The organism is Pseudomonas cichorii (genome assembly GCF_015471405.1).
Taxonomy (GTDB): Bacteria; Pseudomonadota; Gammaproteobacteria; order Pseudomonadales; family Pseudomonadaceae; genus Aquipseudomonas; species Aquipseudomonas serbiensis.
Genome location: NZ_BLVZ01000003.1, coordinates 230,686 through 457,084 on the forward strand (window position 1 = coordinate 230,686; position 226,399 = coordinate 457,084).

The 226,399-nt window shown below is 57.8% G+C and carries 206 protein-coding genes, 1 tRNA gene and 5 pseudogenes (1 of these 212 cut by a window edge); 104 read left to right on the forward strand and 108 right to left on the reverse strand.

Translation table 11 applies throughout. The annotated features are described in order from the left end of the window. A protein-coding gene (locus tag JL015_RS05005; protein WP_201017678.1) for an aspartate/glutamate racemase family protein crosses the window boundary here: on the forward strand, nt 1-950 show its 3' portion. 547 nt of this gene lie to the left of the window's left edge; only the last 950 of its 1,497 coding nucleotides appear in the window; its start codon lies beyond the left edge, outside the window; its stop codon occupies nt 948-950. Between the two features lie 79 nt (nt 951-1,029). Here JL015_RS05005 and JL015_RS05010 read toward each other — a convergent pair whose 3' ends face one another. Beyond that, entirely contained in the window at nt 1,030-1,683 is a 654-nt protein-coding gene (locus tag JL015_RS05010; protein ID WP_201017679.1) for a hypothetical protein, read from the reverse strand. A gap of 322 nt (nt 1,684-2,005) precedes the next feature. Between JL015_RS05010 and JL015_RS05015 the strand changes: the two genes are divergently transcribed. Both JL015_RS05015 and JL015_RS05020 read left to right on the forward strand, forming a co-directional pair. After that, the gene (locus tag JL015_RS05015) at nt 2,006-4,126 is read left to right on the forward strand and encodes a TonB-dependent siderophore receptor (RefSeq protein ID WP_201017680.1); all 2,121 of its coding nucleotides are present in this window, start codon (nt 2,006-2,008) and stop codon (nt 4,124-4,126) included. A gap of 20 nt (nt 4,127-4,146) precedes the next feature. Continuing rightward, complete coding sequence (locus JL015_RS05020) at nt 4,147-4,875, forward strand: DUF4198 domain-containing protein (protein ID WP_201017681.1); 729 nt, start codon at nt 4,147-4,149, stop codon at nt 4,873-4,875. Between the two features lie 790 nt (nt 4,876-5,665). Here the strand turns inward: JL015_RS05020 and JL015_RS05025 are convergent. From JL015_RS05025 to JL015_RS05040, 4 genes are all read right to left on the reverse strand, one after another. Further along, on the reverse strand, nt 5,666-6,832 hold the full coding sequence (locus JL015_RS05025) for a DUF1624 domain-containing protein (RefSeq protein WP_201017682.1): 1,167 nt from the start codon (nt 6,830-6,832) through the stop codon (nt 5,666-5,668). Between the two features lie 129 nt (nt 6,833-6,961). Continuing rightward, nucleotides 6,962-7,522, reverse strand: coding sequence for a gamma carbonic anhydrase family protein (locus JL015_RS05030; RefSeq protein ID WP_025259656.1), 561 nt, complete (start codon nt 7,520-7,522; stop codon nt 6,962-6,964). Nucleotides 7,523-7,533: 11 nt separating this feature from the next. Next, nucleotides 7,534-8,439: a GTP cyclohydrolase FolE2 gene (gene folE2, locus JL015_RS05035; RefSeq protein ID WP_201017683.1), complete on the reverse strand. Its 906-nt coding sequence runs from the start codon at nt 8,437-8,439 to the stop codon at nt 7,534-7,536. A gap of 146 nt (nt 8,440-8,585) precedes the next feature. Further along, nucleotides 8,586-9,494 carry a LysR substrate-binding domain-containing protein gene (locus JL015_RS05040; protein ID WP_201003026.1) on the reverse strand — a complete coding sequence of 303 codons (909 nt, stop codon included), beginning with the start codon at nt 9,492-9,494 and terminating at the stop codon, nt 8,586-8,588. Nucleotides 9,495-9,681: 187 nt separating this feature from the next. On the opposite strand from JL015_RS05040, the gene JL015_RS05045 reads away from it, so the two are divergent. The 9 genes from JL015_RS05045 (at nt 9,682) to JL015_RS05085 (ending at nt 20,242) form a co-directional block, all read left to right on the forward strand. Next, nucleotides 9,682-11,202, forward strand: coding sequence for an ABC transporter substrate-binding protein (locus JL015_RS05045; RefSeq protein ID WP_201017684.1), 1,521 nt, complete (start codon nt 9,682-9,684; stop codon nt 11,200-11,202). Between the two features lie 80 nt (nt 11,203-11,282). Then, nucleotides 11,283-12,200, forward strand: coding sequence for an ABC transporter permease (locus tag JL015_RS05050; protein ID WP_201003030.1), 918 nt, complete (start codon nt 11,283-11,285; stop codon nt 12,198-12,200). Between the two features lie 8 nt (nt 12,201-12,208). Further along, entirely contained in the window at nt 12,209-13,117 is a 909-nt protein-coding gene (locus tag JL015_RS05055) for an ABC transporter permease (protein WP_201003032.1), read from the forward strand. Nucleotides 13,118-13,133: 16 nt separating this feature from the next. Next, the gene (locus JL015_RS05060) at nt 13,134-14,135 is read left to right on the forward strand and encodes an ABC transporter ATP-binding protein (protein WP_201003034.1); all 1,002 of its coding nucleotides are present in this window, start codon (nt 13,134-13,136) and stop codon (nt 14,133-14,135) included. Beyond that, a complete protein-coding gene (locus JL015_RS05065; protein WP_201003036.1) occupies nt 14,132-15,118 on the forward strand; it encodes an ABC transporter ATP-binding protein in 987 nt (328 codons plus the stop codon). The genes JL015_RS05060 and JL015_RS05065 overlap by 4 nt, the downstream gene beginning before the upstream one ends. After that, nucleotides 15,115-16,542: a M20 family metallopeptidase gene (locus JL015_RS05070; RefSeq protein WP_201017685.1), complete on the forward strand. Its 1,428-nt coding sequence runs from the start codon at nt 15,115-15,117 to the stop codon at nt 16,540-16,542. The genes JL015_RS05065 and JL015_RS05070 overlap by 4 nt, the downstream gene beginning before the upstream one ends. Beyond that, a complete protein-coding gene (locus JL015_RS05075) occupies nt 16,539-17,711 on the forward strand; it encodes a M20 family metallopeptidase (RefSeq protein ID WP_201017686.1) in 1,173 nt (390 codons plus the stop codon). The genes JL015_RS05070 and JL015_RS05075 overlap by 4 nt, the downstream gene beginning before the upstream one ends. A 50-nt stretch (nt 17,712-17,761) precedes the next feature. After that, a complete protein-coding gene (locus tag JL015_RS05080; protein ID WP_201017687.1) occupies nt 17,762-19,282 on the forward strand; it encodes an amidase in 1,521 nt (506 codons plus the stop codon). A gap of 60 nt (nt 19,283-19,342) precedes the next feature. Then, nucleotides 19,343-20,242 carry an AEC family transporter gene (locus JL015_RS05085; RefSeq protein ID WP_201017688.1) on the forward strand — a complete coding sequence of 300 codons (900 nt, stop codon included), beginning with the start codon at nt 19,343-19,345 and terminating at the stop codon, nt 20,240-20,242. Nucleotides 20,243-20,310: 68 nt separating this feature from the next. Here the strand turns inward: JL015_RS05085 and JL015_RS05090 are convergent, their stop codons facing one another. Genes JL015_RS05090 through JL015_RS05100 form a run of 3 tightly spaced genes read right to left on the reverse strand, consistent with a single transcriptional unit; the run spans nt 20,311 to nt 23,369 of the window. Beyond that, the gene (locus tag JL015_RS05090; RefSeq protein WP_201017689.1) at nt 20,311-21,120 is read right to left on the reverse strand and encodes an ABC transporter ATP-binding protein; all 810 of its coding nucleotides are present in this window, start codon (nt 21,118-21,120) and stop codon (nt 20,311-20,313) included. 11 nt (nt 21,121-21,131) lie between these two features. Beyond that, nucleotides 21,132-22,007, reverse strand: a complete 876-nt coding sequence (gene ntrB, locus JL015_RS05095; protein WP_201003048.1) for a nitrate ABC transporter permease — start codon at nt 22,005-22,007, stop codon at nt 21,132-21,134. 27 nt (nt 22,008-22,034) lie between these two features. After that, entirely contained in the window at nt 22,035-23,369 is a 1,335-nt protein-coding gene (locus JL015_RS05100; protein WP_201017690.1) for a CmpA/NrtA family ABC transporter substrate-binding protein, read from the reverse strand. A 94-nt stretch (nt 23,370-23,463) separates the two neighbouring features. On the opposite strand from JL015_RS05100, the gene JL015_RS05105 reads away from it, so the two are divergent. Continuing rightward, entirely contained in the window at nt 23,464-23,655 is a 192-nt protein-coding gene (locus tag JL015_RS05105; protein WP_201017691.1) for a hypothetical protein, read from the forward strand. A gap of 3 nt (nt 23,656-23,658) precedes the next feature. Here JL015_RS05105 and JL015_RS05110 read toward each other — a convergent pair whose 3' ends face one another. From JL015_RS05110 to JL015_RS28005, 5 genes and pseudogenes are all read right to left on the reverse strand, one after another. Beyond that, entirely contained in the window at nt 23,659-24,954 is a 1,296-nt protein-coding gene (locus JL015_RS05110) for a nitrate regulatory protein (RefSeq protein WP_201017692.1), read from the reverse strand. 119 nt (nt 24,955-25,073) lie between these two features. Continuing rightward, on the reverse strand, nt 25,074-25,898 hold the full coding sequence (locus JL015_RS05115; RefSeq protein WP_201017693.1) for an alpha/beta fold hydrolase: 825 nt from the start codon (nt 25,896-25,898) through the stop codon (nt 25,074-25,076). Between the two features lie 157 nt (nt 25,899-26,055). Then, nucleotides 26,056-26,622 carry a phosphonate metabolism protein/1,5-bisphosphokinase (PRPP-forming) PhnN gene (phnN, locus tag JL015_RS05120; protein ID WP_201003056.1) on the reverse strand — a complete coding sequence of 189 codons (567 nt, stop codon included), beginning with the start codon at nt 26,620-26,622 and terminating at the stop codon, nt 26,056-26,058. Nucleotides 26,623-26,747: 125 nt separating this feature from the next. Beyond that, nucleotides 26,748-27,512 (reverse strand): methyl-accepting chemotaxis protein, encoded by a 765-nt coding sequence (locus JL015_RS28000; protein ID WP_374063376.1) that lies wholly within the window; start codon nt 27,510-27,512, stop codon nt 26,748-26,750. 93 nt (nt 27,513-27,605) lie between these two features. Further along, nucleotides 27,606-28,655, reverse strand: a pseudogene (locus tag JL015_RS28005) (HAMP domain-containing protein); the annotation flags it as partial. A 510-nt stretch (nt 28,656-29,165) separates the two neighbouring features. Between JL015_RS28005 and JL015_RS05130 the strand changes: the two are divergent. Next, nucleotides 29,166-29,999 carry an HDOD domain-containing protein gene (locus tag JL015_RS05130; protein ID WP_201003060.1) on the forward strand — a complete coding sequence of 278 codons (834 nt, stop codon included), beginning with the start codon at nt 29,166-29,168 and terminating at the stop codon, nt 29,997-29,999. A gap of 66 nt (nt 30,000-30,065) precedes the next feature. On the opposite strand, the gene JL015_RS05135 is transcribed toward JL015_RS05130, so the two are convergent. Then, complete coding sequence (locus tag JL015_RS05135) at nt 30,066-31,070, reverse strand: alpha/beta fold hydrolase (protein ID WP_201017695.1); 1,005 nt, start codon at nt 31,068-31,070, stop codon at nt 30,066-30,068. 167 nt (nt 31,071-31,237) lie between these two features. On the opposite strand from JL015_RS05135, the gene JL015_RS05140 reads away from it, so the two are divergent. Beyond that, nucleotides 31,238-32,185, forward strand: coding sequence for a LysR family transcriptional regulator (locus tag JL015_RS05140; RefSeq protein WP_201003064.1), 948 nt, complete (start codon nt 31,238-31,240; stop codon nt 32,183-32,185). Here JL015_RS05140 and pstB read toward each other — a convergent pair. The 4 genes from pstB to pstS form a co-directional block, all read right to left on the reverse strand. Continuing rightward, a complete protein-coding gene (gene pstB, locus JL015_RS05145) occupies nt 32,166-32,945 on the reverse strand; it encodes a phosphate ABC transporter ATP-binding protein PstB (RefSeq protein ID WP_025259634.1) in 780 nt (259 codons plus the stop codon). The genes JL015_RS05140 and pstB overlap by 20 nt on opposite strands. Then, nucleotides 32,945-33,829 (reverse strand): phosphate ABC transporter permease PstA, encoded by an 885-nt coding sequence (pstA, locus tag JL015_RS05150; protein ID WP_201017696.1) that lies wholly within the window; start codon nt 33,827-33,829, stop codon nt 32,945-32,947. The genes pstB and pstA overlap by 1 nt, the downstream gene beginning before the upstream one ends. Next, nucleotides 33,826-34,821, reverse strand: a complete 996-nt coding sequence (gene pstC / locus JL015_RS05155; protein WP_201017697.1) for a phosphate ABC transporter permease subunit PstC — start codon at nt 34,819-34,821, stop codon at nt 33,826-33,828. Before pstC ends, pstA begins: the two co-directional genes overlap by 4 nt. An 84-nt stretch (nt 34,822-34,905) precedes the next feature. Continuing rightward, on the reverse strand, nt 34,906-35,925 hold the full coding sequence (gene pstS, locus JL015_RS05160) for a phosphate ABC transporter substrate-binding protein PstS (protein ID WP_201017698.1): 1,020 nt from the start codon (nt 35,923-35,925) through the stop codon (nt 34,906-34,908). A gap of 415 nt (nt 35,926-36,340) precedes the next feature. Here pstS and JL015_RS05165 point away from each other — a divergent pair, with 415 nt between their 5' ends. Continuing rightward, a complete protein-coding gene (locus JL015_RS05165) occupies nt 36,341-36,634 on the forward strand; it encodes a hypothetical protein (RefSeq protein ID WP_201017699.1) in 294 nt (97 codons plus the stop codon). A 2-nt stretch (nt 36,635-36,636) separates the two neighbouring features. Here JL015_RS05165 and JL015_RS05170 read toward each other — a convergent pair whose 3' ends face one another. Then, nucleotides 36,637-38,289, reverse strand: coding sequence for a VRR-NUC domain-containing protein (locus JL015_RS05170; RefSeq protein ID WP_201017812.1), 1,653 nt, complete (start codon nt 38,287-38,289; stop codon nt 36,637-36,639). Between the two features lie 160 nt (nt 38,290-38,449). Between JL015_RS05170 and JL015_RS05175 the strand changes: the two genes are divergently transcribed. Beyond that, the gene (locus tag JL015_RS05175; protein WP_201017700.1) at nt 38,450-38,944 is read left to right on the forward strand and encodes a nucleoside 2-deoxyribosyltransferase; all 495 of its coding nucleotides are present in this window, start codon (nt 38,450-38,452) and stop codon (nt 38,942-38,944) included. A gap of 157 nt (nt 38,945-39,101) precedes the next feature. Here the strand turns inward: JL015_RS05175 and JL015_RS05180 are convergent, their stop codons facing one another. Together JL015_RS05180 and JL015_RS05185 are read right to left on the reverse strand one after the other, a co-directional pair. Beyond that, nucleotides 39,102-39,320: a hypothetical protein gene (locus JL015_RS05180; protein ID WP_201017701.1), complete on the reverse strand. Its 219-nt coding sequence runs from the start codon at nt 39,318-39,320 to the stop codon at nt 39,102-39,104. A gap of 96 nt (nt 39,321-39,416) precedes the next feature. Further along, a complete protein-coding gene (locus JL015_RS05185) occupies nt 39,417-40,319 on the reverse strand; it encodes a LysR family transcriptional regulator (RefSeq protein WP_201017702.1) in 903 nt (300 codons plus the stop codon). 121 nt (nt 40,320-40,440) lie between these two features. On the opposite strand from JL015_RS05185, the gene JL015_RS05190 reads away from it, so the two are divergent. Next, nucleotides 40,441-41,529, forward strand: a complete 1,089-nt coding sequence (locus JL015_RS05190; RefSeq protein ID WP_201017703.1) for an AbrB family transcriptional regulator — start codon at nt 40,441-40,443, stop codon at nt 41,527-41,529. Between the two features lie 6 nt (nt 41,530-41,535). On the opposite strand, the gene JL015_RS05195 is transcribed toward JL015_RS05190, so the two are convergent. From JL015_RS05195 to JL015_RS05220, 7 genes and pseudogenes are all read right to left on the reverse strand, one after another. Beyond that, entirely contained in the window at nt 41,536-42,780 is a 1,245-nt protein-coding gene (locus tag JL015_RS05195) for a D-mannose isomerase (protein ID WP_201017704.1), read from the reverse strand. A gap of 110 nt (nt 42,781-42,890) precedes the next feature. After that, nucleotides 42,891-43,754, reverse strand: a complete 864-nt coding sequence (locus JL015_RS28220; protein ID WP_445177099.1) for a methyl-accepting chemotaxis protein — start codon at nt 43,752-43,754, stop codon at nt 42,891-42,893. Beyond that, nucleotides 43,749-44,516 (reverse strand): annotated as a pseudogene (locus JL015_RS28225) (MCP four helix bundle domain-containing protein); the annotation flags it as partial. The gene JL015_RS28220 and the pseudogene JL015_RS28225, both read right to left, overlap by 6 nt. Before the next feature lie 193 nt (nt 44,517-44,709). After that, entirely contained in the window at nt 44,710-45,579 is an 870-nt protein-coding gene (locus tag JL015_RS05205) for a sugar phosphate isomerase/epimerase family protein (RefSeq protein ID WP_201017705.1), read from the reverse strand. A 30-nt stretch (nt 45,580-45,609) separates the two neighbouring features. Then, nucleotides 45,610-46,845, reverse strand: coding sequence for an MFS transporter (locus JL015_RS05210; RefSeq protein ID WP_201017706.1), 1,236 nt, complete (start codon nt 46,843-46,845; stop codon nt 45,610-45,612). A 55-nt stretch (nt 46,846-46,900) separates the two neighbouring features. Beyond that, nucleotides 46,901-47,977: a sugar phosphate isomerase/epimerase family protein gene (locus JL015_RS05215; protein ID WP_201017707.1), complete on the reverse strand. Its 1,077-nt coding sequence runs from the start codon at nt 47,975-47,977 to the stop codon at nt 46,901-46,903. Then, nucleotides 47,974-49,152 (reverse strand): Gfo/Idh/MocA family protein, encoded by a 1,179-nt coding sequence (locus tag JL015_RS05220; RefSeq protein ID WP_201017708.1) that lies wholly within the window; start codon nt 49,150-49,152, stop codon nt 47,974-47,976. Before JL015_RS05220 ends, JL015_RS05215 begins: the two co-directional genes overlap by 4 nt. Nucleotides 49,153-49,339: 187 nt before the next feature. On the opposite strand from JL015_RS05220, the gene JL015_RS05225 reads away from it, so the two are divergent. Continuing rightward, nucleotides 49,340-50,350, forward strand: a complete 1,011-nt coding sequence (locus JL015_RS05225; protein WP_201017709.1) for a LacI family DNA-binding transcriptional regulator — start codon at nt 49,340-49,342, stop codon at nt 50,348-50,350. 130 nt (nt 50,351-50,480) lie between these two features. Here JL015_RS05225 and JL015_RS05230 read toward each other — a convergent pair whose 3' ends face one another. The 4 genes from JL015_RS05230 to JL015_RS05245 form a co-directional block, all read right to left on the reverse strand. Continuing rightward, a complete protein-coding gene (locus tag JL015_RS05230) occupies nt 50,481-51,617 on the reverse strand; it encodes a glycerate kinase (RefSeq protein WP_201017710.1) in 1,137 nt (378 codons plus the stop codon). 112 nt (nt 51,618-51,729) lie between these two features. After that, nucleotides 51,730-52,821, reverse strand: a complete 1,092-nt coding sequence (locus JL015_RS05235) for a sugar diacid recognition domain-containing protein (protein WP_201017711.1) — start codon at nt 52,819-52,821, stop codon at nt 51,730-51,732. 187 nt (nt 52,822-53,008) lie between these two features. Continuing rightward, complete coding sequence (locus tag JL015_RS05240) at nt 53,009-53,719, reverse strand: FadR/GntR family transcriptional regulator (protein WP_025259616.1); 711 nt, start codon at nt 53,717-53,719, stop codon at nt 53,009-53,011. A 37-nt stretch (nt 53,720-53,756) separates the two neighbouring features. Further along, on the reverse strand, nt 53,757-54,065 hold the full coding sequence (locus tag JL015_RS05245; protein WP_201017712.1) for a hypothetical protein: 309 nt from the start codon (nt 54,063-54,065) through the stop codon (nt 53,757-53,759). A gap of 158 nt (nt 54,066-54,223) precedes the next feature. Here JL015_RS05245 and JL015_RS05250 point away from each other — a divergent pair, with 158 nt between their 5' ends. The 4 genes from JL015_RS05250 to JL015_RS05265 all read left to right on the forward strand — a co-directional run bounded on the left by JL015_RS05250 (nt 54,224) and on the right by JL015_RS05265 (nt 58,717). Beyond that, nucleotides 54,224-55,549: an MFS transporter gene (locus JL015_RS05250; protein ID WP_201003353.1), complete on the forward strand. Its 1,326-nt coding sequence runs from the start codon at nt 54,224-54,226 to the stop codon at nt 55,547-55,549. Between the two features lie 37 nt (nt 55,550-55,586). Further along, nucleotides 55,587-56,939, forward strand: coding sequence for a glucarate dehydratase (gudD, locus tag JL015_RS05255; RefSeq protein WP_201017713.1), 1,353 nt, complete (start codon nt 55,587-55,589; stop codon nt 56,937-56,939). Nucleotides 56,940-57,073: 134 nt separating this feature from the next. Beyond that, complete coding sequence (locus JL015_RS05260) at nt 57,074-57,727, forward strand: DUF1345 domain-containing protein (protein WP_201003097.1); 654 nt, start codon at nt 57,074-57,076, stop codon at nt 57,725-57,727. Nucleotides 57,728-57,760: 33 nt separating this feature from the next. Next, complete coding sequence (locus tag JL015_RS05265; protein WP_201017714.1) at nt 57,761-58,717, forward strand: D-2-hydroxyacid dehydrogenase family protein; 957 nt, start codon at nt 57,761-57,763, stop codon at nt 58,715-58,717. Between the two features lie 45 nt (nt 58,718-58,762). Here JL015_RS05265 and JL015_RS05270 read toward each other — a convergent pair whose 3' ends face one another. Continuing rightward, a complete protein-coding gene (locus JL015_RS05270; RefSeq protein WP_201017715.1) occupies nt 58,763-60,889 on the reverse strand; it encodes a TonB-dependent siderophore receptor in 2,127 nt (708 codons plus the stop codon). 195 nt (nt 60,890-61,084) lie between these two features. On the opposite strand from JL015_RS05270, the gene pncA reads away from it, so the two are divergent. From pncA to JL015_RS05310, 8 genes are all read left to right on the forward strand, one after another. Next, nucleotides 61,085-61,750 carry a bifunctional nicotinamidase/pyrazinamidase gene (gene pncA, locus JL015_RS05275; protein WP_201017716.1) on the forward strand — a complete coding sequence of 222 codons (666 nt, stop codon included), beginning with the start codon at nt 61,085-61,087 and terminating at the stop codon, nt 61,748-61,750. An 87-nt stretch (nt 61,751-61,837) separates the two neighbouring features. Continuing rightward, nucleotides 61,838-62,752, forward strand: coding sequence for a formate/nitrite transporter family protein (locus tag JL015_RS05280; protein WP_201017717.1), 915 nt, complete (start codon nt 61,838-61,840; stop codon nt 62,750-62,752). A 111-nt stretch (nt 62,753-62,863) separates the two neighbouring features. Beyond that, nucleotides 62,864-63,547, forward strand: a complete 684-nt coding sequence (locus JL015_RS05285; protein ID WP_201017718.1) for a response regulator transcription factor — start codon at nt 62,864-62,866, stop codon at nt 63,545-63,547. Continuing rightward, on the forward strand, nt 63,525-64,922 hold the full coding sequence (locus tag JL015_RS05290) for a sensor histidine kinase (RefSeq protein ID WP_201017719.1): 1,398 nt from the start codon (nt 63,525-63,527) through the stop codon (nt 64,920-64,922). Before JL015_RS05285 ends, JL015_RS05290 begins: the two co-directional genes overlap by 23 nt. Nucleotides 64,923-65,416: 494 nt before the next feature. After that, nucleotides 65,417-66,286: an alpha/beta fold hydrolase gene (locus JL015_RS05295; protein ID WP_201003112.1), complete on the forward strand. Its 870-nt coding sequence runs from the start codon at nt 65,417-65,419 to the stop codon at nt 66,284-66,286. A 64-nt stretch (nt 66,287-66,350) separates the two neighbouring features. After that, nucleotides 66,351-67,550 carry an efflux RND transporter periplasmic adaptor subunit gene (locus JL015_RS05300; RefSeq protein ID WP_201017720.1) on the forward strand — a complete coding sequence of 400 codons (1,200 nt, stop codon included), beginning with the start codon at nt 66,351-66,353 and terminating at the stop codon, nt 67,548-67,550. After that, nucleotides 67,547-68,638 (forward strand): efflux RND transporter periplasmic adaptor subunit, encoded by a 1,092-nt coding sequence (locus JL015_RS05305; protein WP_201017721.1) that lies wholly within the window; start codon nt 67,547-67,549, stop codon nt 68,636-68,638. The genes JL015_RS05300 and JL015_RS05305 overlap by 4 nt, the downstream gene beginning before the upstream one ends. Next, on the forward strand, nt 68,635-71,676 hold the full coding sequence (locus tag JL015_RS05310) for an efflux RND transporter permease subunit (protein ID WP_201017722.1): 3,042 nt from the start codon (nt 68,635-68,637) through the stop codon (nt 71,674-71,676). Before JL015_RS05305 ends, JL015_RS05310 begins: the two co-directional genes overlap by 4 nt. A gap of 16 nt (nt 71,677-71,692) precedes the next feature. Here JL015_RS05310 and JL015_RS05315 read toward each other — a convergent pair whose 3' ends face one another. The 9 genes from JL015_RS05315 to JL015_RS05355 form a co-directional block, all read right to left on the reverse strand. Beyond that, nucleotides 71,693-72,538: an amidohydrolase family protein gene (locus JL015_RS05315; RefSeq protein ID WP_201017723.1), complete on the reverse strand. Its 846-nt coding sequence runs from the start codon at nt 72,536-72,538 to the stop codon at nt 71,693-71,695. A gap of 56 nt (nt 72,539-72,594) precedes the next feature. Next, entirely contained in the window at nt 72,595-73,920 is a 1,326-nt protein-coding gene (locus JL015_RS05320; RefSeq protein ID WP_268939621.1) for an MFS transporter, read from the reverse strand. Nucleotides 73,921-73,927: 7 nt separating this feature from the next. Further along, nucleotides 73,928-74,659 (reverse strand): GntR family transcriptional regulator, encoded by a 732-nt coding sequence (locus tag JL015_RS05325; protein ID WP_201003123.1) that lies wholly within the window; start codon nt 74,657-74,659, stop codon nt 73,928-73,930. 265 nt (nt 74,660-74,924) lie between these two features. Continuing rightward, entirely contained in the window at nt 74,925-75,332 is a 408-nt protein-coding gene (locus JL015_RS05330) for a hypothetical protein (RefSeq protein WP_201017725.1), read from the reverse strand. 184 nt (nt 75,333-75,516) lie between these two features. Then, a complete protein-coding gene (locus JL015_RS05335; protein ID WP_201017726.1) occupies nt 75,517-76,071 on the reverse strand; it encodes a hypothetical protein in 555 nt (184 codons plus the stop codon). Nucleotides 76,072-76,084: 13 nt separating this feature from the next. Beyond that, on the reverse strand, nt 76,085-78,835 hold the full coding sequence (locus tag JL015_RS05340) for an RHS repeat-associated core domain-containing protein (RefSeq protein ID WP_236250169.1): 2,751 nt from the start codon (nt 78,833-78,835) through the stop codon (nt 76,085-76,087). Nucleotides 78,836-78,919: 84 nt separating this feature from the next. Next, complete coding sequence (locus tag JL015_RS05345; RefSeq protein WP_201017727.1) at nt 78,920-80,212, reverse strand: DUF6531 domain-containing protein; 1,293 nt, start codon at nt 80,210-80,212, stop codon at nt 78,920-78,922. Nucleotides 80,213-80,214: 2 nt separating this feature from the next. Next, complete coding sequence (locus tag JL015_RS05350; RefSeq protein WP_201017728.1) at nt 80,215-80,898, reverse strand: hypothetical protein; 684 nt, start codon at nt 80,896-80,898, stop codon at nt 80,215-80,217. Then, the gene (locus tag JL015_RS05355) at nt 80,895-81,263 is read right to left on the reverse strand and encodes a 2Fe-2S iron-sulfur cluster-binding protein (protein ID WP_201017729.1); all 369 of its coding nucleotides are present in this window, start codon (nt 81,261-81,263) and stop codon (nt 80,895-80,897) included. Before JL015_RS05355 ends, JL015_RS05350 begins: the two co-directional genes overlap by 4 nt. Nucleotides 81,264-81,713: 450 nt before the next feature. On the opposite strand from JL015_RS05355, the gene JL015_RS05360 reads away from it, so the two are divergent. Next, nucleotides 81,714-82,862, forward strand: a complete 1,149-nt coding sequence (locus JL015_RS05360; protein WP_201017814.1) for an MFS transporter — start codon at nt 81,714-81,716, stop codon at nt 82,860-82,862. 162 nt (nt 82,863-83,024) lie between these two features. On the opposite strand, the gene JL015_RS05365 is transcribed toward JL015_RS05360, so the two are convergent. The 13 genes from JL015_RS05365 to JL015_RS05425 all read right to left on the reverse strand — a co-directional run bounded on the left by JL015_RS05365 (nt 83,025) and on the right by JL015_RS05425 (nt 94,134). Further along, complete coding sequence (locus tag JL015_RS05365) at nt 83,025-83,741, reverse strand: alpha/beta hydrolase (protein WP_201017730.1); 717 nt, start codon at nt 83,739-83,741, stop codon at nt 83,025-83,027. A gap of 76 nt (nt 83,742-83,817) precedes the next feature. Further along, a complete protein-coding gene (gspD, locus tag JL015_RS05370; RefSeq protein WP_201017731.1) occupies nt 83,818-86,109 on the reverse strand; it encodes a type II secretion system secretin GspD in 2,292 nt (763 codons plus the stop codon). After that, nucleotides 86,109-86,639 (reverse strand): general secretion pathway protein GspN, encoded by a 531-nt coding sequence (locus JL015_RS05375; RefSeq protein WP_201003128.1) that lies wholly within the window; start codon nt 86,637-86,639, stop codon nt 86,109-86,111. The genes gspD and JL015_RS05375 overlap by 1 nt, the downstream gene beginning before the upstream one ends. Next, nucleotides 86,636-87,247 carry a type II secretion system protein GspM gene (gene gspM, locus JL015_RS05380; protein WP_201017732.1) on the reverse strand — a complete coding sequence of 204 codons (612 nt, stop codon included), beginning with the start codon at nt 87,245-87,247 and terminating at the stop codon, nt 86,636-86,638. Before gspM ends, JL015_RS05375 begins: the two co-directional genes overlap by 4 nt. Beyond that, nucleotides 87,222-88,277, reverse strand: a complete 1,056-nt coding sequence (locus JL015_RS05385) for a type II secretion system protein GspL (protein ID WP_201017733.1) — start codon at nt 88,275-88,277, stop codon at nt 87,222-87,224. Before JL015_RS05385 ends, gspM begins: the two co-directional genes overlap by 26 nt. Beyond that, the gene (locus JL015_RS05390) at nt 88,274-89,008 is read right to left on the reverse strand and encodes a general secretion pathway protein GspK (RefSeq protein WP_201017734.1); all 735 of its coding nucleotides are present in this window, start codon (nt 89,006-89,008) and stop codon (nt 88,274-88,276) included. Before JL015_RS05390 ends, JL015_RS05385 begins: the two co-directional genes overlap by 4 nt. Beyond that, a complete protein-coding gene (locus tag JL015_RS05395; RefSeq protein WP_201003135.1) occupies nt 89,005-89,637 on the reverse strand; it encodes a prepilin-type N-terminal cleavage/methylation domain-containing protein in 633 nt (210 codons plus the stop codon). Before JL015_RS05395 ends, JL015_RS05390 begins: the two co-directional genes overlap by 4 nt. Then, on the reverse strand, nt 89,634-90,005 hold the full coding sequence (locus tag JL015_RS05400; protein WP_201017735.1) for a type II secretion system protein: 372 nt from the start codon (nt 90,003-90,005) through the stop codon (nt 89,634-89,636). The genes JL015_RS05395 and JL015_RS05400 overlap by 4 nt, the downstream gene beginning before the upstream one ends. Continuing rightward, nucleotides 90,005-90,439, reverse strand: a complete 435-nt coding sequence (locus JL015_RS05405; RefSeq protein WP_201003139.1) for a GspH/FimT family pseudopilin — start codon at nt 90,437-90,439, stop codon at nt 90,005-90,007. Before JL015_RS05405 ends, JL015_RS05400 begins: the two co-directional genes overlap by 1 nt. A gap of 9 nt (nt 90,440-90,448) precedes the next feature. Then, the gene (gene gspG / locus JL015_RS05410; RefSeq protein WP_201003141.1) at nt 90,449-90,880 is read right to left on the reverse strand and encodes a type II secretion system major pseudopilin GspG; all 432 of its coding nucleotides are present in this window, start codon (nt 90,878-90,880) and stop codon (nt 90,449-90,451) included. Nucleotides 90,881-90,904: 24 nt separating this feature from the next. Further along, nucleotides 90,905-92,107 (reverse strand): type II secretion system inner membrane protein GspF, encoded by a 1,203-nt coding sequence (gspF, locus tag JL015_RS05415; protein WP_201017736.1) that lies wholly within the window; start codon nt 92,105-92,107, stop codon nt 90,905-90,907. Further along, on the reverse strand, nt 92,104-93,828 hold the full coding sequence (gene gspE / locus JL015_RS05420; RefSeq protein ID WP_201017737.1) for a type II secretion system ATPase GspE: 1,725 nt from the start codon (nt 93,826-93,828) through the stop codon (nt 92,104-92,106). Before gspE ends, gspF begins: the two co-directional genes overlap by 4 nt. Nucleotides 93,829-93,915: 87 nt before the next feature. Continuing rightward, nucleotides 93,916-94,134: a hypothetical protein gene (locus tag JL015_RS05425; RefSeq protein WP_201017738.1), complete on the reverse strand. Its 219-nt coding sequence runs from the start codon at nt 94,132-94,134 to the stop codon at nt 93,916-93,918. A 482-nt stretch (nt 94,135-94,616) separates the two neighbouring features. Between JL015_RS05425 and JL015_RS05430 the strand changes: the two genes are divergently transcribed. Further along, complete coding sequence (locus tag JL015_RS05430) at nt 94,617-97,358, forward strand: beta-glucosidase (RefSeq protein WP_201003149.1); 2,742 nt, start codon at nt 94,617-94,619, stop codon at nt 97,356-97,358. Nucleotides 97,359-97,447: 89 nt separating this feature from the next. Here JL015_RS05430 and JL015_RS05435 read toward each other — a convergent pair whose 3' ends face one another. From JL015_RS05435 to JL015_RS05460, 6 genes are all read right to left on the reverse strand, one after another. Next, nucleotides 97,448-98,092, reverse strand: a complete 645-nt coding sequence (locus tag JL015_RS05435) for a TetR/AcrR family transcriptional regulator (RefSeq protein WP_201017739.1) — start codon at nt 98,090-98,092, stop codon at nt 97,448-97,450. 80 nt (nt 98,093-98,172) lie between these two features. Further along, nucleotides 98,173-98,967: an ABC transporter ATP-binding protein gene (locus JL015_RS05440; protein ID WP_201017740.1), complete on the reverse strand. Its 795-nt coding sequence runs from the start codon at nt 98,965-98,967 to the stop codon at nt 98,173-98,175. After that, on the reverse strand, nt 98,961-99,959 hold the full coding sequence (locus tag JL015_RS05445; RefSeq protein WP_201017741.1) for an ABC transporter permease: 999 nt from the start codon (nt 99,957-99,959) through the stop codon (nt 98,961-98,963). The genes JL015_RS05440 and JL015_RS05445 overlap by 7 nt, the downstream gene beginning before the upstream one ends. After that, the gene (locus tag JL015_RS05450; protein WP_201003156.1) at nt 99,946-101,019 is read right to left on the reverse strand and encodes an ABC transporter substrate-binding protein; all 1,074 of its coding nucleotides are present in this window, start codon (nt 101,017-101,019) and stop codon (nt 99,946-99,948) included. Before JL015_RS05450 ends, JL015_RS05445 begins: the two co-directional genes overlap by 14 nt. Nucleotides 101,020-101,172: 153 nt before the next feature. Further along, entirely contained in the window at nt 101,173-102,339 is a 1,167-nt protein-coding gene (locus JL015_RS05455; RefSeq protein WP_201017742.1) for an MFS transporter, read from the reverse strand. 6 nt (nt 102,340-102,345) lie between these two features. Next, nucleotides 102,346-102,885: a GNAT family N-acetyltransferase gene (locus tag JL015_RS05460; protein WP_201017743.1), complete on the reverse strand. Its 540-nt coding sequence runs from the start codon at nt 102,883-102,885 to the stop codon at nt 102,346-102,348. 106 nt (nt 102,886-102,991) lie between these two features. Here JL015_RS05460 and JL015_RS05465 point away from each other — a divergent pair, with 106 nt between their 5' ends. Together JL015_RS05465 and JL015_RS05470 are read left to right on the forward strand one after the other, a co-directional pair. Beyond that, nucleotides 102,992-103,870 carry a LysR family transcriptional regulator gene (locus JL015_RS05465; protein WP_201017744.1) on the forward strand — a complete coding sequence of 293 codons (879 nt, stop codon included), beginning with the start codon at nt 102,992-102,994 and terminating at the stop codon, nt 103,868-103,870. A 157-nt stretch (nt 103,871-104,027) separates the two neighbouring features. Then, on the forward strand, nt 104,028-105,611 hold the full coding sequence (locus JL015_RS05470) for an aldehyde dehydrogenase (NADP(+)) (RefSeq protein WP_201017745.1): 1,584 nt from the start codon (nt 104,028-104,030) through the stop codon (nt 105,609-105,611). A 207-nt stretch (nt 105,612-105,818) separates the two neighbouring features. Here JL015_RS05470 and JL015_RS05475 read toward each other — a convergent pair whose 3' ends face one another. Both JL015_RS05475 and JL015_RS05480 read right to left on the reverse strand, forming a co-directional pair. After that, nucleotides 105,819-106,400 (reverse strand): GNAT family N-acetyltransferase, encoded by a 582-nt coding sequence (locus tag JL015_RS05475; RefSeq protein WP_201003167.1) that lies wholly within the window; start codon nt 106,398-106,400, stop codon nt 105,819-105,821. Then, the gene (locus JL015_RS05480; protein ID WP_201017746.1) at nt 106,400-106,954 is read right to left on the reverse strand and encodes an RNA polymerase sigma factor; all 555 of its coding nucleotides are present in this window, start codon (nt 106,952-106,954) and stop codon (nt 106,400-106,402) included. The genes JL015_RS05475 and JL015_RS05480 overlap by 1 nt, the downstream gene beginning before the upstream one ends. 336 nt (nt 106,955-107,290) lie before the next feature. Between JL015_RS05480 and sctW the strand changes: the two genes are divergently transcribed. From sctW to JL015_RS05595, 23 genes are all read left to right on the forward strand, one after another. After that, complete coding sequence (sctW, locus tag JL015_RS05485; RefSeq protein WP_236250162.1) at nt 107,291-108,337, forward strand: type III secretion system gatekeeper subunit SctW; 1,047 nt, start codon at nt 107,291-107,293, stop codon at nt 108,335-108,337. Continuing rightward, nucleotides 108,334-110,439 (forward strand): type III secretion system export apparatus subunit SctV, encoded by a 2,106-nt coding sequence (sctV, locus tag JL015_RS05490; RefSeq protein ID WP_201017748.1) that lies wholly within the window; start codon nt 108,334-108,336, stop codon nt 110,437-110,439. Before sctW ends, sctV begins: the two co-directional genes overlap by 4 nt. A 10-nt stretch (nt 110,440-110,449) precedes the next feature. Further along, nucleotides 110,450-111,433 (forward strand): FHA domain-containing protein, encoded by a 984-nt coding sequence (locus JL015_RS05495; RefSeq protein WP_201017749.1) that lies wholly within the window; start codon nt 110,450-110,452, stop codon nt 111,431-111,433. Further along, on the forward strand, nt 111,430-112,788 hold the full coding sequence (locus JL015_RS05500; protein ID WP_304573863.1) for a FliI/YscN family ATPase: 1,359 nt from the start codon (nt 111,430-111,432) through the stop codon (nt 112,786-112,788). Before JL015_RS05495 ends, JL015_RS05500 begins: the two co-directional genes overlap by 4 nt. Beyond that, a complete protein-coding gene (locus JL015_RS05505) occupies nt 112,775-113,239 on the forward strand; it encodes a type III secretion protein (protein WP_201017750.1) in 465 nt (154 codons plus the stop codon). Before JL015_RS05500 ends, JL015_RS05505 begins: the two co-directional genes overlap by 14 nt. After that, entirely contained in the window at nt 113,236-113,796 is a 561-nt protein-coding gene (locus JL015_RS05510) for a type III secretion system HrpP C-terminal domain-containing protein (RefSeq protein ID WP_201017751.1), read from the forward strand. The genes JL015_RS05505 and JL015_RS05510 overlap by 4 nt, the downstream gene beginning before the upstream one ends. 1 nt (nt 113,797) lies before the next feature. Further along, nucleotides 113,798-114,862, forward strand: coding sequence for a type III secretion system cytoplasmic ring protein SctQ (gene sctQ / locus JL015_RS05515; RefSeq protein ID WP_201017752.1), 1,065 nt, complete (start codon nt 113,798-113,800; stop codon nt 114,860-114,862). After that, nucleotides 114,859-115,512 (forward strand): type III secretion system export apparatus subunit SctR, encoded by a 654-nt coding sequence (gene sctR, locus JL015_RS05520; RefSeq protein ID WP_117165055.1) that lies wholly within the window; start codon nt 114,859-114,861, stop codon nt 115,510-115,512. The genes sctQ and sctR overlap by 4 nt, the downstream gene beginning before the upstream one ends. A gap of 14 nt (nt 115,513-115,526) precedes the next feature. Beyond that, nucleotides 115,527-115,787 carry a type III secretion system export apparatus subunit SctS gene (sctS, locus tag JL015_RS05525; protein ID WP_025259563.1) on the forward strand — a complete coding sequence of 87 codons (261 nt, stop codon included), beginning with the start codon at nt 115,527-115,529 and terminating at the stop codon, nt 115,785-115,787. Between the two features lies 1 nt (nt 115,788). Continuing rightward, a complete protein-coding gene (gene sctT, locus JL015_RS05530; protein WP_201003183.1) occupies nt 115,789-116,586 on the forward strand; it encodes a type III secretion system export apparatus subunit SctT in 798 nt (265 codons plus the stop codon). Between the two features lie 24 nt (nt 116,587-116,610). Beyond that, complete coding sequence (sctU, locus tag JL015_RS05535) at nt 116,611-117,696, forward strand: type III secretion system export apparatus subunit SctU (protein ID WP_201017753.1); 1,086 nt, start codon at nt 116,611-116,613, stop codon at nt 117,694-117,696. A gap of 641 nt (nt 117,697-118,337) precedes the next feature. After that, the gene (locus JL015_RS05540) at nt 118,338-119,348 is read left to right on the forward strand and encodes a Gfo/Idh/MocA family protein (RefSeq protein ID WP_201017754.1); all 1,011 of its coding nucleotides are present in this window, start codon (nt 118,338-118,340) and stop codon (nt 119,346-119,348) included. A 33-nt stretch (nt 119,349-119,381) separates the two neighbouring features. Continuing rightward, nucleotides 119,382-120,497: a DegT/DnrJ/EryC1/StrS family aminotransferase gene (locus JL015_RS05545; RefSeq protein WP_201017755.1), complete on the forward strand. Its 1,116-nt coding sequence runs from the start codon at nt 119,382-119,384 to the stop codon at nt 120,495-120,497. Then, nucleotides 120,498-121,010: an NUDIX hydrolase gene (locus JL015_RS05550; protein WP_201003191.1), complete on the forward strand. Its 513-nt coding sequence runs from the start codon at nt 120,498-120,500 to the stop codon at nt 121,008-121,010. It begins immediately after the preceding gene. Beyond that, on the forward strand, nt 121,007-122,095 hold the full coding sequence (locus JL015_RS05555; protein ID WP_201017756.1) for a DegT/DnrJ/EryC1/StrS family aminotransferase: 1,089 nt from the start codon (nt 121,007-121,009) through the stop codon (nt 122,093-122,095). The genes JL015_RS05550 and JL015_RS05555 overlap by 4 nt, the downstream gene beginning before the upstream one ends. Next, nucleotides 122,076-123,446, forward strand: coding sequence for an FAD-dependent oxidoreductase (locus JL015_RS05560; protein WP_201017757.1), 1,371 nt, complete (start codon nt 122,076-122,078; stop codon nt 123,444-123,446). The genes JL015_RS05555 and JL015_RS05560 overlap by 20 nt, the downstream gene beginning before the upstream one ends. Then, entirely contained in the window at nt 123,443-124,141 is a 699-nt protein-coding gene (locus JL015_RS05565; RefSeq protein WP_201017758.1) for an HAD family hydrolase, read from the forward strand. The genes JL015_RS05560 and JL015_RS05565 overlap by 4 nt, the downstream gene beginning before the upstream one ends. A 2-nt stretch (nt 124,142-124,143) precedes the next feature. Beyond that, nucleotides 124,144-125,256 carry a fatty acid desaturase family protein gene (locus tag JL015_RS05570; protein ID WP_201017759.1) on the forward strand — a complete coding sequence of 371 codons (1,113 nt, stop codon included), beginning with the start codon at nt 124,144-124,146 and terminating at the stop codon, nt 125,254-125,256. Then, nucleotides 125,253-126,161 (forward strand): S-methyl-5'-thioadenosine phosphorylase, encoded by a 909-nt coding sequence (gene mtnP, locus JL015_RS05575; protein ID WP_201017760.1) that lies wholly within the window; start codon nt 125,253-125,255, stop codon nt 126,159-126,161. The genes JL015_RS05570 and mtnP overlap by 4 nt, the downstream gene beginning before the upstream one ends. Next, nucleotides 126,158-126,754, forward strand: a complete 597-nt coding sequence (gene nudK / locus JL015_RS05580; protein WP_201017761.1) for a GDP-mannose pyrophosphatase NudK — start codon at nt 126,158-126,160, stop codon at nt 126,752-126,754. Before mtnP ends, nudK begins: the two co-directional genes overlap by 4 nt. A gap of 8 nt (nt 126,755-126,762) precedes the next feature. Continuing rightward, nucleotides 126,763-127,677 (forward strand): ABC transporter substrate-binding protein, encoded by a 915-nt coding sequence (locus JL015_RS05585; RefSeq protein WP_201017762.1) that lies wholly within the window; start codon nt 126,763-126,765, stop codon nt 127,675-127,677. Then, a complete protein-coding gene (locus tag JL015_RS05590; RefSeq protein WP_236250163.1) occupies nt 127,674-128,861 on the forward strand; it encodes an MFS transporter in 1,188 nt (395 codons plus the stop codon). The genes JL015_RS05585 and JL015_RS05590 overlap by 4 nt, the downstream gene beginning before the upstream one ends. A gap of 6 nt (nt 128,862-128,867) precedes the next feature. Then, complete coding sequence (locus tag JL015_RS05595) at nt 128,868-129,524, forward strand: HAD family hydrolase (protein WP_201017763.1); 657 nt, start codon at nt 128,868-128,870, stop codon at nt 129,522-129,524. A gap of 11 nt (nt 129,525-129,535) precedes the next feature. On the opposite strand, the gene JL015_RS05600 is transcribed toward JL015_RS05595, so the two are convergent. From JL015_RS05600 to JL015_RS05635, 8 genes are all read right to left on the reverse strand, one after another. Then, nucleotides 129,536-130,894, reverse strand: a complete 1,359-nt coding sequence (locus JL015_RS05600; RefSeq protein ID WP_236250164.1) for a sensor histidine kinase — start codon at nt 130,892-130,894, stop codon at nt 129,536-129,538. A 23-nt stretch (nt 130,895-130,917) separates the two neighbouring features. Further along, entirely contained in the window at nt 130,918-131,631 is a 714-nt protein-coding gene (locus JL015_RS05605) for a response regulator transcription factor (RefSeq protein WP_201017765.1), read from the reverse strand. Between the two features lie 99 nt (nt 131,632-131,730). After that, on the reverse strand, nt 131,731-132,516 hold the full coding sequence (locus tag JL015_RS05610) for a MipA/OmpV family protein (RefSeq protein ID WP_201017766.1): 786 nt from the start codon (nt 132,514-132,516) through the stop codon (nt 131,731-131,733). Between the two features lie 200 nt (nt 132,517-132,716). After that, on the reverse strand, nt 132,717-135,800 hold the full coding sequence (locus JL015_RS05615) for an efflux RND transporter permease subunit (protein WP_201017767.1): 3,084 nt from the start codon (nt 135,798-135,800) through the stop codon (nt 132,717-132,719). Beyond that, nucleotides 135,797-137,002, reverse strand: a complete 1,206-nt coding sequence (locus JL015_RS05620; protein ID WP_201017768.1) for an efflux RND transporter periplasmic adaptor subunit — start codon at nt 137,000-137,002, stop codon at nt 135,797-135,799. Before JL015_RS05620 ends, JL015_RS05615 begins: the two co-directional genes overlap by 4 nt. Nucleotides 137,003-137,271: 269 nt before the next feature. Continuing rightward, a complete protein-coding gene (locus tag JL015_RS05625) occupies nt 137,272-137,883 on the reverse strand; it encodes an FMN-dependent NADH-azoreductase (protein WP_200985990.1) in 612 nt (203 codons plus the stop codon). Between the two features lie 55 nt (nt 137,884-137,938). Beyond that, entirely contained in the window at nt 137,939-138,841 is a 903-nt protein-coding gene (locus tag JL015_RS05630) for a pirin family protein (RefSeq protein WP_201017769.1), read from the reverse strand. Between the two features lie 128 nt (nt 138,842-138,969). Beyond that, nucleotides 138,970-139,716, reverse strand: coding sequence for a YkgJ family cysteine cluster protein (locus tag JL015_RS05635; RefSeq protein ID WP_201017770.1), 747 nt, complete (start codon nt 139,714-139,716; stop codon nt 138,970-138,972). 407 nt (nt 139,717-140,123) lie between these two features. Between JL015_RS05635 and JL015_RS05640 the strand changes: the two genes are divergently transcribed. Beyond that, nucleotides 140,124-145,580, forward strand: a complete 5,457-nt coding sequence (locus tag JL015_RS05640; protein WP_025259540.1) for an AvrE-family type 3 secretion system effector — start codon at nt 140,124-140,126, stop codon at nt 145,578-145,580. 110 nt (nt 145,581-145,690) lie between these two features. Beyond that, nucleotides 145,691-146,299 (forward strand): aspartyl/asparaginyl beta-hydroxylase domain-containing protein, encoded by a 609-nt coding sequence (locus JL015_RS05645; protein ID WP_025259539.1) that lies wholly within the window; start codon nt 145,691-145,693, stop codon nt 146,297-146,299. A 351-nt stretch (nt 146,300-146,650) separates the two neighbouring features. On the opposite strand, the gene JL015_RS05650 is transcribed toward JL015_RS05645, so the two are convergent. The 14 genes from JL015_RS05650 to JL015_RS05715 form a co-directional block, all read right to left on the reverse strand. After that, nucleotides 146,651-146,980, reverse strand: coding sequence for an HrpW-specific chaperone (locus JL015_RS05650; RefSeq protein WP_200985992.1), 330 nt, complete (start codon nt 146,978-146,980; stop codon nt 146,651-146,653). Nucleotide 146,981: 1 nt separating this feature from the next. Then, nucleotides 146,982-148,679 (reverse strand): pectate lyase, encoded by a 1,698-nt coding sequence (locus JL015_RS05655; RefSeq protein WP_201017771.1) that lies wholly within the window; start codon nt 148,677-148,679, stop codon nt 146,982-146,984. A gap of 146 nt (nt 148,680-148,825) precedes the next feature. Then, complete coding sequence (locus JL015_RS05660; RefSeq protein WP_201017816.1) at nt 148,826-149,224, reverse strand: type III secretion system chaperone; 399 nt, start codon at nt 149,222-149,224, stop codon at nt 148,826-148,828. A gap of 101 nt (nt 149,225-149,325) precedes the next feature. Next, nucleotides 149,326-149,679 (reverse strand): negative regulator of hrp expression HrpV, encoded by a 354-nt coding sequence (locus JL015_RS05665; RefSeq protein ID WP_201003230.1) that lies wholly within the window; start codon nt 149,677-149,679, stop codon nt 149,326-149,328. 311 nt (nt 149,680-149,990) lie between these two features. Then, nucleotides 149,991-151,943: a type III secretion system outer membrane ring subunit SctC gene (gene sctC, locus JL015_RS05670; RefSeq protein WP_236250165.1), complete on the reverse strand. Its 1,953-nt coding sequence runs from the start codon at nt 151,941-151,943 to the stop codon at nt 149,991-149,993. Between the two features lie 58 nt (nt 151,944-152,001). Continuing rightward, nucleotides 152,002-152,415, reverse strand: a complete 414-nt coding sequence (locus tag JL015_RS05675; RefSeq protein WP_201017773.1) for a type III secretion system chaperone — start codon at nt 152,413-152,415, stop codon at nt 152,002-152,004. Beyond that, entirely contained in the window at nt 152,402-152,623 is a 222-nt protein-coding gene (locus tag JL015_RS05680) for a serine kinase (RefSeq protein ID WP_201003234.1), read from the reverse strand. Before JL015_RS05680 ends, JL015_RS05675 begins: the two co-directional genes overlap by 14 nt. Before the next feature lie 70 nt (nt 152,624-152,693). Then, nucleotides 152,694-153,272: a type III secretion system stator protein SctL gene (gene sctL / locus JL015_RS05685; RefSeq protein ID WP_201003236.1), complete on the reverse strand. Its 579-nt coding sequence runs from the start codon at nt 153,270-153,272 to the stop codon at nt 152,694-152,696. Then, nucleotides 153,238-153,861, reverse strand: a complete 624-nt coding sequence (locus tag JL015_RS05690) for a hypothetical protein (protein WP_201003238.1) — start codon at nt 153,859-153,861, stop codon at nt 153,238-153,240. The genes sctL and JL015_RS05690 overlap by 35 nt, the downstream gene beginning before the upstream one ends. Next, nucleotides 153,858-154,649, reverse strand: coding sequence for a type III secretion system inner membrane ring lipoprotein SctJ (gene sctJ, locus JL015_RS05695; RefSeq protein WP_201017774.1), 792 nt, complete (start codon nt 154,647-154,649; stop codon nt 153,858-153,860). Before sctJ ends, JL015_RS05690 begins: the two co-directional genes overlap by 4 nt. Before the next feature lie 10 nt (nt 154,650-154,659). Then, nucleotides 154,660-155,028, reverse strand: coding sequence for an EscI/YscI/HrpB family type III secretion system inner rod protein (locus JL015_RS05700; protein ID WP_201003242.1), 369 nt, complete (start codon nt 155,026-155,028; stop codon nt 154,660-154,662). A 35-nt stretch (nt 155,029-155,063) separates the two neighbouring features. Continuing rightward, nucleotides 155,064-156,041, reverse strand: coding sequence for a harpin HrpZ family protein (locus JL015_RS05705; protein ID WP_236250166.1), 978 nt, complete (start codon nt 156,039-156,041; stop codon nt 155,064-155,066). Between the two features lie 69 nt (nt 156,042-156,110). Then, entirely contained in the window at nt 156,111-156,317 is a 207-nt protein-coding gene (locus JL015_RS05710) for a hypothetical protein (protein ID WP_025259526.1), read from the reverse strand. A gap of 117 nt (nt 156,318-156,434) precedes the next feature. Next, entirely contained in the window at nt 156,435-157,358 is a 924-nt protein-coding gene (locus JL015_RS05715; protein ID WP_201003248.1) for a sigma 54-interacting transcriptional regulator, read from the reverse strand. A 555-nt stretch (nt 157,359-157,913) separates the two neighbouring features. Between JL015_RS05715 and JL015_RS05720 the strand changes: the two genes are divergently transcribed. From JL015_RS05720 to solA, 4 genes are all read left to right on the forward strand, one after another. Continuing rightward, complete coding sequence (locus JL015_RS05720; protein ID WP_201017775.1) at nt 157,914-158,720, forward strand: ABC transporter substrate-binding protein; 807 nt, start codon at nt 157,914-157,916, stop codon at nt 158,718-158,720. 80 nt (nt 158,721-158,800) lie between these two features. Next, nucleotides 158,801-159,529, forward strand: coding sequence for an amino acid ABC transporter permease (locus JL015_RS05725; protein WP_201017776.1), 729 nt, complete (start codon nt 158,801-158,803; stop codon nt 159,527-159,529). 2 nt (nt 159,530-159,531) lie between these two features. Continuing rightward, complete coding sequence (locus JL015_RS05730) at nt 159,532-160,218, forward strand: amino acid ABC transporter permease (protein ID WP_201017777.1); 687 nt, start codon at nt 159,532-159,534, stop codon at nt 160,216-160,218. Nucleotides 160,219-160,597: 379 nt separating this feature from the next. Continuing rightward, entirely contained in the window at nt 160,598-161,773 is a 1,176-nt protein-coding gene (gene solA / locus JL015_RS05735) for an N-methyl-L-tryptophan oxidase (RefSeq protein WP_201017778.1), read from the forward strand. Nucleotides 161,774-162,052: 279 nt separating this feature from the next. Here solA and JL015_RS28010 read toward each other — a convergent pair whose 3' ends face one another. The 4 genes and pseudogenes from JL015_RS28010 to JL015_RS05750 form a co-directional block, all read right to left on the reverse strand. Next, complete coding sequence (locus JL015_RS28010) at nt 162,053-162,331, reverse strand: hypothetical protein (RefSeq protein WP_374063371.1); 279 nt, start codon at nt 162,329-162,331, stop codon at nt 162,053-162,055. 50 nt (nt 162,332-162,381) lie between these two features. Continuing rightward, nucleotides 162,382-163,677: pseudogene (locus JL015_RS05740) on the reverse strand (methyl-accepting chemotaxis protein); the annotation flags it as partial. A gap of 29 nt (nt 163,678-163,706) precedes the next feature. After that, nucleotides 163,707-163,964 carry a hypothetical protein gene (locus tag JL015_RS05745; protein ID WP_201017779.1) on the reverse strand — a complete coding sequence of 86 codons (258 nt, stop codon included), beginning with the start codon at nt 163,962-163,964 and terminating at the stop codon, nt 163,707-163,709. Continuing rightward, a complete protein-coding gene (locus JL015_RS05750) occupies nt 163,927-165,132 on the reverse strand; it encodes an MFS transporter (protein WP_201017780.1) in 1,206 nt (401 codons plus the stop codon). The genes JL015_RS05745 and JL015_RS05750 overlap by 38 nt, the downstream gene beginning before the upstream one ends. A gap of 111 nt (nt 165,133-165,243) precedes the next feature. Here JL015_RS05750 and JL015_RS05755 point away from each other — a divergent pair, with 111 nt between their 5' ends. Continuing rightward, a complete protein-coding gene (locus tag JL015_RS05755) occupies nt 165,244-165,873 on the forward strand; it encodes a TetR/AcrR family transcriptional regulator (protein ID WP_201017781.1) in 630 nt (209 codons plus the stop codon). Between the two features lie 181 nt (nt 165,874-166,054). Here JL015_RS05755 and JL015_RS05760 read toward each other — a convergent pair whose 3' ends face one another. After that, complete coding sequence (locus JL015_RS05760; protein ID WP_201017782.1) at nt 166,055-168,172, reverse strand: TonB-dependent siderophore receptor; 2,118 nt, start codon at nt 168,170-168,172, stop codon at nt 166,055-166,057. A gap of 471 nt (nt 168,173-168,643) precedes the next feature. Here JL015_RS05760 and JL015_RS05765 point away from each other — a divergent pair, with 471 nt between their 5' ends. The 4 genes from JL015_RS05765 to JL015_RS05780 all read left to right on the forward strand — a co-directional run bounded on the left by JL015_RS05765 (nt 168,644) and on the right by JL015_RS05780 (nt 171,476). Then, nucleotides 168,644-168,856 (forward strand): DUF6124 family protein, encoded by a 213-nt coding sequence (locus tag JL015_RS05765; RefSeq protein WP_201017783.1) that lies wholly within the window; start codon nt 168,644-168,646, stop codon nt 168,854-168,856. A 288-nt stretch (nt 168,857-169,144) separates the two neighbouring features. After that, a complete protein-coding gene (locus JL015_RS05770) occupies nt 169,145-169,675 on the forward strand; it encodes a hypothetical protein (RefSeq protein ID WP_201017818.1) in 531 nt (176 codons plus the stop codon). A gap of 156 nt (nt 169,676-169,831) precedes the next feature. Then, the gene (locus JL015_RS05775) at nt 169,832-170,257 is read left to right on the forward strand and encodes a GNAT family N-acetyltransferase (RefSeq protein WP_201017784.1); all 426 of its coding nucleotides are present in this window, start codon (nt 169,832-169,834) and stop codon (nt 170,255-170,257) included. Between the two features lie 154 nt (nt 170,258-170,411). Beyond that, the gene (locus tag JL015_RS05780; RefSeq protein WP_201017785.1) at nt 170,412-171,476 is read left to right on the forward strand and encodes a hypothetical protein; all 1,065 of its coding nucleotides are present in this window, start codon (nt 170,412-170,414) and stop codon (nt 171,474-171,476) included. Nucleotides 171,477-171,617: 141 nt separating this feature from the next. On the opposite strand, the gene JL015_RS05785 is transcribed toward JL015_RS05780, so the two are convergent. Both JL015_RS05785 and JL015_RS05790 read right to left on the reverse strand, forming a co-directional pair. After that, the gene (locus JL015_RS05785; RefSeq protein WP_201017786.1) at nt 171,618-173,852 is read right to left on the reverse strand and encodes a hypothetical protein; all 2,235 of its coding nucleotides are present in this window, start codon (nt 173,850-173,852) and stop codon (nt 171,618-171,620) included. Between the two features lies 1 nt (nt 173,853). Continuing rightward, nucleotides 173,854-175,011 carry an ATP-binding protein gene (locus JL015_RS05790; protein WP_201017787.1) on the reverse strand — a complete coding sequence of 386 codons (1,158 nt, stop codon included), beginning with the start codon at nt 175,009-175,011 and terminating at the stop codon, nt 173,854-173,856. 533 nt (nt 175,012-175,544) lie between these two features. Between JL015_RS05790 and JL015_RS27635 the strand changes: the two are divergent. Beyond that, nucleotides 175,545-175,625, forward strand: a pseudogene (locus JL015_RS27635) (tyrosine-type recombinase/integrase); the annotation flags it as partial. Between the two features lie 128 nt (nt 175,626-175,753). On the opposite strand, the gene JL015_RS05795 reads toward JL015_RS27635, so the two are convergent. Then, nucleotides 175,754-175,841, reverse strand: a tRNA-Ser gene (locus tag JL015_RS05795). Between the two features lie 122 nt (nt 175,842-175,963). On the opposite strand from JL015_RS05795, the gene JL015_RS05800 reads away from it, so the two are divergent. The 7 genes from JL015_RS05800 to JL015_RS05830 all read left to right on the forward strand — a co-directional run bounded on the left by JL015_RS05800 (nt 175,964) and on the right by JL015_RS05830 (nt 180,241). Continuing rightward, complete coding sequence (locus JL015_RS05800; RefSeq protein WP_117167081.1) at nt 175,964-176,635, forward strand: Bax inhibitor-1/YccA family protein; 672 nt, start codon at nt 175,964-175,966, stop codon at nt 176,633-176,635. 102 nt (nt 176,636-176,737) lie between these two features. After that, nucleotides 176,738-177,130 (forward strand): sulfurtransferase complex subunit TusD, encoded by a 393-nt coding sequence (gene tusD / locus JL015_RS05805; RefSeq protein ID WP_025259508.1) that lies wholly within the window; start codon nt 176,738-176,740, stop codon nt 177,128-177,130. Nucleotide 177,131: 1 nt separating this feature from the next. Further along, entirely contained in the window at nt 177,132-177,494 is a 363-nt protein-coding gene (gene tusC, locus JL015_RS05810) for a sulfurtransferase complex subunit TusC (protein ID WP_201017788.1), read from the forward strand. Next, on the forward strand, nt 177,494-177,793 hold the full coding sequence (gene tusB, locus JL015_RS05815; RefSeq protein ID WP_201017789.1) for a sulfurtransferase complex subunit TusB: 300 nt from the start codon (nt 177,494-177,496) through the stop codon (nt 177,791-177,793). The genes tusC and tusB overlap by 1 nt, the downstream gene beginning before the upstream one ends. After that, nucleotides 177,790-178,125 carry a TusE/DsrC/DsvC family sulfur relay protein gene (locus JL015_RS05820; RefSeq protein WP_201017790.1) on the forward strand — a complete coding sequence of 112 codons (336 nt, stop codon included), beginning with the start codon at nt 177,790-177,792 and terminating at the stop codon, nt 178,123-178,125. Before tusB ends, JL015_RS05820 begins: the two co-directional genes overlap by 4 nt. Then, nucleotides 178,122-179,123, forward strand: a complete 1,002-nt coding sequence (locus JL015_RS05825) for a glycosyl transferase family protein (protein ID WP_201017791.1) — start codon at nt 178,122-178,124, stop codon at nt 179,121-179,123. The genes JL015_RS05820 and JL015_RS05825 overlap by 4 nt, the downstream gene beginning before the upstream one ends. Before the next feature lie 107 nt (nt 179,124-179,230). Further along, on the forward strand, nt 179,231-180,241 hold the full coding sequence (locus JL015_RS05830; protein WP_201017792.1) for a glutathione S-transferase family protein: 1,011 nt from the start codon (nt 179,231-179,233) through the stop codon (nt 180,239-180,241). 121 nt (nt 180,242-180,362) lie between these two features. Here JL015_RS05830 and cysG read toward each other — a convergent pair whose 3' ends face one another. The 6 genes from cysG to ftsK all read right to left on the reverse strand — a co-directional run bounded on the left by cysG (nt 180,363) and on the right by ftsK (nt 187,866). Further along, nucleotides 180,363-181,757, reverse strand: a complete 1,395-nt coding sequence (gene cysG, locus JL015_RS05835) for a siroheme synthase CysG (protein WP_201017793.1) — start codon at nt 181,755-181,757, stop codon at nt 180,363-180,365. Continuing rightward, on the reverse strand, nt 181,758-183,038 hold the full coding sequence (gene serS / locus JL015_RS05840) for a serine--tRNA ligase (protein WP_201003294.1): 1,281 nt from the start codon (nt 183,036-183,038) through the stop codon (nt 181,758-181,760). It lies immediately after the preceding gene. A 16-nt stretch (nt 183,039-183,054) separates the two neighbouring features. Beyond that, nucleotides 183,055-183,429: a fluoride efflux transporter CrcB gene (gene crcB / locus JL015_RS05845; protein WP_201017794.1), complete on the reverse strand. Its 375-nt coding sequence runs from the start codon at nt 183,427-183,429 to the stop codon at nt 183,055-183,057. Further along, the gene (locus JL015_RS05850; RefSeq protein WP_201003296.1) at nt 183,429-184,751 is read right to left on the reverse strand and encodes a replication-associated recombination protein A; all 1,323 of its coding nucleotides are present in this window, start codon (nt 184,749-184,751) and stop codon (nt 183,429-183,431) included. The genes crcB and JL015_RS05850 overlap by 1 nt, the downstream gene beginning before the upstream one ends. A gap of 19 nt (nt 184,752-184,770) precedes the next feature. Beyond that, nucleotides 184,771-185,394: an outer membrane lipoprotein chaperone LolA gene (lolA, locus tag JL015_RS05855; RefSeq protein ID WP_025259498.1), complete on the reverse strand. Its 624-nt coding sequence runs from the start codon at nt 185,392-185,394 to the stop codon at nt 184,771-184,773. Nucleotides 185,395-185,463: 69 nt separating this feature from the next. After that, on the reverse strand, nt 185,464-187,866 hold the full coding sequence (gene ftsK / locus JL015_RS05860; protein WP_201003298.1) for a DNA translocase FtsK: 2,403 nt from the start codon (nt 187,864-187,866) through the stop codon (nt 185,464-185,466). 493 nt (nt 187,867-188,359) lie between these two features. Between ftsK and aat the strand changes: the two genes are divergently transcribed. The 3 genes from aat to infA all read left to right on the forward strand — a co-directional run bounded on the left by aat (nt 188,360) and on the right by infA (nt 190,125). Next, a complete protein-coding gene (aat, locus tag JL015_RS05865) occupies nt 188,360-189,049 on the forward strand; it encodes a leucyl/phenylalanyl-tRNA--protein transferase (protein WP_201003300.1) in 690 nt (229 codons plus the stop codon). A 48-nt stretch (nt 189,050-189,097) separates the two neighbouring features. Then, nucleotides 189,098-189,805: an arginyltransferase gene (locus JL015_RS05870; RefSeq protein WP_201003302.1), complete on the forward strand. Its 708-nt coding sequence runs from the start codon at nt 189,098-189,100 to the stop codon at nt 189,803-189,805. 101 nt (nt 189,806-189,906) lie between these two features. Then, the gene (gene infA / locus JL015_RS05875; RefSeq protein WP_002553999.1) at nt 189,907-190,125 is read left to right on the forward strand and encodes a translation initiation factor IF-1; all 219 of its coding nucleotides are present in this window, start codon (nt 189,907-189,909) and stop codon (nt 190,123-190,125) included. Nucleotides 190,126-190,218: 93 nt separating this feature from the next. Here infA and clpA read toward each other — a convergent pair whose 3' ends face one another. Continuing rightward, a complete protein-coding gene (clpA, locus tag JL015_RS05880) occupies nt 190,219-192,492 on the reverse strand; it encodes an ATP-dependent Clp protease ATP-binding subunit ClpA (protein ID WP_201003304.1) in 2,274 nt (757 codons plus the stop codon). A 30-nt stretch (nt 192,493-192,522) separates the two neighbouring features. Continuing rightward, complete coding sequence (clpS, locus tag JL015_RS05885) at nt 192,523-192,885, reverse strand: ATP-dependent Clp protease adapter ClpS (RefSeq protein ID WP_025259492.1); 363 nt, start codon at nt 192,883-192,885, stop codon at nt 192,523-192,525. Nucleotides 192,886-193,111: 226 nt separating this feature from the next. Here clpS and cspD point away from each other — a divergent pair, with 226 nt between their 5' ends. Next, nucleotides 193,112-193,384 carry a cold shock domain-containing protein CspD gene (gene cspD / locus JL015_RS05890; protein WP_201003306.1) on the forward strand — a complete coding sequence of 91 codons (273 nt, stop codon included), beginning with the start codon at nt 193,112-193,114 and terminating at the stop codon, nt 193,382-193,384. A gap of 81 nt (nt 193,385-193,465) precedes the next feature. On the opposite strand, the gene icd is transcribed toward cspD, so the two are convergent. Continuing rightward, nucleotides 193,466-194,722, reverse strand: a complete 1,257-nt coding sequence (gene icd, locus JL015_RS05895; RefSeq protein WP_201017795.1) for an NADP-dependent isocitrate dehydrogenase — start codon at nt 194,720-194,722, stop codon at nt 193,466-193,468. A 435-nt stretch (nt 194,723-195,157) separates the two neighbouring features. Here icd and JL015_RS05900 point away from each other — a divergent pair, with 435 nt between their 5' ends. The 22 genes from JL015_RS05900 (at nt 195,158) to nuoN (ending at nt 221,148) form a co-directional block, all read left to right on the forward strand. After that, nucleotides 195,158-197,383 (forward strand): NADP-dependent isocitrate dehydrogenase, encoded by a 2,226-nt coding sequence (locus JL015_RS05900; RefSeq protein WP_201017796.1) that lies wholly within the window; start codon nt 195,158-195,160, stop codon nt 197,381-197,383. Nucleotides 197,384-197,595: 212 nt separating this feature from the next. Continuing rightward, nucleotides 197,596-198,042, forward strand: coding sequence for an NUDIX hydrolase (locus tag JL015_RS05905; RefSeq protein ID WP_201017797.1), 447 nt, complete (start codon nt 197,596-197,598; stop codon nt 198,040-198,042). Between the two features lie 60 nt (nt 198,043-198,102). Continuing rightward, a complete protein-coding gene (gene mnmA / locus JL015_RS05910; RefSeq protein WP_201017798.1) occupies nt 198,103-199,233 on the forward strand; it encodes a tRNA 2-thiouridine(34) synthase MnmA in 1,131 nt (376 codons plus the stop codon). After that, complete coding sequence (hflD, locus tag JL015_RS05915) at nt 199,233-199,853, forward strand: high frequency lysogenization protein HflD (RefSeq protein ID WP_201017799.1); 621 nt, start codon at nt 199,233-199,235, stop codon at nt 199,851-199,853. Before mnmA ends, hflD begins: the two co-directional genes overlap by 1 nt. Nucleotides 199,854-199,984: 131 nt before the next feature. Continuing rightward, entirely contained in the window at nt 199,985-201,355 is a 1,371-nt protein-coding gene (gene purB / locus JL015_RS05920; protein ID WP_201017800.1) for an adenylosuccinate lyase, read from the forward strand. 61 nt (nt 201,356-201,416) lie between these two features. After that, complete coding sequence (locus JL015_RS05925) at nt 201,417-202,583, forward strand: ribosomal protein uL16 3-hydroxylase (protein WP_201003317.1); 1,167 nt, start codon at nt 201,417-201,419, stop codon at nt 202,581-202,583. Beyond that, nucleotides 202,576-202,998 carry a GNAT family N-acetyltransferase gene (locus tag JL015_RS05930; protein WP_201017801.1) on the forward strand — a complete coding sequence of 141 codons (423 nt, stop codon included), beginning with the start codon at nt 202,576-202,578 and terminating at the stop codon, nt 202,996-202,998. The genes JL015_RS05925 and JL015_RS05930 overlap by 8 nt, the downstream gene beginning before the upstream one ends. 187 nt (nt 202,999-203,185) lie before the next feature. Continuing rightward, entirely contained in the window at nt 203,186-203,926 is a 741-nt protein-coding gene (locus JL015_RS05935; protein WP_201003321.1) for a secretin N-terminal domain-containing protein, read from the forward strand. Between the two features lie 505 nt (nt 203,927-204,431). After that, on the forward strand, nt 204,432-205,757 hold the full coding sequence (gene aceA / locus JL015_RS05940) for an isocitrate lyase (RefSeq protein ID WP_201017802.1): 1,326 nt from the start codon (nt 204,432-204,434) through the stop codon (nt 205,755-205,757). A gap of 453 nt (nt 205,758-206,210) precedes the next feature. Beyond that, entirely contained in the window at nt 206,211-206,624 is a 414-nt protein-coding gene (locus JL015_RS05945; RefSeq protein ID WP_032627857.1) for an NADH-quinone oxidoreductase subunit A, read from the forward strand. A 10-nt stretch (nt 206,625-206,634) separates the two neighbouring features. Beyond that, nucleotides 206,635-207,309, forward strand: a complete 675-nt coding sequence (locus tag JL015_RS05950) for a NuoB/complex I 20 kDa subunit family protein (protein ID WP_025259479.1) — start codon at nt 206,635-206,637, stop codon at nt 207,307-207,309. A gap of 73 nt (nt 207,310-207,382) precedes the next feature. Further along, a complete protein-coding gene (nuoC, locus tag JL015_RS05955) occupies nt 207,383-209,164 on the forward strand; it encodes an NADH-quinone oxidoreductase subunit C/D (RefSeq protein WP_201017803.1) in 1,782 nt (593 codons plus the stop codon). A 2-nt stretch (nt 209,165-209,166) separates the two neighbouring features. Next, nucleotides 209,167-209,664, forward strand: a complete 498-nt coding sequence (nuoE, locus tag JL015_RS05960; protein ID WP_201003327.1) for an NADH-quinone oxidoreductase subunit NuoE — start codon at nt 209,167-209,169, stop codon at nt 209,662-209,664. Continuing rightward, on the forward strand, nt 209,661-211,016 hold the full coding sequence (gene nuoF, locus JL015_RS05965) for an NADH-quinone oxidoreductase subunit NuoF (protein WP_201003329.1): 1,356 nt from the start codon (nt 209,661-209,663) through the stop codon (nt 211,014-211,016). Before nuoE ends, nuoF begins: the two co-directional genes overlap by 4 nt. 133 nt (nt 211,017-211,149) lie before the next feature. Beyond that, nucleotides 211,150-213,864, forward strand: coding sequence for an NADH-quinone oxidoreductase subunit NuoG (gene nuoG / locus JL015_RS05970; protein ID WP_201017804.1), 2,715 nt, complete (start codon nt 211,150-211,152; stop codon nt 213,862-213,864). Next, nucleotides 213,861-214,868, forward strand: coding sequence for an NADH-quinone oxidoreductase subunit NuoH (nuoH, locus tag JL015_RS05975; RefSeq protein ID WP_201003333.1), 1,008 nt, complete (start codon nt 213,861-213,863; stop codon nt 214,866-214,868). The genes nuoG and nuoH overlap by 4 nt, the downstream gene beginning before the upstream one ends. Before the next feature lie 11 nt (nt 214,869-214,879). Then, nucleotides 214,880-215,428 (forward strand): NADH-quinone oxidoreductase subunit NuoI, encoded by a 549-nt coding sequence (gene nuoI, locus JL015_RS05980; protein ID WP_003223795.1) that lies wholly within the window; start codon nt 214,880-214,882, stop codon nt 215,426-215,428. A 10-nt stretch (nt 215,429-215,438) separates the two neighbouring features. Beyond that, the gene (gene nuoJ / locus JL015_RS05985; protein ID WP_201003335.1) at nt 215,439-215,948 is read left to right on the forward strand and encodes an NADH-quinone oxidoreductase subunit J; all 510 of its coding nucleotides are present in this window, start codon (nt 215,439-215,441) and stop codon (nt 215,946-215,948) included. Next, a complete protein-coding gene (gene nuoK, locus JL015_RS05990; protein WP_122316072.1) occupies nt 215,945-216,253 on the forward strand; it encodes an NADH-quinone oxidoreductase subunit NuoK in 309 nt (102 codons plus the stop codon). The genes nuoJ and nuoK overlap by 4 nt, the downstream gene beginning before the upstream one ends. Continuing rightward, nucleotides 216,250-218,103, forward strand: a complete 1,854-nt coding sequence (gene nuoL, locus JL015_RS05995; protein ID WP_201017805.1) for an NADH-quinone oxidoreductase subunit L — start codon at nt 216,250-216,252, stop codon at nt 218,101-218,103. Before nuoK ends, nuoL begins: the two co-directional genes overlap by 4 nt. 41 nt (nt 218,104-218,144) lie before the next feature. Beyond that, complete coding sequence (gene nuoM, locus JL015_RS06000) at nt 218,145-219,677, forward strand: NADH-quinone oxidoreductase subunit M (protein ID WP_201003339.1); 1,533 nt, start codon at nt 218,145-218,147, stop codon at nt 219,675-219,677. A gap of 7 nt (nt 219,678-219,684) precedes the next feature. After that, a complete protein-coding gene (gene nuoN, locus JL015_RS06005) occupies nt 219,685-221,148 on the forward strand; it encodes an NADH-quinone oxidoreductase subunit NuoN (protein ID WP_201017806.1) in 1,464 nt (487 codons plus the stop codon). 143 nt (nt 221,149-221,291) lie between these two features. On the opposite strand, the gene JL015_RS28015 is transcribed toward nuoN, so the two are convergent. The 6 genes and pseudogenes from JL015_RS28015 to JL015_RS06030 form a co-directional block, all read right to left on the reverse strand. Then, nucleotides 221,292-222,113, reverse strand: a complete 822-nt coding sequence (locus tag JL015_RS28015) for a methyl-accepting chemotaxis protein (RefSeq protein WP_374063377.1) — start codon at nt 222,111-222,113, stop codon at nt 221,292-221,294. A gap of 36 nt (nt 222,114-222,149) precedes the next feature. Then, nucleotides 222,150-222,971, reverse strand: a pseudogene (locus JL015_RS28020) (cache domain-containing protein); the annotation flags it as partial. A 106-nt stretch (nt 222,972-223,077) separates the two neighbouring features. Further along, nucleotides 223,078-224,400, reverse strand: a complete 1,323-nt coding sequence (locus JL015_RS06015; protein ID WP_201003345.1) for an ATP-binding protein — start codon at nt 224,398-224,400, stop codon at nt 223,078-223,080. Further along, nucleotides 224,397-225,065: a response regulator transcription factor gene (locus tag JL015_RS06020; protein ID WP_025259465.1), complete on the reverse strand. Its 669-nt coding sequence runs from the start codon at nt 225,063-225,065 to the stop codon at nt 224,397-224,399. Before JL015_RS06020 ends, JL015_RS06015 begins: the two co-directional genes overlap by 4 nt. After that, entirely contained in the window at nt 225,065-225,373 is a 309-nt protein-coding gene (locus tag JL015_RS06025) for a PepSY domain-containing protein (protein ID WP_095068634.1), read from the reverse strand. Before JL015_RS06025 ends, JL015_RS06020 begins: the two co-directional genes overlap by 1 nt. Then, nucleotides 225,373-225,681: a PepSY domain-containing protein gene (locus JL015_RS06030; protein ID WP_201017808.1), complete on the reverse strand. Its 309-nt coding sequence runs from the start codon at nt 225,679-225,681 to the stop codon at nt 225,373-225,375. The genes JL015_RS06025 and JL015_RS06030 overlap by 1 nt, the downstream gene beginning before the upstream one ends. A 200-nt stretch (nt 225,682-225,881) precedes the next feature. Between JL015_RS06030 and queD the strand changes: the two genes are divergently transcribed. After that, complete coding sequence (queD, locus tag JL015_RS06035; RefSeq protein ID WP_025259462.1) at nt 225,882-226,238, forward strand: 6-carboxytetrahydropterin synthase QueD; 357 nt, start codon at nt 225,882-225,884, stop codon at nt 226,236-226,238. The last annotated feature ends 161 nt before the right edge of the window (nt 226,239-226,399 follow it).

The following is a 226,399-nucleotide window of genomic DNA, read 5'->3' on the forward strand; positions in this document are numbered from 1 at the left end:
GCCACCTTGAAGGCGCGCCTCTGGAAACGGTCTATCAGGCGTGTCTCTCCTTGCAGGCGCAAGGGGCTGCGGTGGTGATCCCCGGCATGACGGAGCTATCGCTGGTTTGCCCAGAGCTTCAGCGCCGCGGGGTATCGGTTCTGGATATCAACGAGATCTACGCAAGCTTTGCGACCCTGGAAAAAGGCCAGCCTGCACGCCTGGCGTTCAAACTGGGTATTGTGGGCGGTGTAGGCCCCGCCGCCACGGTGGACTTCATGGGCAAAGTGGTTGCCAATACGCCAGCGGGAAAGGATCAGGAACACATCAAGATGGTGGTCGAGCAGAATCCGCAGATCCCTGATCGCACCGCCAGTTTGCTGCACGACGAAACCGACCCGACCATGGCGATGTACGCAACCTGCAAACGCCTGGAAAGCGCTGGCGCAAACGCCATCGCAATCCCCTGCAACACAGCTCATGCGTTTGTCGAACGCATCCAGCCCCATTTGCAGGTGCCCATCATCAACATGCTGACCGAGACGGTGGAGTGGATCGTGCAGCAATACGGTTCGGGCAAGACCGTCGGCCTGCTGGCCACATCCGGTACAGTGCAAAGTCAGGTCTACCACGAAGCGGCAAGCCGCGCAGGGCTACAGATCATCACGCCGGGGCTCGATTATCAGCACATGGTCATGGAAGCCATCTACGGCGAGCGCGGCATCAAGGCTGGTTTCACCGAAGGACTCTGCAAGGAGCAATTGCTGCTGGCGGCGGAGCACCTTTGTGAACTGGGCGCTGACGTGTTGATTCTCGGCTGCACGGAATTGCCATTGGTGCTGGCCCACAGCGAGGCGTTTCAGATAATGGACCACAATGTCGCACTGGTCGACCCGACCACGATTCTTGCGCTGAAATGCATTGAGTTGGCGGGTGAAAAGCCAGTCAGGGTAAAGATCGATGCGGCTTGAAAAATGAAACGTAAAGGGCGCCTCACAAGCGCCCTCTGGATGAATTGAGTGCTGGCTTCAACCGACCTTTTTTTGAGAATCAGGCGTCATGAAGCAAGCTATAGATGCTTTTGATCCGGGATATCTCATCGATGTCAATCTTGAGGTTTATCGAAGAAAGCTGGCGCTGATACAGAGCAATGAATGTATTCAGTTTAAGTTTTTGCACGTCGATGGCCGATTTCGAGTAGGTCATTACCAGCAGGTCATTTAACTCTTTCTTCACCGCCCCTGAAAAATTCACCTTCTGATTCCACAGGTGGATATCAAGCCTTATGAGCGCATTATGCTCAGCGTAGACAATGTAATATTCTTCGGTATTTCCAAAGGCTGCCGAATTCCCCAGAAAGCCGGACACGATGTTTGTCACCATGGCATTGACAGCTTTCTTCCCCCCGCTCCCCACGCCGGGAGATATTTTTTCCATCAGTGGCTCGACGGTGTTTTTTATCGTATCGCCTTCGATCCTTGTCACTGCAAATACCCTGGAGTCTGTTTCCAGAATGCTTTCAATGGGGACTTGAGCATTGTCCGTGGTTCCCGACACACGCAAGTCAGAAGCCGTTTTGATCTTGAAATAATCGGCCTTTGCTTCACTGAGTTGCACCAGAAGCTCCAAGTGCTCTCTGACAACGGGCTCGGCGTCAGAACCCTCTGTTTTCACGAACGAGCGCAGCGAATACAACGTACTCATAAAATCACCCCAATAGAGTTTCTGCAGGTACACACGGCCAGGAGTCAGCCCTCTTCTGCTCTCAAAACAGCTTGGCCAATATAAGTACAAGTGGATCAACTGAACATCCTTACCACTGCACGATGCACTCCCGACCACCAGCGCAGATCAGGATTTCCTCATTGCAGACATCGGTGGGACCTGCGTGATCGGTCATCGCTGCCGGCAAGCCATGGCGACGGGCATCGGCAGAGCAAAAAATTTACATCCAGTTACATTCACACTCAGTAATAATTCTCAACGGAGATGTTATATTGTATCCATAACTATCAGGAAATCCTCCATGTCGTCTCGTAAAATCGCGTCTCTGACCAGCCTGGCAATCGGAGTGCTGGGCAATGTCAGTTTCGCTGAAGAATTGCCGCAAACCCTCGAACTGGACAACGTCAACATCTCCTCCGATTACCACTATGAGACGGCCACCAGCCCGGTTCAGGGTTATCGGGCCACGCGCTCGGCAACGGCGACCAAGACCGACACCGCCATCAAGGATATTCCGCAATCCATCAGCGTGGTTCCGGCCTCGGTACTCAAGGATCTGGGCAGCAACAATGTCGAACGCGCCCTGGACTATGCTGGCGGCGTGTCGAAGCAGAATAACTTCGGCGGCCTGACCCTTTACGAGTACAGCATTCGCGGCTTTACCACTTCGGAGTTCTACAAGGATGGCTTCAGCGCCAACCGTGGTTACCCGACGACTCCGGACACCGCCAATATCGAGCGTATCGAAGTCTTGAAAGGCCCTGCCGCCAGCCTGTATGGCCGTGGCGATCCGGGCGGTACGGTCAATATCGTGACCAAAAAGCCGCAGCGCGAAGCCTTCACCACGCTGCAAGCCAGTGCTGGCAGTTGGGATCGTTATCGCACGGCACTGGACGTCAACACACCTCTGGATGAAGAAGGTAATGTCCTGTCGCGGGTCAATCTGGCGGTCGAGGACAACAACAGTTTCCGCGATCACGTCGAGAGCAATCGCGTGTTCGTGGCCCCGTCTTTCAGTTGGCAGCTGAATCCCGACACCAGCCTGTTGGTGGAAACCGAGTTCGTACGCCACAAGTCGACCTTCGACCGTGGCATCGTCGCGCCGAACAACAAGTGGAGCGGCATGTCCCGTTCGACCTTTCTGGGCGAGCCGGACGACGATATCGATAACGACAACAACATGATTCAGGTCGCGCTGGATCATCATCTCAATGATGCCTGGTCGCTGCGTCTGGCCAGCCATTACAAGGAAGGCGAACTGTCGGGCTACGCCAGTGAATCCCGGCCGTTGAGCGCCAACTCGCAAACCGTCAACCGCCGCTATCGCGAACGCGACATGAACTGGCATGACAGCATCACCCAACTGGAACTGCGCGGCCGTTTCGACGCCGTGGGGCTGGAGCATGAGGTGCTGATCGGCACCGAATACGAGAACTACCGCAAGAACGAGCGGGTTACCAATATTGGCGGCAGCAACTATGCCATCAATATCTACAACCCGGTCTATGGCCAGGCCAAACCCAATGGTGCCCGCACCGGTACGGACTTCTTCGAGCATGTCGAAAGCCGAGCCCTGAACCTGCAGGATCAGATCGTTTTCACCGACAAGTTGCGCGGCATGATCGGTGCTCGCTACGAGCATTTCGATCAGCAGATCGATGACTACACCCCTACCGCAACCAACCCGACCTCAAGACAGCGCCATGACGCCTTCACCCAGCGCGCCGGCCTGCTGTATCAACTGACGCCACAAGTCGGCCTGTTCGCCAACGCCTCGACCTCATTCAAACCCAATAACGGTCTGGATGCCTCAGGTAAAACCTTCGATCCGGAAGAAGGTGTCGGTTACGAGATCGGGATCAAGAGCGAGCTGTTCGACGATCGCTTGAGCACCACCCTCGCCGCCTTCCATATCGAGAAGGAAAACGTGCTGGCCCTCGATCCTTCCACCGACAGCAACCGTGCCATCGGTGAGGCTCGCAGTCAGGGCCTGGATCTGCAATTGACTGGTCAGGTGACCGACGCCATTCGTGTGATCGGGGCCTTTGCCTACATCGATGCCGAAGTGACCAAGGGTGACCGGACCATTCCGACCGGCAGCCGGATCCTCGGTGTCGCCAAGCGCAGTGGCAGCCTGCTGGGCGTTTATGAATTCCAGGAAGGCGTATTGCGAGGCTCTGATGTGGGTGCCGCGTTCACGTATGTCGGTGATCGCTCCGGTGAAGCCGGGACCAGTTTCGAGCTGCCGGCCTACCATACCGTGGATCTGCTCGCCCATTACAAGGCCACTGAGAACGTGACCGTTGGCCTGAACCTCAACAACCTGTTTGACGAGAAATACTTCGAGCGCTCCTACAGCAATTACTGGGTCGCACCCGGCGAGCCACGCAACTTCACTGTCAGCCTGACCCTCAACCTCTGACCGGAAAACAAGGACGCATCATGATTTGCAAACCATCAGTTCTGGCCTTGAGCCTGCTGGGCGCCCTTTTCGCGGGCCATGCGAGCGCTCACGGTCTGTGGACCGAACAGCGTCGCGGCAATATTGAAGTGGTCTACGGCCATGGCGCAGAAGACAACGCCTTCAAGGCGCAAAAGGTCAGCGGAGCCTGGGCCTATGATCTTGCTGGCCGGATGGTTCCGGTTACCGTGCAGCGCCTGGACGACCATGCACGCCTGCAACCCTTGAAGCCGGTGGCTGTGATGTCTGTGGCGCTGGACAACGGCATGTGGACCAGAAACAAGGACAAGAAGTGGATCAACGAAGGTCGCAGCAAAGTTCCGGGCGGCACCGAGTCGATCCATACCTTCAAGTACAGCCTGGCGATTTATGAGGAAGGCGCTCGCTTGCCGTCATTCGACAAACTGAAGTTCGTGATCGTGCCTCAGGTCGACCCGCTAACGGTCGGGCCGGGCAAACCGTTGCCGGTTCGCGTGCTGGTGGATGGCAAACCTGCGGCGGGTATCAAGCTGTTCGGGGATTATCGCAGCGCCCCGGACGTGGTGAGTGCCGAAACCGATGCCGAAGGTCGCGCCAATGTGGTCGTGCGTAACGAGGGGTTGAATGTGATCGCGGCCGAAGTGACGCTGCCGGTCAAGGACAATGCCGATATCGAAGAGCGAGGCCTGTTTACCTCGCTGACCTTCGTGGGTGAAGCACATCACGATTGATGCAAATCCGTAGGAGATCACCCGCCGCCTCGGCTCCGCGCTGTCAGCAGGTGTTTCCAAATTAATGGTTCGGCTTGAGGCCGCCTTGCGCCTTTACGGCGCGTCACTTTGGTTTCGGCCAAAGTAACCAAAGCCACTGCTCCGGGTTCGGCCCCGCCTTGAGGCGGGGTTCCTTCGCTCCGGCAGTGATCCGGCGGTCGCCGCAATGGGCCATCCATGGCCCTGTGCGGCTAACTCTGCATCCCTGCAGAGTTCCCACCGGATCACTACCTCCTCTCAGCCTTCACCAACGTCGCGTTCTGCGGTGCTCTCACCATCGTGCGTAGGAGCGAATTTATTCGCGAAACAGCAGACGATGTGTTTTGGGGATGTGATCAGAAATATTCCAGACACCGCCGATTGCGACGTGGGTGAAGGCCGAGTGGAGGTATTGTGCAGTGGGGTGCGAGGCAGGACGCCGAGCAAGCGCCGCAGGGCCATGGAAGGCCCGTCGGCGCGTACCCACGGAGCAATGCCAGAGCGAGGGAACCCCGCCCCAAGGCGGGGCCGAACCGGAGCGAATGGTTTCCCCCCTTTGCCGAAACAAAGGGGGCCGCCGTAAAGGCGGAACCGGTAGGAGCAGCACATACCAATAATGGATATGTACGCCGGGTAAAGTTTTACCCTACGTAAAATACTTTCTAATTCATGCTCTTGCGTCTTGTTTGATGGGAGCAAATTTATTCGCGAAGGCATTTCAAACGACGTATCTCTCTCGGATGTAATACCGCCTTCGCGGACAAGTCCGCTCCTACAAGTATTTCAGCCAGGTAATATCACGCCGCCGCGCTTTCAGCCCGGCAAACCAGCGCACCGCCGGAAACAGCGCCACCGCCAGCAGCACTGAACTCAGCCATACGCCCCACATCGCATCGAAGCCGAAGTAATCGCCCTGATTCTTGCCCCAGATCGCCACGGCAATCAGGTACAGGAACTTCAGCACATACAGGTGCAGCAAGTAGAAGAACATCGGTGCTGCGCCCAGGGTCACCAGCGGTTTCAGCCAGCCCTTCTCCTGAATACGCTCGAACCAGATCAACACCAGCAGACCAATGCCCAGTGTCAGGCTGATGAACAGCAATGACGGCGGGTATTTGGTGATATTGAAAAAGCTCATCAGCGTCTGTACGCCGGTTTCGCCAACGCTCCAGGGCTTTTCGCCATAGCCGTTGATCACGCGCAGGACCATGAAGCCAATCAGCGCGCCCAATCCCCAGACCCACAACCGGCTGCGACGTGCAGCAGCATCCATACTCGATGTGAACCATGGTCCGGCGGCATAACCCAGTGCGATAACGCCGATCCAGGGCAGCAGCGGATAAGAGGTGCGCAAGCGCAGGGTGTCACTGACTTCGATCCAGCCACGATCATGCAGAATCGCCCATGGTATATGCATGGCCGACTCGACACCGAAATGCAGCGAGTCCAGCAGGTTGTGCCCGGCGACGATCACCAGACCGATCACCACCAGCGCCCAGCGCGGCAGAAACACCATCGCAGACAAGGCCACCATGCTCAGGCCGATGGCCCAGATGACTTGCAGGTAAATGATGGTCGGCGGGAATTTGAAGGTCCAGGCGAAGCTGACCAGGGTGAATTCCAGGGCAATCAGGAACAGGCCGCGCTTGAGCAGAAAGGCGGAAACGTCAGTCCGGCCACTGTACTTTTCGCCGTACAGGTAGGCCGAAAGCCCGGTCAGCAGCACGAACAATGGCGCACATACATGGGCCAGCAAGCGGCTGAAGAACACTTCCGGAGCTGTGGTGGCGACATCCATGGGATCGCTGACCTGACGATGCAGGAAGAAGGTTTCCCGCACATGGTCCAGCAACATGAAAAGAATGATCAGCCCGCGCAGGGCGTCGATCGATCGCAATCGCGAAGACGGCGCAGGTGTCGAGGGAACAACTGTTGTCATGGGAAGCTCTTGTCCGTGGGAAGCTGTAACAGGTGCATGATGTTTCAAGAGTGCGGGCAAGCCTCGCGCACACAAAACGCCGCGCGCATTGTGCCGCAGACGGGCTTGCCCATGACAGCGCTATGTTATTCAGAACTCGTTCTGCAAGGCCTTATAGCCGCGAACCAGATCGATATTGGTATGTGCCACGTCCTCCGAGAACTCCGAAGCCGAAATACTTACCGGCGGGAATTGCGAAAGATCGGTGTTCGGACCGATACGTGTGGTGGATGGCACATAGAAGCTTTCTGGCAGATCGCGGCCATCGACCACGGAGTTATGGCGCACGACGCTGCCATTACCCACCTGACAGTTGAACAGCACGCTGTTGAAGCCGACGAAAACCCGGTCGCCCACCGTGCAGGGGCCGTGGACGATGGAACGGTGGGCAATGGAGGTGTATTCGCCGATGGTCACCGCTGCGCCGGACTTGGAATGGATGACCACGCCGTCCTGGATATTGGAATTGGCACCGATGATGATCGGGTCCATATCGCCATTGGCGTTGACCTCGTCGGCGCGGATCACGGCATAGGGACCGACAAAGACGTTGTCCTTGATGATCACCTTGCCGCAAATGATCGCGGTTTTATCGATATAAGCCGACTCGGCAATGACCGGCAGATGGCCGGAAGGGTTCTTGCGGATCACGGTGGTAGTCCTCAGGACGTATAGTTGGAGGTATAAGCCACGGCATCGTGGGGGTGCAGGCTTTCAAGGTGACGCACGCTGACACTGGACGCGGCGAACAGCCCTTCCAGTGCCTGCTGGATCTTGCGTGCAGCGTCTTCGACGTACATCAGGTTCTTGCCGTTGAGACGGGCAAAGGCCTGTTCGTCAGCACGTTTGACGGCGGTCTGCACCGGTGTGCCCAAGGCGCTTTCGGTGGCATCGATCAACGCCATCAGGCCAAGCACGGTTGCCTGCTCCGGGATACGCACCTGGACCGTTGCCACGCTGCGCTGGCTATGGGGTGTCGCGAAGGAGGCATTCTCTCGCAGCCAGGCCGCCGCATGAGCGGGGCTCAATGCTTCCTGACCGGCAAAGCGCGCCAGAAACGCCTCTTCCACAAGCTGGCGCGACAAGGCTGCCGAACACGGGCAGGTCGAGGAATACGTGACATCCACCGCAGCATCGAGCAACAGACTGCCTCCAGTCCAGACCGCGTTCAACGTTACCGGATAGGATTTCCAGCCACTCAAGCCTTGAGTCTTCAATGCCGGTCGGCGGCACAGCAGATTGAAACTCACCTTGAGCCGCGAGCGACTGGAGTGGCAGTCGGCATGGCTGGTAACCATGGCTTCGAGCAGCGCCGCCATGGCGCCAGGGGTGAATGGCTGATGTACGGCGAAGCTGTCGAGCAAGGTATAGAGGCGCGACATATGGATGCCCTTGACGCTGGGATCGGCCAGGTCGACCTGCAGATCAACATAGGCATGTATCGGATGCACCACACCGGGTTCGCTCAGCAGAATCGGGACTTCGACACCTTGCATGCCGACCCAGTCAAGGGCGATCAGGGCTGCGGAAACTTCCGTCAGGGCAACGTCAGGGAGGGGGTTATTCATGTCAGTCGGTCATCTCGTTGGCCTGCTTCGCCACAACGGACGAAGCATGATGTAAGCGATATGAGCGGCGTGTTATGCCATCTCATATTGATACACTATAACATTAACAACGATAGAACCAGACATGCCCGCTCAGGTATTGCGACTCATGTTTTGGCAAGTTCCTCGATCAGGAAGTCCCGAAACGCACTGACCGCCGCAGGCAGGTTGCGGCCCGCCATGCTCTGCAACTCGATACGCCGGGCTTTCATGCCTTCGTCACTGATCGGCAGGGATCGAAGCTCCTTGCCGAGCAGACGCCTGTCCAGGGTCATCTCACTGGAGAGGCTGATACCCCCCTCCTCCCGGACAAAACGCAACAAGGAGCCAATGTAATTGCTGGTCAGCACCGGATCGAACAGCAGGCCCTGAACACCACAGCAGATATCGAACAACTGGCGCAGTGTCGTATCGGTATTGGTCAAGGCGATGGCATAAGGCTGAAGCTCTGCCAGCGAAACCTCCGGACGGTCTGCCAGAGGATGGTTGTTGCTCACCACCGCGCAGATGGCTCCGGTATGGATGTATTCGACCTTGATCTCCTTTTGCGGCGTCAGGCTGAACGTCAGGCCAAGGTCGGCATCGCCGGAGCGTACCTTTTCCGTGGCCTGGGCCGGTGCGCAGACTTCCAGTGAAAAATGGATGCCTTGATAGGTCCGGCGAAACAGCGCGATAGCCTTGGGCAGAAACTCCAGGGCGAAGCCTTCGGAACAGGCAATGCGCACATGACCGCGTTGCAGGCCGTGCAACTCGGTGATTTCCAGTACCACCTGCTCGGCTTCGAGCTGGGATTTGCGTGCATAGGCCGCCAGGCGTATCCCCGCCTCGCTCAGCACCATGCCTCGGGCGCGCCGCTCGAACAGCACCGCATCCAGATCCCGCTCCAGTTTGGCGATCTGCCGGCTGACTGCCGAAGCCGCGACATTCAGTCGCAAGGACGCTTCACTGATAGACCCGCAACGCGCCACTTCCAGAAAGTAGCGCAAAGCCGTGGATTGCACACCGTAGAGCTGCATGACCACCTCCAGCATTGCCTTTTCGGCAAAGCAAGTATCGAAAGATTGTGCTTGTGGCATTGATACGCTTTGCCTAGAGTCGTGTCGAGGCCTAATAAAACCATTGCCTGCTTGTACCCCTTTCTCCTTTCGCATTTGCGATCCACTGCCCTTTGATACAACCACTTCGCCTTTTGGAGATGACGGCATGGGCATCAAGGGTTTCGCTCGCAGCATTGCGCTGCTGGGCTTGTTCAGCAGCTTTTCCGCCTTCGCAGGCAAAGCCGATGACACGCTGGTTTACGCATCCGACAGTGAACCTGAAAACATCAGTCCTTATCACAACGACTTGCGCGAAGGCGTCATTCTGGGTCGACTCATCTGGGATAACCTGGTCTATCGCAATCCCGACAGCGGACAACTGGAACCCATGCTGGCCACCAGCTGGAAACAGGTCGACGACAGCACCATCGATTTCGAATTGCGCCAGGGCGTGAAATTCCACAACGGCGATGCCTTCACGGCCGACGATGTGGTGTTCACCCTCAACTATGTGGTTTCGCCGGACTCCAAAGTCGTCACCATACAGAACGTCGACTGGATCAAGAGCGCAGAAAAACTGGGGGATTACAGCGTTCGCCTGCACCTGAAAAAGCCCTTCCCGGCCGCCCTCGAATACCTGTCCAACGCAGTGCCGATGTTCCCGAAAAACTATTTCGAGAAAGTCGGCCTGGCCGAGTTCAGCCGCAAACCGGTGGGCACCGGTCCTTACAAGGTTGCGTCCATCACCAGCGGCGTAGGCGTGAACATGGACAAGAACCCGGACTACTTTCAGGGCAGCCCTCAAGGCCAGCCGAAAATCGGTCATATCCAGTTCAAGGTGATTGCCGACTCCGAAACACGTCTTGCCGAGCTGATGACCGGTGGCGTTGACTGGGTCTGGCGCGTGGCACCGGATCAGGCGCAAAGCCTCAAGGGCATGCAAAGCCTGGTGGTAACCAGCGGCGGGACCATGCGTATCGGCTTTTTGATCCTCGATGCACGGGGCACCTCCAGCGCCGATTCGCCCATGAAACACCTCAAGGTGCGTCAGGCGATCAACCACGCCATCAACCGTGAGGGTCTGGCTTCACAACTGGTGGGCGGCGAAAGCAAGCCGCTGCAAGTGGCCTGCTACCCTGGCCAGTTCGGTTGCGACACCACGGCTGCCACGGTCTATAACTACGACCCGGCCAAGGCCAAGGCGCTGCTCGCGGAAGCGGGCTACCCCAATGGTTTCGAGACTGAAATCTTCGCCTACCGTGACCGCGACTATGTAGAAGCGATTATCGGCAACCTGCGCGCCGTAGGCATCAACGCCAAGCTTCGTTACCTGAAATACGCAGCACTGCGTGACCAGCAACGCGGCGGCAAGGTGCCGATGTCGTTCCAGGCCTGGGGCTCGTTCTCGATCCTCGACACCTCGGCCTCGGCCGGTACCTGGTTCAAAGGCAACCCGGACGACAACATCAAGGACCCGCAAGTCCAGAGCTGGCTGCAAACAGCAGACAACGCGCTGGACCCTCAGGTGCGCAAGGACAATTACCGCCTGGCCTTGCAGCGCATCAGCGAACAGGCCTACTGGGCACCGCTGTTCAACTACTCGATGAACTATGCGTATGTCTCGGACCTGAACTTCAAGCCGTACCCGGACGAGCTGCCGCGCTTCGTTCTGTCGAGCTGGAAGTAAGCGCCACCTGAAGTAAATCGGTGAGTGCGGCACGACTGCGCACTCATCAATGTCATCCCATGGATACAAGGTCACTTGCCATGTTTGGATTCCTTCTGCGCCGTCTGGGTATCGCCTTGTGCGTGGCGATTACCGTGTCGGTCATCAGTTTCTCCCTCTTGCACCTTTCAGGTGACCTGGCTACCGCCATTGGCGGACCGGAAGCCACCAGCGAACAGATCGAGCAGATCCGTGTGCAGTACGGCCTCGACAAGCCGCTGGTCACTCAATACTTCAACTGGCTGAGCGACCTGCTGCGTCTGGATCTGGGTGATTCGTTCTTCTTTCAGGAGTCGGTCTACAACCTGATCGCCTCGCGTCTGTCGATCACCCTCGGGCTGGGAGCCATGGCTTTAGGCATTGCCCTGTTGATCGCCATTCCGCTGGGCGTACTGGCGGCGGTCAAGCGTGACACCTGGATCGATCGTCTGGCCTTGAGCATCGCGGTGCTGGGTCAAGCAATGCCCAGCTTCTGGTTTGCCCTGATGCTGATCGTGGTGTTCTCGGTCACGCTGAAATGGCTGCCGGTTTCCGGCAATGCCACCTGGGCGCATTTTGTGATGCCCGCCATTGCCCTGGGTTACTACGCCACGCCGGCCATCATGCGCCTGACCCGCGCCGGGATGCTCGATGTACTCAACTCCGACTACATCCGCACCGCTCGCGCCAAAGGGCTGCGTCCTTCTACCGTGCTGTTCAAGCACGCGCTGCGCAATGCCTTGATCCCCGTGGTCGCACTGGCGGCCGTGGAGTTCGGCTTCATGCTCGGCGGCTCGGTGGTCATCGAGACGGTGTTCTCCCTGCAAGGCATCGGTCAACTGGCCTGGGATGCCATCGCCCGTGACGACTTCCCGGTGGTTCAGGCCGTGGTGTTGCTGATTGCCGTGATCTACATCGTTCTCACCCTGCTGGCCGACGTGCTCAACGCACTGCTCGACCCGCGCATTCGCGTGAAATAGGAGGCCCCATGAGCACGACAACTTCATCTGCTCTGGTCATCAACGACTACCAGCCACCGGCGAAAAGCATCCTGCGGTCCCTGCGCAACAGCCTGCGTCATCGCGGCTTTGCGATTGGCATGCTGCTGCTGGCAATCATTCTGTTCGGCGCGTTGTTCGCGCCGTGGCTTGCGCCTTACGACCCTTACGCTCAGGACGTCATGCTGCGCATGAAGCCGCCGGTATGGATGGCCAATGGCACCTGGGATTACATTCTGGGCACCGACAAGCTGGGCCGCGATTACCTGTCGCGCCTGCTTTACGGCGCTCGAATCTCACTGTTCATCGGTTTCTCGGCGGCACTGATTTCCGGCTTGATTGGCACCATCATGGGCCTGCTGGCAGGTTACTTCGGCGGCAAGGTCGATGCCGTGATCAGCTACCTGATCACCACCCGCCTGGCCATGCCCGTGGTCATGGTCGCGCTGGCCTCTGCCTCGCTGATGGGAGGTTCGCTGAAAGTGGTGATCATTCTGCTTGGTTGCCTGCTATGGGACCGTTTCGCAGTGGTGGTCCGCGCGGCGGTGCAACAGATTCGCGATGCCGAATATGTCGCCTCGGCCCAAGCGTTGGGTTGCTCGACCTTTCGCATCCTGGCCAGTGAAATCCTGCCCAATCTGGTGGGCGCGCTGATCGTGGTTGCCACCCTGGAAATGGCCCACGCCATCCTGCTGGAGTCCGCGCTGTCGTTTCTGGGCGTGGGCGTACAACCGCCGATTCCGTCCTGGGGCCTGATGATCGCCGAGGGCAAGCCCTACATGTTCTTTTCCCCCTGGGTCATCGCCATCCCCGGTGTCGCACTGATGGTGCTGGTGCTGGGTATCAATCTGGTCGGTGACGGCCTGCGTGACTTGATCCTGCCCGATGGGCGCAACTGACAGAGGATATCCGGACATGGCTCTCTTGCATGTTGAAAACCTGCGCGTCGATATCCCTCTTGGCCAGGAAACCCTGCACGCCGTTCGCGGCCTGGATTTCCATGTCGAGCGCGGCGAAATGCTGTGCATCGTCGGCGAGTCGGGATGCGGCAAATCCCTGACGTCCCTGGCGCTGATGGACCTGCTGCCGCGCAAGGCAAAACGTACCGCAACGCAACTCAGCCTGGACGGCATAGATATGCTGACCCAGAGCGAACGCCAGATGTGCGACCTGCGCGGCAACCGCCTGGCAATGATCTTCCAGGAACCCATGACCTCGCTGAACCCGGCCTACAGCATTGGCGATCAGCTTTGCGAGGTCCTGCTGCGTCACCGCAAGGTGTCGCGCAAGGATGCCATGTTGCGTGCAGGGCAGATGCTGGAAAAGGTCGGCATCAGCAATGCGGGCGAACGCCTGCGTCAATACCCGCATCAATTGTCGGGCGGCCTGCGCCAGCGGGTCATCATCGCCATGGCGTTGATGTGCGAACCCGATGTGATCATCGCCGACGAGCCGACTACAGCGCTGGACGTCACCATTCAGGCGCAGATTCTGCGGCTGATTCGCGACCTTCAGAAAGAATTCGGCATGGCCGTGATCTTCATTACTCACGATCTGGGGCTTGTGGCACGTATCGCGGACCGGGTTGCGGTGATGTACGCCGGGCAAATCGTCGAGACAGCACCCGCCGTGCAGTTGTTCGAGAACCCGCAGCATCCTTATACCCGCGGTCTGCTGGCCAGTATCCCGATTCCGGGGCGCACGCAACCGGGTCAGCCGCTGGGATCGATTCCCGGTCTGGTGCCGAGCCTGGTAGGCGAACAACAGGGCTGCGCGTTCCGCAACCGTTGCTCACAAGCGATTGAAGCCTGCGCCAGTCACGTACCGCCCGTGGAAAGCGACGACCACATGGCCCGCTGCCTGTTTGCCACTCCCGCAGCAACACCCGTCTTTCACCGGGAAGGAGCACTGTCATGAAAAAAGATATCGCTCTGGAACTCTGTGATATCCGTCGGGAGTTCAAGATCAATCGCGGCTTCTTCAAGCCATCGGCCACCCTGAAAGCCGTGGATGGTGTGTCCTTGCGCCTGATGCGCGGTGAAACCCTGGGGCTGGTGGGTGAGTCCGGCTGTGGCAAGAGCACTCTGGCAAAGATGCTGCTGGGCTTGCTGCCACCGAGCAGCGGTGACGTGCTGGTCAACGGCAAACACCTGGCCGCCACCGACCGCAAGGAAATGGCGCGACGCATCCAGCCGATTTTCCAGGACCCCTACTCTTCGTTGAACCCGCGCAAGACCCTGCGCGAAATCGTTACCCTGCCGATGATCGTGCACGACATCGGCACCACGGCCGAACGCCGCAAGCGCACCGAAGAAATGCTCGATGTGGTCGGCCTGCCCAAGCGCGTGATCGACAGCTATCCCAGCCAGCTTTCCGGCGGCCAGCGCCAGCGTGTGGCCATCGCCCGTGCGCTGATCATGCGCCCGGATGTGTTGATCTGCGACGAACCCACTTCGGCGCTGGACGTTTCGGTACAGGCGCAGATTCTCAACCTGTTGCAGGACCTCAAGCGTGAGTTCGGCCTGACCTATCTGCTGATCAGCCACAACCTGGCGGTGATCGAACACCTGGCAGACCGAGTCGCAGTGATGTATCTGGGCCGCATCGTCGAAGAGCGCAGCCGCGAATCGCTGTTCTCCGAGCCTGGCCATCCTTATACCCAGGCGCTGCTGGACTCGGTGCTGACACCCGACCCGCATCTGGGCATTCCCGACCTTGGCCTGCATGGCAACTTCCCCAACCCGATGTCGCCCCCGACCGGCTGCGCCTTCCACCCGCGCTGCCCCAGCAGCGGTGACACCTGCAAGCAACACTATCCGGCCAATGCTTCCGTCAAGGGCGGAACCGTGCGCTGCCATCTTCGCGACACCCCTCAAACCCTGGAGCTCGTTGCCTCATGAGTAGTCGCTCGAACGCTATCGAAAACGTCTGCGAACAATTCGACAACGGCGCTTTCTTCGCCCTGCTGCAAAGCAGTGTCGCCTACCCGACCCAAAGCCAGGAAGCCAGCAGCCTGCCGGAGCTTTATCGCTATCTGAAGGAGTTCATCACGCCGCATGTGGAGCGCCTGGGTTTCAATGTGCAGATTCATGAAAACCCGGTGACCGGACGCGGGCCGCTGATGATCGCCACCCGCATCGAAGACCCGCAACTGCCAACCCTGCTCAGCTATGGGCACGGCGATGTAGTGCGCGGTTACGACGCGCAATGGTACGAAGGCCTGTCGCCCTGGAATGTCGTTGAACGTGGTGAGCGCTGGTACGGTCGCGGCACGGCGGATAACAAGGGCCAGCACCTGATCAATCTGACCGCACTGGAGCAAACCCTCAAGGCCCGCAACGGCAAGCTGGGTTTCAATGTGAAGCTGCTGCTGGAAATGGGCGAAGAAGACGGCTCCCCCGGCCTGCGTGCATTTTGCGAAGCGCATAGCGAAGCACTGGCGGCCGATATTTTCATTGCTTCCGATGGTCCGCGTCTGGCGGCGTCACGACCGACGCTGTTTCTCGGCTCGCGGGGCGTCTTCAATTTCGAGCTGAACGTGGACTTGCGTGAAGGCGCGCATCACTCCGGCAACTGGGGCGGTCTGCTGGCCAATCCGGGCATCATCCTGGCCAACGCCATCGCCAGCATGGTGGATGAAAAAGGCCGGGTGAAAGTCGCCGGGCTGATGCCCAAGGCCATTCCTGAAAAAGTGCGTGAGGCCCTGGCGGATATCGAAGTGGGTGGCGGCCCTGGCGACCCGGATATCGATCCGAATTGGGGCGAGCCAGGCCTGTCCCTGAGCGAAAAGGTGTTCGGCTGGAATACCCTGGACGTGCTGGCCTTCAAGACCGGCAACCCGGAAGCGCCGGTTCACGCTATTCCCGGCAAGGCCATTGCTCACTGCCATATGCGCTTTGTCGTGGACAGCGACTACAACACGTTCATACCGGCAGTACGCGCCCACCTGGACGCTCACGGTTTCAGCAAGGTCGAGGTGAAGCAAAGCCGGATCGATGTCATGCACGCCACCCGCCTGTCACCCGACAGCCCGTGGGTTGAATGGGCGCTCGATTCGCTGGCCACCACCACCGGCAAGAAACCCGCGTTGCTGCCCAACCTCGGTGGCTCGCTGCCCAATGACGTTTTTGCAGAAGTACTTGGCCTGCCCACGGTCTGGGTGCCACATTCATACCCGGCGTGTTCGCAGCATGCTCCCAACGAACACCTGCTGGCGCCGGTGGTCAAGGAAAGCCTGCAAATCATGACAGGTCTGTTCTGGGACCTGGGCAATGATGCTGCACGCCTGACCCGCGAACATCAGGCACTGGAGAACGCCTTATGAATGAAGCTCAAAAGCAGGCCACCCAATGGCTCGCCGGACAGCACGATGCCATGGAGTCACTGCTGCAACGGCTGGTGGATACCGACTCCAACAGCTACGACAAGGCCGGCGTCGACGCGGTGGGTGAACTGCTCGCCGCCGAACTGCAGGCCGACGGCATCGGCGTCGAACGTATCGCCATCGAGAACTTTGGCGATGTCCTGCTGGCCGAACTGCCCGGTGGTCCGGGCAAGCCGGTCCTGCTGCTGGGGCATCGCGACACGGTTTTCCCCAAAGGCACCACCGCCACTCGCGGCTATTCCATGGATGACAAACTGGCCTACGGCCCGGGCGTGGCGGACATGAAAGGCGGGCTGGTGCTCAACTGCTTCGCCCTCAAGGCCCTGAAACGCCTGCCACCGTTGCCGTTTCCGGTACAGATTCTCTATACCGGCGATGAAGAGATCGGTTCGGGCAGTGCCCGTGTTCATATCGAACGTCATGCCCGTGCAGCCCAGGCCGTGCTCAACCCGGAACCGGGACGCGCCAGCGGCAATGTCGTCAGCGCCCGCAAAGGTGGTGCCACGCTGATCATCGAAGTCAGTGGCCGCGCCGCACATTCGGGGGTCAATCATGCCGACGGCGCCAGCGCCATTCAGGCACTGGCGCACAAGATCATCAAGCTGCATGCCTTGACCGACTATGCGGCAGGCATCACCACCAATGTCGGTTTGATGTCCGGCGGCACTTCCAGCAATACCGTCGCCCCCAGCGCCACGGCAAAGCTCGATGTGCGCTTTGTGGAACTCAGGCAATGGGATGAAATTCTCACGGCCATCCAGGCCATCGTCGATGAAGAGGAGCTGCCCGGCACATCGGCCCGTCTGCTGGAAGCCACCACGTTCCTGCCCATGGAGGCCCGACACAGCACCGACCTGCTGCGTCTTTATCAGCAACAGGCGACCGAACTGGGCTTCATCGTGGAAGGCGAGTTCACCGGCGGCTGCGCCGACTCAGGATTCACTGCCAGCCTGGGCATCCCGACCCTGTGTGGATTGGGGCCGGTCGGCGGCAAGGTGCATACCGATCGCGAATACCTGGAACTGGCGACCCTGGTTCCAAGAGGCCAGGCACTGGTCGCGACCATTCTGGCGCTGAATGAATCATCCGCCCCTACACCAACCCCGTAGGAGCGAATTCATTCGCGAAAAGCCCACCGTTTATTCCAAGGACTGCCCTCATGCCTCACTCCGACCTGCTCAGCAAACCCGCCACCGAACTGCGCGCCCTGATCGGCAATAAACAGCTTTCCCCCGTCGAGCTGCTGGACGCCTGCATCCAGCGAATCGAAACCCTGAACCCGAAGATCAACGCCTTTTCCGCCACCTGTTTCGAGCGGGCCCGCAAGGAAGCGGTAGAGGCAGAACAGGCGGTGATGCAAGGCAAGCCGCTGGGGTTGCTGCATGGCCTGCCCATCGGCATCAAGGACCTGGAGGAAACCGCCGACGTCCTGACCACTTACGGCTCGTCGCTGTTTCGCGACAACGTGCCCAGCCGTGACAACCTCTTCGTGACCCGTCTGCGCAGTGCCGGGGCGATCATGGTCGGCAAGACCAACGTCCCGGAAATGGGCGCAGGAGCCAACACCCGCAATGTGGTCTGGGGAGCCACCGGCAATCCTTTTGATCCAGAGCTGAACGCTGGCGGTTCATCGGGCGGTTCGGCTGCTGCGCTGGCGGTGGATATGGTGCCGCTGTGCAGCGGCTCCGACACTGGCGGCTCGTTGCGTATTCCCGCTGCACTGTGCGGCATCGTTGGCCTGCGGCCTTCACCGGGTCTGGTACCCAGCGAGCGCAAGAAGCTTGGCTGGACCCCGATTTCAGTGGTCGGCCCCATGGGCCGAACTGTGGCCGATACCTTGCTGCAACTGCGGGCATCGGCAGGTCTGGGCCAGTCCGACCCGTTGAGCTATACCGTCGACAACGACGAGTTTGCGCCCCGCTCCATCGACCTGAGCCAGTTGCGCGTCGGTTACAGCGAAGACTTTGGCAGTTGCGCCGTGGATAACGAAATCCGCGCTGTGTTCCGGGCAAAAATCAATGCCATCAAGCACCTGTTCAAGTCCTGCGAGGCCATCGACCTCAATCTGGAAAGCGCCCATCGCACCTTCGACGTGTTGCGCGCCGAAGCCTTCGTCGCCGGTCTTCAGGATGCCCATGAGCGTGACCCGGACGCACTCGGCCCCAACACCCGCGCCAACTATGAAATGGGCGCGGCCATGTCGTTGCAGGATTGCGTCAAGGCCCATGGCGAACAGAGCCGCATCTTCCGCAGCTTCCAGCAACAGTTCGAGCGCTATGACCTGATCCTCTCCCCCACCACACCGGTTTCGCCCTTCCCGTGGACCGAGCTGTACCTGCGAGAAGTCAATGGCGTGCCGCTGGACAATTACTATCGCTGGCTGGCGCTGTGCTACACCATCACCCTGACCACCAACCCTGCCGTCTCGATCCCCTGTGGCCTGGACCACAAGGGCATGCCATTCGGTCTGCAAGTGATTGGCGGTTTCCGGGGCGATGCCGTCTTGATGGCCTGCGCCCAGGCGCTCGAACAGGCCACCGCAGGCGACCCTCGCCTGTCACGTCCGCGCCCGGACCTGCAAAAGCTGATGGATTCGGCGGTGGATCTGACCCATATCGTCACTCATCCACCGATCTATGGTGGATCGAGCACGCTCAAGCCGGATATAGGGGCAATGTGATAGGCATGGCCGGGTCCAGAGCGCCATAATGCCCGGCCATCCCCCAAGGAGCTTGAATCTGTGGCCGTTTCCCAAGCCATCCTGCCGATATTTCTGTTGATCGTCCTGGGTTACGTGCTGGGACGCCGCAAAGCACTCACTCCCGATAGCACCAAGGCCTTGAGCAATCTGGCCTTCAAGCTGTTCATGCCCATGGTGCTGTTTACCGGCATGGCCAAGGCGCCACTGCACGATGGTCTGGATATACGGATACTGGCAGCCTACTTCGTACCCGCATTGATGGTGTTTGCGCTGGTCAATCTGGTGAACCACCGCTTTGCCGGCAAACCGACACCCTTCGGCCTGACAGCGAGCTTTTCCAATAACGTGCTGATCGGCATTCCGATGATCGCCGGTCTGTTCGGCAATCCCGGGCTGGTCCTGCTGTTTACCGTGATTGCCGTTCACAGCCTGTTGCTGTTCAGCTTCCAGAGCCTGTACGACAGTTTTGCGGGCAACGAACCGTTCAATTCGCGCTCTTTGATTGCGAGCCTGGCGAACCCGATGATCATTGGCCTGTTGCTGGGCGTGGCGCTGAACCTGTCGGGCCTTGCATTACCGGACTGGGCGGACCACCTCACCACATGGCTGGCCCAGGCTGCCCTGCCCTGCGCATTGATCGTGCTGGGTGCCAACCTTTCCAGCTACCGGCTGACACCCAGCGCCGAGGCCTTGGGTATCACTTTCGCCAAACTGGCGCTGATGCCGCTGCTGGTGTTGCTGGCCTGTATCGTGCTGGGCATAGAAGGCATGCCACGGGCGGTGCTGGTGCTGATGGCTGCCGGACCGTCCGGGGTCAATGTGCTGGGTTTTGCCCGGACCGTGTCGGACGTCCAGAAAACCAGCTCGGCGATTTGCCTGACCACCATTCTGTCGGCGGGGACATTGCCGTTGTGGATGTGGATCGGGACACTGTTTTAAACATCTGTGTAGGAGCGAATTCATTCGCGAATTGTCATTTTCGCGAATGAATTCGCTCCTACCGGGGATCAGACAGCCACCGCCTCCACCTTGCGATGCTTCTCGTACAGGAAGCTCAGCACTGCATGGCGATACTGGTTGTACAGCGGGTCATCGGCCATGGCGATGCGGTTGCGCGGGCGCGGCAGGTCGATCTTGAGGATTTCGCCAATGGTCGCCGACGGGCCATTGGTCATCATCACGATACGATCGGAAAGCAGCACCGCTTCGTCCACGTCATGGGTAATCATCAGCACCGTGTTCTGCAACTCGCTCTGGATTCGCATCACCTCATCCTGCAAGTGCGCACGAGTCAGTGCATCCAGTGCGCCGAAGGGTTCGTCCAGCAGCAGGACCTTGGGTTGCATGGCCAGTGCGCGAGCAATACCGACCCGTTGCTTCATACCGCCGGATACTTCACTCGGGCGCTTGTGCAGAGCATGACTCATGCTGACCATGTCCAGGTTATACAACACCCACTCATGACGCTCGGCCTTGCTCTTGCTGTGCTTGAACACCTTGTCGACCGCCAGCGCCACGTTTTCGTAAACCGTCAGCCAGGGCAGCAGCGAATGGTTCTGGAACACCAGGCTGCGATCCGGGCCCGGTGCGCGAACCTCTTTACCATCCAGGATCACCGCACCGCTGGTGGACTCGGTCAGCCCGGCCACAATGTTCAACACCGTCGACTTGCCGCAGCCCGAGTGGCCGATGATCGAGATGTACTCGCCCCGTGCCACATCCAGATTGACGCCGGTCAGGACCTGGCTGGAAACCCCGTCGCGCTCGAAGGTCTTGCTGACTTTTTCGATGCTCAGATACTTGTCTTGCGCATTCATGTGCATGCTCCTTAACCGGCCGATGTGCCGCGAGTGACGAGATGACCGACAAAGGCCACCAACCGGTCGAGTAGAAACCCGACGACACCGACGTAGATCAGCGCCAGGATGATGTCGCTGATGCGCGAGGCGTTCCACGCATCCCAGATGAAGAAGCCGATACCCACGCCACCGATCAACATCTCGGCGGCAATGATCGCCAGCCATGACAGACCGACACCGATACGCAGGCCGGAGAAGATATAAGGCGCTGCGGCAGGCAGCATGATCTTGCAGAAGTACTCCACGCCATTGAGACGCAGAACCTTGGCCACGTTGCGGTAGTCCTCGGGAATGTTGCGCACGCCCACCGAGGTATTGATGATGATCGGCCAGATCGCGGTGATGAAAATCACGAAGATCGCGGAAGGATGGCTGTCCTTGAAACCGGCCAGCGACAGCGGCAGCCAGGCCAGTGGCGGAACCGTACGCAGGATCTGGAACAGTGGGTCCAGAGCGCGCATGGCCCAGGCCGACTGACCGATCAATACCCCGAAACTGATCCCGGCGATGACTGCCAGCGTATAGCCGTAGGCAACACGTTGCAGGCTGGCGAGCAGTTGCCAGGCCATGCCCTTGTCATTGCCACCGTTGTCATAGAACGGATGAATGATCAGTTCCCAGGTTTCATGGATAACCTGAGTCGGCGGCGGCAAGGCCGCGCCCTTCCCGCTGCAGAGCATTTGCCACAGCAACAGAAACAGGGCACCCACCACCAGCGGCGGCAATACACTCTGCATCAGAAACTGACGCAGGTTCTTGAATCTGGCAGGCCAGCGACTGGCAGGCTTGCCGGTGACAGATACGGGCGTTCCCGCGGCCTTGAAGCTTTTACTTTCAGCGTTCATCGATTTCTCCCAAGCGAGTGGCCACGATCAAGACAGTGCCTTGATGGTCTGGCTGTCCAGATAGGCCTGCGGGTTTTGCGGATCAAAGGTCTTGCCATCGAAGAACGTCTCGATGCCACGCGAGGTGGAGGCCGGAATCTGTGCCGCTGGCACGTTCAACTCAGCCGCTGCCTTGCGCCAGATGTCTTCGCGGTTGACCTTGTCGACCAGCGCCTGGCTGTCGAAACCTTGCGGCAGGTAACCCCAGCGTTTGTTCTCGGTCAGGAACCACAGGTCATGGCTCTTGAACGGATAGGACGCGAACTCGTTCCAGTAGCGCATCAGGAACGGGCTGTTTTCCACAACCTTGCCGGTGCCGTAGTCGAAGTTGCCTTTCATGCGCTGCACGATGTCTTCGTAAGGCGCATTGATCCAGCGGCGCTTGGCGCAGATCTGAGCGACCTCTTCCTTGTTTTCCGGCTGGTCGCAGAACATCTGCGCTTCCATTACAGCCTTGAGCAAGGCCTTGGCCGAGTTGGGGTTGGCGTCTACATAATCGGCACGCAACGCCAGGGCCTTTTCCGGGTGGTTGTTCCAGATCTCGCCGGTGGTGTTGGCCGTGTAACCGATTTTCTGGTTGACCAGTTGTCCGTTCCACGGCTCGCCCACACAGAAACTGTCCATGCTGCCGACTTTCATGTTGGCGACCATTTGCGGTGGCGGCACGACGATGGTCGACAGGTCCTTGTTCGGGTCGATGCCACCTGCCGCCAGCCAGTAGCGCATCCACAGGTCATGGGTGCCGCCGGGGAAGGTCATCGCGGCGTTGAGGCTCTTGCCTGCCGCTTTCTTGGCAGCCAGGGCGGCCTTGAAAGGTGACGAGTCGAGGCCCAGCTTCAGGTCAGCGTATTCGCTACCCACGGAAATGCACTGACCGCCGACGTTCAGACGGGCCAGGATGTACATCGGAACCGGCCGGTTGTTGGGCGTGATCTTGCCTGCGGCGATCAGATAAGGCATCGGCGTCAGGATGTGCGCGCCGTCGATGCCGTTGCTGGCCGATCCCAGGACCAGGTTGTCGCGTGTCGTTCCCCAGGAGGACTGTTTCAGCACTTCGACGCCGGTCATGCCGTACTTGGCAAACAGCCCTTTCTCGTCGGCAACGAACAGTGGCGCGGCATCGGTCAGGGCGATGAAACCCAGCTTGGCGGTGGTGGTTTCCAGACCATCGGTGCCAGCGGCCCAGACCACGGACTGCAAGCCCGGCGGCAGAATACTCAGTGCCGCGCCGCCACCCAGCAAGCCCAGTGACTGTTTGAGGAAAGACCGCCGAGGCGCATTTTGCGGGCTGTCTTGCTCAAGGCTATCTGGCTTCTCGTCCATATCGTTCCCCCAAAAACACGCATAAAAAAACGGCGTACACACGCTCCAGGCCTTTGCCGATGAACGTGTGGACGCCGTTGTCCGGAATTCGCTTATGTGCCGCGGTCTTCGTCTGGAAGCACCCGGCTTGCATAACCTGCAAAGCAGTTTGCATGCCAGCTTTGCGGCAGCCATGAACCGCGTGGGTTGTAGCGAAGATGAAGCGTCTGGATCGCTGTCCACCGCCGGAGCGTTTCGCACAGTAGTGGGGCGCTGCCTGCGCCGATTGCCCGGCGCAAGTGCATAAGGCTCAATGTCGCTTGCGTGGTGCCGGACGAGCTGCGGCGAAGGCAAGCAGGGTCTGGGAGACATCAACCATACGCTGGCCGCGCTCCATTGCCGACTGGCGCAGACGCTCGTAGGCCTGGCCTTCGCTCAACTGATGTTCATCCATCAACAAGCGCTTGGCACGCTCGATCAACTTGCGCTCATTAAGGGCTTGTCGTGCCTCTTCAAGCTCATCGTTGGCGCTCAGCAGGCGCTGGGTCTGGGACTGCAACAGATCCAGAACCGAACGCCCCAGATGCGGCCCAAGGCCATCAGCTGGCGGACTGTCCATATCGATAGCCTGGACACTGAACAGCCGCGCCTGATCGACACTGCCCTCAGCTTCCAGACTCACCAGACGGGTCAACAATTGTCGATGGTTGTCCAGATCGGCGCGAGCCTGCTTGATGCTCTCCTGACAACGGACCAGAAGTCCGTCAGCCAGATAGATCTCGATATCGCGCATGGCATCGATGCGCAGGGTATTGAGGTCGAACCACACCTCCGAAAGCATCGAATCGACTTTCTCGGCCTCGGAGGTCTTCAACGCTACCCCCCGCAGACGCCCGAGTTGCGCCACGCAATCGCTGCTTTCCTGATTGCGCCACAAACGCCGGGCATCGTCGTCGGCGAACTGGATGAAGGTCTGGAAACAGCGCTCCTGGCTCTGGACCAGATGTTCCAGGCGATCATGGGCAGCCGCATCGAAATAACCTGCCAGAAAGCCACCTACGCCACAGGCACGCTCCTGCCCTGCCAGTTCCTTGCCCTGCATGAAATTGAACATCGCCACCAGAACGCGGGTAACCACCGGGTCGATGGCAGTGTCAGCGGCCTCGAATACAACCGCCAGCAAGCCACCGATCAGACGGCTCAACACCATGGTGGCGTCCTGAGGCGTCAGCCGCTGCTCGCGAATGCGTCGCCGCAAACCCGGCAGTTCATCCAGCCCATGCATGACATAGGCAATGCGGTTAAACAGGCGGGCACGGTCGGATGCACTGGCCGCGTCCAGATCGATGCGCTCGAAACAGACCAGGACCCGAGCTTCTATAGTCTTGGCTTCGGCGGTCAGCACATCGAGTTGGGTCAGATGATGGGCCTTGCCGCTGCCCAGATACATATTGGAATAACCACGCTCACGTTGCAGGGCATGCACCAGTTGGCCGACCTGGGTCACCATCTGGCAGGTAGACGCCAATCCTTCCAGGCCTTCCAGTTCGCTGCGGCGCGCAGCCAACATGAAACGCAACGCTGCGGGCATGTTTTTATCAGTCATGGAATAGCTTCACGGGTGGAGTTAGGGGTCTCCATGCAAAAGCGGGTCCATGCCCGGGAACGAATCGCGGCCAAGGCCCCTCCCACAATCTGTGGGAGGGGCCTTGGCCGCGACAGCAATCATGACTGCTTGATGAAATCCAGCAGATAGCCGTTGATCTCATCGATCAATGTCGTACACATGCCATGGGAAGCACCGGGGATGATTTTCAGCACCGAACCTCGGACCAGCTCTGCGCTTTTGATGGCAGAAGCGGAAATGGGTACGATCTGGTCGTCATCGCCATGCAGGATCAAGGTAGGAACATCGAATTTCTTCAGGTCTTCGGTGAAATCGGTTTCGGAAAACGCCTTGATGCAATCCAGTTGGCCCTTGATCGAACCCAGCATGCCAATTGCCCAGAACGTATCGATGGTTCCTTGTGAAACATCAGCACCCTCGCGGTTGAAACCATAGAACGGTGTCGCAAGATCCTTGAAGAATTGCGAACGATTGGCCGTCACACCCTCGCGGATTCCATCGAATACCTCAATGGGCAGGCCCTCGGGATTGGCCTCCGTCTTGAGCATGATCGGCGGCACAGCACCAATCAGCACAGCCTTGGCAACCCGCTCCGTACCGTGGCGGCCAATATAGCGGGCGACTTCACCGCCGCCTGTGGAGTGGCCGACAAGAATAGCGTCCGTCAGGTCCAGCGCCTCGAACAGTTCGGCCAGATCGTCGGCGTAGGTGTCCATTTCATTACCGTCCCAAGGCTGGCTTGAACGGCCATGGCCACGCCGATCGTGGGCAATGACGCGATAGCCGAGGCGGCCCAGGAAGTTCATCTGGGCATCCCAGGCGTCGGCATCCAGCGGCCAGCCATGGGAAAACACTATCGGTTGCCCGGTGCCCCAATCCTTGTAATAGATCTCGGTGCCATCTTTGACTTTCAACAGGCTCATAAACATCAATCCTCATGTTATGCAGCAGTGACAGGAACAAGGACGACATTCGAGCGACGTAATACGCAATCGACGCATCGAAGGTGTGGGAATTGAGACTAGACCTGAATAAGGGCACAGCCTTGTATAGGTGTGCCCTACTGGACCGGTGGTTCGGTCAGGCGGGTTCGCGCTGGCTGTCGATGTAGCGGATGAGGTTGCTGACGGTCTGTTGCAGGTCGCCGGAGTTATCCAGCAGGAACACGGAAGGGTTACTGGCCAGTACATTCACGGCAAAGGCAGCATTGCGCTCCAGCCTTGCCTCGATTTCCGGGACTGATTCACGTCCTCGTAACAGCAGACGCTGACGCAAGACCTGCTGATCGACGGTCAACAACACCGCCAGCAGATTCGGGTAACGCACTTGCGCCTGTTGCAGATGAGCTCTTGAACCGTTGATAAGCACGTTATGCCCTTCAAGCAGCCACTGCTCTATCTCTTTGGGAATGCCGTAATGCAGACCATTGGCCTGCCAGCTCAAGGCGAAGGCGCCCTGCTCACGCATGCTCTCGAACTGCTCGACGCTGACGGCCTGAGCCGCCTCGCCAACAGCTTCGGCAGAACGGGTGATGACCCGCCGCACGATCCGGCAACCGTTGCGGGTCAATGTTTCCCGTGCGGCATCCAGCAGGCTGTCCTTGCCTGAGCCGGACGGCCCGATGAGATAGATCAACCTGCCCACCATCAAAACACCCTCGCCAGACTTTGCGGGTAACGGCAGGCCGTGGTGAGCGATTCACACCACGGCCAGTAAAAGACTGGCCGGATGATAATCGTTCAAGGGGAGTTTCAGTAGCTTCTTTTACCCGATCAGATGCGGAAGCTGCCGACCAGTTGCTGTAGGCGAGCCGCCTGCTCTTCCAGCAGGTTGCAGGCATCCAGGGTCAACCGGAGGTTATCGACGCCCTGCTGGTTGAGGGTGTTGATATGCGTGATATCGACGTTGATCGATTCCACAACGGCGGTCTGCTCTTCGGTTGCGGTCGCGACCGACTGGTTCATGCCGTTGATTTCATCGATACGTCGAGTAACGCTGCCCAGACGCTCGCCAGCACGGTTGGCAATGCTCACGCTGTCCTCGCTCTGACGCTGGCTTTCGGTCATGTTCGCCACCGCCTCGCGGGCACCGACCTGCAGCTCTTCGATCATGGTCTGCACTTGCTGGGCAGAATCCTGAGTCCTGTGCGCCAGGTTGCGGACTTCATCGGCTACCACCGCAAAGCCACGGCCCGCTTCACCTGCGCGAGCCGCTTCGATGGCAGCGTTGAGCGCCAGCAGGTTGGTCTGCTGGGAAATGCTGGTGATCACTTCGAGAATCTGCCCGATATTGGCGGTCTTGCCATTGAGGCTCTCGATGTTGACGCACGACTCGCTGATCTTGCCGGACAGTTCGTTCATCGCCGCAATGGTTTGCTGCACGACGCTCTGGCCTTCACCGGCCAGATCGCTGGCATCGCTGGACTGCTGCGAAGTACGGGCAGCGTTCTGGGCGATTTCATGGGCGGCTGCGCCCAGTTGGTTGATCGCGGCAGCAACACTTTCGGTACGGTTGGATTGCTGATCGGAGTTGGTCATGGATGAGTTGGAAGCCTTGACCACTCGCGTTGCCACTTCACCCAGTTGCCCGGCAGTGGAAGCCACTTCGCGAATCGATGTGTGGATACGCTCGACGAAGTGGTTGAAGGATTGCGCCAGCTCACCGAACTCATCCTGAGAGGTAATGGCCAGTCGCTTGGTCAGATCGCCTTCACCGTCCGCAATGTCACGCATGGCGCGGCCCATCTGATGCAGCGGCTGCATCAGCACACGAATCAGCAGGCCCAGCAGCAGGATGATCACCAGCACGACCACGCCCATGGCGGTGATCGCCGAAGTGCGGAACTCGCTCAGCATCGCGTAGGCCGCATCCTGGTCCAGCACCAGGGCAACATACCAGTTCGCTGTTGCGATGCCTTGAACCGGCGTGAAGGAAATGATCTCGGACTTGCCGCCGGACTCGATCTCGCTGGCCCCGGCCACGACCTTTGGCGTATTGGTCGGATAGGCTTCGCTGATGTTCTTGAGGACCAGCTTGCTGTCCGGATGAATCAGGATCTTGCCATCGGCGCTGACAATGAACGCATAGCCATGCCCGCCGAAATTAAGGGAGTTGATGGTCTTGCTGATGCTGTCCAGGGAAATGTCCGCCCCCGCAACACCTGCAAACTGGTTCTGGATCTTGACCGGAGTCGCCAGGGTGACTACCAGCTTGCCCGAGGAAGCGGCAATGTAGGGTTCGGTAACGATGACGCCAGGAGCATTCTGTGCGGCCTTGTACCAGCCACGGGCGCGCGGATCGTAATCGGCGGCGCGGTTGCCGGCAGGAATGGAAAACATGACGCCTTCGGTGCTGCCGAAATAGCTGAGCTGAAAGTTCTCGCTGTACGCCTGCAAACCGATTGCCCGCTGCAATTGAGGCAGCGTCTTGCCATCGGCGGAAATCTGCTGACCCATCGATTGCAGCAGATGCGAACGGCTCTCCAGCCAGGTCTGAATGTTTTGTGTCGTCAGGCTGCCTAACTGCTGCAATTCGGACAAGACATTGGATTTCAAAGTTTGGCGCTGTCGATAGTCGTTTATGACAATAAACGCACTAAACGCGACAACCACAATCAACGCGGCAGCCAGCAGAATTTTCTTGCTGAAACCTAAACTTTTCATCATGAGGGATACTTCCATGCAAAAACCAAAACGGAGATATAGCGATCACCAGAAAAGCCTGACAACTGTGTCGTTTTTTACGAACCAGGGGGATTGACAAAAACCGCTGTTAGTCAGTAGGTACGTACAATCTGGAAAGCTTTCAGCAACGGCTCGCCCCGAAAACAGAGCGATTTAATATCATACACACAAGCATTTTTCATGACAATTTGGGCGCTTTATTTAAATAAACCTGGCTGACAATATTTCGTATTTAAAAGCGTGTTGTATGACGTCAATAAAGTGTCGAACAATCCTGACTTCATGATCAGGCTTTCAGGTACACATATTTTTTAAACGGATATCCATTACTTGAGGCATAAACGCCCCATAAACTTTGCAATACTTTTTGCAAGGCCTGCCATCGCGTCGACAATACATCGGATGATTTGCTTCGGATGCCAGAGCTGAGATGCACCTCTCACAATGCGCCGGGAAACGTGCAGAGGGGAAAAAACTGACTATCGTTGAATCATCCGACGTACGAGGATGCCATCGATGACTCTTGAAAAACTGTTTGACGATTTGCACAGCCTGCCCAGCATTCCCAAAGTGGCCCAGGACCTGATGCTGCAGTTCGATAACCCCTCCTCCAACCTGGAAAGCATCGCCCGCAATATCGAAAAGGACCCGGTGATTGCCGCAAAGGTACTTCGTCTGGCCAACTCTGCACGGTTTCGCGGCTCCCGGGAGTCATCCAGTATCGAAGACGCGGCCATGCGTCTGGGCTTCAATACCCTGCGCACGCTGGTGATGGCCTCGGCAGTGACGGGAGCTTTCAAGGCCGGTCCGAGTTTTGACCTCAAGGCTTTCTGGCTCAAGAGCTTTCAGGTGGCGGGGATCTGCCGGATGCTGGCCAAGCAGACCGGTGCAGATCCTGAAATCGCCTTCACCTGCGGGGTCATGCATAACATTGGCGAACTGCTGATCCAGACTGGAGCGCCACAAGTGGCCGAGCGCATCAATAATGCCGCTCGCACAGGAGCACCGGGGCGTGCAGCCATCGAAACGCTGCAACTGGGTTTCGGTTATCCGGAAGTGGGCGCAGAGCTTGCCAACCGCTGGCATTTGCCCCACGTCATCAAACAGGCGATTGCCTATCAGGCCAACCCGGTCCAGGCACCGGACAACGCCCCGTTACCACGCATCGTGGCTCAGGCCATCGTGATTTCCGACGCACTGGAAACCGGTGGCGGCGCCACGCCTGAAGCCCAGAAGGCAGCAAGCGGCCCGCTGATGGAAGGCATCGACCTGGACGCCCTCTTCAACGGCCTGCCTCCTGTGCTGGAAGCAGACAAGGCGTTTTCACAATTGCTGTCTTGATTCCCATTATTCGCGAATAAATTCGCTCCTGCCTGGTTTGCGTAGGAGCGAATTCATTCGCGAAGACTATTTCAGGAGCAAACCTGAAACCAGTGCCTTGTTGAACATGACCGGATCTTCCATCTGCGGTGCATGCCCCAGGCCTTTGAACTCCACAAGTGTGGCGCCCGGAATCATCTCGGTAACCTGCTTGCCCAATACCTTGTAATTGCCGATCCGGGCCTTGACCTCCGGTGGCGCGATATCGCTGCCAATGGCGGTGGTGTCTGCATCGCCGATCATCAGCACGGTCGGCACCTTGAGTTTAGGGAATTCGTAGAACACTGGCTGAGTGAAAATCATGTCGTAGATCAGCGCCGAGTTCCAGGCAACCGCTTTCTGGCCCGGCCCCTTGTTCAGACCGGCCAGCATATCGACCCACTTGTCGTACTCAGGCTTCCAGCGCCCGTCGTAATACGTCTTCTGTTCGTAATTGCGAATCCCTTCGGCAGTCACCTTCAACTCACGCTCATACCATTGATCGATACTGCGATAGGGCACGCCCAGAGCTTTCCAGTCTTCCAGGCCAATCGGGTTGACCATCACCAGTTTTTCGGTCTGTTGCGGATACATCAGCGCAAAACGTGTAGCCAGCATGCCGCCAGTGGAATGGCCTATCACCGAAACCTTGTCGATCTTCAGGCTGGTCAGCAAGGCCTGGGTATTGGTTGCCAATTGCTGAAAACTGTATTGGTAGTAGCCAGGCTTGGTGGACGTGCAGAAGCCGATCTGATCAGGCACCACGACGCGATAACCTGCGGCGCTCAATGCCTTGATGCTGTCTTCCCAGGTGGCGGCGCAGAAGTTCTTGCCATGCATCAACACCGCCGTGCGGCCGTTGGCCTTGCCAGTGGGCGCGACATCCATATAGCCCATTTCCAGTGCTTGCCCTTGGGACTGGAAGTTGAATTTATGCAGGGTATGGGGATAGGTGAACCCTTCGAGTTGCTGGCCATAGCTGGGTGTTTCGGCAAACACGGCACCCGGCAACGCAAGTGTCATGAGAAAACCTGCGATCTTTACAGCGCGCATAAAGAACCTCCTGTAGGAAATGGAGCGTGAACATGCGGGAAGGCAGCATGCTGGCCTACAGATTTGCTCCTGTCACGCGGACAGACATTTCATAGTGTTAATGCCGAGTCATATAGACTGTCGCCATCCTTTATAAGTACAACCTGGCCTGGTGCAAAGGAATAACCATGAATCGCAATGAGCTGCGCAAGGCAGACATCAACCTGATGGTGGTTTTCGAGACATTGATGCAAGAGCGCAATGTGACCCGCGCTGCCGAAAAACTGTTTCTTGGTCAGCCGACCATCAGTGCAGCCCTCAACCGGTTGCGCAACCTGCTCAACGACCCGCTGTTCATCCGGGTCGGCCATCGCATGGAACCCACCGCTCGCGCCCATGAAATTCTCAGACACCTGACCCCGGCACTGGATGCCATGTCTGCGGCGCTGAGCCTGGCCAGTGAATTCAACCCAGCGGCCAGCACCATGACCTTCCGCATCGGCATGTCGGATGATGTGGAGTTTGGTCTGTTGCCAGCCTTGCTACAGGCAATCCGCAAGGAAGCACCTGGCGTGGTGCTGGTCGTCAAGCACGTCGACTACCTGAATATCTCGGAAGTGCTGATGTCCGGCGAGATTACCGTGGGCATCTGCCTGACCCGCGACCTGCCAGCCAATGCCAAGCGCAAGCCGTTGCGCAATGTGCAGCCTCGCGTGGTAAGGGCCGACAAGTCATCAACGCCCATGACGCTGGATGAATACTGCTCACGCCCGCATGTAGTGGTGTCGCATGCGGCGAACGTCAGCAGCTTTGCCGATGAATGGCTGACGGCTCTGGGTCGCAAACGCAAGGTGGTGCTGTCCGTGCCGCGCTTCACTACCCTGCCCGCGCTGATGGCCGGAACCGACCTGATTGCCGGTCTCTCCGACTTCACGGCCAGTGCCATGAGTGCGCTGGGGTTATTGCACGATGAACCCTTGCCGTTCAGTACACCGGGGCTGGATCTGTCGATGACATGGCTGAGCGTGATGGACAACGATCCGGCAGAACGCTGGTTGCGCAGCCGGATCGAGGAATTCATGGGCGAGCACCGGACGGCGCCCACCCTGGCGGGAATCAGCCAAAGCGACCCGTGATGTAGTCTTCGGTCTGGGTCTTGGAAGGCTTGGTGAAGATGGTGTCGGTATCGCCATGTTCGATCAGCTCACCCATGAACATGAACGCGGTGTAGTCCGAGCAACGGGCCGCTTGCTGCATGTTGTGGGTCACGATGATCACGGTGAACTGCTCTTTCAGCTCGGTGATCAACTGCTCGATACGCCCGGTGGAGATCGGGTCCAGTGCCGAGGTCGGCTCATCGAGCAGCAGGACCTGAGGACGCAGTGCGATGGTACGCGCGATACACAGACGCTGTTGCTGACCGCCGGACAGGCTGGTCGCGCTGTTCTTGAGCTTGTCCTTCACTTCATCCCACAACGCGGCGCCACGCAGGGCCTGCTCGACGCGATCTTCCATTTCACGACGCGACAGCTTTTCGTGGTGGCGAATAGCGTAGGCAATGTTCTCGAAGATCGACATCGGGAACGGCACCGGCTTCTGGAACACCATCCCCACCTGACTGCGCAGACGGTTCATCGAATAGCCCGGCGCCAGGATATTTTCGCCATTGAGCAGCACTTCGCCGCGCGCTTCCTGTTTCGGGTACATCGAGTAGATACGGTTGAACACGCGCAGCAGGGTGGACTTACCGCAGCCGGACGGGCCGATGATCGACGTGATGCGCTTTTCAGGAATCATCATGTCGATGGATTTCAGTGACTTCTGGTCGTTGTAGAAAAACTCCAGACCGCGCACTTGAATCTTGGTTTTTTCGTTGGCAAGGGAAAGGTTGTTCATCAGGACGCCCTATTGCGCAGAAGAATTAAGCGAGAAAGCAGACTCAGTATCAGAACGAAGAGCGTCATGACCAATGCACCGGCCCATGCCAGGGAGTGCCAGTCTTCAAACGGGCTCATGGCGTACTGGAAGACCACCACCGGAACGCTGGCAATTGGCTTGAGCAGATCGCTGCTCCAGAACTGGTTGCCGAAAGCAGTGAACAGCAGCGGCGCGGTTTCGCCCGTGATACGAGCCAGCGCCAGCAGAACGCCCGTTACCACGCCCGCCTTGGCGGCACGCAGGACGATTTGCAGGGTCAGCTTCCATTGCGGCACACCCAGGGCCAGCGCAGCTTCACGCATGGTCGAAGGTTGCAGTTGCATCATTTCATCGGTGGTACGCACCACAACCGGAATGACCAGCAGGGCCAGGGCCAGGGCACCGGCAATCGCCGAGAAACCTACCTGCTGACCCGTGAGCTGATTGAGCGGCAGCACGACCACGGTGTACACGAACAGGCCCAGCACAATCGACGGAGCCGACAGCAGAATGTCGTTGATGAAGCGTACGGCGTTACCCAGCTTCGAGTAGCGGGCGAACTCGGCCAGCCAGATACCGGCCATCAGGCCGATAGGCGTACCGATCAACAGACCGATGCCGGACATCAGCAAGCTGCCGTAGAAGGCGTTGGCCAGACCGCCTTCGACACCCGGCGGCGGGGTCATGCCGGAGAACAGTTGCAGGTTCAGGGCATCGATGCCCTTGATGATGGTGGTCAGCAGAATCCACACCAGCCACAGCAGACCAAATGCAGTGGCGCCACAACTGAGCACCATTGCGATCTTGTTCTTGATATCGCGAACCCTGTACAGGCTCTCGTTACCGGTTACGGCCTTACTCATAACCCCTCCTTACGCGAAAGACGCGACAACATCAGACGTGCAAGGGCAAGCACGATGAAAGTAACCACAAACAGCAGGAAGCCCAGAGCAATGAGCGCCGAACGGTGAAGGTCGGTGTAGGCTTCGTTGAACTCGTTGGCGATTACCGAAGCGATGGAGCTGCTTGGCATCATCAGGGACGCGGAGAACTGGTGGGCGTTACCCAGAACGAAGGTCACCGCCATGGTTTCACCCAATGCACGGCCAAGCCCCAGGAATACACCGCCAACCACCGCCGAACGGGTGTAAGGCAGAACGATGTCCCAGACCACTTCCCAGGTCGTGCCCCCCAGCGCATAGGCAGACTCTTTGAGGGTCGTCGGAACGGTGCGGAAAACTTCCTGCATCACCGAGGTAATGAACGGCGTGATCATGATCGCCAGCACGATACCGGCAGTCAGCATGCCGATACCCAGTGGCGGCCCCTGGAACAGGGTGCCGATAAATGGCAGGCCGCCCAGGTTTTCGTTGATCCACGGCGACAGGTGTTCAGCCATGAACGGGCCGAACACGAACAGCCCCCACATGCCATAAATGATCGAAGGGATGCCGGCCAACAACTCGATGGCCGAAGCAATCGGCATCCGCAACCAGGGCGGCGCGACTTCCGTCAGGAAGATAGCGATGCCGAAACTCACCGGAACGGCGATCAGCAAAGCCAGGAAAGAAGTAACCAACGTACCGTAGATCGGAACCAGGGCACCAAACTTGCCGTTGTTCACGTCCCACTCGGCACTGGTCAGAAAACCAAAACCAAAGGTCTCGAATGCCAGAGCACCGCCCCACAAGGTCGACAGGGCAATACAGCCCAGCAGCGCAAGCACCAGCATGGCCGCGCCTTGCAGCGAACGTCTGAACCATGCGTCATGTCGATGATCCCGCTTGGCGCGTCTCTCTCCTTCGGAGTCGATATCAGAGACGTTAGCGGACAGGTATTGGGTGTTTTCAGTCATGTTGAGTCCACTCGCAAGAAAAAGCCCCTGTCATCGAACCGATATCGCGGCCAATGACAGGGGTGAGCTACAGGCTTGAATCACTTACTTGGTGAATTCGGTTTTCCAGTAGCCTTCTACACGCTCAACCAACGATTTCGGCAGAGCGACGTAATCCAGTGCTTCTGCTTGTTTCTGGCCATTTTCCAGAGACCACTTGAAGAAGTCGAAAGTGGCTGCACTTTTCTCTTCGTTCTTGGCCTTCTTGTACATGATGATCCAGGTGGTTGCGGTGATCGGCCATGCTTCGTCGCCCGGAGCGTTGGTCATGATCAGACCGAAGTCCTTGGCGCTTGCCCAGTCTGCGGTGTCAGCAGCAGCGGCGAAGGTCTTGGAAGTCGGAGTTACAAACTTGCCAGCAGCGTTTTTCAGCTGGGTGTAGGCCAGTTTGTTGGTAGCCGCGTAGGAATACTCTACGTAGCCGATAGAACCCTTGATCTGCTTGACGTAGGCAGAAACACCTTCGTTACCCTTGCCACCCACACCCACCGGCCACTTGACGGTGGAACCGAACTGCAGCTTCTCGTTCCACTCCGGGCTGACTTTGCTCAGGTAGTTGGTGAAGTTGTAGGAAGTGCCCGAGCCGTCGGAACGGTGAACCACGGTGATGTTGGTTTTAGGCAGGGTCACGCCTGGGTTCAGAGCCTTGATAGCCTCGTCGTCCCAAGTCTTTACAGCACCCATGAAGATCTTGGCCAGCGTCTCGCCGTCCAGTTTCAGCTCGCCGCTTTCAACACCTTCAACGTTGACGATTGGCACGATGCCACCGATCACGCTAGGGAACTGACCCAGGCCAGCGGCCTCCAGGTCTGCTGCCGACATAGGGGCATCGGATGCGCCGAAGTCAACGGTTGCTGCCTTGATCTGGGCGATACCGCCACCCGAACCGATCGACTGATAGTTGATGCGGTTTGGAGAATCCTTGCTGTAGTCCTGGGACCACTTTGAAATAACCGGGAAGACGAAACTCGAACCAGCGCCAGTGACATCAGTCGCATGTGCAGCACCACTCAGGCACAACGAAGCGATCAGAAGCGACAAGCGTTTTTTAGTCAGCAGTATCACGGTAATACCTCAGTCCAGGAGAAAATGTGGTGGTCCACTTAAGGAAGCCCGAGGCGGATTTAAAACCTGAAATGTTGCTGTTTAATGACAATCAGTCGACTCGTGTCAGAAATGAGCGTTTTTTGTAGTCGATCTCCTACGCCCACCCACAATAAAAAACCGGCAAAGCCTCGTATTTACAGGGGTATCCTCCTGAATCCCGAAGAGTATCAATCTGCCATCTCATCAGGATGGCGCAGAGCCATCTCTGTTTTTTAATTGTAAGAAAGCACGTCTTTTTAGAACCAATGTCAGGCAGGAGATGGTTTTTTATAGCGACAAGGTCTTGATCCGCCCATCGGTCGGAAGCGTCGCACCTATCTTTTCCCAAGCCAGACCAATGACAGGTAACGACCCAACATTGGAGACTCACATCATGATCGGCAACCGAATAGCGGCTTTGGGCATTGCGGCCTTACTGGCAGGTATGAGCGCAGGTGCATGGGCAGGATCGACCGGCCCTACCCATCCAGAAGGCAATGACCCGGACAGCCCGGCCATGGAGCTGAAAAGCGATCAGGAAGACAACACCGACGGCAGCAGCCCCGAAGCAGACGGCAGGGTCCCTGACCCGGAGCAAACCAACGGGATGGGCAGCGACAGCACTCAGGGCTCGAACGGCGATAACGACAGCAGTACCGCCAATGATAAAAAACCCTCGGATCACTGAGATCAGTCCAGTTGATCGGGTGCCCACTGCACGTAACAGACTTCTACAGGCATGCCATGCTCGGCACAGAAATCCAGCCAGCGCAGTTGGTTGTCCTGTAGCCGGTCGCCAGGCCCCTTGACCTCGATCATGCGATAACGACGCTGTTCGGGGAAAAACTGAATCAGGTCCGGCATACCGGTGCGATTGGCCTTGATGTCTTGCAGCAGTCGACGAAACCAGTGGCCAAGATGCTCGGCAGGCAGACAATGCAGCGCCTGTTCCAGCAGTTCAGGGGTCAGAACGTTCCAGAACACGAAAGGCGATTGCAGGCCGGATTTGCTCTGGAAGTGCTCACGAATCGTCGCCTGATAGGCACCTGTTTCCAGTTGGGCCAGACACTCGTCAAACAGTGCGGCACGACGCTGGTAGAAATCCGGGCTGAGCAGATCACTGGGAGCACTGTGAAACGGATGGAAAAACGCCCCAGGCAACGGCTCGAATATCGCAGGCCAGCACAACAGGCCGAACAATGAGTTGATCAGCGCATTCTCGACGTAATGCACCTCGCTGCCCTCTTCTGCCAGATGCTCGCGGATCAGGAACTCGACACTCAGACCCGGCACCGGCACCACGCTCAGATCCAGACGTGACACGCTGCGAGCGGCTGCACGCTTCTCGACCGCCAGCCCCAGCTTGCGCTGCAAACGCGGCAGAATGCGTTGCAGATGCTGAAGCTCGGCATCGTTCTGCGGAACGGCCCTTGCCTGTTCAAGCAATTCCATGGCCCGGGCGTATTCGGCACTCAGTTCCAGGACCCGAATCTGTCGCGAACGCGCACCGGGGTAATCGCACTGGCGATAGACTTCCAGTGCCAGCGGCCACTCCTGTAAACGCTCGGCCTGCTGCCCGATATGGAACAACAGCCTGGCGCAGCGTCTTTGCAGCCACGGGTTGCGTGTCTCGATGGCTATCGCCTGTTCAGCCAGCAACGCCAGCTCCACGCCCTGCCCCAGCGCTTCCCGACAGGCATGCAACTGGAGGCAGACGTCTATGTCCACCCGTTCGCTGATGGCTCGTGAGTCCGGCGAAAACTCAACCTTTTCGTAGCGATAGATTCCCAGATCCGCCAGCACGAACTCCGACCATTCCTGATACAGGTTGCCGAAGTACAGCAGGCGCAAGCGATCACACAGCGGCATCACCGTCAGCCCGAATACCTGATCGTCCAGATCCGGGTGCCATTGATCCAGAGGCTGGGCGACGTCATACACAGCCTGCAGGCGCGCAAACCACTCTGCCTTGCGCTCCGGGCCTTTGACCGCATGGGCCTTGAAACACTGGCTCAGCTCGTCCTTGCGCAGCAGTTGAAACAACGCTTCCAGGTCCAGGGCCGGACGTGAGTCGACCCAACCCAGCGCCAGCAGTGGCGACGCGGCTTCGCGGGTGTCGCCAATCTCGTCATAGTTCAGTTTGCTGGCCCGGAACAGCGTCCCCTTGCGCATGACCATACGCACCAGCAACCCCTGAGCGGGAGTCGGCAGCCCGGAAAAATCACTGATGAACCGGCGCTCCTGCTCATCGAGCAAATCGTCGTAACGCTGAACGATCCAGCCAAGTACCTGACGAAAGTTTTCCAGGTAATAAAACGGATTGTCGAGAGGTGAAGTGCTCAAGGATACGGTCACATACGGCAGGGACAGGCGGCCAAGGATACTGGTTATCCGTACAGATTCCAGCCATGAATCCACCGGTTTTCCCCTTGGCCGATAAATGGTGCATTTCGGGAAAAGGCCTGCGGGCCGTAAGATCGACTTTTTTGACAAAGGAGCAGATATGCAAGCGCCGCTGGTTTACCTCGCAGGTTTTGATGTGTTCCGCCAGGACGCCATCGAACATGGCCGCTATCTGAAAGCCTTGTGTGCCAGCCACGGCCTTGAGGGCCTGTACCCGTTCGACAATGAAGTGCCATCCGGCCTCTCCCCTCACGACACGGCGCAACTGATCTGCACAATGAACATCGCAATGATCCAGCGCTGCACGGCGGTGCTCGCCAACCTCAATGTCTTTCGCGGCCTGGAACCCGACTCCGGCACCGCTTTCGAGGTCGGCATGGCGGTGGCGCTGAACAAGCCGGTCTGGGGATATTTCGAGCCTGTGGCATCCTTGCTCGAACTGGTGCCTCACGATGAAAACGGCTTCGACAGCCAGGGTTTTATCGTGGAAGACTTCAACCTGCCCCGCAACCTGATGCTCGCCTGCACCTGGGCGGGAAACAGCCCGAGTGCGGAGTCAGGCGTCGAAGCATTGGCCCGGTATCTGGCACAGTAGGCGTAATGCCGATCAGTCAAGGTAGGCATGTCACTTGTGGGAGGGGCCTTGGCCGCGACGGCCTGCTGACAGGCAACACATTTTCAGTATCTTCACACATGCTGTCGCGGCCACGGCCCCTCTCACGGATTGCGAATCAGAGTAGGTAAAATCAGGCTCACCCCAATGTCGCTGATCCGATATCGCCCGTGATCGTCGGATCAAGCTTGTCGGCATCGACAAAATCATCAAGGCCCAGGATATCCAGGTCCAGATACCCTTCCGGGTCATTGTCTTCATCGGCATCGGCATCGTTCAAAGGCGACTGGTCACCGCCAAAATGCTGTGCCGGACGGGGAAACAGAGAGAGGTCCGGTGAATGTGAAAATGTCTGCATCGCTGTCGGGCTCCTGTTTTATCTCATGAAATCAGACACGTCCTACGCATCTGCATAACCACAGGCTAACGCAGCCGCGGATAAAAGCGCAAAACCTCAGGCCCAGCTCACAAAATCGCCTCCGTTATCACGCAACATCTGCAACATGCTCTGGGCCGCCGGAGACAGATACCCCCCTCTGCGCATCGTCACGCCGATGGTGCGTTTCATCGTGGTCTGTTCCAGGCGCACTTCGCGAAGATGCTGCATGTTCTTGCCAAACTCCAGCGATTCCCGGGCAATAAAACTCAGCAGGTTGCTTTGGGCAATCAGCCCCGGCAGCAGGGAAATCGAATTCGCCTCGATCTGCACCACAGGCAGCGGCAAACCATGGGCAGCAAAGGTTGCATCCAGCCATTTGCGCGAGGACACGCCTATGGGCGGCAACACCCAGCGATAGGCCGTCAAGTCGCTCATCTGCATGGGCGCCTTGAAAATCGGGTGATGCTCGCTGGCAATGACCACCGCCTCGTCCTTGAGAATCGGGAAACTGGTGACCTGTTCGTCATCAGGAATCAACGAGCAGATAATCATGTCCAGTTGCCCCGAACGCAGGGATTCACTGAGCAGGTCATCCTGTCCGACCACCAGCTTGAAGGTCACGTCCGGTGCCCGTTGCAGCAGGGCCGATGTCAGTTTGGGCATCAGGTATTCGGCCATGGTAGCGGCACACCCCACGCGGATATTACCGACCATGCCACTGGCGAAATCCCGGACCTCGCGCTGGGTCTGGGCAATGCTCTGCTGCAACTCCTTGCCACGGGCCTGCAACAGTTCGCCGACCGGCGTCAGCTTGATGCGTCGCCCGTCACGCTGGAACAGCCGTGTACCAAAAGACTCCTCAAGGCGCTGGATGCTTTTGGTCAGTGCTGGCTGGCTGCGATTGAGCTTTTCGGCAGCGCGGCCCAGATGGCCCAGTTCGGCGATGGTGTCGAAATAAGTGAGGTCCCGCAGGTCCATATCTATCAACCAAAGTTATCAATTCATGATTATTAGAAAATAGACTTGATTGATTAGAGTGTCGATACTCTCCCTGTCCGATCAGCTCCTGACCGGCCAGCCAAAGTCTGGGAGAACCTCCTTGCCACGTGCTTCAAGCCTGTCGTTATCCACGCTGTCTCCTCTGGCCCAATGGGCAAGCCTGCTGCTGATTGCAGGCACCTTCGGGCAACTCCTCAAATTCCTGAATGTTCCCGCAGCACTGTTTCTGGGGCCGATGCTGGTAGCCATTGGCTTCGGCGTCTCAGGCGCAACCATTCGCATGAATAAAAAGCTCTTCCAGCTGGGCCAGGGCGCGGTGGGTGTGTTGATCGCCCATGCCATGACCATGGGCGTGCTGATCACCGCCATGCAGTCCTGGCATGTGATGTTATTCGCCACGCTCCTGACCGTCATACTCAGCGCAGTGGTCGGGCTGGTGCTGGTGCGCTTTGCCGGCATCCCCAGCAACACGGCCGCCTGGGGAACCTCGCCGGGCGCGGCATCGGCGATGGTGGCCATGTCCGAAGACTATGGCGCCGACTCACGGGTGGTCGCCACCATGCAATATGTGCGCGTCGTGTGTGTCGTGGTGGTCGGGTCACTGGTCAGCCGCTTCATGGGCGCGCCTGACAGCGGCGCCGATCTGCACAGTAGCGAAGTCGCGCTGCAAAGCATGAATCTTCTGGACCTTGGGCTGAGCCTCGGGGTCATCGTGATCGGTGTGCTGCTGGGTTCTAGAATGCCGGCCGGCGCCTTGCTGGTGCCGCTGGTGCTCGGCGGTGCCCTGCAATTGAGCGGCCTGCTGCAGATCACCATACCCACCTGGCTGCTGGCCATGGGGTATGGCGCCATTGGTTGCTACATCGGCTTGCGCTTTGACCGAGACACCATCAGCTACGTCTGGCGACGCCTGCCAATGATGATCTTCGCCTCGATGCTGCTGATCGTGCTGTGCGCCCTTTCAGCCTGGTTGATTGCAGCAATGCTGGGCAAGGACTACCTCTCGGTCTACCTGGCCACCAGCCCCGGCGGCCTGGATGCGATGGCGATCATTGCCATCGACACCCACGCCGACGTTGGCTTTGTACTGGCGATGCAGACCCTGCGCCTGTTCGGGGTGATCCTGACCGGCAGTTTCCTGGCCCGCCAGATCATCCGCCTGACCGACAAGCGTCTGCCGGCGCACTGACGCCGGTCAGTCCATACCCGACAGCGCACTGGCCAGGCTTGGCGCCAGGGGCAATACCGGCAGCAGAGTGGCCTGATAGGCGTGATACAGGTCCGGCTTGCCCGGCCAGATGTCCGCGCTGGGCACATTCTGTTCGTTGAGTTCATGACGCCAGCTACCGTGTTCATGGTCGATGAACAGGGTTTCGTTGAACTCCCAGAAGCGGCGGTACCAATCCTCGTAGTGTTTTTCGCCGGTGCGTTGCAGCAACGCGGCAGCTGCGGCCGCCGCTTCGCAATGAGTCCAGTGCAGACGATGACGCACGACCGGGCGGTTTTCCCAGTCCAGGGTGTAGACAATGCCCGGCGCGCCATCGACATCCCAGCCATGTTGACAGGCATTGGCAAACAACTGGCGGGCATCGCTCAGCAGCCAGTCCGGTGTCGCACGGCCTGCGCGCTTGAGTGCGGCCTCCAGATGCAGGACCAGACGCGCCCACTCGAAGGCATGCCCCGGCGTGGTGCCGAAAGGCCGGAAACCGTCTGCGGGATTGTCGCGGTTGTAGTCGGGCAAAGGCTGCCAGGACTGGCTGAAATGCTCGACGACCGTGAAGCCATTGGTCGCTGCATGCTGGTGGATGATGCGCTCGACGATACTCAGCGCACGATCAAGCCATTGCACGTCACCGGTGACGTCCGCCAGGGCCAGAAAGGCTTCAGTACTGTGCATATTGCTGTTGGCGCCACGATAGGCTTCTTCGCTCTGCCAGTCCCGGGCAAAGGACTCGCGCATGGCACCTTCTTCGTCGCTCCAGAAACGGGTCTTGATAACCTGGATCGCATCGGACAGCAGCGCTTGTGCGCCCTCGCGCCCCGCCACCACCGCCGAGCTGGCAGCCAGAGCGACAAAGGCATGCAGGTACGCCTGTTTGTCCGTCTTGCCGCCCTCTTCCAGCGCAGCGCTGAACCAGCCGCCGTGCTCGGCATCACGCAAGGGGCCGCTGAGGGCTGCGATGCCATGATCCACCAGCGCAGCGCAGCCGGGAATACCCTGAACGTGGGCCATGGCGAAACTGTGGGTCATGCGGGCGGTGTTCATGGTCTGGGCCGTGGCGCCGACCATAAGCCGACCATAGCCATCAAGGCTGCCGAAGCCGTTTTCCAGCTTCGAGGCCTTGGCGAAGGTCAGCAGGCGAGTACCTTCCTGCGCCAGCCATTGATGATGACGTTGCGAAAGCAGCCAACTGCTGAAGTTGTAGTTGTTATTGTCCATGACGCGATGCCGCCTCCAACGATAAGAAATTTACCGGTGGTCTTTCCGACCGTGGGCAATCATGCGCGCCACGGTCGGTCAGCGGCAAGCGGACCTGTAAAGGTTCTGCTTCAGACCTTGAAGTTGGACACGACCTGATTCAGGTCGGCAGCCAGGCGCGACAGCTCATGGCTGGAGGCGCTGATCTGGTTCGCGCCCTGAGTCGACTGCATGGACAGGTCGCGGATATTGACAATATTGCGGTCCACTTCACGGGCCACCTGGGCCTGTTCTTCAGCAGCGCTGGCGATCACCAGGTTGCGTTCGGAGATCTGATTGATCGACGAAGTGATTTCGCTCAGGGACTCACCCGCACCTTGAGCCAGCGACAGCGTGGAATCTGCACGGTCGCGGCTGGTCATCATCGACTCCAGGGCCTGTGCCGAACCATTACGCATGGCGCTGACCATGGTGTCGATTTCCAGGGTCGACTGCTGGGTACGATGAGCCAGTGCCCGCACCTCATCAGCCACCACCGCGAAACCACGACCGGACTCACCGGCCCGCGCAGCTTCGATGGCCGCGTTGAGCGCCAGCAGGTTGGTCTGTTCGGCGATGGAGCGGATCACATCCAGCACCTTGCCGATGTCCTGGGATTGATCGGCCAGGTTCTGGACCAGTGCCGAAGTGGCCTGCACGTTGGTGGTCAGGGTCTGGATCGACTGGACGGTCTCGATCACCCGCGCCTGTCCGGCCTTGGCCGAGGTACTGGAATGGTTGGAAGCATCGGAGGTGGACACTGCGTTGCGTGCCACTTCTTCGACAGCCGAGGTCATTTCGTTGATGGCCGTGGCAGCCTGATCGATCTCGGCGTTCTGTTGATTCAGGCCGCGATAGCTGTCTTCAGTGACCGAGTTGAGTTCGGTAGCAGCGGATGCCAACTGAGTGGCGGAGCTGCTGATATTGCGCATGGCCAGACGCAGGTTGGCTTGCATCTGCTCCAGCGCACGCAGCAGGCGAGTGACTTCATCGCTGCCATCAACCACGATGTCATGGGTCAGATCACCCTTGGCCACATGTTCGGCGGCAGACACTGCACTCTCCAGCGGCCTGACGATACTGCGGGTCAGCAACAGAGCCAGACCAATAGTGCCCAGAGCGGCAAGGATCACGAACGCAATCACGATATTGCGTGACTGGTCATATTGAATCTCGGCGGCCTTGCCTTCGGCATCGACCTTCTGGTTGTAGAACTCACCCATGTCGCTCAGTTGTTTGCCCGAGCCATCGACAATGGTTTTCATATCGACCAGCAGCAGCTTGTTCAAGCCGGCGCTGTCATTCTGGCCAGCGAGCACAAATGAGCGCTCCAGGGCTTTCTGATATTCAGCCAGGCTGACGCGGAACTGGTCGGCGAGGGCCTTTTCTTCCGGGGTATCGACAAACTTGTCGAGGATATCGAGCTTCTTGGCCAGATCCTGATTACGCACGTCCATCTGACTGCGATAGGTAGGAATATTCTTCGGGTCCGGGTCCAGAGCCATACGCAGGGAAATCGTACGAATACGCAGCATGGTTTCACGAATGTCGTTGACTACGCGCATGCTAGGCAGCCAATTGGTCTCAACCGCAATCTCGCTTTGGCGAATCGCAGACATCTGTACCAGAGCGAACCAACCCAACAACGCAACCAGCAGGGAAATCAGGGTAAAACCCAGGCCCGCACGGCGAGCGATAGTCAATTTGCGTAAGTTCATGGCGAGGACTCTTATATTTTGAAAGGCAGTTTTGCAGCAGCGTTGTCAGACAACCACCTAACATATCGACGTGCCATGACGCTTCTTGAGAGCCGGGCGACATCATTTTTCAAACAGCCACAACACTATTTACGTCAATGACATTGTTGCGACGGAGCCTGTCGCCCACAGACTCCGCCCCGGTTTTATACCTTCACTTGCTGGAAGCCCGCTCAGCAGCCAACTCGGCAAGCAGGTTTTGTCTTGCGGTCGTGATGATCGCTGCCGGGTCCTTTGGCAGATCATGTTCGACGATATAGAGAGGTCTATCGGTGCGCTCATAAGCGGGAATGATTTCTTTCCAGCTCAACAACCCTTCACCCAAGGGTGCGAAGTTCATTTCGTCGTCACGCACTCCGATTCCGGAGTTGTCCTTGGCATGGATGGCAAACAGTCGACCGGCATATTGTCTGATAAAACGGGCCGGATCGTGGCCGCCGCGATAAATCCAGGCCACATCGACTTCAAGCAAAAGGTTCTCGGGCCTTGTAGAACTGACCAGCCACTCAAAGGCGGTTTTGCCCTGGTACTTTTTCATTTCAAAGTCGTGGTTATGGTATGCCAGCTTCATGCCGTACTCGCGCAGCCTGGCACCCAGACGATCCAGCTCCCCACCCAGCTTGCGCCAACCTGCTGCATCGACTGGCCGGTCGGCCGGATCAAGCCAGGGCAGCACCAGAACCTTGTTGCCAATGGTCTGATTGAAAGCAATGGTGGCCGGAAGATTGTTGCGCAAGGTTGCCAGCTGTTCGTGGGAAGAGACCACGTTCAACTGATACTTATCCAGCAGAAACTTGAGTTCATTGGCTGTAACACCCTGGTTACCCACGACCTCGACCGAGCGAAAGCCTGCACTTTTTGCCATCGCCAATTGCTGCTCAAGCGTACCGGCATTGCGCAGCGTATACATTTGCAGGGCAATCGGGCTGGTTGCACTTGAAGGCGGCGCAGCCATCGCTGCGCTTCCTCCAGATACGACCCCGATAAATAGTGCAGACAGTGCGGCAGACTTCATGAAACCCATGGCAACTTCCTTTATTGGTTATTGGTATATTCACGACTTGGAAAGCGCAATACCGGCAGGTCGCGAATCGCGAAACGCCAGCAGAAAGACCAGCACGACACCGAGTGAAAAGGTCGCAGGGAATAACCAGATGCTGCGCCATAGATGCCCCTCGGGGCCTGCGTAATAATCGGAGACATGCCCGGCAACCCAGAAGCCGATCAGCATTCCCACGCCGTAGGTGGCCAGGGTAATAAGCCCTTGGGCAGAACTTCTGAAGCGTTCCGAGGCTTTGGCGTCGGTATAGATCTGGCCCGAGACAAAGAAGAAGTCATAACAGATGCCATGCAAGGCGATGCCCGCGAAGAGCATGAAAGCCAGGTCGCCATTATTGCCGTAAGCGAAGAGCAGATAACGCAACGCCCAGGCCAGCATCCCCACCAACAAGGCAATCTTGATACCGAAGCGGTGAATGAAGAGCGGCAACAGCAGCATGAACACCACTTCGGAAACCTGACCCACAGCCATTTTCGCCGTGGGGTTGGCCACACCGATTTCCGCCAGAAACGTATTGGCGTTCTGGTAATAAAAAGCCAGCGGAATGCAGATCAGGATCGAAGCGATAAAGAACACCAGATAACTGCGGTCCTTCAACAGACCCAAGGCATCAAGCCCGAGCAACTGCCTGAAACCGTCACGGCGCGAGTCGGACTTCTGCGAGGGCGTACCTGGCAAGGTAAAGCTGTAGAGCCCCAGTACAAGAGACGCAATGGATGACATCAGGAAGGTGCTACGCAGAGCACCGGACGAAATGGCGGCCTGGGAGTCCCAGGCAAATACAAAGCTGATCACCACGCCAGCCACGATCCAGCCGATGGTTCCCCAGACGCGGATACGGGCAAATTCCAGTGCCGGGTCTTTCATCTGCCGGAACGCCACCGAGTTCACCAGGGCCAGGGTCGGCATGTAAATGATCATGTAGCCCAGCAGGTACGGATAGAACTGGCTGAAGTCAGGCGCACGATACAGTTGATACAACAACACCGCGCCCAGCAGGTGCAGCACGGCAAGGATACGTTCTGCGTTGAAATAGCGGTCGGCGATCAGGCCGATGACAAAGGGCGCGATAATCGCGCCCCATGATTGTGTAGAAAATGCCATCCCGACCTGGCTGCCGCTGGCATCCAGGCTGGTGGAGAGAAAAGTACCCAGAGTGACGAACCATCCTCCCCAGATAAAGAACTGCAGGAACATCATTGTGCTAAGACGCACAGTCATATTGGTCATAACAGTCACCGTTTTATTTTTATAGCGGTAAACAGCATTGAGTTCAGGTGTAGGTTCAGGCGTCGGGTGGCAACCCCAATAACCGCCGATTGGATCGCTCATCGGCGGCCACGCTGGCGAAATCGTCGAATGCCTTCTGTGTCTTGGTGATCATGTGCTGGCGAATGAATTCGGCACCTTCAGCGGCACCCTGTACGGAGTCCTTGAGGCAGCACTCCCACTCCAGCACGGCCCAGCCTGAAAAATCGTATTGCGTCAGTTTGCTGAAGATGGATTTGAAATCGATCTGTCCATCACCCAGAGAGCGAAAGCGGCCCGCACGCTCGACCCAGCCCTGATAGCCCCCGTAAACACCAGAGCGGGCGTCGGGACGAAACTCTGCATCCTTGACGTGGAACATGCGAATCCGGTCGTGATAGCGGTCTATGAAGCCCAGGTAGTCCATTTGCTGAAGCAGCAGATGGCTGGGGTCATACAGAATCGTCGCCCGTGGATGGTGATCGACGGCCTGGAGAAAACGCTCGAACGAAGCGCCATCGTGCAGGTCTTCGCCGGGATGAATCTCGTAGCAAAGGTCGACGCCCGCCTCATCGAAGCAATCGAGGATCGGCAACCAGCGTTTCGCCAGCTCGGCAAAGCCCTGCTCCACCAGACCGCTGGGGCGTTGCGGCCAGGGATAGACATAAGGCCACAGCAACGCGCCGGAAAAAGTCGCGTGCGCCGTCAGCCCAAGACGCTGACTGGCCCGTGCGGCCAGCTTCAATTGGTCGATTGCCCATTCGGTACGGGCTTGTGGCTTCCCGCGCAGGTGAGCCGGTGCAAAGTCATCGAACAGCGTGTCGAAGGCCGGATGCACGGCCACCAACTGGCCTTGCAAGTGCGTCGACAGTTCACTGATCTCGACCCCGGCCTCGGCGCAGACGGCTTTCAACTCATCGCAATAACTCTGGCTTTCGGCGGCGCGTGCCAGATCGATGTACTGCGTGCCGAGCGTCGGCAACTGAATCGCTTTGTAACCCTGGGACGCAGCCCAGCGGGCAATATTGGCCAGCGTGTCGAACGGTGCGTCCGAGGAGATTAACTGAGCGAGAAAAATGCCCGGCCCACGCAAGCGTGTGGATGCCTGACTCATGACTGTGCTCCTTGGGTGCAGACCAGTCCGGTCCACTTGGCGTCGCCGCGATGGCTGGCGATCACGGTTTCGATAAAGGCCATGCCGCGCAACCCGACGTCGATGCCAGGCACACCGGCGGCATCGTTGCCGGTGATATCGGCACGAATGGCAGTGGCGAAATCACCATAGAGGTTGGCCATGGCTTCTAGATAGCCTTCGGGATGTCCTGCGGGTAAACGCATGCGCTGACTGGCGGCGTCGCACAACCAGGGCTGGCCGAGGCCCGAACGCAAGATGCTTAAAGGCTGATCGAGAGAACGATGAATGAGGCTGGCGGGCTCTTCCTGACGCCATTCCAGACCACCCTTGCTGCCGTAGAGGCGGATCTTGAGCGGGTTCTCTTCACCGGCGCAGACCTGGCTGGCAATCAGCACGCCGCTGGCGCCTTCGGCCATCTTGAACAGCATCGAGGCATCATCGTCCAGTTGCCGGCCTTCGATGTGTACACCCAGCATCGCGCACAACTGCACAATCGACTGACCCGCCACGAATTCCGCCAGGGAAAAGGCATGGGTGCCTATATCGCCAATGCAACCGCCTGCTCCGGACTGCTCGGGCCGGTCTCGCCAGTCGGCCTGCTTGTTGCCCTGCCCCGCGACATCCTGGCTGAGCCAGCCCTGGGGGTACTCGACAATGACCTTGCGCAGTTCGCCGATCACGCCGCTGCGCACCATCTCGCGGGCCTGCCAGACCATCGGATAACCCAGATAAGTGTGGGCCAGGCCATAAAGACGATTGCTGCGACCGACAACGTCTTTCAAGGCCAGCAACTCGGCCAGATTCAACGCTGCGGGCTTTTCGCTGAACACATGAAACCCCGCGCTCAGCGCCTGGCTGGCAATGGGTGCATGCAGATGATTGGGGGTGACGATCACCAGCAACTCCATGCGCTGGCCTGCCGGTAGCGCACGCTCGGCTTCGAGCATGTGCTGCCAGTCGTCGTAGCAGCGTGCCCCTGGCAAACCCAGCGCCGCGCCTGTGTTGCGATTGTTTTGTGCATCCCGGCTGAACGCGCCGCACACCAGCTCATAGCGCCCATCGAGCCACGCGGCCTGACGGTGAGCCTTGGCAATGAACGCGCCCTCACCTCCGCCGACAAACCCCATTCTTATTTTTGGAATTGCTGCATTCATCGCGAACCTTCTCTGTTTGAAGCAAGGCCAAGCCCAGGTTTTACAGAAATGTAACCGGTTACATCGTGGCGAGAAGTTATCCCCTCCCATGTCGGGTGTCAAACCCCGAATCGGGGTCCGGGAAGTTTTCTGAACACGACCAACCTGCGGTAAGCTCGCAGGCCACACAGCTTGAAACGAGGTGGTTTTGTCCAATATCCGTGAAGTGGCCCGCCTGGCAGGCGTCTCGGTAGCCACCGTGTCCCGAACGCTCAAATCCCCCGAGCGCGTGCTCCCCGAGACTCGCGACAAGGTCAATGCCGCCGTGGAACAGGCCGGTTATCGCCCCAACCTCATGGCAGTGCAGTTTCGTTCTCGCAAGACTGCCAATCTGGTCATTCTGGTGCCGACCATCTCCAACACCTTCTTTGCCCGGGTGATCAGCGGCGCTCAACAAGCCGCCCAGGCTGCCGGTTATCGACTGCTGCTGTGTGATACCCAGGGACGCGAGGAAATCGAACGGACATTCGCCGAGCTGGTTTATGCCCATCAGGCAGATGGCGTGATTCAACTGCGCGCTTACGATCCTTATGACACGCCCTGCTCCAGCGCCGACTTGCCGCCTATCGTCAACGCCTGCGAAGTGATCAGGGATGGCCGCCATCCCACCATCAGCCTGGATAATCATGCGGCGGCCAAAGCCATGACCGAGCACCTGATCGCCCTGGGACATCGCCGAATCGGCCTGATCAAAGGCCCCAGAAGCAGCCCGCTGACCCGCGACCGCGTGGCCGGCTACCTTGACGCTCTGGAACAGGCCGGCATCGACTTCGACCCCACGCTGATCTGCCACGGCAACTTCAGCCTCAAAGCCGGCTATGACGGTGCGAGCGCCATACTGGAGTTACCCGAACGGCCCACCGCGCTCTTCTGCGAAAACGATGAAATGGCCATCGGCGCACTGAAACGCATCAAGGAACAAGGCTTGCGCGTGCCTGAAGACCTTTCACTGGTAGGCTTCGACGACATTCCGCTGGCGGCCTATTGCGACCCGCCCCTGACCACCATCGCCCAGCCTGCCGAAGCGTTCGGTCAGACTGCCGTCGAGATGCTGATCGCACTGATTGAAAAGAAGCCCATTGAACAGCGCCATATCGTACTGCCGTTTGAATTGACGTTACGTAACAGCACGGCTGCGCCTGGTTTCAGTGGTGATTAAAGATGAATACGATCAAAGTGGAAGAGGCCTTGGCCGCGACGACTTGCTTACAGACAGCACATTTTCAGCGCACTTCAACATGCTGTCGCGGCCAAGGCCCCTCCCACGGATTATGGCCGTAACATGCAGTTCAAGACCCCGCCAGACGCCAGACCCGCGCCAGATCCCGCGCCCGGTCATGCAGCAGGCTTGCGGCATTGCGGCAGGCTTCGTCCAGGGTCATAGGGCCGTTGGCCAGGGCAAACGCGGCGCTGATGCCGTGTTCGTACAAGCGCTCATAGCCCTCGCCCAGGGTGCCGGCCAGCACGACTACCGGCACATGATGACGGGCGGCAACCCTGGCAACACCAAAGGGCGTCTTGCCGCGCAGGGTCTGGGCATCGAAGCGCCCTTCCCCGGTAATCACCAGATCAGCCCCCACCAGCGACTGTTCGAGACCGGTGAGATCGGCGACCACTTCCACACCCGCCCGGAATGAAGCCTTGAGATAGGCCTTGGCAGCAAAACCCATGCCGCCAGCGGCACCGCTGCCGGGGCTGTCACGCAGATCCTGACCGACAGCTTGCACGGACAGATCGGCAAAATGCCCGAGGGCTGTATCCAGCGCCAGCACCTGTTCAGGAGATGCGCCTTTCTGTGGGCCGAAAATATGCGATGCACCGTTCGGGCCGCACAACGGGTTGTCCACATCGGCGGCGATTTCAAAGCGTACATCGGACAGACGCGGATCAAACCCTCTCAGATCGACGCGAGCCAGTTGCGCCAATGCCAGGCCGCCCGGTGCCAACGGCTGATCGTTGCCATCAAAAAAGCGAGCACCGAGCGCCGATAGCATGCCAGTGCCTGCATCGTTGGTCGCACTGCCGCCAATGGCCAGGATCACACGCTGCGCTCCGGCATCCAGCGCGGCGGCAATCAACTGGCCAGTGCCGTAAGTCGTGGTGATGCAGGCGTTACGTTGTTCGAGGGTCAGTAATTGCAGGCCGCTGGCCATGGCCATTTCGATAATCGCGGTGCGGCTGTGGGGCAGCCAGCCCCAATGGGCCTGAACCGGGCTTTCCAGAGGCCCGCGGACTTCAGCGCTCATCAATTGCCCGTTGCAGGCGGCCAATACGGCTTCGATGGTGCCTTCGCCACCGTCGGCCATCGGGCATTCGATCAGTTCGGCAGTCGGCCAGACTTCGGCGAGGCCGCTGGCAATGGCAGTAGCGACAGCCTGGGCACTGAGGCTGTCCTTGAAAGAGTCGGGTGCGATGACGATTTTCATTGTTGTTCTCCATATCCGATGCAGGGATGTTCTCACTCCGCCATGGATTTTCCGCCTGCCCTTCGCACAATGATTCTCAAAGGTTATCGGTCATTTGAACAAAAATTCGCGCTCAACCAGACCTTGGCGTCATTTGTACACCCAGGTATAAACGCAACAAATCATCCGTCTTGTAAGGGTCGCACCCGGTAAGCTCGGCAATCTTCTCCAGCCTGTAGCGCAGGCTGTTGCGATGGATGCCCAAGGCTTCGGCGCACGCCTGACTCTCACCGCTGTACTCGAACCAGCTGCACAGGGTTTCCAGCAATTGACCATGATTGTGCAAACGGCCAATCGGCTCGGCGACTTCCCGGGCCAGCCAGTCGTGCCGATGACGCCAGAACAGCACCGGCAGACGATAAGCCCCCAGACGTAGCAGACGCTGATCGGGGCGCGACTGACTGGCGTAATCCAGCAGATCCTGCGCAGCGATGCAGGCATGGCGCAAGGCAGGCAGATCGGCCGATGGCTCGGCGGTGGCCATGCGTAGCACCGGCCAGCCATGTTCGTCGAACTGCTTGAGCAGCAAGGCATCGTCCCGATCCTTGCCCTGCGCCCGGCACCAGTACAAGAGCGTCGGCTCGCGCATCACACACCAACTGTCGGCGTAGCGGCCATTGAGCCAGGCCACCAGTTGGCTCGCTGTGGAAGTCTGCTCGGCCAGACGGATCAACACCGCCTGACGCGGCAAGTGAGGTTGCAGGCCCAGTTGTCGGGCTTCATCCACCAGGCTTTCCGGGCAATCCTGCAACAGTAGCCGGGCCAGCAGGTCTTCACTGCGCTGCAAACGCCACTGGCGATCAGCCTGCTGACGACGGTGCTCCATCAGCATCTCGGCAGTCATGCGCACCAGTTCGCCGTAGACCCGAACCTCGTCCGGCTCCCCCGTAATGCCGAGCACGCCGACCAGTTTGTGGTCGAGCATCAGTGGCAGGTTCACGCCAGGTTTGACGCCGCCCAGATGCAGTGCCGCCTGGGAATCGATCTCCACCACCCGACTGTTGGCCAGTACCAGTTGCGCCCCTTCATGCCGGGTACACAAACGCTCGGGATCGCCACTGCCGATGATGATGCCCAGATAGTCCATGACATTGACGTTGTACGGGAGAATCGCCATGGCCCGGTCGACAATGTCCTGAGCCAGCACTCGATCAAGGGCGAACATGGAGGGAAACCTGCTGTGGGAAAGGCTTTGACTGGATAGACATGGGATACATTTTTGGATTTATTGAAGTCTGGAGTGTGCCTGCAAGTTTGGTGCTTGTCTGTAGCCCAAGGCGGACGGCGCAGGAGCGAGTTCATTCGCGAAATGCCTCGTCTTCGAGAATGAGCGGAGCGCCGCCCGATTGCTCCTACAGCGGGACCAGGCGTTCGCGACTGTTGCTCAGGTGAGTCCACATTGCAGCCCTTGCTGCATCGGGGTCTTTACGGCGAATGGCACTGAGCAGGGCTTCATGTTCGAGGTTGGCCAGATAGCCGTGAGGAGCCATGCTGGCACCGGCGCGTTCGCTTGAGGCGATGCGTGTGCGGGGAATGATCGCGCTGCCCAGGTGCTGCATGATTTCAATGAAATACGGGTTGCCTGTCGCTTCGGCGATCAGCATGTGGAAACGCTTGTCGGCTTCTACACAACTGTCTTCGTTGGCCAGCAGATCCTGATAGTCATCCAGCGCCTGACGCATCGCCGCCAGTTGCTCATCGGTACGACGTAGCGCAGCCAGTGCCACCGCCTGGGTTTCCAGACCGATGCGCAGCTCGATGATGTCCCGCACCCTGGAAACCGTTTCAACCTTGAGCCGCAGCCCGGTCTGGTCGCTGCGCTCCAGCACGAAAGTGCCGACGCCATGATGAGTCACGACCAGCCCGGACGCCTGCAACTTGGAAATCGCTTCACGCACCACGGTGCGACTGACGCCATGCTCACGAACGATCTCGTTCTCGGACGGCAGTTTCTGGCCGGGAGCAATCTTGCCCAGCAGAATCCGCTGGCTGAGTTCTGTGACCAGATCGGTGGCCAGGCTGTGTTGACGACGCTTTGAGGAAGCGATGCTGGGTTCTTGCATGGCGATCATGTCCTGAAACACCGGGTTTCTGACCTTCTCACTTGTCTGAAACAACAAGCGCGAGGTCGGCGATGGGCCGGATCATAACACCGGATAGCACCTGAGATGCCCATTCGCCAAGGCATCGGCACTTGTCTAACTTGTCAGACAAGTAATCATATCCTTGAAAATACCGCCTTTTGCGCCACCTGATTTTTTTGTGCGGCCTACCCACCGAAACCGCTTCATCAACACCTGCCACGACACAATCAAAAACCCCGTAAAAAGCCATAAAACCCAACAAATAAAGGGTATAAATCGATAAAAACCCTGACACATTCAACTCTTCAACCAAGACATCACTCATTCCATAAACGAAAAAAATGACTCAGACCAAGCGACGAGGGGGCTTGCGCAACACACTTTTACTTGTATGATGACCGACAATGCAAGGGACACATCTTGCAAAGACCCGCATAAAAACAACGAGTGGGAGATTCAACCTTGAGCACATCCAATCCCGGGATAGCTGACCACAAGGATCCGGTCCTGAGTTCGGCCATATCCAAAGTCAAGCGCCACGTCCTGCCGCTTTTCGTCATCATGTTTATCGTCAACTACATCGACCGGGTGAACATCGGCTTCGTGCGTTCGCACATGGAGCATGATCTGGGCATTGGTGCTGCGGCCTATGGCCTGGGTGCCGGCCTGTTCTTCATCGGTTATGCGTTGTTCGAGGTACCGTCCAACCTGCTGCTGCAAAAAGTCGGCGCCCGAATCTGGCTGACACGCATCATGTTCACCTGGGGCATCGTCGCCTCCTGCATGGCGTTCATCCAGAACGAAACCCACTTCTATATCCTGCGTTTCCTGCTGGGCGTGGCCGAAGCCGGCTTCTTCCCGGGCGTGATCTACTACTTCACGCGCTGGTTGCCGGGAGCCGAACGCGGCAAGGCCATTGCCATCTTCCTCAGCGGCTCGGCCATTGCTTCGCTGATTGCCGGCCCGCTGTCAGGCCTGCTGTTGCAGATCAGTGGCCTGGGCATGAAAGGCTGGCAGTGGATGTACTTCATCGAAGGCATGTTCTCGGTAGGGCTGTGCTTCTTTGTCTGGTTCTGGCTGGATTCCAAGCCTCACGACGCCAAGTGGCTGACCCGTGAAGAACAGGACGCCCTGGTCAAGGCCATCGACGACGAGCAACTGGCTCGCGAAGCGGCAACCCCCATCAAGCCGTCGCTGGGCAAGCTGCTCAAGGACAGCCAGATCATTCTGTTCTGCCTGATCTACTTCTTCATCCAGTTGACCATTTATGCAGCGACCTTCTGGCTGCCCAGCATCATCAAGAAAATGGGTGACCTGAGCGATATCCAGGTCGGCTTCTTCAACTCGATCCCATGGTTGCTGTCGATCATCGGCATGTACGCCTTCGCTTCACTGTCGGCCAAATGGAAAAACCAGCAGGCCTGGGTTGCCGCCGCCCTGCTGATCGCAGCCGCGGGGATGTTCCTGTCCACCACCGGCAGCCCGATCTTTGCCTTTGTCGCCATCTGCTTCGCTGCACTGGGCTTCAAGTCGGCATCGTCACTGTTCTGGCCAATCCCGCAAGCCTATCTGGATGCTCGGATCGCTGCGGCAGTCATCGCCCTGATCAACTCGGTGGGCAACCTGGGCGGCTTCGTGGCACCCACCACCTTCGGCATCCTTGAGCAGAACACAGGCTCGATTCAAGGCGGACTCTATGGCCTGACGGCAACTTCGATCATTGCCGCGATCATCGTCTTTGCCGCCCGCAACAAGCCCAAGCCTGGCGCCACACCGGTTGCCGCCGTCCAGACATCGACCAGCCATTGATCACTCGCCCGGACGAGCATTTTTACAGGATCAGACCATGAACACTCAGAACGTACATACCGCCAGCAAAACCCCGGTCATCACCAGCCTGCAGGTCGTGCCGGTGGCCGGTCACGACGACATGCTGCTCAACCTCAGCGGCGCGCATGGCCCGTACTTCACCCGCAATATCGTGATTCTCAAGGACAACGCCGGTAATACAGGCGTTGGCGAAGTACCCGGCGGCGAGCGCATTCGCCAGACACTGGAGGACGCCCGCTCTCTGGTGGTCGGCAGCAGCATCGGCACTTATCAGAAGATTCTCAACAATGTGCGCCAGGCATTTGCCGAACGCGATTCGGGAGGCCGCGGCCAGCAGACCTTCGACCTGCGCATTACCATTCACGCCGTCACGGCACTGGAGGCCGCGCTGCTGGACTTGCTCGGCCAGCATCTGGAAGTACCGGTTGCCGCCCTGCTGGGCGAAGGTCAGCAACGCGATGCCGTGGAAATGCTCGGTTACCTGTTTTATGTCGGCGACCAGCACCAGACCAACCTGCCCTACCGCAGTGAAGCGGATGCCGATAACGACTGGTTCCGGGTCCGTCACGAGAAAGCACTGACTCCCGAAGCCGTGGTGCGCCTTGCAGAAGCCGCTCACAGCCGTTATGGCTTCCAGGACTTCAAGCTCAAGGGCGGCGTATTGCGCGGTGACGAGGAAATCGAAGCCGTGACCGCGCTGGCCGAGCGCTTCCCCGATGCGCGCATCACCCTGGACCCGAACGGGGCCTGGTCATTGAAAGAAGCGATTCGTCTGTGCCGCGACCAGCATCATGTGCTGGCCTATGCCGAAGACCCGTGCGGTGCTGAAAACGGCTTCTCCGGTCGTGAAGTCATGGCCGAGTTCCGCCGCGCCACGGGCCTGAAGACCGCCACCAACATGATCGCCACCGACTGGCGTGAAATGGGCCATGCGATCCAGTTGCAGTCCGTCGACATTCCGCTGGCCGACCCGCACTTCTGGACCATGCAAGGTTCGGTGCGCGTGGCCCAGATGTGCAACGAGTGGGGCCTGACCTGGGGCTCGCACTCCAACAACCACTTTGATATTTCACTGGCGATGTTCACCCATGTGGCTGCCGCTGCACCGGGCGATATCACCGCCATCGACACCCACTGGATCTGGCAGGACGGCCAGCGCTTGACCAAAGAGCCATTGCAGATCATCGGTGGCCATGTGCAGGTTCCGAAAAAACCGGGGCTGGGTATCGAGCTGGATGTGGACCAGCTCAACAAGGCTCACGAACTCTACAAAGGCATGGGCCTGGGCGCACGCAACGACGCAGTTGCCATGCAGTTCCTGATTCCGAACTGGGAGTTCAACAACAAGCAGCCTTGCCTGGTGCGCTGACCCCGTTATACCTGATCAACAGTCTTGCCCTCTCTACTCATGGCAACCGGCGCGTAACCCCCTTACGCGCCGTTTTTTTTGCCCGGATCATGACGTGCTATGGTGTGTGCAACATTTTGTCGCGACTGACCGTCATGTTGCATATCGCTCGTACTCACCCACGCCTGAGCCTGGCTACGCTACTGGGCCTGACTGGCGGCATCGCTTCAGTCTTCCTCTATCCTCACGCCACCTTTACCAGCAATTGCCTGACCGGCTGGAACCTCGGCGTGTGGCTTTACCTGATCCTGATCTTCACTCACACCCTGCGCAGCAACGCCGAAGACGTCCAAAGAATCGCCATGATCGAGGACGAGAATGCCGGCGTGATCCTGATGACCGTGAGCATTGCAGCCCTGGCCAGTCTGGCGGCCATTTTCCTCGAACTGGCTGGCAGCAAGGACATGACCAGCAACCAGCGCCTGCTGCATTACGCCTTTACCGGCATGACCATCGTGGGTTCCTGGCTGATGATCGGGGTGGTCTTCAGCCTGCATTACGCCCGCCTGTTCTATACATGGAAAGGCAAGGAGCCAGCCCTGCGCTTTGCCGATGGCGAAACCAGGCCCGATTACTGGGACTTCCTGTATTTTTCCTTCACCCTGAGCGTCGCCGTGCAAACCTCGGATGTAGGCGTAGCCAGCCGGAACATGCGCAGGATCGTCCTGGCCCAGAGCCTGATCGGCTTTGTGTTCAATACCGCGATCCTTGGGTTTTCCATCAACATCGCTGCCAGCCTGTTTGGCTGACAAACTGAAAAACCAGGCCACTGGAGCCCCCGAATGACAAAAACAACCATTGCAGTGCTCGATGACTGGCAAGACGTTGCTCGCGACGTTGTGGACTGGTCAGTGCTGGCGCCCATCGGCGAAGTGAGTTTTCTTCATGACTTCCCGGCCGACACCGCAACCATGGTGCAGCGCCTGCAGGGTTTCGAGATCATTTGCGTAATGCGCGAACGCACCTTGTTCGATGAAGCCCTGCTCAGCCAGTTGCCACGCCTCAAGCTGCTGGTGACCGGCGGCATGCGCAACGCCGCCATTGATATCAAGGCTGCGAAACGGCTGGGGATCGAAGTCTGCGGCACCGAAAGCTACAAGCATGCCGCACCGGAGCTGACCTGGGCGCTGATCATGGGCATCACCCGCAATCTGGTCGCGGAAGCCAATTCATTGCGCGAAGGCAAATGGCAAGTCGGCCTGGGCAGCGATCTGCATGGCAAGACATTGGGGATTCTGGGGCTGGGCAGCATCGGCAAGTGGATTGCCCGTTACGGGCAGGCATTCGGTATGAACGTCATAGCCTGGAGCCAGAACCTGACAGCCGAGGCAGCCGCCGAGTCGGGTGTCACTTATGTGAGCAAGCAGGAATTGTTCGAGCAGGCCGACGTGCTGTCCGTGCATCTGGTGCTCAGCGACCGCAGTCGTGGGCTGGTGGATGCACAAGCCTTGGCCTGGATGAAGCCAAGTGCCTATATCGTCAACTCGTCGCGCGGCCCCATCATCGATGAAGCGGCGCTGATTGCAACTCTGCAAGAACGCAGGATTGCCGGTGCGGCGCTGGACGTCTTCGATATCGAGCCATTGCTGGCCGAACATCCGTTCCGCAGGCTGGACAACGTATTGGCGACCCCGCATATCGGTTATGTCACCGAAAACAACTACCGGACCTTCTTCAGTCAGATGATTGAAGATATCCAGGCCTGGCATGCGGGCTCGCCAATTCGAGTGTTTGCCTGACGTAAAGGGAAGCCTTCGCGAGCAGGCTCGCGAAGACTTCATGCCTTACAAGCTGTAGGAAATACCGGCCTGCACAGTGCGCGGTGCGCCTGGGTAAGCGAAGGCATTGCCCCAAGCCCCTTCTTCAAACTCCTTGTTGAAGAGGTTTTTCACATCAAGATTCAGCTTCACACGATCGTTGACCTTGTAGTAGCTGAGCAGGTCGAAAACCGTGTAGCTGTCCATATCAAACGACTCGTTGACCGTCCGCCCTTCACGCTGAGCCACATAACGACCACCGGCACCAACACCCAGGCCTTTGAAGAAGCCGTCCTGGAACTCATAGACGTTCAACAGGCTGAAGCTCTGCTCCGGGATATTCGCCAGACGAGTGCCTTTTCTGAGCGAGTTGTCCTTGGTGACTTCGGCATCCACGTAGGCATAGTTACCCATCAGACGCCACTCGGGAGTCAGGTTGCCGACCACGTTCAGGTCGAAACCTCGGCTACGCACCTCACCCGCTGCAACACTGAAGTTCGGATCAACCGGATCGCTGGTCAGGACGTTTTTCTTGTCGATCTGATAGACAGCGGCATCGACGTTCAACTGACGATCAAGCGCCTGCCACTTCACACCAACTTCATAGGACTTGCCTTCTTCAGCCTTGAAACCACCGCCCAGGCGACTCGCACCGGTGTTTGGTTTGAAGGAACGCGCCGTGTTGGCGTAGACCGCGACCGTGTCGGTCAGGTCGTAGACCAGGCCCAGACGAGGAGTGACCGCGTTGTCGGCCTTGGTGAAGTCTTCGGTATCGGAGACATAAGAATCATAGTCGTGCTCGAAACGCTCGAAGCGGGCACCGGCCAGCAATTTCAAACGCTCGGTCAGCGCAACCTGATCCTGCAGGAACGCGGCGTAGGTCTTGAGGTTTTCCTTGTCATGGGTCGTGGTGCGGGTCAACGCCGGACGTGCCTGACCGTAGACCGGGTCGTAGATATCGATGGTGTAGACGTTCGCACCTGCCGCGGAGCGCTGGATGATGGACTTGTAGTCATAATCCTCATATTCCACGCCAGCCAACAGTGTGTGGTCGAAGCCACCGGCAGTGAAGTTGCCCGTCACGTTGAACTGCAGGTCGCGGTCGGTCCACTCCAGCTTGCGATAGTTGTAGTTACGCCCCAGGGTACGTCCATCGGCCCCCATGCCATTGGCCTCGACTGCATCGCCCTGCATGGTGCCATCAAGCAGTTGGAAACCACCGCCCAGCTTCCAGTTGTCGTTGAGGTCATGCTCGAAACGCACCTGCGCCATGCTGGTGTCGGTGTGCAGCTTGCCCGCGTCCTTTTCGCCGAAGAACGAGTCACGCGAAGCCGTGCGCGTCTGGTTGGTATAGCGTGTCAGACCACGGTCGAGGGGCGCATTGTTGCGCATGAAATCACCCTCGAAGATGATGCGGGTCGCGTCGTTGACCTGCCAGCTCAAGACCGGCGCAATACCGTAACGCTCGGTTTCAACGTGATCGCGGAAGGTATCGCCACCCTCGCCCACCACGTTCAGGCGATAGGCAAAGCGGCCTTCGTCATCCAGCGGGCCGGTAGCATCGAGAGTGCCGCGCTTCATGCCCTGATCGTTGATCTGGGTGCCCAGGGTAACGGCTCTTTCCGCCAGCGGCTGCTTGGACACCACGTTGAAAGTACCGCCGGGATCGCCACGGCCATACAGTGTGGTCGCCGGGCCGCGCAGAACTTCAAGACGCTCGATGGTGTTGGCATCGGGCATGCTCGGATAGCCGCGGTTGATCGGGAAGCCATTGCGGTAGAACTCACCGGTGGTAAAACCACGCACGGTGAAGGTCGTCAGTCCCTGCGCGCCGAAGTTGTTGGCACGGCCCACGCCACCGGCGTAGTCGAGCGCATCCTGCAGGCGTATCGCGCCGATGTCTTCCACCGCTTCGCGGGTGACAACGCTGACCGACTGCGGCGTTTCGTGCAAAGAGGTGTCAGTACGAGTGGCACTGGCAGAACGGGTCGCACGATAGCCCTGGACCGGGCCTGTCGCTTGCTCGGTGTCGGCAGCGCCCTGGATGTCGATATTCTGCAACTCGATCGACGCTTTATCGGCAGTAACCGGATCAGCCCAGGCAGCCTGGCTGATGGCTTGAATGACGCAGAGAGAAACTAAAGTACGACGCATGAACGTGTATATCCCCGATGAAAACCAGGCCTTCATAGGACCCGGCAGGTTTTTTTGCGCGAATAGTACAGATTCTCATTAGTACTTGATACAAATTGCTAATAAATAAAAATGGACAGCAGCGCACCTTTCGCAAAGGCAGCGGGAAAGAGGCAAACTGTCGGCCTGCACACGTCCGATCAGGAGCCACCCCAAATGCCACTTTCCCAACTGCCCGCTGCTCCCAACTGCGCCCTGCTGGTCATCGACATGCAATATGACTTCATGCCCGGCGGCCGACTGGCAGTACCCGACGGCGAGGCAGTTCTGCCCTTGATCAACCGACTGGGCGAACGCTTCACACGGGTGATCCTCACGCAGGACTGGCACCCGGCCGGTCATATTTCCTTTGCCTCCAGCCATCCGGGCTGCACGCCTTTCGAGAGCATCACCCTGCCCTACGGCCCTCAGACGTTATGGCCGGATCATTGCGTGCAAGGCAGCCAGGGATCGCAATTGCATGCCGACCTGAACCTGCCGCATGCGCAGTTGATCGTGCGCAAGGGCTTCAATGCGCACATCGACAGTTACTCCGCATTCATGGAAGCGGATCGCAGCACCACGACCGGGCTGGCCGGTTACCTGAAGGAGCGCGGCATCGACACGCTGTTCGTGGTCGGCCTGGCGCTGGATTTCTGCGTTTCGTGGTCGGCGCAGGACGCCCGCAAGGCAGGCTTCACCACCTATGTGATCGAGGACGCCTGCCGCGCCATCGATATGAACGGGTCGCTGGAAAATGCCTGGCAGGCGATGCTGGCGAGCGGGGTAAATCGGGTGCAGAGCAATGTGTTTCTGGAGCGTGCAAGCGGCCTTCGCGAATGAATTCGCCCCTACCTGGAAACAGGCGAACGAACGACCGCTGGTCCGTGTCTGAACCAACAGCCCCTCATGCGCAGGAAGTTGAGTTCCATGGACCAGTCCCCAGACGGCAAGACCCCAGGCTTGTCAGCCGAAGAACAACGCGAAATCGATGAAAACCAGCCGCCTCGTGCGGCGGTCCTGCATGAAACCATTCGCATCCAGGGCGACCATGAACTTGAGCGCAGTGCTGCGGCCCTGTGGTGGTCGGCGTTTGCGGCAGGCCTGACCATGGGGCTGTCGCTGATGGCCATGGGGCTTTTCAAGTCGCGGCTGGCGGATGTGGAAGCCAGCCATGTCATCGCCAGCCTCGGTTATTCGGCAGGCTTTCTGGCCGTGATCCTCGCTCGCCAGCAACTGTTCACGGAAAACACCCTTACCGCCGTACTGCCGGTCATGAGCAAGCTGACCCTTGGCAATGTCGCCAGACTGCTGCGGCTATGGACCATCGTCCTGGCGGGTAATCTGGCCGGTACCTTGCTGGTGGCCTACGTGATGCTGCATTTGCCGATTTTCGATGGCAAAACCGATCAGGCGTTTCTGGAGATCGGGCGCAAGATCATGGAAAACGACGTCAATCAGATGTTCTCCAAAGGCATCGTCTCCGGCTGGATGATTGCGACCATGGTCTGGATGATCGCCTCCATGGAGAACGCTAAGATAGCCATCATTGTGATGATCACTTACCTGATGGCCCTGGGTGATTTCACCCATATCGTCGTCGGCTCCGCAGAAGTCTCCTATCTGGTATTTGCAGGCGAAATTGCCTGGAAAGATTTCTGGCTGGTCTTCGCCGGCCCTACCCTGGCCGGCAATATCATCGGCGGCAGTTTCATTTTCGGACTGCTCAGCCATGCGCAGATCCGCAGTGAAAAGGACACGACGGCCAAATGGGAACGTGATCGCAAGAAACGCCAGGCCGAAGCCCTGGCCCGCAAAGAACAAAAGCGTACTGAAAGTACGTAGCCCGGCAACAGCAGATAACGACAATTGAAAGCTTCTTAAACTTTTATTCAGCAAACACCCGGGCATTAATAGGCAAACTACGGTTTTCCCGTATTTATTCAGGCAAAGATCATGACCAGAATCCTGGCAATCGAAGACGATGCTGTCACCGCAAGGGAAATCGTTGCGGAACTCAGCAGCCATGGCCTTGAAGTGGACTGGGTGGATAACGGTCGTGACGGATTCGCGCGGGCCGCGAGCGGCGACTATGACCTCATCACGCTGGATCGCATGCTGCCGGAAATGGACGGTCTGAGTATCGTCACCAACCTGCGCGCCCAGGGGATTGCCACCCCGATCCTGATGATCAGCGCGCTGTCGGATGTGGACGAGCGCGTGCGCGGCCTGCGGGCCGGGGGCGATGACTACCTGCCAAAACCTTTCGCCTCCGATGAAATGGCAGCGCGGGTCGAAGTATTGCTGCGCCGCAGCAATCCTGTGGCGGCAGCCAAGACCGTGTTGCAGGTCGCAGACCTTGAATTGAACCTGATCAGCCGTGAAGCCTGCCGGGGCGGCAAGCCGCTCACCCTGCTGCCTACCGAATACAAACTGCTGGAGTTTCTCATGCGCAACAGCGGGCAGATCATCACCCGCATGATGATTTTCCAGGAAGTCTGGGGTTATCACTTCGATCCGGGCACCAACCTGATCGATGTGCATATCGGCCGCCTGCGCAAGAAGATCGACCCGCCCGGCAACATACCGCTGATCCAGACTGTTCGGGGCTCCGGCTATGTCATTGCCGAACCCGTCTAAGGGCTGGCGTTCTTCAAGCAGCCGCCTGCTGGCGCTGTACAGTTTTCTGTTCGTGACCTGGAGCGGCATTCTGCTGGGCGTGCTGTATTGGGAGGTTACGTCCTATCTGGGCAACCTCGCCCGCCATTCGCTGATGCAGCGCCAGCAGTTGTTTGCCCGCTTTGAAGGCCATGAACTGGTGGATGCGCTGGCCACCAGCATGACCTTCGACATGCGCTCCGTGGATGCCTACGGCCTGTTCGATGCCAATCTGCAACCGCTGGCCGGGCCGATCCGGCAAATCCCCCCGAGCCTGCCGCTCGATGGCAGCATCCATCAACTGAGCAATTGCGTCGAATCCAATGACCCGGAACTGCCTAGCGACAGTTGCGATGCCATCGCGACGGAAACTCCCGATGGCCGCTGGCTGGTACTGGTACGTGACAACGGTTCCTTGTTCGCTGTCTCGACCCTGATCCTCAAGGCCCTGCTGTGGGGCATTTCCCTGACCATCATCCCCGGCGTGGCCGGCTGGCATTTACTGCGCCGCCGCCCTTTGCGCCGCATCCGCGCCATACAGGCCAGCGCGGAGTCGATCATTGCCGGCGACATGTCGGGACGCCTGCCGGTGTCCAACAAACGTGACGAACTGGACATGCTGGCAGTAATCGTCAACGCCATGCTCGACCGCATCGAAAAACTGATGAACGAGGTCAAGGGCGTCTGCGACAACATCGCCCATGACTTGCGCACCCCGCTGACCCGCATGCGCGCCCAGCTTTACCGCATCCAGCAGCAATCGGCGGACGATTCACCGCAAGCGGCTCAGATGGCGCAGGTAATTGCCGAAGCCGATACGCTGATGGCGCGTTTTCGCGGACTTTTACGTATTTCGGAAATAGAGGATCACCAAAGACGTTCGGCATTCGTTGAGCTGGATCTGCGTCCGCTCTTGCAGGAACTTCACGACTTTTACCTGCCACTTGCCGAAGAAGACGAGGTGTTACTGATTCTGCAACTCAATGAGCCATTACCGACGCTGGTCGGTGATCGGGCCTTGCTGTTTGAAGCTCTGGCCAACTTGCTGAGCAATGCAATCAAGTTCACACCGCCCGGCGGCACTGTCCTGATCAGCGCCTACAGCAAAGGCGTCGGCAACAGCCCTTGTATCGAGGTTCAGGACTCCGGCCCGGGTATCCCGCCCTCTGAACGTGAAGCGGTCTTCCAGCGCTTCTATCGTTGCGAAGACAACAACCAGCAAGGCGGCTTCGGCCTTGGCCTGTCGGTGGTTGCCGCCATCGTCAACCTGCACGGCTTCAACTTGCAGATCGGCACAAGCCAGTACGGAGGAGCCAGCATCGTACTGGAGTGCCAACACGTTAATACCCTGGTATAAAGCAGGGCCTTCCCTCTATAAAAGCCGTACCGTGCCTGCATTTTGACGAAGATAAAGGCTCTAACCCGCGGCTAAAGACACTTCGCTGTAAATCTGGCGCACGCTGGCAAGCGCTAATTTGTAACAAATAATTTCAAAAAGTGACTTTGTTGGACCGATTCAGCAAGCACAAGTTCCACCCCATAGATGAGTTTTTCACGCTCGATAAGCTGCTTTTCACCGAATAATATCCCTTTGACATCACTCCCCGTGCTTCGTCCCTGAAAAGGGGGACCACAGCGCATTGACATTTTTATGGCGTCATCCACTTGTCGTTCTGGTGTGCTGTGCGTTATCAATAGCCACCGTGATTCACGTTCTTACCACACCGCACTACATAACAATAAAAACTCAATGGATTTCGCCACTAACCAGGCGAGGCTTTGGCATGGCCGCTAGAGCAGAGAAAACCGTATCAATTAGTAGGATCGACTTAGCCTGGGAGGCTTCTATTTATGGGCGCGCAATCAAAGATCGTAAGCGTTGGAGAGTTCAAGCTCTACACCGAAACCTATTGGAAAAGCAGTGCTGCAAAGACCATTCTGCTGATTAATGGTGCACTGTCCACCACCGGTTCTTTTGGCCAGACGGTCAAGTATCTACAACCGCACTACAACCTCGTTTTATTCGACCTGCCGTTTGCAGGGCAGTCCCGTGAGCACAACCGCGACGACCTGATCGTGACCAAGGAAGATGAGGTCAAGATCCTTCTTCAGCTCATCGATCGTTTCCAGGTCAATTACCTGCTTTCGGTTTCCTGGGGCGGTGTATCGGCGCTGCTGGCACTGGCCGAATCGCCACCGACTGTAGAAAAGGCGCTCATTTCCTCCTTCTCCCCGGTGCTGAACGAGCCAATGCTCGACTACATCGACAAGGCACAGATCTATCTGGCTGCCCGCGAAAAACGGAAAATCGGCTCCCTGCTCAACGATACCGTTGGCAAGTACCTGCCGCGCCTGTTCAAGCTTTATAACTACAAGCACCTGATCAGCCTTGCCGAGCACGAATACAAGCAGATCGACTTCCATATCAGCCAGATCCGCAAACTGAGCGCCAGCAACTATGTCGAGCGCTTTTCCTCGATCAAGATCCCGGTGCTGTTCATCAACGGCGACAAAGATGAATACACCACGGTCGAAGATGCCCGTAGTTTTTCAAACTACATCGCCCAGAGCAGCTTCAAGGTAGTCCCCGATACCGGGCACTTCCTGGACCTGGAGAGCAAGGCAGCCTGGCTGGCATCGCAAAAGAACGTGCTGGAGTTTTTCGGCACCGAGGAAACCAGCAGCCAGCACGTATGGCCTGACGCAACCGCTATTGCCTGAAACACCCGTGAAACGGTGATTCACCGGTGTTGGCTTATTCCACAAGGCAGTGGCTGTGTTGTTGATGACTATTAACCCTGAAACTCTTTTACGTTCGTTTTGCCGTGTTACCGGAAAAATCCGACCTTCGCACCACAGACCGTTTCTGAGCCGGCCCTGGCTGACCCTGGGGCTTCACTGTGTTCTGGCGCTCTCGATCAGTGCTTGTTCTGCCGGGAAACCTGCGGAAAAAGCACGGGTCCGGGTGGCGGTCCAGCAAGTGGCATCCAGTGATGTCGTGACCAGTGTCGTGCTCACAGGCGACATCCAGGCACGCAAAGTGACCGATCAGTCCTTTCGCGTGTCGGGCAAGCTTGTACAGCGGTTTGTGGATGTGGGGGATCGGGTGCGGGCCAATCAGGTATTAGCCAGACTGGACCCGCGTGAACAAAAGACCGACCTTGAGTCGGCAAATGCCGAAGTGGCAGCCCGGGAATCACGGTTGCGCCTTGCACAAAACAACTATCAGCGTCAGCAGACATTACTGCCCAAAGGTTATACCAATCTCAGTGAATACCAGCAGGCACTCTCCGCTCTGGAGAGTGCCCGCGGGGACCTGGCTTCGTTGAAAGCCCGTCAGGCCAATGCCCGTGATCAGGTCGGTTATACCGAACTGGTTGCGGTGGCCGATGGGGTCATCACCGCTCGCCACGCAGAAGAAGGCCAGGTGGTACAGGCCGCTACGCCCATTTTCAGCCTTGCCCACGATGGCGAACGTGAAGCGGTATTTGCCGCTTATGAGTCTTTACTGAGTTCCGACCAGCCTGGCGGTGCCGTGCTGGTCAGGACTCTAGGCCTGCCCGATATCGAAGTGCCTGGCAAGATCCGTGAAATCACCCCCATCGTATCCGCATCCAGCGGTACGTTGAGGGTGCGGGTTTCCCTGCCGGACACCTCTCCAACGCTGGCGCTGGGAACCGTCGTCAGTGCCCGACTTCTTACCCATTCGCAACGGGCCTTCGCCCTTCCATGGTCCGCCTTGAGTCGTATCCACGGGCAGCCTGCCGTCTGGCTGCTGGACGACAAGTCACAGGTCAGGCTGGCCAGGGTGCAGGTGATGCGTTACGAACAAGGGCAGGTTGTCATCGCCTCCGGTTTATCGGATGGCGACAGGGTGGTTTCCAGAGGTGCTCAGTTCCTCTATCCCGGGCAAAAAGTCGATGTCGTTGAACACACAACCGACAGCGCATCGACCGCCGCCGTGTCATCGGAAAACACGCTATGAGTCTGACCGTAAAGACCTGCATACAGCTGTGGCTGTTTTGCGTGCTGATCATGTTTCTGGCGGGCTGTCGTGACAAGCCGGTTCGCGAGTTCATCGAGCGGCCTGTGCTGTTCACCGAGATCGTCGATCAGCGTAACGACTTGCATGGACGTTTCGCAGGCAGCATCCAGCCGCAATACGAAGTGGCTCTGGGGTTTCGTGTCGCCGGGCGCATCGCCAGCAGACACGCCGAAACCGGCCAGTTGGTGCGCAAGGGTGACCTGCTGGCCACGCTTGAGCCCAGCGATCAGCAGAACCGTTTACGTGCGCAACAGGCAGAGCTGAGCAAGGCCCAGGCCTCGTGGCAACAGATCCGCGATGAGCAGTTGCGCTACCAGCAACTGTTCGAGCGGGGTGTGGGCTCGCAAGCGCGTCTGGACCGGCTGAGCAGCGATTTGCGCAGCCAGGAAGCCATCCTGCATCAGGCACGGATTGCCTCAGAGCAGGCCAGCGACCAACTTTCCTACACGCGCCTGCTGGCCGAGTTCGACGGCGTCGTCACCGACTGGCATGCCGAAGTCGGCCAGGTGATGGTCACCGGTCATTCCGTCGTCAGCCTGGCGCGTCCGGAAAGCCGCGAAGCCGTGGTGGACCTGCCAGTGGATCTGGCAACGAATCTGGATCAGGACATGCAGATCAAGGTGGTTTCCCAGCTGAACGAACAGGTGTTCGTCAGCGCTCAGGTTCGCCAGTTATCCCCGCAGATCGATGCCGCCACCCGCACCCAGCGTGTACGCCTGACCTTGCAGCAGATTCCGGACAGTTTCCGTCTGGGTTCGACAGTCAGCGTAGAAATCAGCAGCAACGTGCCCGCCTTCCGCGAACTGCCCGATACCGCACTGCAAGAACACAACGGTCAGGCGCAGGTATGGGTCATTGACCCGCAGACTGCAACCCTGAACCCGCGCACCGTGCAGGTACTGACACGTCATGGCTCTTCTGTGCGTGTCAGCGGCGAATTGCATGACGGCGACAAAGTGGTGATCGCTGGTGTGAACAGCCTGAGGCCTGGGCAGAAAATCCGTGTCGAACGAGAGGTCAGTTTGTGAGAGAGCGCTTCAATCTGTCTGCCTGGGGCCTCAAGCATCGCACACTGGTCTGGTACATGATGTTCGTTTCCCTCTTGATGGGAAGCATGTCGTTTTTCAATCTGGGCCGTGAGGAAGATCCGTCTTTCGCCATCAAGACCATGGTCATTCAGGCCCGCTGGCCAGGCGCGACCCTGCCCGACACTTTGCAGCAGGTGACCGACCGCCTGGAAAAGAAACTCGAAGAAATCGATGCACTGGACTACGTGCGCAGCTACACGCTGGCAGGCGAATCGACGATCTTCGTGTTCCTCAAGAGTGAAACCCGCAGCGCCGACATTCCTGCCGCCTGGTATCAGGTGCGCAAGAAAATCATGGACGTTCGCGGCGAACTGCCCAGCGGTATCCAAGGGCCGGCCTTCAACGACGAATTCGGCGACGTGTTCGGCAGCATTTATGCCTTTACTGCCGATGGCCTGTCGTTCCGTCAGTTGCGCGACTATGTCGAGCAGGTTCGAGCGGATATCCGCAGCGTGCCGAACCTGGGCAAGATCGAACTGCTCGGCGCCCAGCGCGAAGTCATCTATCTGAACTTCTCGATACGCAAGCTGGCCGCGCTGGGCATCGACCAGCGTCAGGTACTACAGAGCCTGCAAGCGCAGAACTCGGTCACACCTGCCGGCGTCATGGAAGCCGGCCCCGAACGTATCGCCGTGCGTACCAGCGGCCAGTTCACCAACGAGCAGGACCTGCTGGCGGTGAACCTGCGCTTTGGCGACCGCTTCTTTCGCCTGAGCGATCTGGCGACGGTGGAGCGTCGCTATGCAGACCCGCCCTCCTCGCTTTTCCGCTTCAACGGCCAGCCTGCCATCGGGCTGGCAGTGGCGATGAAGCAAGGCGGCAATATTCAGGAGTTCGGCAACCGCCTGCAGCAGCGTATCGATGAACTGACCGGCGAACTGCCGCTGGGTATCGATGTGCATCTGGTGTCCAGCCAGGCCGATGTGGTCGACAAGGCCATCGGCGGTTTCACCCGCGCATTGTTCGAGGCGATCCTGATCGTGCTGGTGGTGAGCTTCATCAGCCTGGGTATCCGCGCGGGCCTGGTGGTGGCCTGTTCGATTCCACTGGTACTGGCGCTGGTGTTTGTCTTCATGGAATACAGCGGCATCACCATGCAGCGCATTTCACTCGGGGCCTTGATCATTGCCCTGGGGCTGCTGGTGGATGACGCGATGATCACCGTGGAGATGATGGTCACCCGGCTTGAAGGCGGAGACTCCTTGCAGCAGGCCGCAACCTTTGCCTACACCTCGACCGCCTTTCCGATGTTGACCGGCACATTGGTGACCGTCGCCGGTTTCGTACCCATTGGCCTGAACTCCAGTTCGGCGGGTGAATACGTCTTCACCATGTTTGCCGTGATTGCCGTTGCCCTGCTGCTGTCATGGCTGGTAGCGGTGTTGTTCGCGCCGCTGATCGGCATCTATATCCTGAAGAAACCCGAAGGCCATCAGGCACATGACAGTGCCTGGATGCGAGCCTTCCAGCGTGTGCTGCTGCAGGCTCTCAAGCATCGCTGGTGGGTGATCGGCATCACGGCCGTGGCCTTTGTCGGGGCGCTGTTTGCGGGCAAGCTGCTGCAAAACCAGTTTTTCCCCGACTCCGATCGCCCGGAAATTCTGGTGGATATCTACATGCCGCAGAACGGCTCGATCGAAGGCACACGCCAGACCATGGACCGCTTCGAGGCCACACTCAAGGACGATCCGGACATCCTGCGCTGGAGTTCCTATGTGGGTAAAGGTGCCGTGCGTTTCTATCTGCCGCTGGACCAGCAGTTGAACAACCCTTTCTATGGGCAACTGGTGATTGTCAGCCGTGGCGGCGAAGGCCGTGACCGCCTGATCGAACGTCTGCGCCAACGCTTTCGCGATGACTTTGTCGGCGTGGGCGGCTACGTCCAGCTCCTGAACATGGGGCCGCCCGTGGGCTGGCCGGTGCAATACCGGGTCAGCGGCCCGGACATCGAGCAGGTTCGCAGCAACGCCATGGCCCTGGCTGCCATTCTGGATGCCAACCCCAATATCGGGCAGGTCATCTATGACTGGAACGAACCGGGCAAGGTACTCAAGATCCATATCGCCCAGGACAAGGTGCGTCAGTTCGGCCTGTCATCCGAAGACGTCGCGCAGATCCTCAATAGCCTGGTCACGGGCACCAGCATCACTCAGGTGCGGGATGACACTTACCTGATCGACCTGATCGGCCGTGCCGAAGATCAGGAGCGCAGTTCGCTGCAAACCCTGAGCAGCCTGCAGATCCCGACACCCAACGGTGCCACAGTACCACTGATGGCGTTTGCCACCTTGAGTTACGAACAGGAGCAGCCGCTGGTCTGGCGTCGTGATCGCCTGCCGACCATCACGCTGAAGGCCAACGTCATCGGGCATCTGCAACCGGCGGCGCTGGTCAAGCAGTTGCAGCCGCAGGTCAAGGCATTCACCGATGCGCTGCCGGTACGCTACTCCGTAGCCACCGGTGGCGCGGTAGAAGCCAGCGCCCGTTCACAAGGGCCGATCCTCAAAGTGGTGCCGCTGATGCTGTTACTGGTCGCAACCTTTCTGATGATCCAGCTGCATAGCGTGAAAAAACTGCTGCTGGTGGTCAGTGTCGTGCCGCTGGGCCTGATCGGCGTGGTCGCCGCGCTACTGTTGACGGGGTATCCGCTGGGCTTTGTGGCCATTCTCGGGATATTGGCGCTGATCGGCATCATCATCCGCAACTCGGTGATTCTGGTGACGCAAATCGATGAGTTCATGGCAGCGGGTGAAGATGCCTGGAATGCGGTGGTCAAGGCCACCGAGCACCGCTGCCGACCGATTCTGTTGACTGCCGCTGCGGCCAGCCTGGGGATGATCCCCATTGCCCGTGAGGTTTTCTGGGGACCGATGGCCTACGCCATGATTGGAGGGATTGCGATAGCCACGGTGTTGACGCTGTTCTTCCTGCCAGCCTTGTACATGGTCTGCTACCGGATCCAGGCACCCAAAGGCTGATAGGAAAACTCTCGGCTCAGAGCTCGACCGTGGAGAAATCGAACAACGCCTGCGCGGCCTCGACCAGCATGCTCTGCTTGATCGGGGCCGGGCAGTCGAGGCTGCGGAACTGCTCGACCACTGTTGCGTAACTGACGTGATGCTCATGCTGGGTATGCGGCCAGTCGCTGCCCCACACCAGACGACGTGCGCCGAAAGCCTGAATCAGCAAAGGCAACGCGGCATTGGCGAAGTCCATGTTCTGCTCATCATTGCCGCCCAGACGATAGATGGCAGAAACCTTCATCCAGATCTGCCCGCTCAGGCCCAGCTCCAGCAAGGCCTGAAAGGCCGGATCATCGACACCCAGACGCGCATCGGGCCGGCCGAAATGATCGACCACGATCTTGCAGCCAAACGGCAGCAGATCGCGGATCAGCCCCGGAAGATCGGCCACATGGCGATGCAACTCAATATGCCATCCCAGTGCCCAGACATTCTTGAACAGATCTCGCCAGCCAGGCTCGCTGAAATCCGGCAGAGGCTTGCCCATCAGGTTCAGACGAATACCGACAACACCCTGATCGCTCATGCGCTGTAACGCTGAACGGCTGATTGTGTTGTCCACCACCGCAACACCGCGCAGTTGTCCCGGCGCATGGGCAATGGCATCCAGCAGGTATTGATTGTCAGTGCCCAGAAAACTGGGCTGCACCAGCACACCATGGCTCAGGCCATGCTCACGCAAGTGCGTCAGATAAGACTGCAGAGTGGCTTCGTAATCGGGGGTATAACGTCGACCCGAAGTCAGGCTCAAGCCGCTGCCGAAGACATGGGCATGGCCGTCGATACCGAGAATCGGCGAAGTACAGGGGTCAGTCATGGAACTCATCTACGAAGTGAGCGCGGTGCCGTGACACCGCGCAGATAATGGCCAGATCAAGCCTGCTGTGGCGCGCCCTTGTCGGTGGCATCCGCCGTCACAGGCGCGCCCTCCAGAGTGCGTCCACGGGTTTCCGGCAAGCACAGCGCGGCAAGCATTGCCACGCCGTAGGCAATCCCGGCATCGATACCGATAGCGGTGCCCAGCGACATGGACTCACTCATGTGCCCGACCAGGAACGGGAAGACTGCCGACAGCACGCGGCCGAAGTTGTAGCAGAAACCGACCCCTGCCCCGCGCACATCCGCCGGGTACAGTTCATTGAAGAACGAGCCGAGACTGGCCGGAATGCCTGCCGCGAAGAAACCCAGCGGGAAGCCCAGGAACAGCATTTGCGTATTGGTCAGCGGCAACATCAGGTAGCACTGCACAGTAATCACGCAGCACAGAGCGAACAGCACGATATTCTTGCGGCGGCCGATACGGTCGATCAGCATGCCGCTGGTGATGCAGCCACACCAGAAAGCGAAAATGATCACTGCCAGATAGCCACCGGAACTCAGCACCGAGAGATTGCGCTCAGTCTTGAGGAAAGTCGGCAGCCAGGTCATCACCGCATGGTAGCCACCATGGGCACCCAGCCCCAGCAGACCGCCCAGCAGAGTCACACGCAACAATTCGGGACGGAAGATCCCGGCCATGGATTTGAAAAAGTTGCCCGATGGGGTCTTTTCCTTTTGCATGCGCTGGTAGCTGTCCGGCTCTTCAACGTTGCGGCGCACCCAGATGATCAACAAGGCAGGCAGCAGACCGATGCCGAACATCACCCGCCAGGCAATATCCTGCGGCACGAACGAATAGATCAGGGTAAACAGCAGCACCGCCATGCCCCAACCCACGGCCCAGGCACTTTGTACGGTGCCCATCACCTTGCCGCGGTACTTGGACTGAATGGTCTCGGCCATCAACACTGCGCCCGCCGCCCACTCACCACCGATGCCGAAGCCTTGCATGGCCTTGACGATCAGCAACTGGTTGAAGCCGGTCACGAACGCCGACAGGAAGGTAAAAAACGAGAACCACAGAATCATCAACTGCAAGGTACGAACCCGACCATAACGGTCAGACAAAGTACCGCCTACCCAGCCGCCCAGTGCCGAAGTCACCAGGGTGACGGCACTGATCATGCCCGCATCGCCCTTGCTCAAGGCAAAAGCGGCGATCAGCGCCGGAATCGCCAGACCGAACATCTGAACTTCCAATGCATCCAGCGACCATCCGCCGAAGCAGGCCCAAAACGTCTTGCGTTCCCGTGGTGTGACTTCGCGATACCAACTGAACATGCGCAATATCCTTATGAAGCGTGCAGTGAATGACGAGATTGAAGACTCAGCGAATTTCTACGCTGTAACGGAAATGGCTGGCATGCCCACGCGAGCGGCGCCACTCCAGCGGCTCACCGGCGTAATTGCGCGCCAGGCGCTCGATCACCACGACCGGGCTGCCGGTCTGAACCTGAAGCATGCGGGCATACACATCGCTGACCGATTCGGCCGTCAGGGTTTCCTCGGCATACGCCACAACCTGACCGCACAGCTCTTCATAGATCGGATAGAGCAAAGGCCCCTGAGCATTCAGATCGACCTCCAGCAGTGCCTGAAACTGAACCCGAGGCAGCCAGATTTCTTCGGTGAGGACCGGCTGAGCATCCAGCAGCCTCAGACGGATCATGCGAATCACCGGCGCATCCGGGATCAACCCCAGCGCATGACTGACCGCCGAAGGCGCAGTAACCGGCTCGACAGACAGAATCCGGCTTTGCGGAACCTGACGCACACCGGACTCGGTCTGGAAACGGAAGAAGCGAAATAGCGAAGACTGAAACTGCGCACGTCGAATGAAGGTGCCACGACCTTGCTGACGCTCAAGGATGTTGTCATTGACCAGCATGTCGATGGCTTTGCGCACCGTACCGGTCGACAGACAATACTCGGCGGAAAGAGCCGCCTCGGTAGGAATCGCCTCACCTGGACGCCAGCGGTTATTGGCGATCTGCTCAGCCAGACAATCGCGCAGACGTTGGTAAAGCGGAAGGCGTTCATCACTTGAAAGCTTATTCATTCCCTGATTCATCCAGTCATATATATGAATATGCACAGTATTCATCTGTTACAAATGAACGTCAAGGATTTGATGGACAGATTGCCATCATTGGCGTTGTGCCGCGTGACGACCTACCCTGGCTTTGTACGAAATGTTCTTGTGTGGAGGTGAGGCAAGGCAGAGCAGGCAACGATCAGGATGAGCAGGCTACAAAAATCACTCACAGCGCTTCATCTCAAGCAAAGCAAGCATCATGTTATAGGGCACTTGCATATCCACCCTATCAGGAGCCATAGACATCAAGCGCCAAATCAATATTCAGCTCACCCAACTTCCTCAGCAAGGCGCTCTCAAAAACGCCCCCCGTATTACCTGGCGAGTCCCAACCGATGAAAAGCTCGGATCTACCTCCGCTATCAGCAACCCAGTCAAACGTAGACTTATACTTGAAAAGATCAGCTATCGTCTCCTCCAGAAACTCATGAAATTCAACACTCTGCCTGCCCGCCAACTTGAAAGAGCAATAGCTTCTATCGTAAACACCACCCAGCGCACGTCCGTCCGGTGTTTTTCTTAAATCGCCCATTTTATATTTCCACTTGGGAACACGCTGGAGCTGCTGGCAAATGATATCCGGGTCAATATTCAAGCCGAAGAAACGCAGAGAAACTGAAAAAACAAAGGAGTGCATATATTTATACCCTATAGACCAATTAGCCACTCTTACAAATGCATTTCATACACGACCGCAGACAATATTAACTTTTGACAAGCCACATCAACCCACACCAAAAACTTGCTGATATTCATAGCTGCCATGCGATCAGGCACAGCAGCCATGAAGCACCTAAAACTCCAAAATCAAAAAAACACGCTCAAGCATTAGGGTACCAATGAATAAACCCCTCTCCATCATAAGCACCGACCACAACCTCTACGACAACTAGTGGATCTATGATCTTACGAGAGCCAAGAAATTCATGGACAGCATCAATACTGCTCCCCTCTATAATCACAGCTAAAAAATGCCAAGAAACCCCAGCCATTTTTACATACTTATCGATAATATTTTCGTCGAGACCTTCAGCACTTAAAACATGACAAACCTTATCCCCAACGAGCAGCCCAAAAGCAGATCCAGCCATCTCTTCGGGGCCAGCCATAACGTCATCAATTATCAAAACCCTGCCAGATTTTTCTTGCAAACTTCCTAGTAGTCGACCACCTACAGAGGTATCTCTCCCTTTTCCAAACCCCCAAGAGAAATCAACTATTTTATCTACACTCACTTCACCTGGAGGCACAGTAAAAAACCTGCCTCCCTCTCTATTAAACACTGGCTTTACCAAAGCACTCAAACAACTATCCACCTCAAGAACTTTGTTTATATGCGAAATCGCCAAGCTTTTCAGCGGTTCCAAAATATCCATAAATACCTCCGTATTATTTTGGCGTAATAGTACCATCAGGACCGATTCTGTAACCGCCTGAAGCCCTATCATTAAAGTCCCAGTGAGCGCCTATATCACCACCATGATCAAGATCTGGATGCAAGCTTTCAGGACCATTCGGATTTTTATAACCCCCCTTGCTTCCACCCTGTGGTAATTGTCCCTTCCAAGGCCATGCGACTCCATCAGAATCAACAGGACATTGCTCTGGCTTTTCAAAGTCAAAGTCAGGAATTTTATCTGGAAGATCTATTGGGAGGGCTGGACCATCAGTGCTTTCGCTTTTGGTCCACTGAGCGATCTGGTCTGCAAGCACAAAAGTTGCGATAAGACCTATTCCGCCCCCCACAACGGTCCCTAATCCTGGAAGCACCAACGTGCCTAACTCAGCACCTACAACTCCACCAGCGATGGGCGTTGTACCAGTTGAGTCAAAAAACCTTATTGGGTTTCCGCCGGTATAACCATAAGTGTTAATTCCGCCTTCTAACCCAATCGGATCACTCTGCACATACCGCCCGGTTTCCGGATTGTAATCCCTATAATAGTTGTAATTCAGCTGCGTCTGAGCGTCATAAATCTGCCCCGGAAAACGCAGTGCTACGCTGGTCGCCACGCCATCGCCGTCAACATCTTCATCAGGCTTGCCGACCCCGTAGGCATCACTGTTCCAGCGCCATTGCAAAGCCTGTGTGCTGTCGGTTGCCAGTCGTGGAGTATTCAGGTGATCTGAATGCAGGTAAACCAGTTTGCTGCTGCTCACTTCTCCCAACGATGAGAAATTGGCCGTCAACTGGGCAAGAGGCATGTCATCCAGCCAGAACCAGTATTGGCCGCTGGTTTTCAAGCCGTTTGCATCGTAAAAAGTCTGGCCAATGAGCTTGCCATCCGGATCATACAAATATGTCGTTGTACCAATGAGCGCTTGGCTACCCATCTCGTAGACACGCTTGCTGACACGCTGACCCAAAGCGTTGTATTTGTATTCAGCAATCTGATAGATGCTGGCCTGGTGGACCTGACTCAGACGCCCTTGACTGTCATAGGTAAGTCGCAATCCGTTGACCTGTGTATGGTTGCCGGATACATCCACAGGGGCCGTAGCGCCATTGATGCTGGTCAGTCGATTGCTGTCGCTGGCATAGACTAGCGTCTGGGTTTCAGTGGTGCTGCTACTGGCCAGATTACTGGTAGTGCGCCGTGTGCGGTTGCCGGTCGCATCGAGGGTATAGGCTTTTTTGATCGTACTGTTCTGCTCCTGAGTCAGACGACTCAGGGCATCGTACTCGTACTGCACCGCCCCCCAGAGGCTATTGGTCGTCGAACTGATGTTGCTGTCAGCGTCATAGCCATAAGTCGTTTGCCAGTTACCAACTTGTTGCTGTGTCAGTTGATAGTCCTGATCGTAGGTTTTCGACAGCAGGATGCCGTTACCCCAGGTCAAGGTTCTGACAGGGCCAAAGGGTTGGTAAGCGATATTGCTGGCCAGGGTGACGGTTTTACCTGCCACTGTCAGTTGTATACCTGCTACCTGCCCGGCGGTATTTCGGGTGTACGTCACACCAATACTGGACGGATAACCCATCTTTACAAGATTACCGGCCGCGTCGTAGCCATACGTCAGAGTTTCGTTATAGCTACCGCTGTTGACAGCTACCGAACGCTGCTGCCCGGCCAGTTTGCCTTGAACATCGTAGGAGTAACTCAACAGCCCGGCGCTGTCCTGGATGCCCGTACGGCGACCAATGCCGTAATTGCCGCCAGTGGTCTGGTCGTAGAGAAACTTGACGTTCAATGCTGGTGTGGACGGGTAGCTTTTGGTGATCAGCCGATTTAGCGCATCGTAGGTGTACTCGGTCACAACACCTCGTGCATCCGTGCTGCGAATCAGGTTATTGGCCTCATCGTAGACAAAGGCGCTGGTCCCGGTGTCCGGGCTGACCGTCTTGAGCAAGTTGCCTTGGCCGTCATAGGCATACTGGGTCGTTACACCGCGAGGGTCTACAACCTGAGTGACCCGATCATCAGCGTTGTAAGCCAATGAAGTAGAACCTTGAAGCGGGTCGACAATCTTGATGACACGGTTCAAGGCATCAAAAGACTGTTGGGTCTTGTTGCTTCGCGCCGAGGTATCAGTAGACAGGTTGTCGTTCAGGTCATAGCTATAACGTCGAGTCTGGTTGGCAGCACCCACAACCTGAACCAGGCGACCCAATTCATCGAATGCACGCCGTTGCTGGCGAACTACAGTTCCGCTGCTGTTTTTGGTAACTTCGGCAGTGCGGTTGCCCATTTTATCCAGTGTATAAGTAAGACTCTCACCGAGAATATTACGGACGCCAGTCAAACGTCGGGCACTATCGTAACTGTACTCAACCCAATTACCGTTACCACCGGTCACTTTAATGACATCGCCTACAGCATTGTAATCAAATCGAGTGGTACTGCTGCCGAGCGTCGTGCTCGCCAATAGACCATTCGTTGTATATGACAGCGTTGTCACCGCCCCATTGGGGTCAGTAATTTTTTGTGGGTTACCTTGGAGATCATAACTGGTCAGCCTCGTCACATGCCCAAGCGCATTGGTCACCGAGGCCAGATTACCCTGAGCATCATAGGTAAAACGGGTTATATCATTTAAATCGGTACGAGGTCCGTTGACCGTTTCCAGTTGGCCCAGTGATGTATAACTGTAATCCGTCGCGACGGCCAACGCCCTATCAGACAGAGTGACGACAGCCAAAGCTACCCACAACGACGACAGATTGAAATAGTTGATAACGCTCACAAATCAGACTCCATAACAGACACGTTCAGTTCCATGAATTCATACCCGACTGACAACTGAAGTATTGACCAGCCGCCCCTGAGCGTCATAACTGTAAGTCGTTATACGGGTAGGCGTAGTGACCTTGATAGGCTTTTGAAAAGTGGCATGCCACTCTGTCAATGTTTCTTTGGATACGCTCGTACCCACTGCAACAACGGTGCGCACCAACAGGTCCCGATCATTGTAGTAATATTCAGAACGGACACCCATATTATCGATCTTTGCCGACATCCGCCCTTTTTTGTCATACTCAAACTTTGAGTTTGAGTAAGGGCAGGACGGTGTAGGCTCACCGATAATTTCCACTATTCGCCGACTGTAGTAAACCTCCTTGAACTTATAAGTCGTCTGCTTACCCAGTTCATTCGTCACTACCGTTATCAAGTGATCTTTATAGTCCAGCCTGCTGGACTCTACACCCTCGGCATGTTCGCTGGAAATGGCACGGTATGAGTCGTCATATTTCCAGGTTGCAAAACGAATCCCCCGTTCATCCGTTATACCGGTCAAAAGCCAGCGCGCATTGGGAACTTCATAATGGTACTGGCGCGTTAACGTTTTACCATCCACGATCTTGCTCAAGGACATCAATCGTGTGGCGTCGGCAGCGTAGTTATACGTAATGCTGAGCCCCCCTACCTTGGCGCTCGTCAACTGCGAAAGCATGCCCAGCGTCATGACAAGGGTCTGTCCAAAAATATTTTTCACAGTGACCGTATTATTAGCCGAATAGGTCAACGTCTGCGTAAGCCCCTCAGTGTCCTTGGTTGAAATCAGCTTTCCATCCGAGTCAAATGCCAACTGACTGCCATCCATGGCAGTGTACAAATATCCAGTCCCACTTGACGACAGCTTGCCAGCAGCGCCGTACAAAGGTGTAAGCCCCTTTTTCATAAACACACGGCGGGTTCCATCAGCCCGTACATAAGTAATCACAAACTGGCCGATAGACAGATTATCCGAATAGTTATGACGCCATACACCGTCATAGCTGTTATAAACCCGCGTCAAGCTTATTGGTGATACACCTTTACCAATATAATCAACTTCCTCCTGAAACTTGTTTCCCGAAACAAGATTTATAGGATTCCCCACCATACCGCAAGGTTGAGGTTCATCATCATTCAAGACGTCATCGTCGCCGCCCCCCACCTCATCATCCAAGGGAAGAACGATGTCGCACCCCATTCCCCAAACGCTCATCGGAGAACTGGCCAATAGAAAAGCAGATAGCGCGTAAACCCAGAATTGCCTTAAAGCACGAATAGGTTTTTTTATAGTATCGTCCATGTTCAACCTTGCAATACGACTGTAAAAGCTGCGTTAGCAGATCCATTGACCCATTCCAGATTCACAGGCCTTATCGCCAGATTGCCGTGCTGAAAGTCGGAGAAATATTTATCAATCACTGTAACTGCCTGCAATCGGGGAACGGCACTGTTCATTGCAGTGTGTGCAATACCACAGCATGCGTTACTGGCCAGCAACCGAGTGCCAAACACATGGCCATCACGCAGTACGAACACATCAAAGCCAGAAGAAAACCGAGAGGCTGTAGAAGCTATAATGCGATCCGAGAGAATAGGAAAGGATACATTTATATCCGCAGAACCATCAGGACGTGTCTTGACCCGGGTAGACACCAGTGGTCGAGACTTCTCTCTTAAATAAGAGTCAGCCTGAAGCACGATAAGGTCGCCACCTTCCACGGGAGAAAATGCCGAGTCAACAACATTAATCTTGAGGTTAACTGTGGGTAATCCATACTCTCCTGTGACCACACCCTGTGGAACCCAGCGTCCAAAGAAATGCTTGATCCGTCCGGACAGAACATCGCCACCTTTATTCAACCTGTATATATCAGGCATACGTTTTTCATCATCTGCCAGTATATTCAAAGGCGCGCACGTACCGGCCAACACAACGCCTTTCAATACATGACGCCTGGAATATACCGCACACGTATCTTCCTTCATGATGTCAGCTCCTCTTCGGCATGGGCCTGGATATAGACATCACTGGTCGGGTAGGCACAACACAGCAATACAAATCCTTCGGCTAACTGATCATCATCCAGAAATGAACCATCTGACTGATTGACTGTTCCACTCATGATTTTTCCAACACACGACGAACAAGAACCCGCACGACAAGAATACGGCAGGTCAAGCCGATACTCTTCGGCCTGGTCCAGAATATAAGCATCATCAGAGCAGCGGAAAGTACAACCGTCGATCGTGACATTGTATACCTGTCCTGTTCCCCCGCCGCTGCCTCCTCGAGTACCGGGTGCGGGAGCTGTTACTGGAATACTGGGTAAATTTATAGTGCCGCCTGCCATCGTTCTATCCTTAAGTTAAAACACTAAATAAGCGCTTACATGCATCGCCTTGCTTGAGCAACGGCAAACAAAGCGGTCGCACCCCGTACCGGAGTCGATACAAAATCGACACACCCGAAGGAAGACGTTCAAACAGGCCCTTTTTTCAAAAAATCAGTAAAAACAATGAAATAAATTTAAACAGATCGATTTCAGAAGGCGGCTTCACAGACAGAACGTTTTTCCCTCGCCCGGCCATCCCCCGAACCGATGCCCTCCGACTGACTATTGTTTTCAGAAATATCTTGTATCAATCAGCCGCACCTACTTAATCTCCGCCAAAGCCGTTAGCCTGCTCAGCATCCAGTCCCGACCGCTCTGGCAGGCTTGCTTTACGCGGCTTTCCGGTCTTTTGCACAAGCGAGAATATTCATGAGTACTTCGATCCACGCCCGGCACGGCGCTGTCACCATGACCAGGGGTCTGGTGATGCTGTTTGCGTTCTGCTGCGGCGCTATCGTTGCCAACATCTATTACGCCCAGCCGATCATTGAGCTGATTGCGCCGGACATTGGTCTGTCGAGCACCATGGCCAGCCTGATCGTTTCGTTGACTCAAGTGGGTTATGCGCTGGGGCTGTTCTTTCTGGTGCCGCTGGGGGATCTGCTGGAGAACCGGCGCTTGATGCTCTTGACCACCGGGGTTGCGATTCTCAGCCTGTTGGGTGCGGCGTTTGCCGAGCAGCCCAATCTGTTTCTGGTGATATCGCTGCTGGTGGGGTTCAGTTCGGTTTCGGTTCAGATGCTGATTCCGCTGGCTGCGCATCTGGCGCCAGAGGAAACACGCGGGCGGGTGGTCGGCTCGATCATGGGCGGATTGCTGTTGGGAATTCTGCTGGCCCGGCCAGTTTCGAGTGTGGTGGCGGATAATTTTGGCTGGCGTGCGGTGTTTGGTTCGGCGGCGGTGTTGATGGCAGGCATCAGTTTGGTACTGGCCACCACCATGCCGAGGCGTGTGCCGGATCATCGGGCGTCATATGGCCAGCTGTTGTTTTCCCTTTGGGTTCTGCTGCGCCAGCAGCCGGTGCTGAGGCAACGGGCGTTTTATCAGGCGTGCATGTTTGCCACTTTCAGCCTGTTCTGGACGGCTGTGCCGCTGGATTTGGCGCGTAACCATGGTTTATCCCAAAGCCAGATTGCCTTGTTCGCGCTGATCGGTGCCATTGGTGCGATTGCTGCGCCCATCAGCGGACGCCTTGCGGATGCGGGCCACAGCCGTGTCGCCACGCTGGGTGCCTTGTTGTTTGGGGCCTTGAGTTTCCTGCCGGGTCTGATTCCTGCACCCTACAACCTGATCGGCCTTGCCGTGACCGGTGTCGTGCTGGATTTCTGCGTACAGATGAATATGGTGGTGGGACAACGCGCTGTCTATGCACTGGATGCCGCAAGCCGCAGCCGGCTCAATGCGCTGTACATGGCCAGTATCTTTATCGGCGGAGCGATTGGATCGTCGGTTGCCAGCGTGCTGTTCGATCATGGAGGCTGGGTGTGGATCAGTGTCGTGGGCACTGCCCTGCCCTTGATTGCACTGCTGGTTTTTTTGAGGGATTCGCGGCGGTAGGTTTTTTCGAGAAGGCATTCGCTTCTACAAAAAAAACGCAACATCATGAATTAAATGGAATTTCCGTAGGAGCGAATTCATTCGCGAGGCGCCAAAAAATCTATCGCCTTCAATGACGTCTCGCGAATGAATTCACTCCTACCTGTTTGCCAAGCGACAGCGCTAGAACGAATGCTCCAGCCACCGCTTCAAATCTGCGACTTCTTCCTGATTGATGGTATGCCCCATCCCTTTATAGGCATGAAACTCCGGTTTGATGCCTAACCCCTTCAAGGTTTCCTCCGTTCGGGTTGCTCCGCTGAAAGGCAATACCGGGTCTTCGGTGCCATGGGCGGCAAACACGTTGAATGTCTTGAAACGCTCTTCGGGCTTGAGGCTGGATTTCAGCACTGACAATACCGGGCCGCTCAATGCCGCAATGCCGCCGACCATATCCGGGTCGCGTAGCGCCACTTCATAGCTCATGACTGAGCCCTGACTGAAGCCCACCAGCACCACCTTGCCCGGCTGGGTCCGGTATTTCTGTGTGGCCTGCTTGATGAATGCCTTGAGCAAGTCACCGCTGTTTTTCAGGTCTTCGGTCTCGCCATCGTAGTTGCCTGCCTCGATCCGGCGATTGAACCATTTGTAGCCACCGGGCCTTACCTCGATGGGTGCCCGCACGGACAGGTAGTTGTAGTCCGGGGACAAAAGCTCCTTGAGGCCGAACAGGTCTGCTTCATTACTGCCTGAGCCGTGAATGAAGATCACCAATGGTTTGTTCGGCACATCGGTACTGGCCTGAGCCAGGTATTTGAGGGGCAGATCGGTGTGCAACGTATTTTCTGCCTGAACCAGACCCGAGAACGCAAAAAGCAAGACAGCAAAAAACTTCAGCATGTGTTCATGACCTCTATGGGGCACTGCCTGAAAGCGGGCAGTGCCGTGAGTGGGCGTCGAGCCTCATGATAGCTGCTTAGTTCTGCATGCTGGTTCGTGAGACTTGTGGTTTGAGCAATTGCATCTGCTGGCGATAGTCATCGGTGACCTGACGCGCCTGACTGCTGCTGGTAATGACACGTGGCGTAATCAGTACGATCAGCTCGGTACGATCCCTGGATTTGCTGGTCGCGCCAAACAGCCAGCGCAAGCCCGGAATACGCCCCAGATACGGTACCGAACTCACGGTTTCGGCATTGTCCTGCTTGATCAGCCCCCCCAACAACACAGTCTGGCCGCTTTGCGCCGCCACTTGAGTCGCCACCGAGCGAGTGGAAATACGCGGGTTGCCATTGTCGTCGGTGACATTGCCAGCATCGCTGACCTGCTGCTGAATATCCATGTACACCAGACCACCCGGATTGATGCGTGGCACCACATCCAGAATCACACCGGTCTGCACGTATTCGACGCTGCTCAGGGTTGTGTCGGATGTGTTGGTATTGACTGTGGTCTGGCTGATGGGGATGTTGTCGCCCACTTGAATCTGCGCTTGCTGGTTGTTCATGACCACCAGCGACGGAGCCGACAGCACCTGGGTGCGGCCATTGGTTTCCAGTGCGCGCAACGCGACCTGCAGGTTGCTGCTGACAAAGGAGTAAAACAACGAATCCGTCGCGCCCAGCCCTGCTCCGCCGGAGCCCAGTGCGCCCTGGCTGCCGGCGGTGTTGGCTACCGTGGTGCTTGCGGAGTTGCCAGCCAGACGGCCCAGATACCACTGCACGCCCATGTCCAGTTCGCCAGTGAGTTGGACTTCCAGAATCCGGGTTTCGATCTGCACTTGCAGCGGCGGATTGTCGAGGCGTTTGATGGCCGATTCGATTTCCTTCCACTGCGCCGGGCGCGTACGGACCAGCAACTGGTTGCTGCTGCGTTGCGCGGTGATCCGGGTGCCGGAATCCAGGCTCTTGCTGGCGTTAGAGCCCTGATCCCCCGTGGAGTCGCTGCCCTGTTCTTCCTCTTGGGACTCGCTGTCATCGGCATTCTGGTTATTCATGCCACCGTTGTTGTTCATGCCACGGTTATTGCCGAACCCGCCGCTGTTGCCCAAGCCGCCGGAGCTGCTGTTGAAACCGGAGCCAGAGCCGAAACCACCACTGGAGTTGGGCGACGACAGCGTGGCCGTGCGCAGCCCAGGCGCAACCTTGGCCGGGGAGTCATCCTTGATGGCGGCAGTGCCGTAGATCTGGCGCAGGTATTTGGCCAGGTCCGTGGCCTTCATGTTGCGCACGTCATAGACGTACATCTGCGGTTCGTTGCCGCCACCTTCGTCGATGGTGTGAATCCACTGGCCGACTTCGTTCAGGTATTCGGGCTGGGATGAAATCGCCACCACCGAATTGGTCCGCTCGATGGGCAAAAAGCGCACCATGCCTGCCAGCGGCATGCCGCTTTTAGGGCCGAATATCTTTTGCAACTCGGGCATCAGTTCGCTGACCGAAGCACGCTGCAAGCCGAAAACACCGACCGACATGCCTTTGAGCCAGTCGACGTCGAAGGTGTCGATGGTGTCCTGATAGTTGGCCAGCTCATCGGGCGTGCCCGCCATGCTCAGGACGTTGCGCGCAGGATCGACCAGCAGGAAGGCGTTTTCACGGGCAAAGGGCTTGAGCAGCTTCTGCATTTCCGTGGCCGAGATGTAGCGCAGCGGGAACAGCCGTGCCGACATGCCCGCTGCGGGTTGCGCCACCGGCATTTCCGGCACCAGCTTGCCCGCCACCGCTTGGCTGGACGGCAGGATCACGTAGCGGTCGCCCTGGCGAATCATCGCGTTGTCCGTCCAGGACAGCAGCGTTTCCAGAATCGACAATGCTTGCTGCTTGTTCACCGGTTTGGAGGTGGAGAAGCTCACATCACCCTTCACGCCCTGGGCAATGCTGTAGTTCTCATGCAGCAGGTCGCCCATGATGCTGTTGATCACCGCCTGGATGGGCTGATTGGTGAAGTTGAACACGATATCGCCGGTCTCGGCCTGAGCGGCAGGCGAAACCGCAGGGGTGCGGACAAAGCGCTGATTGCCTTTGATGATCTGCCGTTGCGGTGAAATGGCCGAGGGTTGTGGCTGGGTGTCGACAGGCGCCTGTTCGGTACGAGGATCTACCGGTGGACGTTGTGAACCCGTGCCTTGCAGCGCTTCCTGCAGCATGCCGTTGTCGGGGTCAAGAGTGTCGGGCGCAGTCGCGCAGCCGCCAAGAGCGACGGCAGTGGCCAGAAAAAGCAAGGGTGTGCGCAAGGTAGCGATGGCAGGAACTCCTGAAAAGGTACCCATCACGGGGCTGAATCGTTAGTTAAGGTAATAGGGGGGGTATTCGATGGAGGTGGCAGACGCGGTGCGGGCAAGCGCAAGGCTTGCGTGCGGCCATCGAGACTGAATGTGGCTTGCATCGGCTCGACACTGTCCAGCATCCAGCCATTGGCCAGACGCTGGCCTTGTTTGATTTTCAAGGGCGGACCATCGTTTTGCTTGAGCAGTGCAACCTTCAGGGAACCGTCGATGATGACGCCACTCAGGGTCATGCCCGACAGGCTGGCGGCCTGCACATTGGCCTGTTCCACCTGGCGATCCGGGCTGCGGTCGGGGCTGAACAACGGGGTTTTCCAGGTATTGGACAAACTCTCCAGAGTCGCTTCGGGAGCGCGCTGGGTCTTTGCCGCATGATTGGCCGGGTTGCGCGGAGCCTCTTCGGGCAACCAGTCCGGCGAGTGGGCCGCGCCACTGAGCACCAGAGCAACAAGCGCCGCCAGCAACGTTGCCAGCCCCAGCAATGCCCACTCCAGAGGACGCAATAGAGTCTTCATTGCTCGCCCTCCCCGACCGATGACGGTTGCAGGTAGCCACGTACCAGCAGATGCACCACCAGCTTGCCGGCACCGCCGGTTGCCGGAGCATTGGCATCACGGCGCATGCTCATTTCGTCGACGAACAGAAACGGTCGCTGATATTCCAGCGCATGCAGGATGGCCGTGAGCGGCTCGATGGCGCAGTTCAACGTCAGGCTGACCTTGACCTGCCGATAAGGCTCGGCGCTGTCCTGCTCGGGGGTGATCGGCATGCGCTGGGTCAAGGCGCAGCCACCCCCGGTGGTGGCGTGGCTGTTGATCAGGTCGGCAATACGCTGCATCAGGTCGGCGGCCACGGCACTGGGATCCTCGCCCGGCAACAGGCTGGTGCTGCTGGCCGGATCGTTACGCGCCTGAGCCAGTTGCTGACGCAGTGAATCGCCCTGTTGCAGCAAGCCGGCATAGCGCTGTTGCTGTTCACGCAGTTGTTCGGTCTGTTCGTTGATCTCGCGCAACGGGCCGGCGAACCAGCTGTCGATCAACAGCCAGTAGGCCAGATAAAGCAGCAGCGCCAGGACGATCAGGGCCGCGCCCCGACGTTCACGGCTTGTCAGTGGACGGCGCATCGGCGTTCTCCTGATGCAGATGGGCACGCAGGGAATACCGATCCTTGCCCGTCCGGGTATCGGGCTGGATCACGCCCTGAAACTGCGCGTTATCCAGGCTGTGACAGTTCTTGGCCCGTGCAATAAGGGCACTGGCCTTGGCGCTCTGGCCGGAGAATGCGACTTCGGCGTTATCGCTGATTTCCAGATGTTCGATCCAGGTGTCCGAAGGCAGGCAAGTGGTCAGCTCGCTGAGCAACGCCGACAAGGGCGTTTGAGCCGCCTTGCGACGTATCAGGTAGTTGGCCGCACCACGGGTGTTGGTCAGTTGCTGGCGCAGCTTCTGGATTTCAGCAACCTGTGTCCTTTGCTCTTGTACGCTGGCCTGCATCTCTTCCAGTAAACGCTGACGATCGTTGAGCCAGAGCAGCATGAGGCCAAGCAACAAGGCGCCGCAGGTCCACAGCAGCAAGCGTTGCGTTCGATGACCGGAGCGAACCTGATTCGAGCGCAACGGTGTCGGCAGCAGGTCGATGCCCATCCGCTGCTCGGCAGACCCCACATCCACGGCATCGGGCTGCAAACCCTGGGCAGCGCACTCGGCCAGAATGCTATCCAGACGCTCGCGAAGAATGGCCACCAGCGTGACCTGAATGAAACTGGCGCTGCGGCTTTCCTGCCGAGCGACAAAGTACAGTTGCCCCGCATCGAACGGGGTAAAACGATCCAGTTCGTAACCCACGACAGTCGACAGATTACGGGCCGCCGCCGACGGCAACTGCAGGCTCTGTACCAGCACATCGGCCGGCGACAACAGCAGGATTCGGCGCGCCTCGACAGAAGATTTCGGCAAGGACGATTGCAGCGGCCACGGGTAAAGTTGCTCGACGGTTTCATGCACCAGCCACTGGCGCACACGAACCGGCAGGCAGGCCTTCAACTCCGCCAGCCATAATTGCCAGCCACGCTGGGCCAGACTGCCACGCCACTGCTGGGCAACGCGGTCGCGCAAGGCGAAGACCGGTGCCAGACGTGCTGATAATGAATTCATTCTTGCCAACGCAACACCTTGTAAGGCTGTGCGTTTTCCCCCGCTGGACTCAATAGAATCGTGGTTTGTAAATGGGCGGACGTACCACCCGGTTGTTGTGCCTGACTGTCAATGAACAGAACTTCGCCAGGATCGACCCCGACGGAGCTCTGGTTCGGCAGGTTCAGACTGCGGCGTATCAAAGCCGTTGCAAATGCGGGATCAGGCCGCTCCAGCCCGCTCCATAGCGTGACTTCCGGCACCAGACAGACATACAACGCCTGGTTCATGCCCGGCAGTTGACGAACCTCTTCGATCACCCGCAACGGCGGCTGCCCCGCGTTGCGTTGCGCTTCAAGAAACTGCGCGATACCGCTTGCCTGGTCTTTCGCCGCTCCACAGGCCTGCAAGACCCTGGAAATATCTGCAACGGGCGCACTGTTGAGGTCCAGCTTCCCTTGTTCACTGCGCACGCTGACGAGAAGTTGCGTGTCATCGAACTTCAAGGCAACCGGACGTCCATCTGCTATCCATGACTTGCGCTGCGCCGGATCGAGCAAACCTTGTATCGCCATGTTCATGCCCGCTTCGGCCGCCAGAATCGCCTGGGTATTCTGCCGCAACCAAAGCGCCTGACGACTTTCAAGCTGCACCCAGCCGGCCAGCCCGCCAAGCAACAGACTGAGCAAGGCCAGCACCCAGAGCACCACCAATAGCGCAACGCCTTGCTGATGCCGGTAAAAACGCTTCATTGGCCACCCGCCCCGCCGGACAGGTCCAGGCGCAAGGCAACCACTTCACTGACCCAGGCCACCGGCCCGTTCAGCTTCACATCGATGCGCACGGCACTGGGCAAACGACTTGGCCACGGCCACTCAGCCAGCCAGCCGGTCGGCTTGCCCTTGGGAGAGAAGCCGCGATAACTGAACGTCAGCCCCTCCACGTTATTTAGCAAGACCTGTGGCTCGCCCCATGGCTGTACGACCGTACCACCCACACCGGTCTTGATCTGCTCAAAAGTCACTTGCAGATCGCGCTGCCCTTCAGACCCGCTCAATTGCAGGGTATGACGCTGAATACCGCCCCCCAGTTCACCAGGCAAGGTCGCAACGAATTGCAACTGGTGAGCCGAGCCCTCGAAAAAACCATTGCTGACGCTGTCGTCATCGGAAGTATCCAGGGGCAATGCCTGACCGATGGAGGTGCGTAAAAACGCCTGTGTCGCCCTCACTTCATCCAGGCTGGCCGTGTAGCGCTCAGCCTTGAGTACCGCACGATTCGCGCCCAGCAATGCACCTGCGATCAGTACCAGCAATATGCCCAACAGACTGAGCACCAGCATGATTTCCAGCAGCGTGAAGCCACGCTGAGCGGATCTCAAAATCCGACTCCAGGTGACGAGCCGCGCAGTTTCAAGGTGCTGAACCGGGCACGGCGCTGGTCTTCCTGAAGTGTCAGATCAAGACGAAACAGACGCGCCCGGGTACTTTGTCCCGGCATCTGGCGAATGTTCAAGGTCCAGTCGATGCCCGCCAATACTCCCTGGCGCGTGCTGTTTTCCAGCGGGCCAGCGCTTTCCTGATCCAGAATCGTGCGGGCAGCATGGCTCAGCCGGTCACTGTGCGATACCTGCAACAGTGAACGAGCACTCTGCCCAAAAGCCACCAGCAAAACACTGCTGCACAGCGCCATGACCGTCAGGGCCGCAAGCATTTCCAGCAGCGTGAAACCCGACTGCACGTTTTTCATCAAAGCGCCCGAGCCTGGACACTGCCGGTCAGCCAGCCGATATCGATCCGCCAGCGACGATCACCATTGACCAGCGTAAGGTTACCGCCACTGGAACCGCCATCGGGGTAGAACTCAACCGAAGCCCCCAGATCGGCCGACGTTTGCATGGTCACTTGCAAGTGCTCGGGCCAGTGCTGTACGCGCTTGCCCGGTGCCTTGAATGTCATGCGACGCAAATCGAACACTGTCCGGGCAGGCTGCCCCGTGACAATCGCCCGGACCCGCGTGGCGCGTAGCGCTTCAACCATGTCGCCCACTGCACGGCGCTCGCTGGCAGCGTTCAGACCCTGTTGCAAACCAAAACCCACCAGGCCCACGGCGATGCTCATCAACACCAGCACCACCAGCATTTCCATCAGGGTAAAACCTCGGTTCGCGACAGGGGAATTCATGACGCCTCCTTACTCCCAGTTGCCGAGATCGGCGCTATAGCCTTCGCCACCGGGCTCGCCATCCTGACCGTAGAAAATCAGATCGAAACTGCCGTGCTGCCCTGGAAAGCGGTAGCCGAAGGCATGACCGAACGGATCCTTGAGGTCCGACGGCTTGGCGTAAGGACCGTTCCAGCCCGAGGAGTTGCCGGGTTTTTCCACCAGTTGCTGCAAGGTCTTGGGCGGCGAGCCAACGTCCAGTGCATAGCTTTCGATCTTCATGCCCAGACTGGCCAGTTGCGCCTTGCCCGCGCCGTATTTGCCCTTGTCGACGTTGCCGCCCACCTGACGCACAACGATGGTTGCCACGATGCCCAGCAGAACAATCACGGCAAGCATTTCCAGCAGGGTAAAACCGCCCTGTCGGCGTCCGGGTTTGAAGCGCGTACGGTTAACACTCATCGGGGTGATTCCTCGTTCATGAATTCAGATATTGCTGGTCAGGCTCATCAGCGGCAGCATGATTGCCAGCATGATCACAGCGACCATGCCCGCCATGACCACCGTCAGCGCCGGCACCAGCGCCGCGAGCATGCGATCGATACCGCGCTTGGCTTCGACATCGAAGATATCGGCGACCTTGAGCAGCATGCTGTCCAGCTCGCCCGCCTGTTCGCCAACCTCGATCATCTGCAACGCCAGATCAGGCAATAGCGGCTGCGCCCCAAAGGCGCTGGCCAATGTGCCACCGCCCTTGACCGACTCTGCGGCCTGTTCCACCTGTGCCTGCAAGGCCCGGTTGGTGCAGACCTGACGGGCAATGACCAAGGCCTGCAACAACGCCACACCATTGCTGAGCAAAGTGCCGAGGGTTCGGGTCAGGCGTGCGGCTTCGACTCGTTGCAACAATGGGCCGATCACCCGAATGCCCAGCAAGCGCCGGTCACGGCGTTCGCGGCGCTGCGGGTCGCGCAGACGCACAGCCATGCCCCAGGCCAGGACAATCAGCCCGGCGAACAGCGCCAGACCGTAGTCCCCCAGAAACTGACCAAGGTCGAGAATGACCTCGGTAATCAGCGGGATCGGCACGCCCAAATCCTTGAAGATAGGCACGAACTGCGGCACCACATAGGCCAGCAGCAAAGCCAGGGAACCCAGCACGCCGACCACCAGAAACGCCGGATAGATCAGCGCATTGATGACTTCGCCACGCAGCAACTGGCTACGCTCCAGGTAATCGCTCAACTGGCGCAGGGTGCTTTCCAGCGCACCACCGGCCTCTCCGGCACGCACCATGCTGATATACAGCGGCGAGAACTGGCTGCCCTCTTCTTCCAGCGCAACAGACAACGGTTTACCGGCCTTGACCTGCTCGCGAATCCGCTCGATCAAGGCTCTGGTCTGCGGTTGGCCAGGCTGTTTGAGCAGAATTCCCAAGGATCGTTCCAGAGGCTGGCCAGCGCCCAGCAGCGTCGCCAGTTGCTGAGTAAAGCTGACCAGCGCCGCGCCACTCAGTTGCCCACGCCCCAATGCCCGGCGCAAACCGCCCAGACCGGCACTTTCTATATGCATCACCATCAAGCCGCGCTTTTGCAAGGCGGCTACGGCTGCCTCCTGATCCTTGGCCTCCAGCGCACCGTTCTGCACGGCACCCGAGGCATCCAGAGCGCGGAACTTGAACAGGCTCATGAGCTTTCACCACGAGTAACGCGCAGCACCTCTTCCAGAGACGTCACGCCTGCAACGGCCTGACGCAAGCCCTCTTCATGCAGGGTTCGCAAACCACCGCGCCGGGCAGCCTCTTCCAGGGTCGCAGCATCGGCATGGCGCATCAGCAGGCTGCGCAACTCTTCATTCATCACCAGCAGTTCGGTGATTGCGCTACGCCCGCGATAACCACCGCCCGGCGCATCGGCACGAGGCCGGTAAAGACGAATCGGGCGTTCATCGGTAAAGCGCTCAAGCCCGTGTTCGGCAATAAGCTCCGGCGGCGCATCGAAGGCCTCCCGGGTGGCCGGGTCCAGGCGTCGGACCAGCCGCTGAGCGAGAATACCGTTGACCGTGGACGCGATCAGATAGCTTTCCACGCCCATGTCCAACAAGCGGGTGATACTCGCCGCCGCACTGTTGGTGTGCAGGGTCGAGAGTACCAGGTGACCGGTCAACGAGGACTGAATGGCGATACGACAGGTTTCCAGGTCGCGCATTTCCCCGATCATGATGACGTCCGGGTCCTGACGCACAATCGAGCGCAGTGCTCCGGCAAAGTCCAGGCCGATGGCGGGCTTGACCTGAATCTGATTGATGCCTTCGAGCTGATACTCCACCGGGTCTTCAACGGTGATGATCTTGCGCTCGGCGGTGTTGAGCCGTGACAGCGCAGTATAAAGAGTCGTGGTCTTGCCGGAACCGGTCGGGCCAGTCACCAGCAGAATGCCGTGGGGACGCTCCAGCACATCAAGGAAATGCTCAAGACGTTCGCCATCGAAACCCAGGCTGGGGAAATCGAAATCGATGGTCTGGCGATCCAGCAGACGCATGACCACCGACTCGCCAAAGCTGGTGGGCACGGTGGAAACCCGCAAGTCCAGTTCCTTGCCCTGAATACGCAACATGATCCGCCCGTCCTGGGGCAAACGGCGTTCGGCAATGTCCAGCCGCGCCATGATCTTGACCCGGGAAATCACTGCCGCCGATGAACTGGACGGCGGCGCTTCGGCTTCGTGCAATACGCCATCGATGCGATAACGCACCTTGAGCTGGCTCTCGAAGGGTTCGATATGAATGTCCGAGGCGCGCTGCTCGACGGCTCGTTGCAGGATCAGGTTGACCAGACGAATCACCGGCGCTTCGGATGCCAGATCCTTGAGGTGTTCGATGTCTTCCAGCGAGCCGCCGTCTTCATCGAGGTTTTCAATCAGCGTGCCCATGGCGGAACGTCCCTGGCCGTAATAGCGCTCGATCAGGGTTTCGACTTCATTGCGCGGCCCGATGGACAACCCGACCGGCACTTCACAGGCATAGGCAATGGCCTGAAACGGGTACAACACAGCCGGGTTCGCTGCCAGCACTTGCAAGCGGTTGTCGCTCCACCCCACCGGCACCACTTGATAGTGGCGCATGAAGCGCTCGGTCAGCGGCGGCAAAGGGTCCAGCAAGGGCGGCGCGGCATCGGCCATCAGCAGCGGAGCATTCAATAAAGCAGCCCAGGCACGCGCCAGCTCGAATTCGGAAACCAGCCCCAATCGGGTCAGCAGAGCCAGCAGCTCAGTACCTTCGGACTCCTGCTGCAAGCGCTGAGCGCGTTCAAGATCCTGGGTTTTCAGACCGGCATTGCCCATCAGCCAGGCACATACCTGAGCGGCATCGGGAATCACGAGCTGGGTAGCATCGACGGGTTCTGACTGCATTTGAGAGGAAATCTGTACACATCGGAGGGGCATAGACTACAGCACTCCCCCATGACGAGGGAGGCCATGCTCAGAAACGTCTTACGATCAATCAGCCTGTTTCTGAGTAGTCGAACTCTGAGGACGTCCGCCCCTGGCGGTTTCGACTGTCTGTTTCTTCGTCGCCTTGGTGTCCTGAGTCTGGGTCATCACAGTGGAATCGCTCGCTCCGGAAGTCGCATCTGCATCCGTGGCTTCAGCCGCAACTACCGCGCCACTAAGCGCCATACCCATAACAACACCCGCACCAAAAATCGACAACTTCATAGCAAATACTCCAGACAACTAAATTCAAGGATTAAATAAAACAGGGCCAAGGAATCGAATCAGACCTGGCAACTAAGCAGCTGACCATCAGGTGGCTACCACCCAACAGACACGGCACTGAAAATTCTTAAACCCATCGACCAGTAGGTTTAACAAGAGTTCAAAATTTGTAAAGAAAAAAGTCAAAAACCAACAAAAACACATTTTTGTTTGACTTTTTATCGTCTCTTTCGTCTTAATTGTTGCGATTTGTTAGTTCAAAGCGCCATCAAGTAGTGGCTCTTTGGAATCAAACAAGCAGAAGAACTTAAATAATATTTAATTGATAAAACCATCATAAAACAGCAACACCCGCTTGAAGTTAAAACACTTTGAATCGCGGTGACGGGAAACTGTTGCCCAAAGAAAAGTCATGAAGTAAGCGACCCTGTCGTCGCTTCTCCCTGCATGAATCCTTATTGACCCAGTTGTTGGAGAGACGCATGAACAAACGGAAAATGATCGGCGCCCAGTCGGCCCTGGCCTTGCTGGCATTGGCTGTATCGCAGGTACATGCTACCGACGCCGCTCAGCAGGAAGCTCGTGAAGCCCGCGCCGAAAAGGCCGCGCAAAAGACCCTGGACAAGATGACCCAGGAAGAAAAACTGGCCTATATCGGCGGTACAGGTGGTTGGGATGTCAAACCCCTGACCCAATACGGCATCCCGCAGATTCACGGTGCCGATGGTGGCGTCGGTGTGCGCTACACCAGCGAAGGCAACGATCAGGGCGTGGTCTATCCGTCCGGCCCCAACCTGGCGGCCACCTGGAACCCGCGCCGCGCCATCGATCTGGGCCGCGCCCTGGGTTATGACACGGCCACTGGCGGCTACCAGTTCATTACCGGCCCTGGCGTGACCCTGTACCGCATGCCTTACGGCGGCCGTGCGTTCGAGTACATCTCGGGTGAAGATCCGTTCCTGGGTGCAAGCCTGGCGCCAGGCGTCATCAACGGTATCCAGTCGCGCGGTGTCTGGGCCAACGCCAAGCACTTCGCCGCCAACGATCAGGAAAGCAGCCGCTTCACGCTGAACCAGATCATGAGCGAACGTGTGCTTCGTGAAATGTCGCTGCCAGCCTTCGAGTCCGCCTCCAAGAACGGCAATGTCTCGATGGTGATGTGTGCCTTCCAGAAGATAAACGGTGAATTCGCCTGTGAAAACAAGCACTTGATCACCGATATTCTTAAAAAGGAATGGGGCTACAAAGGCTTCGTGCAGAGCGACTACAACGCTGTCGTCCATGGTCTGAATGCTGCCCAGGCAGGCACCGACCTGGACATGATGGGCTATCAGATGAACAGCACCATCCTCAAGCCTTACCTCAACAGCGGTGAGTTGAGCGCAGCGACCATCGACGAGAAAGTTCGCCGCATTCTCAAGCAGATCTACCTGTACAAGTTCGATACCAAGACGCCGCTGACCACCCACAACATGAACAGCGCCACCAGCAACAAGGTCGCCCTGAACGCTGCCCGTGAAGGCATCGTGCTGCTCAAGAACCAGGACAATCTGCTGCCGCTGGACAAGCAGAAGGTCAAGAAAATCGCCGTTGTCGGCAACCTGGCCAAATACGCACCGCCTACCGGTTTCGGCAGCGCCAACGTTCAGGCGACCCGCTACGTCAGCGAGTTGAGCGGCCTGCAACAGATTGCTCCGAATGCCAAGGTCGAGTTCATCGATGGTCTGTCACTGGACCCGGCCGCCGCTCAATGGACCAGCACCAATACCGCTGGCGATGACGTGAAAGGCATGAAGGTCGAGTACTTCAGCAACGCCAACTGGTCCGGCGATGCAGCGGTGACCCGCACCGAAACCCATGTCGACCTGGACTGGGCCAACGACACCGACCTGCCGTTCGAGAGCAATACCTCGACCTCCGATCCGTATACCAGCAAGGGCTCGACTGCCGGCTCGCTCAATGGCGACACCTCCTCCACCTCGATTCGCTACAGCGGCAAGATCACCCCGACCCAGAGCGGCGAACAGGTATTCAAGGTGCGCGCCGACGGGGCCATCCGCCTGTACGTCAATGGCAAGAAAATCATCGACAACGGCGATGGCAACCCACTGCCGGACAACAGCATCCCGCCAACCATTCCGGAATACGCCAAGATCAACCTGGAAGCAGGCAAGAGCTATGACGTGAAACTCGAATACTCGCGTCGTGCCGGTTACCTCTCGACCATGGGCGGCCTGGTGGGCGTGCAGATGAGCTGGGCGGCATTGAACGCACCTCAGGATCTGTCCGGTTACGATGCGGTAGTGGTTGCTGTCGGTAACAGCGCCGAATACGAAGGTGAAGGTTTCGACCACAGCTTCGATCTGCCTGAATACCAGAACGAACTGATCCAGAGCATCGCCAAGGTCAACCCCAATACCGTGGTGACCATGTTCGGCGGTACCGGTCTGAAAATGAGCGACTGGATCGACCAGGTTCCGGTGGCGCTGCATGCGTTCTATCCAGGTCAGAACGGTGGTCAGGCACTGGCCGAGATCCTGTTCGGCAAGGTCAACCCGTCAGGCAAGCTGCCGATCAGTATCGAACGCAATATCGAAGACAACCCGGTCTATGCGTCCTTCCCGAAATTCGACAACGAAGGCGCGCTCAAGGAAATGGACTACAAGGATGACCTGCTGCTGGGTTATCGCGGTTACGAGAAGAAAGGCATCAAGCCGCTCTACCCGTTCGGCTATGGCCTGTCCTACACCACGTTCGGCTACAGCAACATCAGCGTTACGCCAGGCGTAGCGGTGGGCAATACGCCGATCAAGGTCTCGTTCGACCTGACCAACACCGGCAAGGTCGGTGGTTCGGAAGTGGCTCAGCTGTATGTAGGCCAGCAGAACCCGAAAGTCGAACGCGCCCTCAAAGAGCTTAAAGGCTACAAGAAGGTGTTCCTCCAGCCGGGTGAAAGCAAGCGTGTGACCATCGAGCTCAATGATCGCTCGCTGGCTTACTACGACGTCAAATCCAAGCAGTGGGTGGTCGATGCCGACACCTTCAACCTGTCGCTGGGTGGCTCGTCTCAGGACATCCGCCTGAACGCCAAAGTGGTCAACCCGTTCCGCCAGGAACTGTCGACCACCACCAGCAACCCGCTGCCACGTTCGGCACTGAACTCGGTGAATGTCAGCAAACCAGCGGTGAAGACCGGTGGGGTGTTTGAGCAGGAAACCGAATAACCGTCGCAGGAGCGGATTTATTCGCGAGATGGCATTGAAGACGATGCATTTGCTTTGCATGTATCGGCCTCTCGCGAATGAATTCGCTCCTACCGGGTAAGCCTTATCGCCTGATCGACCTGCGCAATGTAGGCATCGAAACTTTTCACCAGATCAACCTGATCCGGGAAACGCAGCCACTGGATCTGCAGCCCGTCCATCATCGCCAGAATCTGCTGGATCAGCGCTGGCAAATCCACATCTGCGCGCACTTCCCCGCTGTCCACCAACTCCGTGAACTGGGCCAGCAAGCGCTCATAGATCCGCTGATAGCGTGTCTGAAACCAGGCCCAGGCGGGATGGTTTTCCAGCAGGCTTTCCGCATTGAGAATCGAGAAGGCCCGGATCACGCCCGGCGCCGTGGCATTGGAACGGTTGATCGCCCGCAGGCTGCCCAGCAGGCCGGTGAGGTTGTTTTCTGCGTGGACTTCGTCGGCGATCTTGCGGCTGACCTCATCGCGCCGGTCCAGCACGCCCATCAACAGGGAAACCTTGTTGGGGAAGTGATGCAGCAGGCCAGCGACGGATATGCCGACAATCCCCGCCACCTGAGCCATGGACGCTCCGGTGTAGCCTTCCAGGGAAAACACCTGCAAGGCCGCATCGAGCAGTTCTTCGCGGCGCTTTTCGCCTTTGGGCGCACGTCGTTGCCGGATGGCTGGCGACCCCGTGTCCTGTGGGTTGTGCCGGGTCATGGCAGGCTCCTTCTTGTTCAGGCGCGTACCCTACTCACTCAGGTCACAGGCCGCAATCCCGTGGCGCCACCGACTATCGTCTACCACCGTTCTCCCAGCCCGAGCAGGCCGAGGATCTGACGACGCAAGTCAACGAGGTAAGGATCGTCACGATGACGTGGATAAGGGCGTTCGATGGTCAACTGCGCCTTGATACTGGCTGGCCGGTCGCTGAAAACGATCACCCGATTGGCCAGCAGCAACGCCTCTTCGACATCGTGAGTCACCAGCAGCGCGGTATAGCCCTGGCGTTGCCAGAGATCGATCAGTTCCTGCTGCATGGCAATTCGGGTCAGAGAATCAAGCTTGCCCAGCGGCTCGTCGAGAATCAGCAACCGTGGCTCATTGACCAGGGCCCGCGCGAGTGCCACCCGTTGCGCCATACCCCCGGACAATTGCCTTGGATAAGCCCGCCCGAACTGACTGAGCCCGACCTTGGCCAACGCCGCATCGACCTTGGACGAATGGGTTTTCAGCAAGCCCTGAGCTTGCAGCCCCAGCGCCACGTTGTCCCATACCCGACGCCAGGGATAAAGGGTCGGGTCCTGAAATACCACGACCCGGGAAGGATCCGGGCCGCCGATGGGGACGCCATCGGCCAGCAAGGCACCGGAATCGGCAGGTTCAAGCCCGGCCACCAATCGCAACAGGGTGGACTTGCCGCACCCGGAAGGCCCGAGCAATGCAACGAATTCGCCAGGGGCGACATCCAGCGAAACCTTGTCCAGCACCGGCAAACGCTGGCCATCCAGCGCAAACCCATGGCTGAGGTTATCGATACGCAACGCAAGCCCGGCTTGCGATGAAGGGTTTGAAGCCTGAGCTGTAGCTACCATTTCATGGTTCCTTGTTGCCAGGCCAGCAGACGGTCACGGATCAGAAACAACGCCGTGATCAGGCCAGAACACGCCAGCGCCATGATCAGCAGCGCAGCATACATATTCGCGTAAGCCGCCCAGCCCTGCGCCCATTGCAGGTACCAGCCGATCCCGGATTTGACGCCCATCATTTCGGCCACCACCAAAGTCGAGAAAGACGCGCCCAGGCCCATGAACAGCCCGACGAACACATGGGGCAAGGCAGCCGGGATCGCCACGTTGAAGATCAGGAAACCCGGTTTGGCACCCAGCGTGCGCGCCACGTCGTAGTAGGCCTTGTCGACACTGGCAACACCCGACCAGGTCAACACAGTCACCGGAAACCAGGTGGCCAGTGCAATCAGGAACACACTGGCGCTCCAACTGGTGGGGAACAGAAAGAAGCACAGTGGCAACAGGGCTGTGGAAGGCACCGGACCCAGAATGCGCAGGACCGGATGCAGCCAGTAGCCAATGCTGCTCGACCAGCCGATGGCGACCCCGGCGATAAAACCTGTCACGGCTCCCAGCGCCACGCCGGTGCCCAGCAACAGAGCCGAATGCAGCAGACTTTCCAGCAGACGCGGCCAGTCTTCGACGTACACATCCAGCAAGGCCTGCGGTGGTGCAAAAAATGGCACAGGCAGCAGACCCAGCTTGGCAGTGAGCACTTCCCAGATACCCAGCAGGACCGGCAATGCAATCAGCCATGGTCCGGCCGCCTGAGCCCGGCGAGCCAATCCTTCAGACCAGCGCCCGGCAATACCGACCAGCAGGACCAACAGTGCAATTACCAGACACAGATTCGCCAAGCCTTCGGTCATCGGCCATTTGCGGGTGGCATTGGGCAGATACAGGGTCAATGCGGCGACAACGATCCAGGCAAAAACAGCCACTGCGCCCAGCTTCCAGAACCCGAAAGCCTGACGGGATTCGTCAGTCGCCAGCGTGGTAGCCTCAACTGAAGACATCGGCGGTAATCTCCTTGGAGAACTCAACGGCATCGGTGCTCTGACGGATCACTTCGACGGTTTTCAGGTCCGTGACGTAGGTCTGGATTTCCTTGGTCAATGCCGCGCCGACAGCGTGATGCCCGTGAGTGTGGTCGTGAAGGATCGCCTGAACCTCTTCCACCGAAGTGTTCAAGGCATGGGCCTGAAAGCCCTTGGCGACCACTTCGGGATTTTTCACGGCGTAATCATGAGCCTCCAGAATCGCCTGGGTCAGGGCCGCCACTACGCGCTTGTCTTCACGTACCAGCTTGCCGGTGACACCCACCACGCAGCAGCTCAGGTTGGCGTACTCCTCCACCAGATTGGTGGACAGTTCACGCGCCTTGCCGGCATTGATCAGGCGATACATGAACGGGTCGCTGCCGCTGACGGCCTGCACCTCGCCCCGCTCCAGCGCCGTGCCCAGCAGGTCTGCGGGATACAGACGCCAGTCCACATCCCGTACCGGGTCAACGCCATGCTTCTTGAGCAGCACCGAGAAGAAATTGCGGTCAGGGCTGGCCATGTCGGTCACACCGATGGCCTTGCCCTTGAGGTCCTCCAGCTTGTTGATCGGGCTGTTGGCGGCGCTGAGCAGGCGCAGACACCCGCCATGAGTGCCAGCCGTCAGCTTGACGTCGAAGCCCTGCTCCAGCGCCTTGAGCCAGCGCAGCGCCATGCCGACACCCGCATCAGCCTTGCCGGTTGCGATGGCTTCGAGCAGCACTTCAGTGGAGTTACCAAAGTTGACCAGTTCCACGTCCAGATTGTGCTTCTTGAAGAAACCCTGGCCATGGGCGATGACCACCGGCGCCAGACAGACCGCGTTGAGGTTGACCGCCAGCTTGAGTGCTCGCGGCTCGGCCAGACGAATGAAGTCTCCAGTGCCGGCAGGCTCGATATCCGGATGACTCAGATGCCCGGCATGCTCGTCCACTGCCCAGCCGGAACGCGGCAACGACAGCAACAAAGGACTGGCCAGAACGGCACTGGCCCATCCCAGCAAGCGGCGACGGGTTAACGAATCAAAAGCGGACATGCGGGTCGTTCCTTGAGAATGAAAACGGTGACGGCCTTCACCGAGAAGTTTTAATAACCTTTCTCAAGGATCCAGCAATTGGTTAAAACCATATCACCGGATAAAACATTCTATAAATTCATTTAACTTATAAACAAATATGCAAATAGTCTATCAACCGACAGGCACTTGAGCGTGGCGCCGCAGAACCATCGCCAAGCCCCACACCAGCAGACTGATGGCCAGCGAAAGCAATACCAGCCCGCGATCCCCTGAAGTTTCACGCACCAGAGCGTAGAACCAGGGTGCGCCCGCCGCACACAGAAAAGCCGGTGCCAGCAGCCTGCCCTGCAATTGTGTGTAACGGGCATGGGCAAAAAGCTCGAACGGCAGGCTGGCACGCAACAAGGTTCCCAGACCGTTCATGGCCCCGTAGCCAAAGATGAACAGACAGGCCAGCCAGACTCGTCCCTGGCTCATGAGCGCCATGGCAAAGCACAGCGCAAGACCGGCACCCACCCAGACATTCAAACGCAACGCCGACATGGATTGCCCCAGCAGCACCTGCAACAGACGAGCGCAGGTCTGCCCGATTCCCCACAAGGCCACCAGCCCCAGCGGCACACCGAACCCCGCCAGCATGGCAGGCAAGTGCGCAGAAAGGCCGGCGGACATGAAACCGGTCAGCGTCATGCTCAGGGCATACCCGATCTGCGGCAGAAAAGACGTAGCAATGGGCGGCTCGCCGGATTCGACACGCTCTTGTGCAAAACCTGTACGGGCGTCCGACAGCCCGCTTGCCAACAGCCCGCTGAACAGCGCCAGAGCGGCATACACCCCAAGCGCACTGCGCCAGCCGAAAACGTCCTGCAAGTAATGCCCCAGGGGCCAGAACACCGCTGAAGCCAGGCCGCCCAGTAAAGTGATCTGCATCATCAGCGGACGAGCCCTGGCAGCCAGCCATCCGGCCAGCACCGCAAACAGCGCATCGTAAAGGGACAAACGCATCCCGACGCCAAGGATGCACCAGGCCATGAAATACAACGTCGGGCTCTGGCACAACGCCAGACCACAGCACCCCATCGCGTTGAGCAGCGCCCCCGCCTGCATCACCTGCCGAGCGCCCAGACGCTGGATCAGGCGGGCAACCAGCGGAGAAACCAGCCCCATGACCAGCATCGCGACTGATAGTCCGGCAAAGACCCGCTGCCCGCTCCAGCCCAGATCATGGGCAATGGCGTTGCCAAAAGCCCCTGGCAGGTAAAAGGTCACACCCCAATTGATCAACTGTGCAACGCCCAGTCGTAACACCGCATGCCGGGGCAAGCCCGTGCCGTTCACCCGGTTTCACACAACAGGTTCAGGCGTACTGAGCGAACCGTCGCCCAAGGCCCGCTGCATCAACACGGTATCGACCCAGCGTCCGTGCTTGAAGCCCACCGACTCGAAGACGCCTACCCGATGAAACCCCAACCGCTCATGCAGGCGGATCGACGCGGTATTCTCGCTGTTACCGATAACGGCGATCATCTGCCGCCAGCCACCTTGTACGCAGTGCTCGACCAGTTCTGCGAGCAGCGCCTGGCCGATGCCCAGGCCACCCATGCCACTGCGCACATAAACCGAGTCTTCCACAGTAAACCGGTAGCCCGGACGTGGCCGATAAGGCGTGACATAGCCATACCCCACTACTTCACCCAGGCGCTCGGCAACCCGATAAGGCAACCCCTTGGCGAGCACTTCGGCGCGCCGACGCAGCATTTCCTCCAGGCTCGGCGGCTCCAGCTCAAAGCTGGAAATCCCCTCCAGCACATGCTCGGCATAGATCGCCTGGACCATGGGCATATCATCGTCGCGGGCGTCACGCAGGATCAGGGCATCGTTCATCTTGAAGACTCTTTGGCGGGTGCTATTGAATGAGAGCAATGATGCAGCGCGGCAACCCATAAACAAAGCTATGATCATTCATCCTCAGCATAAGTAAAACTTTGCCATGCGCCGACTGAACCTCAACCATCTGCATACCTTCTCGCTGGTTATTGCTCACGGCAGCTTCTCGGCGGCAGCCGAACGCCTGAACCTGACCCAACCGGCGGTCAGCCTGCAAGTGCGGCAACTGGAAGAACATCTGAACCTGCGCCTGATCGAGCGGGTGGGCAAGCGCATCAAACCTACCTCGGCAGGCAGCACCTTGCTGGAACATGCCTCGCGAATCGATGCGGTGGTCGAAGAAGCCATGCTGGAGCTTTCCAGCCATGCCCATGGCATAGCCGGACAAATCGCCATCGGCACCGGGGCAACCGCCTGCATTCACCTGCTGCCGCCCATGCTGCAAAACCTGCGACAACGCTTTCCGGATCTGGACGTGCGAGTCAGCACCGGCAATACCGACGGTATCCTCAAGGCCGTGGAAGAGAACCGCCTGGACCTCGCTCTGGTCACCCTGCCCGCTTCAGGCCGTAGCCTGGAAGTCACACCGCTGCTGGAAGATGAATTCGTGGCGATTTTCGCCAGCCAGCAAGAGCTATTGCCCGAAGCCTTCACACCCCAGGCACTCAGCGATTACCCGCTGGTGGTGTTTGAAGCCGGCAGCAGCACCCGCCTGCTTATTAATGAGTGGTACCTGCAAGCGGGAATCCGCATCAAACCGGTCATGGAGCTGGGCAGCATCGAGGCCATCAAGGAAATGGTCGCGGCGGGTCTGGGTTACAGCATCGTGCCCCGTATGTCGGTGGCGGCAACCCATCATCGGCGCGGGTTGCAGGTTCATTCCCTGACACCGGGGCTGAGCCGTACACTGGGCATCGTGTTGCGTCAGGACAAACCGGTAAGCAAGGCATTGCGCAAGGTGCTGGATACGCTTCGCGGGTAAGCGATTCGTTCCTGCCGCTATCCTGCTTTGGCAGTTGCATATGCTGCCGACCAAGTTGTACGATGACTGCTGACCTCATAGATTCGGCAACCCATAAGGAGCACCGGTCCACATTTATCCGGACCGGCCTCCAACGTCAAAACAACAGGAGATACCGATGCCTAACATTCTCGGCCACAACTTTATCGCTGGCGGCCGCAGCGCCCTTGGTCAGACCCAGCAGAAAAGCCTCGACGCCACGACAGGTGAAGAACTGCCGTACAGCTTCTTCCAGGCCACCGACGGCGAAATCGATGCCGCTGCCCTGGCTGCCAAAGAGGCCTTCCCCGAATTCCGTCAACTGAGCCCGGCCCGTCGCGCCGAGTTTCTTGAAGCCATCGCTGACGAGATCGATCAACTGGGCGATGATTTCGTCGCTATCGTCTGCCAGGAAACCGCTCTGCCTCAAGCGCGTATCCAGGGTGAGCGCGGTCGTACCAGCGGTCAGATGCGTCTGTTCGCCAAGGTCCTGCGTCGTGGCGATTACCTCGGTGCCCGTATCGACCTGCCGCTGCCGGACCGCAAGCCTCTGCCACGTGTGGACCTGCGCCAGTACCGCATCGGAGTAGGCCCGGTCGCAGTGTTCGGCGCCAGCAACTTCCCGCTGGCCTTCTCCACCGCCGGTGGTGATACCGCTGCTGCGCTGGCAGCCGGTTGCCCGGTGGTCTTCAAGGCTCACAGCGGCCACATGGCCACCGCCGATCTGGTGGGCAGTGCAATTATTCGCGCAGCAGAACGCACCCATATGCCAAAAGGTGTGTTCAACATGATCTTCGGCAATGGCGTCGGTGAAGGACTGGTCAAGCACCCTGCCATTCAGGCTGTCGGTTTCACCGGTTCTCTGGGCGGCGGTAATGCGCTGAGCAAGATGGCCGCCGAGCGTCCACAACCGATTCCGGTCTTCGCTGAAATGTCGAGCATCAATCCGGTGGTCCTGCTGCCGGAAGCCCTGACAGCACGCGGCGAAACCGTGGCCAAGGACCTGGCCGCTTCCGTGGTAATGGGTGCCGGCCAGTTCTGCACCAACCCAGGCGTGGTAATCGGTCTGCGCTCTGCGACCTTCTCGGCCTTCCTTGAGCAACTGACCGAGCACATGGGCGGTCAGGCCCCGCAAACCATGCTCAACGCTGGCGGTCTGCGCAGCTACAGCAAAGGTGTCCAGCACTTGCTGGAGCACCCGGGCGTCACTCACCTGGCAGGCAAGCCGCAAGAAGGCAAGCAGGCTCAGGCACAACTGTTCAAGGCTGATGTCAGCCTGCTGCTCAACGGTGACGAACTGTTGCAGGAAGAGGTTTTCGGCCCGACCACGCTGGTGATCGAAGTCGCTGACGATGCCGAACTGAAGAAAGCCCTGCTGGCCTTGCGTGGGCAGCTCACTGCGACCCTGATCGGCGAACAGTCAGATCTGAGCAAATACAACTGGCTGCTGCCTTTGCTGGAAGAGAAAGTCGGTCGCATTCTGATCAATGGCTACCCGACTGGCGTCGAAGTCTGCGATGCCATGGTCCACGGCGGTCCTTACCCGGCGACTTCCGATGCACGCGGCACCTCGGTGGGCAGCCTGGCCATCGATCGCTTCCTGCGCCCGATCTGCTATCAGAACCAGGCTGACAGCCTGTTGCCTCCAGCCCTGCAGAACGCTAACCCGCTGGGCCTGAAGCGTCTGGTCAACGGTGAGTGGAGCGACCAGCCTATCGTCTGACCGGCGTCCACAAAAAAGAGCGGCGCGACCTGAAAGGGCCGCGCCGTTTTTTTTGAAAACCACAACGATAACCTTGTGTCAGCTTGCCGGGACCGGAAACCGGTCCTGGCCAGAATCAGCACCGCATCGACCGTTATAACGGTCGTGCGGTAGAGAACACGGTATGCACCTTTAACCAGTGCATACCCTTTTTTCAACGCTGGCGAATCAGACAGCCTCCGAGACATTGATCCGCACCGGCACGTTCAGCGATTGCCCCAATGGCAGGCCAAACAGCAGAACGTCGGAGCGCTGCTCACCGAAGCGGGCGATGTTGGGCAGGCGAGCCCACAGATGCGCGCCAACCGCTGTAACGATCTTCTGGCTGGGCGTGTTGGCCGCCATGATCCAGGCCACCAGGTTCTCAAGCCCGGCCTGCTGGCCCAGGATGACCGTCGCTTTACAGAGCAACACGCCAATGCCACTGCCGAAATGGTCGCCGCGCACGTAGATGGCCGTTTCCCCGGTTCTGTAGCAGGCCTGGGTTCCCCAACTGAAGCGGTTAATCGACAACCAGCCCAGCACTTCACCACGACGCTCGTAAACGTAGACAGGCAAGCCGTCACGCTTGTAGAGGTTGACGTAGAACTTCACTTCTTCGTAGGTCATCGGCCGGGTAACCGGCGAGTTGGCACCGCTGCCAGCCGTTTCGTTGAAGATGTTCATCATCGCTTCGAGATCGTCTTCAGTGAACTCGCGAATACCGCGTGGCAGACGTGGCAGCTCGGGTTTAGGGACAAAACTGTTCATTAGTGAATCTCCTTGGAATAAACGCTGGTTTTGAGCTGTCCACGAGCACGGGCCAATCGTGAGCGGATGGTGCCAATCGGGATGTCCAGATGACGCGCGGCATCCTGATAACTGATGTCCGAATCGACCACCAGTTGAATGACGGTGCGCATGTCCACCGAGAGTTCTTCGATAGCTTCAAGGGTACGGCCCAGGGTGCGCTGGAAATCGCTGATCAGGCTTGGGTCATGGCCCTGCTCCAGGTTTTCCAGTTCGGAGTCGGTCAGTTCCATGCACTGAGGCTGGTTGTAAAACGTTTTGAAATGGTTCCTCACCAGATTGGCTGCAATCCCGAACAACCAGGTTTCAGGGCGGGAGGTGCCCAGATACTTGTGTTGATTGCGCCAGGCTTCCAGATACGTCATCTGCATCAGGTCATCGACATCCGCCTGATTGAATACGCGCTTACCGATGAAACCTCTCAGCTTTTTCTCGCTGCTTTTAGCAAGGCCACCCAAGTCCAGTGCGATAACACCGATGACTTTCCCTTCGCGCTGCATGCCTTTGACTTCCACGGTTGTATCTCCATATCCATAAGTAACTTTTGCCGGTAGTGGCCAGATAGGGAGAGCAGCGAATGTACCAACTATTTATTATTTTCAAGTCATTGATTTATAAGGACTTGCACTCTCAAAAGTAGTGGCTTTGTGCCATTTGTTGCATTCTCGACACAAAGCCCGTGCAAGAACTGGCACAGCTTTCAAAGCATCAGATGGCAGGAACCGGTTGCGCTTAAACGCCACTCAGGAAACACATGTTCCGAGGCGATAGCGCAGCCCATGAAAATCAACTCCTTCCAAGATATGCGGCCCGCTGAACTGGAGCCGTTCCCTCGCCCCCCCGTCCAGGAGATGTCGAAGTCCTTCGCTCCCAAGAATCCGTTGCTCGATTCCATGGAAGAAGTGGCGATGAAGTTCAGCGAAAGCGTGGAGCGCCACAGCAAGGGACTGGACGAACGGCATGTTCGTGAATCAGGCAGCTCGCAACGTATAGAACGCATCGAGAAACTGGCCGAGATGTACCGCCTGCTCGATAACAGCGAGCAACCCAGCCTTGAGCAACAGGCCAGGCGAATGCAGATCCAGATGATGCAGCAAGGCAGCTCGATGCCTGACCTGCTGAAAATGGCCGACAACGACCCGGCGCGGGCCGACATTCTGTTGCAACAGGTGGTGCGCATATCCGTTGCCGAAAGCAACGAAGCCAGTCACGACCAGGCTCAGACAATGCTTGAAGAGCTGCGTCTGACACACGGCGACAAGATTCGCGCCGGCTTGAACACCGCCAGCGCCATTGCCCTGTTCAGCAGCGACCCCCAACAGCGCAGCCTGATGCGTCAGCTTTATTACAAGGCAATCGTCGGTCAGCAGCCTCTGGCAACCCTGCTGGAAGCCTTGCTCGAACGCTTCAACGAAGACCAGTTCGCCCGCGGCCTGCGCACCTTGCAACGGGCATTGGCCGACGACATCGCCGCCCTCGCCCCGTCGCTGCCGGGCGGTGTGCTGCGCTCGATGCTGCGTGGCCTGGGTGCCAGCGGTCAGTTGAACAACCTGCTGAAAACCTGCCTGGCGCTGCTTGAACGTCTGGCCAAGAAGTCTCCGTGCAGCAGCATGACCGCACTGGGCATGAGCAAGCGGGTATTGCGTTTCTGTGGCAACGGCTTCTTCGCCCGCGACCTGACGCTGCTGGCCGAAGAAACCATTGGTCGCACGCCCAACCTGCAACCGCTGTTCTTCAACGGCCTGTACCCGCTGCTGCAAAACCTGCCTCTGCCGTTGTGGAAGGACCTGAAAACCCGTCAGAACGGCCTGCGCCTGTTGCAGGGCCTCATGGATGAATTGTCTCGTCAGGAACGCAAGGCCATGGGCATTGAAGATGCCGGGAGAGCCATCCAATGATTCGCATCATCCATGCACTCAACAACCTCGCGCTGGCGGTGATGAGGCGCACGGAAATCGTCGGTGCGATCATGGTCATGGCCATTGTGTTCATGATGATCCTGCCCTTGCCCACCGCGCTGGTGGACGTGCTGATCGCCCTGAACATCTGTATTTCTTCATTGCTTATCGTGTTGGCGATGTACCTGCCGCGCCCGCTGGCGTTCTCGACCTTCCCGGCAGTATTGCTGCTGACCACCATGTTTCGCCTGGCCCTGTCGATTGCCACCACCCGCCTGATTCTGCTGCAACAGGATGCCGGCCATATCGTCGAGGCATTCGGCAGCTTCGTGGTCGGCGGCAACCTGGCCGTGGGTCTGGTGATCTTCCTGATCCTGACCATCGTCAACTTTCTGGTGATCACCAAGGGGTCGGAACGGGTTGCGGAAGTCGCCGCGCGCTTCACCCTGGACGCGATGCCCGGCAAACAGATGTCCATCGACAGCGACCTGCGGGCCAACCTGATCAACGTACGTGAAGCCCGGCACCGCCGCGAGCAACTGTCCAAGGAAAGCCAGTTGTTCGGCGCAATGGATGGCGCGATGAAGTTCGTGAAGGGTGATGCCATCGCCGGTCTGGTGATCGTGTTCATCAACCTGATCGGTGGGTTTTCCATCGGCGTGATGCAACACGGCATGGAAGCCGGTGACGCCATGCACCTGTATTCGGTACTGACCATCGGTGACGGCCTGATCGCACAGATTCCTGCGCTGCTGATCTCGCTGACTGCGGGCATGATCATCACCCGCGTTGCCCCGGACAGCCAGACCGCCGACGCCAACATCGGTCACGAAATCGCCGAACAGCTCACCAGCCAGCCAAAAGCCTGGGTGTTCTCTTCCATCGGCATGATGGGCTTCGGCCTGATTCCCGGCATGCCGACCATGGTGTTTGCCTGCATCAGCCTGCTGTGCCTGTTCAGCGGGCTGATTCAGTTATGGCGGATTCGTCAGAAGGAGCTTTATCAGGATCAGGCCGGTGCCGCCCGCAATGGCGCGCCCGAACTCAATGGCCGCGAGGATATCCGTCGTTTCAACCCGTCGCGGGCCTACCTGTTGCAGTTTCACCCAAGCCATCAGGGTTTGATGGAGCTCGACATGCTGATTCAAGGTATTCGCCAGCGCCGTAACACACTGGTTCATAACTTTGGCCTGACACTGCCCTCCTTCGATATAGAGTTCACGGAGAGTTGCGAAATCGATGAATTCCGCTTCTGCGTTTATGAAGTGCCTTTTATCCGTGCCACCATTTCCCTGACCCAGGTGGCCGTCGATATTCGTGATGTCGAGGAAGACCAGCCCGGCACCCCAGGACGGGTTGATCGCGACGAAGCCCAGTGGATCTGGGTCGATGCCAACGATCCGCTGTTCGAGGACGAGGACATCGTCGGCATACGGCCTCATGAACTTGTCCTTGAACGCATGAGCCGCGCCTTCCAGGCCACCGGCCCGCAGTTCATCGGCCTTCAGGAAAGCAAGGCGATCCTCAGTTGGCTGGAATCCGAACAACCGGAGCTGGCTCAGGAGCTGCAACGCACCTTGCCGCTGGCGCGCTTTGCCGCCGTGCTGCAACGCCTCTCCGCCGAACTGGTTTCCCTGCGTTCGGTCAGGCCGATTGCCGAAACCCTGATCGAACAAGGCCAGCATGAACGCGACCTAAATGCCCTGACCGACTATGTGCGCATCGCCCTCAAGGCGCAGATCTGTCATCAACACAGTGAAGAAAACACCCTCCACACCTGGCTGGTGACGCCGGAAACGGAAGTATTGCTGCGCGATGCCCTGCGCCAGACCCAGAACGAATCCTACTTTGCCCTTGAGCCCGAGCTGGGCAGTGCGCTGCTCGAACAGTTGCGCGAAGCCTTCGCCCTGCAATCGAACCCGCCATCGAGCCCCAAGGCCGTCCTGCTGGTTGCACAGGATTTGCGCAGCCCCTTGCACAGCCTGCTGGCAGATGAGTTCAACCACGTACCCGTGCTGTCTTTCGCCGAGTTGTTGTCCACGGTGCAAGTCAAGGTCCTGGGTCGCATCGACCTGGATGAAGCACAAGCCCTGCTAGCCTGACGGAGTCCCTATGGAAACCAAGAAACACTACGAACTACGGGTACTGACCGGCCTGCATCGGGGCGCGGCACTGCCCTTGAACGGCGATCAATGGAGCATCGGCTCATCCAGCGGCGCAGACCTTTCACTGTACGATCCCGGCATCAAGGACAGCCACTGCATGCTGCGGCTGGTGGACAGCACCTGGTCGCTGGCCAGCAGCGAAGGCCCAGTCACCGACAGCGAAGGCCACAAGATAGAAGGCATTACCCAGCTTGAGCCGGGGACGCCGTTTGCCCTCAATGGCGTATGGCTGTCAGTGCTCAGCGCCAACACCGAATGGCCACCTGAAGAAGACGAAGAAAACGAAGAACAGCCTCAAGCGTCTGCCGAAGCCTTTGCAGACGCTCTTGCCGACCCAGAGCCCGAACAGAAGTACGAACCGGAACCTGTGCAGTTGGTCGCCGAGCGCGAAGCTCCGGCACCTAAGGCAGCACCACGCTCACTGCTCGGGCCTTTATTGCTGGCCGGTTCACTGGTGGTGTTTCTGGGCGCGCTGTTCTGGCTGGTCAACCAGCAGGAACCTGCACCGCCAGCGCCGCTGAAACCGTCCAAAGTCGAGCTCAAGGATGCGACCGAGGTAAAGAAAGTCCTCACCAGAATGCTCGAAGAGCGCGAGCTGCAAAAGCGCATAACCATTGCTGAAGAAGAAGGAAAGATTTTCCTGCACGGGCCTTTCGACGAGGACGACCTGTTGCAGTCCACCTCGCGCATGCTGTTGCACTTCGATCGTCAGTACAAAAGCCCGCTGCAAGTGCTCAACGCCCTGCCCGCCGCCACGGCTGAACTGCCTTTCACCATCATTCAGATCAGCAATACACGCCTGGCCAGTGTCCTGACCAGCGATGGCCGGCGCCTGTTCCTGGGCGATGAAGTCGATGGCGTGCGCTTCGTCGATATCAACGAGCATAAAGTGGTATTCGAGGGTGAACGGCGTGTGGAGGTGAGCTGGTGAGCGAATCAGCCCTGAATCCTCTGAACACATGGCGCCAGGAACACAGCGAACGACTGCAACGTTGTGCGCCAGTGGAAGTCATGGGTCGTATCGCCGGTGTCAGCGGCATCCTCTTGCACAGCCATATGCCTCAGGCACGCATCGGCGACTTGTGCGAAATCCGTCGGGCAGATGGCACTGAGGTGATGGCCGAAATCGTGGGCTTCGACCGCAAGCACACCTTGCTCGCGGCACTCGGAGCGCTGGACGGCATCGCCATCGGTGCGCCGGTCCGGCCACTGTTCCAGCCCCACAGTCTGGTGGTGGGTGAATATCTGCTGGGCTCGGTCCTGGATGGTTTCGGACGCTCGTTGAGCGGTGACGGGCCATCGGCCTTTGCGCTTTCCGGCGCGGCGGGAGCCCAGCCCGTCATCCGCGATGCACCACCGGCCACCGAGCGCCCCAGGATCGAAGCGCCGTTGTCCACCGGCCTGCGCGCCATCGACGGGCTCCTGACCCTTGGCGAAGGCCAGCGGGTCGGCCTGTTCGCCGGTGCCGGTTGCGGCAAGACGACGTTGCTCGCGGAAATGGCGCGCAACACGCCCTGCGAGGCAATCGTGTTTGGCCTGATCGGTGAGCGCGGACGTGAATTGCGTGAGTTTCTCGACCACGAACTGGACGAAGAACTGCGCTCGCGAACCGTGCTGGTCTGCTCCACTTCGGACCGCAGCAGCATGGAGCGTGCCCGTGCAGCGTTCACTGCCACGACCATCGCCGAAGGTTTTCGACAGCAGGGCAAATCGACCTTGCTGATCATCGACTCCCTCACCCGTTTTGCACGGGCCCAGCGGGAAATCGGTCTGGCCAGTGGCGAGCCGGCCGGTCGCGGCGGGCTTCCGCCCTCGGTCTACAGCCTGCTGCCGCGTCTGGTGGAGCGCGCCGGAAGAACCCGGACCGGAGCAATCACAGCCCTGTACTCGGTACTGATCGAACAGGACTCGATGAACGACCCGGTGGCCGACGAAGTTCGCTCCCTGCTGGACGGCCATATCGTGCTCTCTCGGCGCCTGGCAGAGCGCGGCCATTACCCGGCCGTGGACATTCTGACGAGCCTGAGTCGAACGATGAGCAATGTGGTGGGAACCGAACAGGTCAAGGGTGCCACACAGATACGCAGACTGTTGGCTGCTTATCAGCAAGTTGAAATGTTGATCAAGCTGGGTGAGTACCAACAGGGGAACGATCCACTGACCGACTTCGCTGTGCAATCGCGCGATCAGATCATGGATTTTCTGCAGCAATCGCTACGAGACCCGGTGTCGCTGGAAGACACCCTGGACCACCTCATACAGGTAACTGCTGATGTCCCACGATGACCTTGACCTGCTGGATTCGGCCAATGATCCGCAAATGAACAGCCTTGGCCAGACCCTCGATATCCTGGCGCCGATCCGTCGGCACCGTCTGACCCTGGCCGAACAGGCATGGCGACGTCAAAACCAGGTGCTCAACGACTTGCAGACCCGCCTGCATCAAATGACCAGGGACATCGAGTCATTGCATCAGGCCTATCGCCAGTCACGCATCGAGCAACGCGATCGGCATGCGAACCGCCCGTTGCCCTTGAGCGAAATGAATGACTGGCTGGCCCAGGAACGTCAGGCCATCCGGCATATCGAGCGCAGCGAAAAGCATCTGAGCAACCTTCAGCACGAGCACCGCCAGCAGCAAATGTGGACTGATGACAGCCACAAGGAACTGCGCAAACGCCAGCGTGATGTTGAAAAACTCGACTACCTGATGGATCTCGCCCGGGAGGCCTCATGAACACCAAGCCTGTGGCGCACAAGCCCACGCCTCCACGCCCGCAGGAGCCGCCCAAGCCACGCAACAGCACCAGCAACACCGAGAACACCGCCACGCCGGTCAAGCACGAGCGCGGCGAACATGTGCCTCACGAAACTCTGGAAGAAGGCGAACTCTTCGAGCAGATGATGACCGCGTCGAACGACAACGTCTTCTGGCTGGGCAACGATCAGCCACAAGGCCTGAGCGATGGCTGGCGCGATGGCGAAAAGCATGGCAGCAATGCCTCGCTGCCACCGGCACCGGTTGAAGCCTTGTGGGACTCGCTGCTCAACCCGATAGAAGAACACCTGGCCAGCAACGAAATGGAACCGATGGAAGCCATCTTCGAGCTGCCGGAACTGGGCAAGGTGACGGTACAGGTCATCCCGCGCAGCGACGGGCTGGATATTGCCCTGCGCTTTGCCCGTGATGCTGCCTTGCAGCGTTGTCAGGAAAACCGCGAAGCCAGCCGTGAATGGCTCAGCCAACGGCTGGGACGTCGCGTCAGGCTCACTCTCGATCAGGCAGGTCATTGAAATGAATGCACAGGCACTTGCCCTCAGACCCGTCAGCACCACCGAAGCTTCGATCCGACAACGGATAGGCACCGGTCTGAGCCTGCCTTTCCAGCTCAATCGGCAAAAAGGCCAACTGGCCTTGCGCCTGGCGCCCACACCCGGCCAGACCGTCGACGAAGGTCATCTGGAATGTGCGTCCGGGCCTTTGCGGCTGACCAATACCGAAGCCCTGCTGGGCCTGTTATCCAGTTGCCCGGCCCTGTTGCAGCAATCGGACAACAACGAAGACCATCAGTGGTACTGGCAGCTTTACAACCATTACCTGAGCCCCGAGCTGCAACACCTGTTCGGCACATTGCAGCCGCTGGATCAGCCCAATGAACAAGGGCTGGACTGCCTGCTGGAAGCGCGCATCAACGGTTTGCGGGTCTGCTCCAGGCTGAGCGCGCCACCCGCCACCCTGCTCGATCTGCTGGATCGCGGCCAATGGCAGCACACTCATATCGGCCAGACCTGGCCGTGGCCCATCAACACCCCGCTGCTGTTGGGCCATCTGGCCCTGACCTACAAGCAGTTGAAGGGGTTGCGCCCCGGCGATGTGCTGCTGCCCGACCATCCACTGTTTACCCCCGATGGCCACGGAATACTGCAACTGGGCTCCTGCCGCCTGAGCCTGGTCCAGGAGTCCGCCAACGCATTGTGCTTCACCCTTACCGAACTGGAGCAAGACACCATGAATGCCACTATCGACCACTTTGCGGCTTCCGACAGCGATAACCCGATTCTGCTCGACGATATCCATATGCAGGAACACGAAGATTTCGCCGAAAACACGGCTGACGGAAGCGACGATATGGAGCGCTTCAACGATCTGGCGCTGGCCCTGACGCTGCGTGCGGGCAATCTCTCACTGAGCCTGGGTCAGTTGCGTTCGCTGTCGGTCGGCTCCGTGCTGACCTTCAACGGTTGCGCGCCGGGCCATGCCATGCTGTTCCATGGCGAGCGTGCGCTGGCGCATGGCGAGCTGGTGGATGTCGAAGGACGCCTGGGCCTGCAGATCACCCGCATGGAAGCCTTGCGGTGAATCTCCAGGATGCCAACCCACTGACGCTTGCCCTGTTTCTGGGGGCTCTGTCACTGGTGCCATTGCTGATGATCATCTGCACGGCCTTCCTGAAGATCGCCATGGTGCTCTTGATTACCCGTAACGCCATCGGTGTCCAGCAGGCCCCGCCAAACATGGCGTTGTATGGCATTGCCCTGGCGGCCACGCTGTTCATCATGGCGCCGGTGTTCAATGAAATGGGGCAACGGGTCAAGAAACTCCCCGAACGCCTGGATAACTTTGCCGCCATGGAAAGCGCCGGCAAACATGTGATCGAACCGTTGCGCCTGTTCATGACCCGCAACATCGATCCGGATATTCAGACCCACCTGCTGGAAAACACCCAGCGCATGTGGCCAAAGGAAATGTCGTCCCAGGCCAGCCGCGATGACCTGCTGCTTGTCGTGCCGGCCTTCGTATTGTCCGAGTTGCAGGCCGGTTTTCAGATCGGCTTCCTGATCTACATCCCGTTCATCGTCATCGACCTGATTGTCTCGAACATTCTGCTGGCTCTGGGCATGCAGATGGTTGCGCCGATGACCATTTCGCTGCCGCTGAAAATCCTCCTGTTCGTGCTGGTCGATGGCTGGACCCGCCTGCTCGATGGGCTCTTCTACAGCTACATGTGATCCGCCGAGGCTTTATGGAAACCCTGACGCTTTTCAAGCAGGCCATGTTGCTGGTGGTAGTGCTTTCCGCTCCGGCACTGATCGTGGCGGTGATTGTCGGTGTCATCACCTCGCTGCTGCAGGCCGTGATGCAGTTGCAGGATCAGACCCTGCCGTTCGCCATCAAGCTGGTTGCCGTGGGCGTGGCACTGGCGCTGACCGGACGCTGGATCGGTATCGAACTCATGCAACTGGCTTACCTGTCTTTCAACATGATCGGTCAGACGAGGCCTTGAGATGTTCGAGCTCCCGTTCAAGGAAGTCAGCGAATCGATCATTGCCCTCACAGTGGGCATGGCGCGGCTGTACCCGTGCCTGTTCCTGATTCCGGCGTTCGCATTCACCGAACTCAAAGGCATGCTGCGCCACACCATCGTCCTGGCCCTGGCGCTGTTCCCCATGCCCGCCATTCGCGAATCCCTCGCGGGCCAGAGCCTCGATTGGCTGGACCTGACGTCACTGCTGCTCAAGGAAAGCATTATCGGCCTGCTGCTGGGCCTGTTGCTGGCCATGCCCTTCTGGCTGTTCGAGTCCATCGGCTGCCTGTTCGACAACCAGCGTGGTGCGCTGGTGGGCGGCCAGATCAACCCGGCACTGGGCGACAACACTTCGGAACTGGGCCATATGCTCAAGCAGGTCATGATCCTGCTGATGATCCTAGGTGGCGGTTACGCCAGCCTGACCCAGATCATGTGGGACAGTTATCTGGTATGGCCTGCCACCCAATGGGTACCTGTCACCGGCCCCGAAGGATTCGAGGTCTATCTCAAGCTGGTCGCCAGCACGTTCCGCTTCATGGTGCTGTACGCCGCACCGCTGGTAGGCCTGTTGCTGCTGATCGAATTCGGCATGGCGATTCTCAGCCTTTACAGCCCGCAACTACAGGTTTCAACCCTGGCGATGCCCGCCAAGAGCCTCGTAGGCCTGGGCTTCCTGGTGCTGTACATGCCCATGCTCACCTGGCTGGGCGAAGGCCGTCTGGATGAGCTGAAAGATTTGACGCACTTGCTACCGCTGATGTTGCAGATCCCCTGACCGCCCTCTGCCGGAAGCCGGACCATGAGCGAAAAAACAGAAGAACCCACGCAGAAAAAGCTCGACGACGCACGCAAGAAAGGTCAGGTCGGGCAAAGCCAGGATATTCCCAAACTGTTCATTTTCGCGGCCCTGATCGAGATGATCCTGGCCATGGTGGATTCCGGCATGGAACGCCTGAAAGAGCTGATCATGCTGCCCATGATGGAGCTGGATCGGCCCTTCGGCGCCGCCCTTGGAGAGGTGATGACCAAGGCAGGCCTGGAGTTGCTGCTGTTCATGCTCCCGGTCCTGGGTGTTGCCGCAGTCATGCGCCTGGCCGGCGGCTGGGTCCAGTTCGGCCCGCTGTTCGCCACCGAAGCCCTGAAGCTGGACTTCGAGCGCCTGAACCCCATCAACCAGTTCCAGCAGATGTTCTCTTCACGGCAGTTGTTCAACCTGTTCAACAGCCTGTGCAAGGCCGTGATGATAACCCTCGTGCTGTATTGGCTCCTGCCGCCGTCACTGGGCGACCTGATCGGCCTTGCCCAGACGGATCTGGACAGCTACTGGAAAGCACTGGTCGATCTGTTCAGACGCCTGTCACGCATCTGCCTGGGTCTGCTGCTGGTGCTGGCCATCGTGGACTTCGCTCTGCAGAAGTACTTCTTCATCAAGGGCCAGCGCATGAGCCATGAAGATATCCGCAAGGAGTACAAGGAGTCCGAAGGCGACCCGCACATGAAGTCGCACCGCAAGTCACTGGCACACGAAATCTCTCAACAGCCTGCCTCCGCCGCGCCTGCCAGGGCACCGGTCGAAGACGCCGACATGCTGCTGGTCAACCCGACCCACTTTGCCGTGGCCCTCTTCTATCGCCCGGAGCAAACCCCGTTGCCGCGCATTATCTGCAAGGGCCGCGACGCCGATGCCCGCGAGCTCATCGAGCGCGCCCGCAAGGCAGGTGTACCAGTGGTGCGCTTCGTCTGGCTGGCACGGACGCTGTATCGTGAAAACGTTGGTCAGTTCATTCCACGCGCCACTTTGCAGGCTGTGGCGCAGGTTTATCGACTGTTGCGTGAAATTGATGAACAGGCAAAGGGGGACGTGATCGAAATGCCGCATTATTAAGTTTTGGCAAACACACTCAAACGCGCCCGGAAATTTCCTTATAAATCAGCGTCATTACCAAACCACCAAAAAGGCTTAATACGAAAGGCATAACTCACGTAATCTTTTTTATGATTTTTCGATCTATATGCCGTGTTGCCATGCTCAAAGCGCTGATATAGATTCAGCCCCGTACTCAGTCAGCAGGACACACTGACGCAGTTGCTTCAACACGGATTATGTTGAGGCTTGAATAAGGCAATCACGGAAGATTCGTATCATGAATACTTATCATAAAAACAACTGCCGTTCTTCGTTCAAAGCAACACATGAACAATTCGCAAGAATGTTCACCCTCCCCGATATCAGCCGGAACAACGTGATTTCGTTGCGCTCCCGGCTCTGGAACATCCTCAAGATCCGCTCTCAAGGCCTGAAAAACCAAGCGTCCAGCGAGCCTGCGCAACAGCGGCCGCACATAAGCGATGGTCACTTTCACTCTTAGAGTACTTCAATGTTCCAGGGCATTCGCCCTGCACTAACGACTTGAATGAACACTGAACTCATTCGGTTTGTCCGCAAGACAATCCGTTACGGAATTCGTGTACGCGCTTGTCCGCAATTCCAATGAACACATTAACTCTTCCAAGACGGAGATGATTATGACTGGACTCAAAGTTGGTATCGTTGGTCTCGGCGCACAGATGAAAGAGAATCTGTTGCCCACACTTTTACAAATGCCGGACATTCGTATCGTGGCGGTCTGCGACAGCGACCGAACCCGTGCAGAAGAAATCAATCGTTTCGTATCCAACGTGATGATCACTGATAACTTCGACGAGATGCTTGCCTGCCCCGGGCTCGATGCAGTCGTCATGGCCTGCCCACCTCAGGCGCATCGTGATCTTGCGTTCAAGGCCATGGCCAGGGGCGTGCATGTCTTTGTCGAGAAGCCACCTTGCTTCACCCTCGACGAACTGGAAGCACTGATCGCTGCCAGTCACGATGCCAAAGTGGTTACCGGCGTCGGCATGAACTTCAAGTTCGCCAAGCCCATGCAGCAGTTGCGTCAGATGACCAGCACTGAACAGTTCGGCAAGATCGTGCATGTTCAGCTCAACCACTATGCAAGCAAACCCACGTCGCCGCTTTGGGGCCTGGATTCGACACTGCGTTCCTTCCTGCTGGCCCAGGCCATTCACACCATCGACCTGGGCGTGACCTTCGGTGGCGGCGAACTGCGTGATATCGAGTCCCGGGTGCAGCGTCACGGCGACTCATTGCTGGTCAGCCTTGAGCTGCAATTCAGCACAGGTGCCAGCGTCAGCCTGCTCAGCGGCACCCTGTTCCCCTACTTTGAATTCGACATGAAGATTGTCAGCTCGAACTCGATGATGGTGGAACTCAACAACCTGTGGAACATCACCATGCACGAACCGGAGCACGGCACCAGTGCCACCGGTACGGCCAAACGCTGGCGTGGGGCGTGGCAGCCAGGGCCACTGGATTCCGGCTATGAGCGCAGCGGTTATTTCGGCGAGCTGGAAAAGTTCTTCCACGCCGTACGTACCAACACAGCCTATGAGGCGAGCTTCGAGAGCCTGCTCCCGACTTACAGGGTAATCGAGAGCATCTGCTACGCAGCCGAACCAAACCTTGCCCTTAGCGCTTGAGCCCACCCATAGCCTGTTACGGAATCCATGAACATGTCAGCCAATCTTTCCAGTACCGCCACTGCACACAAGCCTGTTTCAGATAAATATCGCCCGGTGTATGCCGACGACCTGCTGACCATGAAGTTGACCCTGGAACGCCCGCTGTCGGGCACCAGCGATGTGGTCGGCGAATACGAAAGCAAGCTCGCCGAGTGGTTCGAGGCGCAGCACGCCATTGCCGTTTCGTCAGGCGGCGCGGCGCTCAGCGTGGCCATTTACGCATCCGGCGTAGGCCCTGGCGATGACGTCCTGCTGACACCGAGCTGCCCGCTGTGCACCATCTACCCGATCATTGCCGCCGGGGCCAACCCCATCTTCGTCGATACCCGCGCCCACGGCTTCGGTGCAGATCCAGCCTCGATCAAGGCCCGCATCACACCGAACACCAAGGCCATCATCGACATCCCGATGTGGGGTTATCCGACTGAAGTCGACGAACTGCGCCTGCTGACCCATGAACTGGGCATCAAGCTGATTCTGGACCTGGCTCACTCCCACGGCACGACCCTGCAAGGGCGCCCGTTGTCGCAGTTCGGTGACCTGTCCTGTTTCAGCACCCATGAGCGCAAACCACTGGCCACCGGAGAAGGCGGTTTCATCCTCACCGATGACGATGCACTGGCCCAGCGCTGCCGTGACTACAGCCGCTTCGGCAACCTCAATGGCAAGGACTTCGGCCTCAACTACAAGCTTGCTGCACTGCCGGCCGCCCTGGGCGGTAGCCGTCTGGCGTCATTGGCCGGTCAAATCGAGAAACGCCGTGCGAACACGGCCTACTTCCTCAGCAAGCTGGATCACAGCAAGGTCCGCGAGAAGAAGATCATCGATGGCGGTCTGCCGAACTATTACTTCCTCAATCTTGAACTGCACTTTGCCGACAACCGTGCTTTTATCGATTATCTCGATGACGCGGGTATCCCTTCCGACATCAAGCGCTATGGTTGCAAGGCGCTCTATGAATTCCCGGCACTCGCCCAATACCGTAACGAATGTCCAAACGCTGAGGCCTTGCTGGCGGGCATGACGACAATTCCGGTTCATCCGGACATTACCCAGACGGAACTGGACTACATGGCAGATCGCATCAATCAGTACGGTGCCGCGTAAATGACGGCCCCACTCGATCGCTCACAACTGGATCGGCATTTCACCGCGTCCGGGTTCGTCTTGAACCCGGACCGGAAGATGCTGCTGTTGCATCACCGCAAGCTCGGTGTCTGGCTGTATCCCGGTGGCCATATCGAACAGGGAGAAACCCCCGACGTCGCAGTACTGAGGGAAATTTTCGAGGAGACGGGGATACACGCCCAACTGCTCGGCGAGCGCGACGAAGAACTCGCCGATGTCGAAACCGATGTTACCGTGCTGCATCAACCGTATCGGGTACTGTGCGAATACATCGACGACAAGCGCGGGCCGCACTATCACCTTGACCTGATCTATGTCACGGCAACTCCTCTGCTCGCCTGCCCGGACGACAGAGAGGTCGAACACGCGCGCTTCTTCAGCCATAAGGAAACGGCTGAGTTGAAGATGTTTCCCAACTTCCGGCGAATGGTAGACCGAGTCTTCGCAGACGATGCGCTGTGGGATCTGGTGGGGATAAAGGTGTCGTCATGAGCCTGCGAACCATTACCCAGAAAGGCACTCTGCACTCGGCTGACGACCTGCACGAACTGGAGCGGGCCCTGCACTCGGGCCTGACCGGCACCTCGCCGATTGTCGAAGAGTACGAAGCAGCGCTTTCTGCGCTGTACGGCATCAAGCATGTGATTGCCGTGTCGTCAGGTGCCGCTTCGGTGACGGCGGCGCTGTCTGGCGTCGACTTCAAGCCAGGCGATGAAGTCATCGTCGCCCCGACCGGACCGATCTGTACGGTACTGCCGATTCTATCCATGGGGCTTGTGCCGGTGTTCTGCGATGTCGCGCCGGACAGTTTCGGTCTTGACCCGCAGGACCTGCGGCGCTGTGTCAGCCCTCGGACCTGTGCAGTGATCGAAGTGCCGATGTGGGGTTATCCGATCAACTCTGACGCGACCTGGGCATTTGCGCAGGAAGCCGGGATCGCGCTGATTCAGGACCTGGCCCACGCCCACATGACCCGTCTGGACGGAACATGGCTGGCGCGCCATGGCGACATCAGTTGCTTCAGCACCCATGACTGCAAGTTCATCTCCACCGGCGAAGGTGGCTTCGTGATGACCGATGACGATGAGCGGGCACGGCGGATTCGCGCCTACACCCGCTTCGGCAATCTGACCGGCGAGTCTCTGGGCATCAACCTGAAACTGGGCGGTCTGCAAGCTGCCGTTGGCCTGGCCAGGTCACGTCAGCTCGGTGTGCATCTGGAACAACGTCTGGACAACCGCGAGCGGCTTCTGGGCCTGCTCGACAACCCGGCGTTTCGCGAACTGCCCGTGGTCCCCGGTGGCGTCGTGAACGGTTATTCGCTGTTACTGCAATCGGTGGGGCATGACGGTCGCCAGTTGGTGCATTACCAGCAACGGCACGGTATCGAGTCGGATATAGGCAAGTACGACAACCAGCCGCTGTATCAACTGCCGTTACTGACCCGCTATCACCGCGATTGCCCCAACGCCGCCAGGTTGCTGCGCTCACTGACGACGGTGCCCTTGCATCCGGGTCTGCTGGACGACGACCTGCACTACATCGCCAAGGTGCTCAATGACTACTCTCCCAACTGAATCGGGCCGGCGCTCGGGCCATGCGGTGGTGATCGGCGGCAGCGTGACCGGCTGCCTGACCGCTGCGGTGCTGGCGAAACGCTTCGAGCGTGTCACCGTGATCGAGAAAAGTGATTTCTACGACGAAACCGGTCCGCGCCAGAGCCTTCCCCAGGAACATCACGTGCATCTGTTGCTGTTGCGCGGCAAGCAGATCATCGAGCGCATTTTCCCGGGCCTGCTGAGTGCCCTTGAGCAAGACGGTGCCCAGGTGGCGGACCTGGGTCACGATGTAAAGTGGTATCAGGGCGGTCGCTGGAAAAACCGTTACCGCAGCGGCATTCATGCTCACTATTGCAGCCGCAGGCTCATCGATAACCAGCTTCGCCGTTGCCTGACGACTGTGCCGCAGGTGGATATTCTTTCCGGCACGCGAGTGACGGGCATCGAGTTTGCAGGTATCGAAGACCGACGTCATGTAAGCGGCGTGACCATCGACAACGGTTCGGGTGCGCAACATTTGCCCTGCGATCTGCTGGTGGACGCCAGCGGCCGGGGCACGCATATGCCCTCCTGGCTGAAAGAGGCCGGTTTCGGCACGGTGCAAAACAGCTTGGTCAAGACCGAGCTGGGTTATGCATCGCGCATCTACAAGCGGCTCCCCGCGTTCGCCGAACAATGGCAAGTGTTGCTGGTGCTGCCAACGGCCCCGGCACAACGCTCGATGGGCGTGATCAGCCCCATCGAGGGTGATCGCTGGATGGTGACCACCGGTGGCTGGTTCGGCCATTTTCCCGGCAAGGATCCGGACGACTTTCTGCAAGCCCTGGCCGACCTGCCGGTGCCGGATATCCATGAAGTCATCCGCGAAGCCGAACCGCTGTCGGAAGTCTTCACGTTCAAGATGCCCGGCAGCCGTCGCACTCACTACGACCGCCTTGAACACTGGCCGGAAGGTTTGCTGGTCGTGGGTGATGCCCTGAGCAGCATGAACCCGCTGTACAGTCAGGGCATGACCATTGGCGCACTGGAAGCCGACTGCATCGACAACCGCCTTGACGCGCTGCTGGATCGCTCGCTCAGTTGCCATCAGTTGCAGGGTTTGCTGTGTGGCGTGGTCGATGGTGCATGGAACATGGCCACGACCGAGGATTTCCGCTTCCCGGAAACCTCCGGTGAACGCACCTGGCGCACCCGCTTTGACCATTGGTTCGGCGCCGGGCTTGGCAAGCTCTCGGCGAGCAATCGCCGGGCGCTGGAGACACAAATCGGTGTGACCAATCTGGTAGTAGATCCCAGCCGACTCTACTCGCCGGCAATTGTGTCGCGCATCGCACTCAATGCCCTATTTCCCAGGAACACCCGACAATGATCGACGATCCCCTGCATTTTTCCGGCATCGAACATGTGGTGTTCGACTGGAACGGTACCCTGATCGACGATATCGATCTGGCTGTCTTCGCCGTGAATCGCTGCGGCGAGCATTTCGATGTCCCACCCATTACCGCTGACCTGTATCGGGCCAGGTTCAACTTTCCGATTGCCGGCTTCTACGCCGCGCTCGGCTTCGATCTGGACCGCGTGCCTTTCTCCACCATCGTCCAGCGTTACCTGGAGCACTTCGACGCAAATGTCGCGCACTGCCCGTTGCACTCGGGTGTGATCGAGTTTCTCGACGCTGCAAAACGTGCCGGTATCGGCGTCTCGATTCTCTCGGCGTCGCATTGCGATGTGCTGGTTCAGACCCTTGAAGCCAAGGGTCTGCATGACTATTTCGAGCATGTCGTGGGGCTGAGCCATAACCAGGCTACCAGCAAGACAGCCGAGGCCGTGGTGTTGCAGAAAACCCTGGGCACACCTGCCTCACGAACCCTGTTCGTCGGCGATACGCTGCACGACTTCGAGGTGGCGAATGCTGTGGGCTGGTCGCCAGTACTGGTTTCGACCGGCCATCAGAACAGCGAACGCCTGCGTGCCAGCGGTGCGCCGCTGTTCAGCAACCTGGACGAACTGCTGCAACGCTTTGCACCCGCTCACGCACGGTGCGCCGAAACCGGGAGTGCCTGACCATGACCACCTCGCACACGGTTCTGATCGGCCTGATTGCCACAGCATTGGCATTACGCGCGATGGTCACCTTTTATTACCGCGACCATCAGCGCATTCTGAGGCTGTTAAGGCTGGAGCCACGGATTCCCGACCGCAAGGAGCACTACTACCGGCCACTGGATGAGTGGTTCGCGCCGCTGCCCTTCATCTGGACCTGGCTGGATATCGTAGCTGCCGTTGTACTGGCATCGATCTACTCGACACCGTTGATGTGGTTGCTGGTGGTGCTCTGGAGTGGCGGACGCCTGCGCGCCCTGCAGGAGTTCGGACACAACGCCGTGCATTTCGCGTTATGCCCCAACCATGAATGGCAGTGGTGGCTGAGTAACGTTTTCTATCAGTTTCCGGCGTTCAAACGCGACATGCGCAGCCGCCACCAGACCCACACGCTGGAACACCATCGCAACCCCAATCACCCCAGCCGGGACCCGAACCGTGCGAGGGTGCATGCCGGTGGCTATGTGGCAGGTATTTCCTCCACCAGCTTCTACGCGCTGCTGCTCTACCCGCTGACGCCGCGTGGCGCCTGGGTCAACCTGACGACCATGGCACGCAGCAGCCTGTTGAACCACTCGCGCCTGACGACGGTGGTCCGGGTGCTGTGCCTGATAGCCGTCGCTGCCCTGCTCTATTGGGCCGGCGGCTGGAAAGGCGTGCTGTTTGGCTGGCTGGTCCCGCTACTGACGTCGTACCCGGTCTTTGCCTGGGTATCGCTGCTCACCGAGCACCGCTGGTTTGTCGAAGGGACGTCCAGAGATCGACGCGACCTCGAATACCTGGCAGGCCGCCCCACCGATTACTTCGGTATCAGCGGATGGCTGATTCGCGTGTTCATCGCCCCGACATCCGACGCCTACCATCTGGCGCACTCGCTGTACCCCGGCGTTCGCTGGAACTACCTGCCAGCCATCGACCGGCATCTGAAGATTCATGAACCACGCTACAGCAACAACGCCAGTGAAGGCCTGTTGCTCAAGCGCGGCAGCGCACCCACTGCGCTTTCCGAACTGTATGAGCGTCTGGTGACCACCGGACAACCAGAAACCACCCTGAAGACGAGAGGCAGCGTGTGAATAATTCATCGGCACACCAGCAGGTTCAACGTATCGGCATCATTGGCGGCAGTGGTCTTCAGCAACTGCCCGGCTTGAAGGATATCCAGTTGGTCGAATGCGAGACTGCGTTCGGCAAACCTTCATCACCTGTCACCCTGGGCACCCTCAACAATGTGCCGGTGGCCTTCGTGCAGCGCCATGGCGTCGGACACACCATCCCGCCCTCGTTCATCAATGTGCGGGCCAATATCGCTGCGCTGCGCAGTGTCGGCTGTACCCAACTGTTATCGGTCAGTGCCGTGGGCAGCCTGACCCACGATGCACCGCCGGGCAGCTTCGTGCTGATCGATCAATTCATCGATCGTACGATCCAGCGTGAAAAGACCTTCTTCGGGCCGGGCCTGGTCGGTCATGTACCCTTTGGCGACCCCGTGTGCGGGCGCATGCGCTCGGTGCTGGCAAGCGCCGCAGAAACCGCTGACGTGCAGGCCCGCAATGGCGGCACCTATGTGGTCATGGAAGGGCCACAGTTTTCGACCCGCGCCGAATCCCACCTCTATCGTGAGTGGGGCGGCACCGTGATCGGCATGACCGCCATGCCTGAAGCCAAGCTCGCACGTGAAGCGGAGCTTTGCTACGCGATGATTGCCATCCCGACTGACTTCGATTGCTGGCACGAGTCCCACGAAGACGTGAACGCCACCCTGGTTGCCCAGCGCATGGCCGACACCTTTACCCTGACCCGCCGTCTGGTCACCGAAGCCGTCACCCGTCTGGGTGAGCATCAGGGCGCCTGTTCATCCGGGTGCGACCATGCGCTGGATACTGCCGTGATGACTGCACCTGAGCATCGTGATCCTGAAATGGTCGCACGGCTGCTGACGGTGGCACCCAACGCTACTCATCTGGGAGCCAAACAGTGAACAAAGCCATCGCCACCAAGGACCGGGTGCGTATCAAGCAGGTCGACGTGCTGTCGGACAACTGGTACGTCCTGCGCAAGACCACGTACGACTTTCAGAGCAATAACGGCACCTGGAGCACCCTGACCCGTGAAACCTATGACCGGGGCAACGGCGCTACCATCCTGCTCTACAGCAAGCTGAAACAGACCGTGGTCCTGACCCGGCAATTCCGTTTTCCTGCCTTCGTCAACGAACACGATGGCATGCTCATCGAGACCTGTGCCGGGCTGCTGGACCGGGACGACCCACAGACCTGCATCCGCAAGGAAACCGAGGAAGAAACCGGTTATCGCATTCAGGAAGTGCGCAAGGTGTTTGAGGCCTTCATGAGTCCCGGATCAGTGACCGAGCGTTTGTACTTTTTTGTCGGGGAATATTTCGACGAAGACAAACTGAGCGCAGGGGGTGGTCTTGAGGACGAAGGCGAAGACATCGAAGTCCTCGAAGTGCCTCTGGATGAAGCGCTGTCGATGATCGATACCGGCGCGATCTGCGACGGCAAGACCATCATGCTCCTGCAATACGCCAAACTGCATCGACTGCTGGATTGAGGCCGGGAATGAATGAACTTATCGCTATCAGCTCGATGGAAAACGCCGAGCTTGCCGAGTTCGTGGCAGGTATCAGCGAGCATATCGGCGTGCCCGTGAGCCTTTCACGCTGGTCCACGTCAGAGTTGATCGAGCGGGTGATCGACGGCACGGCGGGTGACTGGGATCTGCTTCTGGGAACCGCTGCCACCGCCCTTCTCGATCCCGCTCTGGCTTCACAGTTGCGGGTTCTTGACGGCCTGGATGGCTCGACATTGCCTCCCGAGGCGATTGCAGCCGACCGGCGCTGGTTCAGCCCGTCAGGCTTCGTGCCCGCCTTTTGCTACGACCCGCAAGTGCTTGCTGCAAAGGGTTTGACGCCTCCACGCTCCTGGGAAGAGCTTTGCGCACCGGCGTGGTCGCAACGCATTGCCCTGCCAGACCCGGGGCGTTCGGGCGCAGGCTATCTGCACCTGAGCGCACTGCTGGAACATTACAGCGGCGGGGCCTGGGACATGCTGGCTGAAGTTGCACAGCTACGACCTTCGATCAGCGGGTCTTCGACTGCGCCGATAGAAGCCGTGCTTGAAGGCCGGGCATTCGTCGGGGTGACAGTGTCCACGGCGGCCACTCGCGCAGTGGCGCAGCATCCTTCATTGCACTGGTGCGTCCCCGCTGATGCACGGCGTTACGAGTTTGAAGTGTTCGGCTGCCGTGCCGGCTCGCAACGGGCAACGCAGGCGCTGCAAGCACTTGGCTGGATGCTTTCGCCGCAGGCCGCTGCAATCAGCAGAGGCTATGGCAAGGTCGTGGTCGGCGGCGTGTCGAGCGATACGCTAGCGGCGGTTGACCTGAAAGCGCTGGATGCAATAGAGGCCAGCAACGCCAAGGTCGCTCGTTGCGCACGCTGGCATTCACTGTTCGACACAAAGGCTGGCCTATGACCGACATGGCTCACACGCAAAGACGGCCATGGTCGATTTACCTGATGTTCGGCCTGTTCGGCGCTCAGCAAGGCATGCTCGGTCCTTTGATGCCGTTTCTGCGTGCCGAATTCGATCTGGACCTGCGCTGGACAGGCCTGCATTTTGCGGCCTATGCATTGGGGCTGGTGCTGATCGGCATTCCGTATCGCTGGCTGGAACGCCGGGCATTGCCAATCGGCACGGGGCGTATCGCAATAGGCTCGATTGTGCTGGCGAGCGGACTGTTTGCCATCGCGGGCGGCTTGCCCATGACCCTGCCGGGCAGCGTCCTCATGGGGTTGTCCGGGGGGCTGGTCATGGCCGTCGGGCAGGCCATGCTCGGCAAACGCTATCGTCAGCAGGCTGCCGCAAAACTGGTGGAAGCGCACATTGTCGCTGGGCTCTGCGTGCTGGGCGGTGCATTGCTGGTGGGCGCCGCGACGGCCATCGGGCTTTCCTGGCGCACGGCTCCGCTGATCGTCAGTGCGTGGGCCTTGATGATGTTCTGCGCGCCACTGACGATCCATCGGCCGGACTCTGAGCAGATCGCGTCATCGGCAACGGCCTCGGACACCTTGCGTGCGCAATCTCTGACGCGGTTCAGCCTGTGGGCGCTGGTAATTCTGGGGATCTCGGCAGAATGGGGTGTAGGGTTCTGGGGCGCGGAATATATCAAGACCCATGTCCAGACCAGCGCATCAGTCGCCGCGACCTTGATGAGCCTGTACTTTGCCGGCACCGTCTGCGGGCGTCTGGCCAGCAGCTATGCGCTGCGCCGGGTAGCACCACTGACCTTGCTGACGGCGGTGATTCTCAGCGCCATTGCTACACTGCTGGTGCTGTCGTTGATAGAGGGGCTGGTCGGTACAGCAATATTTACCTTTGTGCTCGGAGCCTGCCTGGGCAACTTCTTCCCGCTGATTCTGGGCTCTGCCATGCGCGTCGCGCCCCACGCAAGTTCGGCACTCAGCACCCAGGCATCACAGGCAGTAGGCGTCGCGTTGTTGCTGGCGCCGTTTCTGCTCGGGTTGCTGTCTGAGCGAATAGGGGTCGAGGCCGCCTTCAGCCTGTTGATCGTCTATCCCCTTCTCATGTTGCCGCTGGTGCCGGCCCTGCGGGGTGTCTGGTCCATCGGCAACACTACTGCACATTTAAAGGAGTAAGAACCAATGGCCCTTTCTGCGCTGTTGTTCGATCTGGACGGAACCCTCATCGATACCGATGAACTGCACCTGAACGCCTACAACCAGTTGCTGGCACGCTGGGATCGCTCGATGGACCTCGGCTACTACAAGGCCCATGTCATGGGCTTCCCGGATGACATGATTTTCGGCGGCCTGTTTCCCGATATTCCTGCGTCGCAATACGCTGATCTGGCCGCTCAGAAAGAGGCCATGTTTCGCGCTCAACTGGGAGAAACCATCCCCGTGCCTGGCGTGCTGCGCATTCTCGATCATGCACAGGACACCGGCCTGCGCACTGCCGTGGTGACCAACGCGCCACGAGAGAACGCCATGGCCATGTTGACCGGCCTGGGAATCGTAGACCGCTTCGAGACCATCGTCATCGGCGGAGAACTGGAACGCGGCAAGCCCCATCCCATGCCGTACCTGACGGCCCTGGAACTTCTCGGTGTGAGCGCCGACAACGCGCTTGCCTTCGAGGACTCGCTGGCGGGCGTACAGTCAGCAAATACCGCTGGCATCCATACCTTCGGCGTCTTGTCGGGGCTTGATGAAAACCAGCTGCGAGAAGCAGGCGCCAAAAGCGTGATCCGTGACTTCAATGATGAGGTTCTGTGGAATCTGTTGAAATCGTCGTCCTGATGCGATGTAAATCACCCGCGATCCGGCATGAAATCAATAATCGCTGAAGTTCCAACAGACAAGGACGACTCAAGGGTCAGTTGCCAGCCAAACCGCTCGCAGATGCGCTGGGTCAGAAACAGACCCAGCCCTGCACCGCCTGCCCGTTTCCCAGATTGCTTGAGTGATTCAGTGAAACGATAGGCCGCCTGGGTTGCATCGAAGCCCGAGCCGGAGTCACGGATACACAATACTCCATCCACAAGTGACACATGGATTTCGCCTTCGTGGGTATGCTCCGCAGCGTTCCTGAGCAAATTGCCTGCCGCGATTCGCACCATGGATTCAGGGGCCTGCAAGGTTAAAGGTTCGATATCTCCCAACACATAACGCACTGGTTTTCCAGAAAGCAGATAGGTGTGGTCATTCACCAGTTCAGGAAGCAGCCCGTGCAACACGGTAACTTGCTTTCGCTCTTGAGGGCTTGGCTCGCGTGACAGGTACAACAGAGCTTCCATGATCTGCGTGAGTGTATCCACTGCTTCGTCAATCCGGCGTAGCGGCCGCTGTGCCCGTTCGGGTAATTGTTGTTTATGAAGCACATCCGCAGCGCCAGAAATAATTGCCAGAGGCGTACGAAATTCGTGGCTGGCCTGATCCAGCAGGCTGCGTTCACGCTCAACCGCGAGCTCGACCCGCTCAAGGTGCGCGTTGGCTTCCTGAGCGATGGTATTAAGTTCGCTTTTACGATAGGTCGCCGGAAGCCGTTGCGACGGTTTCAACGGATCGAGCTTGCGCATCCGCCATGCCAGGTCCGCAATGGGTCTGGTCAGGCTCAGATGGAACCATCGGATCACCAGGCAGATCAGGATGAAATTGAACAGCAGAAACACCAGGCTGAGTTGTACGCTTGCGTTCTGCTCGTCTTCCAGCCCGGTCATGTCGATTGCCATGATCAATCGCCCCTGCGGCACAGAGGTCACCAGGGCGGTGTAAGCGCGGGCACGAGTGGTGTCACCGGGTGCGTCAGCAAAAGGCCCCCACCTCGGTGTCACAATAGACAGCACACCGGAAAGCGGCGAAGAGTCCGCGATGCTATCAAGTTCGCCTTCCCTGTAATATCCGGGTGCCAGAGTCGCCAGGAACGCTGGCATGTCAGCGGGTAGCGTTCCATCACGGGTTAACAGCCAACCCCTCACCGCGCCCTCGGTGGGCAACGTATCACTAAAGTCTGCTCGGGAAGAGTGCAGAACATTCTGCGTGCTCGACTCCAGCACTTGCTGCCAGACTGGGTGCTCGACCAGCCCTTGACTCAGCCTGCCCTGAACGACAAGCGCTAGCGTGAGCATCACACCAAACATTGCAAAGCTCACATTGACCAGCCATTGCACACTCTGCAAACGCCATGGAAACTTCATTCGCCGCTCTCACCCAGACGATAGCCAGTGCCAGTAACCGTATGAAGAAGCTTGTGTTCGCCATTCTGGTCGATGGCGCGACGCAACAGGTGCATATGTGAGCGCAGCAGATCTCCATCAGGAACACTTTCGCCCCAGATCAAACCCTCAAGACGATCACGGCGTACCGTTCTTGGCGACTCACGCATCAGCAACTCCAATACATTCCTCAGCGTCCCGGAGAGCGTTAGCGTGCGCGAGCCTCTTGTAACCTCCTGGCTGTCCAGGTTGTATGTCAAATCGCGTATTCGCAACTGGCGCCCTGCTGCCGCACTGGCCTTGGCGCGACTGACCATGACGCGCAAGCGGATTTCGAGCTCCGGCAAGGCCACAGGTTTGACAAGGTAGTCGTCTGCGCCCTGTTCGAAACTCAACAATTTGCCTTCGAGCTGGTCCTTGGCGGTGAGCATGATAATTGGCGTTACACACCCATGTTCCTCTCGTAGTTTGCGCAGGACGCTCATGCCGTCCATTCGTGGCAACATCCAGTCCAGAATGATCGCGTCGTAGCGGTTCTGGATCGCAAGACTCAACCCTGAGTGGCCATCGGGTGCTGCATCAGGGATATGTCCGCAGGCTTCCAGATAGTCAAACATGTTGGCTGCAAGCAAGCGGTTATCCTCGATGATAAGGACTTGTAACGATATCGGATGAGCCAGGCCGGAGTTCATTTGACAGACCTTTTCACAACGGAAATGTAATAGGGGTTGCGAATCGCAGTTTCTTCCCACGAACGAGAGGTGGGGTAAAACAGACAACGGTGCCTTGCCTCAGAAGCGCCGCGAGATGCCAAACATAACCGATCCTTCGCCATCGGTGTCAGCCTCAAGCAGCGGACTGTCGCTAATGTCATTGGGCAGAAACTTGTACTGCACGGAGCTCATGAACTGCCAGTTCTGGCCGATCGGGTGGGCGTAAGCCAGGCCTAGCTCGGGGATAGTGGCTGAGCCAGGCTTGTAGTCAACGACGCCTCGCGCCACTTCGTCTTTCAGGGTGCCGTAATAGTAGTTCGCCGTATCCTTGGAGAGGTGGCTGACACTGATAGTCGGTTCGAGACTACCGCGACCGACTTCAAACTCATAACCGTACTTGGCCGACAACTCAAACCCTTCGCTCGCACCACTTACGTCGGTCTTGGCGACCAATTCAAACTTGCCTGCTGCCCCCCGCCACGAGGCTGAGAGCCCCATGTCCAGACCATTGTCACGATCTTCGAGCAGGTCCCTGTCGATACCGTTACGGGCCAGTTCCTTACGCCCGAAATCCTTGGCATCTATCCCGTCCATGCGTAACGAGGCGATGGCATTCAGCTCGAAGCCTTCATTGCGAATCAGATGCGCGCCACCAGTAAGGCCGCGTACAAAGAACCGCTCCCCTTCATAATGAATCAGTGGCAACGGGGTGATTTTTGTCCCCTCACCCGCGTAAGGACTTTCCGATATCCCAACGCCCAACCCCAAGCCCCAGCGTGGGGAATCGGCCTGTGAGGCCGTCTGCGCGGTAGCGAGGGTTGGCAAGGCGAGCAAGCAGGCCAGGACTGAGCAGGATTTATTCATAAGTGCCAGGAGTTCCGATTGGTTTCAGGATCGGGGCGCGCGCAACCTGACAAGACAACGTGCCAGGCCGGGTTTACACCCCAAGGTTTTCAAGCAATCGAATCGTACGTCTGGCGTGTCGTAACAATGTCGTAAAGGGAGTTGGCACCTGGCTGATCGGGTATAGCGCAGGTGCGGGAATCGGAGGTTTGATCTGCCCGTCACGCAGTACGCAGGAGCCCTGTCGTAGAGCGTGGAGAAAGCCAATGGCGAATCCGGCGCTGCGCACTATCCATACAGGAAAAGACCACCGGGACGACGAGCAGGCTGAGAGCAGTGGATGTGATCAGTCCACCGATCACTGCCACCGCCATCGGCTGGCGAAAACTCGCATCGGCACCAAATCCCAACCCGATCGGCAACATGCCGGCGATCATTGCAATAGTTGTCATCACGATGGGGCGCGCACGTTTGTGGCAAGCGTCAAGCAGCGCCGTATTCAACGCAACGCCCTGCTCACTCATCGTTACAATCGTGTACTCGACCAGCAGAATCGAGTTCTTGGTCACAATACCCATCAACATGATCAACCCGATCATTGACGGGATACTCAACTCGCTGCCCGCAACGAGCAGACCGACAAAAGCACCGCCCAGTGACAGAGGGATAGCCGAAAGAATGGTGACCGGGTGCAGGAAGTCCTTGAACAGCAGCACCAGAACACAGTAAACGCACACCACACCAATAAGGCTGGCTAACCCGAAGCCCAGCCCCAGCTCTTCCATGAGTTCGGCATCATCTGCCTGAACAATCTGCACACTCGACGGCATGGCTTGCACCGCAGGTAAAGCCAGGGTGTCAGCAAGCGCCTGGCCAAGGGGCGTCCCACCCAGTTCGGCACTGATGGTCACGTAGCGGCGCCGATCATAGCGCTCAATCTGTGCCGGACCACTGCCGATGCTGATGTGTGCCACATTCCCAAGCGGCACAAGCCCCTCGCGGCCCCGCACTCGAAGATTGCTCAAGGACTCGACATCCTGCTGAACAGCCTCAGGCAGTTGTGTGCGTATATACACCTGTCGATTGTCGAGATTGAGCCGCGCAAGTCGTGAGTCCGTATCTCCGGCCGTTGCGATACGTACCGTCTCGCCAATTGCGGCTGTACTGACGCCTGACTCGGAAGCCCGCACCAGATCGGGCCGGACGGTAATTTCCGGGCGCTCCAGGCTTGCCGTAGAACTGACGTTGTACAAGCCGCGTACTCCTCGAAGCTCAGACTCGATAGCCTGAGCGCTGGCTTTCAGTGCGACAGCGTCATCACTGGTCAGAATGATCGACATTTGTTCGCCGATATTGCCGCTGCCTACGGTAAAACGTGCCCCCGGCACACTCTGCAGTGCTGCGCGTATGGAGTTTTCAATCGACGTTTGATCGCCGCGCTCGGCGCGAGGCATCAACGTCACATCCAAAGCTCCGCGACGCACGTCTCCACCCTGTAAATTATCACTGTCCGCCTGCGCCGCCCCCACAGTAGATAACACCCGCTGGACGCCAGGCAGCGTGGCCAGTCGGGCACGAGCAGCTTCGGCAGTTGTCAGGGTATCCTGTAGTGCGCTGCCGGGAGGTAATTCGATGCTGATTGTGGTGTATCCACGGTCAGAGGCCGGCATTAAGCCCGTTGGCAAGTAAGGTACGAGAGCCACCGAACCGACCATGAATGCAAATGTCAGGGCCAGCGTGGATTTGCGATGCATAAGGCACCAATGTGCCAAGCGCAGATAGGTGCGCATCACGCGGCCATCCAACACTTCGGACTCATCCGCACGAGGGGGATACGGTTTCAGAAACCGGACTGCCATCATCGGAGTAATCAGCCGGGCTACCAATAACGAAGCCAGCACCGCAACTACTGCGGTCCAACCAAACTCTCGAAAGAACAGGCCGGGCACCCCGCCCATCATCGCGGTGGGAAGAAACACGACGACAAGCGCCATTGTGGTAGCAATCACCGCCAGCGCTATCTCCGTAACAGCATCAGCCGTTGCTTGCTCCATAGGCTTGCCCATGCGTGCATGGCGCTCAATGTTCTCGACTTCCACAATTGCATCGTCCACCAGGATGCCGACTATGACTGCCAGCGCCAGCAGGCTTATCGTGTTAAGCGAAAAACCAAACCACGCCATGGCAGCGAATGTCGGAAGAATCGACAGTGGCAGCGCCGAAGCGGCTATCAACATGGCTCGCCAGTCCCGCAGGAAGAACCAGACCACCAGCACAGCCAATAACGCCCCTTCGTAGAGCATGAACAGCGAACCATCGAATTGCTCTTGCGTGTAATCAACGCTGTTAGTGACCAGAGTGGCCTGCAAGCCCGGACGCTTTTGCTGCAACCCGGCCAGCGCCGCCTTTACACCGGCTGCGATTCGAGTAACGTCCTGCCCCATGGACGGGTAGATCCGGAAACCGACAACGGGCTTCCCGTCCAACAGTGCTATCTGACTGCGTTCGGCAACCGTATCAGTGACCGTTGCCAACTGATCCAGTCGCAGTGATCGTCCATCCGACAACGCTATCGGCAATGCCGACAACTCGGAAGCCTGGCCAGCCAGTGAAATAGTCCGCACCGCCTGTTCGCCACCACCAAGTCTGGCGCGCCCTCCTGAGCTTTGCTGCTGAGCGTTGCTCAATGCAAGCGAGACTTCGCCGACAGTCGCAGCGTGGGCGATGAGTAAAGCGGGGTCCAGAGTCACCCGTACTTCCCGCATCACGCCACCGATACGCTCGAAACGGCCAACACCTTTTACCCCCAATATCGTCTTGGCTACCGTGTCATCCACAAACCATGACAAAGCCTCTTCGTTCATGGCAGGCATGGCGATGGCATAAGTCTGAATAGCTTCACTACTCGCACGCACAGCGCTTACCTGCGGCTCCAGTAGATCGTCAGGCAAGTCGGAGCGAACGCGATCAACGGCATCCCTGGATTCCATCAATGCATCGGAAAGAGGCTTGCCCAGCTCGAACTCAACCGCAATATTCACGGAGCTTTCAGTGATCACGGTGCTTATGTGCTTGATTCTGTCCAGCGTGGCCAGCGAGTCTTCGATTTTACGCGCCACTTCGGTTTCAAGCTGAGCAGGTGCAGCACCGGGTTGCGAAAGCGCTATGCGAACAACCGGCATATCGACATCGGGCATATCCTGAATCGGTAACTTCCACAGCCCCCATATGCCCGCCAGGGTAAGCAGTGCAAACAGCAGGATAGAGGGGATCGGATTGCGTATGGACCAGGTAGCCAGGTTCATTTCTCTGCTCCGTTTGCAACTGTCGTAGCAGAAATCGCAACCGCAGGTGCCTGAACAATCCTTACGCTGTCGCCATCATTCACAAAACCGGCGCCCTGTACCACAACACGGTCTCCCTCACTCAAACCCTGCACGATCTCTACATCCTGAGCCTGGCGGCGGCCAGTCTTCACGACCTGAAGAGATACCTTCGCAGCACCTTGTTGCGTATCGAGTTTGAATACATGGCTATGCCCATCGCGGATAAAGACACTACCAGCGGGCACCACCAACGCACTCTGCTGCGTCACTGAAATACGCCCTTGTACATACATGCCCGCTCGCGCTGTGCTGCCCGAAATGATGTCTGCATACACCATTGCGAGGCGCGTTTGAGCGTTCAACGCGGGTGCCATTTGCCTGACAGTTGCTTGCGCGACCTGGCCATCTGGCAGCGCCAACGTCACAATCTGGCCAGCAGCCACCTGCCCTGCCTGCGCAGCGGTAAGCTCACCTCGCCATTCGAGTCGACTCTGGCGTATGAGCCGAAACAGCTCATCGCCGACCGCGCCTACTGTGCCAATCGTTGCAGTGCGGGTACTGATCACACCATCGTCGGGCGATACAACCGTTGCATACCTGAGCTGTAACTCCCGAGACGTCAATTGAGCCTGACTGGACTCAACCTGCGCCAACGCTGTTTCAGCCTCGGTCACCGAGTTCGATATGTCCTGCTCGCTCATGGCACCCACTTCCTTGAGTTTGAGTGCGCGTTCACGATTGGCAACCGCTTGTACTGCCAGAGCTTTCGACTGCCTGAGTGCTGCATGCAATTGCGCAACATCGGCGCGCAAGGCCTCGGTTTCAAATCGAGCCAACACCTGGCCTCGACGCACCACATCCCCCGGGCCAACAAGCAACTCAGTGAGTCGAACCCCACTGACCTGTCCTCCGATAACCGCCTCCTGCCACGGCTCAATCGCACCGGAGGCATTCAAATGGACCGGCCATTCAACCAGCCGCACGGATGCATCGGTCACCGTCATTGCGACCAAGGCATCAGTGGTCGGCTCTGAAGGTGGAGGTTCGCGCAGATACAGCACCTGCCAGGAAATAGCCCCGACAACCAGTAAGGCAAACAGGCTGAGCGCCGCAATTGCCCAGTTACGCTGGCGTTCGTCTATTGATTTACCGGTATTGGGCGCACAGTTTCTTACTGTCATAGAGGGTGTGTTCTAAGTTGGGGGAGTATCGGGAAGAAGAAGTACCGCCAGTGGTGCTCAAGGCTGAAATCATCCCTGGGCTACCTGCGGTTTTTTGAGGAGTCAGATCGTATCGCTGGCGTGTCGTAGCAATGTCGTCAAGCTGGACGGATGCGCCGTGTCCAGGCGGCTATTGCAGCCAGCCTGGATTGTCTCTGGAAGGGAAGTAAAGCGAGAGGAAACTGGTCTGGGCGGCCCTCCAACGACCGCGACAGGGCGGTATTACGGAATCAGACCGAAAGCTCGGCAATCCGCTGCTCGGCAGCACTAATCGCAGCAGCACGCTGATCGGGACCGAAGGCAACACCCTCGGCCAGGATGACCTCGGGGTTGGTGATGCCGATGAAGTTGAGCGCGGTGCGCAGGTAGGTTTCGCCATGTTCCATGTTGGCAATCGGCGAGTCTGGCCCATAGATGCCGCCACGTGCGACCGCCAGGATGACACGTTTTCCACCCGCCAATCCTTCAGGCCCTTGCTCCGTGTAGCGGAAGGTCTGGCCTGCCACAAGAACCCGGTCGATCCAGGCCTTGAGTTGTGTAGGCACAGTGAAGTTGTAGAGCGCGACACCGATCACAAGGGTGTCGGCAGCCAGAAACTCCTGCAAGGTGGCCGCACCAATCTCAAGGTCGCGTTGTATCTCCGGCGAGTGATCAACGCCTGTGGTCTGTAGAGCCGTGAGGTAAGCGGCGGACAGATGTGGTACCGGCGTTGCTGCCAGGTCACGATAGGTCACGACGGCATTCGGCGTTTCACCCTGCAGTTTCGCGACAATCTGTGCAGACAAGGTGCGGCTGACCGAGTGGGCGCCCAGGATGCTCGAATCGAGGTGAAGAATGTTCATGGGTAACTTCCTTACTTTGGCTGAAATATTCGTTCTGAAATGATGCAGAAGGGTGTTAGCCCAGTCGCCCGTCGCGCCGCAGAGCAGCACCGATGCGCTGTATCTCGGCTTCACCTCGTGCAAGGGCTTCCCTGCTGGTGTGAACCGAGTAGTAACCCATCACTAGCTCGTGGGGATGTTTCACGGCTGAGCCCAGTACAAAAGAGGTTGTGCCCTGCGCGACCAGATCGATGGCCTGGTTTGACTCCTCAAACACCGCCAGCTCGCCGGTATCCACAGCGCTACCGGCCTCAAGCAGCCCTTCACTGACCGCCAGCCACGTCACGGTATGACCCGATGGCGGAGTGAAGCGCCACCGCTCACCGTCTTTAAGCGTCACGGCGAGATAAGTCATGTCCGAAGGAGCCGGGATGGTACTTTCTGCATTGCCATAGCGACCGAGCAGAACTCGCGCCGGGCCTTCCCGGGGAATCTGCGCGGGGGCAAGGTAATGACTTTCAGGGGGCGCATTTTCTTCTGCGGCGGGCAACGCGACCCACAACTGGAAGCCACGCATCGCCTTTTCACTGAACGGCGTACCCGAATGCCAGATGCCATTGCCGGCACTCATCCACTCGACACCGCCAGCGGGCAGAACGCCCTTCTTGCCAGTCGTGTCTTCGTAGATCACTTCACCGGCCTCCATGAAGGTCAGCGTTGCAATGCCGGAATGAGGATGCATGCCGAAGCCTTGCGGTCTGGCGTTTGGCAGAGTGCTGAAGATGTCGAGAAACACGAAAGGCTTCAGGATCTGGCCAAGGTCGCTCGGGCTCACGAGGCGAGTGACAGGCCCATGCACTCGGCCATGGGTGCGATGGACGATGGCACGCGCCTGCTCGTTAGTGCCCACCCTTGCATGACTTTGCTGGTGATCGTGAAGGGTGTGGCGAGTGCCGTTAAGCAAGGATGAAGTGGTCATGAGTCAGCGATGCCTTGTGTGTAAAGCAGAGGGCATGTGCCCTGTTGTCACTAGGATAGGGTTGACTCATTTACTTGATAAGATGGGGTTGTCGGATTGAATTAATCCATTTATTGACGTAATTAATGTTAAAGCCTGTGAAAGATATAATCGGCAGCGTCACTGCTGGCCAGTGGGACATTGTGTGCGATCAAGTGTCCACGCAGTTGCGGATCATCGACCCGAACTGTCCATCCTTCAGCCCAGTCATCCACGACAACCTCCTTGCTGCGGCGTATCGCCTCGATCAACGTCAAGCGCTCCGGGAAATAGACAGCGAAGGCATTCTCCTTCCAGCTCGCGACCTTGATGCCCAGTTGCGCGCACACGGCTATCTTGGTTGCCGCGTCAACGATATCGGCTTGTCTGGACTGATTGACCAGCGCCTGAAGCTCGGGGTTGGCGACACCGTCTGTACACAGGATGTCACCACTGCCCCATGATTCAGGCGGACAGATCTTGTTGTCACTGCTCATCTCAATGAACGGATTGATTTCCATAGGGTAGATCCGACAGACCAGCGGGCGCTCTTCATAGATGCCGCACAGGTTATCCGCACGCAGATTCGGGCACTGGTCGAGTGCATTGGCAACGAACACCGCGATAACGCGGATGCTGCTGTCATCACTATTGACCGCGACCGACCGGCCTGCGCCGTGGGCATATTGTCTTGAGTCGGCTGGCCAGGTCAGCTCGTTGAAAGCTTCCAGCACCACCGCTACATCATGACCTCGGGCCAGCCATTGCTCGGCTTCGATCAGCGTCAGGGGTATGAGCCGGCCTTTGCAGCAGATCCCGCAGCCCACGCAGTTATAGCGAATTACAGTGTTTTGCATATTCCATCCTGGAGCTACAGGTCTTTTCAGGGGCGAACGGGTTCGGCGCCCATAATCTGGTCGAATGATTGAAAAACAGGGTCACGGACATTCACCTGCTGCTGATCAGCCAGGGTGAGGGGTAAACAAATGTATTGAGTTGCGATACACAAGCATCAATAGGATGGCGCTGGTGCAGTCATGGCGGGAAAATAACAGTTTCCGAACGTATCAATATCGACACAGTTGTAGCCGGGTATTTCAAAGAGAAGCATTCTCGTCCCATAAGCCAGGCAAAGCCGCAAACGGCATCGCCATGCTGGAACCAAGTCACAGGGCATTTCCACTCAGGGCAAAGGAAACCTTCCTTTACGGCCGGACAGCCATCGCGAGGTTGTTCCGGTCAGTCCATGACACGGAGAATGCTCATGATTCCGCTTAACAACACACCCGGCACGAGCCAGATACATGGCGCGACGTCCTCGGGCCACAACCCGCAAGGCCTCAACCAGCAAAACCAGCCACCGACACAGCGCACAGCCACTTCACTGGACAAACTGGGTCAGCACTCAACCACAAAAACCGGCCCGGTGACTCAGGACCTGCAGGCCACGCCAAAGATCGGCGTGCAGAGCAGCGGACAGTCCGAGATACAGAATCAGGACGCCAGCGATCAGGCCGCTCAAGCCACAGCACAGCGTATGCGCGGGGCGGGCTCAAGCCTGCGCGGTTCGGATAAATTGGGGCGCTCTGGGGGCGGAGAAAGCCGGGCAGAATCCTCGAAATCGAAGAAATCCGAAAGCAACGCAGAAAGCAGCGTCAAGTCAGAAGCCATGCCTCTGGCACAAAATGACCCGGTTGTGCTGAAAACAGAGGAGATGGGTTGGCCACTGCGCAACAGCGCACTGAAAAACTCCTTGATGGGCAAACCTAAAGCCGAATCCTCGAAATCGAATAAAGCCGAAGGCAAGAGCAGCGCAGGCGAGTCAGCCAAAGAAACGCCAATCCAGAAAGAGGCCGGTACATCATCTAAGCAGGAGATTACCGAAACCGGATCACCGAAGCTTTCCCGTGATGAGCAGGCGCTTCAGAACGCAGCTCAGGCCAGAAGCAGATCGAATACCAGACTCAGTGGCAGCGATGGCCTGGGCCGGGCCCTCAACGAAGGCCGCGAGTCCCTCCCCAGACCCGATAGCAACGCGGTCACTCTGGACAAGAAAGGCAAGGCCAGTTTCGAGAACTTCAGCCCACCGGCGCTGAACACCTTGCTTCAAGATACCGTTGGCAAAAAGGATAAAACCTACCTGGCCCATCATTACACGGGGAAAGGCAACGATCAGGTCCTGCTGGAACCCAAGGGCCACCTGCTCAAGATGCAGCAGAGTGAAACAGGCTTCACCCTGTTGCGCAGCAGTAAATCGCTGGATGTACCGTCAGGTAGCAAACCTGGCAGCGTCACGCTCCAACGCCAGGGCAACTCGATGAACCTCGAAGGCCTGAAATCGACGGTCACACAAGCCCTGCCGGACAAAGCGCACATTGCCCACTTGAGCGGAGCCCATCAGGACAGCAGCGGCCAGACGCTGCGCCTTCATGATGAAAAGCTTTATCAGTTCAAGTCGGACACTTCCAAGTGGTCCCCCCTTCCCGATACAGGCGACAAAAAATTCAGCAGCCTTTCAACGGAAGGTGACGGCAAGCTCTATGCCCGTAGCGGCGACTCGCTGATCAATCTGTCCAGCGATAAAAAACCCGAAATCCAACTCAAGGATCTGGCGGCACATTCGGTTGCCTCCGACGGAACCGTGGCCATGCTGGCGGGCAAGGACACCCAGACCCTGCAGTTGGGCAAGATGGGGGAAGTGCCAGAGCTGCATATCACCCTCAACCTCAACGATGGCAAGTCCGAAGCCAGCAGCATCGGCCTGACCAAGGATCGCCTGTTCGTCGCCGATACCGAAGGCAAGCTGTACAGCGCCTCGCGCAACGAGCTTAAAAGCGATGATGGCGTCCTGAAACTCATGCCGGAGAAAAACTACCAGCCAGAAGATGGCAAGCTGGGAGCGCGTCATCAGGTCACCGGTTTCATGAGTGGTGATGACGGGCAGATGCATGCCTTGGTCAAGGACGGTGCCGGCCAGGTCCACTCCCATACCCTGGATGAAAAGACCTCCAGCCTCCAGAGCGGCTGGAACCTCTCGGACGTGAAGGTTCTGGAAAATACCCAGGGCCTGCCTGTAAAGAGCGAGCCGACTTCGGAAAACATCTACGACCTGCACAGGAACGGTCGCGTAGGCCTGGTGGATGGCAGTATCCAGGCATGGGATACGACCACTCAGGCCTGGAAAGACACCGGCGTCAAAGATATCGATGCGCTGAAACGCGGCATCGACGGCAATGCCTATGTGCTCAAGGACGGCAAGGTTCACGAGCTGAAAGTGACTCCCGACTACGGCAAGAGCACCTTCAACGACACCCACAACCTGAAAGATACGCCACGCTCTACCAAGGTCGAACTGGGCGATGCCATCGCGGGCCTGGAGGACCGCGTGATCAAAGACTTTGCCATGTACAACGACAAACAGTTCGTGGCCCTTGATGACAAAGGCCGCATGACCGCCCACCACAAGGAAGGCGATCCAACTGAAATGACCCGCCATGGCCTGGAAGGCACTGTTGCCTACCTGACCCTGGACGCCAATGGCGTGCATGCTGCAACCAGCAATGGCGATCTGTTCTTCATGCTCAACGAGGACTGGCAGAAAAAACCGACGGATACGCCATTGCAGTCCCAGCCTTCGACCTCCACAGCGGCTGAGGACAAACCTTCAACATCCGCCGCAGCAGCGGACAAACCTTCAACCTCCACTGCAACAGCGGACAAACCTTCAAGCCCCAAGGCATCGGAGTCCAAAACAGACAGCGAGCCCAAATGGCAAAAAATCCCTCTCAGCTTCGGGAGTGAGATAGCCAGTATTCGTACAGAAGTGGATAACACGCTCAGCGTTTCGCTGAAAAACGACCCCAATGGTAACGGCGCCTATCAGCTCAAGGACAAGAAATGGCAAACCATTGACCATCGTCCTGCCGATCAGAACGAACTGAACACGATATTCAATCGACTCGACAAAAGCATGGCAAGGGTGAGCATTCCCGGAGTCGGCACATTAAACTATACCTCCAACCTGCTGGGCCGCAGCGGTATAGAGCAAAGCAATAAATCCAGCACGGTAGAGTTCACCAAGGCTTACGTTTTCAAGCCCGATCTGGAAATACGACCGGCCAAGAACGTAGTGAACTATTTCGACCACAAGATCAATGGCCGGGTCGGTCTGGCAGACGTCTACAATGCCCAGTCCCCCTTGTTTCATGACTTGAAGGAAATCCGCCAGGCACCAGGCAAGGCCCCGGAAGCCGGCCACGACCTGAAAACTCGCATCGCCAAACTGGATATCGGTGAAGAAGGCAAGGAGTTGACCAAAAGCCTGGAGTCTTTCCGCGAAGAGCTGGAAAACCACAGCCGCAAGGCGGTCATGACCCTGGGCGAAAAAGCAGGCCTGCTCAACCTTCATGGAGAGCCCACGGAAAAAGGGAAAAAAGCCGCGAGTAAACTGGAGTCTGCGCCTCCAAAACGTAATGAACCCAAGAATGACCTGATGGCACTGACTCAGGGTGCTCTGGACAAAGTCTCTCCGTCCTCGGATAACCCGACCGGCGCATTGCTCAAGTCCCTGCAGGGCATGGGCCTGAAAATGAAGCATCTGGATGCCGATACCCCCGCGGGCAAGCGTCGCCATGGCCACGATGAACATGCCCTGACCAAGGCACGCCTGGCTCTGGATATCAAGACCCTCAATGAGGTCGGACAGCTGCTGGACAAAGCTGAAAAACTCCCTGATGGCCCCGACAAGAATGCCCAGATAAAGGCCATCAAGCACGAATTGACCCATCTGCGCGACAAGACCTATGGCGAAAATCCGATCAAGCACGTTTCGGACATGGGTTTTACCGAGCACTATCAGTTGGAAAAGTCCTACGACGGAATCAAGGCTTTCCTGAACGGTTTCCACAAGCCGGATCACGCCACCAGCCTCAACATGCGCGTCGCCACCGGCAGCAAGGATCAGGCCGAGCTGGCTGAAAAATTCAAGAACTCGCTTAAGCAGCTGGAATTTCCGGACGACGAAATCAGCCTTTCACGCAGCTACGGCATGACCTTGAGCACGCCCTTCATTGGTATAGCCAAACACGTGACAGGCCCCTTCCCCAGCGGGCAGTACACCAACACCCGCAATTACGCCTTTGCGGCCGAGCGCGGCGAAAAGGGCGTGGAAGTCTATCTGCTTCGTGAACGTGCCAACCTGCTCAGCGGTACCGTGGGAGCCGGCAAGGATGTCCTGCCGGACATTACGAGCGCCGGTGAATACGCAAAACTGACCACCCTGGATCTGGGCAATGAAAAACGTGGCGCACTGGCCTTTCGCGTAGGAGGCGATATAACGCTTGCGGGTACCCACACCCAACGTACCGGTGTGGCATTTACAGTGCCGGATGAAAAGATCGATCAGTTCGTCGACAACCTCTTCACAGGCAAGCTGACAGCACTGGATGTTCTCAAGGAAGGCGCAAACCACAAGGCCCACGAAATGAAGCGGGTCAATGTCGACTTGACTGCGGGGGCCAACACCGAGTTCCGCGTACAACTGGGCATCTCGGATCATGACAGCAAGCCATTGACAGCCTCTGCACGCTTCGGTGTCGGTTTCACCGCCAACGTCAATCTTGCCAACTTCACCTGGCAAAAACTGAGTCAGGAAAACGATACCAGTCGCATGGATGAAAAATCCCAGAACAGGCCTCGTCTGCTCAACAACTTCAATGCCGGATTTTTCGCCCGCGCTCAGGTTGTCGGCGGCCATACCAATCCAACCCCGAGCTCGGCCCCCGGCTCTCAGGCAATCACGAGCACCAACGGCATCACTGGAACCGCCTCCATTGACGACAAGACAACCAAGCGGATCAAGTTCCAGTTCAAGGAGGCGGCACCGCTGACCACCGCCAATGTGACCAAACTCGCAACGTCGTTGGGCGATGCGTTCAAGGACAAGGCTTCGAAGGCCGAACTGACTCGACTGGCCGACCATAAACAACCGGAATACAAGGACGCCAGTGCCAAGGAGAAAATCCAGATTCATCTGAAGGGGCTCAATGACTTCTTTGCCAGCAAGACGCCGGAAAACGATGATCAATACGCAGCATTGCGTTCTCTGAAACGTTCCACGGCCCAGCAGGAAGCCTCGGTCAACAAGCACAGCGTGCTGGACAATGGTCGCTTTGAAAGTAACTACACCAACCTGGCGCGCCTGGACTCGCAGAACCTTACTTCCAAGATCATGAGTGTGATTTACGGCAATCATCAGACCAGCAACGCGGAGAACATCGCCAAGCTGATCGATCAGGACCCGGCACTCAAGTCGATACTCAAAGAGTTTCAAAGCCAGCCTGGCACCCTGGCACGGGTTCGCCTGGAGCCCAAGGACCATGTCTTCGACAGGGTCGATGCCGGCAGCCGGGATGGCACTCTCACGCAAAAAGAAATGTTCGAACTGCTCAGCAACCGCGACAACATGCGGGTCCTGGCTATTTCGATCTTCAAGAGCGCAGCACAGACCGAAGGTTTCACCACTCCCACGCCATTGGTCAGTGCCAATAGCTCAGCCTCAATGGCCGTGAACAAGACCCTGGCCAAGGTGAACTTCACCTACGGCGAGGATCAGGACAAACCCAAGGCGTACTTCGTGAACGGTGAGATTTCCCGAGCATCGGACACACAGAAAACCGTAATGCAAGACCTGCAGAAAAGCGGACTGGAACTCAAGAGCTAAGCCGCTCCCGTTCTTTGTTCACTGACGTAAAAAACAGGCTCGCGGCGCAAACAGAATTGCGCCGCGAGCCTCACCTGTTCTGTGTTTTGACTGCTCAAAGGAACCTCAAGATGACTACCGCTTTTTATGCTCTCGACGATTTTCCGGAACTGGCCAACCTGGTCGCCAACTGCGCGGTGATCCAGGAAGAGCTCGCGACTCTGGATGCACCTCTGCTCGATATCGACCGTACCAACAAGCAGCATCAGCAAGTACACGAAGAACTGAGCGAACACCTGCAACAGGGTGGCGATTACGGCTGGCTCAAGGGCTGGGGTGCCGAAGGAGGCAACCGTGACTGGACGCAATATGCGCTGCTGTTCAGAGACACGCCTATCGGCCCGGCCCAGGCGACCATGCCCCGCACTCTGGAGTTGTTCAAGCCGCTCAAGGGCATAAAAGTCGTGGCCCTGGCCCGTATGGCGCCTCACAGTTTTCTGAGCTTGCACCGTCACCCGGAACTGACGGATGAAGGCCTGTTGCAGATGCACATCACCCTCAGCGCCGCCAATGAAGCCAACTACTCCTACCTGAACGTGGCGGGCGAGTTCTATCACCAGAAACCGGGCACAGGCGCGATTTTCGATGGCTCGCTGGATCATTTCGCCGTCAACGCCACCCCGGTTCCACGGACCATCATTTACATGGAGTTCGAGAAAGAGAAGTTCATGAAGCATTGATTGAAGTAAACGCTTTACCCGTCCCACAGAGCGTGAGTAACGCCTGTGGGATTTTTTATGCCTGTGTTTTGACCAGAATGAATTCGCGAGGTGGGGTTTCAAGCGACGTATATTTATCGGATTTGATGGCCCTTCGCGAATGAATTCGCTCCTACACCGCCCCAAATTCACACACCACCGTAGGAGCGAATTTATTCGCGAGACGTCATTGAGAACGATAGATTTTCTTCAGCTTCACAGTCCTCTCGCGAATCAATTCGCTCCGGGGTAGTGCCAGTCAGCAAATGCAAACAGCGCCCATAAAAAAACGGGCTCTTCAAGAGCCCGTTTTGTTTCCCGCCTTACGTACTGTCAGTGCACGACCGGCTTGGCACCCGCAGCTTCCAGCAAGCGATCAGCCAACAACCGCACGATCCAGAAGGCTGTCAGCGAAGCATCGCCACGTAGCTCGTCAGCACCTGCATCACGCTTGAAGTCCGACTCCAGGCTGTCAATGTAATTGTTCAGGCTGAACTGACCATTGACCCGGTTACCCGGCTTGTCGAGAGTCGCCTGCAAACGCTCGTTGACCAGAGCGATTGCATTTTCAAACGCCTGACGCTGATCTGGAGTCAGGTAACCGCCCTTGCGTACCAATGACGACCAGGAGACTTCTTCAGGCTTTTGTTGCGTGGCTGTCATATCAGACCTCCTTGTGGTTGGTAGAGCCCGGCAGCTTGTCGTAAGGGTGCTCTACGTTCTTCAGGTTGATGCCGCTGGTGGTCAGGTTCAGGCCTTCACTGTCGCTCTTCACGAAGGAGAACTTGCCGTTTTCAGCGTCGACGTTCTTCAGGTCCAGGTTCCAGTTGCCTTGCTGCCCACCGTTGGTGCGCATGAAAGTACCGAAGTCCTTGGCCTTGAAGTTATCCACGGTCACGTTAGCGTCGGCATTGAGCTGGAAGATCTTGTCATTGGCGCCTTGGGCACTGCTGTTGGTGATGTTCAGGTTGGTGACTTTGGCACCGCCCTCACCCTTCACGGTCAGCGCGTCTTCACCGACGTTGGTCCAGTGAACGTTATCGACGTTTACAGCCTTCTCGTTGCCGGCACGAACATGCACGCCATCAGCGGCGTTGTCACCGAAGGTCACGTTTTTCAAGGTGGCGCCTTCAGCCAGTTCAAACATTGGCTTCTGTCCTTCGCCCTGTCCGCCATCACCCAGGCTAGGGCCGGCAGTGAAGGTCTTGCCCTGGCCATCGAACACTTCGCCCGGACCTACCTTGATCGTTTCATTGACTACGGTCGGGCTGCCCGAAGCAGTCGGGAAGGACACTGGAGTCGATGAACCAGCAGCGCCAGTGCCTGCAGGGCTACCTGTGCCAGGAGTCGGGGTCGGAGTCGTGCCACCGATGGATGGAGTGCTACCACCACCGCCGCCACCAACAGACGGAGTACCGCCGCCACCACCGCCACCAACAGATGGAGCTGGAGCACCACCGCCACCGCCACCAACAGACGGAGCTGGAGAACCACCGCCACCGCCGCCAGCAACAGCCGGAGCACCACCGCCACCGCCACCGCCACCGCCAACAGACGGAGCAGGAGAACCACCGCCGCCACCGCCGCCACCACCGGTCCCCTTGCTGGAGGAGTCAGACGGCTGGTTGAAGGTTTCCGGGTGGCTGTCCATGAACTGAGCGATCATTTCCAGCAGTTCCTTGAGCTTGCCATCCTGAGAAACCTGGCCGCCGCCATCGGATGTTGGCTGGATGGAGTTATCCAGAGAACCGCCACCCAGGCTTTTCATCAAGGTGTTGACCAGGTCTTCAACGCTGCCGGAGCCACCACCTGCGCCCTGAGCCCCACCCAGGCCCTGGTTTGAGCCCAGACCTTCAAGGCCTTTGGTGCCGCCACCGCCAGTGCCGCCTGCACCGCTTACCGGCGAACCGGAACCGGAACCGGAACCCGACCCATTACCGCCGCCTTCACCAGTGCCCGACGAAGAGTCGGAGCCGCCAAGAATTTTTTCGAACAGGGCCATCAGAACCTGAGTCAGCAGCTCCTTGGACGATTCGTCACCAGTGCCGTTAGCACCCTTGGAACTGCCATCCTTCTGCTCGCCGCCCTGCAGGGACTGCAGCAAGGAGTCGATGTCGCTCTGGCCCGACTTGCCAGCCTGGCCCGCACCGGAACCCGAACCTGCGCCGGCACCAGCACCACCGGAGCCAGAACCGGAACCGAGCAACATTTCAGCCAGCATGCCGGCCAGTTGCTCCAGAGGGGATTGTCCGCCCTGCCCCGTGGCAGCGCCCGCTGCTGCGCCCCCCAGACCACCGGATAAGCCCGAAAGACCGGAAAGACCGTTTTGGGAAAAACCCGAAATACCCGCGATATCAGACATTTTCTACCTCGCTCCATCGTTGAGAGTGTCCGGAGTACGGCAATCAATGCCGCCTTGACCGGGAGTGGTGCCATCGAGAAGTCCGGCTTCGTAGTGGCACTCACCGTTGTGTGGCAACAGCCGACAGGCGGTTCCCTGGCAAATGCTTAATTCAGCAATGGCTGCACGGTGGTTCGGGTGTGCTGGACTTGCGTGATGAACCCATTGACCAGGTCGCAGAACTGAACTTCGTCAAGGCGAGCCAATTCACGCTGGGTACACAGACGCAGCTCTTGCTGATCAAGGGCCAGCCAGCAGCCACGCAGACTTGCAACATCAAAATTGATGTTGAGCAGACGCTGCATGTTTTCCTGGCTTTTGCGCACTTGGCCCAGACTGCAATGAATAACCACATTGTCACTGAGCCTGGGCACTTCGATAACGGCGGCTTGACGGTTCTGGCTGTCATACAACGCACAGACACCATTTTGGAGGGTTAAAGATGTACCGAGTGTTTCACTAAGACGAGCAATAAAACGTTGCGCGTCGCGTTGAGAGTTCGCCATTGAATTTTCCTCAAGTTTGTCGTTGCTCAAAATGGATCCATAGCGACAACTGAGTGGAAAATTAATGGCGAGCGGTTCCGGCTGGAATAAATATTCTGAATCTAGTGTTTAAAACCGGTCAATGTGAGGAACTCACTGAGCAGGCTTTGCAAGCTCTCTGAGCGACGATAATCAAGATCCAGTTCGTGCCAGACGACGAACCGCTGCTGATTGTCCAGACAGATATAGTAACCGTCATAGGACTCAACGTTCTCGAAGCGGCGCTTCAGCGTATCGGAGAACAGATTGGGCCGCTGGGCCTGGCGCTCTATCATCAGCGCCAGCCCCCAGCCCACGCTGTCTCTGCGATACACGAAATCGATGCCGGGCGCCCACTCCCACGTACTCGGCTGCTGCTCGCCGATGCTGACGAAGAAATCTCGCTGGTCGGTACTACGCAGAATCGTTTCAGTCATTCAAATGTACCGTAGTGTATTCAGTCGCGTCGTTACGCAGTTCAGGTGACCACCAAACTTTAAGGCTAGAACTATTGGCGCCAACTTGCTGGCATTCACTGGCAAAACAAGATGTTTCCATTGTCGCACAAGCACTCAACAATAGAGTGACAATAAACAAGGCACCGGCATGTACCAACTTCATTTCGGATTCTCCCTACAAACGGACTGTACTGAATTCGGCCCTGAAAAAGTACTGTGTTAATGAGCGATGGCGCTATTAAAACAATAGATGTCACTGTGCCTGAAAACCTTTCTCCATCACATCTGTTTCAAGGCGGCAGTATTGATACTCTGGCTGGGCTGGTCGGTGTCGCAATCGTCGCAACCGGCCTTGTTGCCACAAAGACTTCAGTTGATTGACCTGGCTGAAGACGTGCAACAGGCAACATTGTTACAGCAAGTGTACGAGTTCCCGAGCAGGACGCCAGTGAGAAATCCTGAGCCTTTGCACTGGTATTACGCACGACCCCGACAGCAATATCGAAACCATCCCCGCCAAACCATTGGCCTCGCGCAGGATCGATCGAAAACTCACTCCCCACTCTACACAGATCCCCTAGACGCACACCAGACGATGTCTCTTTGAGATCAGCCGGAATGCGCCCCTTGACCAGGTCGGCAAACGCCTTGGAGATGGCTATTTTCTTGCGCTCGCGGCTATTGGGAGAACCACTGAGAGCCAGTGCCTTGTCCAGTTGCGGGCGGTTTTCGCTGGCGATGTAACGCGCAGGATCGATCTGGTCACCAATCAGCCTTGGCGTGAGGATGAACAGGCGCTCGCGTCGTGAAACCTCCTGGCGCTTGGAAGTGAACAGCGGCCCCAGAACAGGCAGGTCACCCAGCAGCGGGACCTTGTCATGATGCTGGCCTGTCTCATCGACATGAAACCCGCCAATGACCAGTGAACGGTTTTCGCTGATGACCGCCTGTGTGCTGACCGTTCCTCGCTTCACATCCGGAGTTTCGCCGTCGCGAGAGCGGTCGAGCTGGCCATCTTCAATGTCGATGATCAACTGAAAACGATTGGCCTGCGCACCGGCAATGGTACGAGGGATCACTTGCAGGCTGGTCCCGGCCGTAACCGATTGCACGTTGGCGACCCGCTCACCGGTGGCAGTGATATAAGCGGTGCGGCTGAAATCGATCACGGCGGGCTGGTTTTCCAGGGTCAATACCGAAGGCCTGGCGATCACCGATGCCACCCCCTGCCCTTCAAGCGCCTGGATGTCGGCAAAGAAGCGATCGAAATCACTGATGGAAAGCGTGGCCGAACCACCGGTCAGTAGCGAGCTGCCAAAGTTTACCGAACCGGCACGCGCCGACCAGCGGGACTCCAGGGCGCTCAACTGGGTACGATCGATATCCAGGATGATGGCGTCGATCTCCACCAGATTGCTCGGTTGGTCCAGTTGCTGGATCAACTGCTGATACATATCGCGCTTGTCCGGATTGTCATAGATCAGCACCGCATTGTTGCGTACATCGGCGACCACCTTATGGTTGCTCGAAGTTTTACCGGGCTTTGGCTTGTCACGCGAGGCGGTGCGATCCGTGGCCAGATTGATGATCTTGTTGCGGCCGATATCCGCCATGCCCTGCAAGGCCTGGATATTGGCCATCGGATCCTGGGGCGAAGGCGGTACGACCTGCTTGCTCTGGAGCAAGCCATCGAGCAGTGTCGCAACACCGGGAATGGTGATGCTCTGCTCCCGATAGTGAATATCGCGATCCGCCACAGCGGCATAACGCAACGAGAACATCATGACCTGCTGCTTCTCTTCAGGCTTGACCTTTTCCTTGCTGAAACCGCGAATCAACTCAACATAGCGCGACGGGCCACTGACCAGCACCACGCCTTCGTCCGGCAGCTCACCCCAACCGAAACGCTTGTCCAGCAGACCGATATCGGTCAGCGCCTGCTTAAGGTCGGGAGCGGCATCGGATGACACTTCCAGCCGTTGCGAGACTTGCCCCGACTGAGGGCTCACGTACAACTTGCCGTTGTACAGGAACCACTGAAATTGATGCTCCAGGGCCATACGGTCCAGAAACTCCTGGGCATTGCCCGCGCGAATCTTTGCATCGACCACACCGCTGACGCCATTCATCTCCAGACCCACGCCATAGGAGCTGGCAAAATCTTTCAGCACAGTGGTCAGAGGTGCCTGAGATGCCTCATAGGCATAAGCAGACTGGCGCCACTCTTCCGGTACCGCAGCCATGGCAACCTCTGCCTGCATGCCAAGCAGCGCAAGACAGAGCAATCGTTTCAAGCATTGCTTAAACATAAGAGCCTCTCAGTGCCAAAGGACGCATGAATTGCCTTGGCGGGGTCACCTTCCTGGGTTCAAGCATCGATTCCCAGACATCGCGCTGGTTAACCAGGTCTTCGATGTCATGGATGACCGATGCCGTGCTCTGAAACTTCTGGTATTGCACAAGGCACAGGTGACTCGTCTCGGGATCGAGTGCCAGTGCTCCGCGAAAACGCCTGATACTTGGCCCGGAAAGACGCAATGCGGCCTCAAGCCCCGCATCACCACCGCGCCATGCCTCGCTCAAGGGGGCGAGATAAACCAGCCCTTCATTGCTGCGTTTTATGCTTAACGGCAGTTGATCGACTTGCAACAGCAACACAGGGGTGTTGCTGTCGAGCCAACGCTCGACAGCAACGATCAGATCAGCGGATTTCATTGATGATTGCCTTGGCCAGGTTGTGCTTGACCACAATTTCCTGGTTCACAGCCCAGCTGGCAGTCGAAGACTGCCGGATAGCCGAGTTGAAGGCGTGCCAATCATCCGGGGAGAAGGCGTCCAGACTCAGTGCAGCCGAGTCCAGATCCTTTTGGGTGTTTTCGAAGTTGCTGTCGAGACGGCGTCTGAGTGCATCGGAAGAAAGCATGGTGATACTCCAGGTTCGGGGACTCATGACTGAGTGGCACGCGCAGGAGTTTGGTTCCAGAATATTCCGGTCAAGGCCAAAGATGACGTTGCAGGGCACTCCAGCTCAGGCTGAAATCCCCATGTTCGGTGCGCAGGCTGATGGCATCGAGGTCAAGATTCGGATCACCTCGCAACGTCCAGCCCAGTTGACCCTGCTCTTCCAGGCTCTGGGCAAGCAGCGGTATCTGGTCGGGGTGACAATAGATCAGGGCCGACTCCTCGTTGGGACTGGCCGAGGTCAGTTGCCGCAGGACTGCACTGACTTTCTGGCCGTCCGGCAACTCACCCAGCACAAGCTGCAATGCCTGCTGCACCAGGTCTTCTGCCGCCTCGACAATCGTTGCCAGTGTCTGCTCCCGTTGCTCGCGCAGATCATCGAGCAGTGACTGGGCCTGCTGCCAGACCTCGGCACGGGTTTCTTCTTCGCAACGCCGACGCAACGCCTCGGCTTCAGCCTCGGCAGTTTCAAGAATTTCCCGTGCCCGGGCACGGGCATCTTCCAGCAGTTCCTCTGCCAGCAGGCTCTGCTCAAGAACTTCCCGGCGCAGAAGCGGCTCGTTAACCGTGGAGCGGTTACTGGTAAGCGTCAGACTGCGACTGGTCAACATGCGGACTTCCCTCAATGCTGTTGCTCAAAACGTACCCACCCACGGCCTGCCACAAGGCACACAATCTGGCTTTGGGTATGTCATCAAAGGACAGGCATTCGGCCTGCCCCACGGCATCGCGAGCGAACTTGACCCGCAGTCGCTGCCAGAGCCGGTCACCGACCCACGCTTTCAAGAGGCCAAGGCCCGCAATCCGGGGCTGTCGAGCGTCCCAGTGTTCAGGCAGCCAGTGCCCGGGTTGCAGGGCCCTGCCCAACCGTCGACACCAGAGCCAGGCCGGTTCGTCCAGACTATCGGGGCGCGGCATGCGACTGCCGGCACAGATCCCCACACACAGTTCGAGAGCCAGCGCCCATTGCTCATCGGTCAGATCCAGCAAGGGCAACAACAGGACATCGGGTTCAGGCGGCAGGGTCGAAGTCATGCCCAGGTAGCGGTCGACCATTGCGTCATCGACCTGCCCCAGAAGCCTCAAGGTTGAGGCGCTCATGCCTGCCGAATCGTGCAATTGCCAACTTTCATGGGCCTGGCGCCAGCCCCGGGTCCACCAACATACCCAGACCAGCGCCTGTGGCTCACTCACTTTCATTTCGGCGGTTCCGCTGCTACAGCAGGCGTCGGCCGTGGCCTGAAGCGTTGCCGCCATTGTGGATTGAGTGCCCACAGGCCAGCCAGCATCAGAGCGATCCCGAATGTGCAGAGCACTGCCATCCACTGCCAGAACTCCATGCGCTCACGGGTCATGGTGAAGGGCCCGACACTGACCATCGGCACAGACTCCTGATAACCCTGTGAAGGCACGAAGACCACGGCCAGCTTTTTCTCGTCCGCATTGGCCATGCCGGGAATACTGCTGGCAACCATGCGCCTTATGCGTGGCAATACGCTGTCGGGTTCAAGGTCAGGGCGGTATTTGATAAACACCGCGGCCGAGGCCGGCTGAACCGGCTCCCCCGGCGCGATGCGCTCAGGCAACACAACATGCACCCTGGCAACCACTACACCATCGATCTGCGACAGGGTCTGCTCCAGCTCCTGAGACAAGGCATAGATGTATCGCGCCCGCTCCTCCATCGGAGAGGAAATGACGCCTTCCTTGCGGAAGACTTCCCCAAGCGTCGAGCGTGACCGGCGAGGCAGACCTACCGCCTCCAGCACCTTCACCGCACGGGAAATATCCTGCGTGGAAACCAGGACGGCGACTCCACCCTTGTCCAGGCGCTTTTGCGCGTCAATGTTTTTACCCGCAAGCTCTGCCAACACTTCGTTGGCATCCTGCTCGGTCAGATCGCGATGCAGCTCCATACGGTCGCCGCAACCAGCCATCAATAACGCCAAAAGCATAAGGATGGCCAGCCTGATTGCCTTGGGGTGCATAAGTTGGGCCTTATTGCAGACTGGTCAGTTTTTCCACGCTCTGGGCGGCCTTGCTCACCAGCTTGGCGCTGAGCAGGCTTTCCAGATAAAAAGAAGACAGAGAACGGTTGGCATCAATAGCCATTTTCGGGTCGCTCGATCTGGCTGCTCGTTGCAGGTCTCGATCAACCCTCTCGGACTCTTTCTGGTAAGCAGTCGATGCCTTGGAGATAGGCGACACCAGCATTTGTGAATCGCTGGCAGTCTTTGGTTCTCCAGAACGCATGGCGGCATTGAACCAGGCAATGTCCGCCTCGGCAGGAGTAGGACCTGGCGGTGGCGATGTCACCTCTGTCTCGAATAGCCCAGTGTGATGTGTTGATACGCGAGTAACGGCCATGTTTGCTTTCTCCTGCCAAGACGAAGGTTTACAGATCAACCGCGATAGTCGGTGACGCTTTGCTGAACCAGAACCGACAGAACGTTGCCTGCCGCGATGCTGGCATCGGTCTTCAAGGTGTTGCCGGCGCCACCGTTCTGGAAGTTCTGCTCCGCATTGGGAAACAGACCACCCAGCGAGTTGCCCTGAGCACTGTCCTTGATTTCGCCCTTGATCATGTTGATCGCTTTCTGGAACTGCTCGCCTTCAGCCTTGGACATGACGTTGTCGCCCTCGGAGAGCTCACCCATCCAGTCCTTCGACTTGCCGTCCGGTTTTCCGAACTCTTCCGGATGCATATCCATGAAGCGCGAGACCTCTTTGAGAACGTCTTTGTCCTCAAAGTTGAAGCTCATCTGACCGCTTTTGGCATTCGGTGCAGTATTGGGCGTCAGCAGGTTGTCGAGCTTTTCCTCGCCCAGGCTGCCCAGCAATGCAGCCAGCAGTTCCTGAAGACCACCACCGGAAGCCGCGCCACCACTGGCAGCAGGCGAACCGCCGCAGTTCGACGAAGAATGGGTGCTGCCGGTGTTGTTACCGGTATTGAAACCCGAGTTGCCCGTGCCGAAACCCGAACCGCCCGAGACGTTCTGACCTTTGGAGCCACCGCTGAGGAACTCGTTGATCAGACCTTCCAGCCCTTTGGTGAAGGCGTCCTTCTCCTTGCTGTTCAGGTACTTGTCTTCCGACAGCTCATCGCGCCAGCCATTGACCTTGCCATTGGCGTCGTGCGGTTTTCCGAACTCTTCAGGATTGCGGTCCATGTAATCGGCAACCATGCCGAGCAATGGATTATCAGTGTTGCGAATGTTGGCTCCGCTGCCGGACTTTTCAAACATCGAATCGCCAAGCAATGAAGCGATCTTGCCAGCACTTCCATTGGAATCGGACTGCATGGCAGTCATTTGCGTGTTCGCGAAAGTACTCTGGAAAGTGCTGCTTTGTGGAACGCCTATTGAAGAAGAAGGAATCATATACTTACTCCTTGAAAACCGAACAGGTTGAAGCCCTCCTGGCGTGAACCAAGAGGGCGCGACAACCACTTAGTAGTTGATCGCCTTACCGGTTTGCTGAGCAGCGTTCTGCGCCTTGGTGGCAGAGTCCTGGTAGGCGCTGGCGATACCGTTGATGGTATCTGTTTGCATTTTGTTCGATTGCGCTTCGGCGTTCATCATTGTGGTTGCAGCAGCAGTGGAGTCCATCAGGGTCATTGCGGACATCGAAGCGCCGAGGGAAGCGGTACCAGCCATAGTTATTACTCCTGATCATCGAGATGGTTTGGACACCGAATTGGTGTTCGAACATTGAGTGGTCGATTTTCAGAAGCGGTTCCATGCGAGTGCATGAATGAGGAAGTAAATAAAAAACTACGGCTCCGGCGAGTTGATGCTGAGGCTTTTCATGCGGTGATAAAGAGTGCGTCGCGGAATACCCAATTCACTGATCACGGACTCGATGCTCTTGGGGTGACGTGACAGACAGTCCTGGATGAGCGCCTTCTCAAACTGGCGAAGATAACCCTTGAGATGAACATTGCGTTCCAGATGTGGATCTTCGTCGGTGCCCAAAGGCGACATGCCCAGCACGAAACGCTCCGCAGCACACTTGAGCTCGCGAATATTGCCGGGCCAGCGGTGGCTGAGCAGGCGGTTGAGCACTGTCGGATCTCGCGGGGGAAGCGGTTGATGGTGCTTGTGAGCCGTCTCCATGACGAAACGCTCGAACAGTGAAGGGAGATGATCCAGACGTGAGCGCAGGGTTGGCAACTGGATCTTGATGACATTCAGGCGAAAAAACAGGTCGCGTCGAAACTTGCCCTCCTCTACCAGTTTTTCCAGCGGCGTTTGTGTCGCGACGATGACACGCAGGTTCAGCGCCACAAAGCGCGTCGACCCCAAGCGCTCTATTCCGCGCATTTCCAGCACGCGCAGCAGCTTGGCCTGCAGCAGGAGCGGCATGCTGTCGATTTCATCCAGATACAGCGTCCCGTTATGGGAAGCCTCGATATAGCCAGCCCGCGATTTGGATGCGCCGGTGTACGCCCCCGCCATCACCCCGAAAAGCTCACTTTCGGCCAACTGCTCCGGTACGGCCGCGCAGTTGAGTGCAACCAGCGGTCCTTCGCGCCCCGACAATTGATGAATCCGCCGTGCCAGGGTGTCCTTTCCGGTGCCCGTCTCCCCCTCCAATACCATGTCGACGTTGAGTGGAGCCGCCTTGCGGATAAAAGACTGCAGCGTGCCAAAGATATCGAGGACCTCATGCTCCATCTGCGAAGAGTCATTATTCATAGAGCCCTCATCCGTCCATCTCCTTGCGATGATAAACACTTGCGCTGAATCTCAGGAATACCCTTGCCGACGGGTCTCAGCACTCTGCCGACGACCGACACCGCGAAACGGGTACTTTAAATTAACGTTCAGCAATTATCTCGTTTTGATTTTCTATTAAAACCATTGATTTTTCGGTAAGGCACCGAGATGACAAGCAACATGTAAAGAAAACCAGGACGAAAGCATCATTGCCTCAATGCAGGTTTGCAACTTTTCAAGTCGTTTAAGAGCCCGGCCTTTTATGGTGTGCAAAGTGCATTCTTATTCGGTTTTCCGAACGCGCAATACAACCGTCGTATACTTCTGGTACATATCTCGCCTTGATTCATATACATGTCTTGTCCTCTTTAACAACTGCACGCAGAAGCGCCCTGTGACGCTCCCATCATGAAAAGGAGCACACGGCACATCATATTCCAAAAAAGAATTACAAGATTACTTTATATTCTTTTTAAGATCACCAACGAGCTGCAACACTCATCATCAGAATCATCCATAAAGTGTTGAGAACTCATGAAAAAATTGACTGCCATTACTGCCCTGTCCCTTGCCGTTCTCTCAGGTCTGGCTCACGCCGACCGACTGGAAGACATCAAAAAATCGGGTGTCCTGAGGGTCGCTGCTTTCGACAGCAATCCACCGTTCGGTTTCGTAGATGCAAAAAGCAAGCAAATAGAAGGCCTGGATGTCGATTATGCCAAGGCCATCGCTGACAAGCTGGGCGTGAAGCTGCAGTTGCAACCGACCAACCCGGCAAACCGTGTGCCGCTGCTGGTGGCCAACAAGGTCGATCTGGTCCTGGCTAACTTCACCATCACCCCTGAGCGGGCAGAGCAAGTGAACTTCAGCATCCCCTATTTCTCCTCGGGTCAGCAGTTCATCGTCAAGAAAGGCACGCTCAAGAATCAGGATGACCTGAACAAATGGCGCGTGGGTGTCGACAAGGGCACTGTCAACGAAGGCGTGCTGCGCGAGAAATTCCCCGGCGCCAAAGTGATTGCCTACGATGATACGCCTTTTGCCTTTACCGCATTGCGCAACGGTAACGTGCAAGCCATCACTCAGGACGGCCCGAAACTGATCGGTCTGCTGGCCAACGTACCGGACAAGGACAAATACGAAGTACCGCCTTTCACCATTTCCAATGACCTGATCGGAGTCGGAATTCCGAAAGGCGAAACCGCACTGACCGAGTTCGTCAACCAGACGCTGGTGGAGCTGGAATCCAAAGGCCAGGCCCAGAAGATTTATGACACCTGGTTCGGTCCAGACACCCCGACGCCACTGGCTCGCTTGTTCAAGATCGGCGACAAGAGCTGATCCGGGCTGAACCTCTTCACTATCCAGCCCGCGCGGACAACCCGGCGGGCTCTTTCAATTCTGGATGGATGTTGCGTCTGATGTTCGGTGAACTGCTGGGCCCGCAGTACCTGCATTTGTTGTTCGATGGATTTCTGCTCACGCTGCGCCTTTCGATTCTGGTCTGCCTGATCGCAACGGCACTCGGCTTTCTGATATGTCTGGCGCGTATTTCCTCTTCGCGCTTCTGGTCCTGGCCTGCGCGCGGCTACCTGTCGCTGTTTCGCAATACGCCCCTGCTGGTGCAATTGTTCTTCTGGTATTTCGGGGTCAGCGCCCTGCTGCCCGAAGACCTGGTCAGTTGGCTGAACATGCCCCATGAGGTGAACCTGGCCGGGTTGCTCATCGAATGGCCATCATTCGAGTTCATCGCCGGCTTCTGGGGGCTGACGCTCTATAGCAGTGCGTTCATCGCCGAGGAGTTTCGTGCAGGCGTCGCTTCGGTGCGCCCCCAACAACGCATTGCAGGGCAAGCTCTGGGGCTGCGTCCCGTGCAGGTCTGGCGTTATGTCGTACTGCCTCAGGCCGTACGAACTGCACTGGGTCCACTGCTGGGCCAATGCATGAATGTGCTGAAAAACTCATCGCTGACCATGGCCATCGGGCTGGCCGAGTTGTCCTATGCCTCGCGCCAGGTTGAAACCGAAACCTTCAAAGCCTTCCAGGCCTTCGGCATCGCGACCTTGCTGTACATCGCCAGTATCGCGCTGATCGAAGCAATCGGTCAGGTGATCCAGCACAGCAAGCGTTATCGCCAGGGAGCGGCCTGACCATGGATTTTTCAGTCATAAGCGACAACTTCGCCTACCTGATGGTGGGCGCGTATCCGGATGGACCGCTGGGTGGTGCAGCACTGACGCTGATTCTCAGCCTGCTGTCGGGCGTTCTGGCCGCTGCGTTGGGCCTGATTCTGGGCGTGGCTCTGGTGCTGGTGCGCGGCCGGACACGCTGGGTGTTGCTCGCCGTGCTGGGGTTCTTTCGCGCCATTCCCGTGGTGATGCTGATCTTCTGGACCTACTTCCTGCTGCCGATCCTGTTCAAGATCGATGTTCCGGCCTTGTTCACCGTGGTCTGCGCACTCTCGCTGATTGGCGGCGCCTATCTGGCGCACTCCGTCCATTCGGGCATCATCAGCCTGTCCTCAGGACAATGGGCGGCAGCCAAGGCTTTGGGCATGAGTTCCTGGCAGGTGCTGCGCCTGATCATTCTGCCCCAGGCACTGCCGATCATGCTGCCCTCCTTCCTGAATCAATGGATTTCCCTGATAAAGGATACCTCGCTGGCCTACGTGATCGGTGTCGGGGAACTGTCGTTCGTGGCAACCCAGGTCAGCAACCGGGTCATGGTGTACCCCACCGAAATATTCCTGTTCATTGCATTGGTGTACTTCATTATCTGCTCGGCACTGGACCTGATCGCCAGCCGGCTCGCGGGTACCGGAAGCGTGAAAAAAAGCTGAAAAAATAATCGGATTCTGTGCGCTTATTCGCTGTTTCAGGATCCATTTTCAGCCCTCTGAAGGGCACCGGACAGGCGTACATCAGGAGCTGTTCATAAAATAACCACACAGCCAAAAGCCACGTAGAACGTGGCTTACAAAAAGTTACCCACAGACATACCCACGATTTCCGTGGACAACTTTTCCACCATTTCGGAACTGAAAAACACCAGCGAGTGCAAGTCAAAAATTCATCGACAGGACGAAGTTTTTGCACGCCCTCCTTTTACCAGCCTGTTCGGCAAGCCTATACGATCCAGGCATATGCTTATGCCTTTTTGACTGTTGCCTCACCTGCACCCGTTCTCTGAAATAAGCGCTTTTTCGGGACGGCCTGCAGATGGAACAACGTTGTGAAGTGGCTGTTCTCGGCCTGGGAGCCATGGGCGCGGCAACCCTTTATCAACTGGCCAAAGCCGGTGTCGACGTCATTGGCGTAGATCGCCATAGCCCGCCACATACTCAGGGCTCCAGCCATGGCGATACGCGCATCACTCGCGTTTCAGTCGGTGAAGGCCCGCAATATCTGCCATTGGTACGCAACTCCCACGTCCTGTGGCGTGAACTTGAAGCGTTGTCCGGCGAGTCGCTGTTCGAGCAATGCGGCGTACTGGTGATGACCTCAAATCCGGCCTATGACCCTCAGGACCCGGAAGACTTCACCCACAAGACCATCGAGCTGGCTAAGGCCTATGATGTGGAACATGAAGTCTTGTCGGCTCACTCCATTCGCCAGCGATTCCCGCAGTTCTCTCCGGTACTGGATAGCGCCATCGGCTACTTTGAGCCCGGCGGCGGTTATGTTCGGCCAGAGCGCTGCATCGCCGTGCAACTCAAGCTGGCCAAAGAGCATGGAGCAAAGGTTTTGACGGACGAAACCGTCACCCGCTTGCAGAATCATGGCGAAGGCGTACGTATCACGACCGATAAAGGCTCGATCCTGGCCGATAAAGTCATCGTCAGTGCTGGCATGTGGTCAGCCGAACTGCTCGGAGCCCCCTTTGATCGATTGCTGAAAGTCTGTCGGCAAAAGCTGTTCTGGTTTGAACTGGAAGAGCACGCCGACTTCGCTCCTGTGTCGCCCAGTTTTATCCTGACTCACGGACCGGGCGAAGTGGATATCAACTACGGCTTCCCGCCACTTGCAGGCGAAGGCAGCATGAAGATCGCCACCGAACAATACATCGACGTTTCACAACCCGACACACTGGACCGGACCATTACTGCGCAGGAAGAACAGGAAATGTTCCAGACCCAGGTCAACGGCAAGATAGCCGGGTTGACCTCCAGGGTCGTCAGGTCCTCGGTATGTGCCTATACAGTGACACCGGATTACCACTTCATAATTGATGAACACCCACGCCTTGAAAACGTCACCGTGGTCTCTGCCTGCTCGGGGCACGGCTTCAAACATTCCGCCGGGCTTGGGCAGGCACTGGCCCAGCGTTGTATTCACGGGAAGAGTGACGTGGATTTATCGGCGTTTTCGTTAAAGCGATTTAATTCGGGCATTTGAAAAGCCCTACAGACATCGCGGTTATAAAAATCATGGCGGTAGGCAAAAAATCCTTATCGCCATCCTGAACAGATAGACAGTCTTGATTTTAAATAACCAGAAACTTCTCACCTGCCGTCTTTCATAAAATAATCTGGAAAATTTCTCATTCATTATTAATTAACAAGTACGCCGGTCCGCTCTCACGAAGTAATGAGCAAGTTGTTTACCGGCCATCCTGCTACTGCAAGCACAGTGTTGATAGCCGTCCGGCCGAATCACCGGACGGCTTTACCTGCACTAAACCTGAAACTGCTTGGTAATACGGCTCAAGTTTGTCGCCAGCGTAGACAGTTCAGCAGTGGCGATGGTCGTCTGGTTCGCGCCTTCGGAAGTCTGAGCCGACAGGTCACGGATGCTGACCAGGCTTCTGTCGACCTCTCGCGCAACCTGAGCCTGTTCTTCGGCTGCGGTGGCGATCATCAGGTTACGCTCGTTGATCTGGCTGATGGAGTCGGTAATGGCCAGCAATGCCTGCCCGGCGCCGTTAGCCAGCTCCAGTGTGTTATGGGCCTGCACACTGGTTGCTCCATGGCCGTAACCGCTTGATGGGTACCGGTCTGGATCGAGCTGACCATCTGCTCGATTTCCCGAGTCGACTGCTGGGTACGATGTGCCAGCGCCCGCACCTCGTCGGCCACCACGGCAAAACCACGACCGGCTTCACCTGCTCGCGCCGCTTCGATGGCAGCATTGAGTGCCAACAGGTTGGTCTGCTCGGCAATGGCACGAATGACATCCAGCACCTTGCTGATATCCGTGGCCATGGTCGCCAGGCCACGCACCTCGGCCGACGTGCTTCCCACCTTGGCCACCATCAGGTTGATCGCCGCCACGGTTTCATCCACCTGGGCGCGCCCATCCAGCGCGGCCTTACTGGACTGAGCCGCCGACGTCGAAGCCGCCGCAGCGTTACTGGCCACCTCATCGACTGCAGCGCTCATTTCGTTGACGGCAGTTGCCGCCATTTCAATCTCGTTACTCTGGCGCTGGGTCGTGCGGGAAGCATCTTCGGTCACCACATGCATCTCTTCCGAAGTCGATGCCAGTTGAGACGCCGAGTCCAGGATAGTAGCCAGTGCCCCGCGCAGGTTCGACTGCATAGCGGCCAGCGAACCCACCAACCGGGCGGCCTCGTCAGTGCCTTCCTGCTTGATGGTCTGGGTCAGGTCATTGGCCGCGATACGCCGGGCGATCTCCAGTGCTTCACCGATCGGCGAGGTAAGGCTGCGGGTGTACAACCAGGCGAGCAATATCGTACTGGCAGCCCCCAATACACCAAACACAATCACCAGCAAGACCGTACTCTTGTAGGCAGACTCAGCTTTGTCGCCTGCCCGCTGGGCTTTCATATCGTTTACACCAATCAGCTTCTTCAGACCGGCATCCGTGAGATCGGCAGCAACTTTCATGTCCGTGTTGGACGTCGTGACCGCCGCGTCCAGATTGCTCGCCGCCACTTCCGACAGATAGCGGTCCTGAACACTGTGGTAGTTCGTCATGGCCTGCTTGAGTTCATTAAAAGCCTGACGGCCTTCGGGCGTGACAAGCAGCTTGGCCAGAGCATCGGAATACTCACTGATCAACAGACGGGACTGCTGAATATCACTCGACGCCTTGGTCCTGCGATCCTGCAGCTCCATAGGGTTGCGCAAGCGTGCATTATTGCCACGGATACTGACGAACTCACGGTCCATCGAACCGAGCAGCTTTACACTGGGCAACACATTGGTTTCGACGTGCTTTTCTGCCTCATTGAGCTTGTCGGCCTGGCGCATGAACAGCACGCCCTGAAGCAACAGCATCAGGCAGAAGAAGCCAAAGCACAGGGCAGATCGGGGAGCAAGATTCAGGCGTCGCATCATTGCGTGGATACTCCACAGAGGGGTTGTTTTTACCGGATCGGCGTGGAGTATTTTTTCTTGATGCCGTTGGGCGGTTTGATGATGGGGTCACAATCCGTGGGAGGCGGCTTGCCGGCGACAGGGTCCACCAGCAGAGGGTTCAATTGAGCGGGAAACTCTCCCGCTTGAGCGAAGACAGGTAAAACCAATGAGCGCATGTCGTTGTAGTGTGTTGAAAGCCATGGCAGGCAGCGCAAGGCTGCCTGAACATCAATGACCGGCAACCATTTGGCTGGACTGCCTTTCACCGCTTGCAAAACCATGCACTCGCGCGCTCGATGCAATGGCCAGACTGAGCAGTAACAAAATCAGCAAGACCCAGGGAAAAGCACTCACTCCCCATTGGCCGAGCAAAACGCCGCCCAGCAACCCACCGCCTGCGATGGCGCTGTTCCAGACAACGACGTTCATGGAAAGGGCAACGTCAGCGCCCTCACCTGCCGAGTCGGCGAGCGCGGTTTGCAGAAGCGTGGCAGCCCCACCAAAGGTCAGGCCCCAGATAAAGACTCCGGCGTAAATGGCCAGGGCAGAATCTGAAAACAAGCCCAGGAACACCGAAACCGCTGCGAAGGTGGCGAGGCTGACCAACACGGTCTTGCGCAGGTGACGATCAACCAGCCGTCCCGTGACCCAGATGCCCGCCAGCGCGGCGACACCAAATGCCAGCAATACCAGATCAACGTCACTCGCCAATCCTGCCGTGGAAACAAAAGGAGCGACGTAGGTATATAGAATGTTGTGAGCCAGCATCCAGGTGAAGACGACGCCCAGCACCGAGCGCACGCCAGGTGTGAAAAAGACCCGACGCAACGCCATGCGCTGTGAGGAGGATTGGCCAGGGTAGTCCGGCACCTTGATCAGCACCCAGACGATCAGCATCAGAGTCATGGCGGACATCAATCCAAACGCCATGCGCCAACCCATGAACCCACCCAGCCAGGTTCCCAAAGGCACCCCCAGCGACAATGCGATGGGCGTCCCCACCATCGCGACTGCCAATGCGCGCCCCTGCAATTGCGGGACAACCATGCGCCGCGCATAACCCGCGATAAGGCTCCATGCCAAGCCCGCAGAGACGCCAGCGAAAAACCTCGCGATCAAGGTCAGCCAGTAATTGGAAGACAACGCCGTGACGGAGTTGAAAATCAGAAAGCCGACAATCGTCAGCAGCAGGACGGTTCTGCGACGCCAGCTTTGCGTGGCGATGGTCAGCGGAATGGCTGCCAGCAGCGACCCCAGCGCGTAAACAGTCACCATCTGCCCGGCAAATGATGCCGAAACGCCCAGACCAGTGCCGATTTCAGGCAGCAAACCCGCAGGTAGCGTCTCGGTCACAATGCAAATGAAGCCCGTCATCGCCAGTGCCAGTAATGCCCCGAACGGAAGCTTGTCGCGCTGTTTCTCATCTGTAGTCATTCGATTCCTCCTACTAATATACTGATCGGTATAAATATAGAGCGCAAGCAGCCGACTGGTCAATGACTTATGTATCGATTAGTATTTAAGTGATTCTGGAGGAGAACCGACATGGCACAGATGGGACGTCCGCGCACGTTTGACCGCGACGTGGCAATCACTCAGGCACTGCATCTGTTTTGGGAGCATGGATACGATGCGACCTCCCTCAGCCAGCTTAAAGCCAGCATTGGTGGAGGCATCACCGCGCCCAGCTTTTACGCCGCTTTTGGCTCGAAGCAGGCGCTGTTCAATGAGGTGATGGAGCGTTACCTCACCACCCACGGTCGGGTCACCGACAGCCTTTTTGATACGACCCTGCCGCCCAGAGAAGCGATTGAACTCGCCCTTTGCCGCTCAGCAAAAATGCAATGTGAGCCCGATCATCCCAAGGGGTGCCTGGTGTCGTTAGGCCTGATGAGTGCTTGCTCGGACGAGAGTAAGGCCATCTCCGAGCCTCTTGCTCGGGCGAGGAGCCTGAACCGTGCGGGGATGGCTGCTTGCATCGAACGCGCCATTGCCGCAGGCGAACTGCCTGAGGCCGTGGTGCCGGAGACACTTGCTGCGGTGTTCGACAGTTTTCTCCTGGGCTTGTCGACACTGGCTCGGGATGGTGTGCCGCATGAGACGCTGGATGCTGCGGTGACTCAGGTGATGGGGGTGTGGGATAGCCTGAAACAGACTGTCGCACCGACCGAATGAACGAAAAACCGCTGCCCTGCTGCATACAGACGGTGTAGCACGCCAAATTTCAGGCAAAGAAAAGCCCGCGATGGGGGGGAGCGGGCTTAAAGGTTCTTTCAGGAGCAGTTATGACATTACCTGCACCGATGTAAAAAAACTGTGAAGGCGCCTGATGGATATCAGGCGCCGACCTGCGCCATCAGAACGTGACGCTGGCAGTCACCCGCGCTGTACGTAGCGCCCCCTCCTCCACCTGCAGCGCGCTGCTGCCGGTTGTGGACGGGTAGTATTCCTTGTTGAACAGGTTGTCGATGTTCAACTGCAAGCTGGTTTTATAGTCATGGGTCGGCAGATCCCAACGCACAAATGCATCGGCCACGGTGTAGCTGTCCATCCAGAAGCTATTGGCATCATCACCCGGACGCTCCCCTACATATCGGGCACCTGCACCGACATGCCATTTGCCGGTTTCAGCCGGTAGCGCGAGATGATGGGTGAGGTACAGGCTGGCGGTGTGCATAGGCGCATTCGGCAGGCGATTACCCTCTTGCTCTGGCGACTCCTCGTTCTTCAGTACCTCGGTACGGTTGTAGGCATAAGTACCGATCATGCTCCAGTTCTCGGACAACTCACCGGTAATATCCAGCTCGACGCCGCGCGAGCGCGCTTTGCCCACGGCCTCGTCGAGGCTGTCACCGTTGCTCTGCAAGACGCTGTTGACCAGGTTCTTCTTGACGATGTCGTACACCGCCAGATTCACGTTGAGTGCCTGGACAGGGGTGTATTTGATCCCCACTTCGTAGCTGCGACCTTCAGTGGGCTTGAAGCTGTTCCCGGCATCGTCAGCATCGTTGGGCACAAACGAGCGGCTGTAGTTGGCGTAGAGTGCGACCGTCTCGGTCGGCTGATAGACGATCCCGCCAAAAGGAATGAATTTACCGCCATTTGAATCGGCTCCAGGCGCATAGGAACTGCCCAGGCCCTGGTCGCTGTATTGATCCCAGTGTTCCTGACGACCACCGAAGACCAGAATCCAGCGGTCATTGAGGTGCCAGTTATCCTTGAAATACACCGAAGTGGTGACGAGGTTGTTTTCTGCGTTGCTCTGCGTCTGACTGATGGTCGCAGGCTCCGCCAGATTGCCGTATACCGGGTTCTGGATGTTGAGATTGCCCGCAGCGGTGTTGGCATTGCGGTAGGTTTTGCCACGGTATTTATCCAGCGATTCGTTGTCCACGCCGACCGTGATCTCGTGTCGCTGACCGAACAACTGCTGGTCACCCATCAGATCCAGAGCGGTGTAACGGCTCTCGTAATCATAGTGCCCGCCGTTGGCGATCCGGCGCAGGTTATTGCCGGTCAGAGCATTTGGCTGGGCTATCGCCAGACTGTAGCGATCCTCGGTCCAGCCATAAGTCAGGCGGCTACGCCATGCGTCATTGAGCTGGTACTCGAATTTCGCGGTAGTGCTCTCGCTGATGCCAACTGTCTTCGCCCAGCGCTCATCCAGACGATCGCGATAACTGATGTCGGCGGGACGACCATTGACGAATACCGTGCCGCGATCGAACGGGCTGGAATAATCATTGTAGGTATACGCCAGCGAGAAACTCGCCCGCTCGCCGACCCAGGCAATCGACGGCGCGATGAGCGTGTGCTCGTCAACGCCATAGTTACGCCAGTAATCCTCGTGGCTGCGCTCAGCGATCAAGCGGTAAGCCAGACCGGTATCTCCCAGCGGGCCGGTGGTGTCGATGCCGAACGAACCACCGCCCTCGCTGAAACCGGAGCCAGTCAGAGTAGTGCTGCGGCTGAACTGCGGCTGCTTGCTGATGACATTGATAAGCCCACCGGGCTCCAGTGCGCCGTACATCAACGACGCCGGCCCTTTGAGCACTTCCACATGATCGGTAGTTGCGCCCAGGTTACGGCCAATTGCCGAGCGAATCCCGTCTCGCAAAATCGAGTTGTCATCGTTGCTACCAAACCCGCGCTTGATCAACGCATCCTTGGTGCCACCCAAGGTGTTGGTCTGGGTGACGCCGCTGACAAAACGCATCGCATCGTTCAGGTCCTTGACCTGATAGTCATCGAGGGTCTGCGCAGCAACCGTATTGACGGTTTGCGCCTCATCCCGAATCTGCGTGGACCCCTTGCTCGCCGTGGATGTTTCCGTACGGGTGTAACTGTCAGCGTCGGAGGTAGACTGGATGACACTGGCAGGCAGCTCAGTGGCAGGCTCGGCAGCCACCGCAAGACAAGGCAGCGCACAACAGAGAAGAACAGAAGCGTTCAGGCGAGAAAGCGTATTGGCCACGTAAATGACTCCGGCATAGTAAAAGGAATAATTCCCATTTACTTACACGGATGGCAGGCGTGGTTACCTCACATTTTTTTGAAAATTTTTTTCAGGGCCGTGTTGCATGAGTGACGGGCTGGACTTTTTCCCTCGCGAATTTTACGTCCGCTAACCAAAAACCCGCCTCCTACAACCAAATCCGACACCCTTTTCCCTTTCATCTGAATGAAGTTTCCGAGAAAATCCCGAGCCCTTGCGCGGGGTGATTTCGGGCTCTAGGCTGCGGTCGTCGCTGAATATCAGTGATCGGGTTTAGCAGCCTGTGGGTGACATACAACGCGCAAGTACCGCTTATGGCGGCTTTGCGTGGGGCACTTTCGAGTGCGCCGGATTTGTAGGTTGCCCCGGTCTGCTAACCCGCGTCAAAGTCGCCACCCATTGTTTGTTTAGCAGCGAATGGCAGGTGGCCTTACCTCACAGGCAACCTTCATGATCAAAGTAACCCCCGATCCACCGCATAAAAACCTCGAAGAATCCCTTCTGCACGTCAACGCCCTGCTGCGTTGCGCAGCAGCCACAGCCTACGAAACCGGAGACAGCCTCAACGGCCCGAAACGCGACCTGGCGTTTTCGGGGGTGCATTTGATTGGCATGGCCAAGGCTGAGCTGGAGCGGTCGCTGGCTCAGGTGGAGGTGCGTTAAGGCTTTTTCGCGAATGAGCGGAGCGCCGCCCGATTCGCTCCCACGCAGCCCGCGTAGGAGCGAATTTATTCGCGAAGAATCATAAACGCCACGGAGATCAATCTGGGTTGAACCAGTATTCCTTACAGCATTTCAGCGTGGAAACTGCACGCCAGTCTTTTTTTGCCTGTTCAATTAAACTGAACATGTCTCGCGATTATTGTTGGATAGACACCACCAGCGCGGTGCTCAAACAATGACTCCCCCTATTACCGTAGTGATGGAGTACCTACAACAATGAGCACACCTATGCCGAGCAACCGCCACTCCATAGAACAGTACATCCTGGCCAAGGATGGCAATCGACCTGATCTTCTGCGTCAGGCATTCAGCCCCGAAGCCACGGTTGAAATGCTCGTGCATACCGACGCCATTTCATTTCCGTCCACGCTGGAAGGGTTGGGTGCCATTGCGCAAACATTGGTACGTGGCTTTGGCCAGACCTATGAAAACGTTTACACCTTCTGCCTCGGTGAACCACCAGTGAGCGATGCCTCGGCGTACACCTGCAAATGGCTGGTAGGGATGACCGTCAAGGAAACAGGAGCAGTACGTGTCGGCTGCGGCCAGTATGACTGGCGCTTTGACTCTCAGTCCGGGCTCGTCGTGCATCTGACCATTACCATTGATCACATGCAGATCAGCCCGGCCGCAGACCTGATACCGGTGATGAACTGGCTGCAAGGCCTCGGTTACCCCTGGTGCCAGGCAGACGACGTTATTGCCAAGGCCCCGCAATTGAGCAGCATTGCGCCGGTTATTGGTTATTTGCAGTCCTGACTTATTTGCCAACGCTGCGAGCGAGAGAGATTGAGCAGTTAATCCCGTACGTGTGGAAATCCTTCTGACCCCGTAGGATGTCTATCGGCGTTTGCTCTGAGATCAAATTGGGGCCGAGGTTTATCCATATCAGTTTGAATACCTAAAGGATTAGTGATGACGGCTCGTATAGAAATGATGATCGACCCGGGAGAGGAAGAGCGCCTGGCCATCCTCAGACCTTTGCGGGCTCATAATTTTTCTCAGGCAGGTGACCCCAAGCCTGAGACAATCGCTTTGCTAGTCCGTGATGAACAGACCGGCGAAGTGATTGGGGGCCTTTACGGTGAAATATTTTACCACTGGTTATTCATAGAACTACTTGCGATACCCGAGCAAACCAGGGGCCAAGGCATAGGCTCACGACTGATCCACATGGCGGAAGATGTCGCGCGCGAAAAAGACTGCGTTGGAATCTGGCTCGATACTTTTGATTTCCAGGCCCCATCTTTCTATGAGCGACACGGTTTCACTGAGTTTGGGCACCTCAATGATTTCCCTCCAGAACATAAGCGTTTTTTTCTACAGAAGCGATTAGATTGAGGGGCTGTCCGCAGTTCGTTTGACTGGCCTCAAACGGCCTGCAATCCGGTTTACCTCTACCTGATGAACGCCATAAATCAAATCAACTGATGACACCAGCCGTGTTGGCCGGACGCTTACGGCGTTCCGCTCCCCGTATAAAGAGAAAAAATTGATGCACACCGCATTTGATAGCGCCCATGGCAAACCGAATGGACGCATCATCCTGATCAGTATCGCCTGCTACGTGCTGTCACTGATGCTGCCGGCTTATGACAACGGTCATGTCACGAGCGGAGGCGAAGCGTTGGCAATGGGATGGCTTGGGCCACTTGACGGACATTTTTCCTGGTACGCCAACCCGTTCTATTTCTGGGCATTAGCCAGATACAGGCACAAGCATAAAAACCTGATACCTGCCTTTATTGGATTAGCGCTATCCGCCAGCTTTATGTTCGCTAGCGATATATTCCACGATGAGGGCATAGGCGACCGGCCTATCAGGGCATTGGAGTGGGGCTATTTTCTATGGGTCATGGCGATGCTTCTGCTTACTTTGGCACTGGTTCAACAACACTGCTCGCCAAAGCTACCTGCCACGGCTATTGGGTATGCACTCATCGTGGCCGCTTTTGTGGGTTTTGGCACTTATTGGTGGATGAATCCTACCGGCCAATGGCAGGCCTATCTTACCCATCAACGCTTCATGGCCGCGGCATGCCCCTTGGCCCGTCAGGAAATTCTTCACCCCCTGCCCCGCGTCAGACAGTTGTATTTTCCTGATAGCAAAGCATACCCAAACATGCTGATAACAGAACTCCTGGAACGTACAGATCTACAAGAAATCCACACTGGCGACAGCCCAGAAGTCAGTCACCGGGTTTTCACCTTTGGTTCGACGAGGGATAGTAGAACTGTGGAGAGTGAAGCGGCTCGCTATCAATACAATGTCGTGAGAGAAAACTCTTCTTGGGAATATGGCACCTGGACCTATCGGGAGCGTATTTTTGATCGTCAGGAAAACCAGGAGGTCGCCTACAACATCCGTTATGGCTACAGGCAAGATGAAAAAAACGACAGTTGCGGCGAGCCAGAAGGCTATGAATTCATACAGCACGTGCTCCAGCTCTACGAATACACTGAAGAAGAACGCGATGAGCGGCGAAAAGAGCATAAAAACCTGACGCTACCGCGCAGACAATCAAGCGCAGCTGATGAGGCGATCTGCTTGACGATGTAGCCTTGCCATTCGCCAGCCCTGAGAGCGTGCAAGGGGGGATCCTGCGATAAGTGATCGCCGAACCTTGCAACCGCTTGCCCCCTCTCCTGGCGACACATAAGAGGGGTGGCCCATGCAAGCTGAGCGCGGCGTCATTAGGTTTTAAAGCGGAGCCCCCGCTTCAGGATCAAGCAGATACTCGATTTCAGGAATTTCACTCTCCAAAGTCTCGATCAGCCTACGCCGCAGGCGTGTATCTTCTTTTTTGTGTAGCCGAATCTTTTCAATGGCCAACGCGATGACAAACTCCATGGCAGCTTCTCCTCGCTCATGGCCATACCCGGCAGCCAACCGATAGATAATGTCCGACATCGCTAGGCTCTGAGCCTCATCAGCGCGGTAATCCAGCTCGGTTGGCAAAGCTGCGTGTAGGAACGAAGCTTGAATGATCCCATCGTCGAAACGTGAAAACACCTCCGGGGATAGCAGCACTTGCTGAAGCTCACCGGACTCAAGGCGTTTGGCATTTGCGACTTTTTCGCTATACCTAGCGTTCTGCAAAATCCACAAGATTGTCAGGAAAATGTCTGTGGAGGTCGCGACCGTAACGTCGGTTTTTCCGTCAGGCTTTCCGTCAACGAATGCGAAGCCTCGCGTCAATGCCATGGGCTGATGGGTATGACTGCTTGGCCAGAAAGGATTCAACGCGAGCCCCTGGAGTGGCGCTTGATCAAAAACTTCCATGCGAGCTGTCACGGGGGGCGAGAACGTCGTGCTGAACGAATGCAACGAGCTGAGTAGTGTCTGTTCTTTGTCCCAATGATCAGCACATGTCAGCTCAGCAGCGGGGATCTCCATGTAGGTTTTGAACACGTATCTACTATGGTCTTTGGCGGGCTGGGTCAGGTTGCTGTGCAGCTCTTTCATCGTCTGGTAGCTTCGACCGAACAAAGCCCCAGCTATGTAGAGTCGAGTACCAGTCCGCTGGGCAGTCCGCAATCGGCGACTGACGCTTTGGAGCCGCGAACCACGCTCAACGGCAGCGGCCAGAACAATGACTGAACCATCGAATTTTGTGCCGGCGTCAAACTTGTCAAACGACACCTTGGTCTCGATTTCAACCCCGCATCCTTTCAGATAGGCAATCGCCCCGTCCGCGAGTGAGGCGCTTGCCTCATCGTCATCATGGATGATCCATCGGGTCGATGACACCGCCTCCTCTAGCAAGACGGTTTCAAACCAGGACTTGAATCCATCGGTGGCCACTAGGCTGTCTTTGTCGACATGCACCGTTCGAGATCTTGCACCGGGCTTGTCCTGCCTGAAACAGCTGAAGAGATTCGCTCCCATGAACGAATAAAATTTAGGCTGCAGGATCGTCGGCGCGTGATCAGTAGTAATGTTCAGAAGTCTGGTTTCGCTGTGCTCGGCAACAAACCGCTCTCCATGGATACGGATGAGTCTCGTACCGCCGGAATCTCCCTCTTGAAGCATTTCGAAGTCATCTGGCTGCTTCAGGGTATGCAAAATCGTGCAGCAGTCAGCTTCCGACTCGAATGAAAGTATGGTGGTGACCAGACAGGGGGCAGCGCTGTTGATCTTCGCCCACTGCTCCGCTAGGCCACATCGCGTTGATGCTGAGATGAGACACATCGCAGAGGCGCCTTTTGGCAAAGGCCCGTCCTTGACCAACCCCTCATGCGAGTGAAAAGAGCGAATATCTGCGAAGAGGGGCTGGTCGAAGCGCATTAAGTACATCTGCAACGCGAATGCCAACGGCAGCAATGCGATCGTGTCCAGATACAAAGTGTCGGGCGGGCTCATCCCGTTGGCTTTCACCTTCTTGATCAATGGCAAGCACGCGAAGGCCAGGTAGTGCGCATGAAGCGTTTCGGACAACAAATCCTCTGCTCGGATGAAGTAGTTCGAAGCACGAGAAGATGGCTTCGAATAGAAAAAGCCGGCGGGCGCTTTTTTCAAAACATCGGAGCTTTTGACCAGATGGGCTAGGCCCGCTTTCACAATTGCTGAGGATTGGGATTTGACCAAGGTGCCAAGCTTGTTTTCTGGCCCGGAGATGTGAACATAGTCGGTGATTGATCCCGCCTCGTCGTAGAAACCCACCCCGTAAGTTTGCGGTGAGCCCGACCCTTTTCGCTCAAACTGAGCCATCAGAGGTGAAGCCCTGTCAGCCTTATGCCACTTGAAGTCTTCAATGGTGTATTTAGGCAGCAGGAACAGCAGTGCATCTGGCATGACGTGACGTGGCAGCTGAGTCTGCAGCGCATGAGCGACTTGGCCCCCAGAAAGGAAATCAGGGCCAGTAAAAAATACCGCGAGATGAAGAGGCTTACCGTCCTGACGAAGCACGGCTTCAAAGTCCATGAGATCAGCCATATCAGTTCACCGGAATGCAAATGGTAAAAACTGTGCCTTCGGCAGCTGCCAATTTTTGCTGGGTGCCCCTGACTGACGGTTCGAATTCCATTGTTCCACTACGTCCCTGAAAAGCCTGATTCAAAGAAAGACGTCCGGTACGAACCCTTACGTAAGCTTTGAGTTTGTTAAGTGCCTGGAGTGCGTTATGCAGGCCCATCCCCGATGTCTCCGAATCGGGCTTGGACGTCATATGCTTCTTGAAGCAGTCGAGTGTCGCGCTCAGTTCTTCATCCAGATTCAACTCTTCAAGGCTCTCGACTGGACGCTTCTCTCTGGCCGTCACCCACCTCCGAGCCAGCCCTGGCCCGCTGTCGATTACTGAGATCTCCAAGAAATCCAGTACCTCGGATTTCAAGAAATGCTTGAGGATGAAGCGAGCAAGCTCCGGCTCACGGTCTGAGTAACCTAAGGCATCCTGTCGGCTGATCCTATTCAGCTTGATCGAGGTGCCCCGGAGAGCTTTTTTGTACTTATTACCTGTAACGTCTGTCACCGCATGCTGGTCAGCGTTAGCTATGAGCTCCCACAGCACGCTTCCTAGCTCAGAAAGGCCAGACTTCAGCAGTGAAATCTGATCCTGCCGTGCAGTCATCAATGAAGATGACTTGGCTATTAACTCTGAAAACCACGACTCCGGCTGAATGCGAGGTGTGCTGTGATGAAAATAGAAAGGCTTGATGAACTCACGTTTGGCGTTGTTGACGCAAAACAGGTTAATCGCGGTAGGGCGAGCGCCCTTGGTACTAGATGTATTGCGGATGTCCCCAATAAACATCGCCTCAACAAGCGGCCTTATCGCCAGCAGAGCGTCACGCCGATCCACTACCTTATGATCTTCGGTGTGAATCTCACTGGACATGATGAGGGCGAAAAGACCGGCTGCGCTTTTGGCTACCTGCGGAATATGGGCGATCGCTTCCTCAGCTGGAGCGTATAGGTGCAGGACTGACTGCTCATAGGCTCGTGCCCATGTCACTATGAATTGCGCCAGTGACGCGTCGACGCCAAGCCCTCCCCCATGGCTCATACTGATGGGCAGCCGCAACTGCGGATCGGAGCCGAGTGAGTCGTATAGACCCTCGATGTCATAAAGGTTTGACTTGCGGTTGATCTGCATCCAGGCCCTCACGCTCCATCGTTGATTGCATCCCCGCTTGGCTATCGTTCGATGGCTCGTACGTAGCTGGGACTATATGCGCAAATGTACGCGATTAGGGAAAATTGGGCGATGGGTGTTCCAACCTTCACGCCAGCAACCAAGGCGAATGTTTGCAACGTTTAGCGTGCGAAGGAAATGAGCGGCGAATACCGTACTCGCAACGACTAATAGGGAAAACGGCAACGCTGACGTAGTGGCCCAACGTATGGCGGGGCTGAGCGTGAAAGGCTGCATTAGCACTGGAAAGGCATTTGGGATTGGATAGTTGCGGTTCCGGTCGATGCCTCGGGCACGACGTTGCATGAGCCTTGAAAGCTGGATAACGCCGACGCGCTATTCGAAGTCTGGCACCTTGGTTATATCAATCGGTTGCTGGCCGGATCACCACACTGCAATAAGCGTGCAACGTCGATCATGCCCCTGATCCCGTCGACGCAGCGGGCCAGCCAAATCGAGCAACGGCTCACGTAGCAACCGAAGCGCTCGACCACAAGCTGCTGGGGCACTCCGACAAGCGCATAACGGAGATCGTATACCGGCGTGTCGGGGAGATTGTCACGCCTACCAAATAGACCTTCAAAGGCTCAAGTTTCGGAACGCCTGTAAAAGTTTCGGAACGATAGGTGATTTTGAGGAGGCATAAAGGAAGGCAGCAGAAACGAAAAAGCCCTGAATAATCAGGGCTTTGACGTATCGAATATGGCGGAAGCATAGAGATTCGAACTCTAGGACCTGTTACAGTCGGCAGTTTTCAAGACTGCTGCCTTAAACCACTCGGCCATACTTCCACTTGCGTTGCGGGCGCCATAATACCGGAATGAAACAAGCTGTCAAACTCTCTGGGTGGCCAGTTGCAGCGCCTCTGTTATGATCTTTGCAACTCAACATTTCAACAGGAAGGAGTTTCGCAATGCGCGAACAGGATTACGCCCTTAAAACCGGCATGCAGGCCGACCAGCTAGAGGTTAGTCGTGTCCTGCGCAACACTTACGGTCTTCTCGCCCTGACCCTGGCTTTCAGCGGCGTCATGGCCTTTGTAGCCCAGCAGATGCGCGTCGGCTACCCGAACATTTTCGTGGTGCTGATCGGCTTCTACGGCCTGTTCTTCCTCACCAACAAGCTGCGTGATTCGGTGTGGGGTCTGGTTTCGACGTTCGCCCTGACCGGCTTCATGGGTTTCCTGCTGGGCCCGATCCTCAACCGTTACCTGGGCATGTCGGGCGGCGCTGAAGTTGTCAGCTCGGCGTTCGCGATGACAGCTCTGGTGTTCGGCGGTCTGTCGGCTTATGTGCTGATGACCCGCAAGGACATGAGCTTCCTGGGTGGCTTCATCACTGCTGGCTTCTTCGTTCTGATGGGCGCCGTACTGGCCAGCCTGTTCTTCGAGATCAGCGGGCTGCAACTGGCGATCAGCGCAGGTTTCGTGCTGTTCTCCTCGGTCTGCATCCTGTTCCAGACCAGTGCCATCATCCATGGCGGCGAGCGTAACTACATCATGGCGACTGTCAGCCTGTATGTATCGATCTACAACCTGTTCGTCAGCCTGTTGCAGATCTTCGGCATCATGAGCCGCGACGACTGATAGCTGTCCGGTTTCAACAAAAAGCCCGCCTTCGCGGGCTTTTTGCTGTCCAGCCTCCGTGAATTCTTTATCATTGCGCATGTTCCGCCGACAGAGCCGACAATGAAATTCGCCATATCCCTTTTTTCCGCGGCCCATGCGCCCTCCTCTCGACGCGCCCTGCTATTTGCAGAGGCTGTATTGGCAGGCGGCCATGAGATTGTGCGTCTGTTCTTTTATCAGGATGGCGTCCACAGTGCTTCGGCCAATGTCGTGTCGCCACAGGATGAGCAGGACCTGTCACAGCAATGGCGCGACTTCATCGTGAAGCACCAGCTTGATGGCGTGGTCTGCATCGCAGCCGCCTTGCGTCGTGGCGTGCTGAATGCAGAAGAAGCCGAGCGCTATCAGCGCCCGTCCGCCAATCTCCTTGAACCCTGGGAATTGTCCGGGCTGGGCCAGTTGCACGACGCCGTGCAATCGGCGGATCGGTTGATCTGTTTCGGAGGGCCTTGAAATGGCCAAGTCACTGTTGATCATCAGCCGTCAGGCACCCTGGTCAGACACGAGTGCCCGTGAAGCGCTGGATATCGTGCTGGCGGGCGGCGCCTATGACCTGCCGGTGGGGCTGCTGTTCATGGATGATGGAGTGTTTCAGTTGCTGCCACAGCAGAACGCCTCGGCGCTGCAACAAAAAGACCTCACCGCCAATCTGAAAGCACTGTCGATGTTTGGCGTGGAAGAGGTCTATGCCTGCGGCCAAAGCCTGGCAGCACGTGGCATGCCCCATGCCGAGCTGGATGCCGAAATCCATCATCTGTCCGCAAGAGCCGAGTTATCGGCCCTTATTGACCGCTACGACCAAGTGATAACGATCTGATGGCTACCTTGCATGTTCTTTCTCACTCGCCCTTTGCCGACACCCGGCTGGATAGCTGCCTGAGCCTGCTGGGGCCAAATGACGGCCTGCTGCTGTGCGGCGATGCAACCTACGCCTTGATGCCCTCCAGCGCCCCCTTGCTGGCACTGGAAAAACAGTTGCCCGCGCTCAAGCTGTTCGCGCTGGATGAAGATATGAAAGCCCGCAACCTGCAGTTGCCCGAAGGTGCGACTGGCGTGGACTATCCGGGCTTCGTCGAACTGTCGATCCGCTTCGACAAGGTCAATACCTGGTTATGAAACAGTTGATCGTTGCCGAACGCAGCATTGCCCTGGATAAGGATGGTTTCCTTCGGGACCTGCACGACTGGTCGCTGGAAGTGGCCCATGCGCTGGCTGCAGAGGAAGGTATTGCCCTGAGCGCCGAGCATGTGGAAATCCTGGAGCTGCTACGCGATTTCCATGCAGAATTTCAGCTCTCGCCCGCCACTCGCCCATTGATCAAGTACACCGCACTCAAACTGGGGCCGGAAAAAGGCAACAGCATGCATCTCAACCGCCTGTTCAATGGCACTCCCGCCAAACTGGCCGCCAAGCTGGCGGGCCTGCCGAAGCCGACCAATTGCATATGAACGATTACGCTCCCCTCATCACCGAAACACCTGCCGAGCATCCTTTTGCCCAGTTCGTCCGTGCTCTGGGCAAAGGCAAACGCGGTGCCCGCAACCTGACCCGCGAAGAAGCCCGGGAAGCCATGGGCATGCTGCTTGATGAGAAGGTCGAAGACACGCAACTCGGCGCCTTCCTGATGCTATTGCGCCACAAGGAAGAAAGCCCGGAAGAACTGGCCGGGTTCACCGAAGCGGTTCGCGAACGCCTCACGGCCCCGCCCATACAGGTCGATATCGACTGGCCAACCTACGCCGGCAAGAAGCGCCACCTGCCCTGGTATCTGCTGGCCGCAAAGTGCCTGGCGCAGAACGGTATCAAGGTGCTGCTGCATGGCGGCGGCGCGCATACCGCCGGGCGGCTCTATACGGAACAATTGCTCGGCCTGCTGGATATCCCGCTATGCCGTAACTGGCAAACGGTGGAAAGCGCACTGGAGCAACACAATCTGGCATTTATCCCGCTGGGTGACTGGGCTCCGCAGTTGCAACGCATGATCGATCTGCGCAACACATTGGGCCTGCGCTCACCGATTCACTCGCTGGCCAGGGTTCTCAATCCGCTGAATGCCCGTTGCGGCCTGCAGAGCATCTTTCACCCTGGCTACCAAAGCGTGCATCGCGAGGCCAGCACCCTGCTGGGCGACAATGCCATTGTGGTCAAGGGCGATGGCGGCGAAATCGAGATCAACCCCGACACCATCAGCCACTTGTATGGCACCAGCAACGGGCAAGCCTGGGATGAGGAATGGCCTGCACTCTCGCCAAGACGCCACGTCAAACCCGCAACGCTGGAACCACAGCAACTGGTGGCCTTGTGGCGTGGCGAGATAGAAGACAGCTATCCGCAACTCGCCCTGATTTCCACCATTGCCCTGGCTTTGCGCGGGCTCGGTATCCAGCGCGAGGAAGCCTTCGAGCAAGCACAAAGCTTCTGGGATCGCCGAGACAAGGCCCTTTAATCTATCGATTTATTCGATCATGAGAGGCCATTCTTTGCGCTTTTATGTCGAACCAACTCGATTAGACTGACTCACAACCTATATTCATTTACAGATTGGAGTCAGACATGGGCCTTCTCATCGAAGGACGCTGGCATGACCAGTGGTACGAAAGCAGCAAGGATGGGGCATTCCAACGGGAAAACGCCCAGCGTCGTAACTGGGTCACGGCCAGCGGCAAACCCGGTCCTACCGGTGAAGGCGGCTTTGCAGCCCAGGCGGGTCGCTACCATCTGTACGTATCGCTGGCCTGCCCGTGGGCTCACCGCACCCTCATCCTGCGCAAACTCAAAGGCCTGGAAGATCTGATCGATGTTTCGGTGGTCAGCTGGCTGATGCTGGAAAACGGCTGGACCTTCGATCCACAGACAGGCTCGACGGGCGATAAGCTCGAAAACCTGCAGTTTCTCCATCAACGCTACACCGCAGATGATGCGCGCTATACCGGCCGCGTCACCGTGCCGGTGCTGTGGGACAAACAGCAGCAGCGTATCGTCAGCAACGAATCGGCGGAAATCATCCGCATGTTCAACTCGGCATTCAATGGCCTGACGGACAATCATCTGGACCTGTATCCGAGCGCCCTGCAATCAAGAATCGACCTGCTAAACGAGCAGATTTACCCCACCGTCAATAACGGTGTGTACCGGGCAGGTTTTGCCACCTCGCAAGGCGCGTACGAAGAAGCATTCGATGCCTTGTTCACCGAGCTGGATGTGCTGGAAAAGCTGCTGGGGGAAAATCGCTATCTGGCGGGTGAATACCTGACCGAAGCCGATGTTCGGCTCTTCACCACCATCGTGCGTTTCGATGCGGTCTATTACAGCCACTTCAAGTGCAACCTGCGACGCATCGCCGACTATCCCAACCTGAGCAACTGGCTGCGAGAGCTGTATCAATGGCCGGGGATTGCCGAAACCGTAGACCTTGAACACATCAAAGGCCATTACTACGCTAGCCATCGCACCATCAATCCGACCGGGATAGTCCCCAAAGGCCCGGCATTGAGCCTGGAAGCCAGCCATGACCGCGAGCGTTTGCCGGGCAAGGGAATCTACGAAGCAATGCCGATCAGTTAAGGCGCAAAGAAACTTGCAGGAGGCAGCTTGCTGGCGAAAAAGGCCTCAAAACCGGCAGATATTCTGCGTCCTTACGCTGAAGTCGCCAGCAAGCTGCCTCCCACATGGGCTATCACAAGAATCAGACGCTGGATTGTGCGCCTTCGAACCAGGCCAGTTTTTCGCGTAACACGACTACTTCCCCCACGATCACCAGTGTCGGAGCATGAACTTCATGCTCTGCCACCAACTGAGGCAGGTTGGCCAAGGTGCCAGTGAAAACACGCTGGCTGGAAGTCGTGCCCTGCTGAATCAATGCAGCAGGCGTGTCCGCCGATCGACCATGCTTGATCAATTGCTCACAGATGATCGGCAGCCCGATCAAGCCCATGTAGAACACCAGAGTCTGCGCGGGCGAAACCAGATCATCCCAGGGCAGATTGCTGGTGCCGTCTTTCAGATGCCCGGTGATGAATCGCACCGACTGGGCATAGTCCCGATGGGTCAGAGGAATCCCGGCATAAGCCGCGCAGCCACTGGCTGCCGTGATGCCCGGCACGACCTGAAACGGGATGCCATGGGAAGCCAGCTCTTCAATCTCTTCGCCACCACGGCCGAAGATGAATGGATCACCGCCCTTCAGACGTACAACGCGCTTGCCCTCTTGGGCCAGGGCAACCAGTTGCTGGTTGATCTGATCCTGGGGCAACGCATGATCGGCCCGACGCTTGCCCACATAGACACGCTCGGCATCACGACGGCAAAGATCGAGAATCGCTGGAGCCACAAGGCGGTCATACAACACAACATCGGCTTGCTGCATCAGACGCAAGGCGCGGAAGGTCAACAGGTCCGGGTCACCGGGACCAGCGCCCACCAGATAAACCTCACCCTGAGCCTTGGGCGCATCGCCTGCGATCTTGGCAATCAGCAGCTTCTCGGCTTCACCACCCTGCCCGGCCAGTTGCCTGTCGGCGATAGGCCCCTGGAAAACATCTTCCCAGAACGCCCGCCGTTGCTGAACATCCGGAAACAGCACTTTTACCTGATTGCGAAAACGCGCCGCAAGCCCGGCCAACTGGCCGTAGGTAGAAGGTATCCAGGTTTCCAGCTTGGCGCGGATCAAACGCGCCAGTACCGGAGCATCGCCGCCACTGGAAACCGCAATCACCAAGGGTGAACGGTCGACAATGGCCGGGAAGATGACCGTACACAGGGCCGGCGCATCCACCACATTGACGGGAACACAACGCTGCCTGGCATCCTGGGACACCTGGGCATTGAGCGGCTCATCGTCGGTGGCGGCAATGACCAATACACAGCCGTCCAGATCGCCTTCGCTGTAACCGCGAAGGATCAATTCGCCACCGCTGCGCTCTACCAGCTCGCGCAGTTGCTCTTCGATGTCGGGAGCGACCACCCGCAACAGCGCACCGGCTTCGGCCAGCAGGCGAGACTTGCGCAAGGCAATCTCGCCGCCACCGACGACCAGCACCCAACTGCCACGCAGATTGTGGAACAGCGGCAGGAATTCCATTTAGCCGATGACCTCAAGGCCGCCCATATAGGGCTTGAGCACTTCAGGCACACGGATCGAGCCGTCAGCCTGCTGGTAGTTTTCCAGCACCGCGACCAGGGTACGGCCAACCGCCAGGCCCGAACCGTTCAGGGTATGAACCAGTTCTGGCTTGCCGGTTTCCGGGTTGCGCCAGCGGGCCTGCATGCGACGCGCCTGGAAGTCTCCGCAGTTGGAGCACGAAGAAATCTCGCGGAACTTGTCCTGGCTCGGAATCCAGACTTCAAGGTCATAGGTCTTGACGGCACTGAAGCCCATGTCGCCGGTGCAAAGCGCCAGAACGCGGTAAGGCAGCTCCAGCAATTGCAGGACGCGCTCGGCGTTGGCGGTCAGGCCTTCCAGTGCTTCCATGGACTGATCCGGCGCAACGATCTGTACCATCTCGACCTTGTCGAACTGGTGCTGACGGATCATGCCGCGGGTATCGCGCCCCGAAGCACCGGCTTCGCTACGGAAGCATGGTGTGTGCGCAACGAACTTCAGCGGCAGCTGCTTGGGATCGAGAATCTCGCCGGAGACGATGTTGGTCAGCGACACTTCGGCGGTCGGGATCAGATACAGATCGGCTTCGCCATCACGGGAGATCTTGAACAGGTCTTCCTCGAACTTCGGCAACTGACCGGTGCCTTGCAAGGCAGGCGCCTGTACCAGATAAGGCGTGTAGGCCTCTTCATAGCCGTGTTCGTTGATGTGCAGGTTGATCATGAACTGCGCCAGGGCGCGATGCAGACGGGCGATTGGCCCGCGCAGCAGGGCAAAGCGTGCGCCGGACAGCTTGGCGGCGGTCTCGAAATCCAGCCAGCCGTATTTCTCGCCCAGGGCAACGTGGTCCTGAACGGCGAAATCGAAGGCAGCAGGCGTGCCCCAAGTACGCACTTCGACGTTTCCATCCTCGTCAGCACCTACCGGCACGGACTCGTGAGGCATGTTCGGCATGCTCAGCAGCATCGCGTCCAGCTCGGACTGAATGCCATCCAGCTCTTTCTTGCCGTTGCTGAGTTCTTCAGCCATACGGTCGATATCCGCCATCAACGGCGCGATGTCTTCGCCGCGCTGCTTGGCCTGACCGATGGATTTTGAACGGGCATTACGCTCGGCCTGCAACTGCTCGGTGCGGGTCTGTACCGTCTTGCGCTGGTTTTCCAGCGATTCGATGCGCGCTACGTCCAGTGTGAAACCACGGGAAGCCAAGCGATCCGCTACGTCCTGAAGTTGGGTACGTAACAGTTTGGAATCGAGCATATCGTTCTCTCGTCTATCAAAGTCTGGTCAGGGACAGGCCAACCCAGGTTGCGAGCAGCCCGCCGAACACGCTGATAACCGCATAGCCCAGAGCCATCGGTACTTGCCCGCTTTCCAGCAGGCGCAGCGTATCCAGTGAAAAGGATGAAAAGGTCGTCAGACCGCCTACAAAGCCGACAATCAAGCCGGCACGAACCTCGATGGGCACTTCCGGGCGAATCAGAAACAGGCCGTAAAGCACGCCGATTATCAGGCACCCGACGATATTCACCGCCAGAGTTGCCGTATAGAAATGCCGCGGCCAGTTAGCGCTTACCCAGGTTCCTGCAGCAAAGCGCAATAATGTACCAGCGATACCGGCTACGGACACCGCAAGAATCGTCTGAATCACTACTTTCTCCGCTGACGAGGGCTGGCGGCGTCCAATGAAGCCAGATGTTTGAGCTTTTCGCCGATTTTAAGCTCCAGGCCACGGGGCACCGGCTTGTAATACTCGCGTGGTTCCAGCTCTTCGGGGAAGTAGTCTTCACCGGCCGCGTAAGCATCGGGCTCATCGTGGGCATAGCGGTATTCTTCGCCATAACCCAGTTGCTTCATGAGTTTGGTCGGCGCATTGCGCAAATGCAGCGGGACTTCAAGCGAACCGTGCTCGGTCGCCTCTCGCATCGCCGCCTTGAAGCCCATGTAAACCGCATTGCTTTTGGGCGCGCAGGCCAGATAAACGATAGCCTGGGCCACTGCAAGCTCACCTTCCGGGCTGCCGAGACGCTCCTGCACATCCCAGGCGGACATGCACAGCGGCAAGGCACGCGGATCGGCATTGCCGATATCTTCGCTGGCCATGCGAACCACACGACGCGCCAGATACAGCGGATCGCAGCCACCATCGATCATCCGTGCAAACCAGTACAAGGCCGCATCGGGATTGGAGCCACGAATGGACTTGTGCAGCGCGGATATCTGGTCGTAGAACGCTTCACCACCCTTGTCGAAACGGCGGCGACTGTCGCCAAGCAGGCTTTGCAGCAGATCGACACTGATCTGCGAGCCATCTTCGGCCAGGTCGGAGGCGTTTTCCAGCAGGTTGAGCATGCGCCGACCGTCACCATCAGCCGCCGACATCAGCATCTCGAAGCCTTCATCGCTCAGGCTCAGGTGATGCTTGCCCAGGCCACGTTCTTCGTTCAGCGCCCGATGCACCAGCTTGCGCAAGGCAGCTTCGTCGAGGCTCTTGAGCACATAGACCCGCGCTCGCGAAAGCAAGGCGTTGTTCAGCTCGAATGAAGGGTTTTCAGTGGTGGCGCCGATAAAGATCAGGGTGCCGTCTTCGACGTACGGCAGAAAGGCGTCCTGCTGCGACTTGTTGAAGCGGTGGACCTCATCGACAAACAGGATGGTGCGGCGCCCGTATTGCCCGGCCTGCTGCCTGGCAACCTCGACGGCCTGACGGATTTCCTTGACCCCGGCAAGCACTGCCGAAACGGTTTCGAAATGCGCATCGGAAACCTTGGCCAGCAGCTTGGCCAGTGTGGTTTTACCCACACCCGGCGGCCCCCAGAAAATCATGGAGTGTAAAGCACCCTGCTCCAGCGCCTCACGCAGAGGCTTGCCGTGAGCCAGCAGGTGCTCCTGACCGACATACTCGTCCAGATTGGTCGCACGCAAACGTGCAGCCAGTGGCTGAGCTATCGGTTCGCTACGAAACAGGTCCATGGTCTGAGGTTAAGCCTCTTTATTCCTGGATGACATCGGCACCCTTGGGAATGTCGAACTTGAACTTGCTGGCCGCAATCGGCTCGTTCGCCTTGACGCCCGTGAACAGGATATTGGTGCGCTGGCCGACGCTGTCGATCAACTGCATGTCGTTGATGATGCCATTGCGAAAGGACAGACGCAGGTTGTCGAACAGGGTGTCCTTGGTCTTGGGCTTGAGCACGAAGTCGATCACGCCACCCGCTTCCTTGGCAGTGATATCGAAGCTCTCGCTGATCTTCGACACATCACCGGACAACAGCAGGGCTGGCGTCTGGGTCAGGCGCTGATCCAGAGTCTTGATGGTGACTTGTTGCAGATCCGGGTCCCAGAGCGAAACCTTCTTGCCGTCGGACACCATCAACTGCTCTTGCGGCGCATCGGTGTGCCAGTTGAACAGGCCTGGACGCTGCAAAGCCATTTCACCCGAAGTTTCCTGCAATTGCGTGCCGCTGCCATCGAGCGTCAGCTGGGAGAAGCGGGCAGTCAGGGTCTGGGATTTTTCCAGCAACTGGGTCAGGCGCGCCACGTCCTTGCTGTCGGCATGGGCCGGGATCGCGGAGAACGTCAGTGCAGTTGCCAACAACATGCGGATAAGACGCATGGGATTCCTCATTGGATTCATGAAACGCCGACAGCGTGCCCGGCACGCTGTCGGCGCTATGGGATTAAATCAGTCGCGCATCGGGCCTGGCGCAATCACTTCACGTGAGCCGTTGGTATTCATGGCCGTCACGACACCCGCCATTTCCATCGCCTCGATCATCCGCGCAGCACGGTTGTAGCCAATCTTGAGTTTACGCTGCACGGCTGAAATCGATGCACGACGGCTTTCAAGAACGAACTTCACTGCCTCGTCATACAAGGCATCGCTCTCGCTGTCTTCACCGCCTTCGCCGCTGCCACCATCGAAGCCGCTACCGGCCTCTTCGACGCCAGCCAGAATATCGTCGTTGTAGTTTGGCGTGCCACGCATTTTCCAGGCCTCCACGACACGGTGGACTTCCTCGTCGGAAACGAACGCGCCATGCACACGAATCGGCAGGCTGGTGCCCGGCGGCATGTACAGCATGTCACCATGACCCAGCAGTTGCTCGGCGCCACCCTGATCGATGATGGTGCGCGAGTCGATCTTGCTCGACACCTGGAAGGCCATGCGCGTCGGGATGTTGGCCTTGATAAGACCGGTGATGACGTCCACCGACGGGCGCTGGGTTGCCAGGATCAGGTGAATACCGGCTGCCCGCGCCTTTTGCGCGATACGGGCAATGAGCTCTTCGACCTTCTTGCCGACAATCATCATCATGTCGGCGAACTCATCGACCACCACCACGATGGTCGGCAAGGTGGTGAGCAACGGTGCTTCGTCATGGATGCTTTCACGACGATACATCGGGTCGGAAATCGGGTTGCCCTCTTCCTCGGCGTCCTTGATCTTGCGGTTGAAGCCGGCAAGGTTACGCACGCCCATGGCCGCCATCAGCTTGTAACGACGCTCCATCTCGGCAACGCTCCAACGCAAGGCGTTGGCCGCATCCTTCATGTCGGTCACGACCGGGCACAGCAGGTGTGGAATGCCTTCGTAGATCGACAATTCAAGCATTTTCGGGTCGATCATGATCAGCTTGGCGTCTTCCGGGCCAGACTTGAACAGGATCGACAGGATCATGGCGTTCACACCCACGGACTTACCGGAACCGGTCGTACCGGCCACCAGCAGGTGAGGCATCTTCGCCAGATCGGTAATGACCGGACGACCACCGATGTCATGCCCGAGCGCCAGGGTAACCGGCGACTTGGCATTGTCGTACTCGGGCGAGGACAACACTTCGGAGAACCGCACGATCTGCCGGTCTTCGTTGGGGATTTCGATACCGACCGTCGTCTTGCCCGGAATCACCTCGACCACCCGCACGCTGGTCACGGCCAGGGAACGGGCAAGGTCCTTGGCAAGGTTGGCGATACGGCTGACCTTGACCCCGGCGGCAGGCTGGATTTCGTAGCGTGTAATGACCGGCCCGGGATGGATGGAGTCCACCGAAACCTCGACGCCGAACTCCTTGAGCTTGATTTCCAGCAGGTGCCCCACCGCCGCCAGCGATTCGGGCGAATAGTTGAGCTGCTTCTTTTCGGCCGGATCGAGAATCGAGATAGGCGGCAAGGTGCCTTCGATGGCACTGTCGACAAACAACGGCACCTGTTTCTCTTTCTGGACACGCTTGCTCGGCTCGGGCGCCTTCGCAGGCGCAGGAGCAATGACCGCTGGCACGTGTTTTTCGCGCTCGGTCATGTGCTTGCTCAGGGATTCCTCGCGCTCGATCAGACGCTCCCGGGCCTTGACCTGCTCACGACGGTCGCTGACGACAGGCGCTACGACCTCGTCGACCCGCATATCGACTTCACGCAACTGCGCAACCATCTGCTTGCGCTCGGTACGAGCGATCCACCAGCGGTTGGCGGCACTCTGGATAAGCTCGAAAAGATCGAGGGTGATCTTGCCGGTCACATCCATGACCTTGAACCAGGACAGGTCGGTAAACACCGTCAGACCGAACAGGAACAAGGCAATGAACAGCAATGTGCTGCCCTGGATATTGAGGGCTTTCTTGGCCAGATCGCCAAGCACTTCCCCCAGCACTCCGCCCGCAGAGCCAGGAAAGCCCGCCGCGAAATGGAAATGGATATGCGCCAGCGCCGCACCCGCAAGCACCAGGAATACCAGGCCGATCAGGCGCCAGGAGAACAGCCAGCCACTCCACTGCCACGGTTCATGACGCTGACTGAAGACCTGCCAGGCCTTGATGGCCAGCAACAACGGAAAGATGTAGGCGAAATAGCCCAGAACCATGAACAGGATATCGGCACAAAAGGCACCCGCACGGCCTGCGGCGTTCTGGACCTGCGCGGAGCTGCTGGTATGGCTCCAGCCCGGATCGTTCTGATCGTAGGTCAACAGAGCCATCATCAGGTACAGGCACAAGGCACCAAAGGCGATCAGTGCACCTTCCTTGAGCCGATAATGCAGTTGCTGCCGCCAGAGCGGCACAGAGCTGGGTGCTGTGGTGGATTTTTTCAAAACGCTTTATTTCCTGCGCTCAAGCGCGAACATCTCGTTGATTGACTATGCACGGCTGTTGAATAGTATCGACTGACTCCAGCCGAAAACGGGATCGCGAACCTCTGAAACACCCGCAGAACAGATGACCTGAATGATAACGCGCAAAGCTGGCATTGTACGGCTTTGTAAGTCCCGAGGTCTGTAGGAAAACTCGCCACATCGGCTTTTAACGCCCCATGATCGACGTTTTCAGCCAAAGATCGGAGCCCACAGGCCAAAGCCTTTTTCATGATGCTCAATTTGAGCATGCATTCTCTTTTGTGACAAAGGCTTATGACGTGATTCTATCAGCGAGACAGAGCATGAGAGGCTATCCGCCTGCCATCTTTTACCCGCACTACCGAAACATTGTGACACGCACCATAATGGCGATCGTTTGTGACCGCATTTATCGTACAGAGTTGCACGTCACACACCTGCGTGCCCTCCCCTACCGCGAAGTTCTGATGCCATGCTGACCTGGTTGCAACGCAACAGCCTTGTTTTCCCACCACTGGAAAAAGCCCTGCGCGAACCCAACGGCCTGCTGGCCGCGGGCGGCGACTTGTCCGCCGACAGGCTGATACAGGCTTACCGGCATGGCTGCTTTCCGTGGTTTCAGGACGGGCAACCCATTCTCTGGTGGTCACCCGACCCACGTACCGTATTGCCGCCGAGCGAGATACATGTGTCGCGCAGCCTGGGCAAACTCATGCGCCAGGGGCGTTACAAGGTGACGTTCGACCAGGACTTCGCAGCGGTCATCCAGGCCTGCGCCGAACCTCGCAGCTACGCCAACGAAACCTGGATCACCCGCTCGATGCAGGAGGCCTACATGGAACTGCATCAGCGTGGACACGCACACAGCGTCGAGGTCTGGGAGCAGGACAAGCTGGTTGGCGGGCTTTACGGCCTGGCCATGGGGCAGCTGTTTTTTGGCGAATCCATGTTCAGCCGTGCCGATAACGCATCGAAGGTCGGCTTCGCCACGCTGGTGGAACGCCTGCATGCCTGGGGGTTTGTGTTGATCGACTGCCAGATGCCCACACAGCACCTGCACAGCTTCGGTGCCCGCTCGATCCCGCGCCAGACATTTGCCGACTACCTGCAACAACACCTGGATCAACCCAATAACGCCGACTGGTTGCCTAGTCGAGTTTGAAAGGCTGGCATACACTCTTATTCATGGATTCTGATAACGGGGGCGATCATGACAGAGCTGGCGCGGCTTAAGTTTTATGCCACTCAACCCCATACCTGCAGTTACCTGCCTGAAGAGCAGGCGACCACGCTGTTCCTCGACCCCAGCCAGCCAATGGACGTTCAGGTCTATGCCGACCTGTCTGACATGGGCTTTCGCCGCAGCGGCGACCACCTCTATCGTCCACACTGCCAGAACTGCAGTGCCTGCGTACCGGCACGCATCCCGGTGAGCATTTTCGTTCCGGACAGACAGCAGAAGCGCATCCTGAAACGCAACGCCGACATTGAGGTACGCCGGGCAAAGCCGGTTTTCACCGAGGAGTACTTCGACCTCTACCAGCGTTATATCGAACAGCGGCATGCCGATGGAGACATGTTCCCGCCCAGTCGCGACCAGTTCTCCACTTTTCTGGTCCGTGACCTGCCCTTCTCGCGATTTTATGAGTTCCGGGCAGACCAGCGCCTGCTGGCGGTCGCCGTGACCGACCTGCTGCCCAATGGTCTTTCTGCGGTCTACACCTTCTACGAACCGGATGAAGAGCGGCGCAGCCTGGGACGTTATGCCATTTTGTGGCAGATCGCCGAAGCAGCCAGACTCCAGTTGCATGCCGTGTATCTGGGATACTGGATCAAGAACTGCAAAAAGATGAATTACAAGACTCAATATCGCCCTATCGAGCTGCTAACCAATCAAAGATGGGTCACTCTGTATTGAAGCCCTTGGCTTAAAGTGGTTTTTTCGGGCACAATGCACGCCGCTTTTGCCTGGCGCCACTTGCACCGGGCCACTCATTTGTATACCGAGGGCTTTACTGCATGTCGAAAGAAGACAGCTTCGAAATGGAAGGCACTGTCGTCGACACCCTGCCCAACACCATGTTTCGTGTGGAGTTGGAAAACGGGCACGTCGTAACCGCGCATATCTCCGGCAAGATGCGCAAGAACTACATCCGTATTCTTACCGGTGACAAGGTCCGCGTCGAACTGACGCCTTATGACCTGAGCAAAGGGCGTATCACCTACCGCGCCCGCTAAGCTAGTACTGACAAAAACGCCCGGCATATGCCGGGCGTTTTTGTTTGTTCGTTTGCCTGACACCCATTGCTGAGTGTCAGGGCAAGACTACCGTCAAGCCATCTCGGCAGTTGTCTCGAAATCAAAGGTGATCTCACCATCCTTGATATCGACATGCACAACGCCACCGTGCTCCGACAACTCACCGAACAGGATCTCCTCAGCCAGGGGACGCTTGATCTTGTCCTGGATAAGGCGAGCCATTGGTCGAGCGCCCATCGCGGCATCGTAGCCACCTTGCGCCAGCCAGCTTCTGGCAGCGTCGGAGACTTCGAGCAGCACACGCTTGTCTTCCAGTTGCGCCTGAAGCTCGGTAAGGAACTTGTCGACCACGCTCTTGATGACTTCGTGGCTGAGACGGCCAAACTGGATGATGGTGTCCAGACGGTTGCGGAACTCCGGCGTGAAACTCTTCTTGATCACTTCCATTGCATCGGACGAGTGGTCCTGATGCGTGAAACCGATCGAAGCCCGCGCTGCCGACTCGGCACCTGCGTTGGTGGTCATGATGACGATCACATTGCGGAAATCCGCCTTGCGCCCGTTGTTATCGGTGAGCGTACCGTGGTCCATGACCTGCAAGAGCAGGTTGAAGACTTCAGGATGCGCCTTTTCGATTTCATCGAGCAGCAATACGCAATGCGGCTGACGGGTGATGGCCTCGGTAAGAAGACCGCCCTGATCGAAACCGACATAGCCCGGAGGCGCACCGATCAGACGCGAAACGGTATGACGCTCCATGTATTCGGACATGTCGAAGCGAATCAGCTCGACGCCCAGAGCCTTGGCCAACTGACGCGCCGCTTCCGTCTTGCCGACGCCGGTAGGCCCGGCAAACAGGAAGGAACCCACGGGTTTGTCAGGTGACTTCAGCCCGGCACGAGACAGCTTGATTGCCGTGGACAGCGAGTCGATAGCTGCATCCTGGCCAAAGACGGTGAGCTTGAGATCGCGCTCCAGATTACGCAGCAGCTCCTTGTCGGAACTGTTGACGTGTTTCGGGGGAATACGCGCGATTTTCGCGACGATATCTTCGACCTGCGGCACATCGATGCACTTGACCCGACGCTCGGCCGGTTGCAGGCGCTGGAAGGCACCGGCTTCGTCGATGACGTCAATCGCCTTGTCCGGCATATGCCGATCATTGATGTAGCGAGAGGCCAGCTCGGCAGCGGCGCGCAACGCTTCGTCGCTGTACTCGATGCTGTGATGCTGCTCGAAGCGCCCCTTGAGCCCTCTGAGGATACCAATCGTATCCTCGACCGACGGCTCGGAGACATCGACTTTCTGGAAGCGACGCGCCAGGGCGCGATCCTTCTCGAAAATCCCGCGGAACTCCTGGAAGGTGGTAGAGCCGATGCAACGGATATCGCCGGAAGACAGCAGCGGCTTGAGCAGGTTGGAAGCATCCATCACCCCGCCAGAAGCTGCACCCGCACCGATGATGGTATGAATCTCATCGATGAACAGGATGGCATGAGGCCGCTTGCGCAGTTCATTGAGCAGCGCCTTGAAACGCTTCTCGAAATCACCGCGATATTTGGTACCCGCCAGCAATGCTCCCAGATCAAGGGAGTAGACGACGCTGCTGGCCAACAGATCCGGCACCTGATTGTCGACGATACGCTTGGCCAGCCCTTCGGCGATGGCCGTCTTGCCAACACCCGCCTCACCCACCAGCAGAGGGTTGTTCTTGCGACGACGGGCGAGAATCTGAGCAACGCGCTCGACCTCACTCTCACGCCCGACCAGAGGGTCGATTCGCCCCTGGCGCGCCAGTTCGTTCAGGTTGCTTGCATAGGCATCCAGAGGATTGCCTGAGGAAGAAGCCTCGCCACCCTCGTCGTCCTGCATATCCTGCTCACCTTCAGAAGAGTGTTCGCCATGCCCTGGAACCTTGGAGATACCATGGGCGATGTAATTGACGACATCAATCCGGGCCACGCTCTGCTGCTTGAGCAAGAAGACGGCCTGGCTTTCCTGCTCACTGAAAATCGCAACCAGCACATTGGCACCGGTAACTTCACGCTTGCCGGAACTCTGTACATGGAAGACTGCACGTTGCAACACGCGCTGGAACCCTAGCGTCGGCTGGGTTTCACGATCCTCGTCATGGACGGGGATCAGTGGAGTTGTGGAGTCGATGAACTCCTGCAGATCATGCTTGAGCTTATCGAGGTTTGCGCCGCAGGCACGCAAGACAGTGGCTGCAGCCTCATTATCCAATAGAGCCAGCAGGAGGTGCTCGACCGTCATGAATTCATGACGTTTTGAGCGAGCTTCCTTGAAGGCAAGATTGAGGGTGACTTCGAGCTCACGGTTTAACATAGCTTCACCTCATACCCAAGTGGCCGGCGTTTAACCGTCCTTCTCGATCTCACAGAGTAGTGGATGCTGGCTTTCCCGGGCGTATTGATTGACCTGCATTGCCTTGGTTTCGGCTATGTCGCGGGTAAACAATCCGCATACTGCCCGCCCCTCTGTATGGACGGCCAGCATGACCTTGGTGGCCAGCTCACGATTCAGGTTGAAAAACACCTCAAGAACTTCGACGACGAAATCCATAGGGGTGTAATCATCGTTAAACAAAACCACCTTGTACATTGGTGGCGCCTGCAGGGTGGGCTTGGCGTCCTGCAACGCAATGCCAGCTGAGTCGTCCTCGTGTGACTGTGGACCGTCCTGATTGAATGTTAGTCGAATCTTGCTGATTGCATGCATGGTAAAGAAAGGTTCGTATAAAGAGCGGGTTGAATAATTTAGTCGCAGCATGACCGGTTTTCACATCGACCGCCGCATGACCTTGACTATCAGCTAATCGGTGTTACAAACAATAGAGCCCACATTGGGTAAAAAGGGTCCGCGCAGTCAACCAAAATTTTTTTTAGGCCAGGCGGATTGAGGTGGATGATACTCCAGACGGAGTCCTTTGCAGAGGGATATGGCTATGCTCAGTGGTAAAGTCAAGTGGTTCAATAATGCAAAAGGCTATGGATTTATTCTTGCCGATGGCAGAGATGAAGATCTGTTTGCTCATTATTCAGCCATACAAATGGATGGCTACAAAACGCTCAAGGCAGGCCAACCGGTCCAATTTGAGATCATTCAAGGGCCAAAGGGATTACATGCCGTGAATATCTCGTCTGCGTCCACAGCTACTGTTCCAACATCCGCAGATGCTTCAAGCGCAGCACAAAAGCCAGCTAATGTGTCGGCCTGAAGCAGACCACCACAGACGCCAGCCATGAAAGAAACAGCCAGTTCAGGATGACTGAACTGGCTGCTGCACGGCAGCGGTTGCTCACATGTGCGCAATCAGGGCATCGCCGAACGCCGATGACGAGAGCAGCGTCGCGCCCTCCATCAAACGCTCGAAATCATAAGTAACAGTTTTAGCGGCAATCGCGCCATTGGTGCCCTTTATAACCAGATCGGCAGCCTCGACCCACCCCATGTGCCGCAGCATCATTTCGGCAGACAGAATCAAGGATCCCGGATTGACCTGATCCTTACCGGCATATTTTGGCGCCGTACCATGCGTCGCCTCGAACATCGCCACGGTATCCGAGAGATTGGCACCTGGCGCAATCCCGATGCCTCCAACCTCGGCAGCCAGCGCGTCGGAAAGGTAATCCCCATTGAGATTAAGCGTTGCAATGACATCGTATTCGGCCGGACGCAGCAGGATCTGCTGAAGCATCGCATCGGCGATGGCATCCTTGACGATCACATCCTTGCCGGTACGAGTATTGGTGAACTGCATCCAGGGGCCACCATCGAGCAGGGTCGCACCAAATTCCTCGGCGGCAACCTCATAAGCCCACTCCTTGAAGGCGCCTTCGGTAAATTTCATGATGTTGCCTTTATGCACGATGGTCAGCGAGTCGCGATCATTGTCGACCACATACTGCAACGCCTTGCGCGCCAGACGCCGGGTACCCTCTCGGGAAACAGGCTTGACCCCGATACCGCAATCCTGATCAAAGCGGATTTTCGTGACCCCCATCTCCTCCTTCAGAAAACGGATGACTTTGGTCGCTTCGGGAGATCCTGCCTTCCATTCAATCCCGGCATAAATATCTTCGGAGTTTTCACGAAAGATCGTCATGTTCACATCGCCGGGCTTCTTGACCGGGCTGGGCACGCCCTCGAACCATCGCACCGGCCGCAGGCAGACATACAGGTCCAGTTGCTGGCGCAAGGCAACGTTCAGCGAACGAATGCCGCCACCGACCGGTGTGGTCAGAGGCCCCTTGATGGAAACCACGTACTCCCTCACAGCATCCAGCGTTTCCTGGGGCAGCCAGGTGTCCGGGTCGTAAATCCGGGTCGCCTTCTCTCCGGCATAGACCTCCATCCATGAAATCCTGCGTGTATCGCCATATGCCTTGCTGACTGCCGCATCCACCACCTTGATCATGACGGGCGTGATATCGATGCCAATGCCATCCCCCTCGATGAAGGGAATGATCGGATTATCGGGAACGTTCAGGGAGTGGTCTGCGTTGACAGTGATCTTCTCACCGACGGCGGGAATTATTGTTTTTTGATATGCCATGCGGGACTCCGGTGCGGGCTGAGTGGACATCCTGACAGCCATTGAGCCTAGTCAACCCCACAGGCACAGGCAAAGCCCGCCAGTCCGAAGACCCCGAAAAGCCCCGAAAGCCTTGGTTTTGAGCCTGTTCGTTCGACCAACGGCGAATAGTCGCCATTCGATAGCACGCATAGCATTAATGCTTGGCGCCAAGGGTTTGATATACTCGCGACGTGACCGCAGAGTCATAAAGGCCGAAGCCTCTGGAATGAGACTTTCAGCTTTATATATGCGTCGGGCTGCTACCCCGCCCGACAGCTTGACGCTCGACTGATGCACCTAACATCACCGCGAATAAACCTCGACTTGTGCCCATGACAGAACTTTGGGCAAGAGTGCATACCCTGCGCGTATCGAGATTTTGTGCATGCTCAGCAAAACAGAGAGTTAATACCAATGTCCAACCGCTCGAAGATCATCTACACCTTCACTGACGAAGCTCCAGCCCTCGCCACCTACTCGCTTCTGCCAATCATCGAAGCATTTACAGCCTCTTCCGATATCGACGTCGAAACACGTGATATCTCACTGGCGGGCCGTGTTCTTTCCAGCTTCCCCGAATCGCTTGGCGCCGATCAGCAAGTGCCGGATCATCTCGCCGAGTTGGGCAAACTGGCTACAACGCCAGAAGCCAACATCATCAAGCTGCCGAACATCAGCGCCTCGGTCCCTCAATTGAAGGCGACCATCAAAGAGCTGCAGGAACAGGGCTTCAAGATCCCGGACTACCCGGAAGCGCCGTCCACCGACGCGGAAAAAGAAACCCGCGCACGTTACGACAAGGTCAAGGGCAGCGCCGTGAACCCGGTTCTGCGTGAAGGCAACTCCGACCGCCGCGCACCGCTTTCGGTCAAGAACTACGCTCGCAAGCACCCGCACAAGATGGGCGCATGGGCTGCCGACTCCAAGGCGCACGTTGCCCACATGAGCAGCGGCGACTTCTACGGCAGCGAAAAAGCCGCTCTGATCGAAGCAGACAACAGCGTCAAGATCGAACTGATCGCCAAGGACGGTACCGCTACCGTTCTCAAAGAGAAAACCAGCGTCAAGGCTGGCGAAGTGATCGATTGCTCGGTCATGAGCAAGAAAGCCCTGCGCAGCTTCATTGCCGCTGAAATCGAAGACGCCCGGAAACAAGGCGTTCTGTTCTCGGTGCATTTGAAAGCCACCATGATGAAGATCTCCGATCCGATCATGTTCGGCCAGATCGTCGACGAGTTCTACAAGGATGCGCTGACCAAGCACGCAGACACCCTGAAAGAAATCGGCTTCAGCCTGAACAACGGCATCGGCGATCTGTATGACCGCATCGGCGCCCTGCCAGCTGAAAAACAAGCTGAAATCAAGGCTGATATCCAGGCGGTCTACGCCACTCGCCCACAACTGGCGATGGTCAACTCCGACAAAGGCATCACCAACCTGCACGTACCGAGCGACGTCATCGTCGACGCTTCGATGCCTGCAATGATCCGTGACTCCGGCAAGATGTGGGGCACCGACGGTCAACTGCACGATGCCAAGGCCGTTATCCCGGATCGTTGCTATGCGACCATCTACCAGGCCGTCATCGAAGACTGCAAGAAAAACGGCGCCTTCGATCCGACCACCATGGGCAGCGTACCTAACGTTGGCCTGATGGCTCAGAAAGCCGAAGAGTACGGCTCTCACGACAAGACCTTCCACATCAAGACCGATGGCGTGGTCCGCGTGACCGACAGCCAGGGCAACCTGCTGATGGAACAGAACGTCGAAACCGGCGATATCTGGCGCATGTGCCAGGCCAAGGACGCGCCGATCCAGGACTGGGTCAAACTGGCCGTCAACCGTTCGCGCGCCAGCAACACTCCAGCCGTTTTCTGGCTCGACCCGGCACGCGCCCACGACAGCGTCATGATCGAGAAAGTCCAGAAGTACCTGCGCGACCACGACACTTCGGGCCTGGACATCCAGATCCTGTCGCCGGTCGAAGCCATGAAGTTGACCCTGGAGCGCACCCGCGCCGGTAAAGACACCATCTCGGTGACCGGTAACGTACTGCGCGACTACCTGACCGACCTGTTCCCGATCATGGAACTGGGCACAAGCGCCAAGATGCTGTCGATCGTGCCGCTGATGAATGGTGGTGGCCTGTTCGAAACCGGCGCTGGCGGTTCGGCTCCGAAGCACGTTCAGCAATTCGTCGAAGAGAACTTCCTGCGCTGGGATTCCCTGGGTGAGTTCCTGGCCCTGGCCGCTTCGCTTGAGCACCTGGGCAATGCCTACAACAACCCGAAAGCCCTGGTTCTGTCCAAGACCCTGGATCAGGCTACCGGCGAGTTCCTGGACCGTAACAAGTCGCCTTCGCGTAAAGTCGGCAGCATCGACAACCGCGGCAGCCACTTCTACCTGACCCTGTTCTGGGCACAGGCTCTGGCCGCTCAAAACGACGACGCCGCCCTCAAGGCGCAGTTCAGCCCGCTGGCCAAGACACTGACCGACAACGAAGAGAAAATCGTTGCCGAGCTCAACGCTGTCCAGGGCAAACCAGTGGAAATCGGTGGTTACTACTTCACCAACCCTGAGCTGACCAGCAAAGCCATGCGCCCTAGCGCAACCTTGAACGCCGCAATCGCTGCGTTGTAAGTGGCAAACCGGTCAGACACATGACCTGCAAAAGCCCCGGCCACGCACCGGGGCTTTTGTATTTCAGGGCCGAGAAAATTCAAAGGTCATCAATCACTTTGTGGGAGGCAGCTTGCTGGCGACTTCAGCGTACAGGCGCAGAATATCTGCCGGTTTCACAGGCCTTTTCGCCAGCAAGCTGCCTCCTACCCCCATACACGAGTAGCAACATTATGGAATGGCAAGCCCACGTTACCGTCGCCACCATCGTCGAAGATCAGGGCCGCTTCCTGTTTGTCGAAGAGATCAAGGGCGGACAAGCAGTACTCAACCAACCCGCCGGCCATCTGGACCCGAACGAAAGCCTGCAACACGCGGCCGTGCGCGAAACCCTGGAAGAAACCGGCTGGAACGTCGAACTGACCAGCGTGATCGGCATTTATCTGTACACCGCGCCCAGCAATGGCGTGACTTACCAACGCATCTGCTTTGCCGCCAAGGCCCTGCGCCATCATCCCGAGTACGCGCTGGACGAAGGCATTGTCGGCCCGGTCTGGCTGACACGCGACGAACTCCTGACCCAGCAGCATCGCTGGCGCAGCGAGCTGGTCCTGCGCTGTGTCGATGATTATCTGAATGGCGAACACTTCAGTCTTGCCTTGCTGCGCGACAAGGCGTGAGACTCGACGCCCACAGCCTGATAGAATCGCGTCCTTTTCAAGGCCACCCATTGAACTCCCATGCGTGATCCAGCCCACTGCAACCCAGAAAACAAGCGCGTCATAGTCGGCATGTCCGGCGGCGTGGACTCATCCGTTTCCGCTGTCCTGCTCATGGAGCAGGGTTATCAGGTGGAAGGCTTGTTCATGAAGAACTGGGAAGAAGACGACGGAACGGAATACTGCACTGCCCGCGAAGACCTGGCAGACGCTCAGGCCGTGTGCGACAAGATTGGCATAAAGCTGCACACCGCCAACTTCGCCGCCGAGTACTGGGATAACGTGTTCGAGCACTTCCTGGAAGAGTACAAGGCAGGCCGCACGCCCAACCCGGACATCCTGTGCAACCGGGAAATCAAGTTCAAGGCCTTCCTTGACTACGCCCTGATGCTCGGCGCCGACCTGATTGCAACCGGACATTATGTACGTCGCCGCGATATCGACGGCCGTACCGAACTGCTCAAAGGCCTGGACCCGAACAAGGACCAGAGCTATTTCCTGCATGCCGTAGGCGGCGAACAGATTGCCAGGACGCTGTTTCCGGTCGGCGAACTGGAAAAGCCCGAGGTGCGTGCCATCGCCGAGAAACACGGCCTGGCGACAGCCAAGAAGAAGGACTCCACCGGCATCTGCTTTATCGGCGAGCGCCGTTTCACGGATTTCCTGCGTCAGTACCTTCCCGCCCAGCCCGGCGAGATCAAGACCACCGAAGGCGAGGTCATCGGCCGCCACAACGGCCTGATGTATCACACCATCGGCCAGCGTCAGGGCCTGGGCATCGGCGGCCTGAAGGATGCGAGCGATGATCCGTGGTATGTACTGGTCAAGGACCTGGAACACAACGAGTTGATCGTCGGCCAGGGCAACGACCATCCATGGTTGTTTTCCCAGGCACTGGTCACCTCGCAGATCTATTGGGTCAACCCGATAGACCTGAGCAACCCGAAGAAACTGACCGCCAAGGTTCGTTATCGCCAGGGCGACCAGCACTGTACGCTGGAAAAGACCGCTGATGGCTACCGCGCCCTATTCGATGAACCGCAGCGCGCCGTGACACCCGGTCAGTCCGTGGTGTTCTATGACGGTGAAATCTGCCTGGGGGGCGGCGTCATTGAAATAGCCGAACCCTGGAAGAGCAAGGACAAGCGTTGATGACCCCAATTCAGGAGCAACTGATCGCTCTGGGCGGCGTATTCCAGGCCGCCATGCTGGTCGACAGGATTGCCAAGACCGGACAGGTCAGCGAAGCCGGGCTGAGCTGCATGCTCGGCAGCCTGCTGGTGCTGGACCCCAAGGACACGCTGGAGGTTTATGGTGGCGACGACCTGAACCTGCGCGAAGGCTACCGCGCCATGGCCAGCGCTCTGGAGCGTGACCCCGCGACCCTGCAGCGCGAGCCTTTGCGCTACGCCCTGTCGATGCTGGGCCTTGAGCGGCAGCTGGCCAAACGGGATGACATGCTGGAAGTGATCGGCAAACGCCTGCCGCAAATCCAGTCCCAGGCGGAGCATTTCGGCATTGCCCATGAAAACGTGATCGCCGCCACCGGCGCGCTTTATCAGGACACCCTGAGCACTCTGCGCCAGCGCATCCAGGTTCATGGCGACATGCGTAACCTGCAGCAACCCAACAACGCCTCGAAGATCCGCGCCCTGTTGCTGGCCGGCATTCGCTCGGCCCGTCTGTGGCGACAAGTTGGCGGTCATCGCTGGCAACTGGTCTTCAACCGACGCAAGTTATTGAAAGAACTCTATTCGCTGATGCACGGCTGACCCGCCACGCAACTGCGACCCTTACCACCCAGGCACGACGCTATCTACGCTGGTCAGTCCGACCCAGTCGGACTGAAATTTCATGTATGATATGCGCCCCTTTTCGTTGCCCGACTGTTCGAGACCACCCCATGCAGCTTTCTTCGCTCACTGCGGTTTCCCCTGTTGATGGCCGCTACGCCGGCAAAACCCAGGCCCTGCGCCCTATTTTCAGCGAATACGGCCTGATCCGCTTTCGCGTGATGGTTGAAGTTCGCTGGCTCCAGCGCCTGGCAGCTCACCCGCAAATCAGCGAAGTACCGCCGTTTTCCGCGCAAGCCAACGCCATCCTCGATGCCCTGGCTGAAGACTTTTCCGTGGAACACGCCGAGCGCGTGAAAGAAATCGAACGCACCACCAACCACGACGTTAAAGCCGTGGAATACCTGCTCAAGGAACAGGCTGCCAAACTGCCTGAGCTGGACAAGGTCAGTGAATTCATCCACTTCGCCTGCACCAGCGAAGACATCAACAACCTGTCCCACGCCCTGATGCTGCGCGAAGGTCGCGACAACGTGATGCTGCCGCTGATGCGCCAGATCGCCGACTCCATCCGCGAACTGGCCCAGCGCTTCGCCGACGTGCCGATGCTGTCGCGCACCCACGGTCAGCCAGCCTCCCCGACCACTCTGGGCAAGGAACTGGCAAACGTCGTCTATCGTCTGGAGCGCCAGATCGCCCAGATCGCCGCAGTTCCCCTGCTCGGCAAGATCAACGGCGCGGTAGGCAACTACAACGCTCACCTGTCGGCCTATGCGGACATCGACTGGGAAGCCAACGCTCGCGCCTTCATCGAAGACGAACTGGGCCTGGGCTTCAACCCGTACACCACCCAGATCGAACCACACGACTACATCGCCGAGCTGTTCGACGCCATTGCCCGCTTCAACACCATCCTGATCGACTTCGATCGCGATATCTGGGGCTACATCTCCCTGGGCTACTTCAAGCAGCGCACCATTGCAGGCGAAATCGGTTCGTCGACCATGCCGCACAAGGTCAACCCGATCGACTTCGAGAACTCCGAAGGCAACCTGGGTATCGCCAACGCACTGTTCCAGCATCTGGCGAGCAAACTGCCGATTTCCCGCTGGCAGCGCGACCTGACCGACTCCACCGTACTGCGCAACCTGGGCGTGGGCTTTGCACACAGCGTTATCGCCTACGAAGCCAGCCTCAAGGGCATCGGCAAGCTGGAACTGAACGAACAGCGCATCGCTGCCGACCTGGACGCATGCTGGGAAGTTCTGGCAGAGCCTATCCAGACCGTAATGCGTCGCTACAACATCGAAAACCCGTACGAAAAACTGAAAGAACTGACACGCGGCAAGGGCATCAGCCCTGAAGCGTTGCAAACTTTCATCGACGGCCTGGACATGCCAGCCGAGGCCAAGGCCGAGCTGAAGAAGCTGACTCCAGCCAATTACATCGGTAATGCCGTGGCGCAAGCCAAGCGTATCTGACAAGTAACACTTTCTGCACACGCCCGGCTGTGCCGGGCGTTTTCATTTCAAGGGCTTACAAATGAATCCTGATATTCCTCTTCAACTTCTGGGCGGCATGAGCGCGCGTGTTTTCCTGCGTGACTACTGGCAGAAAAAGCCCCTCCTGATCCGTCAGGCGCTGCCGGACTTTCAAAGCCCGATCGATCCTGACGAACTGGCTGGCCTGGCCCTGGAAGAAGAAGTCGAATCCCGACTGGTCATCGAAAACGGCGAACGCCCATGGGAATTGCGTCGCGGCCCGTTCACCGAAGACGATTTCAGCAAGATGCCTGAGCGCGAATGGACACTGCTGGTCCAGGCCGTGGATCAATTCGTCCCCGAAGTCAGCGAACTGCTGGAGAACTTCCGCTTCCTGCCAAGCTGGCGTATCGATGACGTCATGATCAGCTACGCCGCACCGGGCGGTAGCGTCGGGCCACACTACGACAATTACGACGTATTCCTGCTGCAGGGTCATGGCAAACGTCACTGGCAGATCGGCCAGATGTGCGACTCCGAAAGCCCGCTGCTCCCTCACGCAGACCTGCGCATCCTTTCGGACTTCCAGATGACTGAAGAGTGGACTCTGGAGCCGGGCGACATGTTGTATCTGCCGCCACGCCTTGCACACAGCGGCGTTGCAGTGGATGACTGCCTGACCTACTCGGTAGGTTTCCGGGCACCGAGCGCTGCGGAAGTGCTGACCCACTTCACCGACTTCCTCAGCCAGTTCATCCCGGATGAAGAGCGTTACACCGACGCCGACGCACAACCGGCCAGCGACCCGCATCAGATCCAGAAAGACGCCCTTGACCGTCTCAAGACACTGCTGGCCGAGCACATGAGCGACGAACGCCTGCTGCTGACCTGGTTTGGCCAGTTCATGACCGAGCCTCGCTACCCGGAGCTGGTCGTCGGCCCGGAACTCGAAGAAGAGGACCTGCTCGACAGCCTGGAACAGGGCGCAGTTCTCATTCGCAACCCAAGCGCACGCCTGGCATGGTCTGAAGTTGATGACGATCTGCTACTGTTCGCCAGTGGCCAAAGTCGTCTTTTGCCGGGCAGCCTGCGCGAACTGCTTAAATTGATTTGTGCGGCCGATTCGCTGCACAGCGAAAACCTCGGCCAATGGTTGGCCGATGAAGAGGGACGCAATCTGATTTGCGAACTCGTAAAACAAGGAAGCCTGGGATTTGCCGATGAATAAAATCACTGTATCCGTCGCGGACTGGCAGAAGAATAACGCCGATATCCGGCGTATTCGTGAAGCCGTGTTCATTGCCGAGCAATCGGTACCACCGGAACTGGAATGGGACTCGGAGGATAGCGACGCCATACATTTTCTGGCCCGTGAAGGCGATTATGCCGTCGGCACTGCCCGACTGCTGCCGGACGGCGAGATCGGCCGCCTGTCGGTCCTCAAGGACTGGCGCGGCCTGAAAGCCGGTGAAATGCTGCTGACCGCCATCCTCGAAGAAGCACAGACCCGTGGCCTGAAGCAGCAGAAGCTCAGTGCGCAGGTTCAGGCCGTTGCGTTCTATCAGCGCTTTGGTTTCACCGTGGTCGGCGACGAGTTTCTCGAAGCCGGGCTGCCGCATATCGATATGGTGCGTCAGGCCTGATCCAGACCGATATGTAGGCGATTTTCAAGGCACTACATAACGTAACGCCCCGCCATTTTCTTGCAGCATGACTATGCTGGAACAGGAAATGCCGGGGCGTTTTGCCATCTGCCAATTCAACTTGCCCCCACCCCTGGCCGACAAAGTGGCACACTCGGTTTTTACGCGCCCCTCGCGGAGATTGGACATGTTGTTACGTACCCTGCTCACTTCATTACTTGTCGCGTTCAGCACCTGTACGCTGGCCGCTACCGAAATCGTACCGCTCAATTACCGCACCAGCGCGGATCTGCTGCCAGTCGCCAAATCCTTTCTGGGAGCGGACGGCTCGGTCAGCGCCTACGGCAACCAACTGATCGTCAATGCCGAATCACGCAAGATCGAAGAACTTCGCGCCCTGATCTCGCAACTGGACACCGCCCCCAAACGCCTGCTCATCAGCGTCGACACCAGTGACAGTGCCGCACGAACCACCAACGGCGGCAATGCAACTCGCATCATCAGCTACGGCACCTCCAGCCGCGATGGCGGCGTACAGCAGGTGCAAGCCACCGAAGGCACGCCTGCACTGATTCAGACAGGCCAGAGCGTACCTCTGACCACCACTCGCACGGACGCTTATGGCTATCCCCAGAGCAATACCGAATATCGCAACGTTACTCAGGGTTTCTACGTCACGGCCAGCGTTACCGGCGATATCGTCCACCTGAACATCAGCACCAATCGAGATCGCCTGAGCCAGGAGCGACCGGACGCCATCAAGGTCCAGAGCACCGACAGCCAGGTCAGCGGACGCCTGGGCGAATGGATCACTCTGGCGGGTTCCAGCGATCAATCGGTGGCTGATCAGCGTGGCATAGCGCAACGCTACTCCACCCAGGGTCGCGACGACATGGTTCTGCGGGTCAAGGTCGAAAGCCTTGAATAATCGGCAATGGCGTGAAAACCGGCACCCACGGGCCTTTTAGTGACCAGACAGTCGCATTGGACCAAAGATGTAGTTCCAATAAAAAAGCACTACAAAACGTTTGACGAGTAAAAAAGAGCGAGGCATGATTGCCTCGCTCCCGCTAATCAGAGGCCTTCAAAAAGCCTCAGGATCGAAGCTCTAAGCCTGAGCCGATTCCCGTCGATATTGCCCACAAGGCTGTTTGACGAGGTTACGACTGGAACGAAGTTGTCCCTGGGGACGGAAGCGTTAGCGGTTGATCGGCAAAGCTTTTCGAGCAAAGCAATAAGGCATCCACGAGCCGGATTGCTCATTCGCGCCGCCACACCTGCGCCTTCCTCTCCCGAGCACTTCGCTCCCCCGTCGCACCGCGCTTATTGCTGACCTCTGACAAGCGAGCAGCCATCTACCGTGCCTTCGATAAACGAGGCGTTTTGGCGGAGCAGGATCTTCCAACCAAAACCTGACAATGAGGTTTATCTCCATGGCACTGACACGCGAACAACAAATAGCGGCTCTCGAGAAAGACTGGGCTGAAAATCCGCGCTGGAAAAACGTGACCCGTACCTATTCTGCTGCTGATGTCGTCCGCCTGCGTGGCTCGGTTCAACCTGAACACACCTTCGCAAAAATGGGCGCCGACAAGCTCTGGAATCTGGTCACGCAAGGTGCCAAGCCGTCTTTCCGCCCAGACAAGGACTTCGTCAACTGCATGGGCGCCCTCACTGGCGGCCAGGCGGTGCAACAGGTCAAGGCAGGCATACAGGCGATCTATCTCTCGGGCTGGCAGGTTGCTGCCGACAACAACTCCGCCGAGTCCATGTACCCCGATCAGTCGCTGTACCCGGTGGACTCGGTTCCGACCGTGGTCAAGCGGATCAACAACTCGTTCCGCCGCGCCGACCAGATCCAGTGGAAAGCGGGCAAGAATCCGGGCGATGAAGGCTATATCGACTATTTTGCGCCCATCGTGGCCGATGCCGAAGCTGGCTTCGGTGGCGTGCTCAACGCCTATGAGCTGATGAAAAGCATGATCGAAGCCGGTGCCGCCGGCGTGCATTTCGAGGACCAACTGGCGTCCGTCAAGAAATGCGGTCATATGGGCGGCAAAGTTCTGGTCCCGACCCAGGAAGCCGTGCAGAAACTGGTTGCCGCTCGCCTGGCTGCTGACGTTGCAGGCGTACCGACCATTATCCTGGCCCGCACCGACGCCAATGCCGCCGACCTGCTGACCTCCGATTGCGACCCTTATGACAAGCCTTTCGTCACCGGAGCCCGTACCCCTGAAGGGTTCTACAAAGTGCGCGCAGGCCTGGACCAGGCCATCTCCCGCGGCCTGGCTTACGCCCCTTATGCGGACCTGATCTGGTGTGAGACTGCCAAGCCGGATCTGGACGAAGCCCGCCGTTTCGCCGAAGCCATCAAGAAGGAGTACCCGGACCAGTTGCTCTCCTACAACTGCTCGCCCTCCTTCAACTGGAAGAAGAACCTGGACGACGCGACCATCGCCAAGTTCCAGCGCGAGCTTTCGGCCATGGGCTACAAACACCAGTTCATCACCCTGGCCGGCATTCACAACATGTGGCACAGCATGTTCAACCTGGCGCACGACTACGCCCGCAACGACATGACTGCCTACGTGAAGCTGCAAGAGCAGGAGTTCGCAGATGCTGCCAAGGGCTATACCTTCGTGGCTCACCAGCAGGAAGTGGGCACCGGGTATTTCGACGACATGACCACCGTGATTCAGGGCGGCACTTCATCGGTCACCGCACTGAAAGGCTCCACCGAGGAAGAGCAGTTCCACTGATCCTTCGTGCAAGGAAACGGACAGGCAGGCCGCCCGATCGGGCGGCCTGTTTTTTCATGTTTCAACGCCGCGCATTGACCCCGGACAACCTTTGATGCGGTTCGCAGTGATACAACTGTAATGTCTTAATAAACAGAACAGGAGCACTGAATCCCCTGGCGAACTATAAAACGCTCATTCAAATGATATTAATTATCATTCAAATTTCCTTTTATTGCTTTTCCCTATTAAGAAAAGCAATTAGTGAAAACCTTGGTAAGGCCCGGCCCACAAGCCTTGCAGCCATTACTAGATGCCAGATTCGATTAATTCATTAAATAATTTTGATGTAGAAAATTTACTTGCCAAGTATTTGCACATAAAATCACCCCGATGCTCCCGCTGCGACATATCGTCACGGACTCACTCTTTATCAAGCACAGAGACCTTTGCTCTCTATTAAGGACTGCCAGCATGCCCGAATCGACAGGTTTGATTGCCCACAACTGGGGCTTCGCCATTTTCCTTTTGGGTGTTGTCGGTCTTTGCGCCTTCATGCTCGGTGTCTCAAGCCTGCTGGGAAGCAAGGCATGGGGCCGCAGCAAGAACGAACCTTTCGAGTCCGGCATGCTGCCCACCGGCAGTGCGCGCCTGCGACTCTCCGCAAAATTCTATCTGGTCGCGATGCTCTTCGTGATCTTTGACATTGAAGCCCTTTTTCTCTTTGCCTGGTCTGTGTCCGTCCGCGAAAGCGGCTGGACCGGATTCGTCGAAGCACTCGTTTTCATAGCAATTCTGTTGGCAGGTCTTGTCTACCTATGGCGGGTTGGAGCGCTGGATTGGGCTCCTGAAGGTCGCCGTAACCGGCAAGCGAAGCTAAAACAATGAGGCTTTGGCGATGCAATACAATCTCACCAGGATCGACCCGGATGCTCCTAATGAGCAGTATCCAATCGGCAAACGGGAAACCGTTTCCGATCCGTTAGAAGATCAAGTCCACAAAAACATCTACATGGGCAAACTCGAAGACGTGCTGAATGGCGCGGTCAACTGGGGGCGTAAAAACTCTCTGTGGCCGTACAACTTCGGCTTGTCGTGCTGCTATGTGGAAATGACCACCGCCTTCACGGCGCCCCACGACATCGCACGCTTTGGCGCCGAAGTCATCCGGGCATCGCCGCGTCAGGCGGATTTCATGGTTATTGCCGGGACTTGCTTCATCAAGATGGCACCAATCATCCAGCGTCTCTACGAGCAAATGCTTGAGCCCAAGTGGGTCATCTCCATGGGTTCGTGCGCCAACTCCGGTGGCATGTACGACATCTACTCTGTGGTTCAGGGCGTGGACAAGTTCCTTCCTGTCGATGTGTACGTGCCCGGCTGCCCGCCCCGCCCAGAGGCATTTCTGCAAGGCTTGATGCTGTTGCAGGAATCCATTGGCCAGGAGCGTCGCCCTCTTTCCTGGGTCGTCGGCGATCAAGGCGTGTACCGCGCCGAAATGCCGTCGCAAAAGGAACAGCGCCGCGAACAGCGTATCCAGGTCACCAACCTGCGCAGCCCCGACGAAGTCTGATCCAACCCGCTCTTCTTATAAAAAAGACAAGAACCGGGTTGATTCTGTACGTTGACCGAAGTGATTGAGACCTATGACTGCAGACACCGCTCTGTACATCCCGCCTTACAAGGCTGACGACCAAGACGTCGTCGTAGAATTGAACAACCGCTTTGGCGCCGAAGCCTTCACGGCTCAGCCGACCCGTACCGGCATGCCGGTACTGTGGGTCGCCCGTGCCCATCTGGTCGAGGTACTGAAGTTCCTGCGACAGGTGTCCAGACCCTACTCCATGCTCTACGACCTGCATGGTGTCGATGAGCGCCTGCGCACTCACCGTCGCGGCCTGCCTGATGCCGACTTCACTGTGTTCTACCACCTGCTTTCGGTAGAACGTAACAGCGACGTGATGATCAAGGTTGCCCTGTCCGAAAGCGACCTGAGCCTGCCAAGCGTTACCGGCATCTGGCCTAACGCCAACTGGTACGAGCGCGAAGTGTGGGACATGTTCGGGATCGACTTCCCCGGCCACCCGCACCTGAGCCGCATCATGATGCCGCCGACCTGGGAAGGTCACCCGCTGCGCAAGGACTTCCCGGCCCGCGCAACCGAGTTCGACCCGTACAGCCTGAACCTGGCCAAGCAGCAACTGGAAGAGGAAGCCGCACGCTTCCGCCCGGAAGACTGGGGCATGAAGCGTTCCGGCGAGAACGAGGACTACATGTTCCTCAACCTCGGCCCGAACCACCCTTCTGCGCACGGTGCATTCCGCATCATCCTGCAACTGGACGGCGAAGAGATCGTCGACTGCGTTCCGGATATCGGCTACCACCACCGTGGTGCCGAGAAGATGGCCGAGCGTCAGTCCTGGCACAGCTTCATTCCGTACACCGACCGTATCGATTACCTGGGCGGTGTGATGAACAACCTGCCTTATGTGCTTTCGGTCGAGAAGCTGGCCGGCATCAAGGTGCCAGAGAAAGTCGACACCATCCGCATCATGATGGCCGAGTTCTTCCGGATCACCAGCCACCTGCTGTTCCTGGGTACCTACATCCAGGACGTGGGCGCCATGACCCCGGTATTCTTCACCTTTACCGACCGCCAGAAAGCCTACAAGGTCATCGAAGCCATCACCGGCTTCCGTCTGCACCCGGCCTGGTACCGCATTGGTGGTGTTGCTCACGACCTGCCACGCGGCTGGGAAAAACTGGTCAAGGAATTCGTCGACTGGCTGCCAAAACGCCTGGACGAATACACCAAGGCAGCACTGCAGAACAGTATTCTCAAAGGCCGTACCATCGGCGTCGCAGCCTACAACACCAAAGAGGCCCTGGAGTGGGGTGTCACCGGTGCAGGCCTGCGTTCCACCGGCTGTGATTTCGACCTGCGCAAGGCCCGCCCTTACTCCGGCTACGAGAACTTCGAGTTCGAAGTCCCGCTTGCGGCCAATGGCGATGCCTACGACCGCTGCATGGTCCGCGTCGAAGAGATGCGTCAAAGCATCAAGATCATCGACCAGTGCATGCGCAACATGCCGGAAGGCCCGTACAAGGCGGATCACCCGCTGACCACGCCTCCGCCCAAAGAGCGCACCTTGCAGCACATCGAAACCTTGATCACGCACTTCCTGCAGGTTTCGTGGGGCCCGGTCATGCCGGCCAACGAATCCTTCCAGATGATCGAAGCGACCAAGGGCATCAACAGTTATTACCTGACGAGCGACGGCGGCACCATGAGCTACCGTACCCGGATTCGCACCCCAAGTTACCCGCACCTGCAGCAGATCCCTTCGGTGATCAAAGGCAGCATGGTCGCGGACTTGATCGCGTACCTGGGTAGCATCGATTTCGTTATGGCCGACGTGGACCGCTAAGCATGAACAGCACGCTTATCCAGACAGACCGTTTCGCCCTGAGCGAAACCGAACGCTCGGCCATCGAGCACGAGCTGCATCACTACGAAGACTCCCGCGCGGCGTCCATCGAAGCCCTCAAGATCGTCCAGAAGGAACGTGGCTGGGTGCCGGATGGCGCCATCTACGCGATCGGCGAGATCCTTGGCATTCCCGCCAGCGACGTCGAAGGTGTGGCAACGTTCTACAGCCAGATCTTCCGTCAGCCGGTCGGCCGTCACATCATCCGCGTCTGCGACAGCATGGTCTGCTACATCGGCGGCCATGAATCGGTAGTCGACGAAATCCAGAGCAAGCTGGGCATCGGCCTTGGCCAGACCACTCCTGACGGCCGCTTCACGCTGCTGCCGGTCTGCTGCCTGGGCAACTGCGACAAAGCCCCGGCGCTGATGATCGACGACGACACTTTCGGTGACGTACAGCCCGCTGGCGTTGCCAAACTGCTGGAGGGCTACGTATGACCCTGACTTCCTTCGGCCCTGCCAACCGCATCGCGCGCAGTGCAGAAACCCATCCGCTGACCTGGCGTCTGCGTGACGACGCCGAGCCGGTCTGGCTCGACGAGTACCAGGCCAAGAACGGTTACGCGGCGGCACGCAAGGCATTCGCCGACCTGTCTCAGGACGATATCGTCCAGACCGTCAAGGATGCCGGCCTCAAGGGTCGCGGCGGTGCAGGCTTCCCCACGGGTGTGAAGTGGGGCCTGATGCCCAAAGACGAATCCATGAACATCCGCTACCTGCTGTGCAACGCGGATGAAATGGAGCCCAACACCTGGAAAGACCGCATGCTGATGGAGCAACAGCCCCATCTGCTGATCGAAGGCATGCTGATCAGTGCCCGCGCACTGAAAACCTACCGTGGCTACATCTTCCTGCGCGGCGAGTACACCACCGCCGCCAAGCACTTGAATCGTGCCGTGGAAGAAGCCAAGGCAGCCGGTCTGCTGGGCAAGAACATCCTGGGCAGCGGCTTCGATTTCGAGCTGTTCGTCCACACCGGCGCCGGGCGTTACATCTGCGGTGAAGAAACCGCACTGATCAACTCCCTTGAAGGCCGTCGCGCCAACCCGCGCTCCAAGCCGCCCTTCCCCGCCGCTGTCGGCGTATGGGGCAAGCCGACTTGCGTCAACAACGTCGAAACCCTGTGCAACGTGCCGGCCATCATCGGCAACGGCATCGACTGGTACAAATCCCTCGCCCGCGAAGGCAGTGAAGACCACGGCACCAAGCTGATGGGCTTCTCCGGCAAAGTGAAGAACCCTGGCCTGTGGGAACTGCCATTCGGCGTGACCGCCCGCGAGCTCTTCGAGGACTATGCCGGCGGCATGCGCGATGGCTACAAGCTCAAGTGCTGGCAGCCAGGCGGCGCCGGTACCGGTTTCCTGCTGCCTGAACACCTGGATGCGCAAATGTACGCTGGCGGCATCGCCAAGGTCGGCACCCGTATGGGCACCGGTCTGGCCATGGCGGTAGACGACAGCATCAACATGGTGTCCCTGCTGCGCAACATGGAAGAGTTCTTCGCCCGCGAATCCTGCGGCTTCTGCACCCCTTGCCGTGATGGCCTGCCATGGAGCGTCAAGCTCCTGCGTGCGCTTGAGAACGGTCAGGGGCAAGCCGGTGATATCGAGACGCTGCTCGGTCTGGTCGGTTTCCTCGGCCCAGGCAAGACCTTCTGTGCTCACGCACCGGGAGCCGTTGAGCCACTGGGCAGTGCGATCAAGTATTTCCGCCCGGAGTTCGAGGCAGGCATCGCGCCCACCAGCGCCGCCGTCCCGCCCCTGGCGAAACCGATCATCGTCGGCGCATAACGCTTTGCAAGGTGAAGGGCCTTGCCCTTCACCCATCGTGCGATGACGCCTCAGAGGCTGTTTCGAGTCGCACGAATAACAAGATTCCATTAGCCACGCCCGCTGACACCGGGCCAACGAAGAACTTTGAACCATGGCCACTATCCACGTAGACGGCAAAGCGCTCGAAGTCGACGGGGCAGACAACCTGTTACAGGCATGTCTGTCGCTGGGCCTCGACATTCCTTATTTCTGCTGGCATCCCGCCCTTGGCAGCGTTGGTGCGTGCCGCCAATGTGCGGTCAAGCAGTACAACGACGAGAACGACACCCGTGGTCGCATCGTCATGTCCTGCATGACTCCTGCCACCGACAACACCTGGATTTCCATCGACGATGACGAATCCAAGGCATTCCGGGCCAGCGTTGTCGAATGGCTGATGACCAACCACCCGCATGACTGCCCGGTCTGCGAGGAAGGCGGTCACTGCCACCTGCAAGACATGACCGTGATGACCGGCCACAACGAGCGCCGTTATCGCTTTACCAAACGTACCCACCAGAACCAGGAGCTCGGCCCGTTCATCTCTCACGAGATGAACCGCTGCATCGCCTGCTACCGTTGCGTACGCTTCTATAAAGACTACGCAGGCGGCACCGACCTGGGCGTTTTCGGCGCTCACGACAACGTGTACTTCGGCCGTGTTGAAGATGGCGTGCTGGAAAGCGAGTTCTCCGGCAACCTCACCGAGGTCTGCCCGACCGGTGTGTTCACCGACAAGACTCACTCCGAGCGCTACAACCGTAAATGGGACATGCAGTTCTCGCCGAGCATCTGCCATGGCTGCTCAAGCGGTTGCAACATCAGCCCCGGTGAGCGTTACGGCGAACTGCGCCGCATCGAAAACCGTTTCAACGGTTCGGTGAACCAGTACTTCCTGTGTGACCGTGGCCGTTTCGGCTATGGCTACGTCAACCGCGAAGACCGTCCACGTCAGCCACTGCTGGCCGACGGCAGCAAGTTGAGCCTCGATGCAGCGCTGGACACGGCTGCCGACCTGCTGCGCGGTCGTAACATCGTCGGTATCGGCTCGCCACGCGCCAGCCTGGAAAGCAACTACGCACTGCGCGAACTGGTCGGTGCCGAGCACTTCTACTCGGGTATCGAAGCCAGCGAGCTGGAGCGTATCCGTCTGGTGGCACAGGTGCTCAAGGACAGTCCTCTACCGATCCCGACCCTGCGCGACATCGAAGATCACGACGCCGTCTTCGTCCTCGGTGAAGACCTGACCCAGACCGCAGCTCGCGTGGCACTGGCCCTGCGTCAATCGGTCAAGGGCAAGGCCGAAGACATGGCCGACGCCATGCGCGTACAGCCATGGCTCAATGCCGCAGTGAAAAATATCGGCCAGCACGCGCTGAACCCGCTGTTCATTGCAAGCCTTGCTGAAACAAAACTCGACGACGTCGCTGAGGAGTGTGTACACGCCGCTCCAGACGATCTGGCCCGTATCGGCTTTGCCGTGGCTCACGCTCTGGACGCCAGCGCCCCTGCCGTCGAAGGCCTGGACGCTGAAGCTCTTGAACTGGCCAAGCGCATCGCCGACTCTCTGCTGGCCGCCAAGCGTCCGCTGATCATCGCCGGTACTTCGCTGGGCTCCAAAGCCCTGATCGAAGCCGCAGCGAACATCGCCAAAGCCTTGAAGCTGCGCGAAAAAGAAGGCTCCATCAGCCTGATCGTGCCGGAAGCCAACAGCCTCGGCCTGGCCCTGCTGGGTGGCGAGTCGGTGGATGCCGCCTTGCAGGCCGTCATCGACGGCAAGGCTGACGCCATCGTCGTGCTGGAAAACGATCTGTACACCCGCACCGATGCCGCCAAGGTCGATGCAGCCCTGAGCGCCGCAAAAGTGGTGATCGTGGCCGACCACCAGAAGACCGCGACGGGCGACCGTGCGCATCTGGTCCTGCCGGCAGCCAGCTTCGCTGAAGGCGACGGTACGCTGGTCAGCCTGGAAGGCCGCGCCCAGCGCTTCTTCCAGGTGTTCGATCCAACCTACATGGACGCCAGCATTCTGGTTCACGAAGGCTGGCGCTGGCTGCATGCCCTGCGCGCTACCCTGCTGAACAAGCCGGTGGACTGGACCCAGCTGGACCACGTCACCGCTGCCTGCGCACAAAGCAGTACACAACTGGCTGGCATCATCAATGCTGCGCCTTCTGCTGCCTTCCGCATCAAAGGCATGAAGCTGGCTCGCGAACCGCTGCGTTACAGTGGCCGTACCGCCATGCGCGCCAACATCAGCGTGCATGAGCCTCGTACTCCGCAAGACCAGGACACCGCGTTCGCCTTCTCCATGGAAGGTTACTCGGGCTCTGCCGAACCTCGTCAGCAAGTACCATTCGCCTGGTCTCCGGGCTGGAACTCGCCTCAGGCCTGGAACAAGTTCCAGGACGAAGTCGGCGGTCACTTGCGCGCCGGTGATCCGGGTGTTCGTCTGATCGAAAGCCAGGGCGACAACCTGAACTGGTTCGCCAGCGTTCCACGTGCCTTCTCCCCTGCTCAGGGAACCTGGCAAGTGGTGCCGTTCTATCACCTGTTCGGCAGCGAAGAGAACTCTTCGAAAGCCGCTCCGGTCCAGGAACGCATCCCGGCTGCCTACGTTGCGCTGGCCAAGTCCGAAGCCGATCGCCTGGGTGTCAATGAAGGTGCCCTGCTGTCCTTGAACGTTGCCGGCCAGACACTGCGTCTGCCGCTGCGCATCAATGAAGAACTGGGCGCAGGCCTGGTTGCATTGCCGGTCGGGCTGGCAGGCATTCCTGCAGCAGTCTTCGGCAAATCGGTTGACGGCCTTCAGGAGGCAGCACAATGAGCTGGTTCACTCCTGATGTGATCGACACCATCTTCGCGGTCGTGAAAGCCATTGTCGTGTTGCTGGCCGTCGTGGTCTGCGGCGCGCTGCTGAGCTTTGTCGAACGTCGCCTGCTGGGCTGGTGGCAGGACCGTTACGGTCCTAACCGCGTTGGCCCGTTCGGCATGTTCCAGATCGCTGCCGACATGCTGAAAATGTTCTTCAAGGAAGACTGGACACCGCCGTTTGCCGACAAGGTGATTTTCACCCTGGCACCGATCGTGGCCATGAGCGCCTTGCTGATTGCCTTCGCAATCATCCCGATCACCCCGACCTGGGGCGTGGCGGATCTGAACATCGGCTTGCTGTTCTTCTTTGCCATGGCCGGTCTTTCGGTCTATGCCGTGCTGTTCGCCGGCTGGTCGAGCAACAACAAGTACGCCCTGCTCGGCAGTCTGCGTGCCTCGGCGCAAACCGTTTCCTATGAAGTGTTCATGGGTCTGGCGCTGATGGGCATCGTGGTTCAGGTCGGTTCGTTCAACATGCGCGACATCGTTGAATATCAGGCACAGAACCTGTGGTTCATCATTCCGCAGTTCTTCGGCTTCTGTACGTTCTTCATCGCAGGCGTTGCAGTGACTCACCGTCACCCCTTCGACCAACCGGAAGCGGAACAGGAACTGGCCGACGGCTACCACATTGAATATGCCGGCATGAAATGGGGCATGTTCTTCGTCGGTGAATACATCGGGATCATCCTGATCTCGGCGTTGCTGGTGACCCTGTTCTTCGGCGGCTGGCACGGCCCGTTCGGCATTCTGCCGCAACTGTCCTTCGTCTGGTTCGCCCTGAAGACCGCGTTCTTCATCATGCTGTTCATCCTGCTGCGCGCCTCTATCCCGCGCCCACGCTATGACCAGGTAATGGACTTCAGCTGGAAATTCTGTCTGCCGCTGACCCTGATCAATTTGCTGGTGACTGCTGCGATTGTGTTGTTGAACACACCGGCAGGCTCGGTTCAGTGAGGATTTGACCCATGTTCAAATATATTGGCGACATCGTTAAGGGTACTGGTACCCAATTGCGCAGCCTGGTGATGGTCTTCGGTCACGGCTTCCGCAAACGCGACACCCTGCAATATCCGGAAGAGCCGGTTTACCTGCCTCCGCGCTATCGTGGCCGTATCGTTCTGACTCGCGACCCGGACGGCGAAGAGCGCTGCGTGGCCTGCAACCTGTGCGCCGTGGCATGCCCGGTCGGTTGCATTTCATTGCAGAAGGCTGAAACCGAAGACGGCCGCTGGTACCCGGACTTTTTCCGCATCAACTTCTCACGTTGCATTTTCTGCGGCCTGTGCGAAGAAGCCTGCCCGACCACCGCAATCCAGCTGACACCGGATTTCGAGATGGCCGAGTTCAAACGTCAGGATCTGGTTTACGAGAAGGAAGATCTGCTGATCTCCGGCCCCGGCAAGAACCCTGACTATAACTTCTATCGCGTCGCCGGTATGGCTATCGCTGGCAAGCCCAAGGGCTCTGCACAGAACGAAGCCGAGCCGATCAACGTCAAGAGCTTGCTGCCTTAAGGAAGTAAAGATGGAATTCGCTTTCTATTTCGCATCCGGCATCGCCGTCGTGTCCACCCTGCGGGTGATCACGAATACGAACCCGGTGCATGCCCTGCTCTACCTGATCATTTCGCTGATTGCAGTGGCAATGACTTTCTTCAGCCTGGGCGCACCGTTCGCCGGGGTTCTGGAAGTCATCGCCTATGCGGGCGCGATCATGGTCCTGTTCGTGTTTGTGGTAATGATGCTGAACCTGGGCCCGGCCTCGGTTCAGCAGGAACGTGCCTGGCTCAAACCCGGCATCTGGGCAGGTCCGGTCATTCTTGGCGCACTGCTGCTGGCTGAACTGCTCTATGTATTGTTCGCCAACCCGAGCGGTGCTGGCATCGGTCACACCACAGTCGACGCCAAGGCGGTCGGTATCAGCCTGTTCGGACCTTATCTGCTGGTGGTGGAACTGGCCTCGATGCTGCTGCTTGCCGCAGCCGTCACGGCATTCCATCTGGGCCGCACAGACGCGAAGGAGCCAAGCCAATGAATGCTATCCCTCTGGAACATGGTCTGGCGGTCGCCGGCGTCCTGTTCTGTCTTGGCCTGGTCGGCCTGATAGTTCGTCGCAACATTCTGTTCGTGTTGATGAGCCTGGAGATCATGATGAACGCATCTGCTCTGGCGTTCATCGTTGCCGGCAGCCGCTGGGGCCAACCGGATGGACAGGTCATGTTCATTCTGGTGATCAGCCTTGCTGCTGCCGAGGCCAGCATTGGCCTGGCGATCCTGATGCAACTGTATCGCCGCTTCCACACCCTCGATATCGACGCTGCCAGTGAGATGCGCGGATGAACCTACTCTTTCTCACTTTCGTATTTCCCCTGATCGGTTTTCTGCTGCTGTCGTTCTCCCGTGGACGCATCTCGGAAAACCTCGCAGCCCTGATCGGCGTCGGTTCCGTAGGCCTGTCGGCCCTGGTCACCGCCTGGGTCATCTGGCAATTCAACGTCGCACCACCAGAGGGTGGCCATTACACCCAGGTGCTGTGGCAATGGATGGACGTTGATGGCTTCAGCCCGAACTTCGCGCTGTATCTGGACGGTCTGTCGGTCACCATGCTCGGCGTGGTGGTCGGCGTAGGCTTCCTGATTCACCTGTTCGCGTCCTGGTACATGCGCGGTGAAGAGGGCTACTCGCGCTTCTTCTCCTACACCAACCTGTTCATTGCCAGCATGTTGTTCCTGATCCTGGGCGACAACCTGCTGTTCATCTACTTCGGTTGGGAAGGCGTGGGCCTGTGCAGCTACCTGTTGATCGGTTTCTACTACAGCAACCGCAACAACGGTAACGCAGCACTCAAAGCCTTCATCGTGACCCGCATCGGCGACGTGTTCATGGCCATCGGCCTGTTCATCCTGTTCCAGCAACTGGGCACATTGAATGTCCAGGAACTGCTGGTCCTTGCGCCTCAGCACTTCAAGGTCGGTGACTTCTGGATCGTGCTGGCAACGCTGATGCTGCTGGGCGGTGCGGTCGGTAAATCCGCGCAACTGCCGCTGCAAACCTGGCTGGCGGATGCGATGGCCGGTCCTACTCCGGTTTCGGCACTGATCCACGCGGCAACCATGGTAACCGCAGGTGTCTACCTGATTGCCCGTACCCACGGCCTGTTTACTCTGGCTCCAGACATCCTGCATCTGGTCGGCATTGTCGGCGGCGTGACACTGGTTCTGGCAGGTTTCGCAGCTCTGGTACAAACCGACATCAAACGTATCCTCGCCTACTCGACCATGAGCCAGATCGGCTACATGTTCCTGGCGCTGGGTGTTGGTGCCTGGGAAGGCGCGATCTTCCACCTGATGACCCACGCCTTCTTCAAGGCGCTGCTGTTCCTTGCTTCGGGTGCGGTGATCGTTGCCTGCCACCACGAGCAGAACATCTTCAAGATGGGTGGCCTGTGGAAGAAACTGCCTCTGGCCTATGCAAGCTTCATCGTCGGTGGTGCCGCTCTGGCAGCCCTGCCGTTGCTGACTGCCGGGTTCTACTCCAAGGACGAAATTCTCTGGGAAGCCTTCGCCAGCGGTAACAACGGTCTGCTGTATGCAGGTCTGGCCGGCGCATTCATGACCTCCATCTACACCTTCCGCCTGATCTTCATCGCGTTCCACGGTGAAGCCAAGACCGAAGCCCATGCCGGTCATGGCATCGCTCACTGGCTGCCGCTGTCGGTGCTGATCGTGCTGTCGACCTTCATCGGCGCCATGATCACGCCTCCGCTGGCCGGTGTGCTGCCACAAAGCGTCGGCCATGCTGGCGGCGAAGCCAAGCACAGTCTGGAAATCGCTTCGGGTGCCATTGCCCTGGCCGGTATCCTGCTGGCGGCCTTGCTGTTTCTGGGCAAGCGTCGGCTGGTGACAGCTATCGCCAACAGCGGCCCTGGCCGTCTCCTGTCAGCCTGGTGGTTCGCTGCATGGGGCTTCGACTGGATCTACGACAAGCTGTTCGTCAAACCTTATCTGGCGATCAGCCATGTGCTGCGTAGCGATCCGTTCGACCGCACCATTGGTTTGATCCCGCGTCTGGTCAAGGGGGGTCATGCAACCATGAGCCGCACCGAGACCGGCCAGTTGCGTTGGTATGCTGCCTCGATAGCCGTAGGTGCCGTTCTGGTACTTGGTGCCGTCGTTCTGGTTGCGGTCTGACATGAAAACCTTGCGAATTTGCGAAAGGAATTGAGCCCGTCATGATTCTGCCTTGGCTAATCCTGATCCCCTTTATCGGCGGCCTGCTGTGCTGGTTGTGTGAGCGCGTCAGCGCCACACTGCCACGCTGGATCGCGCTGCTGACCATGTCTCTGTTGCTCGGTATCGGCCTGTGGCTGTGGAGCGTCGGCGACTACACCCTCTCCCCTGCCCCGGGCGCAGCACCCACCTGGACCCTGGAATTCCAGGCCCAGTGGATCCAGCGCTTCGGCATCAGCCTGCACCTGGCTCTGGACGGCCTGTCGCTGCTGATGATCCTGCTGACCGGCCTGCTCGGCGTGTTGTCGGTCCTGTGCTCGTGGAAGGAAATCCAGCGCAAGGTCGGCTTCTTCCACCTGAACCTGATGTGGATTCTGGGTGGTGTGGTCGGCGTGTTCCTGGCCATCGACCTGTTCCTGTTCTTCTTCTTCTGGGAAATGATGCTGGTGCCGATGTACTTCCTCATCGCGCTCTGGGGTCATAGCTCGTCGGACGGCAAGAAGACACGTATCTACGCTGCGACCAAGTTCTTCATCTTCACTCAGGCCAGCGGCCTGATCATGCTGGTGGCGATCCTGGGTCTGGTACTGGTCAACTTCAACCAGACCGGCGTGGTCACCTTCGCTTACGCTGAACTGCTGAAGACGAAGCTGGCACCGGGCATCGAGTACATCCTGATGCTGGGCTTCTTCATCGCTTTCGCGGTGAAACTGCCGGTCGTGCCGCTGCACTCCTGGTTGCCGGATGCTCACGCTCAGGCACCGACTGCGGGCTCCGTCGACCTGGCCGGTATTCTGTTGAAAACCGCTGCCTACGGCCTGCTGCGTTTCGCCCTGCCGCTGTTCCCCAATGCGTCGGCAGAGTTCGCACCGATTGCAATGACCCTCGGCCTGATCGGCATTTTCTATGGTGCTTTCCTGGCCTTCGCACAGACCGATATCAAACGTCTGATCGCGTTCTCCAGCGTCTCGCACATGGGTTTCGTCCTGATCGGTATCTACTCGGGCAGCCAGCAAGCCTTGCAAGGCGTGGTCATCCAGATGATTGCCCACGGTCTGTCGGCAGCAGCGCTGTTTATCCTGAGCGGTCAGTTGTACGAACGCCTGCACACCCGTGACATGCGTCAAATGGGTGGCCTGTGGTCACGTATCCCGTACCTGCCAGCCATCAGCCTGTTCTTCGCAGCTGCATCGCTGGGTCTGCCGGGTACCGGCAACTTCGTTGGCGAGTTCCTGATCCTGCTGGGCTCTTTTGTCCACGCGCCGTGGGTTACGGCCATTGCAACTTCAGGTCTGGTGTTCGGTTCTGTCTACTCGCTGATCATGATCCACCGCGCCTACTTTGGCCCTGCCAAGTCCGACGAGCTTCTCAAGGGCATGGATGCACGGGAATTGATCATGGTGCTGGGCCTTGCCGTGTTGCTGATCGTGCTGGGGGTTTACCCGCAGCCGTTCCTCGATACTTCGGCAGCGACCATGCACGGCGTGCAGCAATGGCTAGGCACTGCCTTCACTCAACTCGCTTCGGCCCGGTAAGAGCGCTATGGACCTGACGATTCAACACTTTATTGCGCTTGCCCCACTGCTGATTACCAGCATCACTGTCGTGGTGGTGATGCTGGCCATCGCATGGCGCCGCAATCACTCGCAAACATTCCTGCTGTCGGTAGCAGGGCTCAACCTGGCATTGCTGTCGATCTACCCGGCATTGAAGGTCGCTCCACTGGCCGTTACGCCATTGCTGCAGATCGACAGCTTCGCCTGCCTGTACATGGCAATCATCCTCGCCTCGACCCTGGCGTGCGTGACGATGGCGCATGCTTATCTGGGCGACGACAAGAAAGGCTATCCGGGCAATCGTGAAGAGCTTTACCTGCTGATCCTGCTGGCTGCGGCTGGCGGTCTGGTACTGGTGAGTGCCAAGCATCTGGCTGGCCTGTTCATCGGTCTGGAACTGCTGTCGGTACCTGTCTACGGTCTGGTCGCCTACGCCTTCTTCAACAAGCGCTCGCTGGAAGGCGGCATCAAGTACATGGTGCTTTCGGCAGCAGGCTCGGCGTTCCTGCTGTTCGGTATGGCGCTGTTGTACGCAGAAGCAGGCAGCCTGAGCTTCGATGGTATCGGCAAGGCGATTGCCGCTACAGGCATGCCCAGCCCGCTTGCCAGCCTGGGTCTTGGCATGATGGTTGTGGGTCTGGCATTCAAACTGTCGCTGGTCCCGTTCCACCTGTGGACACCGGACGTATACGAAGGCGCCCCTGCACCGGTTGCTGCTTTCCTGGCAACCGCCAGCAAGGTCGCGGTTTTCGCTGTGCTGGTGCGTCTGTTCCAGATTTCCCCGGCAGCCAGCAGTGGCGTATTGCATGACGTCCTGGCCGTAATCGCCGTGGCTTCGATCCTGGTCGGTAACCTGCTGGCGCTGACCCAGAACAACCTCAAGCGTCTGCTGGGTTATTCGTCCATCGCCCACTTCGGTTATCTGATGATCGCGCTGGTGGCCAGTAAAGGCATGGCCGTTGAGGCAATCGGTGTCTATCTGGCGACCTATGTACTGACCTCGCTGGGCAGCTTCGGTGTAATCACCATGATGTCCTCGCCGTACAGCGGCCGCGATGCCGATGCGATGTTCGAATACCGCGGCCTGTTCTGGCGTCGTCCGTACCTGACTGCGGTCATGACCCTGATGATGCTATCCCTGGCAGGCATTCCGCTGACCGCTGGCTTCATCGGCAAGTTCTACATCATCGCCACCGGCGTTGAATCGCACCTGTGGTGGCTGATCGGCGCACTGGTCATTGGTAGTGCAATCGGCGTGTTCTACTACCTGCGAGTGATGGTCACGATGTATCTGGTCGATAACAAGCTGCCTCGTCACGATGCGGCCTTCAACTGGGCACAGCGTACAGGCGGCATCATGCTGCTGGCCGTTGCCATCCTGACCTTCGCATTGGGCGTGTACCCACAGCCATTGCTGGATCTGGTGTTGAATGCAGCCCTGGCGGGCTGATCGGTACTAAACAAAAAACCCTGCTTCGGCAGGGTTTTTTTTGGCTTGCAGGGGGCGAATTCATTCGCGAAGAGTCAGTGCATCCAATACATGTTCATCGTTTGGAATACCGTTTCGCGAATGAATTCGCTCCTGGGTCTTGGTCAGACGCGGAACTGGGCGACCAGGCCGCCAAGGCGTTTGCCAAGGTCAAACAGGCTGCGAGAGGTCTGAGCGCCCTGTCGGGTTTCATCGGCAACGGTTTCGACTGCTACGGCGATCTGGTGGACGCTGCGGTTGATCTCCTCAGCTACCGCCGTCTGCTCTTCAGCGGCACTGGCGATCTGGGCGTTCATCGAGTTGATGGTCGCAATCAGCTCACCAATAGTCACCAACGACTGTCCTGCATCATTGGCCTGAGTCGAGGTACCGTCACCGGCCTCGCTGGAACGGCGCATGGCTCCTACCGCTTCCTCAGTGCCCTTTTGCAGACGGTCGATCATGCCCTGAATTTCCTGGGTGCTTTGCTGAGTCCTGCTGGCCAGTGCCCGGACTTCATCGGCCACGACCGCAAAACCTCGCCCGGCCTCCCCTGCCCTCGCGGCTTCGATTGCCGCGTTGAGCGCCAGAAGGTTGGTCTGTTCTGCAATGGAACGAATGACGCCCAGCACGCTGACAATCGAGGAAACATCCTGCTGCAAGCTATCCAGCGATGAACCACTTTTGCGGATGTCATCTACCAGAGCGTGGATCTGCTTGATACTGCCATCAACCACTCGCTTGGCAGCCTTTCCTTGCTCATCGGTCTGCTGGGCAGCCACAGAAGCACCCTGAGCGCTTTTTGCGACTTCCTGGGCAGCGGCAGACATTTCGTTGATGGCGGTCGCAACCTGATCGGTTTCATGACGCTGACGATCCATTGCCTGTTCCGAGCGTTGTGCCTGATCGGACACCTCGCTGACCAATCCGGTCAACTGCGCAGTCATCTCGGTGATCTGGCGAACGATGCCGTGGATCTTGTCGACGAAGCGGTTGAACGATCCCGCCAGTTCGCCGAGTTCATCCTGGCTGGTAATGGCCAGCCGGCGCGTCAGATCACCTTCACCGGCGACGATATCGTCCAGGTTGTTTTTCATCAAACGCAGAGGACGCAACAGGGTTCCGGTCAGGACAATACCGATCACGCTAATGATCACCAGTACCAGCACGGTAATGCCGACAATGCTGTAGAGCATGTCTTGCAGGCGTGCTTCAACGTTATGCTTGACCACCGCGACCTGGGCTTCGATACCGTCGAGGTTGACTGCGCTACCCACGACCAGATCCCACTTGGGCAGGTATTCGGTGTAACCGACCTTGGGGACCGGTTCAGTCTTGCCTGGCAATGCCGAGGCGTAATAGGTGTAGTGAGTACCGGCCTTGGCGACGGCCACCAGCTCTCTATTCAGGTAGACGCCATTGGGATCGCGCGCGTCCTTGAAGCTTTTGCCCAGGCCATCGGCACTGGTGCTGCGAAAGATACGTATGATTTCGGAGTCATAACCAAACAGGTAGCCATCTTTGCCATAGCTGACAGATGCGAGCAGCTTGATGGCATTGGCCTTGGGAGCGTCATCACCTGGCGCAGCATTGTCGTAAATGGGCTTGATGCCGCTAAGGGCGATGTCCACATAGTTTTTCAGGGTGGCACGAGCCTCTGTCAGCAAGCGTTCCCGTGTTTCGCTGACCTCTCTATCGGCTTGTTGGTGGAGGATAAACACCGTTGTCGCGCTGATCACCACAGCGAACAACAACACTGGCAAGACGGCCAATGACAGAACCTTGGCTTTCAGACTCAGACGCATAGGATTCGCCTATTCAGTTGTTTTTATAGGGGAGTGTTTCAACCTTTATCGGCAAAGGTAGTGGGGAATTAAGATATTCCCCACTTTTTTGTAGGAAGGGACTGACTCAGGGCAAGGTGCGTTCAGGTAGGTCGATCTGCACACGAAGCCCGCCCATGGGGCTGGTGAGCAGTTGCAGGTCGCCGCCCCATGCTTCGACAATATCGCGCACGATCCCCAGGCCGAGCCCATGGCCGGTGATCTGTTCGTCGAGACGGGTGCCACGGCTGAAAACATCGGCACGCTGAGACTCTGGAATACCCGGTCCATCGTCGTCGACCAGAAGCGAAAAGCCCTGCGCTTTCGGTGTAATGTTCAGGCGAACTTCACTGTCTGCCCACTTGCAGGCGTTATCGAGCAAGTTACCCAGCAGCTCGAGAATATCCTCACGATCCCACGGCAGATGCAGGCCGCTCTGGACATCGTTGATCAGATCCAGATGCTCACCATGGATCATGCGCAGTGTAGAAAACAGGCTGGATAATTCTGCATCGCAATCGAAGCGCGCCCCAGGCAACGCATCACCGGACAGGCGAGCACGGTTGAGCTCGCGCTCCAGACGCAGGCGAATGTTCTCCAGTTGTTCATGCAGTGTTTTACGCAAAGCCGGGTTGGCATCCAGTTGTTCGCTCGATGCCAGGCTGAGCAGAACAGCCAGGGGTGTTTTAAGGGCATGGCCAAGGTTACCCAGCGCATTGCGTGAACGCTTGAGGCTGTCTTCGGTATGAGCAAGCAAATGGTTGATCTGAGCCACCAGCGGCTCAAGTTCAAGGGGCACTTGATTATCCAGCTGCGAACGCTGGCCTTGCTGCAATTGGGATATCTGTTCGCGAACGGTTTCCAGAGGTCGCAAGGCTCTGCGCACGGTAACGCGCTGCAGCACAAGAACCAGGATGAGTGCAGCCAGGCCAAATCCCAGGCCTATTTGCTGCATGCGCTGAAAGCTGGCCCTGACTGGCGTGTAGTCCTGCGCAACCGTCACAGTGATCTGCTGACCGAACTTTCGGTAGTCCGCACTCCATACCAGAAGTGATTGTCCGGTGTGTCCCAGCTCCAGGTCAGCATGCAGCCCTGCCCCCTCGGGTTTGGGCAACTCAAAATCCCATAATGAGCGAGAGCGCCAATAGCCTTGGGGGAAGTCCAGACGGAAGTAATGACCGGAGAGCGGACGCTGGTAGGCCGCAGACAAGCGCTGCTCATCCAGTTGAATCCCGACCGGGCCACGAACCAGGGCAACCAGCAGGCTTTCGCTTTCCTTGCGCAGCCCGGCTTCCAGATAGCGCTGCAGACCCAGTTCGAACAAATACAGGCTGGTCTGGGCCATCACCAGACCCACAACGACCAGAACGGCGATAAGACCGAGGCTCAGGCGCCTCTGTATGGACTTCAAGCGTTATTACCACCGAACAGATAACCCTGGCCACGACGAGTCGTGACTACTGAACGCCCGAGCTTGCGCCTCAGGTGATTGACATGAACTTCTATCACATTGGAGTCGCGTTCGTTTTCGCCATCGTACAAATGCTCGGAAAGATGGCTTTTGGAAAGGATCTGCTCAGGGTGGTGCATGAAGTAACGAAGCAGACGGAATTCGGCAGACGTCAGCTGAATATCCACGCCGTCGCGAACAACACACTGCCGGCTTTCATCCAGATTGAGCCCTGCTGACTCGAGGGTCGGCTGGTTGGCCAGCCCATGCGAGCGGCGCAGCAAAGCCTGGATGCGCAACTGCAATTCTTCGGGATGAAAGGGTTTGGTCAGGTAATCGTCGGCACCTGCCTTCAAGCCTTCTATGCGCTCTGACCATGAGCCCCGCGCCGTAAGAATGAGCACAGGCGCAGCCAGACCTTTGGCGCGCCATTGTTGAAGCACCTCAAGACCGGGAAGACCTGGCAGCCCCAGATCCAGAACGATCAGGTCATAGGGCTCGCTCACACCTTGATAGACCGCATCACGGCCGTCAGCCAGCCAATCCACGGCATAACCTTGTCGCCCAAGGGCAGAGATCAGTTCATCCGCCAAAGGCACATGATCCTCAACCAGTAGTAGCCGCATCAATCATCTTCCTCGTCTTGCAGGAGTCGCCCGTCACGTGCGTTGAACTTGAGCTCGCGGACAACGCCTTGCGTGGTCAGCAACTCGAATTCATAGACGTACAGGTCATTTTTTTCTTCCAGCTCAGCCTCAAGCAGCTTGGCACCAGGATGATGACTCAACGCTTGCTCGATGAATTGCTCAAGAGGCAGGATCACCCCACGCTGTCGCAAACTGAGTGCCTCGTCCTGATTCAGGTCCTTGGCCTGAGCCGCAGTGCAGAGCAGCCCCAAACCAAGGAGTGTGCAGAGACGCTTTTCGACCTTCATTACTTATCCTGATAGTTCTTGTATATCTGCCCGGTGACAGCGTCTATTTTCAGGTCCCACTGAATGCCTGCGGTATCACGTAATTCGATTTGATAAACGTATTTACCGTATTCGTTTTCGAGCTCCGTCTCGGTGATCGTTGCACCAGGGTGCTTGGACAATGCGTATTCGTTGAGCTTTTCAAAAGACTGGATGGTTCCTGCATCCCTGAGGCGCAGGGCTTCATCTGGCCCGATATCACGTGCCAGGGCAAACCCGGCAGAAGCAGTGAACATTACGGCAGTCAGCAAAGTGGTCAGTCTTTTCATTATGGGCTCCGTCGAGTGGTGCTTTCTACGGATACCAAGATAAGGGTATCAACTTAACTCAAGCTGAATCCCTCTGGCTACATGCCATCACTACTTGTCCGACCACCTTACCTGAGCATGGTGTTTGAAAGCATTGCTGTTAAACTCGTCCCCTGCATTTATCGCTTGCGCGATCGCCATCTATCCAGGGCTTATACACAGTGGAAATTTTCAAAGAGTTTACTTTCGAGTCTGCACACCGGCTCCCCCATGTGCCTGAGGGCCATAAATGTGGACGCCTGCACGGGCATTCGTTCCGGGTAGGAATTCATCTGTCCGGCAAGGTCGATCCTCATATTGGCTGGATACGCGACTTCTCCGAGATCAAGGCTATCTTCAAGCCACTGTATGAACGCCTGGATCATAACTACCTCAACGACATCCCTGGCCTGGAAAACCCGACCAGCGAAAATCTGGCGAAATGGATCTGGGATGAACTGAAGCCCTTGCTGCCTGAACTCTCGGCGGTTCGCATTCACGAAACCTGTACCAGCGGATGTGAATATCGCGGCGAGTGATGCCAGCTCATATATAAAACCACCTTTACGGTGGTTTTTTATTGCCCTGAATCAAGACACGGACGGCGCTCCCCCAATGAGCAGGAGCGAATTCATTCGCGAGACGGGCGGCCTCTTCCCGGATAAATCCGGTCCTGCGGATGTGTGGTTTTTTCATCGCC

What these genes read in the sequence shown, in the direction of transcription:
- gspF (WP_201017736.1), bottom strand. Translation starts at nt 92,107, where the DNA reads ATGAGCCTGTTCAAGTTCCGCGCTCTGGATGCCTCGGGTGCCGTGCAG.
- JL015_RS05590 (WP_236250163.1), top strand. Translation starts at nt 127,674, where the DNA reads ATGACCGACATGGCTCACACGCAAAGACGGCCATGGTCGATTTACCTG.
- pncA (WP_201017716.1), top strand. Translation starts at nt 61,085, where the DNA reads ATGCCACTTTCCCAACTGCCCGCTGCTCCCAACTGCGCCCTGCTGGTC.
- JL015_RS05540 (WP_201017754.1), top strand. Translation starts at nt 118,338, where the DNA reads ATGACTGGACTCAAAGTTGGTATCGTTGGTCTCGGCGCACAGATGAAA.
- folE2 (WP_201017683.1), bottom strand. Translation starts at nt 8,439, where the DNA reads ATGAATAACCCCCTCCCTGACGTTGCCCTGACGGAAGTTTCCGCAGCC.
- JL015_RS05570 (WP_201017759.1), top strand. Translation starts at nt 124,144, where the DNA reads ATGACCACCTCGCACACGGTTCTGATCGGCCTGATTGCCACAGCATTG.
- hflD (WP_201017799.1), top strand. Translation starts at nt 199,233, where the DNA reads ATGACCCCAATTCAGGAGCAACTGATCGCTCTGGGCGGCGTATTCCAG.
- JL015_RS05790 (WP_201017787.1), bottom strand. Translation starts at nt 175,011, where the DNA reads ATGCAGATCAACCGCAAGTCAAACCTTTATGACATCGAGGGTCTATAC.
- JL015_RS05040 (WP_201003026.1), bottom strand. Translation starts at nt 9,494, where the DNA reads ATGCAGCTCTACGGTGTGCAATCCACGGCTTTGCGCTACTTTCTGGAA.
- JL015_RS05470 (WP_201017745.1), top strand. Translation starts at nt 104,028, where the DNA reads ATGCCTAACATTCTCGGCCACAACTTTATCGCTGGCGGCCGCAGCGCC.
- JL015_RS05280 (WP_201017717.1), top strand. Translation starts at nt 61,838, where the DNA reads ATGGACCAGTCCCCAGACGGCAAGACCCCAGGCTTGTCAGCCGAAGAA.
- JL015_RS05705 (WP_236250166.1), bottom strand. Translation starts at nt 156,041, where the DNA reads ATGATTCCTTCTTCTTCAATAGGCGTTCCACAAAGCAGCACTTTCCAG.
- JL015_RS05230 (WP_201017710.1), bottom strand. Translation starts at nt 51,617, where the DNA reads ATGAAAATCGTCATCGCACCCGACTCTTTCAAGGACAGCCTCAGTGCC.
- JL015_RS05925 (WP_201003317.1), top strand. Translation starts at nt 201,417, where the DNA reads ATGAATCCTGATATTCCTCTTCAACTTCTGGGCGGCATGAGCGCGCGT.
- JL015_RS05655 (WP_201017771.1), bottom strand. Translation starts at nt 148,679, where the DNA reads ATGTCTGATATCGCGGGTATTTCGGGTTTTTCCCAAAACGGTCTTTCC.
- JL015_RS05180 (WP_201017701.1), bottom strand. Translation starts at nt 39,320, where the DNA reads ATGCAGACATTTTCACATTCACCGGACCTCTCTCTGTTTCCCCGTCCG.
- JL015_RS05820 (WP_201017790.1), top strand. Translation starts at nt 177,790, where the DNA reads ATGAAACAGTTGATCGTTGCCGAACGCAGCATTGCCCTGGATAAGGAT.
- JL015_RS05610 (WP_201017766.1), bottom strand. Translation starts at nt 132,516, where the DNA reads ATGAATAAATCCTGCTCAGTCCTGGCCTGCTTGCTCGCCTTGCCAACC.
- nuoL (WP_201017805.1), top strand. Translation starts at nt 216,250, where the DNA reads ATGAACCTACTCTTTCTCACTTTCGTATTTCCCCTGATCGGTTTTCTG.
- ntrB (WP_201003048.1), bottom strand. Translation starts at nt 22,007, where the DNA reads ATGAACGCTGAAAGTAAAAGCTTCAAGGCCGCGGGAACGCCCGTATCT.
- JL015_RS05425 (WP_201017738.1), bottom strand. Translation starts at nt 94,134, where the DNA reads ATGAAGTTGTCGATTTTTGGTGCGGGTGTTGTTATGGGTATGGCGCTT.
- JL015_RS06030 (WP_201017808.1), bottom strand. Translation starts at nt 225,681, where the DNA reads ATGAAAAGACTGACCACTTTGCTGACTGCCGTAATGTTCACTGCTTCT.
- JL015_RS05700 (WP_201003242.1), bottom strand. Translation starts at nt 155,028, where the DNA reads ATGGCCGTTACTCGCGTATCAACACATCACACTGGGCTATTCGAGACA.
- JL015_RS05220 (WP_201017708.1), bottom strand. Translation starts at nt 49,152, where the DNA reads ATGAATGCAGCAATTCCAAAAATAAGAATGGGGTTTGTCGGCGGAGGT.
- JL015_RS05900 (WP_201017796.1), top strand. Translation starts at nt 195,158, where the DNA reads ATGTCCAACCGCTCGAAGATCATCTACACCTTCACTGACGAAGCTCCA.
- JL015_RS05315 (WP_201017723.1), bottom strand. Translation starts at nt 72,538, where the DNA reads ATGACTGACCCCTGTACTTCGCCGATTCTCGGTATCGACGGCCATGCC.
- JL015_RS28220 (WP_445177099.1), bottom strand. Translation starts at nt 43,754, where the DNA reads ATGCAAGCCAACCTGCGTCTGGCCATGCGCAATATCAGCAGCTCCGCC.
- JL015_RS05780 (WP_201017785.1), top strand. Translation starts at nt 170,412, where the DNA reads ATGCACACCGCATTTGATAGCGCCCATGGCAAACCGAATGGACGCATC.
- JL015_RS05645 (WP_025259539.1), top strand. Translation starts at nt 145,691, where the DNA reads ATGACTACCGCTTTTTATGCTCTCGACGATTTTCCGGAACTGGCCAAC.
- clpA (WP_201003304.1), bottom strand. Translation starts at nt 192,492, where the DNA reads ATGTTAAACCGTGAGCTCGAAGTCACCCTCAATCTTGCCTTCAAGGAA.
- JL015_RS05075 (WP_201017686.1), top strand. Translation starts at nt 16,539, where the DNA reads ATGAATGAAGCTCAAAAGCAGGCCACCCAATGGCTCGCCGGACAGCAC.
- solA (WP_201017778.1), top strand. Translation starts at nt 160,598, where the DNA reads ATGGAACAACGTTGTGAAGTGGCTGTTCTCGGCCTGGGAGCCATGGGC.
- JL015_RS05755 (WP_201017781.1), top strand. Translation starts at nt 165,244, where the DNA reads ATGGCACAGATGGGACGTCCGCGCACGTTTGACCGCGACGTGGCAATC.
- gspE (WP_201017737.1), bottom strand. Translation starts at nt 93,828, where the DNA reads ATGCAGTCAGAACCCGTCGATGCTACCCAGCTCGTGATTCCCGATGCC.
- JL015_RS28000 (WP_374063376.1), bottom strand. Translation starts at nt 27,512, where the DNA reads ATGACCAACTCCGATCAGCAATCCAACCGTACCGAAAGTGTTGCTGCC.
- JL015_RS05130 (WP_201003060.1), top strand. Translation starts at nt 29,166, where the DNA reads ATGCCATCGATGACTCTTGAAAAACTGTTTGACGATTTGCACAGCCTG.
- pstB (WP_025259634.1), bottom strand. Translation starts at nt 32,945, where the DNA reads ATGAACAACCTTTCCCTTGCCAACGAAAAAACCAAGATTCAAGTGCGC.
- nuoM (WP_201003339.1), top strand. Translation starts at nt 218,145, where the DNA reads ATGATTCTGCCTTGGCTAATCCTGATCCCCTTTATCGGCGGCCTGCTG.
- JL015_RS28015 (WP_374063377.1), bottom strand. Translation starts at nt 222,113, where the DNA reads ATGACTGCGCAGTTGACCGGATTGGTCAGCGAGGTGTCCGATCAGGCA.
- JL015_RS05445 (WP_201017741.1), bottom strand. Translation starts at nt 99,959, where the DNA reads ATGTCTTCAGTTGAGGCTACCACGCTGGCGACTGACGAATCCCGTCAG.
- JL015_RS05555 (WP_201017756.1), top strand. Translation starts at nt 121,007, where the DNA reads ATGAGCCTGCGAACCATTACCCAGAAAGGCACTCTGCACTCGGCTGAC.
- cspD (WP_201003306.1), top strand. Translation starts at nt 193,112, where the DNA reads ATGCTCAGTGGTAAAGTCAAGTGGTTCAATAATGCAAAAGGCTATGGA.
- JL015_RS05365 (WP_201017730.1), bottom strand. Translation starts at nt 83,741, where the DNA reads ATGCTGAAGTTTTTTGCTGTCTTGCTTTTTGCGTTCTCGGGTCTGGTT.
- JL015_RS05285 (WP_201017718.1), top strand. Translation starts at nt 62,864, where the DNA reads ATGACCAGAATCCTGGCAATCGAAGACGATGCTGTCACCGCAAGGGAA.
- JL015_RS05345 (WP_201017727.1), bottom strand. Translation starts at nt 80,212, where the DNA reads ATGGACGATACTATAAAAAAACCTATTCGTGCTTTAAGGCAATTCTGG.
- JL015_RS05290 (WP_201017719.1), top strand. Translation starts at nt 63,525, where the DNA reads ATGTCATTGCCGAACCCGTCTAAGGGCTGGCGTTCTTCAAGCAGCCGC.
- JL015_RS05825 (WP_201017791.1), top strand. Translation starts at nt 178,122, where the DNA reads ATGAACGATTACGCTCCCCTCATCACCGAAACACCTGCCGAGCATCCT.
- JL015_RS06025 (WP_095068634.1), bottom strand. Translation starts at nt 225,373, where the DNA reads ATGAAGGTCGAAAAGCGTCTCTGCACACTCCTTGGTTTGGGGCTGCTC.
- JL015_RS05385 (WP_201017733.1), bottom strand. Translation starts at nt 88,277, where the DNA reads ATGAATTCATTATCAGCACGTCTGGCACCGGTCTTCGCCTTGCGCGAC.
- tusC (WP_201017788.1), top strand. Translation starts at nt 177,132, where the DNA reads ATGGCCAAGTCACTGTTGATCATCAGCCGTCAGGCACCCTGGTCAGAC.
- JL015_RS05565 (WP_201017758.1), top strand. Translation starts at nt 123,443, where the DNA reads ATGATCGACGATCCCCTGCATTTTTCCGGCATCGAACATGTGGTGTTC.
- JL015_RS05110 (WP_201017692.1), bottom strand. Translation starts at nt 24,954, where the DNA reads ATGACTGATAAAAACATGCCCGCAGCGTTGCGTTTCATGTTGGCTGCG.
- JL015_RS05335 (WP_201017726.1), bottom strand. Translation starts at nt 76,071, where the DNA reads ATGGATATTTTGGAACCGCTGAAAAGCTTGGCGATTTCGCATATAAAC.
- sctS (WP_025259563.1), top strand. Translation starts at nt 115,527, where the DNA reads ATGGAAACCCTGACGCTTTTCAAGCAGGCCATGTTGCTGGTGGTAGTG.
- JL015_RS05430 (WP_201003149.1), top strand. Translation starts at nt 94,617, where the DNA reads ATGAACAAACGGAAAATGATCGGCGCCCAGTCGGCCCTGGCCTTGCTG.
- JL015_RS05770 (WP_201017818.1), top strand. Translation starts at nt 169,145, where the DNA reads ATGCCGAGCAACCGCCACTCCATAGAACAGTACATCCTGGCCAAGGAT.
- sctQ (WP_201017752.1), top strand. Translation starts at nt 113,798, where the DNA reads ATGAATGCACAGGCACTTGCCCTCAGACCCGTCAGCACCACCGAAGCT.
- sctL (WP_201003236.1), bottom strand. Translation starts at nt 153,272, where the DNA reads ATGTTGACCAGTCGCAGTCTGACGCTTACCAGTAACCGCTCCACGGTT.
- JL015_RS05710 (WP_025259526.1), bottom strand. Translation starts at nt 156,317, where the DNA reads ATGGCTGGTACCGCTTCCCTCGGCGCTTCGATGTCCGCAATGACCCTG.
- JL015_RS05765 (WP_201017783.1), top strand. Translation starts at nt 168,644, where the DNA reads ATGATCAAAGTAACCCCCGATCCACCGCATAAAAACCTCGAAGAATCC.
- JL015_RS05015 (WP_201017680.1), top strand. Translation starts at nt 2,006, where the DNA reads ATGTCGTCTCGTAAAATCGCGTCTCTGACCAGCCTGGCAATCGGAGTG.
- nuoK (WP_122316072.1), top strand. Translation starts at nt 215,945, where the DNA reads ATGAATGCTATCCCTCTGGAACATGGTCTGGCGGTCGCCGGCGTCCTG.
- JL015_RS05185 (WP_201017702.1), bottom strand. Translation starts at nt 40,319, where the DNA reads ATGGACCTGCGGGACCTCACTTATTTCGACACCATCGCCGAACTGGGC.
- JL015_RS05945 (WP_032627857.1), top strand. Translation starts at nt 206,211, where the DNA reads ATGCCCGAATCGACAGGTTTGATTGCCCACAACTGGGGCTTCGCCATT.
- sctW (WP_236250162.1), top strand. Translation starts at nt 107,291, where the DNA reads ATGTCGAAGTCCTTCGCTCCCAAGAATCCGTTGCTCGATTCCATGGAA.
- JL015_RS05450 (WP_201003156.1), bottom strand. Translation starts at nt 101,019, where the DNA reads ATGTCCGCTTTTGATTCGTTAACCCGTCGCCGCTTGCTGGGATGGGCC.
- JL015_RS05215 (WP_201017707.1), bottom strand. Translation starts at nt 47,977, where the DNA reads ATGAGTCAGGCATCCACACGCTTGCGTGGGCCGGGCATTTTTCTCGCT.
- JL015_RS05690 (WP_201003238.1), bottom strand. Translation starts at nt 153,861, where the DNA reads ATGAAAGTGAGTGAGCCACAGGCGCTGGTCTGGGTATGTTGGTGGACC.
- JL015_RS05105 (WP_201017691.1), top strand. Translation starts at nt 23,464, where the DNA reads ATGTGCCGCGGTCTTCGTCTGGAAGCACCCGGCTTGCATAACCTGCAA.
- nuoI (WP_003223795.1), top strand. Translation starts at nt 214,880, where the DNA reads ATGTTCAAATATATTGGCGACATCGTTAAGGGTACTGGTACCCAATTG.
- JL015_RS05355 (WP_201017729.1), bottom strand. Translation starts at nt 81,263, where the DNA reads ATGGCAGGCGGCACTATAAATTTACCCAGTATTCCAGTAACAGCTCCC.
- nuoN (WP_201017806.1), top strand. Translation starts at nt 219,685, where the DNA reads ATGGACCTGACGATTCAACACTTTATTGCGCTTGCCCCACTGCTGATT.
- JL015_RS05100 (WP_201017690.1), bottom strand. Translation starts at nt 23,369, where the DNA reads ATGGACGAGAAGCCAGATAGCCTTGAGCAAGACAGCCCGCAAAATGCG.
- JL015_RS05660 (WP_201017816.1), bottom strand. Translation starts at nt 149,224, where the DNA reads ATGGCGAACTCTCAACGCGACGCGCAACGTTTTATTGCTCGTCTTAGT.
- JL015_RS05020 (WP_201017681.1), top strand. Translation starts at nt 4,147, where the DNA reads ATGATTTGCAAACCATCAGTTCTGGCCTTGAGCCTGCTGGGCGCCCTT.
- pstA (WP_201017696.1), bottom strand. Translation starts at nt 33,829, where the DNA reads ATGAGTAAGGCCGTAACCGGTAACGAGAGCCTGTACAGGGTTCGCGAT.
- aceA (WP_201017802.1), top strand. Translation starts at nt 204,432, where the DNA reads ATGGCACTGACACGCGAACAACAAATAGCGGCTCTCGAGAAAGACTGG.
- JL015_RS05625 (WP_200985990.1), bottom strand. Translation starts at nt 137,883, where the DNA reads ATGAACATTCTTCACCTCGATTCGAGCATCCTGGGCGCCCACTCGGTC.
- JL015_RS05635 (WP_201017770.1), bottom strand. Translation starts at nt 139,716, where the DNA reads ATGCAAAACACTGTAATTCGCTATAACTGCGTGGGCTGCGGGATCTGC.
- JL015_RS05050 (WP_201003030.1), top strand. Translation starts at nt 11,283, where the DNA reads ATGTTTGGATTCCTTCTGCGCCGTCTGGGTATCGCCTTGTGCGTGGCG.
- JL015_RS05640 (WP_025259540.1), top strand. Translation starts at nt 140,124, where the DNA reads ATGATTCCGCTTAACAACACACCCGGCACGAGCCAGATACATGGCGCG.
- JL015_RS05270 (WP_201017715.1), bottom strand. Translation starts at nt 60,889, where the DNA reads ATGCGTCGTACTTTAGTTTCTCTCTGCGTCATTCAAGCCATCAGCCAG.
- JL015_RS05620 (WP_201017768.1), bottom strand. Translation starts at nt 137,002, where the DNA reads ATGACAGTAAGAAACTGTGCGCCCAATACCGGTAAATCAATAGACGAA.
- gspG (WP_201003141.1), bottom strand. Translation starts at nt 90,880, where the DNA reads ATGAGTGTTAACCGTACGCGCTTCAAACCCGGACGCCGACAGGGCGGT.
- JL015_RS05060 (WP_201003034.1), top strand. Translation starts at nt 13,134, where the DNA reads ATGGCTCTCTTGCATGTTGAAAACCTGCGCGTCGATATCCCTCTTGGC.
- sctV (WP_201017748.1), top strand. Translation starts at nt 108,334, where the DNA reads ATGATTCGCATCATCCATGCACTCAACAACCTCGCGCTGGCGGTGATG.
- JL015_RS05495 (WP_201017749.1), top strand. Translation starts at nt 110,450, where the DNA reads ATGGAAACCAAGAAACACTACGAACTACGGGTACTGACCGGCCTGCAT.
- nuoJ (WP_201003335.1), top strand. Translation starts at nt 215,439, where the DNA reads ATGGAATTCGCTTTCTATTTCGCATCCGGCATCGCCGTCGTGTCCACC.
- JL015_RS05055 (WP_201003032.1), top strand. Translation starts at nt 12,209, where the DNA reads ATGAGCACGACAACTTCATCTGCTCTGGTCATCAACGACTACCAGCCA.
- JL015_RS05680 (WP_201003234.1), bottom strand. Translation starts at nt 152,623, where the DNA reads ATGCTTTCTTCCGATGCACTCAGACGCCGTCTCGACAGCAACTTCGAA.
- JL015_RS05210 (WP_201017706.1), bottom strand. Translation starts at nt 46,845, where the DNA reads ATGACCAATATGACTGTGCGTCTTAGCACAATGATGTTCCTGCAGTTC.
- JL015_RS05300 (WP_201017720.1), top strand. Translation starts at nt 66,351, where the DNA reads ATGACTATTAACCCTGAAACTCTTTTACGTTCGTTTTGCCGTGTTACC.
- JL015_RS05630 (WP_201017769.1), bottom strand. Translation starts at nt 138,841, where the DNA reads ATGACCACTTCATCCTTGCTTAACGGCACTCGCCACACCCTTCACGAT.
- nuoC (WP_201017803.1), top strand. Translation starts at nt 207,383, where the DNA reads ATGACTGCAGACACCGCTCTGTACATCCCGCCTTACAAGGCTGACGAC.
- JL015_RS05510 (WP_201017751.1), top strand. Translation starts at nt 113,236, where the DNA reads ATGAACACCAAGCCTGTGGCGCACAAGCCCACGCCTCCACGCCCGCAG.
- JL015_RS05135 (WP_201017695.1), bottom strand. Translation starts at nt 31,070, where the DNA reads ATGCGCGCTGTAAAGATCGCAGGTTTTCTCATGACACTTGCGTTGCCG.
- lolA (WP_025259498.1), bottom strand. Translation starts at nt 185,394, where the DNA reads ATGCGTCTTATCCGCATGTTGTTGGCAACTGCACTGACGTTCTCCGCG.
- JL015_RS05065 (WP_201003036.1), top strand. Translation starts at nt 14,132, where the DNA reads ATGAAAAAAGATATCGCTCTGGAACTCTGTGATATCCGTCGGGAGTTC.
- JL015_RS05870 (WP_201003302.1), top strand. Translation starts at nt 189,098, where the DNA reads ATGACAGAGCTGGCGCGGCTTAAGTTTTATGCCACTCAACCCCATACC.
- JL015_RS05460 (WP_201017743.1), bottom strand. Translation starts at nt 102,885, where the DNA reads ATGAACGATGCCCTGATCCTGCGTGACGCCCGCGACGATGATATGCCC.
- JL015_RS05140 (WP_201003064.1), top strand. Translation starts at nt 31,238, where the DNA reads ATGAATCGCAATGAGCTGCGCAAGGCAGACATCAACCTGATGGTGGTT.
- infA (WP_002553999.1), top strand. Translation starts at nt 189,907, where the DNA reads ATGTCGAAAGAAGACAGCTTCGAAATGGAAGGCACTGTCGTCGACACC.
- JL015_RS05045 (WP_201017684.1), top strand. Translation starts at nt 9,682, where the DNA reads ATGGGCATCAAGGGTTTCGCTCGCAGCATTGCGCTGCTGGGCTTGTTC.
- JL015_RS05070 (WP_201017685.1), top strand. Translation starts at nt 15,115, where the DNA reads ATGAGTAGTCGCTCGAACGCTATCGAAAACGTCTGCGAACAATTCGAC.
- JL015_RS05560 (WP_201017757.1), top strand. Translation starts at nt 122,076, where the DNA reads ATGACTACTCTCCCAACTGAATCGGGCCGGCGCTCGGGCCATGCGGTG.
- JL015_RS05325 (WP_201003123.1), bottom strand. Translation starts at nt 74,659, where the DNA reads ATGAATAAGCTTTCAAGTGATGAACGCCTTCCGCTTTACCAACGTCTG.
- JL015_RS05465 (WP_201017744.1), top strand. Translation starts at nt 102,992, where the DNA reads ATGCGCCGACTGAACCTCAACCATCTGCATACCTTCTCGCTGGTTATT.
- JL015_RS05375 (WP_201003128.1), bottom strand. Translation starts at nt 86,639, where the DNA reads ATGAAGACTCTATTGCGTCCTCTGGAGTGGGCATTGCTGGGGCTGGCA.
- JL015_RS05240 (WP_025259616.1), bottom strand. Translation starts at nt 53,719, where the DNA reads ATGCAAGAACCCAGCATCGCTTCCTCAAAGCGTCGTCAACACAGCCTG.
- JL015_RS05800 (WP_117167081.1), top strand. Translation starts at nt 175,964, where the DNA reads ATGCGCGAACAGGATTACGCCCTTAAAACCGGCATGCAGGCCGACCAG.
- JL015_RS05090 (WP_201017689.1), bottom strand. Translation starts at nt 21,120, where the DNA reads ATGAATGCGCAAGACAAGTATCTGAGCATCGAAAAAGTCAGCAAGACC.
- JL015_RS05295 (WP_201003112.1), top strand. Translation starts at nt 65,417, where the DNA reads ATGGGCGCGCAATCAAAGATCGTAAGCGTTGGAGAGTTCAAGCTCTAC.
- JL015_RS05775 (WP_201017784.1), top strand. Translation starts at nt 169,832, where the DNA reads ATGACGGCTCGTATAGAAATGATGATCGACCCGGGAGAGGAAGAGCGC.
- tusD (WP_025259508.1), top strand. Translation starts at nt 176,738, where the DNA reads ATGAAATTCGCCATATCCCTTTTTTCCGCGGCCCATGCGCCCTCCTCT.
- JL015_RS05505 (WP_201017750.1), top strand. Translation starts at nt 112,775, where the DNA reads ATGTCCCACGATGACCTTGACCTGCTGGATTCGGCCAATGATCCGCAA.
- purB (WP_201017800.1), top strand. Translation starts at nt 199,985, where the DNA reads ATGCAGCTTTCTTCGCTCACTGCGGTTTCCCCTGTTGATGGCCGCTAC.
- JL015_RS05305 (WP_201017721.1), top strand. Translation starts at nt 67,547, where the DNA reads ATGAGTCTGACCGTAAAGACCTGCATACAGCTGTGGCTGTTTTGCGTG.
- pstC (WP_201017697.1), bottom strand. Translation starts at nt 34,821, where the DNA reads ATGACTGAAAACACCCAATACCTGTCCGCTAACGTCTCTGATATCGAC.
- JL015_RS05545 (WP_201017755.1), top strand. Translation starts at nt 119,382, where the DNA reads ATGTCAGCCAATCTTTCCAGTACCGCCACTGCACACAAGCCTGTTTCA.
- JL015_RS05360 (WP_201017814.1), top strand. Translation starts at nt 81,714, where the DNA reads ATGACCAGGGGTCTGGTGATGCTGTTTGCGTTCTGCTGCGGCGCTATC.
- gudD (WP_201017713.1), top strand. Translation starts at nt 55,587, where the DNA reads ATGAACACTCAGAACGTACATACCGCCAGCAAAACCCCGGTCATCACC.
- JL015_RS05475 (WP_201003167.1), bottom strand. Translation starts at nt 106,400, where the DNA reads ATGAACAGTTTTGTCCCTAAACCCGAGCTGCCACGTCTGCCACGCGGT.
- JL015_RS05905 (WP_201017797.1), top strand. Translation starts at nt 197,596, where the DNA reads ATGGAATGGCAAGCCCACGTTACCGTCGCCACCATCGTCGAAGATCAG.
- JL015_RS05550 (WP_201003191.1), top strand. Translation starts at nt 120,498, where the DNA reads ATGACGGCCCCACTCGATCGCTCACAACTGGATCGGCATTTCACCGCG.
- JL015_RS05440 (WP_201017740.1), bottom strand. Translation starts at nt 98,967, where the DNA reads ATGGTAGCTACAGCTCAGGCTTCAAACCCTTCATCGCAAGCCGGGCTT.
- JL015_RS05165 (WP_201017699.1), top strand. Translation starts at nt 36,341, where the DNA reads ATGATCGGCAACCGAATAGCGGCTTTGGGCATTGCGGCCTTACTGGCA.
- JL015_RS05245 (WP_201017712.1), bottom strand. Translation starts at nt 54,065, where the DNA reads ATGAGTGATGTCTTGGTTGAAGAGTTGAATGTGTCAGGGTTTTTATCG.
- JL015_RS05205 (WP_201017705.1), bottom strand. Translation starts at nt 45,579, where the DNA reads ATGGGTTTCATGAAGTCTGCCGCACTGTCTGCACTATTTATCGGGGTC.
- JL015_RS06020 (WP_025259465.1), bottom strand. Translation starts at nt 225,065, where the DNA reads ATGCGGCTACTACTGGTTGAGGATCATGTGCCTTTGGCGGATGAACTG.
- cysG (WP_201017793.1), bottom strand. Translation starts at nt 181,757, where the DNA reads ATGGAATTCCTGCCGCTGTTCCACAATCTGCGTGGCAGTTGGGTGCTG.
- JL015_RS05265 (WP_201017714.1), top strand. Translation starts at nt 57,761, where the DNA reads ATGACAAAAACAACCATTGCAGTGCTCGATGACTGGCAAGACGTTGCT.
- JL015_RS05405 (WP_201003139.1), bottom strand. Translation starts at nt 90,439, where the DNA reads ATGAATTCCCCTGTCGCGAACCGAGGTTTTACCCTGATGGAAATGCTG.
- serS (WP_201003294.1), bottom strand. Translation starts at nt 183,038, where the DNA reads ATGCTCGATTCCAAACTGTTACGTACCCAACTTCAGGACGTAGCGGAT.
- JL015_RS05750 (WP_201017780.1), bottom strand. Translation starts at nt 165,132, where the DNA reads ATGACTACAGATGAGAAACAGCGCGACAAGCTTCCGTTCGGGGCATTA.
- JL015_RS05435 (WP_201017739.1), bottom strand. Translation starts at nt 98,092, where the DNA reads ATGACCCGGCACAACCCACAGGACACGGGGTCGCCAGCCATCCGGCAA.
- nuoG (WP_201017804.1), top strand. Translation starts at nt 211,150, where the DNA reads ATGGCCACTATCCACGTAGACGGCAAAGCGCTCGAAGTCGACGGGGCA.
- JL015_RS05850 (WP_201003296.1), bottom strand. Translation starts at nt 184,751, where the DNA reads ATGGACCTGTTTCGTAGCGAACCGATAGCTCAGCCACTGGCTGCACGT.
- JL015_RS05585 (WP_201017762.1), top strand. Translation starts at nt 126,763, where the DNA reads ATGAATGAACTTATCGCTATCAGCTCGATGGAAAACGCCGAGCTTGCC.
- aat (WP_201003300.1), top strand. Translation starts at nt 188,360, where the DNA reads ATGCTGACCTGGTTGCAACGCAACAGCCTTGTTTTCCCACCACTGGAA.
- JL015_RS05595 (WP_201017763.1), top strand. Translation starts at nt 128,868, where the DNA reads ATGGCCCTTTCTGCGCTGTTGTTCGATCTGGACGGAACCCTCATCGAT.
- JL015_RS05350 (WP_201017728.1), bottom strand. Translation starts at nt 80,898, where the DNA reads ATGAAGGAAGATACGTGTGCGGTATATTCCAGGCGTCATGTATTGAAA.
- JL015_RS05195 (WP_201017704.1), bottom strand. Translation starts at nt 42,780, where the DNA reads ATGGACAATAACAACTACAACTTCAGCAGTTGGCTGCTTTCGCAACGT.
- sctU (WP_201017753.1), top strand. Translation starts at nt 116,611, where the DNA reads ATGAGCGAAAAAACAGAAGAACCCACGCAGAAAAAGCTCGACGACGCA.
- JL015_RS05665 (WP_201003230.1), bottom strand. Translation starts at nt 149,679, where the DNA reads ATGACTGAAACGATTCTGCGTAGTACCGACCAGCGAGATTTCTTCGTC.
- JL015_RS05025 (WP_201017682.1), bottom strand. Translation starts at nt 6,832, where the DNA reads ATGACAACAGTTGTTCCCTCGACACCTGCGCCGTCTTCGCGATTGCGA.
- JL015_RS05720 (WP_201017775.1), top strand. Translation starts at nt 157,914, where the DNA reads ATGAAAAAATTGACTGCCATTACTGCCCTGTCCCTTGCCGTTCTCTCA.
- phnN (WP_201003056.1), bottom strand. Translation starts at nt 26,622, where the DNA reads ATGGTGGGCAGGTTGATCTATCTCATCGGGCCGTCCGGCTCAGGCAAG.
- JL015_RS05730 (WP_201017777.1), top strand. Translation starts at nt 159,532, where the DNA reads ATGGATTTTTCAGTCATAAGCGACAACTTCGCCTACCTGATGGTGGGC.
- mnmA (WP_201017798.1), top strand. Translation starts at nt 198,103, where the DNA reads ATGCGTGATCCAGCCCACTGCAACCCAGAAAACAAGCGCGTCATAGTC.
- gspD (WP_201017731.1), bottom strand. Translation starts at nt 86,109, where the DNA reads ATGGGTACCTTTTCAGGAGTTCCTGCCATCGCTACCTTGCGCACACCC.
- JL015_RS05615 (WP_201017767.1), bottom strand. Translation starts at nt 135,800, where the DNA reads ATGAACCTGGCTACCTGGTCCATACGCAATCCGATCCCCTCTATCCTG.
- nuoH (WP_201003333.1), top strand. Translation starts at nt 213,861, where the DNA reads ATGAGCTGGTTCACTCCTGATGTGATCGACACCATCTTCGCGGTCGTG.
- JL015_RS05080 (WP_201017687.1), top strand. Translation starts at nt 17,762, where the DNA reads ATGCCTCACTCCGACCTGCTCAGCAAACCCGCCACCGAACTGCGCGCC.
- gspM (WP_201017732.1), bottom strand. Translation starts at nt 87,247, where the DNA reads ATGCGCCGTCCACTGACAAGCCGTGAACGTCGGGGCGCGGCCCTGATC.
- JL015_RS05010 (WP_201017679.1), bottom strand. Translation starts at nt 1,683, where the DNA reads ATGAGTACGTTGTATTCGCTGCGCTCGTTCGTGAAAACAGAGGGTTCT.
- JL015_RS05605 (WP_201017765.1), bottom strand. Translation starts at nt 131,631, where the DNA reads ATGAACTCCGGCCTGGCTCATCCGATATCGTTACAAGTCCTTATCATC.
- clpS (WP_025259492.1), bottom strand. Translation starts at nt 192,885, where the DNA reads ATGCATGCAATCAGCAAGATTCGACTAACATTCAATCAGGACGGTCCA.
- icd (WP_201017795.1), bottom strand. Translation starts at nt 194,722, where the DNA reads ATGGCATATCAAAAAACAATAATTCCCGCCGTCGGTGAGAAGATCACT.
- JL015_RS05115 (WP_201017693.1), bottom strand. Translation starts at nt 25,898, where the DNA reads ATGAGCCTGTTGAAAGTCAAAGATGGCACCGAGATCTATTACAAGGAT.
- JL015_RS05330 (WP_201017725.1), bottom strand. Translation starts at nt 75,332, where the DNA reads ATGCACTCCTTTGTTTTTTCAGTTTCTCTGCGTTTCTTCGGCTTGAAT.
- JL015_RS05390 (WP_201017734.1), bottom strand. Translation starts at nt 89,008, where the DNA reads ATGAAGCGTTTTTACCGGCATCAGCAAGGCGTTGCGCTATTGGTGGTG.
- JL015_RS05725 (WP_201017776.1), top strand. Translation starts at nt 158,801, where the DNA reads ATGTTCGGTGAACTGCTGGGCCCGCAGTACCTGCATTTGTTGTTCGAT.
- JL015_RS05260 (WP_201003097.1), top strand. Translation starts at nt 57,074, where the DNA reads ATGTTGCATATCGCTCGTACTCACCCACGCCTGAGCCTGGCTACGCTA.
- sctJ (WP_201017774.1), bottom strand. Translation starts at nt 154,649, where the DNA reads ATGCACCCCAAGGCAATCAGGCTGGCCATCCTTATGCTTTTGGCGTTA.
- JL015_RS05935 (WP_201003321.1), top strand. Translation starts at nt 203,186, where the DNA reads ATGTTGTTACGTACCCTGCTCACTTCATTACTTGTCGCGTTCAGCACC.
- tusB (WP_201017789.1), top strand. Translation starts at nt 177,494, where the DNA reads ATGGCTACCTTGCATGTTCTTTCTCACTCGCCCTTTGCCGACACCCGG.
- JL015_RS05235 (WP_201017711.1), bottom strand. Translation starts at nt 52,821, where the DNA reads ATGTTCGCCCTTGATCGAGTGCTGGCTCAGGACATTGTCGACCGGGCC.
- JL015_RS05830 (WP_201017792.1), top strand. Translation starts at nt 179,231, where the DNA reads ATGGGCCTTCTCATCGAAGGACGCTGGCATGACCAGTGGTACGAAAGC.
- sctC (WP_236250165.1), bottom strand. Translation starts at nt 151,943, where the DNA reads ATGGCTGCGGTACCGGAAGAGTGGCGCCAGTCTGCTTATGCCTATGAG.
- JL015_RS05950 (WP_025259479.1), top strand. Translation starts at nt 206,635, where the DNA reads ATGCAATACAATCTCACCAGGATCGACCCGGATGCTCCTAATGAGCAG.
- JL015_RS05715 (WP_201003248.1), bottom strand. Translation starts at nt 157,358, where the DNA reads ATGAATAATGACTCTTCGCAGATGGAGCATGAGGTCCTCGATATCTTT.
- nuoE (WP_201003327.1), top strand. Translation starts at nt 209,167, where the DNA reads ATGAACAGCACGCTTATCCAGACAGACCGTTTCGCCCTGAGCGAAACC.
- nuoF (WP_201003329.1), top strand. Translation starts at nt 209,661, where the DNA reads ATGACCCTGACTTCCTTCGGCCCTGCCAACCGCATCGCGCGCAGTGCA.
- JL015_RS05675 (WP_201017773.1), bottom strand. Translation starts at nt 152,415, where the DNA reads ATGAAATCCGCTGATCTGATCGTTGCTGTCGAGCGTTGGCTCGACAGC.
- JL015_RS05175 (WP_201017700.1), top strand. Translation starts at nt 38,450, where the DNA reads ATGCAAGCGCCGCTGGTTTACCTCGCAGGTTTTGATGTGTTCCGCCAG.
- sctT (WP_201003183.1), top strand. Translation starts at nt 115,789, where the DNA reads ATGTTCGAGCTCCCGTTCAAGGAAGTCAGCGAATCGATCATTGCCCTC.
- JL015_RS05930 (WP_201017801.1), top strand. Translation starts at nt 202,576, where the DNA reads ATGAATAAAATCACTGTATCCGTCGCGGACTGGCAGAAGAATAACGCC.
- JL015_RS05650 (WP_200985992.1), bottom strand. Translation starts at nt 146,980, where the DNA reads ATGACAGCCACGCAACAAAAGCCTGAAGAAGTCTCCTGGTCGTCATTG.
- JL015_RS05785 (WP_201017786.1), bottom strand. Translation starts at nt 173,852, where the DNA reads ATGGCTGATCTCATGGACTTTGAAGCCGTGCTTCGTCAGGACGGTAAG.
- JL015_RS05400 (WP_201017735.1), bottom strand. Translation starts at nt 90,005, where the DNA reads ATGAAAAACGTGCAGTCGGGTTTCACGCTGCTGGAAATGCTTGCGGCC.